This is a genomic window from Micromonospora echinofusca, from assembly GCF_900091445.1.
Classification (GTDB): Bacteria; Actinomycetota; Actinomycetes; order Mycobacteriales; family Micromonosporaceae; genus Micromonospora; species Micromonospora echinofusca.
The window spans coordinates 2,372,501-2,601,973 of record NZ_LT607733.1; the positions used below are offsets into that span (position 1 = coordinate 2,372,501).

Annotated in this window: 202 protein-coding genes, 2 rRNA genes, 5 pseudogenes and 2 riboswitches (2 of these 211 only partly in view); of the genes and pseudogenes, 125 read left to right on the forward strand and 84 right to left on the reverse strand. The window is 74.5% G+C overall.

The window, feature by feature from the left end; genetic code table 11:
- Both GA0070610_RS10490 and rrf read left to right on the forward strand, forming a co-directional pair.
- Window positions 1–1,679 (forward strand): 23S ribosomal RNA (locus GA0070610_RS10490) (it extends 1,432 nt beyond the left edge of the window).
- A gap of 83 nt (window positions 1,680–1,762) precedes the next feature.
- Window positions 1,763–1,879, forward strand: a 5S ribosomal RNA gene (rrf, locus tag GA0070610_RS10495).
- A gap of 108 nt (window positions 1,880–1,987) precedes the next feature.
- On the opposite strand, the gene GA0070610_RS10500 is transcribed toward rrf, so the two are convergent.
- A complete protein-coding gene (locus GA0070610_RS10500; RefSeq protein WP_088999848.1) occupies window positions 1,988–3,064 on the reverse strand; it encodes a spore photoproduct lyase family protein in 1,077 nt (358 codons plus the stop codon).
- Between the two features lie 83 nt (window positions 3,065–3,147).
- On the opposite strand from GA0070610_RS10500, the gene GA0070610_RS10505 reads away from it, so the two are divergent.
- Window positions 3,148–3,897, forward strand: a complete 750-nt coding sequence (locus GA0070610_RS10505; protein ID WP_088999849.1) for a DNA-formamidopyrimidine glycosylase family protein — start codon at window positions 3,148–3,150, stop codon at window positions 3,895–3,897.
- Window positions 3,898–3,952: 55 nt separating this feature from the next.
- Here GA0070610_RS10505 and GA0070610_RS10510 read toward each other — a convergent pair whose 3' ends face one another.
- Genes GA0070610_RS10510 through GA0070610_RS10520 form a run of 3 tightly spaced genes read right to left on the reverse strand, consistent with a single transcriptional unit; the run spans window position 3,953 to window position 5,326 of the window.
- A complete protein-coding gene (locus GA0070610_RS10510) occupies window positions 3,953–4,252 on the reverse strand; it encodes a BON domain-containing protein (protein WP_088999850.1) in 300 nt (99 codons plus the stop codon).
- Window positions 4,253–4,298: 46 nt separating this feature from the next.
- Window positions 4,299–4,955 carry an STAS domain-containing protein gene (locus tag GA0070610_RS10515; RefSeq protein ID WP_088999851.1) on the reverse strand — a complete coding sequence of 219 codons (657 nt, stop codon included), beginning with the start codon at window positions 4,953–4,955 and terminating at the stop codon, window positions 4,299–4,301.
- Complete coding sequence (locus GA0070610_RS10520; RefSeq protein ID WP_088999852.1) at window positions 4,952–5,326, reverse strand: hypothetical protein; 375 nt, start codon at window positions 5,324–5,326, stop codon at window positions 4,952–4,954. Before GA0070610_RS10520 ends, GA0070610_RS10515 begins: the two co-directional genes overlap by 4 nt.
- 174 nt (window positions 5,327–5,500) lie before the next feature.
- Here GA0070610_RS10520 and GA0070610_RS10525 point away from each other — a divergent pair, with 174 nt between their 5' ends.
- The 3 genes from GA0070610_RS10525 (at window position 5,501) to GA0070610_RS10535 (ending at window position 8,198) form a co-directional block, all read left to right on the forward strand.
- Window positions 5,501–6,175 carry a response regulator transcription factor gene (locus GA0070610_RS10525; protein WP_088999853.1) on the forward strand — a complete coding sequence of 225 codons (675 nt, stop codon included), beginning with the start codon at window positions 5,501–5,503 and terminating at the stop codon, window positions 6,173–6,175.
- Window positions 6,172–7,527, forward strand: coding sequence for a sensor histidine kinase (locus GA0070610_RS10530; RefSeq protein ID WP_088999854.1), 1,356 nt, complete (start codon window positions 6,172–6,174; stop codon window positions 7,525–7,527). The genes GA0070610_RS10525 and GA0070610_RS10530 overlap by 4 nt, the downstream gene beginning before the upstream one ends.
- 65 nt (window positions 7,528–7,592) lie before the next feature.
- On the forward strand, window positions 7,593–8,198 hold the full coding sequence (locus GA0070610_RS10535) for a GerMN domain-containing protein (protein ID WP_089003406.1): 606 nt from the start codon (window positions 7,593–7,595) through the stop codon (window positions 8,196–8,198).
- 114 nt (window positions 8,199–8,312) lie between these two features.
- On the opposite strand, the pseudogene GA0070610_RS10540 reads toward GA0070610_RS10535, so the two are convergent.
- Window positions 8,313–10,869 (reverse strand): annotated as a pseudogene (locus GA0070610_RS10540) (CDP-alcohol phosphatidyltransferase family protein).
- Window positions 10,870–10,925: 56 nt separating this feature from the next.
- Between GA0070610_RS10540 and GA0070610_RS10550 the strand changes: the two are divergent.
- The 7 genes from GA0070610_RS10550 (at window position 10,926) to GA0070610_RS10580 (ending at window position 16,514) form a co-directional block, all read left to right on the forward strand.
- The gene (locus tag GA0070610_RS10550) at window positions 10,926–11,906 is read left to right on the forward strand and encodes a zinc-dependent alcohol dehydrogenase (protein WP_088999857.1); all 981 of its coding nucleotides are present in this window, start codon (window positions 10,926–10,928) and stop codon (window positions 11,904–11,906) included.
- A gap of 3 nt (window positions 11,907–11,909) precedes the next feature.
- Window positions 11,910–12,308, forward strand: a complete 399-nt coding sequence (locus GA0070610_RS10555; RefSeq protein WP_088999858.1) for a 6-pyruvoyl trahydropterin synthase family protein — start codon at window positions 11,910–11,912, stop codon at window positions 12,306–12,308.
- Window positions 12,309–13,346 carry a glycosyltransferase family 4 protein gene (locus GA0070610_RS10560; protein ID WP_088999859.1) on the forward strand — a complete coding sequence of 346 codons (1,038 nt, stop codon included), beginning with the start codon at window positions 12,309–12,311 and terminating at the stop codon, window positions 13,344–13,346.
- On the forward strand, window positions 13,343–14,167 hold the full coding sequence (locus GA0070610_RS10565; protein WP_088999860.1) for an SAM-dependent methyltransferase: 825 nt from the start codon (window positions 13,343–13,345) through the stop codon (window positions 14,165–14,167). The genes GA0070610_RS10560 and GA0070610_RS10565 overlap by 4 nt, the downstream gene beginning before the upstream one ends.
- A 100-nt stretch (window positions 14,168–14,267) precedes the next feature.
- A complete protein-coding gene (locus GA0070610_RS10570) occupies window positions 14,268–15,161 on the forward strand; it encodes a lysylphosphatidylglycerol synthase domain-containing protein (RefSeq protein ID WP_231926176.1) in 894 nt (297 codons plus the stop codon).
- Between the two features lie 11 nt (window positions 15,162–15,172).
- The gene (locus GA0070610_RS10575) at window positions 15,173–15,829 is read left to right on the forward strand and encodes a GTP cyclohydrolase II (RefSeq protein WP_088999861.1); all 657 of its coding nucleotides are present in this window, start codon (window positions 15,173–15,175) and stop codon (window positions 15,827–15,829) included.
- Window positions 15,822–16,514: a RibD family protein gene (locus tag GA0070610_RS10580; RefSeq protein ID WP_088999862.1), complete on the forward strand. Its 693-nt coding sequence runs from the start codon at window positions 15,822–15,824 to the stop codon at window positions 16,512–16,514. The genes GA0070610_RS10575 and GA0070610_RS10580 overlap by 8 nt, the downstream gene beginning before the upstream one ends.
- On the opposite strand, the gene GA0070610_RS10585 is transcribed toward GA0070610_RS10580, so the two are convergent.
- Window positions 16,481–17,617: an FUSC family protein gene (locus tag GA0070610_RS10585; RefSeq protein WP_231926049.1), complete on the reverse strand. Its 1,137-nt coding sequence runs from the start codon at window positions 17,615–17,617 to the stop codon at window positions 16,481–16,483. The two genes, GA0070610_RS10580 and GA0070610_RS10585, sit on opposite strands and share 34 nt — an antisense overlap.
- Before the next feature lie 276 nt (window positions 17,618–17,893).
- Between GA0070610_RS10585 and GA0070610_RS10590 the strand changes: the two genes are divergently transcribed.
- Window positions 17,894–22,450, forward strand: coding sequence for a HAMP domain-containing protein (locus tag GA0070610_RS10590; RefSeq protein WP_449288795.1), 4,557 nt, complete (start codon window positions 17,894–17,896; stop codon window positions 22,448–22,450).
- Window positions 22,451–22,523: 73 nt separating this feature from the next.
- On the opposite strand, the gene GA0070610_RS10595 is transcribed toward GA0070610_RS10590, so the two are convergent.
- The 4 genes from GA0070610_RS10595 to GA0070610_RS10610 all read right to left on the reverse strand — a co-directional run bounded on the left by GA0070610_RS10595 (window position 22,524) and on the right by GA0070610_RS10610 (window position 26,155).
- A complete protein-coding gene (locus GA0070610_RS10595) occupies window positions 22,524–23,090 on the reverse strand; it encodes a GNAT family N-acetyltransferase (RefSeq protein ID WP_088999863.1) in 567 nt (188 codons plus the stop codon).
- 88 nt (window positions 23,091–23,178) lie between these two features.
- Window positions 23,179–24,006 carry an ABC transporter ATP-binding protein gene (locus GA0070610_RS10600; protein WP_088999864.1) on the reverse strand — a complete coding sequence of 276 codons (828 nt, stop codon included), beginning with the start codon at window positions 24,004–24,006 and terminating at the stop codon, window positions 23,179–23,181.
- Window positions 24,007–24,053: 47 nt separating this feature from the next.
- Window positions 24,054–25,082 carry a FecCD family ABC transporter permease gene (locus GA0070610_RS10605; RefSeq protein ID WP_088999865.1) on the reverse strand — a complete coding sequence of 343 codons (1,029 nt, stop codon included), beginning with the start codon at window positions 25,080–25,082 and terminating at the stop codon, window positions 24,054–24,056.
- The gene (locus GA0070610_RS10610) at window positions 25,079–26,155 is read right to left on the reverse strand and encodes a FecCD family ABC transporter permease (protein WP_392567317.1); all 1,077 of its coding nucleotides are present in this window, start codon (window positions 26,153–26,155) and stop codon (window positions 25,079–25,081) included. Before GA0070610_RS10610 ends, GA0070610_RS10605 begins: the two co-directional genes overlap by 4 nt.
- Before the next feature lie 90 nt (window positions 26,156–26,245).
- On the opposite strand from GA0070610_RS10610, the gene GA0070610_RS10615 reads away from it, so the two are divergent.
- Entirely contained in the window at window positions 26,246–27,283 is a 1,038-nt protein-coding gene (locus tag GA0070610_RS10615) for an ABC transporter substrate-binding protein (RefSeq protein ID WP_088999867.1), read from the forward strand.
- On the forward strand, window positions 27,280–28,125 hold the full coding sequence (locus GA0070610_RS10620) for a siderophore-interacting protein (RefSeq protein ID WP_088999868.1): 846 nt from the start codon (window positions 27,280–27,282) through the stop codon (window positions 28,123–28,125). The genes GA0070610_RS10615 and GA0070610_RS10620 overlap by 4 nt, the downstream gene beginning before the upstream one ends.
- A gap of 64 nt (window positions 28,126–28,189) precedes the next feature.
- Here GA0070610_RS10620 and GA0070610_RS10625 read toward each other — a convergent pair whose 3' ends face one another.
- From GA0070610_RS10625 to GA0070610_RS10635, 3 genes are all read right to left on the reverse strand, one after another.
- A complete protein-coding gene (locus tag GA0070610_RS10625; protein WP_088999869.1) occupies window positions 28,190–28,675 on the reverse strand; it encodes a GNAT family N-acetyltransferase in 486 nt (161 codons plus the stop codon).
- A gap of 209 nt (window positions 28,676–28,884) precedes the next feature.
- Window positions 28,885–30,099 carry an RNA polymerase sigma factor gene (locus GA0070610_RS10630; protein ID WP_088999870.1) on the reverse strand — a complete coding sequence of 405 codons (1,215 nt, stop codon included), beginning with the start codon at window positions 30,097–30,099 and terminating at the stop codon, window positions 28,885–28,887.
- Window positions 30,099–30,515 carry a YciI family protein gene (locus GA0070610_RS10635; protein WP_088999871.1) on the reverse strand — a complete coding sequence of 139 codons (417 nt, stop codon included), beginning with the start codon at window positions 30,513–30,515 and terminating at the stop codon, window positions 30,099–30,101. The genes GA0070610_RS10630 and GA0070610_RS10635 overlap by 1 nt, the downstream gene beginning before the upstream one ends.
- Window positions 30,516–31,036: 521 nt before the next feature.
- Here GA0070610_RS10635 and GA0070610_RS10640 point away from each other — a divergent pair.
- On the forward strand, window positions 31,037–31,837 hold the full coding sequence (locus tag GA0070610_RS10640; RefSeq protein WP_088999872.1) for a maleylpyruvate isomerase N-terminal domain-containing protein: 801 nt from the start codon (window positions 31,037–31,039) through the stop codon (window positions 31,835–31,837).
- Between the two features lie 12 nt (window positions 31,838–31,849).
- Here GA0070610_RS10640 and GA0070610_RS10645 read toward each other — a convergent pair.
- Window positions 31,850–32,345: pseudogene (locus tag GA0070610_RS10645) on the reverse strand (transposase family protein); the annotation flags it as partial.
- Between the two features lie 59 nt (window positions 32,346–32,404).
- Between GA0070610_RS10645 and GA0070610_RS10650 the strand changes: the two are divergent.
- Complete coding sequence (locus GA0070610_RS10650) at window positions 32,405–32,845, forward strand: hypothetical protein (protein WP_088999873.1); 441 nt, start codon at window positions 32,405–32,407, stop codon at window positions 32,843–32,845.
- Window positions 32,846–32,992: 147 nt separating this feature from the next.
- Here GA0070610_RS10650 and GA0070610_RS10655 read toward each other — a convergent pair whose 3' ends face one another.
- Entirely contained in the window at window positions 32,993–33,280 is a 288-nt protein-coding gene (locus GA0070610_RS10655) for a hypothetical protein (protein ID WP_231926050.1), read from the reverse strand.
- A gap of 243 nt (window positions 33,281–33,523) precedes the next feature.
- Between GA0070610_RS10655 and GA0070610_RS10660 the strand changes: the two genes are divergently transcribed.
- Genes GA0070610_RS10660 through GA0070610_RS10670 form a run of 3 tightly spaced genes read left to right on the forward strand, consistent with a single transcriptional unit; the run spans window position 33,524 to window position 35,538 of the window.
- On the forward strand, window positions 33,524–33,886 hold the full coding sequence (locus GA0070610_RS10660) for a YciI family protein (RefSeq protein ID WP_088999875.1): 363 nt from the start codon (window positions 33,524–33,526) through the stop codon (window positions 33,884–33,886).
- Window positions 33,887–33,901: 15 nt separating this feature from the next.
- A complete protein-coding gene (locus tag GA0070610_RS10665) occupies window positions 33,902–34,297 on the forward strand; it encodes a YciI family protein (protein ID WP_269458871.1) in 396 nt (131 codons plus the stop codon).
- Window positions 34,294–35,538, forward strand: coding sequence for an RNA polymerase sigma factor (locus GA0070610_RS10670; protein ID WP_088999876.1), 1,245 nt, complete (start codon window positions 34,294–34,296; stop codon window positions 35,536–35,538). Before GA0070610_RS10665 ends, GA0070610_RS10670 begins: the two co-directional genes overlap by 4 nt.
- Before the next feature lie 173 nt (window positions 35,539–35,711).
- Here GA0070610_RS10670 and GA0070610_RS10675 read toward each other — a convergent pair whose 3' ends face one another.
- Window positions 35,712–37,265, reverse strand: coding sequence for an NAD(P)/FAD-dependent oxidoreductase (locus GA0070610_RS10675; RefSeq protein WP_088999877.1), 1,554 nt, complete (start codon window positions 37,263–37,265; stop codon window positions 35,712–35,714).
- 281 nt (window positions 37,266–37,546) lie between these two features.
- Here GA0070610_RS10675 and GA0070610_RS10680 point away from each other — a divergent pair, with 281 nt between their 5' ends.
- Window positions 37,547–38,788, forward strand: a complete 1,242-nt coding sequence (locus tag GA0070610_RS10680) for a hypothetical protein (protein ID WP_231926051.1) — start codon at window positions 37,547–37,549, stop codon at window positions 38,786–38,788.
- A gap of 6 nt (window positions 38,789–38,794) precedes the next feature.
- Here GA0070610_RS10680 and GA0070610_RS10685 read toward each other — a convergent pair whose 3' ends face one another.
- Window positions 38,795–40,027: an MAB_1171c family putative transporter gene (locus tag GA0070610_RS10685; RefSeq protein ID WP_088999878.1), complete on the reverse strand. Its 1,233-nt coding sequence runs from the start codon at window positions 40,025–40,027 to the stop codon at window positions 38,795–38,797.
- Between the two features lie 13 nt (window positions 40,028–40,040).
- Entirely contained in the window at window positions 40,041–40,514 is a 474-nt protein-coding gene (locus tag GA0070610_RS10690) for a hypothetical protein (protein WP_157747118.1), read from the reverse strand.
- A 259-nt stretch (window positions 40,515–40,773) separates the two neighbouring features.
- Between GA0070610_RS10690 and GA0070610_RS10695 the strand changes: the two genes are divergently transcribed.
- Complete coding sequence (locus tag GA0070610_RS10695) at window positions 40,774–41,385, forward strand: phosphatase PAP2 family protein (RefSeq protein ID WP_089003412.1); 612 nt, start codon at window positions 40,774–40,776, stop codon at window positions 41,383–41,385.
- A gap of 19 nt (window positions 41,386–41,404) precedes the next feature.
- On the opposite strand, the gene GA0070610_RS10700 is transcribed toward GA0070610_RS10695, so the two are convergent.
- Both GA0070610_RS10700 and GA0070610_RS10705 read right to left on the reverse strand, forming a co-directional pair.
- Window positions 41,405–41,815 (reverse strand): helix-turn-helix domain-containing protein, encoded by a 411-nt coding sequence (locus GA0070610_RS10700; RefSeq protein ID WP_089003413.1) that lies wholly within the window; start codon window positions 41,813–41,815, stop codon window positions 41,405–41,407.
- Window positions 41,816–42,260: 445 nt separating this feature from the next.
- The gene (locus tag GA0070610_RS10705) at window positions 42,261–43,325 is read right to left on the reverse strand and encodes a LacI family DNA-binding transcriptional regulator (protein WP_088999880.1); all 1,065 of its coding nucleotides are present in this window, start codon (window positions 43,323–43,325) and stop codon (window positions 42,261–42,263) included.
- A 277-nt stretch (window positions 43,326–43,602) separates the two neighbouring features.
- On the opposite strand from GA0070610_RS10705, the gene GA0070610_RS10710 reads away from it, so the two are divergent.
- The 6 genes from GA0070610_RS10710 to GA0070610_RS10735 all read left to right on the forward strand — a co-directional run bounded on the left by GA0070610_RS10710 (window position 43,603) and on the right by GA0070610_RS10735 (window position 49,968).
- On the forward strand, window positions 43,603–44,754 hold the full coding sequence (locus GA0070610_RS10710; RefSeq protein WP_088999881.1) for a Gfo/Idh/MocA family protein: 1,152 nt from the start codon (window positions 43,603–43,605) through the stop codon (window positions 44,752–44,754).
- Between the two features lie 56 nt (window positions 44,755–44,810).
- Window positions 44,811–45,965, forward strand: a complete 1,155-nt coding sequence (locus GA0070610_RS10715; protein WP_088999882.1) for a dihydrodipicolinate synthase family protein — start codon at window positions 44,811–44,813, stop codon at window positions 45,963–45,965.
- Window positions 45,962–46,783, forward strand: coding sequence for a sugar phosphate isomerase/epimerase family protein (locus GA0070610_RS10720; protein WP_231926052.1), 822 nt, complete (start codon window positions 45,962–45,964; stop codon window positions 46,781–46,783). The genes GA0070610_RS10715 and GA0070610_RS10720 overlap by 4 nt, the downstream gene beginning before the upstream one ends.
- Window positions 46,784–46,836: 53 nt before the next feature.
- Window positions 46,837–47,280 carry a hypothetical protein gene (locus GA0070610_RS10725; RefSeq protein ID WP_088999883.1) on the forward strand — a complete coding sequence of 148 codons (444 nt, stop codon included), beginning with the start codon at window positions 46,837–46,839 and terminating at the stop codon, window positions 47,278–47,280.
- Window positions 47,281–47,407: 127 nt separating this feature from the next.
- Entirely contained in the window at window positions 47,408–48,793 is a 1,386-nt protein-coding gene (locus tag GA0070610_RS10730; RefSeq protein ID WP_088999884.1) for an FAD-binding oxidoreductase, read from the forward strand.
- A complete protein-coding gene (locus tag GA0070610_RS10735; RefSeq protein ID WP_088999885.1) occupies window positions 48,790–49,968 on the forward strand; it encodes a (Fe-S)-binding protein in 1,179 nt (392 codons plus the stop codon). The genes GA0070610_RS10730 and GA0070610_RS10735 overlap by 4 nt, the downstream gene beginning before the upstream one ends.
- Before the next feature lie 27 nt (window positions 49,969–49,995).
- On the opposite strand, the gene GA0070610_RS10740 is transcribed toward GA0070610_RS10735, so the two are convergent.
- The 3 genes from GA0070610_RS10740 to GA0070610_RS10750 are packed head-to-tail and all read right to left on the reverse strand — an operon-like array spanning window position 49,996 to window position 53,461.
- The gene (locus GA0070610_RS10740; protein ID WP_197697823.1) at window positions 49,996–52,263 is read right to left on the reverse strand and encodes an ABC transporter permease; all 2,268 of its coding nucleotides are present in this window, start codon (window positions 52,261–52,263) and stop codon (window positions 49,996–49,998) included.
- On the reverse strand, window positions 52,260–52,940 hold the full coding sequence (locus GA0070610_RS10745) for an ABC transporter ATP-binding protein (protein WP_088999886.1): 681 nt from the start codon (window positions 52,938–52,940) through the stop codon (window positions 52,260–52,262). The genes GA0070610_RS10740 and GA0070610_RS10745 overlap by 4 nt, the downstream gene beginning before the upstream one ends.
- The gene (locus tag GA0070610_RS10750; RefSeq protein WP_088999887.1) at window positions 52,937–53,461 is read right to left on the reverse strand and encodes a PadR family transcriptional regulator; all 525 of its coding nucleotides are present in this window, start codon (window positions 53,459–53,461) and stop codon (window positions 52,937–52,939) included. Before GA0070610_RS10750 ends, GA0070610_RS10745 begins: the two co-directional genes overlap by 4 nt.
- Window positions 53,462–53,543: 82 nt before the next feature.
- On the opposite strand from GA0070610_RS10750, the gene GA0070610_RS10755 reads away from it, so the two are divergent.
- Window positions 53,544–54,119, forward strand: a complete 576-nt coding sequence (locus GA0070610_RS10755) for a GNAT family N-acetyltransferase (RefSeq protein WP_088999888.1) — start codon at window positions 53,544–53,546, stop codon at window positions 54,117–54,119.
- Window positions 54,120–54,206: 87 nt separating this feature from the next.
- On the opposite strand, the gene GA0070610_RS10760 is transcribed toward GA0070610_RS10755, so the two are convergent.
- Window positions 54,207–55,733 carry a cellulose binding domain-containing protein gene (locus GA0070610_RS10760; protein ID WP_089003416.1) on the reverse strand — a complete coding sequence of 509 codons (1,527 nt, stop codon included), beginning with the start codon at window positions 55,731–55,733 and terminating at the stop codon, window positions 54,207–54,209.
- A gap of 433 nt (window positions 55,734–56,166) precedes the next feature.
- Between GA0070610_RS10760 and GA0070610_RS10765 the strand changes: the two genes are divergently transcribed.
- Window positions 56,167–56,592: a hypothetical protein gene (locus tag GA0070610_RS10765; protein ID WP_088999889.1), complete on the forward strand. Its 426-nt coding sequence runs from the start codon at window positions 56,167–56,169 to the stop codon at window positions 56,590–56,592.
- 131 nt (window positions 56,593–56,723) lie between these two features.
- Here the strand turns inward: GA0070610_RS10765 and GA0070610_RS10770 are convergent, their stop codons facing one another.
- Genes GA0070610_RS10770 through GA0070610_RS10785 form a run of 4 tightly spaced genes read right to left on the reverse strand, consistent with a single transcriptional unit; the run spans window position 56,724 to window position 59,801 of the window.
- Window positions 56,724–57,788: an ABC transporter ATP-binding protein gene (locus GA0070610_RS10770; protein WP_088999890.1), complete on the reverse strand. Its 1,065-nt coding sequence runs from the start codon at window positions 57,786–57,788 to the stop codon at window positions 56,724–56,726.
- Window positions 57,785–58,600 carry an ABC transporter permease gene (locus tag GA0070610_RS10775; RefSeq protein WP_088999891.1) on the reverse strand — a complete coding sequence of 272 codons (816 nt, stop codon included), beginning with the start codon at window positions 58,598–58,600 and terminating at the stop codon, window positions 57,785–57,787. The genes GA0070610_RS10770 and GA0070610_RS10775 overlap by 4 nt, the downstream gene beginning before the upstream one ends.
- Entirely contained in the window at window positions 58,597–59,379 is a 783-nt protein-coding gene (gene modA / locus GA0070610_RS10780) for a molybdate ABC transporter substrate-binding protein (RefSeq protein WP_088999892.1), read from the reverse strand. The genes GA0070610_RS10775 and modA overlap by 4 nt, the downstream gene beginning before the upstream one ends.
- Complete coding sequence (locus GA0070610_RS10785; protein WP_088999893.1) at window positions 59,376–59,801, reverse strand: TOBE domain-containing protein; 426 nt, start codon at window positions 59,799–59,801, stop codon at window positions 59,376–59,378. Before GA0070610_RS10785 ends, modA begins: the two co-directional genes overlap by 4 nt.
- Window positions 59,802–60,001: 200 nt before the next feature.
- Between GA0070610_RS10785 and GA0070610_RS10790 the strand changes: the two genes are divergently transcribed.
- Window positions 60,002–61,123 carry a transporter substrate-binding domain-containing protein gene (locus GA0070610_RS10790; protein ID WP_231926053.1) on the forward strand — a complete coding sequence of 374 codons (1,122 nt, stop codon included), beginning with the start codon at window positions 60,002–60,004 and terminating at the stop codon, window positions 61,121–61,123.
- Window positions 61,015–62,151, forward strand: coding sequence for a hypothetical protein (locus GA0070610_RS10795; protein ID WP_231926054.1), 1,137 nt, complete (start codon window positions 61,015–61,017; stop codon window positions 62,149–62,151). The genes GA0070610_RS10790 and GA0070610_RS10795 overlap by 109 nt, the downstream gene beginning before the upstream one ends.
- A gap of 61 nt (window positions 62,152–62,212) precedes the next feature.
- Here GA0070610_RS10795 and GA0070610_RS10800 read toward each other — a convergent pair whose 3' ends face one another.
- Both GA0070610_RS10800 and smpB read right to left on the reverse strand, forming a co-directional pair.
- On the reverse strand, window positions 62,213–62,605 hold the full coding sequence (locus GA0070610_RS10800) for an SCO5389 family protein (RefSeq protein WP_088999895.1): 393 nt from the start codon (window positions 62,603–62,605) through the stop codon (window positions 62,213–62,215).
- A 172-nt stretch (window positions 62,606–62,777) separates the two neighbouring features.
- A complete protein-coding gene (gene smpB, locus GA0070610_RS10805) occupies window positions 62,778–63,272 on the reverse strand; it encodes an SsrA-binding protein SmpB (RefSeq protein ID WP_088999896.1) in 495 nt (164 codons plus the stop codon).
- A gap of 161 nt (window positions 63,273–63,433) precedes the next feature.
- On the opposite strand from smpB, the gene GA0070610_RS10810 reads away from it, so the two are divergent.
- Entirely contained in the window at window positions 63,434–63,973 is a 540-nt protein-coding gene (locus GA0070610_RS10810) for an RNA 2'-phosphotransferase (RefSeq protein WP_088999897.1), read from the forward strand.
- Window positions 63,974–63,983: 10 nt separating this feature from the next.
- Here the strand turns inward: GA0070610_RS10810 and GA0070610_RS10815 are convergent, their stop codons facing one another.
- From GA0070610_RS10815 to GA0070610_RS10830, 4 genes are all read right to left on the reverse strand, one after another.
- Window positions 63,984–64,496 carry an NUDIX domain-containing protein gene (locus GA0070610_RS10815; RefSeq protein ID WP_088999898.1) on the reverse strand — a complete coding sequence of 171 codons (513 nt, stop codon included), beginning with the start codon at window positions 64,494–64,496 and terminating at the stop codon, window positions 63,984–63,986.
- Window positions 64,497–64,629: 133 nt separating this feature from the next.
- Window positions 64,630–65,190, reverse strand: a complete 561-nt coding sequence (locus tag GA0070610_RS10820; protein WP_088999899.1) for an NADAR family protein — start codon at window positions 65,188–65,190, stop codon at window positions 64,630–64,632.
- 67 nt (window positions 65,191–65,257) lie between these two features.
- Window positions 65,258–65,899 (reverse strand): SRPBCC family protein, encoded by a 642-nt coding sequence (locus GA0070610_RS10825; protein WP_088999900.1) that lies wholly within the window; start codon window positions 65,897–65,899, stop codon window positions 65,258–65,260.
- Window positions 65,896–66,276, reverse strand: a complete 381-nt coding sequence (locus tag GA0070610_RS10830) for an ArsR/SmtB family transcription factor (RefSeq protein WP_088999901.1) — start codon at window positions 66,274–66,276, stop codon at window positions 65,896–65,898. The genes GA0070610_RS10825 and GA0070610_RS10830 overlap by 4 nt, the downstream gene beginning before the upstream one ends.
- Window positions 66,277–66,465: 189 nt before the next feature.
- On the opposite strand from GA0070610_RS10830, the gene GA0070610_RS10835 reads away from it, so the two are divergent.
- Complete coding sequence (locus GA0070610_RS10835; RefSeq protein WP_088999902.1) at window positions 66,466–67,698, forward strand: TIR-like protein FxsC; 1,233 nt, start codon at window positions 66,466–66,468, stop codon at window positions 67,696–67,698.
- A 16-nt stretch (window positions 67,699–67,714) separates the two neighbouring features.
- Entirely contained in the window at window positions 67,715–71,626 is a 3,912-nt protein-coding gene (gene fxsT / locus GA0070610_RS10840; RefSeq protein WP_088999903.1) for an FxSxx-COOH system tetratricopeptide repeat protein, read from the forward strand.
- 124 nt (window positions 71,627–71,750) lie between these two features.
- On the opposite strand, the gene GA0070610_RS10845 is transcribed toward fxsT, so the two are convergent.
- The 3 genes from GA0070610_RS10845 to fxsA are packed head-to-tail and all read right to left on the reverse strand — an operon-like array spanning window position 71,751 to window position 74,974.
- A complete protein-coding gene (locus GA0070610_RS10845) occupies window positions 71,751–73,523 on the reverse strand; it encodes an aKG-HExxH-type peptide beta-hydroxylase (RefSeq protein ID WP_088999904.1) in 1,773 nt (590 codons plus the stop codon).
- A 4-nt stretch (window positions 73,524–73,527) separates the two neighbouring features.
- Window positions 73,528–74,781, reverse strand: a complete 1,254-nt coding sequence (locus GA0070610_RS10850; RefSeq protein ID WP_197697825.1) for an FxsB family cyclophane-forming radical SAM/SPASM peptide maturase — start codon at window positions 74,779–74,781, stop codon at window positions 73,528–73,530.
- A gap of 1 nt (window position 74,782) precedes the next feature.
- The gene (gene fxsA / locus GA0070610_RS10855) at window positions 74,783–74,974 is read right to left on the reverse strand and encodes an FxSxx-COOH cyclophane-containing RiPP peptide (RefSeq protein WP_157747119.1); all 192 of its coding nucleotides are present in this window, start codon (window positions 74,972–74,974) and stop codon (window positions 74,783–74,785) included.
- 450 nt (window positions 74,975–75,424) lie between these two features.
- On the opposite strand from fxsA, the gene GA0070610_RS10860 reads away from it, so the two are divergent.
- The 6 genes from GA0070610_RS10860 (at window position 75,425) to GA0070610_RS10885 (ending at window position 84,101) form a co-directional block, all read left to right on the forward strand.
- Window positions 75,425–75,931 carry a hypothetical protein gene (locus GA0070610_RS10860; protein ID WP_088999906.1) on the forward strand — a complete coding sequence of 169 codons (507 nt, stop codon included), beginning with the start codon at window positions 75,425–75,427 and terminating at the stop codon, window positions 75,929–75,931.
- Window positions 75,931–77,337: a hypothetical protein gene (locus tag GA0070610_RS10865; protein ID WP_088999907.1), complete on the forward strand. Its 1,407-nt coding sequence runs from the start codon at window positions 75,931–75,933 to the stop codon at window positions 77,335–77,337. Before GA0070610_RS10860 ends, GA0070610_RS10865 begins: the two co-directional genes overlap by 1 nt.
- Window positions 77,334–78,731 (forward strand): VWA domain-containing protein, encoded by a 1,398-nt coding sequence (locus tag GA0070610_RS10870; protein WP_088999908.1) that lies wholly within the window; start codon window positions 77,334–77,336, stop codon window positions 78,729–78,731. Before GA0070610_RS10865 ends, GA0070610_RS10870 begins: the two co-directional genes overlap by 4 nt.
- 14 nt (window positions 78,732–78,745) lie before the next feature.
- Window positions 78,746–79,858 carry an ATP-binding protein gene (locus GA0070610_RS10875; protein WP_088999909.1) on the forward strand — a complete coding sequence of 371 codons (1,113 nt, stop codon included), beginning with the start codon at window positions 78,746–78,748 and terminating at the stop codon, window positions 79,856–79,858.
- Window positions 79,855–82,710, forward strand: coding sequence for a DUF5682 family protein (locus GA0070610_RS10880; protein ID WP_088999910.1), 2,856 nt, complete (start codon window positions 79,855–79,857; stop codon window positions 82,708–82,710). The genes GA0070610_RS10875 and GA0070610_RS10880 overlap by 4 nt, the downstream gene beginning before the upstream one ends.
- A gap of 257 nt (window positions 82,711–82,967) precedes the next feature.
- Window positions 82,968–84,101 carry a carboxylate-amine ligase gene (locus tag GA0070610_RS10885; RefSeq protein ID WP_088999911.1) on the forward strand — a complete coding sequence of 378 codons (1,134 nt, stop codon included), beginning with the start codon at window positions 82,968–82,970 and terminating at the stop codon, window positions 84,099–84,101.
- A gap of 40 nt (window positions 84,102–84,141) precedes the next feature.
- On the opposite strand, the gene GA0070610_RS10890 is transcribed toward GA0070610_RS10885, so the two are convergent.
- Window positions 84,142–85,926, reverse strand: coding sequence for an N-acetylglutaminylglutamine amidotransferase (locus GA0070610_RS10890; RefSeq protein ID WP_088999912.1), 1,785 nt, complete (start codon window positions 85,924–85,926; stop codon window positions 84,142–84,144).
- Window positions 85,927–86,113: 187 nt separating this feature from the next.
- On the reverse strand, window positions 86,114–86,551 hold the full coding sequence (locus GA0070610_RS10895; RefSeq protein ID WP_231926056.1) for a MarR family winged helix-turn-helix transcriptional regulator: 438 nt from the start codon (window positions 86,549–86,551) through the stop codon (window positions 86,114–86,116).
- Window positions 86,552–86,630: 79 nt separating this feature from the next.
- On the opposite strand from GA0070610_RS10895, the gene GA0070610_RS10900 reads away from it, so the two are divergent.
- Window positions 86,631–88,424 (forward strand): ABC transporter ATP-binding protein, encoded by a 1,794-nt coding sequence (locus tag GA0070610_RS10900; RefSeq protein ID WP_088999914.1) that lies wholly within the window; start codon window positions 86,631–86,633, stop codon window positions 88,422–88,424.
- Between the two features lie 42 nt (window positions 88,425–88,466).
- On the opposite strand, the gene GA0070610_RS10905 is transcribed toward GA0070610_RS10900, so the two are convergent.
- The gene (locus tag GA0070610_RS10905; RefSeq protein WP_088999915.1) at window positions 88,467–89,294 is read right to left on the reverse strand and encodes a TetR family transcriptional regulator; all 828 of its coding nucleotides are present in this window, start codon (window positions 89,292–89,294) and stop codon (window positions 88,467–88,469) included.
- Window positions 89,295–89,401: 107 nt separating this feature from the next.
- Here GA0070610_RS10905 and GA0070610_RS10910 point away from each other — a divergent pair, with 107 nt between their 5' ends.
- On the forward strand, window positions 89,402–90,364 hold the full coding sequence (locus tag GA0070610_RS10910) for an ABC transporter ATP-binding protein (RefSeq protein ID WP_088999916.1): 963 nt from the start codon (window positions 89,402–89,404) through the stop codon (window positions 90,362–90,364).
- Window positions 90,361–91,986, forward strand: a complete 1,626-nt coding sequence (locus GA0070610_RS10915; protein ID WP_088999917.1) for an ABC transporter permease — start codon at window positions 90,361–90,363, stop codon at window positions 91,984–91,986. The genes GA0070610_RS10910 and GA0070610_RS10915 overlap by 4 nt, the downstream gene beginning before the upstream one ends.
- 12 nt (window positions 91,987–91,998) lie before the next feature.
- On the opposite strand, the gene GA0070610_RS10920 is transcribed toward GA0070610_RS10915, so the two are convergent.
- Window positions 91,999–92,490, reverse strand: coding sequence for a hypothetical protein (locus GA0070610_RS10920; RefSeq protein ID WP_088999918.1), 492 nt, complete (start codon window positions 92,488–92,490; stop codon window positions 91,999–92,001).
- Window positions 92,491–92,627: 137 nt separating this feature from the next.
- On the opposite strand from GA0070610_RS10920, the gene GA0070610_RS10925 reads away from it, so the two are divergent.
- The gene (locus GA0070610_RS10925) at window positions 92,628–93,221 is read left to right on the forward strand and encodes a hypothetical protein (RefSeq protein ID WP_088999919.1); all 594 of its coding nucleotides are present in this window, start codon (window positions 92,628–92,630) and stop codon (window positions 93,219–93,221) included.
- Between the two features lie 165 nt (window positions 93,222–93,386).
- Here GA0070610_RS10925 and GA0070610_RS10930 read toward each other — a convergent pair whose 3' ends face one another.
- Genes GA0070610_RS10930 through GA0070610_RS10940 form a run of 3 tightly spaced genes read right to left on the reverse strand, consistent with a single transcriptional unit; the run spans window position 93,387 to window position 94,910 of the window.
- Window positions 93,387–94,400, reverse strand: a complete 1,014-nt coding sequence (locus GA0070610_RS10930; RefSeq protein ID WP_197697826.1) for an ADP-ribosylglycohydrolase family protein — start codon at window positions 94,398–94,400, stop codon at window positions 93,387–93,389.
- Window positions 94,333–94,674, reverse strand: coding sequence for a hypothetical protein (locus GA0070610_RS30880; RefSeq protein ID WP_231926057.1), 342 nt, complete (start codon window positions 94,672–94,674; stop codon window positions 94,333–94,335). Before GA0070610_RS30880 ends, GA0070610_RS10930 begins: the two co-directional genes overlap by 68 nt.
- Window positions 94,671–94,910, reverse strand: coding sequence for a DivIVA domain-containing protein (locus GA0070610_RS10940; RefSeq protein ID WP_231926058.1), 240 nt, complete (start codon window positions 94,908–94,910; stop codon window positions 94,671–94,673). Before GA0070610_RS10940 ends, GA0070610_RS30880 begins: the two co-directional genes overlap by 4 nt.
- Before the next feature lie 369 nt (window positions 94,911–95,279).
- Here GA0070610_RS10940 and GA0070610_RS10945 point away from each other — a divergent pair, with 369 nt between their 5' ends.
- From GA0070610_RS10945 to GA0070610_RS10955, 3 genes are all read left to right on the forward strand, one after another.
- The gene (locus GA0070610_RS10945) at window positions 95,280–95,519 is read left to right on the forward strand and encodes a winged helix-turn-helix domain-containing protein (protein WP_088999922.1); all 240 of its coding nucleotides are present in this window, start codon (window positions 95,280–95,282) and stop codon (window positions 95,517–95,519) included.
- Window positions 95,520–95,772: 253 nt separating this feature from the next.
- Complete coding sequence (locus GA0070610_RS10950) at window positions 95,773–96,114, forward strand: hypothetical protein (protein WP_088999923.1); 342 nt, start codon at window positions 95,773–95,775, stop codon at window positions 96,112–96,114.
- A gap of 120 nt (window positions 96,115–96,234) precedes the next feature.
- A complete protein-coding gene (locus GA0070610_RS10955; RefSeq protein WP_088999924.1) occupies window positions 96,235–97,248 on the forward strand; it encodes a hypothetical protein in 1,014 nt (337 codons plus the stop codon).
- A gap of 7 nt (window positions 97,249–97,255) precedes the next feature.
- Here GA0070610_RS10955 and GA0070610_RS10960 read toward each other — a convergent pair whose 3' ends face one another.
- The 4 genes from GA0070610_RS10960 to GA0070610_RS10975 all read right to left on the reverse strand — a co-directional run bounded on the left by GA0070610_RS10960 (window position 97,256) and on the right by GA0070610_RS10975 (window position 104,638).
- Window positions 97,256–98,113 (reverse strand): hypothetical protein, encoded by an 858-nt coding sequence (locus tag GA0070610_RS10960; RefSeq protein WP_088999925.1) that lies wholly within the window; start codon window positions 98,111–98,113, stop codon window positions 97,256–97,258.
- Window positions 98,114–98,363: 250 nt separating this feature from the next.
- Window positions 98,364–99,116, reverse strand: a complete 753-nt coding sequence (locus GA0070610_RS10965) for an HD domain-containing protein (protein WP_088999926.1) — start codon at window positions 99,114–99,116, stop codon at window positions 98,364–98,366.
- A 97-nt stretch (window positions 99,117–99,213) separates the two neighbouring features.
- On the reverse strand, window positions 99,214–103,401 hold the full coding sequence (locus GA0070610_RS10970; RefSeq protein WP_088999927.1) for a SpoIIE family protein phosphatase: 4,188 nt from the start codon (window positions 103,399–103,401) through the stop codon (window positions 99,214–99,216).
- A gap of 250 nt (window positions 103,402–103,651) precedes the next feature.
- On the reverse strand, window positions 103,652–104,638 hold the full coding sequence (locus GA0070610_RS10975; protein WP_088999928.1) for a LacI family DNA-binding transcriptional regulator: 987 nt from the start codon (window positions 104,636–104,638) through the stop codon (window positions 103,652–103,654).
- Between the two features lie 156 nt (window positions 104,639–104,794).
- On the opposite strand from GA0070610_RS10975, the gene GA0070610_RS10980 reads away from it, so the two are divergent.
- The 15 genes and pseudogenes from GA0070610_RS10980 (at window position 104,795) to cobA (ending at window position 124,697) form a co-directional block, all read left to right on the forward strand.
- Window positions 104,795–106,015 carry an MFS transporter gene (locus tag GA0070610_RS10980; RefSeq protein ID WP_088999929.1) on the forward strand — a complete coding sequence of 407 codons (1,221 nt, stop codon included), beginning with the start codon at window positions 104,795–104,797 and terminating at the stop codon, window positions 106,013–106,015.
- A 90-nt stretch (window positions 106,016–106,105) separates the two neighbouring features.
- Window positions 106,106–106,441 (forward strand): hypothetical protein, encoded by a 336-nt coding sequence (locus GA0070610_RS10985; protein WP_088999930.1) that lies wholly within the window; start codon window positions 106,106–106,108, stop codon window positions 106,439–106,441.
- Between the two features lie 79 nt (window positions 106,442–106,520).
- Window positions 106,521–106,650, forward strand: a riboswitch (cobalamin riboswitch).
- Window positions 106,651–107,048: 398 nt separating this feature from the next.
- Complete coding sequence (cobN, locus tag GA0070610_RS10990; RefSeq protein ID WP_088999931.1) at window positions 107,049–110,717, forward strand: cobaltochelatase subunit CobN; 3,669 nt, start codon at window positions 107,049–107,051, stop codon at window positions 110,715–110,717.
- Window positions 110,714–112,939, forward strand: a pseudogene (locus GA0070610_RS10995) (VWA domain-containing protein); the annotation flags it as partial. The gene cobN and the pseudogene GA0070610_RS10995, both read left to right, overlap by 4 nt.
- A 167-nt stretch (window positions 112,940–113,106) precedes the next feature.
- Complete coding sequence (gene cobO, locus GA0070610_RS11000) at window positions 113,107–113,718, forward strand: cob(I)yrinic acid a,c-diamide adenosyltransferase (protein ID WP_088999933.1); 612 nt, start codon at window positions 113,107–113,109, stop codon at window positions 113,716–113,718.
- Between the two features lie 185 nt (window positions 113,719–113,903).
- On the forward strand, window positions 113,904–115,229 hold the full coding sequence (locus GA0070610_RS11005; RefSeq protein ID WP_231926180.1) for a cobyrinate a,c-diamide synthase: 1,326 nt from the start codon (window positions 113,904–113,906) through the stop codon (window positions 115,227–115,229).
- A gap of 107 nt (window positions 115,230–115,336) precedes the next feature.
- Window positions 115,337–116,080, forward strand: coding sequence for a precorrin-2 C(20)-methyltransferase (gene cobI, locus GA0070610_RS11010; protein ID WP_089003419.1), 744 nt, complete (start codon window positions 115,337–115,339; stop codon window positions 116,078–116,080).
- A complete protein-coding gene (gene cobM, locus GA0070610_RS11015) occupies window positions 116,077–116,958 on the forward strand; it encodes a precorrin-4 C(11)-methyltransferase (protein WP_231926059.1) in 882 nt (293 codons plus the stop codon). The genes cobI and cobM overlap by 4 nt, the downstream gene beginning before the upstream one ends.
- Entirely contained in the window at window positions 116,955–118,100 is a 1,146-nt protein-coding gene (locus GA0070610_RS11020) for a cobalt-precorrin-5B (C(1))-methyltransferase (protein ID WP_088999935.1), read from the forward strand. Before cobM ends, GA0070610_RS11020 begins: the two co-directional genes overlap by 4 nt.
- Window positions 118,088–119,329 (forward strand): precorrin-6y C5,15-methyltransferase (decarboxylating) subunit CbiE, encoded by a 1,242-nt coding sequence (gene cbiE, locus GA0070610_RS11025; RefSeq protein WP_088999936.1) that lies wholly within the window; start codon window positions 118,088–118,090, stop codon window positions 119,327–119,329. Before GA0070610_RS11020 ends, cbiE begins: the two co-directional genes overlap by 13 nt.
- Window positions 119,326–121,110: a precorrin-3B C(17)-methyltransferase gene (cobJ, locus tag GA0070610_RS11030; RefSeq protein WP_088999937.1), complete on the forward strand. Its 1,785-nt coding sequence runs from the start codon at window positions 119,326–119,328 to the stop codon at window positions 121,108–121,110. The genes cbiE and cobJ overlap by 4 nt, the downstream gene beginning before the upstream one ends.
- Window positions 121,098–121,321, forward strand: a pseudogene (locus tag GA0070610_RS11035) (DUF362 domain-containing protein); the annotation flags it as partial. The gene cobJ and the pseudogene GA0070610_RS11035, both read left to right, overlap by 13 nt.
- A gap of 63 nt (window positions 121,322–121,384) precedes the next feature.
- A complete protein-coding gene (locus GA0070610_RS11040; protein WP_449288797.1) occupies window positions 121,385–122,383 on the forward strand; it encodes a HoxN/HupN/NixA family nickel/cobalt transporter in 999 nt (332 codons plus the stop codon).
- Window positions 122,380–122,970, forward strand: coding sequence for a precorrin-8X methylmutase (locus GA0070610_RS11045; RefSeq protein ID WP_088999940.1), 591 nt, complete (start codon window positions 122,380–122,382; stop codon window positions 122,968–122,970). Before GA0070610_RS11040 ends, GA0070610_RS11045 begins: the two co-directional genes overlap by 4 nt.
- Entirely contained in the window at window positions 122,967–124,697 is a 1,731-nt protein-coding gene (gene cobA, locus GA0070610_RS11050) for a uroporphyrinogen-III C-methyltransferase (protein ID WP_088999941.1), read from the forward strand. The genes GA0070610_RS11045 and cobA overlap by 4 nt, the downstream gene beginning before the upstream one ends.
- 80 nt (window positions 124,698–124,777) lie before the next feature.
- Here cobA and crcB read toward each other — a convergent pair whose 3' ends face one another.
- From crcB to GA0070610_RS31930, 3 genes and pseudogenes are all read right to left on the reverse strand, one after another.
- The gene (crcB, locus tag GA0070610_RS11055; RefSeq protein ID WP_088999942.1) at window positions 124,778–125,140 is read right to left on the reverse strand and encodes a fluoride efflux transporter CrcB; all 363 of its coding nucleotides are present in this window, start codon (window positions 125,138–125,140) and stop codon (window positions 124,778–124,780) included.
- Window positions 125,137–125,631 (reverse strand): fluoride efflux transporter FluC, encoded by a 495-nt coding sequence (locus GA0070610_RS31375; RefSeq protein WP_231926062.1) that lies wholly within the window; start codon window positions 125,629–125,631, stop codon window positions 125,137–125,139. The genes crcB and GA0070610_RS31375 overlap by 4 nt, the downstream gene beginning before the upstream one ends.
- Before the next feature lie 342 nt (window positions 125,632–125,973).
- A pseudogene (locus GA0070610_RS31930) lies at window positions 125,974–127,116 on the reverse strand (RNA-guided endonuclease InsQ/TnpB family protein); the annotation flags it as partial.
- A 222-nt stretch (window positions 127,117–127,338) separates the two neighbouring features.
- Here GA0070610_RS31930 and paaI point away from each other — a divergent pair.
- On the forward strand, window positions 127,339–127,782 hold the full coding sequence (gene paaI / locus GA0070610_RS11065) for a hydroxyphenylacetyl-CoA thioesterase PaaI (RefSeq protein WP_088999944.1): 444 nt from the start codon (window positions 127,339–127,341) through the stop codon (window positions 127,780–127,782).
- Window positions 127,783–127,851: 69 nt separating this feature from the next.
- Window positions 127,852–128,958 (forward strand): nucleotide disphospho-sugar-binding domain-containing protein, encoded by a 1,107-nt coding sequence (locus GA0070610_RS11070; protein ID WP_088999945.1) that lies wholly within the window; start codon window positions 127,852–127,854, stop codon window positions 128,956–128,958.
- 58 nt (window positions 128,959–129,016) lie between these two features.
- On the opposite strand, the gene GA0070610_RS11075 is transcribed toward GA0070610_RS11070, so the two are convergent.
- Both GA0070610_RS11075 and GA0070610_RS11080 read right to left on the reverse strand, forming a co-directional pair.
- Entirely contained in the window at window positions 129,017–129,910 is an 894-nt protein-coding gene (locus GA0070610_RS11075) for an aldo/keto reductase (protein WP_088999946.1), read from the reverse strand.
- Between the two features lie 119 nt (window positions 129,911–130,029).
- A complete protein-coding gene (locus tag GA0070610_RS11080) occupies window positions 130,030–132,099 on the reverse strand; it encodes an adenylate/guanylate cyclase domain-containing protein (RefSeq protein WP_088999947.1) in 2,070 nt (689 codons plus the stop codon).
- Between the two features lie 186 nt (window positions 132,100–132,285).
- On the opposite strand from GA0070610_RS11080, the gene GA0070610_RS11085 reads away from it, so the two are divergent.
- The 5 genes from GA0070610_RS11085 (at window position 132,286) to GA0070610_RS11105 (ending at window position 140,742) form a co-directional block, all read left to right on the forward strand.
- Entirely contained in the window at window positions 132,286–135,183 is a 2,898-nt protein-coding gene (locus GA0070610_RS11085) for a helix-turn-helix transcriptional regulator (protein WP_088999948.1), read from the forward strand.
- A gap of 109 nt (window positions 135,184–135,292) precedes the next feature.
- Complete coding sequence (locus tag GA0070610_RS11090) at window positions 135,293–136,063, forward strand: DUF5995 family protein (protein ID WP_088999949.1); 771 nt, start codon at window positions 135,293–135,295, stop codon at window positions 136,061–136,063.
- A 361-nt stretch (window positions 136,064–136,424) separates the two neighbouring features.
- Entirely contained in the window at window positions 136,425–136,826 is a 402-nt protein-coding gene (locus GA0070610_RS11095) for a hypothetical protein (RefSeq protein ID WP_088999950.1), read from the forward strand.
- An 85-nt stretch (window positions 136,827–136,911) separates the two neighbouring features.
- Window positions 136,912–139,005, forward strand: coding sequence for an APC family permease (locus GA0070610_RS11100; protein ID WP_088999951.1), 2,094 nt, complete (start codon window positions 136,912–136,914; stop codon window positions 139,003–139,005).
- A gap of 195 nt (window positions 139,006–139,200) precedes the next feature.
- A complete protein-coding gene (locus GA0070610_RS11105) occupies window positions 139,201–140,742 on the forward strand; it encodes a right-handed parallel beta-helix repeat-containing protein (protein WP_088999952.1) in 1,542 nt (513 codons plus the stop codon).
- Between the two features lie 138 nt (window positions 140,743–140,880).
- Here GA0070610_RS11105 and GA0070610_RS11110 read toward each other — a convergent pair whose 3' ends face one another.
- From GA0070610_RS11110 to GA0070610_RS11135, 6 genes are all read right to left on the reverse strand, one after another.
- Window positions 140,881–141,840, reverse strand: a complete 960-nt coding sequence (locus GA0070610_RS11110; protein ID WP_088999953.1) for a TIGR03557 family F420-dependent LLM class oxidoreductase — start codon at window positions 141,838–141,840, stop codon at window positions 140,881–140,883.
- A 422-nt stretch (window positions 141,841–142,262) separates the two neighbouring features.
- Entirely contained in the window at window positions 142,263–142,469 is a 207-nt protein-coding gene (locus tag GA0070610_RS11115) for a hypothetical protein (protein ID WP_088999954.1), read from the reverse strand.
- Window positions 142,470–142,720: 251 nt separating this feature from the next.
- Entirely contained in the window at window positions 142,721–143,818 is a 1,098-nt protein-coding gene (locus GA0070610_RS11120) for a helix-hairpin-helix domain-containing protein (protein ID WP_088999955.1), read from the reverse strand.
- A gap of 242 nt (window positions 143,819–144,060) precedes the next feature.
- Window positions 144,061–145,410 (reverse strand): FAD-dependent oxidoreductase, encoded by a 1,350-nt coding sequence (locus GA0070610_RS11125; RefSeq protein ID WP_089003421.1) that lies wholly within the window; start codon window positions 145,408–145,410, stop codon window positions 144,061–144,063.
- 14 nt (window positions 145,411–145,424) lie between these two features.
- Window positions 145,425–145,775 carry a TcmI family type II polyketide cyclase gene (locus tag GA0070610_RS11130; RefSeq protein WP_088999956.1) on the reverse strand — a complete coding sequence of 117 codons (351 nt, stop codon included), beginning with the start codon at window positions 145,773–145,775 and terminating at the stop codon, window positions 145,425–145,427.
- 122 nt (window positions 145,776–145,897) lie between these two features.
- Entirely contained in the window at window positions 145,898–146,707 is an 810-nt protein-coding gene (locus GA0070610_RS11135; RefSeq protein WP_088999957.1) for an AfsR/SARP family transcriptional regulator, read from the reverse strand.
- Between the two features lie 418 nt (window positions 146,708–147,125).
- On the opposite strand from GA0070610_RS11135, the gene GA0070610_RS11140 reads away from it, so the two are divergent.
- From GA0070610_RS11140 to GA0070610_RS11190, 11 genes are all read left to right on the forward strand, one after another.
- On the forward strand, window positions 147,126–147,464 hold the full coding sequence (locus tag GA0070610_RS11140; protein ID WP_088999958.1) for a TcmI family type II polyketide cyclase: 339 nt from the start codon (window positions 147,126–147,128) through the stop codon (window positions 147,462–147,464).
- On the forward strand, window positions 147,461–149,182 hold the full coding sequence (locus GA0070610_RS11145; RefSeq protein ID WP_088999959.1) for an acetyl-CoA carboxylase carboxyltransferase subunit alpha: 1,722 nt from the start codon (window positions 147,461–147,463) through the stop codon (window positions 149,180–149,182). The genes GA0070610_RS11140 and GA0070610_RS11145 overlap by 4 nt, the downstream gene beginning before the upstream one ends.
- 119 nt (window positions 149,183–149,301) lie before the next feature.
- Entirely contained in the window at window positions 149,302–149,730 is a 429-nt protein-coding gene (locus tag GA0070610_RS11150) for an acetyl-CoA carboxylase biotin carboxyl carrier protein (RefSeq protein WP_231926181.1), read from the forward strand.
- 13 nt (window positions 149,731–149,743) lie between these two features.
- Window positions 149,744–151,123 carry an acetyl-CoA carboxylase biotin carboxylase subunit gene (locus tag GA0070610_RS11155; RefSeq protein WP_088999961.1) on the forward strand — a complete coding sequence of 460 codons (1,380 nt, stop codon included), beginning with the start codon at window positions 149,744–149,746 and terminating at the stop codon, window positions 151,121–151,123.
- A complete protein-coding gene (locus tag GA0070610_RS11160) occupies window positions 151,120–151,845 on the forward strand; it encodes an SRPBCC family protein (RefSeq protein ID WP_088999962.1) in 726 nt (241 codons plus the stop codon). The genes GA0070610_RS11155 and GA0070610_RS11160 overlap by 4 nt, the downstream gene beginning before the upstream one ends.
- On the forward strand, window positions 151,838–152,242 hold the full coding sequence (locus GA0070610_RS11165; RefSeq protein ID WP_088999963.1) for a cupin domain-containing protein: 405 nt from the start codon (window positions 151,838–151,840) through the stop codon (window positions 152,240–152,242). Before GA0070610_RS11160 ends, GA0070610_RS11165 begins: the two co-directional genes overlap by 8 nt.
- A gap of 114 nt (window positions 152,243–152,356) precedes the next feature.
- On the forward strand, window positions 152,357–153,631 hold the full coding sequence (locus GA0070610_RS11170; protein WP_088999964.1) for a beta-ketoacyl-[acyl-carrier-protein] synthase family protein: 1,275 nt from the start codon (window positions 152,357–152,359) through the stop codon (window positions 153,629–153,631).
- Window positions 153,628–154,875: a beta-ketoacyl synthase N-terminal-like domain-containing protein gene (locus GA0070610_RS11175; RefSeq protein WP_088999965.1), complete on the forward strand. Its 1,248-nt coding sequence runs from the start codon at window positions 153,628–153,630 to the stop codon at window positions 154,873–154,875. The genes GA0070610_RS11170 and GA0070610_RS11175 overlap by 4 nt, the downstream gene beginning before the upstream one ends.
- The gene (locus GA0070610_RS11180) at window positions 154,872–155,249 is read left to right on the forward strand and encodes an antibiotic biosynthesis monooxygenase family protein (protein WP_392567300.1); all 378 of its coding nucleotides are present in this window, start codon (window positions 154,872–154,874) and stop codon (window positions 155,247–155,249) included. The genes GA0070610_RS11175 and GA0070610_RS11180 overlap by 4 nt, the downstream gene beginning before the upstream one ends.
- A 104-nt stretch (window positions 155,250–155,353) precedes the next feature.
- On the forward strand, window positions 155,354–155,656 hold the full coding sequence (locus GA0070610_RS11185) for a hypothetical protein (protein WP_088999966.1): 303 nt from the start codon (window positions 155,354–155,356) through the stop codon (window positions 155,654–155,656).
- Between the two features lie 277 nt (window positions 155,657–155,933).
- Complete coding sequence (locus GA0070610_RS11190; RefSeq protein WP_088999967.1) at window positions 155,934–157,319, forward strand: class I adenylate-forming enzyme family protein; 1,386 nt, start codon at window positions 155,934–155,936, stop codon at window positions 157,317–157,319.
- On the opposite strand, the gene GA0070610_RS11195 is transcribed toward GA0070610_RS11190, so the two are convergent.
- Entirely contained in the window at window positions 157,250–157,969 is a 720-nt protein-coding gene (locus GA0070610_RS11195) for a 4'-phosphopantetheinyl transferase family protein (protein ID WP_088999968.1), read from the reverse strand. The genes GA0070610_RS11190 and GA0070610_RS11195 overlap by 70 nt on opposite strands.
- 15 nt (window positions 157,970–157,984) lie before the next feature.
- On the opposite strand from GA0070610_RS11195, the gene GA0070610_RS11200 reads away from it, so the two are divergent.
- The 14 genes from GA0070610_RS11200 (at window position 157,985) to GA0070610_RS11265 (ending at window position 170,940) form a co-directional block, all read left to right on the forward strand.
- Window positions 157,985–158,251, forward strand: a complete 267-nt coding sequence (locus tag GA0070610_RS11200) for an acyl carrier protein (RefSeq protein WP_088999969.1) — start codon at window positions 157,985–157,987, stop codon at window positions 158,249–158,251.
- A complete protein-coding gene (locus GA0070610_RS11205; RefSeq protein ID WP_088999970.1) occupies window positions 158,251–158,496 on the forward strand; it encodes a hypothetical protein in 246 nt (81 codons plus the stop codon). Before GA0070610_RS11200 ends, GA0070610_RS11205 begins: the two co-directional genes overlap by 1 nt.
- Window positions 158,489–159,571: a beta-ketoacyl-[acyl-carrier-protein] synthase family protein gene (locus tag GA0070610_RS11210; RefSeq protein ID WP_088999971.1), complete on the forward strand. Its 1,083-nt coding sequence runs from the start codon at window positions 158,489–158,491 to the stop codon at window positions 159,569–159,571. Before GA0070610_RS11205 ends, GA0070610_RS11210 begins: the two co-directional genes overlap by 8 nt.
- On the forward strand, window positions 159,568–160,101 hold the full coding sequence (locus GA0070610_RS11215; RefSeq protein ID WP_088999972.1) for a beta-ketoacyl synthase chain length factor: 534 nt from the start codon (window positions 159,568–159,570) through the stop codon (window positions 160,099–160,101). The genes GA0070610_RS11210 and GA0070610_RS11215 overlap by 4 nt, the downstream gene beginning before the upstream one ends.
- Entirely contained in the window at window positions 160,098–161,714 is a 1,617-nt protein-coding gene (locus GA0070610_RS11220) for a class I adenylate-forming enzyme family protein (protein WP_088999973.1), read from the forward strand. The genes GA0070610_RS11215 and GA0070610_RS11220 overlap by 4 nt, the downstream gene beginning before the upstream one ends.
- Window positions 161,711–162,949: a beta-ketoacyl-[acyl-carrier-protein] synthase family protein gene (locus tag GA0070610_RS11225; RefSeq protein WP_088999974.1), complete on the forward strand. Its 1,239-nt coding sequence runs from the start codon at window positions 161,711–161,713 to the stop codon at window positions 162,947–162,949. The genes GA0070610_RS11220 and GA0070610_RS11225 overlap by 4 nt, the downstream gene beginning before the upstream one ends.
- 67 nt (window positions 162,950–163,016) lie before the next feature.
- The gene (gene hppD, locus GA0070610_RS11230; RefSeq protein WP_088999975.1) at window positions 163,017–164,117 is read left to right on the forward strand and encodes a 4-hydroxyphenylpyruvate dioxygenase; all 1,101 of its coding nucleotides are present in this window, start codon (window positions 163,017–163,019) and stop codon (window positions 164,115–164,117) included.
- Window positions 164,114–165,043: a phytanoyl-CoA dioxygenase family protein gene (locus GA0070610_RS11235; protein WP_088999976.1), complete on the forward strand. Its 930-nt coding sequence runs from the start codon at window positions 164,114–164,116 to the stop codon at window positions 165,041–165,043. The genes hppD and GA0070610_RS11235 overlap by 4 nt, the downstream gene beginning before the upstream one ends.
- Window position 165,044: 1 nt before the next feature.
- Complete coding sequence (locus tag GA0070610_RS11240) at window positions 165,045–165,842, forward strand: DUF3050 domain-containing protein (protein ID WP_088999977.1); 798 nt, start codon at window positions 165,045–165,047, stop codon at window positions 165,840–165,842.
- Window positions 165,839–166,810 (forward strand): thiamine pyrophosphate-dependent dehydrogenase E1 component subunit alpha, encoded by a 972-nt coding sequence (locus GA0070610_RS11245; protein WP_088999978.1) that lies wholly within the window; start codon window positions 165,839–165,841, stop codon window positions 166,808–166,810. The genes GA0070610_RS11240 and GA0070610_RS11245 overlap by 4 nt, the downstream gene beginning before the upstream one ends.
- Window positions 166,811–167,782, forward strand: a complete 972-nt coding sequence (locus GA0070610_RS11250) for an alpha-ketoacid dehydrogenase subunit beta (RefSeq protein ID WP_088999979.1) — start codon at window positions 166,811–166,813, stop codon at window positions 167,780–167,782.
- The gene (locus GA0070610_RS11255; RefSeq protein WP_088999980.1) at window positions 167,783–169,141 is read left to right on the forward strand and encodes an ATP-grasp domain-containing protein; all 1,359 of its coding nucleotides are present in this window, start codon (window positions 167,783–167,785) and stop codon (window positions 169,139–169,141) included.
- A gap of 85 nt (window positions 169,142–169,226) precedes the next feature.
- Entirely contained in the window at window positions 169,227–170,204 is a 978-nt protein-coding gene (locus tag GA0070610_RS11260; protein ID WP_231926064.1) for a phosphotransferase family protein, read from the forward strand.
- A gap of 46 nt (window positions 170,205–170,250) precedes the next feature.
- Window positions 170,251–170,940, forward strand: a complete 690-nt coding sequence (locus GA0070610_RS11265; RefSeq protein WP_088999982.1) for an NAD(P)/FAD-dependent oxidoreductase — start codon at window positions 170,251–170,253, stop codon at window positions 170,938–170,940.
- Window positions 170,941–170,964: 24 nt separating this feature from the next.
- Here the strand turns inward: GA0070610_RS11265 and GA0070610_RS11270 are convergent, their stop codons facing one another.
- Window positions 170,965–171,654, reverse strand: coding sequence for an SGNH/GDSL hydrolase family protein (locus GA0070610_RS11270; RefSeq protein WP_088999983.1), 690 nt, complete (start codon window positions 171,652–171,654; stop codon window positions 170,965–170,967).
- Between the two features lie 159 nt (window positions 171,655–171,813).
- Window positions 171,814–172,452, reverse strand: coding sequence for a hypothetical protein (locus GA0070610_RS11275; protein ID WP_157747120.1), 639 nt, complete (start codon window positions 172,450–172,452; stop codon window positions 171,814–171,816).
- Between the two features lie 231 nt (window positions 172,453–172,683).
- On the opposite strand from GA0070610_RS11275, the gene GA0070610_RS11280 reads away from it, so the two are divergent.
- Both GA0070610_RS11280 and GA0070610_RS11285 read left to right on the forward strand, forming a co-directional pair.
- Window positions 172,684–173,163: a hypothetical protein gene (locus tag GA0070610_RS11280; RefSeq protein ID WP_157747121.1), complete on the forward strand. Its 480-nt coding sequence runs from the start codon at window positions 172,684–172,686 to the stop codon at window positions 173,161–173,163.
- A 125-nt stretch (window positions 173,164–173,288) separates the two neighbouring features.
- Window positions 173,289–176,204, forward strand: coding sequence for a hypothetical protein (locus tag GA0070610_RS11285; protein ID WP_089003423.1), 2,916 nt, complete (start codon window positions 173,289–173,291; stop codon window positions 176,202–176,204).
- Between the two features lie 246 nt (window positions 176,205–176,450).
- Here GA0070610_RS11285 and GA0070610_RS11290 read toward each other — a convergent pair whose 3' ends face one another.
- The 3 genes from GA0070610_RS11290 to GA0070610_RS11300 are packed head-to-tail and all read right to left on the reverse strand — an operon-like array spanning window position 176,451 to window position 179,683.
- Window positions 176,451–176,846, reverse strand: coding sequence for an MmcQ/YjbR family DNA-binding protein (locus GA0070610_RS11290; RefSeq protein ID WP_088999986.1), 396 nt, complete (start codon window positions 176,844–176,846; stop codon window positions 176,451–176,453).
- Between the two features lie 9 nt (window positions 176,847–176,855).
- Window positions 176,856–178,091 (reverse strand): MFS transporter, encoded by a 1,236-nt coding sequence (locus tag GA0070610_RS11295; RefSeq protein WP_088999987.1) that lies wholly within the window; start codon window positions 178,089–178,091, stop codon window positions 176,856–176,858.
- The gene (locus tag GA0070610_RS11300) at window positions 178,088–179,683 is read right to left on the reverse strand and encodes a class I adenylate-forming enzyme family protein (protein ID WP_088999988.1); all 1,596 of its coding nucleotides are present in this window, start codon (window positions 179,681–179,683) and stop codon (window positions 178,088–178,090) included. Before GA0070610_RS11300 ends, GA0070610_RS11295 begins: the two co-directional genes overlap by 4 nt.
- A gap of 297 nt (window positions 179,684–179,980) precedes the next feature.
- On the opposite strand from GA0070610_RS11300, the gene GA0070610_RS11305 reads away from it, so the two are divergent.
- The 9 genes from GA0070610_RS11305 (at window position 179,981) to GA0070610_RS11345 (ending at window position 192,970) form a co-directional block, all read left to right on the forward strand.
- Window positions 179,981–181,255: an SGNH/GDSL hydrolase family protein gene (locus GA0070610_RS11305; protein ID WP_172896665.1), complete on the forward strand. Its 1,275-nt coding sequence runs from the start codon at window positions 179,981–179,983 to the stop codon at window positions 181,253–181,255.
- A gap of 68 nt (window positions 181,256–181,323) precedes the next feature.
- Window positions 181,324–182,544, forward strand: coding sequence for a cytochrome P450 (locus tag GA0070610_RS11310; protein WP_088999990.1), 1,221 nt, complete (start codon window positions 181,324–181,326; stop codon window positions 182,542–182,544).
- Complete coding sequence (locus tag GA0070610_RS11315; protein ID WP_088999991.1) at window positions 182,541–183,500, forward strand: alpha/beta hydrolase; 960 nt, start codon at window positions 182,541–182,543, stop codon at window positions 183,498–183,500. Before GA0070610_RS11310 ends, GA0070610_RS11315 begins: the two co-directional genes overlap by 4 nt.
- Window positions 183,500–184,624 (forward strand): alpha-hydroxy acid oxidase, encoded by a 1,125-nt coding sequence (locus GA0070610_RS11320; RefSeq protein WP_088999992.1) that lies wholly within the window; start codon window positions 183,500–183,502, stop codon window positions 184,622–184,624. Before GA0070610_RS11315 ends, GA0070610_RS11320 begins: the two co-directional genes overlap by 1 nt.
- A gap of 3 nt (window positions 184,625–184,627) precedes the next feature.
- Entirely contained in the window at window positions 184,628–185,956 is a 1,329-nt protein-coding gene (locus GA0070610_RS11325) for an aminotransferase-like domain-containing protein (RefSeq protein ID WP_088999993.1), read from the forward strand.
- Between the two features lie 67 nt (window positions 185,957–186,023).
- Window positions 186,024–186,284, forward strand: a complete 261-nt coding sequence (locus tag GA0070610_RS11330) for a hypothetical protein (RefSeq protein ID WP_088999994.1) — start codon at window positions 186,024–186,026, stop codon at window positions 186,282–186,284.
- A gap of 197 nt (window positions 186,285–186,481) precedes the next feature.
- Window positions 186,482–186,853, forward strand: a complete 372-nt coding sequence (locus GA0070610_RS11335; RefSeq protein ID WP_088999995.1) for a CU044_2847 family protein — start codon at window positions 186,482–186,484, stop codon at window positions 186,851–186,853.
- Between the two features lie 89 nt (window positions 186,854–186,942).
- A complete protein-coding gene (locus GA0070610_RS11340; protein WP_231926183.1) occupies window positions 186,943–191,133 on the forward strand; it encodes an nSTAND1 domain-containing NTPase in 4,191 nt (1,396 codons plus the stop codon).
- A 172-nt stretch (window positions 191,134–191,305) separates the two neighbouring features.
- A complete protein-coding gene (locus GA0070610_RS11345) occupies window positions 191,306–192,970 on the forward strand; it encodes a ribulokinase (protein ID WP_088999997.1) in 1,665 nt (554 codons plus the stop codon).
- A 96-nt stretch (window positions 192,971–193,066) separates the two neighbouring features.
- Here GA0070610_RS11345 and GA0070610_RS11350 read toward each other — a convergent pair whose 3' ends face one another.
- Window positions 193,067–194,506: a glycine hydroxymethyltransferase gene (locus GA0070610_RS11350; protein ID WP_088999998.1), complete on the reverse strand. Its 1,440-nt coding sequence runs from the start codon at window positions 194,504–194,506 to the stop codon at window positions 193,067–193,069.
- 17 nt (window positions 194,507–194,523) lie between these two features.
- Window positions 194,524–194,613, reverse strand: a riboswitch (ZMP/ZTP riboswitch).
- 189 nt (window positions 194,614–194,802) lie between these two features.
- Here GA0070610_RS11350 and GA0070610_RS31105 point away from each other — a divergent pair.
- Together GA0070610_RS31105 and GA0070610_RS11360 are read left to right on the forward strand one after the other, a co-directional pair.
- On the forward strand, window positions 194,803–194,961 hold the full coding sequence (locus GA0070610_RS31105; RefSeq protein ID WP_197697827.1) for a hypothetical protein: 159 nt from the start codon (window positions 194,803–194,805) through the stop codon (window positions 194,959–194,961).
- A gap of 92 nt (window positions 194,962–195,053) precedes the next feature.
- Window positions 195,054–195,980 carry a metallophosphoesterase family protein gene (locus tag GA0070610_RS11360; RefSeq protein ID WP_088999999.1) on the forward strand — a complete coding sequence of 309 codons (927 nt, stop codon included), beginning with the start codon at window positions 195,054–195,056 and terminating at the stop codon, window positions 195,978–195,980.
- Here GA0070610_RS11360 and GA0070610_RS11365 read toward each other — a convergent pair.
- From GA0070610_RS11365 to GA0070610_RS11395, 7 genes are all read right to left on the reverse strand, one after another.
- Window positions 195,949–196,449, reverse strand: a complete 501-nt coding sequence (locus tag GA0070610_RS11365) for a hemerythrin domain-containing protein (protein WP_089000000.1) — start codon at window positions 196,447–196,449, stop codon at window positions 195,949–195,951. The genes GA0070610_RS11360 and GA0070610_RS11365 overlap by 32 nt on opposite strands.
- A gap of 115 nt (window positions 196,450–196,564) precedes the next feature.
- On the reverse strand, window positions 196,565–198,052 hold the full coding sequence (locus tag GA0070610_RS11370) for a S8 family peptidase (RefSeq protein ID WP_089000001.1): 1,488 nt from the start codon (window positions 198,050–198,052) through the stop codon (window positions 196,565–196,567).
- A 148-nt stretch (window positions 198,053–198,200) separates the two neighbouring features.
- Window positions 198,201–199,070, reverse strand: coding sequence for an NAD(P)H-hydrate dehydratase (locus GA0070610_RS11375; RefSeq protein WP_089000002.1), 870 nt, complete (start codon window positions 199,068–199,070; stop codon window positions 198,201–198,203).
- Window positions 199,054–199,785, reverse strand: a complete 732-nt coding sequence (locus GA0070610_RS11380; protein ID WP_089000003.1) for a histidine phosphatase family protein — start codon at window positions 199,783–199,785, stop codon at window positions 199,054–199,056. Before GA0070610_RS11380 ends, GA0070610_RS11375 begins: the two co-directional genes overlap by 17 nt.
- A gap of 134 nt (window positions 199,786–199,919) precedes the next feature.
- Window positions 199,920–200,642, reverse strand: a complete 723-nt coding sequence (locus GA0070610_RS11385) for an alpha/beta hydrolase (RefSeq protein WP_089000004.1) — start codon at window positions 200,640–200,642, stop codon at window positions 199,920–199,922.
- A 2-nt stretch (window positions 200,643–200,644) separates the two neighbouring features.
- Window positions 200,645–201,349, reverse strand: a complete 705-nt coding sequence (locus GA0070610_RS11390) for a DUF899 domain-containing protein (protein WP_089000005.1) — start codon at window positions 201,347–201,349, stop codon at window positions 200,645–200,647.
- A 108-nt stretch (window positions 201,350–201,457) separates the two neighbouring features.
- Window positions 201,458–202,513 carry a sigma-70 family RNA polymerase sigma factor gene (locus GA0070610_RS11395; RefSeq protein WP_089000006.1) on the reverse strand — a complete coding sequence of 352 codons (1,056 nt, stop codon included), beginning with the start codon at window positions 202,511–202,513 and terminating at the stop codon, window positions 201,458–201,460.
- Between the two features lie 217 nt (window positions 202,514–202,730).
- On the opposite strand from GA0070610_RS11395, the gene GA0070610_RS11400 reads away from it, so the two are divergent.
- Window positions 202,731–202,961, forward strand: coding sequence for a hypothetical protein (locus tag GA0070610_RS11400; RefSeq protein ID WP_089003424.1), 231 nt, complete (start codon window positions 202,731–202,733; stop codon window positions 202,959–202,961).
- A 145-nt stretch (window positions 202,962–203,106) separates the two neighbouring features.
- Entirely contained in the window at window positions 203,107–204,078 is a 972-nt protein-coding gene (locus GA0070610_RS11405) for a DNA polymerase domain-containing protein (protein ID WP_089003425.1), read from the forward strand.
- 34 nt (window positions 204,079–204,112) lie between these two features.
- Here the strand turns inward: GA0070610_RS11405 and GA0070610_RS11410 are convergent, their stop codons facing one another.
- Window positions 204,113–204,598, reverse strand: coding sequence for an Lrp/AsnC family transcriptional regulator (locus GA0070610_RS11410; protein ID WP_231926066.1), 486 nt, complete (start codon window positions 204,596–204,598; stop codon window positions 204,113–204,115).
- Window positions 204,599–204,723: 125 nt separating this feature from the next.
- On the opposite strand from GA0070610_RS11410, the gene pdhA reads away from it, so the two are divergent.
- The 5 genes from pdhA (at window position 204,724) to GA0070610_RS11435 (ending at window position 211,607) form a co-directional block, all read left to right on the forward strand.
- Complete coding sequence (gene pdhA, locus GA0070610_RS11415) at window positions 204,724–205,887, forward strand: pyruvate dehydrogenase (acetyl-transferring) E1 component subunit alpha (RefSeq protein WP_089000008.1); 1,164 nt, start codon at window positions 204,724–204,726, stop codon at window positions 205,885–205,887.
- Complete coding sequence (locus tag GA0070610_RS11420) at window positions 205,887–206,903, forward strand: alpha-ketoacid dehydrogenase subunit beta (protein ID WP_089000009.1); 1,017 nt, start codon at window positions 205,887–205,889, stop codon at window positions 206,901–206,903. Before pdhA ends, GA0070610_RS11420 begins: the two co-directional genes overlap by 1 nt.
- Window positions 206,900–208,276, forward strand: coding sequence for a dihydrolipoamide acetyltransferase family protein (locus GA0070610_RS11425; RefSeq protein ID WP_089000010.1), 1,377 nt, complete (start codon window positions 206,900–206,902; stop codon window positions 208,274–208,276). Before GA0070610_RS11420 ends, GA0070610_RS11425 begins: the two co-directional genes overlap by 4 nt.
- A gap of 142 nt (window positions 208,277–208,418) precedes the next feature.
- Complete coding sequence (locus GA0070610_RS11430; RefSeq protein WP_089003426.1) at window positions 208,419–210,083, forward strand: right-handed parallel beta-helix repeat-containing protein; 1,665 nt, start codon at window positions 208,419–208,421, stop codon at window positions 210,081–210,083.
- A gap of 255 nt (window positions 210,084–210,338) precedes the next feature.
- Window positions 210,339–211,607 carry a L,D-transpeptidase gene (locus tag GA0070610_RS11435; protein WP_089000011.1) on the forward strand — a complete coding sequence of 423 codons (1,269 nt, stop codon included), beginning with the start codon at window positions 210,339–210,341 and terminating at the stop codon, window positions 211,605–211,607.
- A 78-nt stretch (window positions 211,608–211,685) separates the two neighbouring features.
- Here GA0070610_RS11435 and GA0070610_RS11440 read toward each other — a convergent pair whose 3' ends face one another.
- Complete coding sequence (locus GA0070610_RS11440; RefSeq protein ID WP_089000012.1) at window positions 211,686–212,705, reverse strand: SMP-30/gluconolactonase/LRE family protein; 1,020 nt, start codon at window positions 212,703–212,705, stop codon at window positions 211,686–211,688.
- A 154-nt stretch (window positions 212,706–212,859) separates the two neighbouring features.
- Between GA0070610_RS11440 and GA0070610_RS11445 the strand changes: the two genes are divergently transcribed.
- Window positions 212,860–213,210, forward strand: coding sequence for an STAS domain-containing protein (locus GA0070610_RS11445; RefSeq protein WP_089000013.1), 351 nt, complete (start codon window positions 212,860–212,862; stop codon window positions 213,208–213,210).
- Window positions 213,211–213,494: 284 nt separating this feature from the next.
- Here GA0070610_RS11445 and GA0070610_RS11450 read toward each other — a convergent pair whose 3' ends face one another.
- Window positions 213,495–213,887 carry an FKBP-type peptidyl-prolyl cis-trans isomerase gene (locus GA0070610_RS11450; RefSeq protein WP_089000014.1) on the reverse strand — a complete coding sequence of 131 codons (393 nt, stop codon included), beginning with the start codon at window positions 213,885–213,887 and terminating at the stop codon, window positions 213,495–213,497.
- Between the two features lie 299 nt (window positions 213,888–214,186).
- Window positions 214,187–214,756, reverse strand: coding sequence for a DoxX family membrane protein (locus tag GA0070610_RS11455; RefSeq protein WP_172896515.1), 570 nt, complete (start codon window positions 214,754–214,756; stop codon window positions 214,187–214,189).
- Window positions 214,757–214,947: 191 nt separating this feature from the next.
- On the opposite strand from GA0070610_RS11455, the gene GA0070610_RS11460 reads away from it, so the two are divergent.
- Complete coding sequence (locus GA0070610_RS11460; protein ID WP_089000016.1) at window positions 214,948–215,646, forward strand: CBS domain-containing protein; 699 nt, start codon at window positions 214,948–214,950, stop codon at window positions 215,644–215,646.
- 317 nt (window positions 215,647–215,963) lie between these two features.
- Window positions 215,964–216,917, forward strand: a complete 954-nt coding sequence (locus tag GA0070610_RS11465) for a TerC family protein (RefSeq protein ID WP_089000017.1) — start codon at window positions 215,964–215,966, stop codon at window positions 216,915–216,917.
- Between the two features lie 25 nt (window positions 216,918–216,942).
- On the opposite strand, the gene GA0070610_RS11470 is transcribed toward GA0070610_RS11465, so the two are convergent.
- Window positions 216,943–217,671 (reverse strand): helical backbone metal receptor, encoded by a 729-nt coding sequence (locus GA0070610_RS11470; RefSeq protein ID WP_089000018.1) that lies wholly within the window; start codon window positions 217,669–217,671, stop codon window positions 216,943–216,945.
- A 142-nt stretch (window positions 217,672–217,813) separates the two neighbouring features.
- On the opposite strand from GA0070610_RS11470, the gene GA0070610_RS11475 reads away from it, so the two are divergent.
- Window positions 217,814–218,671 (forward strand): phytanoyl-CoA dioxygenase family protein, encoded by an 858-nt coding sequence (locus tag GA0070610_RS11475; RefSeq protein ID WP_089000019.1) that lies wholly within the window; start codon window positions 217,814–217,816, stop codon window positions 218,669–218,671.
- 169 nt (window positions 218,672–218,840) lie between these two features.
- Here the strand turns inward: GA0070610_RS11475 and GA0070610_RS11480 are convergent, their stop codons facing one another.
- The 3 genes from GA0070610_RS11480 to GA0070610_RS11490 form a co-directional block, all read right to left on the reverse strand.
- Window positions 218,841–220,109, reverse strand: a complete 1,269-nt coding sequence (locus GA0070610_RS11480; RefSeq protein WP_269458872.1) for an MFS transporter — start codon at window positions 220,107–220,109, stop codon at window positions 218,841–218,843.
- A 64-nt stretch (window positions 220,110–220,173) separates the two neighbouring features.
- Window positions 220,174–221,040 carry an aldo/keto reductase gene (locus tag GA0070610_RS11485; RefSeq protein ID WP_089000021.1) on the reverse strand — a complete coding sequence of 289 codons (867 nt, stop codon included), beginning with the start codon at window positions 221,038–221,040 and terminating at the stop codon, window positions 220,174–220,176.
- Between the two features lie 331 nt (window positions 221,041–221,371).
- Window positions 221,372–221,938 (reverse strand): GNAT family N-acetyltransferase, encoded by a 567-nt coding sequence (locus tag GA0070610_RS11490; protein ID WP_089000022.1) that lies wholly within the window; start codon window positions 221,936–221,938, stop codon window positions 221,372–221,374.
- A gap of 156 nt (window positions 221,939–222,094) precedes the next feature.
- Between GA0070610_RS11490 and GA0070610_RS11495 the strand changes: the two genes are divergently transcribed.
- Window positions 222,095–222,979, forward strand: coding sequence for a hypothetical protein (locus GA0070610_RS11495; protein WP_089000023.1), 885 nt, complete (start codon window positions 222,095–222,097; stop codon window positions 222,977–222,979).
- 376 nt (window positions 222,980–223,355) lie between these two features.
- Window positions 223,356–224,606: a hypothetical protein gene (locus tag GA0070610_RS11500; RefSeq protein ID WP_089000024.1), complete on the forward strand. Its 1,251-nt coding sequence runs from the start codon at window positions 223,356–223,358 to the stop codon at window positions 224,604–224,606.
- A gap of 52 nt (window positions 224,607–224,658) precedes the next feature.
- Here GA0070610_RS11500 and GA0070610_RS11505 read toward each other — a convergent pair whose 3' ends face one another.
- The 3 genes from GA0070610_RS11505 to GA0070610_RS11515 all read right to left on the reverse strand — a co-directional run bounded on the left by GA0070610_RS11505 (window position 224,659) and on the right by GA0070610_RS11515 (window position 227,077).
- Window positions 224,659–225,909 (reverse strand): MFS transporter, encoded by a 1,251-nt coding sequence (locus GA0070610_RS11505; protein WP_089000025.1) that lies wholly within the window; start codon window positions 225,907–225,909, stop codon window positions 224,659–224,661.
- Between the two features lie 314 nt (window positions 225,910–226,223).
- The gene (locus GA0070610_RS11510) at window positions 226,224–226,571 is read right to left on the reverse strand and encodes a histone-like nucleoid-structuring protein Lsr2 (protein WP_089000026.1); all 348 of its coding nucleotides are present in this window, start codon (window positions 226,569–226,571) and stop codon (window positions 226,224–226,226) included.
- A gap of 137 nt (window positions 226,572–226,708) precedes the next feature.
- On the reverse strand, window positions 226,709–227,077 hold the full coding sequence (locus GA0070610_RS11515; protein ID WP_231926069.1) for a helix-turn-helix domain-containing protein: 369 nt from the start codon (window positions 227,075–227,077) through the stop codon (window positions 226,709–226,711).
- Window positions 227,078–227,150: 73 nt separating this feature from the next.
- On the opposite strand from GA0070610_RS11515, the gene GA0070610_RS11520 reads away from it, so the two are divergent.
- From GA0070610_RS11520 to GA0070610_RS11530, 3 genes are all read left to right on the forward strand, one after another.
- Window positions 227,151–228,020: a manganese catalase family protein gene (locus tag GA0070610_RS11520; RefSeq protein WP_089000027.1), complete on the forward strand. Its 870-nt coding sequence runs from the start codon at window positions 227,151–227,153 to the stop codon at window positions 228,018–228,020.
- A 70-nt stretch (window positions 228,021–228,090) separates the two neighbouring features.
- The gene (locus tag GA0070610_RS11525; RefSeq protein ID WP_089000028.1) at window positions 228,091–229,197 is read left to right on the forward strand and encodes a putative manganese transporter; all 1,107 of its coding nucleotides are present in this window, start codon (window positions 228,091–228,093) and stop codon (window positions 229,195–229,197) included.
- A gap of 24 nt (window positions 229,198–229,221) precedes the next feature.
- Window positions 229,222–229,473, forward strand: partial view of a hypothetical protein gene (locus GA0070610_RS11530; protein ID WP_089000029.1) — the 5' portion only. It continues 6 nt past the right edge of the window; 252 of the gene's 258 nt are visible here — the first part of the coding sequence; it begins with the start codon at window positions 229,222–229,224; its stop codon lies off the right edge, out of view.

Sequence of the window (229,473 nt, forward strand, 5' to 3'; positions counted from 1 at the left end):
GGGCCAGGCTAATCCGCCCTGGGTGAGTCGGGACCTAAGGCGAGGCCGAGAGGCGTAGTCGATGGACAACGGGTTGATATTCCCGTACCCGCGAAAGAGCGTCCCTGATGAACCTCGTTGTGCTAACCATCCAAACCAGCCAAGGCCTTCGGGTTGAGGTTGGGGAGCGTGGGAACCTGGCGGGTAGTAGTCAAGCGATGGGGTGACGCAGGAAGGTAGCTGAGCCCGGCCGGTGGTTGTGCCGGGGTAAGCGTGTAGGCCGTGTTGTAGGCAAATCCGCAACACATGAAGGCTGAGACGTGATGCCGAGCCGATTCAGGTGAAGTCAGTGATCCTATGCTGCCGAGAAAAGCCTCTAGCGAGTTCTTAGCGGCCCGTACCCCAAACCGACACAGGTGGTCAGGTAGAGAATACCGAGGCGATCGGGCGAACTGTGGTTAAGGAACTCGGCAAATTGCCCCCGTAACTTAGGGAGAAGGGGGGCCGGAGACGTGAAGCCCCGCGCGGGTGGAGCGTTGTATGGCCGCAGAGAGCAGGGGGAAGCGACTGTTTACTAAAAACACAGGTCCATGCGAAGAAGTAATTCGATGTATATGGACTGACGCCTGCCCGGTGCTGGAACGTTAAGGGGACCTGTTAGCTCTTCGGGGCGAAGCGGAGAACTTAAGCGCCAGTAAACGGCGGTGGTAACTATAACCATCCTAAGGTAGCGAAATTCCTTGTCGGGTAAGTTCCGACCTGCACGAATGGCGTAACGACTTCCCCACTGTCTCAACCACAGGCCCGGCGAAATTGCATTACGAGTAAAGATGCTCGTTACGCGCGGCAGGACGGAAAGACCCCGGGACCTTTACTATAGCTTGACATTGGTATCTGAGTTAGCTTGTGTAGGATAGGTGGGAGCCGGTGAAGTCCATACGCCAGTATGGGTGGAGGCAATCTTGAAATACCACTCTGGTTGATTTGGGTATCTAACTTCGGACCGTTATCCGGTTCAGGGACAGTGTCTGGTGGGTAGTTTAACTGGGGCGGTTGCCTCCTAAAGGGTAACGGAGGCGCCCAAAGGTTCCCTCAGCCTGGTTGGCAATCAGGTGTTGAGTGCAAGTACACAAGGGAGCTTGACTGTGAGACTGACAGGTCGAGCAGGGACGAAAGTCGGGACTAGTGATCCGGCACTTGCGAGTGGAAGCGGTGTCGCTCAACGGATAAAAGGTACCCCGGGGATAACAGGCTGATCTTCCCCAAGAGTCCATATCGACGGGATGGTTTGGCACCTCGATGTCGGCTCGTCGCATCCTGGGGCTGTAGCAGGTCCCAAGGGTTGGGCTGTTCGCCCATTAAAGCGGTACGCGAGCTGGGTTTAGAACGTCGTGAGACAGTTCGGTCCCTATCCGCCGTGCGCGTAGGATACTTGAGAAGGGCTGTCCCTAGTACGAGAGGACCGGGACGGACGAACCTCTGGTGTGCCAGTTGTCCCGCCAGGGGCACGGCTGGTTAGCTACGTTCGGAAGGGATAACCGCTGAAAGCATCTAAGCGGGAAGCTCGCTTCAAGATGAGGTATCCCACCCCACTTTGTGGGGGTAAGGCCCCCAGCTAGACGACTGGGTTGATAGGCCGGAAATGTAAGCCCGGTAACGGGTTCAGTTGACCGGTACTAATAGGCCGAGGACTTGACTACTAAGCTGCTACGCGTCCACTGTGCAACTCTCGATAAACGAACAACAGACCACGGTGTGGTGTTGTTTGATATGTCGATAGAGTTACGGCGGTCATGGCGGAGGGGAAACGCCCGGTTACATTCCGAACCCGGAAGCTAAGCCCTCCAGCGCCGATGGTACTGCACTCGGGAGGGTGTGGGAGAGTAGGACACCGCCGGACAATCTTTCAGTTCAGGGTCACCCTTTCGGGGTGGCCCTGAACTGCGTTACGCACCCTTTCCAGGCGGGGCCGAAAGCCGAAGCTCGACCGGGCACGGCAGAAGGGCCGTCAGAACGCGTAGCGGACGCGGCAGTACGGCGCTCTCGCGGCGACCAGGTCCGTCAGCGCCGCCACGTAGGCGCCCTTGGCGCCGGTGCGGTAGCGGACGTTCCAGCCCCCGGTCTGCGACCGCTTCGGCTGCTGGATCTCGGGCCGCCAGAGCACCTGCTCGGCCTTCGGGTGCCAGCCGAGGTTCACCTCGTGCAGCCGGTCGTTGTGGGTCAGGAAGATGACCTCGGCGGCGAGCTGCGCCTTGGCGGCGGGCCCGAGCGCGTCGTCGAGCTGGTCGAGCAGCTCCGCCCAGTCGTCCAGCCACCCGTCACGGACCACCACCGGGCTGAAGTTGACGTGCACCTCGTAGCCGGCCGCGACGAAGTCGTCGATGGCGGCCAGCCGCTCGGCGACCGGGGAGGTCCGGATGTCGAGCAGCTTCGCGTCCCGGGCCGGCATCAGCGAGAACCGGACGCGGGTGCGACCTTGCGGATCCCAGTCGAGCAGGTCACGGTTGACGTGCTTCGTGGCGAACGTGGCCTTCGCCGTCGGCAGGTCCCGGAACAGCGTCACCAGGTCCCGTACGTTGTCGGAGATCCGGGCGTCCAGCGAGCAGTCGGAGTTCTCGCCGATGTCGTACACCCAGGCGGCCGGGTCGCACTGGTTCGGCTCGCCCTTGACGCCCTGCCGGCCGACGTGCCGGCGCAGGTAGCCGCCGATCCGGTCGATGTTGGCGAAGACCGTCACCGGGTTGCTGTAGCCCTTGCGTCGAGGCACGTAGCAGTAGGCGCACGCCATCGCGCAGCCGTTCGCGGTCGACGGGGCGATGAAGTCGGCCGAGCGGCCGTTCGGTCGGGCGGTGAGGGACTTCTTGACCCCCAGCACCAGCGCCTCCGTCTTGATCCGTACCCAGCGGGCGACGTTGGTCTCGTCCCCGTACAGCTCGGGGATGCGGGAGTGGCTGTCGACCTCCACCCGCTCCGCGTCGGGAAAACGCTCCAGCACGGCCCGCCCACGGGGCAGGGCGGCGGCCTCCGGCTCCACGTAGATCCGCCGGATGTCGAACAGCCGTGGGTGCGGGACAGCGTCGGTCACGAAGGGGACAACTGCGGGCCCGGCACCGGTGTTCCCCCGTCCGAGCTGCAGTTTTCGTGCCCCACCCCCGGGTACCCGCACGCATGCCCGAGGGTCACCTCATCCACCGGTACGCGCGCGAGCAGCACGCCGCGCTCGCCGGGCAGGTCCTCGCCGCGTCCAGCCCGCAGGGCCGGTTGGACGTCCGACCGTACGACGGGCGGCGGCTGCGCGCCGTCGAGGCGCACGGCAAGCACCTGCTCTACCACGTCGACGACGCGCCGGCCCTGCACGTGCACCTCGGCATGCGGGGTCTGTTCCTGCGCCACGACGACCCGACCGTCCCGCCCCGCACGGGCGTCCGGCTGCGCCTGGCCGGCGCCGGCGTCGCGTACGACCTGATCGCGCCCATCCGCTGCGAACCGCTGCCGGACGACGGCGAACGCGCGCTGCGGGCCTCCCTCGGCCCCGACCCGCTGCGCGCCGACGCCGACTTCGAGGAGGCGGTACGCCGGCTCGGCGCCACCCGCGGCGCGGTCGGCGCGGCCCTGCTCGACCAGGCCGTGTGGGCGGGCCTCGGCAACGCCTGGCGGGCGGAACTGCTCTTCCTCGCGGGCCTCGACCCGGACACGCGGGCGGTCGGGGCGGCGCCGGCCCGCCTGCTGTGGGAGCTCGCCGTCGGGTACCTGGCGTTGGGGCGCGACGCCGGGCAGGTGGTCAGCGACCCGGCGGCACCCGACGAGCGGTGGGTGTACAAGCGCCCGGCCTGCCGGCGCTGCGGCGCGCCGGTGCGCACCTGGCAACTGGGCGGTCGCACGGCGTACGCCTGCCCGGTCGACCAGCCCGCCGCGTGACCCGCCTCCGCGCCGCCCGTCGCCGTCGGCGGGACCGGCGGCGACGGGCCGACGGTCAGCGGCGGAACCGACGGGAGTCGGCGAGCCGCAGGGCGTTGCACACGTCGACGACGCCCTCGACGTCCCAGGCGATCTCGCCGGCCACCCGACGGGTGTCCGGGCCGGCCACGATGCCCGCCAGGATGACGACGCGGTTCTGCACGGTCACCACGATCTGCTGGCGGCGGGTGGTCCAGTCGCTGCTCAGCCGCTGGGCGACCAGCGCCGCCAGCCGGCCGTCCTCGTCGTCCGGCGAGGGGCCCGGCGGCTGCGGGTGGGACGCGCCCTCGTCCGGGTACGGCCAGGGGATGAGCATGGGTGTTTCCTCTCGGTGCTCTGCCGGCCCCGGGGGCCGGGATCGGTCAGCGGGACGACGCGTCGGTCATGACCGCCGGGGAGAGCCCGCGCGGCTCCGGCCCGGCGACGACGGCCGCCAGGTCGCCGGCCCCGCCGGGGGACAGCCGGCGCAGGGCCTCCTGCGGGCTCGCGAAGATCGGGAACAGCCCGTCGAGCCGCATCGTGTGCAGCACGGTGCGGATGAAGCGGGACGGGGCCGCCAGGCAGAGCACGGCACCGCGCTCGCGGGCGTCGCGGTGCGCCCGGACGAGCAGCCCGAGCCCGGCGGCGTCGATGAGATGGACGCGGGTCAGGTCCACCACCACGTGCCCGCAGACGTCCACGGCCTGCCGCAGGGCGGACCGGAGTTCGTCGGCGGCGTCGGCGTCGATGTCCCCGGCGGCCGTGACCACCGCGACGTCGTCGAGGTGGTCGACGCCCAGCACCCCGCCGCCCGGCTGCCCGCCCTGCCCGGCCGTGTCGCCCCCGAGGTCGAGACCCGGCAGGCTGCACCGGGGGCAGCGGTGCGGGCCCGTGGCGAACGGCGAGCCGCTCCAGCCGTGTTCGGCCACCAGGGTCCAGACGACCTCGGCGTCGGGCAGGACGCACGCGGTGCCCGTGGTCGTGTCCCCGCAGTTGTCGCAGATCAACGTCATCAGGTGCTCGTCCGGTACGACGGTCATGGTGTCTTCCTCCACGGGAGGTCGGGCCGTGCCATCCGCCGGCCCGCGACCGGCGGCGTCTGGGCGGTGTCGAGGTCCGGCCCCGTGCCCCGCGGCGCGGCGGCGGCGCGTCGCGGGCCGCCGGCCGTGGCGGCCACGAGGACGACGCCGAGGACGGCCGAACCGGCCGGCACAGCGACGCGCCACGCGCCGGACCGGTCGGTGTCGAGGCCGACGATGCGGGCCAGGATGACGCCGAGCAGCGCGGTGACGATCCCCGCTACCAGGGCCAGCCAGAGCGGCACCTCCCGCCGACGCGGGGTGATCCGCCAGCCCACCCCGGCGACGAGGAGACCGACGGCGAGCGCGGTGACGATACCGGCGACGGTCATTCTGATCCCCTCCTCCGGGACCGGTCGGCCGGCAGGGCCGGACCACGGGCGTGCCCCACCACCCTCGGCGTCACCCGTGGCGCAGGCCACGCGGTTGTATGACAGTTGCGTGACAAAACCGCTGAACGCCGGACACGGTTGGGCGGCGCTCGTCGCCTTGGGGATGATGCCGGTATGACGGACGTGCTGGTGATCGAGGACGACGACCGGATCCGTCTGGCGTTGCTGCTCGCGCTCGAGGACGAGGGCTACCGCGTCCGGGGCGTGGCCAGCGCCGAGGAGGGGCTGCTCAGACAGCGCCAGGAACCGGCCGACACCGTCCTGGTCGACCTGATGCTGCCCGGCCTGGACGGCTTCGAGTGCATCCGGCGGCTGCGCCGCGAGGACGACGTGCCGATCGTGGTGGTCAGCGCCCGCGACGACACCCACGACATCGTCGCGGCGCTGGAGGCGGGGGCCGACGACTACGTGGTCAAGCCGGTGGCGATCAAGGAACTGTCGGCGCGGCTGCGCGCCCTGCGGCGCCGGGCCCGGGCGGCGCCCGACCCCGTCCCGGTGCTCACGTTCGGGCAGCTGGAGATCAGCCCGGACGCCGGGGAGGTACGCCTGGCCGGGCAGCCGGTGCCGGTCACGCGTACCGAGTTCCGGCTGCTGTGCGAGCTGGCCGAGCACGCCGGCCGGGTGCTGTCGCGCCACCAGCTGCTGCAACGGGTCTGGGGCTACGACACCGGCGACGAGCGGCTCGTCGACGTGCACGTCGGGCGGCTGCGGCAGAAGATCGAGGACGATCCGGGCAATCCCCGGCACCTGGTCACCCTGCGCGGCCTCGGCTACAAGCTGACCCGGTGAGGCGGCTCGGACTGCGGGCCCGGGTGTCCGCCGGTTTCGCCGTCGGCGCGCTGCTGCTGTCGGCCTCCATGGCGCTGGTCTCGTACGAGCTGACCCGGCGGTCGCTGCTCGACGAGCGGGAGCGCACGGCGGTGCGGGCGGCGTACTTCGACGCGGCGGTGGTGCGTACCGGCCTGGACACGGAGGACCCCGACGTGGTGGAGGTGCTGCGGTCGCTCGACACCGGCGGGATCCGCCGCCCGCTGCTGCACCGGGAGGACGACTGGTACGCCCGTACGGCCGACGCCGGCCTGACCGCCGCCATCCCCGTCGACCTGCAACGGCTCGTCCACGCCGGCGAACCGGCCGTGCAGCGGGTCCGGGTCAACGGCCAGCCCACCCTGCTCGTCGGCCTGCCGCTGGCGCCCTCCACCAGCTACTACGAGCTGACGTCGCTGCGGGAGCTGGACCAGACCCTGCAAGTCCTGGCGCTCGCGCTGACCGCCGTGGCCATCGTGGTCGCCGGTTCCGGCGCCGCCCTCGGCTGGTACGCCACCCGGCACAGCCTGCGGCCGTTGACGGCGGTGGCGGACGCCGCACAGGAGATCGCGGCGGGCAACTTCTCCGCCCGGCTCGCGACGACCACCGACCCCGATCTGACCCGGCTCTCCACGTCCTTCAACCACATGGTCGACCAGCTCTCGCGCCGTATCGAGCGGGACCGCCGCTTCGCCGCCGACGTCAGCCACGAACTGCGCTCGCCGTTGCAGACCCTGTCGGCCGCCGCCAGCGTCCTGGCCCGTCGCCGGGCGCACCTCGACGAGCGCACCGCCACCGCGGCGGGGCTGGTGGCCGACGAGATCACCCGGTTCCAGCAGCTCGTCAACGACCTCATCCAACTCGCCCGCAGCGACCAGCCGGTCGACCGGACGCCGGTCGACGTGGCGGCGCTGGCCCGCCGGGCCTGCCAGGCACGCGGGCTGCCCGACACCCTCGTACGGGTCGAGCGGGACGTCGCCCCCACCTGGCTGGTCGACGAGCGTCGGGTCGAGCAGATCCTGGCCAACCTGGTCGACAACGCGCTGCGCCACGGCGGCGGGCCGGTGGCCGTACGGCTGTCGCAGCGCGACGGCACGGGGATCGTCGAGGTCGACGACGAGGGGCCGGGTGTGCCACCGGAGGATCGGGAGATCATCTTCGACCGCTTCGTCCGGGGCCGGGCCGCGCACTCGCGCGCCGACGGCGACGGTACGGGGCTCGGGCTCGCGCTCGTCGCCGAGCACGTCGCCGCGCACCGGGGGCGGGCCAGCGCGGGCGATCGCCCCGGCGGGGGCGCCTGCTTCCGGGTCGAGCTGCCCGGAGCGCTGCCGTGACCGCCCGTACGCCCGCGCGCCGGCCGCCCGCCGTGACCGGCCGCCCGCCCGCGAGCCCGTCGCCGGTGTCCCGCCGGTGGGCGTGGCGGTCGGGCCGGTGGCGCGGCGTCGGCGGCGCGCTCGTCGTCCTGGGGCTGCTGGCCGGCTGCGGCGTGCCGACCGAGGATGCCCCGCGCACCGTGGCGCCTCCGCCCGGCCCGTTCCCCTCGCCGGGGACGGTCGCCGCGACGCCGAGCCCCACCCTGGCGACGGGTCGGACGACCGCGGTCCTCTGCTTCGTCCGCGACGACCGGCTGGTCCGCGTCGAGCGTCGCGTCGACGGCACGCCCACCGTCGACGCCCAACTCCAGCACCTGCTGGCCGGCCCGACCCCCGCCGAACGCGAGACCGGGCTCACGACGGCCCTGCCCGGGGCCGTGCCGGTGGCCACCGCCCGGCCACGCGGCACCGAGGTCGACGTGGAACTCGGTGGCACCGGCGACGAGACGGGCCGCAGCGACGAGGTCCTCGCCTTCGGCCAGATCGTCTGCACCCTCACCGCCCGCTCCGACGTCGACACCGTGGCCTTCCTCCGGGGCGGGGCCCCGCTGGGGGTGCCGCGCGCCGACGGCTCGCTGTCGCGGCGGCCCCTCGCCGCCGACGACTACGCCGGCCTCGTCGCCCCCCGCTGACGGACCGCCCCGACGGCGGCTGCCCCGTCGGCCTTCCGACGGCGGCCCCGTCGGCTCTTGTCGGCCGCCTGCCGTCGGCGCACCGGTGGCCGACCACCGTGCGGGTCCGGCGGGTCAGCCGCTGAAAGCGGCGAGGAACCGGTCGCGGAAGGCGTCCATCGGCCAGACCGGTGCGCGCGGACCCGGCCGGAGGCCCTCGTCCCAGCCCCAGCCCGAGATCCGGTCGAGCACCGCCGGGTCCCGGGCGACGACGGTGACCGGGACGTCCCGGCCCGCCCCGGCACCGGTGACGACCGGGGCGGGCTGGTGGTCGCCGAGGAAGACCAGCACCAGGTCGTCGTCGCCGTGGGTCTCCAGGTAGGACACGAGGGTGGACAGCGAGTACTCGACGGACCGGCGGTAGCCGGTGCGCGGCTGCGACGACGGGTTGCCGGTGCTCGCGTCGTGGAAGACGGTCCCGTCGCCGAGTTCGGCCCAGTCGACGAGGCGCGGGATCTTCGTCCACGGGGAGTGGCTGGACACCAGCGCGATCTCGGCCATCACCGGGGCGCGGTCCGCCCGTGCGCGTTCCAGGCGCTCGAAGGCCGCCAGCGTGTACTGGTCGGGCATCGGCGCGTAGCCGAACTTCGGTCCCCGGTAGCCGAGGCTGCGGCCGTCGTAGAAGCGCTGGTAGCCGAAGAAGGCCCCCTCCGGCCAGGGGTGGGTGGCGGCCGGCATCACGCCGACGGTGCGCCACCCGGCCCGCCCGAAGGCGCCGCCCAGCGTCAACCGGTCGCTGGCCAGCAGGCTGCGGTGCCGCTGGTCGTTGTCGACCCACATCCCGGACAGCAGCGTCGCGTGGGCCAGCCAGCTGCCGCCGCCGGTGGTCGGCGAGGTGAGGTACCCGCTGCGGGAGGCGAAGCCGGCCGCCCGCAGCCGGCGGTCCCCGTCGGCCAGCACGGCACCCACGCCAGGGGCGTACTCCGGGTCCTGCACCGCGTCGCGCCCGTAGCTCTCCACGAAGGCGACCACCACATCCTTGCCGCGCAGCGCGCCCAGCAGACGCTCGCCGGGGGCATCCCGGAACGCGTCGTCGCCGACCTGGGCCGCGAAGACCTCCCGGTCGCGCAGCCGGGCGCGCACCTGGAGCGCGTGGGCGCCGACCAGGTCGGTCGCGGCGGCGTCGGCAACCGGCACGCCCGGGGACACCCGCACGCCGAACGCGGCGCAGGCCAGCCAGACGACCACCAGCGCCGCGACGGTACGCCGGGTGGCCGTACGGTGCCGGGCGAGCAGCGGGGCCAGCCGCAGCACCGACCGCGTCGTCGCGAGGAGCAGGGCGGCGAGCAGCAGCACGGTTGCGACGACCGCGCCGGCGGCGCCCGCCCGGCCCACCGAGTCGGTGAGGAACCCGAACGCGTCGTCGAGCAGGGCCCAGTCGAGCACGAGGTCGAAGGGGCGGCCGAGCGTCGCGAGGAAGCCGAGGTCGGCGAGCTTCAGTACGGCCAGCAACCCGAGCGACGCGCCGGCGAGCGCCGCCACCGGGCGCCGCGCGCGTGCCGGCAGGGCGAGCAGCAGAGCGACGACGAGCAGCCCTTCGAGGGGTACCCGCACGAACGCGCCGGGCGTGAGTCGGGCGGGCTGGTGGGGCGCCGTCAGGACGGCCAGCACGAGCAGGGCGGCCAGTGCGGTCCCCGCCCACGCCGCGCCCCGTCGCCGCCCGTCCGCTGCTTCGCGACTACGGCCGCGCACTCCGACAGCCGGCCGGCCACGCCCGTCCGGCGGCGGGTTCGGACCGACCTCGTGCGGCGGGCTCGGGTCGGCCATGTGCGGCGGGTTCGGGCTGGTCACCGGCGGCGGCGACGTCGGGTCAGTCACGGGCGGCAACGAGGTCGGGGCGTACCGGCGCGGGCCGGACCCGGCGGTGCGCGACGGCCGGCGGCTCCGCACCGGGGGAGCGGTGCCGCCACAGCCACGCGACGTCGCGGCCGAACGACTCGACGAGCAGGGCCAGCGCGACCGCCAGCACCAGCGCGTCGCCCGGTCCGGGCAGCACCCCGGCCGCCGCGACCAGCAGCAGCACGCCCTGCGCCGCCGCCACGACCTTGCGCCAGTACCGCGCGGGCAGCGGTCGGCGCAGCCAGGGCAGCACCCACCCGGCGGCGACGAACGCGTACCGCATGGCGCCGAGGGCGAGCACCCAGGCGCCCACGGCCGGCGCGACGGCCGCCCCGAGGACGAGGATGAGGAACGCGTCGACCTCCATGTCGAAGCGGGCCCCCAGCGCGCTGGCGGTGCCGGTACGCCTGGCCACGTACCCGTCCACGGCGTCGAGGGCCAGCGCCACGGCGGTCAGGGCGACCAGCACCCCGGCCGGCGCGGGCCGGTCGACGCCGGTCGGGACGAGCGCGTCGCCGGTCAGCGCCGTCACGGCGCCGACGAGGAGCGCCCGGGCCAGGGTCACCCGGTCGGCGGGCCCCAGGGCGTGCGAGCCCGACCCGCGCAGCCCCCGGTCGAGGGTCAGACACAGCACCGCCCCGTACGCGCCCCCGGCGAGCCAGCCCGCCGGGCCGAGGCCGACCGTCGCGGCCAGCCCCGCCAACAGGACAATCTGGACGATCAACCCGATCGCCGGGCCTCTTCGAACCGTTGGCACCGTGCCTCCGTGTCTATGGTCGACGACTTCCGACAGGAACTACGGGAAATACCGCCGTTCGGTTCGCCGCGGACGCGGGTGAGGAGGAGCCGGTGACCGGTGAGGCGCGCGCCTTCTGGCTGCGTACGCCCGGCAGGGGGGAGATCCGGCCGATGCCGCTGGCCGTCCCCGGCCCGGGTGAGGTGCTCGTGCGCAGCCGGTACTCCGGGATCAGCCGCGGCACGGAGACGCTCATCTTCGCCGGTCGCGTCCCCGCCGACCAATACGCGGCGATGCGCGCCCCGTTCCAGGAGGGCGACTTCCCGGCGCCGGTGAAGTACGGCTACCTCAACGTGGGAGTGGTCGAGCAGGGCCCCGCCGAGCTGCGCGGCCGGACCGTGTTCTGCCTGCACCCGCACCAGAGCGCGTACGTCGTACCGGCCGAGGCGGTGGTGCCCGTACCCGACGCGGTGCCGCCCGCCCGCGCGGTGCTCGCCGGGACGGTGGAGACGGCGGTGAACGCCCTGTGGGACGCCGCGCCCCTGGTCGGCGACCGGGTGAGCGTGGTCGGCGCCGGCATGGTGGGCTGCTGCGTGGCGGCGCTGCTGGCCCGCTTCCCGGGCGTACGGGTGGAGCTGGTCGACACCGACCCGACCCGGGCGCAGGTGGCCGCCGCACTCGGCGTCGGGTTCGCCCCGCCGCAGGAGGCGACCGGCGGACGGGACCTCGTGGTGCACGCCAGCGCGACGGCCGCCGGTCTGCAACGCTCGCTGGAACTGCTCCGGCCGGAGGGCACCGTCGTGGAGCTGAGCTGGTACGGCGACCGCACCGTCGCGCTGGCGCTGGGCGGGGCGTTCCACTCCGGCCGGTTGACCGTACGCGCCAGCCAGGTGGGCGCCGTGGCGCCGGCGCGGCGGGACAGCCGCAGCTTCGCCGACCGGCTCGGGCTCGCCCTGGACCTGCTCGCCGATCCCGCCTTCGACGCGCTGCTCACCGGCGAGTCCCGCTTCGCGGAGCTGCCCGACGTGCTGGCCCGGCTGACCGCCGGCAGCCTCCCCGCCCTGTGCCACCTCATCACCTACGACGGAGAGTGAACCGTGTTCAGCGTGACCGTCCGAGACCACATGATGATCGCTCACAGCTTCCGGGGCGAGGTGTTCGGCCCGGCGCAGCGCCTGCACGGGGCCACGTTCGTCGTCGACGCCACGTTCCGCCGCCGGGAGCTCGACGCCGACGGCGTGGTGGTCGACATCGGGCTGGCCACCGCCCAGCTCAGGGCGGTGCTCGGGGAACTGACCTACCGCAACCTCGACGACGACCCGGCCTTCGCCGGGGTGAACACCACCACCGAGGTGCTGGCCCGTGCGGTCGCCGACCGACTCGCCGCGCGGGTACGCGCCGGCGACCTCGGCGCGGGCGCCCGCGCCCTGGCCGGCATCACCGTCACGCTGCACGAGTCGCACGTCGCCTGGGCCAGCTACGAACGGTCGCTGTGAATGGCGACGGTGCACGTCGTGCTGCCCAACGACATCGACGACCCGGCCGAGCCGAGCGGCGGCAACGGCTACGACCGCCGGCTCTGCCGGGGTCTCGCGGCGGCCGGCTGGACGGTCCGCGAGCACGCCGTGCCCGGCGACTGGCCCCACCCCGACCGGGCCGCGCGCGCCGGGCTCGCCGAAGTGCTCGCGGCGCTGCCCGACGCCTCGCCCGTCCTGCTCGACGGGCTGGTCGCCTCGTGCGTGCCGGAGGTGCTGACCCCGCACGCCCGGCGGTTGCGCGTTGTCGTCCTCGTGCACCTGCCGCTGGAGCACGACGCCGAGGCCGCCGCCCTGGCCGCGGCCGTCGCGGTCGTCACCACCAGCGAGTGGACCCGGCGGCGGCTGCTGGACCGGTACGCGCTGCCGCCCGACCGGGTGCATGTCGCCCGGCCCGGCGTGGACCCGGCCCCGCCCGCGCCCGGGTCACCGGCCGGGGGGAACCTGCTCTGCGTCGCCGCCCTCACCCCGCACAAGGGCCACGACGTGCTGGTGGAGGCGCTGTCGACCGTCGCCGACCTGCCCTGGAGCTGCGTCTGCGTGGGGCCGCTGACCCGGGACCCGGAGTTCGTGGCGGCCCTGCGCCGGCGGGTCGGCGGGCACGGGCTCGACGACCGGGTGCGCCTGGTCGGCCCCCGCACCGGGGTGGCCCTGGACGCCGCGTACGCCGCCGCCGACCTGCTGGTGCTGCCCTCGCGCCGGGAGACGTACGGCATGGTGGTGACCGAGGCCCTCGCGCGGGGCGTGCCGGTGCTGGCCACGGCGGCCGGCGGGCTGCCCGAGGCGCTGGGTCGCGCGCCCGGCGGGGCGGCGCCGGGCCTGCTCGTGCCGCCCGACGACCCGATGGCCCTGGCCGGCGCGCTGCGGCGCTGGCTCGGCGAGCCCGCCCTGCGCCGGGCGTTGCGGCGGGCGGCGCGGGCGCGGCGGCACACGCTCGCCGACTGGGCCGTGCCCGCGGCCGTCGCGGGCGCGGTGCTGGCCGGGGTGGTGGCGGCATGACCGGGCAGCTGCCGCCGCACTTCGCGGCCTGGCTGGCGCTGCGGGAGCCCGCCGACGCGGCGGCCCGCGCCGTGGACCTGGTGGATGTCGTGCGTCGCCGGCTGGCCGGCGCCGGGCCGCTCGTCGTGCACGACCTCGGCGCCGGCACCGGCTCCATGGGGCGCTGGCTGGCGCCGCTGCTGCCCGGCCCGCAGCACTGGATCCTGCACGACCGCGACGCCGACCTGCTCGCCCGCGCGGCCGCCGGGATGCCCGCCGCCGCCGGTGACGGCGCCCCGGTCACCGTCGGGACCCGCGCCGGCGACCTCACCCGGTTGACCGCCGCCGACCTGTCCGACGCGTCGCTGCTCACCGCGTCCGCGCTGCTGGACATGCTCACCGCGCAGGAGATCGAGCGGCTCGTGGCGGCGTGTGCCGCCGCCGGCCGCCCGGCCCTGCTGGCCCTGTCGGTGACCGGGCGGGTGCGGCTCACCCCGGCGGACCCGTGGGACGGGCGGATCGCCGCCGCGTTCAACGACCACCAGCGTCGTACGGTCGACGGACGGGCCCTGCTCGGGCCGGACGCCGTACCCGCCTGCGCGGCGGCCTTCGCCCGGCACGGCGTCGACGTGCTCGTGCGGCCCAGCCCGTGGCGGCTCGGCCCGCAGCAGGCGGAACTGGTCGGCGAGTGGTTCACCGGCTGGCTCGACGCCGCCTGCGAGCAGCGGCCCGAGCTGACCGGCCCGACCAGGGCGTACGCCCGCCGGCGCCGCGCCGAGATCGCCGCCGGCCGGCTCGACGTGCGGGTCGACCACCTCGACCTGCTGGCCGGCGGTGGGTGAACCGGACGCCCCGCCCGTGCGTGCCGACGGGCGGGGCGATCGTCGGGGGAGGGCCGGGAAGGCGGCGGGCACGACGCGCCGGTTCTGGCCGTGGGCACGGCTGCTCGGCGGCGGGGGCCTGCTGGCGGTCCTGCTGGGCTGGCTCGGCACCGGCCCGTTCCTCGCCGGGCTGCGCCTGATCGACGTCCCGGCGCTGGCCGCCGCCGTCGGCATCGGAACCCTCACCACGTTCTGCTGTGCCTGGCGGTGGAGCCTCGTGGCGGGCGGGCTGGGCGTACGGCTGCCGCTGCCGACGGCGCTCGCGCACTGCTACCGCGCGGTGTTCCTGAACGCGACGCTTCCCGGCGGTGTGCTCGGCGACGTGCACCGGGCGGTGCGGCACGGCCGCGACGTCGGCGACGTCGGCCGGGGCGTGCGCGCGGTGGTGTGGGAACGCGCCGCCGGGCAGGTCGTGCTGGCCGTCGTGGCGGTGGTCGTGCTCGCCGCCTTCCCGTCGCCGGTGCGGCCCCACCTGCCGGCGGTGGCGGCGCTGCTGGCGGCGGCCGGGCTGGGCGTCGTCCTGCTGGCCCGCGCGCTGCCCAGCACCGGCGCGTCGCGGTGGGCGCGTGCGGCGCGCGCGGCGGCGGCCGACGTCCGGGCCGGGCTGCTCGGCCGCCGCGCCTGGCTGGGCGTGCTGGTGGCCTCCACCGTGGCCGTCGCCGGCCACCTGGCCACCTTCGTACTGGCCGCGCGCACCGCCGGCTCCACCGCGCCGCTGGCCCTGCTGGTGCCGCTGACGCTGCTGGCGCTGCTGGCCATGGGAGTGCCGGCGAACGTGGCCGGCTTCGGCCCCCGCGAGGGCGTGGCGGCGTGGGCGTTCGGCGCCGCCGGCCTGGGCGCCGCCGAGGGCGTCGCCACCGCCACGGTGTACGGGACCCTGGTGCTCGCCGCGAGTCTGCCCGGCGCCGCCGTCCTGCTGGTCCGCCGTGCCCGTGTGCCCGCCGACACCGTCTGACGAGGAGCCCGATGTCCGAAGCCCCGCCCGCCGCCACCGTCCGTACGCAGGTCACGGTGCCGCTGCGGTTCCCCGACGAGTACCGCACCACCGCCCGGGTGTTCTCCTTCGCCGGTCTCGTCGACGGCCGGGAACACCTCGCGTTCGGCCTCGGCGACCGGGCCGGCCCCGTCGACGCCGACGCGGCACCCCCGACGCCGCCGCTGGTGCGCCCGCACAGCGAGTGCCTGACCGGGGACGTGTTCGGCAGCCGGCGCTGCGACTGCGGCCCGCAGCTGCGGGAGGCGGTCGAACGCGTCGCCGCCGCCGGCGGCTACCTGCTCTACCTGCGGCAGGAGGGACGCGGCATCGGCCTGTACGCCAGGCTCGACGCGTACGCGTTGCAGGACGCGGGGCTGGACACCTACGAGGCGAACCTGGCCCCGGGGCGCCGGCCCGACGAGCGGGACTACACGGTGGCCGCGCAGATGCTCGCCGCGCTGGGCGTGGACCGGGTCGCCCTGCTCAGCAACAACCCGGACAAGGCCGCTCAGCTGACCCGGCTCGGGGTCGCGGTCGCCGAGCGCGTACCCACCGGGGTGTACCTGTCCGGCGCGAACGCCGGCTACCTGGCGGCGAAGGCCGGGCGTGGCGGGCACGCCCTCGACCTGCCCTTCGTCCGTGACTGAGCGCCCGTACGTCCTGCTCAGCTGCGCGACGTCGCTCGACGGCTACCTCGACGACGCCAGCGGGCAGCGGCTGCTGCTGTCCAACGAGGCCGACCTGGACCGGGTCGACGAGGTCCGGGCCGGCTGCGACGCGATCCTGGTCGGCGCGGGCACGGTCCGCCGCGACGATCCCCGGCTACTGGTCCGTTCCGCACGGCGGCGCGCCGAACGCGTGGCGCGGGGCCTGCCCGCCTCCCCGACCAAGGTGACGGTGACCGGCTGTGGCGACCTGGATCCGGCGGCCCGCTTCTTCACCACCGGCGACGCCGAGCGGATCGTCTACTGTGCCACCCCCGCGGTGGGCAGGACGGGGGAACGGCTGGCCGGCCGGGCCACCGTGGTGGACGCGGGCGAGCCGGTGGACCCGGCGTGGGCGCTGGCGGACCTCGCGGCCCGGGGCGTCGACCGGCTGATGGTGGAGGGCGGGGCGAACGTGCTCGGGCAGTTCCTCACCGCCGGCCTCGCCGACGAACTTCACCTGGTGCTGGCCCCGTTCTTCGTCGGCGACCGGCGGGCACCGAGGTTCGTCGGCGACGGCAGCTTCCCCTGGCATCCCGGCCGCCGGGCCCGGGTGGCGGAGACCCGCCAGATCGGCGACGTGGTGCTGGTCCGCTACGCGCTGTCGGAGCGCTGCGACGCGGGCTGAGCGGGCACCACCCCGAGCGCCTCGTCCACCCGCTCCAACACGGCGACGTCGTCGTGGCCGACGCCGCGCAGCAGGTCGATGGCGGTCGCCCGGATCTGGCCGACGATCATCGTGACGGGCAGCGCCGGGTCGGCCGCGAGCAGCCGACCGGCGACCCGGACCGCCGTCATGGCCGCCTCGTCGGCGCGCGCCGCGTGGCGGTCGGCGTCCTCGCCGGTGAGGTCGGTCGCCATCGCCTCGCCCGCGGCGCGTACGGCGGCGGCCAGGGCGGGCAGCGCGTCGCCCAGCTCCGGCGGCGTCCCGGCGCACAGCCGGGTCAGCGTCACTCCGGCGCGGGCCAGTACCCGGACGTTGCGGACGGCGTAGTCCAGCTGCCGGGTGGTCGCCTCCACGTCGCGCACCTGCCCGACGTGCCGCCGCCGGCGGACGTGGAACCGCAACGTCTCCCCGGTGGCCCGGACCGTCGTGCGCAGCAGGTCGACGCAGTCGTCCAGTTCCCGGGCCCGCTCCAGCGCCGCCCGGGCGGCGGTCTCGTCGCAGCGGGCGAGCGCGCCGTCGAGCTCGTCGAGCACGTCGGCCAGGTCGGCGAAGCTCTGCCGGGCCTGGCTGACCAGCGGAGCGAGGGGGTCGCGGGCGGCCAGGAGCTGGCTCGCGGCCAGGGCGACCGCGCCGCCGATCAGCGCGTCGACGAACCGGAAGGGCATCAGCGTGCCGCTGGGCGCGGCGACCGCCACCAGGTACATGGCGGAGACCGCCGCCTGCACCACGAGGGTGGTGCGCGCCCCGATCGCCACCATCAGGCCGGTGGTCAGCGTCAGCACCAGGAAGACGGTGCCGGTGCCGGGGCCGAGCGCGTACACGAGCAGTTCGGCGACGAGCACGCCGGCCGCGACCCCGAGCAGGATCTCCACCGTCTGCCGGACCCGCCGTCCCCGCGCCTCGCCCAGCACGACCAGCGCGGCCGTGGGCGCGAAGAACGGGTCCGGGTGGCCGATCACCCGCGTGGCGAGCATCCAGGCGACGGTCGCGGCGAGGGTCAGCTCGACCACCGACATGCCGTCGTGCCGGATCCGGCCACCCACGCCCCGCCACCACTGCCGCACCGTCCGTACCCCTTTCCGGCGGGGCGGGCTCCACACCGGACCCGGTCGCCGGGCCGGCGTGGAGGACCGCCCGGCGAGTCCCCGTCCCGGTCACACCGGTTCGAGCGTCGCCTCTACCCGCGCCGGGCATTCGGTAACCGTGCTGGTCACCGCGCCGCGGTGGACCGGCCGTCACCCGGCGGCGTGCCCGCGCGGGCGGCGGGCGGGCTGTGCATACTTGCGCGGTCGATGTTGTGCCGGCGGGCGGGCCCCCGGCTGCTGCGCGAGGTGGTTGTGGTGGTCGAGAAGACGGCGTCGCGGCGCAACCCGACGGCCGGTGGCGCCGCGGCGATGGCCGACCCGGGGCTGCGGCAGCTGCTGGCCGGCCTGACGGCGGTGCGCGACGGTGACTTCGGCACCCGCCTGCCGGAGGACGCCGACGGCCTGCTCGGGGAGATCGCCACCGTCTTCAACGGCATGGTGGACCAACTGTCGCTGTTCACCTCCGAGGTGACGCGGGTGGCCCGGGAGGTGGGCACCGAGGGCCAGCTCGGCGGCCAGGCCGAGGTGCCCGGGGTGTCGGGCACCTGGAAGGACCTCACCGACTCCGTCAACGCCATGGCGGGCAACCTGACCGACCAGGTACGCGACATCGCCGAGGTGGCCACGGCGGTGGCCCGGGGCGACCTGTCGCAGAAGATCACCGTGGACGTGCGCGGCGAGATCCTGGAGTTGAAGATCACCATCAACACGATGGTGGACCAGTTGTCGTCGTTCGCCGACGAGGTGACGCGGGTGGCCCGGGAGGTCGGCAGCGAGGGCCGCCTCGGTGGCCAGGCCGAGGTGCCCGGGGTGGCCGGCACCTGGCGCGACCTCACCGACTCGGTGAACTTCATGGCCGGCAACCTGACCAGCCAGGTACGCAACATCGCCCAGGTCACGACCGCCGTGGCCCGGGGCGACCTGTCGCAGAAGATCACCGTCGACGCCCGGGGCGAGATCCTGGAGCTCAAGAGCACGATCAACACGATGGTGGACCAGTTGTCGTCGTTCGCCGACGAGGTGACGCGGGTGGCCCGGGAGGTCGGCACCGACGGGCGCCTGGGCGGTCAGGCACAGGTCAGCGGCGTCGCGGGCACCTGGCGCGACCTCACCGACTCGGTGAACTCGATGGCGGTCAACCTCACCGACCAGGTGCGCAGCATCGCCCAGGTGGCCACGGCGGTGGCCCGGGGGGACCTGTCGCAGAAGATCACCGTCACCGCGCACGGCGAGATCCTGGAGCTGAAGAACACCATCAACACGATGGTGGACCAGTTGTCGTCGTTCGCCGACGAGGTGACGCGGGTGGCCCGGGAGGTCGGCACCGAGGGCCGCCTCGGCGGCCAGGCCGACGTCAAGGGCGTCTCCGGCACCTGGAAGGACCTGACCGAGTCGGTCAACGTCATGGCCGACAACCTCACCGCCCAGGTACGCAGCATCGCCGAGGTGACCACCGCCGTGGCGAAGGGCGACCTGACCCAGAAGATCCGCGTCGACGCGCGCGGCGAGATCCTGGCGTTGAAGGAGACCATCAACACGATGGTCGACCAGCTCTCGGCGTTCGCCGACGAGGTGACGCGGGTGGCCCGGGAGGTCGGCACCGAGGGTCGCCTCGGCGGCCAGGCCCGGGTGTCCAACGTGGCCGGCACCTGGAAGGACCTCACCGACAACGTCAACGAGATGGCCAACAACCTCACCAACCAGGTGCGCTCGATCGCGCTGGTCGCCACCGCCGTCGCGCAGGGGGACCTGAGCCGGCAGATCACCGTGGAGGCCAAGGGCGAGGTGGCGGTGCTCGCCCAGACCATCAACACGATGGTCGGCACGCTGGGCGCCTTCGCCGACGAGGTGACGCGGGTGGCCCGGGAGGTCGGCACCGAGGGTCGCCTCGGCGGCCAGGCCCGGGTGCCGAACGTGGCCGGCACCTGGAAGGACCTCACCGACAACGTCAACTCGATGGCGAACAACCTCACCGGCCAGGTACGCAACATCGCCCAGGTCACCACCGCGGTGGCCCAGGGCGACCTGACCAGGAAGATCGACGTCGACGCGCGCGGCGAGATCCTGGAACTCAAGACCACCATCAACACGATGGTGGACCAGCTGTCGTCGTTCGCGGCGGAGGTCACCCGGGTGGCCCGGGAGGTCGGCAGCGAGGGCCGCCTCGGCGGGCAGGCCGAGGTCGAGGGCGTCTCCGGCACCTGGAAGCGGCTCACCGAGAACGTCAACGAGCTGGCCGGGAACCTCACCCGCCAGGTGCGCGCCATCGCCGAGGTGACCAGCGCCGTGGCCACCGGCGACCTGACCCGCTCCATCACCGTCGACGCCCCCGGCGAGGTCGGCGAGCTGAAGGACAACATCAACTCGATGGTGGAGTCGCTGCGCGAGACCACCCGGACCAACCAGGAACAGGACTGGCTCAAGACCAACCTGGCCCGCATCTCCGGCCTCATGCAGGGCCACCGCGACCTGGACGTGGTCGCCGGCCTGGTGATGAACGAGCTGGCCCCGCTGGTCTCCGCGCAGCTCGGCACCTTCCTGCTGGTCGACGACGGCCCGGACCGGGCCGGCCTGCGGGTGGTGGGCGGGTACGGGCACGACACCTCCGGCCGCCGGTACGCCCTCGGCGACTCCCTCGTCGGGCAGGCCGCGGTGAGCAAGCGGGCCATCGTGGTGGACGCCGTACCGGCCGACTACGTCACGGTCTCCTCCAGCCTCGGCGCCGCCGCCCCGCTGCACCTGGTGGTGCTGCCGGTCCTCTTCGAGGACCAGGTGCTCGGGGTCATCGAGCTGGCCAGCATGAGCCGCTTCACCGAGGTGCAACGCGACTTCCTCGACCAGCTGACCGAGACCATCGGCGTCAACGTCAACACCATCGTCGCCAACGCCCGTACCGACGTGCTGCTCACCGAGTCGCAGCGCCTCGCTGCGGAGTTGCAGGCCCGCTCGGAGGAGTTGCAGGCCCGCTCGGAGGAACTCCAGCGCTCCAACGCCGAACTGGAGGACAAGGCGGCCCTGCTGGCCCGGCAGAACCACGACATCGAGACGAAGAACTCCGAGATCGAGCAGGCCCGCCAGGAGCTGGAGACCCGCGCCCAGCAGCTCGCGCTCGCCTCCAAGTACAAGTCGGAGTTCCTCGCCAACATGAGCCACGAGCTGCGTACGCCGCTGAACTCGCTGCTCATCCTCGCCCAGCTGCTCGCGCAGAACCCGAACCGCAACCTGACCGCCAAGCAGGTCGAGTACGCCACGGTCATCCACTCGGCCGGCACCGACCTGCTCCAGCTCATCAACGACATCCTCGACCTGTCCAAGGTGGAGGCCGGGAAGATGGACATCAACCCGGAGACCTTCGAGCTGGCCGCGCTGCGCGACTACGTCGACGCGACGTTCCGGCCGCTGACCACGCCCCGGGGCCTGGAGCTGGAGATCAGCACGGGGCCGGGCGTGCCGACCGAGCTGCACACCGACGAGCAGCGGCTGCGGCAGGTGCTGCGCAACCTGGTCTCCAACGCGGTCAAGTTCACCGAGAAGGGGCGGGTGCGGCTGCGCATCGAGCGGGCCGCGCCGGGGGAACTGCCCGAGGGCCTCGCCGAGACCGACACCGTCATCGCGTTCCGGGTGATCGACACCGGCATCGGCATCGCCGAGCAGCACCTGACCGCCATCTTCGACGCCTTCCAGCAGGCCGACGGCACGACCAGCCGGCGCTACGGGGGCACGGGCCTCGGACTGTCCATCAGCCGGGAGATCGCCCACCTGCTCGGTGGCCGGATCCAGGCGCGCAGCGTGCTCGGCCGGGGAAGCACGTTCACCCTCTACCTGCCCGTCGGGCCGGTGCCCGCCGCGACCGGCGACGCGACGGCCACGGACCGCCCGGCCGGCCCGTTCACGGCACCGGGCCGGGCCGGCGCGCTGCCCTGGGCGCCGCCGGCCACGCTGCCGCCGGCCGTGACGCTCCAGCCGGGCGAGGTGCGTCGGATGCTGGTGCTGGAACGCCACGACAAGGGGCTGCTGACGCTGCTCGCGCAGGGCGTCGCGGCGGACCTGGGCGACGCGCATCCGCCGGTGGAGGTCTGCACCGCCGTGGACGTTCCCTCGGCCGTCGAGGCGCTCGCCGGCGGGCGGCACCACCTCCTGGTGCTCCAGCTCGACCTGCCAGACGACGGCGGTACGACCCTGCTCAAGGCGCTGCACGACGATCCGGCGCTGCGCGCGGTGCCCGTGCTCGCGTACCACGGCCACCCGTTGCCGTCGGGCTCGCAGGCCCTGTTGCAGGCGCTGGCCCACGAGCGGCCGCTGGAGATCCTGCGCAGCCTGGACGACCTGCGCGAGCGGATCGCCCTGCACCTGACGGCGGTGACCCCGGAGCGGGTGCTGCCGTTCGCCCCGGTGCTGCCCGACGTCCGGCCCGCCGTCGACGCCCTGCCCGACGAGCTGGCCGGCCGCAAGGTGCTGGTGGTGGACGACGACGCGCGCAACGTCTTCGCGCTGACCAACATCCTGGAGCTGCACGGGCTCGACGTGGTCTACGCGGAGAACGGCCGGCAGGGCATCGAGACGCTGATGCGCCACGACGACATCGACCTCGTGCTGATGGACGTGATGATGCCGGAGATGGACGGCTACGCCGCGACGGCGGCGATCCGCGCCATGCCCCGCTACGCCGACCTGCCGATCATCGCGGTGACCGCGAAGGCGATGCACGGCGACCGGGAGAAGAGCATCTCCTCGGGCGCCAGCGACTACGTCACGAAGCCGGTCGACGCCGCCGACCTGTTGCAGTGCATCCACCGCTGGCTGCACGGCTGAAGCCTGCCCGGGCGGACGCTTCCCGGTGCTCCCCGGGCGGGCGACCACCGGGGGAGCACCGGTCGGCGCACGCTCAGGACCGGCCGGCCTCGAAGGTCTCCCGGTCGAGGAAGAGCAGCCGGGCCCGCTTGCCGTCCAGGTCGATCAGCGGGCCGGCGACGAAGCCGGTGCGCAGGAGCCGGTCGACCGCCTTCTCGTTGCGCGCGTCCGGCTCCATCACGACGCGCCGGTGTCGCGGGTCGGCGAAGACGAAGTCGAGGAACACGCGCAACAGGGTGCCCGTGAAGCCCCGCTCGACCGCGTCGGGCGGGCCGATCAGCAGGTGGGCCCCGTGGTCGCCGGGCTGGACCGGATAACACTCGCCGACCGGGTCGGCGGCCGGCTCGTAGGTCTGGAACAGCGCGACGGGTGTCCCGTCGCGGTGCGTCAGCCAGGCGTGGTGGGTGGGCAGCGAGTCGAGGTAGCGGTAGATTTCCTCGACGCGCTCCCGACCGGTGTCGCGCATGCCCCAGAACCGGGCGCGTTCCTGGCTGACCCAGGAGTGGACGAGGTCGATGTCGGTGTCGGGGTCGAGGGGGCGGATCGTCACCCGGCCGAAGCCGTCGACGTCCTGGCGGTAGGTGCTGGCGAGATCACGCATCGTGTGCCACCGTACGGTGATTCCGGTCGATGCGCGACTGGGTCCACCCCCGGCGCGGCGCCGGCCGGGCCGACGCCGCGCACGCCCGTCAGCCGCCGGCGACGGTGAGCGGCGGGGCGCTCGCGGCGGCGCGGCGGCGGGCGGCGGGGACCACCAGGGGGGTGCCGGACTCCGGGTCGTCGATCACGCGGCAGGGCAGCCCGAAGACCTCCTGGACCAGCTCGGCGGTGACCACCTCCCGGGGCGCGCCCGCGGCCACCACCCGCCCCTCCCGCATCGCGATGAGGTGCGTCGCGTAGCGGGCGGCGTGGTTGAGGTCGTGCAGCACGGCGATCAGCGTGCGGCCCTGCTCCTCGTGCAGCCGGGCGCAGAGGTCGAGGATCTCGATCTGGTGGGCGATGTCCAGGTAGGTGGTCGGCTCGTCGAGCAGCAGCAGGGGGGTCTGCTGGGCCAGCGCCATCGCGATCCACACCCGCTGCCGCTGACCGCCGGAGAGCTCGTCGACCGGTCGGTCGGCCAGGTCGGCGACGCCCGTGGCGGCCATCGACTCGGTGACCACCCGCTCGTCCTCGCGCGACCACTGCCGCAGCAGCCCCTGGTGCGGATACCGGCCGCGGGCGACGAGTTCGGCGACGCCGATGCCGTCCGGCGCGACGGACGTCTGCGGCAGCAGGCCGAGGGTGCGCGCCACGGCGCGGGCCGGTTGCCGGTGGATGTCCTCGCCGTCGAGCAGCACCGCGCCGGCGGCCGGCTTCAGCAGCCGGGACAGGGCCCGCAGCAGGGTCGACTTGCCGCAGGCGTTGGGGCCGATGATGACCGTGAAGGAGCGGTCGGGCACGGCGACGCTCAGGTCCCGCGTGATGGTCCGCCGCTCGTAGGCGAGGGTCATCGCGGTGCCGCTCAGCCGGGACTGCATGCTCGGTGCTCCGTTCTCGTCATGGGTGGCCCGTCGGCCGTGCCCGGTCACAGCCGGCCGGCCCGGCGCTCGGTGGCCAGCAGCCAGACCAGGTAGGCGCCGCCGAGCACGCCGGTCACCACGCCGACCGGCAACTGGTGCCCGGGGAAGACCCGCAGGGCGAGCTGGTCGGCGCCGACCAGCAGGACCGCCCCGACGGCCGCCGAGGGCAGCAGGTTCGGCCCCGGGGCCCGGGTCAGCCGCCGCGCGAGGTGCGGCGCGGTGAGGGCCACGAAGTTCACCGGCCCCGCGGCGGCCGCCGCGAGGGAGACCAGCAGCACCGCCGCCGCCAGCACGACCAGGCGCAGCCGCTCCACGCGTACGCCGAGGGCGGCGGCGGTGTCGTCGCCCATCTCCACCAGCCGCATCGCCGGCCCGTAGCCGGCCAGCATGAGCGGCACCAGCACCCCGAGCGCGATCAGCAGCGGCAGCGCGTTCGACCAGCCGCGCCCGTCGAGACTGCCGGTGAGCCAGAGCACGGCGCGGGCGGCGTCCATCAGCGGGGCCCGGGTGAGCAGCCAGCCGTTGACGCCGGTGAGGATCGCCATGGTACCGATGCCGACCAGGATCAGCCGGTAGCCGTGCACGCCGCGTCGCCAGGACAGCCCGTAGACCAGCGCGCCGGTGACCAGCCCGCCGACCACCGCCGACGACGCCAGCGCCAGACTGCTGCCGCCGAGCACCACCACGACGAGCGCCCCGGTGGCCGCGCCCTGGGTGAAGCCGAGCATGTCGGGGCTGCCCAGCGGGTTGCGCACCAGCGACTGGAAGACGGCGCCGGCCAACGCCAGCGCGGCGCCGACGCAGAGCGCGGTCACCACCCGGGGCAGCCGCAGCTCGGTGACGATGAACTCCTCGGCCGGGGTGCCCCGACCGGTGAGGGCGCGCAGCACGGCGGCGGGGCTCATCGGGTAGTCGCCGCTGCCGATGGCGAGCACGCTCAGCGCCAGGGCCAGCAGCACGCAGGTGACGCCGACGGCGATGGCGCGGGGGCGCAGCCGCAGCGACAGCCCGTCGCGGACACGGAGTGTGATCACGGGTGGGCCACCCGTCCGCGCAGCACCAGCCAGAGGAAGAGTGGCCCGCCCGCCACGGCGGTCACGAGCCCGACCTGGAGCTCGCCGGGGCGGCTCAGCACCCGGCCCAGCACGTCGGCGCCGAGCAGCAGCACCGGCGCCAGCACCGCGCAGTACGGCAGCAGCCAGCGCAGGTCCGGTCCGGTGAGCGCGCGTACCAGGTGCGGCACCAGCAGCCCGACGAAGACGATCGGCCCGCAGGCGGCGGTGGCGGCGCCGCAGAGCAGCGTGATCGCCGCGATGACCGCGCCCCGGATGAGGGCGGGCCGGGCCCCGAGGGCGCGCGCCGCGTCGTCGCCGAGGGCGAGGGCGTTGAGCGGGCGGGCGACGGCCAGGGCGACCAGCAGGCCCGCCGCCATGAACGGCGCGACCGTGCGGACGGTCGACGGTTCGGCGCTGGCCAGCGAGCCGACCGTCCAGAACCGCAGCCGCTCCAGCGACGCCGTGTCCATCAGCATCACCGCGCTGACGTACGAGTAGAGGGTGGCGTTGAGCGCCGCGCCGGCCAGGGCCAGCCGGGCGGGGGTGGCCCCGCGCCCGCCGCCGACCGCGTACACGGCGGCGGTGACGGCAGCCGCGCCGAGCAGCGCGAACCATACCTGCCCGCCGACGCCGCCGATGCCGAACAGCAGCGCCCCGGTGGCCACCGCCGCCGCGGCACCGGCGTTGATGCCGAGCAGGCCGGGGTCGGCGAGGGGGTTGCGGGTCAGTGCCTGCATGACCGCGCCGGCGACGCCGAGCGCCGCCCCGGCGAGCAGGCCGAGCAGCGTACGTGGCAGTCGCATCCGGTGCACGACGGCGTACTCGGCGGCGTCGCGGTCCAGCAGGCCCTGCCACACGTCGGTGAGGGGGAGCTGTTTGGCGCCCACGGCGATGCTGAGCACCGCGACGGCCGCGAGCAGCAGCACCGACGCCGCGAGCCCGGCGGCGCGCAGCGCGGCCCGGCCGGGCCGGCGTACGGCCGGCGGTGCAGGCGGGACGCCGACGCGGGGGGAGAGGGTGGCGTGCAGTGTGGGCTCCGATTGGTGCGGAATTCCGAACGGGACTTGACAGCCGTTTAGGTTAGGTTAACCTAACCCCGCTGTCCATGGTCATTCGCCCGACCCTGATCGAAAGACACCGCCATGCCGCATCCCGTGTCCGCCCGCCGCCTCTCCCGCCGGGGCCTGCTCGCCGCCGGTGGCGCCGCCACCCTGGCAGCCCTGCTCGCCGGCTGCGGCGGGGACGAGGACTCCGCCACCCCCGCCGCCAAGGGCTCCGAAGGGCCGTGGTCGTTCACGGACGACCGTAACGAGAAGGTGAGCGCCCCCGCCCGGCCGACCCGGGTGGTCGCCTTCACGGGGGTCGCCGCCGCGCTGGTCGACTTCGGGCTCGACAAGCAGATCGTCGGGGTGTTCGGCGAGACGAAGCGCTCCGACGGCAGCAAGGACCCGCAGGCCGGCGACCTCGACGTCGAGTCCGTGGAGATCCTCGGCAACGTCTGGGGCGAGTTCAACCTGGAGAAGTACGCCGCCCTGCGGCCCGAACTGCTCGTCACCCACATGTACGACCCGGGCGCTTTCTGGTACGTGCCGGACGAGAGCAAGGGCAAGATCCTTCCGCTCGCCCCCACCGTCACCGTGACCACCGCGCGGGTGCCGATGACCAAGCCGATCGAGCGGTACGCGCAGCTCGCCGAGTCCCTCGGCGCCGACCTGTCCGCCAAGAAGGTCACCGACGCCAAGGCCCGCTTCGAGGCCGCCGCCGAGTCGGTCCGCCAGGCGGTCAAGGCGAACCCGGGCATCAAGGTGCTCGCCTGCTCCGGCAGCCCCGACCTGTTCTACGCCTCCAACCCCAAGGTCAGCACCGACCTGATGTACTTCGCCGAGCTGGGCGTCGACATCGTCGTCCCCACCAAGCTGGAGGCCGGCGACTACTTCGAGGCGCTGAGCTGGGAGAACGCGGGCAAGTTCCCGGCCGACCTGCTCCTGCTCGACAACCGCAGCACCGCCCTTCAGCCCAAGGACCTGGCCGCGAAGCCGACCTGGCAGCAGCTGCCGGCGGTCAAGGCCAACCAGGTCGCCGCCTGGGACGCGGTGCCCCGCTTCTCGTACGCCGGCGCCGCGCCGCTGCTGGAGAACCTGGCCACCGCCATCAAGGGCGCGAAGAAGGTCACGTCGTGACCACCGCCGTCGCCGTGCAGTACCGCCTCTTCGCCGCGCAGGTCGTCGGCGCCCGCCGCGTCGGCGCCTCCCTGGTCCGGGTCACCTTCGGCGGGCCGGAGCTGGCCGACTTCGCCGGCGGCGGCCGGGACCAGAGCGTCTCGCTGTTCCTGCCGCACCCCGGCCAGCCCGAGCCGGTGCTCCCCGTCGAGGCGGGGGAGGACTGGTTCGGCGCCTACCGGGCCATGGACCCCGACGTACGCGCGGTGATGCGCTCGTACACCATCCGCCAGCAGCGCCCCGAGGTGGCTGAGGTGGACATCGACTTCGTCAGCCACGGCGACACCGGCCCCGCCTCCCGCTGGGCCCGGCACGCCCTGCCGGGCGACCGGGTGGTGCTGCTCGGCCCGGCCGTGCACGACAACCGCAGCGTCTGCTTCCGGCCCCCGGTCGGCACGGACTCGGTCCTGCTGGTGGCCGACGAGACGGGGCTGCCGGCCGCCGCCGGGATCCTGGCCTGGCTGCCGCCCGGCACCCCGGTGCGCGCCTGGATCGAGGTTCCCGACGCGGGAGACATCCAGGAGCTGCCCACCGAGGCGCGGGCCGAGGTGCGCTGGATCGTGCGGGGCGGCACCGCCCCGGGCAGCAGTCTGCTGGCCGACGCGGTGCGCGCCGCCCGGCTGCCGGCCGGCACCCCGTACGCCTGGATCGCCGGCGAGTCCTCGATGGTGCGCTCGGTGCGCCGGCACCTCGTGGGCGAGCGCGGCCTGGACCGCCGCCACGTCACCTTCTCCGGCTACTGGCGCCGGGGCGCCTCCGAGGAGGACCTGCGCGCCGATGCCGCCGTCAAGGCCGCCGCCTGACCTACGCCGCCGTCGCGCGCCGGATCCCGCCCGCCGGGGTGGGATCCGGCGTGGGTCGTTCCGGTCAGAACTCCCGGTACATGACGTGCAGGCCCACCCGGCCGAGGGTGGGATGCCGGAACGCGCCGGGCACCGTGCCGACCACGGCGAACCCCTCCCGCCGGTACAGCTCCACGGCGGTGACGTTGCTCGCCACGACGGCGTTGAACTGCATGCCGGCGTACCCCCGCTCACGCGCCCAGTCGACGGCGTGCCGGCACAGGGCGGTGCCCACGCCGCGCCCCCGCGCCGCGCGGGCCACCATGAAGCTCGCGGTGGCGACGTGCGAGCCCGGCCCGGGGCGGTTGGTGCCCATCTTCGCGGTGCCCAGCACCGCGTCGCCGTCGACCGCGACCACCGTCCGGCCGGGCGAGGCCTCCACCCACATGTCGTACGCCTGATCGGCGGTCAGCTCCGGGTCGTAGGGGAACGTCTCCCGCGCCCGGACCACCTCCTGGACGATCGGCCACACCTGGACCCAGTCCGGCTCGTGGAACTCGCGGATCAACACCCGGCGGATGCTAGGGGCGCTACGGCACGGCGGCAAAGCGTTTTACGCGCGGATCGGAGATGATCGACGCGGTCGTCTGCCGCTTGCGCTGGCCCGCGCCCTTCTCGGAGCCCGAACACGGCCTCCATCGCATCCAACGTCGGCTTGATCAGGTTGTCGAGGTCCCACACCTCCTTGGCGTTGCGCGCTTCAGGCGTACGAAACTCGCATCAACCCAGCGCGGCCGCCTTGCGCAGCAGCACTGAGCGTTCGCGCTGGTTGGCGCACAGCCGGGCCGCCAGCTCCAGCTCGGCGCGCGCCTCCGGCCGCCGGCCGAGGCGGGCCAGCAGCTCCCCGCGTACGGTCGGAACCAGATGCGAACCGGGGAGCCGGTCCACGGCGATCAGCTCGTCCACGATGGCCAGGGCTTGCGTCGGACCCGAGGCCATGGCCACGGCGACGGCCCTATTGAGCTCGACCACCGGCGAGGGCGCGACCCGGCCGAGCGCCTCGTAGAGCACCACGATCCGGTCCCAGTCGGTCGCCTCCACGGAGGGCGCTGCGGCGTGGGCGGCGGCGATCGCGGCCTGCAGGCCGTAGGGGCCGAGGCCGCGAGTCGATGCCTTGACCAGCGCGGCCAGCCCACGGCGAATCGCCGAGAAGTCCCACCGCCGCCGGTCCTGGTCCTCCAGCAGGACCGGCGAACCGTCCGGGCCGGTCCGGGCCGGGAAGCGCGCGGCCGTCAGCTCGCACAACGCCAGCAGGCCGTGCACCTCCGGTTCGTCCGGCTGCAGCGCGGCTAACGTGCGGGCCAGCCGGATCGCCTCGTACGCGACCTCGGGGCGCAGCAGCCTGTCGCCCGACGTGGCCGTCGACCCCTCGGTGAAGATCACGTAGAGGACGCTGAGCACGCCGCCCAGTCGCTCCCGGCGCTCGCCGGCCGCCGGCAGCTCGAACGGCACCCCGGCCGCCGCGATCGTCTTCTTGCCCCGGGTGATGCGGGCCTGCACGGTCGGCACGGGTACGAGGAACGCGCGGGCGATCTCCTCGCTGGACAGGCCGCCGACCACGCGCAGGGTCAGCGCCACCCGGGCCTCGGGGGAGAGCACCGGGTGGCAGCTGACGAACATCAGCGCCAGGACGTCGTCGTCGATCTTGTCGGGGTCGACTTCTTCGTCGACCGCCGGGTCGGCCGCCAGCAGGGCGTATCTGTCCTGCAGGGCAGTCCGGCGGCGGATCGCGTCGATCGCCCGCCGGCGGGCCGTGGCCATCAGCCAGCCGGCCGGATTGGCCGGAGAGGCAAGCGGCCACGACACCAGCGCCTCGGTCACCGCCTCCTGGGCGGCATCCTCGGCCAGCCCGAAATCGCCGGTGAACCGGGTCAGCGCGGCAACGATCCGCGCCGACTCGATCCGCCAGACGGCCTCGACGTCGGCCGTACCCATCAGATCTGGCCGTTGCTCTCGCGCAAGGCCCCTTCCTTGACGAACTTCCCGTTGTCCTGCGGGACCTCGTCCTCCCCGGGCACCCGCCGGATCTCGATCTTGGAACCAGGGACCGACGGGACCCGCTTGGCCCATTCGACCGCCTCCTGTTTCGAGGCGACATCGAGCAGGAAGAAGCCCCCGAACAATTCCTTGGTCTCCCCGTACGGCCCGTCCGTCACCACCGGGGCCTCGTCGCTGAAGTGCACCACGACGCCCTGGCCCGGATCGTCCAGCCCTTCGGCCGCGACGTAGACGCCGGCCTTGGCCGTCTCCTCGATGAACAGGCGGGTCGCGGCCATCATCTCGTCGACGTCGACCATCATGGCCGCGTTCGTCTCATCGGTGCCCCGCATGATCAGCATGTACTGCGGCATCGCGTTCTCCTCGTCCGGCGGGGCCGCCTTTCGGCCCTCGCACCCCCACGTCGAACGAGCGGCCCGAGGATCGACACAGTCCCGACGAAATCTCTCGCCACGACGCAGCCGATCCCTCCGACCCAGGTTGCGCCGTCAGACCGGCCCCTGGGCGATGGCTGATGCGGACGCCTGGCTGATCAGAGAGCTTATCGTCGCAGCTGTGGAAGGCGACGACGCTCACCTGGATCTGGGGAGAGCATCGGGACGCGCTCAGCGATTTCTCTCCGCTACCTAACTGAAGAGGGCCACGGGAATCTTCAGCGGCGTTTCGTACGCGGCGTACTTGCCGCAGACCGAGCGGTTCATCAGATCGTGTCAGGGACTTTGAGCATTGTGAGGTAGGTAAGCGCCGTACACAATGAGCCTTTTCCATCGTGACGGTGCAGGCTACCGCAGGTGGAACCCTGGCGTGTCAGGGCCGCCGCGTCGGCTGTGAAAATCGCTGTCCGGTTGTCGGAGCACAGTGATAGAAAGCCGGGGTGCACAAATTTCTCACGTTCTCTGATCATCTGCGGCTGATTGACGAACGGTCGACCGCCTTCCGCGCCGCGGTCGCCGCGGCGCCCAGTCTCGACATGCAGGTTCCGACCCATCCCGAGCGGACGCTGTTCGATCTCGTGCAACACGTGGGCATGGGCCGCCGCAAATCAGCCGCCATCGTCGCCGCAGGGCCTGCAGACGCTCCCCCGGAGAAGTCCGCTTGGGAGGACGGCACGGGTGCGCCTCGGGAACGCGAGGCACTGCTGGCCTGGTGGACCGAGTCCATCGAGCAACTGACGAGCGCGCTGCGCGAGGCCGGCCCGGATCGCGGTTGTTGGACGTGGTGGGGTGACTCGCAGTCACCGCAAACCTCCGGTGCATGGGCACGGCGCCAGGTTCCCGAGATCGCGGTGCACACCTACGATGTCCAGCTCACCGTGGGTGCCCCGCAGCCGCTGCCGGACGAGGTCGCCCTCGACGGTTTCGACGACTGTCAGTTCACCATCTGCTCGACGGATGTCGCCTGGCCGCACGATCCCGCCGTCGTCGATTACTACGCCACCGAGGGCTGCTCTTGGCGCCTTCGGCTGTCCCGCGACGGCGCACGGGCCGCCCGCCTCGGCGCGCCGGCTGCCAGCGAGGACCCGGACCCGGACACGGCCGACGCCTCCGCCCGGGGCACGGCCAGTGACCTGGTCCTGTTCTTTTACGGCCGCATACCGCCGGATTCGCTGAAGCTGGAGCTGAACGGCGACCGTCGCATCTTCGACCAGCTCATCGCCTGGGACCCGTCCGTGTAACAATGATCCCTTTTATCCTGCGTAGGCCGGGTTCTCGACGTGGTGCAGAACCAGGATCGCCTGCAGGATCGCGGTGGCGCGGTGTGGGCAACAGCGCAGCCTCGTCAGAACTTTCCAGGTCTTGAGGGTGGCGTTGGCGCGTTCACCGAAGGCCCGGATCCGGGCGTGAGCGCGGTTGACCTTCTTCTGCCAGCGCGGCAGTTTCGGCCGGTAGCGGTGGCGTTGAACGGTGTGCGGATGCTGCCGCGGGCGCCGTGGTATGCCTCATCGGCAAAGGTCCATCACGTTGGCGCCGGTCAGGGCGTCGATGATGCCGGAAGCGCGGGCCGCGGTCAGGTCATGGACCGAGCGGGCAGGGCCGCCGAGGCCCGGACCAGCCGGCCTGCCGGGTCGGCGACGACCTGTACGTTCAGGCCGTGACGGCGGTGTTCTCCCGAGTGGTAGGGCTTCTGTTGGCAACTCGGTCGATCGGGATCAGAGTTCCGTCGAGGATCGCGTAGGCCATCCGCCCGTCGTCGCGCCGCCGGGGCTGTCGTCGGCCGGCGGCTGACAGGCTAGTTTGCTCGGATGAGTTCCCTCGATGACGTCGCGAGCCGTGACGGTTGGCGATGCTGGGTGTGCGACGAGCCGGTCGACCCCGACATGTCGGTGAACGACCCGCGTGGTCCCAGCGTCGACAGCCGTACCGCCGACAAGAAGGCCAAGGTCGCCGAGCGACTCGCGCACCGTGCCTGCAACACCCGCAAGGGCGCTGTCAAGGTGGTCATCGCCTGGCCGGACCATCTGCACGTGGTGGAGCCCGCGCCACTGATCACCGTCGCCGAGCGACTCGAACGCAAGGGCGGCCGCGAGCTGGTCGCCCGCTGCCCGAGCAGGAAGGACGCCCAGGAGGCGGCGGACTGGCTGGTCGACCGGTTCTCCCGGCTGGTGCCCGGCCTGCCGGTGACCGCGAGCGTCGACGCGGGCGGCGGACAGTACCTCGTCGCCCTGGCCGCCGGCCGCCGCTGACCGGTGCCCCTGGTCGGCGGGTCGTCGCCGGCCAGGGGCCATCCGTGGGCGTCCGGCAGCCCGGGGCCCGAGCCGCCACCGCCGCTGCTGCGCACCGCGCGTGCCGGCCGTCTCCAGCCGGTGGCGTCGGCGACGATCAGTCTCTGGTCAGAAGGGGGGTGCGTCCTCGCCCATCAACGCCAGCACGACGCCTCCCTTTCCGCTCTTGAGGCCCTGGACCACGACCTTGCCGGTGCTGCCGTCGGGCAGTTCCAACGTGAAGGTCTTCCCGACCGCGTTCTTGGGGCCGTTGCCGGCGCTGTTGGCGGGTCGGAAGTCGCCTGCCCACGGCGGGGTCCCGCCCCTGCGGGCGGGCTCGGCGAAGAGTGCGGCGGTGCCGGGGGTCCGGGTGCCGTCGGAGGAGAGGAGCACTGAGGCGCTGCGATAGGTAGCCATATGCGGCAAGGCTATCCCGGACCGTGCCCGTTCGCGCCACCACAACCGCCGGGTAACGCGAACGGTTTCGACACGACCGTGGCCTCGTCCCACCCCTCGTGCCGCCTCCTGGACCTCGATTTCTCCGAAGATGGTGTCGTATCGAGGCGTGGCCGTTCGTGGAACCAGTGTGCGGCGGTCGGCTGGGCCGTCGGACAGGAGACGTCGGGCAAGGCCCCCGTCCGGGGACTGAGAGGAGACGACATGACGGAATACCTGATCACCTTCAACGACGAGTGGGTGCCACCACACACGGCGGAGGAGATTCGCGAGAAGGGCAGGGCCGGCCGGGCCGTGATCGCGGACATGCAGGCCGAGGGTGTCCTGATCTTCAGCAACGGCGGACTCGACCGGTCCACCGCGGTGTGCGGCGTCGAAGCGGTCGACGGCAGGCCCGTCTTCACCGACGGCCCGTACGTCGAGACCAAGGAGCACCTCGGCGGCTTCGCCGTCGTGGACGTGCCCGACGACGAGGCGGCGCGATACTGGGCCGGCAGGCTCGCGACCGCGCTCGACTGGCCGCAGGAGGTGCACCGGTTCCGAGGCCCCGGTGCGCGCCCGGCGTAACGGCTCCGGGGAGAAGTGAGCGTGGTGCCCAGATACCTGCTGTCCGTCTACGGACCGGCCGAGCGCACCGAGTTCGGCGCCCACCCCTCCCAGGAGGCCATGCCGCAGGCGTTCGCCGACACCGGCGCCTTCGCCGAGCGGCTCCGGCGGGACGGTCACCTCGTCTTCGCCGACGGCCTGGCGCCCCCGACGACCGCCACCACGGTCGACGGGCAGGGCGGGAGGCCGGTTCTCACCGACGGGCCCTACCTGGAGACCAGGGAGCATCTCGACGGCTTCTGGGTCATCGAGGCGGCCGACCTCGACGTGGCCCTGGCTCTCGCCGCCGAGGGGTCGAGAGCGTGCCGGGGTACGGTCGAGGTGCGTCCCTTCCGAACCGGGGGATCCGTCCGAGCGCTGCCGGAGCCATGACCGTTCTCACCGTCGAGCAGGCCATCACCCGTGTCCACCACGAGGAGTGGGCGCGGGTGGTCGCCGGCCTCGCGCGCCGTTTCGGCGACCTCGACGTCGCCGAGGAAGCGACGGCCGAAGCGTTCGTGGCGGCTGCGGAGCGGTGGCCGCGCGAGGGCGTACCGTCCAATCCCGGCGGTTGGCTCGCCACCACCGCGACCCGCAAGGCGATCGACCGGCTCCGTCGCGAATCGCAGCGCGACGCCAGGCACCAGGCGGCCCTGATGGTGTACGACGACACCCCTGCCGAGCCGACCGGCCCGGTCGAGGACGACCGGCTCAGACTGATCTTCACCTGCTGCCATCCCGCGCTCGCGATGGAGGCCCGGGTCGCGCTCACCCTGCGCCTGCTCGGCGGCCTCACCGTGCCCGAGATCGCCCGCGCCTTCCTGGTGCAGGAGACCACCCTGGCGCGACGGATCACCCGCGCCAAGGCGAAGATCAAGGCGGCGCACATTCCCTACCGGGTGCCCTCGGCCGACGACATCCGCGAGCGCCTCGCCGGCGTCCTCGCCGTCGTCTACCTCATCTTCAACGAGGGCTATCTCGCCAGCGAGGGGGACGACCCGGTGCGCGTCGACCTCACCGACGAGGCGATCCGCCTCGGCCGCCTGCTCCGGGCCCTCCTCCCGGACGACGGTGAGGTGGCCGGCCTGCTCGCCCTGATGCTCCTCACCGACGCCCGGCGGCCGGCGCGCGTGTCCCGCACCGGGGAACTGGTGATCCTCGCCGAGCAGGACCGGGGCGCGTGGGACCGCACCCTCATCGCCGAGGGCAACGCCCTTCTCCGCGAGCGGGTCGAGGCGGTGGCGAGCGGCGGTGACCCACCCGGGCGCTACCAGCTGCAGGCCGCGATCAACATGGTCCACACCGATGCCCCGTCCGCCCGGGACACCGAATGGTCCACCATCGTCGCCCTCTACGGCCGCCTGGTACTGCTCGACCCCTCGCCGATCGTGCGGCTCAACCGGGCGGTCGCGGTCGCCGAGGTCGACGGCCCCGGGGTCGGGCTCGCCGAGATCGACCGGCTCGCCGAGGTCCTCGACGGCTATCACGCCTTCCACGCCGCGCGCGCCGACCTGCTGCGGCGACTCGGGCGCGGCGGCGAGTCGCGGGCGGCGTACGACCGGGCCATCGGTCTCGCCGGCAACCCCGCGGAGCGCTCCTACCTCTGCCGCCGCCGTGACCAGTTCGCCGGCTGAGCGACACCCGGCCCTTCGCGGCACCGTCCGCGGCAGATCCGGACGGTTGCCCGACCTTCGACAACGCGTGAGCCGATCCGCCGCGTCACGACTCCCAGATCTCGCGGACCGCGCCTCGCGGAGGATCCTCGACCGAGGCCTGGCCGGTCGCCGCCCGGGTCGTGTCCGGCGGCTCAACCGAGGCGTACCTGGGCCGGTCGTTCGGGCCGGGTGGCGCCGTCCAGCGTCGTGCCGACCGGGACGGCGGGCCGGGCCGGTACGACGGGCGCGTCCCGGCCGGTGCCCCGGTGGCCGTCCCCGTCGTGGCTCGACTCCTCGTGGTAGTCCTGCTCCACGTTGACCGACCACACGTCGTGCCGGGTGCCGCAGGCGATGTTCTCGGCGGTGAGCATCGCCGTCAGCATCGAGTGGTCCTGGTTGTTGTAGCGGTGCATGCCGTTGCGGCCCACCGGGTGCACGTTGGGCACCTCGCGCGCCAGCCAGTCCCGGATCACGTCGACGTTGTGCTGGTAGCGCTCGTCGTAGACCGGGTACGCCTTCGGCATCCGCACCACGTACCCGGCCTCGACCACCCCCGGCCGGACCAGGCCGAGCCGCTCCAGTTCGGCCGTCGCGGCGGCGACCAGCTCGGCGTCCGGCGTACGCCAGGTCTCGTCGTCCTCGAACACGAAGTACTCCAGGCCGAGGCAGGTGCGCCCGTCCTTGACCAGGTGCGGCGACCAGGAGCCGAAGTTCTGGATCCGGCCGACCTTCACCGCCGGGTCGTGCACGTAGATCCAGTTGTCGGGGAACGAGAACTCCGCCGGCACCACCAGCGCGACGGTCAGGAAGTCCCGGTACCGCAGGTCGGCGGCCGCGGCCAGCACCTCGGGCGGGGCCGCCGGGCGCAGCGCGGCGACCAGCTCGGAGATCGGCATCGAGGAGACGACGTGCGTGGCCGGCTCGGTGCGCCGCCCGCCGGCCCCGTCGACGGTCACGGCGACGGCCCGCCGCCGCTCCGGGTCCCGGTGCACGGCGGTGACCCAGGTGCCGGTGTCCACGCGGCCGCCGCGCCGGCTGACCTCCTCGGCGCAGCGCTCCCACATCATGCCGGGGCCGAGCTTCGGGTACTGGAACTCCTCGATCAGGCTCGTCACGTCCTTGCGGTTGCGCCGGGGCAGCACCGCGTTGCGCACGGCCTTCGCCAGCGACAGGTTCTTGATCCGCTGCGCCGCCCAGTCGGCCTGCAACCGGTCGGCCGGCATGCCCCAGACCTTCTCGGTGTACGTCTTGAAGAACATCGAGTACAGCCGCCAGCCGAACCGGGCCGAGACCCAGCCCTCGAAGTGCGACTGGTCCTTCGGCGGGCGCAGCCGGGCCCGCGCGTACGAGCCCATGCACAGCACGGCCTCCCGTACGCCGAGGTTGCGCAGGGCGTTCGTCGCGCTCAGCGGGTAGTCGAACAGGGCCCCCCGGTAGTAGATCCGGCTCATCCGGGGGCGCAGCAGGAAGTCCTCGTCGGGCAGGATCTCGTGCCAGAACTCCTCGACCCGGGCCACCTTCGTGAAGAACCGGTGCCCGCCGATGTCGAAGCGCCACCCGTCGCGCTCGACGGTGCGGCTGATCCCGCCCACCACCTCGTCGGCCTCGAACACCCGCACCGGGCTGTCCCGCCGCAACAGCTCGTACGCCGCCGTCAGGCCCGCCGGCCCCGCGCCGATGACCACCGTGCCGCGCTCCTCGCCCATGCCCGTCGCCCCCTGCTTCCGCCTCCCGGAGGCGGCCCGCTTACCCGGCGGCGGCCGGAATTCACCCCGGATTCCCGTCCGTCCCCGCCAGCCGGACCGTCGGCGGCGGTCCGGCCCCGCTCGCCGCGGCGGCGGGCGCCGGGTCGCCGTGCGTTCCCGCGACGCCTCGTGGCCCCGCCGCCCCGCCGCGCGGTCGACAGGCGCGCGGGCGCGGCGACGTGTCAACGAGGCCGGAACGGGGATGTGGCACCGGGTCGGACGGCCGGATCGGGAGACGCGTGATGGACAGTGGGCGGGCCGTCGCGCAGCGGCGGTGGCGCGCGGCGTCGGCGCGTGGGCTCGAGCTGCGGCGGGCGGCGGCGCGGGCCGCCGGGCGGGTGCCGGCGCCCTGGCCGTACGTCGTCGGCGTCTTCCTCGGCACGAAGATCGTCCTCAGCGTCGTCGGGGTGCTCGCGCTGAGCGCCTTCGACGAGGTGCCCTGGGCGCCTCCGCCGGACGAGACGACGATGCGCGAGCAGCAGCGCGCAATCTCCGGGCACCGCGCGCTCGCGCTCTGGTTCGCCTGGGACTCCTTCCTCTACGACCACCTGGCGCAGCTCCCGCTCGACGAGCCGTGGCGCGAATTCGGCTTTCCCCTGCTCTATCCGTTCCTGGCCCGCCCGCTGGCCCCGCTGCTGGGCGGGGACACCGCGCTGGCACTGCTGCTCGTGGCCAACGTCGCGTTCCTGCTGATGCTCTTCTACGCCCACCGGCTGGGCGAGCGGCTGCTCGGCGACGATGCCGCCGCCCGCCGGTTCGTCCGCTACCTGGTTCTGCTGCCGGCCGGGTTCCTCTTCCAGGCGGCGCTGACCGAGTCGCTGTTCCTCTGCCTCGCGCTCGCGACCTTCCACTACGCCGAGCGGCGGCGCTGGCTGCTCGTGGGCGTGGTTGGCTTCTTCCTGGCCTTGAGCCGTTCGGTGGGGTTCTTCGTCGTGCTCCCGCTGGCCCTGGTGCTGCTGCGCCAGCACGGCTACCGGCTGGGCCCGCGCGCCTGGTGGGGGTACGTGCGCGCGGGCTGGCCGCTGGCGCTGCTGCCCGCCGGCTGGCTGACCTTCATGGCGTTCTGCCGGTGGCAGAGCGGTGACTGGTTCGCCTACAAGCACGCCCAGGAGAAGGGCTGGGGCATCCGCGTGCAGAACCCGCTGGCGGTGCTCTGGCACGGCCTCACCGGCAGTCCGCCCCGCGACGCCCTGCGGGTGTGGGTCGCCGTGCTGGTGCTGGTGGTGCTGGTCGCGGGCGCCCGCCGGCTCGGGCTGCCCTACCTCGTGTACGGGCTGACCATGGTCATGGTGCCGCTGTCGATGGGCCCGCCGGTGTACAAGAGCCTGCTGCGCTACCTGATCGCCGTCTTCCCGGTCGGCCTCGTGCTGGCCCGCTGGGCCCGCCACGCCGGCGCCGACGCCTGGCTGACCGCCGCCCTGGCCCTGCTCCAGGGCGCGCTCTTCGTCACCTGGCTCGCCTACTGGACCCACTTCATCATCTGAGCCCGCCTACGCCTGCTGCCCGCCCGCCGGGGCGTCCAGCGTACGGGCGGCGACCGCGCGCACCAGCTCCTCGGACAGCGCGGTCGAGACCAGCGCCAGCCGACTCGCGTCTGCCTGCACGTCGGCCTGTGCGACCGCCATGCTCTGGGACTCCAGGGCCGGATCGACCTCACGCGTCGCCGTCGCCCCCGAGGCGAAGCGCCGTAGCGCCACCAGGATGGCCGCGGCCTCGCCGGCGGCGTCGGCACGCTCGCGGCTCCAGCCGGCCGCCACCGCCCGCTGTCGGGCCGCGCCCGCCACGGACTCGTCGAGCGGGCCCAACGTACGCAGGCCGTCGCTGATCTCGACGCAGCGGCGGTAGAGCCGTTCGCCCAGGCGCCACGCCCACCGGGAGTCGGCCTCCGGCCGGCGCGGGGGATGCAGGGCGATGCTCGGCATCGCCCGGTACAGCAGGTACCACAGCGCGTGCAGGTCGCGGTGCGTCGCGTACCTGCGCGGCCAGGCGCGGACGCCGTCGGCCGCCTTGCGTACCGTCGCCAGCACGAAGCTGGCCCCGATCAGCGACACCGACAGCATGATCAGCGTCTGCGTCGCGGCCGGCTCGGGCCACGGTGGCGCCACGCCGGCCAGCTTGAGGCAGATGAACAGGGCCTTGTGCGCGACGAACCCCGCACCGAAGGCCGCACCGGCACTGAGCAGCCGCATGCTGGTCCTCAGCCGGGCGCCGGCGTAGCGCGCGTATCCGGCGGACACCCGCAGGATGTCCACGACCGTCACTCCGAGGCAGGTCAGGAACGCGAGCATGTAGACGCCGACCGGGGGCAGGTCGCCGTACCGCTCGGCGAAGTGCAGGGGCTCGGCCTCGGGGAAGTCGGCCCGCGAGAACGCCGCGACCATCACGCCGAACGCGACGGCGAGGAACACGCCTCGCCGCGCCATCAGCCGGCGTGCCCGCCCCGGGTCGCCCAGGTGCAGGAAGAGGAACTGGATCGCCGCCGCGGCGAGCAGCGCCGAGCCGTGCTCCACCAGCTTGGCGAGATTGGGTACGCCCGACACCCGGTCGATCAGGCTGTGCACCGGGGCCCACCCGGCAGTGACGGCCACCCCCATTCCCAGGCAGATCCCCGCGCTCGCCAGGATCCTGGGGTTCGCCGGGTCTCGGCCCAACGCTCTGAGCTTCACCAGGAACGCCACCGCGGCGACGAATGCGGCGACCAGATGACCGACCGTGACGAGCATGTGGATCTCCCGCCTAGTCCGTCAACGTCGCGGCGATGCGGTGCATGACGGCGGCCGTGACGCCGCCTAGCTCGTCGAAGGCCACGGCCTCGCCGCCGCCGTCGAGCCGTGCCCCCAGGTACGTCGCCAGCAACTCGGCGTCGTGCTCCTGCTGCTCGTCGAACGTGGCCGGGGAGCGGGCGAGCATTCCGTGCGCAGCCGCCGTCTCACCCGCCCCGCCGGACGCCACCGCCCGCGCGGTGTGCCGCAGGGCGATGTGCATCAGCTCGTGCAGGATCGTCTGGACGCGCAGCACGGGCGGCGCGTCGCGGCTGAACAGGACGTAGTCGGTCCCGGGCGTCGCCACCCACAGCCCGCAGGGCCCGACCCGCCCGTCGACGCTCATCGCGGCGAGTTGGATGCGCCGGCCGCGCGTGGTCTCGAGCGCGGACACCAGGCCCCGCACCGTCAGCGGCGTCGGCAGGTCCACGTCGAGCTGGCGCAACAACCGCTGTCTCCGACGCCGCCGGTGCCACATCGCCTGCCGTCACCCTCCCCGCCGGGCCGCCAGCCCGAGAGACCCCCGTGTCGTGTCGCCCGCCCCACCGCGTCCACCCCGGACGTTCGACGCTCGTGCCGGCCGCGACGGCGCAGGTGCGGGCAGCATAGCCAAGCGCGACGACACTGTGACGCCCGAGCGGGGCGGAGCGTGACAGGTCGCGCCCGCGGTGTGCCCGCCTCCCGGGGCGGTCGGCAGAATGTGGGCCGTGCAGGACGTCATCGACCGCCCCGACCGCCGTACCAGCAGGTGGCTCGCCCGGGCCGTCACCGAGGCCTTCGCCCCGGCGCTGCTGGCCGCGCTGATGCCCGTCGTCGTGGGCCTGCACAGCGCGTCGCCCGTCGGGGTGGGCCTCGCCTGGGCCCTGGTCGGCTCCCTGTTCTGCTCGATCATCCCCAACAGCCTGATCTGGTGGGGCGTCCGCCGGGGCCGGCTGACCGACCACCACATCCGGCGACGGGAACAGCGCCGGCGGCCGCTGGCGTACGGGCTGCTGTCCGTGCTGGTGGGCCTCGCCGTGATGATCGGTTTCGGCGCCCCCCGCCCGGTCCTGGCGATGGTCGTCGTCATGTTCGCCCTCGGCCTCGCCGTGACCGTGGTCAACCTGGCGTGGAAGCTCAGCATCCACGCGGCCGTGGCGGCGGGCGCGGCGGCCGTGCTGGTGATCGAGTTCGGACCGGCGCTGCTCGCCTCGGCGCCCGTGGTGGCGCTGGTCGGCTGGTCGCGGGTGCGCCTGCGCGACCACACCGTCGGTCAGGTGGCCGCCGGCACCGTCGTGGGGACGCTCATCGCGGCCCCCACGTTCCTCCTGCTGCGGTGACGGGGTGGTGGGAGCCCGCCTACGCCCGGCCCCGCCCCGTGGTCTTGTTGCGTGCCTCCAGCGCCGCGACCTGCTCCACGATGGCGCGCAGGCTCGCCCTGGGCGCCCCCGGTGGCATCCGGCGCGCCAGGACGGTGATCGTCTCCAGGTCGGGGTCACCCTCGCCCTCGCCGTCCGCGGCCACCGTGTCGAAGAAGTAGCCCGGGGAGACCCGGAAGAAGTTGGCGAGCTGCTGGATCGCCGACCGGGTGGGATTGTCCCGCTCCCCGCTCAGCAGGTAGTTGACGTAGCTCGTCGAGAGCCCGGTGGCCCTGGCGACCTCGTCCGGCGTGAAGGGCTTGTCGCTGCCGGGCCGGCGATGCGTCTCGAAGAGGTGCCGCAGCCGGTCGGCGAAGGACGTCGATCCGCTGGCCTTGCCGCCGTCGGCCATGACCACCCCTCCTGCTCCGACCCGGGAACGCCCACCATAGTGGTTGGACGCGGCAGCGCCGCCACAATGGTTGCGGGCCGTGGCGGACCGTGCTTGACTGACCACGCCGACCACTGTTGTGGCAGTGACACCGTAGCGGACAACCATAGTGTGCGACAGATCACCCGCACCGGCATGTGTCGACTCCGCGCCGGCGCGTCGGCCGATGACCGCCAGGCGCGGCACGGGGGGACGGAATCGGGGGATGCGCAAGCCGCTCAGGGCGCGCACCTCACCGCACGCCGAGAAGCAGCCGGCAGGGGGACCGCAGCCGGTACGGCCGCGCGCATCCGGGGGGCCGTCCCTCAGAGCGGCCTGGCGCCAGGTGGCCCCGGGCGCCCACGCCCGGGGCCACCGACCACGGGTGTCCACGATGGCCGGTCGGCCGTCGGTGGCCGCAGGGGCGTCAGCCGGCTGACGCGCCGGATCCGGCCGCCCGTGGGCGGACCGGGGTGATCTCGGGGGCCGGCCCGGTGCTGTCCCGGCGCACCACCTCGGCGGGCAGCACCTCGACGCGGGGCGCCGCCGCCCCCGGGTCGAGCGCCAGCGACATCGCGCGGGCCCCCATCTCGACCAGAGGCAGCCGGACGGTGGTCAGCGCCGGGGTGACGTCCCGGGCGACCGGCATGTCGTCGAAGCCGATCACGGACACCTGCCGGGGCACCGGAACCGACCGGGAGCGCAGCAGCGCCAGCGCGCCGATGGCCATCGAGTCGTTGAGCGCGACGATGGCGGTCAGCCCCGGGTCCGCGTCCAGCAGGGCGGCGGTGGCCGCGACGCCGCCGTCGCGGTCGAACTCGGCGTGGCGTACGCGGTGCTCGGGCAGGCTCAGCCCGTGCGCGGCGAGGGACTCCCGCAGCCCGGTGAGCCGGTCGGTGGTGGTGGTCAGCACCGCCGGCCCCGCCACCACCCCGATCTCCCGGTGCCCCAGTTCGTACAGCTCCGCGCCGATGAGCCGGCCGCCGGCGCGGTTGTCCGGCATCACGGCGTCGCCGGAATGCTCGTGCCGGCCGATGACCGCGACCCGCCCGCCGGTCGCCTCGTACGCGGCGAGCTTCTCGTTGAGCAGGCGGGTGAACTTGGCGTCGTGGTAGCCCGAGCCGGCCAGGATGATGGCGGCGACCTGCTGGCCGCGCAGCAGCTCGACGTACTCCAGCTCGCGGTCGGGGTCGCGGTAGCTGTTGCAGATCGTCAGCAGCCGGCCCTGGTCGGTGGCGACCCGTTGCAGGCCCCGGGTGATCTCGGCGAAGTACGGGTCGGAGACGTCGTGCACGATGACGCCCACCGCCACGCGGTGCGAGCGGGCCAGCAGTTGGGCGTGCGCGTTGGGCACGTACTGCAACTCGGCGACGGCGCGCAGCACACGCTCGCGGAGTTCCTCGGTGACGGGCTTGCTGCTGCCGTTGATCACCCGGGAGGCGGTCGCGGGCGAGACCCCCGCCCGTCGGGCCACGTCGGACAGGGTCGCCACAGCCGCCCCCTCGGTCGCTTTCTCGACGGCCGTGCCCGGGTGCCGGCCATCCGTCACCGTACCGCAGCGAAAGCCCTTGCCCGCCCCGGCGCCCCGGCGGCGGCGCCTGCCGCGCGACGGGGCCGCACGGCCCCTTGCCTGAGGCGGGAGGCGTTCCCTACGCTGCCCAGGAAAGCGCTTGCCTGAGATGCGTCGTCGGGGACCTCCCGGCGGCGGAGCAGGCGTGGCACAGGTCGTCGCCCGCCGCTCGGCGGCGCCCGCGGAGGGAAGGAACACCATGACCCGCAGGTCGATAGGGATCATCGTCAACGGCGTCACCGGCCGGATGGGCTACCGGCAGCACCTGGTGCGCTCCCTGCTCGCCATCCGCGAGCAGGGCGGCGTGCCCCTGACCGACGGCACGTCCATCTGGCCCGAGCCCGTCCTGGTGGGGCGCAACGAGACCAGGCTCCGCGAGATCGCCGAGCGGCACGGCCTGACCGACTGGACCACCGACCTGAGCGCCGCACTGGCCCGCGACGACGTCGAGATCTACTTCGACGCCCAGGTCACCCAGCAGCGGGAGAAGGCGATCCGCCGGGCGCTGGAGGCCGGCAAGCACGTCTACACCGAGAAGCCGCTGGCCGAGGACACCGAGGGCGCCCTCGACCTGGCCCGGGCGGCGCGCGCCGCCGGGGTGCGTACGGGGGTGGTGCAGGACAAGCTCTTCCTGCCCGGGCTGCGCAAGCTCAAGCGGCTCATCGACGGCGGCTTCTTCGGCCGGATCCTGTCGGTGCGCGGCGAGTTCGGCTACTGGGTCTTCGAGGGCGACTGGCAGCCGGCCCAGCGCCCGTCCTGGAACTACCGCGCCGAGGACGGCGGCGGCATCGTCGTGGACATGTTCCCGCACTGGCAGTACGTGCTGGAGGAGCTCTTCGGCCGGGTGCGCACGGTCAGCTGCGTCACCGCCACGCACGTGCCGCAGCGCGTCGACGAGTCGGGCCGCACCTACCCGGCGACCGCCGACGACGCCGCGTACGGCATCTTCGAGCTCGACGGCGGCGTGGTCGCGCAGCTCAACTCCTCGTGGTGCGTACGGGTGCACCGCGACGAGCTGGTCGAGTTCCAGGTCGACGGCACCGAGGGCAGCGCCGTGGCGGGGCTGCGCGGCTGCCGGGTGCAGCACCGGGCGGTCACCCCGAAGCCGGTGTGGAACCCCGACCTGCCGGTCACCGAGGCGTTCCGGTCGCAGTGGACGGAGGTGCCGGACAACGAGGAGTTCGACAACGGCTTCAAGGTGCAGTGGGAGGCGTTCCTGCGGCACGTCGTGGCCGGCGAGCCGTTCCCGTGGGACTTCCTGGCCGGCGCGCGCGGCGTGCAGCTCGCGGAGCTGGGCCTGCGCTCGGCGCGCGAGGGTGCCCGGCTGGACGTCCCGGAGCTGGACCTGTGAGCGCGAGGAGTGAGCCGGGGTTGCGAGCCCCGCAGCCGCGAACGGAAGGCGGACCGGTGCGCGCGGTCGAGGTGGTGTTGCCCGGTGGACGGCGGTACCGGCTGCGCGGCGGCGCCGGCTTTCCGCGCCCCGCCGGGCCGCCGACCAGCCGGATCGCGTACGCCGCCGCGCACGTGGTGGCCGATCCGACGGCCGAGAACGTCCCGGGCGCCCCGGCCGTGCTCGACTGGGAGCGCACCCTGGCCTTCCGGCACCACCTGTGGTCGTACGGCTTCGGGGTGGCCGAGGCGATGGACACGGCGCAGCGCGGCATGGGCCTGGACTACCCGGCCACGCGCGAGCTGATCCGGCGCAGCGCCGCCGAGGCCCGCACGGTGGGCGGGAGGATCGTCGCCGGGGTGGGCACGGACCAGCTCCCGCCCGGTCCGGCCGGGCTGGCCGAGGTCGCCCGCGCCTACCGCGAGCAGCTCGACGACGTGCGGGCCGCCGGCGCCCGCCCGGTGCTGATGTGCAGCCGTCACCTGGCCGCCGCCGCCCGGGGCCCGGAGGACTACCTGCGGGTGTACGACGAGCTGCTGACCGCCGCCGACGAGCCGGTGGTGCTGCACTGGCTCGGTCCGATGTTCGATCCGGCGCTGGCGGGCTACTGGGGCTCGACCGACCTCGACGCGGCCGCCGACGCCGTGGTCGAGCTGATCAAGGCCCACGACACCCGGGTGGACGGGATCAAGGTCTCCCTGCTGGACGCCGACCGCGAGGTGGCGTTGCGCCGCCGGCTGCCGGCCGGGGTGCGCCTCTACACCGGCGACGACTTCCACTACCCGCAGCTGATCCGGGGCGACGCGAGCGGACACTCCGACGCGCTGCTCGGGGTGTTCGCGGCGATCGCGCCGGCCGCCGCCGCGGCGCTCACCGCGCTGGACCGGGGGGACCTGGCGTCGTACGACGCGATCTTCGCGCCGACGGTGCCCCTGGCCCGGCACGTCTTCGCGGCCCCCACCTGGCACTACAAGACGGGCATCGTCTTCCTTGCCTGGCTGGCCGGGCACCAGGACCACTTCACGATGGTCGGCGGGGCCCAGTCCGGGCGCTCGCCGGCGCACCTGGGCACCCTGCTCACCCTCGCCGACGCCGCCGGGCTGCTGCCCGACGCGGAACTGGCGGCGGCCCGCGCCCGGGCGGTGTTCGCCGTGGCGGGGGTGGACCAGTGAGGGGAGACGGCGCGCACGCCCTGCGGCGGTTCTCGTTCAACCAGGCCACGTCGCAGCACTGGCCGCTGCCCGAGGTGGTCGCCGGCTGCGTCGCCGGCGGCGTGCCGGGCATCGGGCTGTGGCGGGAGCCGGTCGCCGCGTACGGGCTGGCGCGCGCCGCGAAGCTGGTCCGCGACGCCGGCCTCGAGGTCACGTCCCTGTGCCGGGGCGGCTTCTTCACCGCCGACGGCTGGCGGGAGGAGAACCTGCGGGCCATCGAGGAGGCCGCCACCCTCGGCACCTCGGTTCTCGTGCTGGTCTCCGGCGGTCTGCCGGCGGGCAGCCGGGACGTCGACGGCGCCCGCCACCGGGTGGCCGACGCGATCGCGGAGCTGGCGCCGCACGCCGCCGCGGCGGGGGTGACGCTGGCGATCGAGCCGCTGCACCCGATGTTCTGCGCCGACCGCTGCGTGGTGTCCACCCTCGGCCAGGCGCTCGACATCGCCGAACGGTTCGACCCGGGCGTGGTCGGGGTCGTCGTCGACGCCTACCACGTGTGGTGGGACGACACCGTGTACGCGCAGATCGCCCGGGCCGGGGCGCGGATCGCCGCGTTCCAGGTGTGCGACTGGGTGACGCCGCTGCCCGAGGGGGTGCTGCTCGGCCGGGCCCTGCCCGGCGACGGCTGCATCGAGCTGCGCCGGCTGCGGGAGGCCGTCGACGCGGCCGGCTACTCCGGGCCGGTCGAGGTGGAGGTCTTCTCGGCCGAGGTGTGGGACCGGCCGGGTCGGGAGGTGCTGGCCGCCTCGGTCGCGGGATACCTGCGCCACGTCGCCTGAGGACGCTCCCGGCCGGCCGGGCGGCCGGCCGGGAGCCGGGCGAGGATGAGGAGGTGACCGACCGACGGGTGCACCTCGACGATCTCGGCGCGTGGCTCGTCAAGGGCAACGCGGACGGCAGCGACCTGGCCGACCGCCTCGCCCGCGAGCCGAGGGTGACGAGCTGGTGCGTACGCCCCGGCTACCGCACCCGGCTGATGCGCGCCGGTCAGCCGGTGGTGCTCTGGGCCAGCGGCAGCCGCGGCCGGCTCGCGTACGGCGTCTGGGGCGTGGGGCTGGTGGCCGCCGCCGCGGTGCCGGGCGAGCCGGGCGCGCCCTGGTCGGTGCCGCTGGACCTGACGGTCCTCGACGCCGCGCACCGCGTGCCCCGGGAGCTGCTGCGGGCCGACGCCCGGCTGGCCGGGGCGGAGGTGCTGCGGCAGCCGCAGGGCGCCAACCCGTCCTTCCTCACGGCGGCCGAGTTCGCCGCGCTGCGCGAACACCTGCCGCCGGGCTGACGACCCGGGGCCGCCGTCTTCACGCCACCCGTCCGGCTCTCTATGATCGGTGAAAACTGTCGCCAGACAGCCGGTGGAGAGCCGGCAAAAACCTACAGGCGCGACCGGCGCGCCGGGAAGGGTGGGCATGGCGCTGTCCGCGACCGTCCTCGCCGAGCTGCGCGGCATCGTCGGCCCCTCGCACGTGCACGACGCGGCCGGTGACCTCGTGGCGTACGCGCGGGACGCGACGCCGCTGTTCTCCCACCGGCCGGACGCGGTGGTCTTCCCGGCCGACACCGCCGAGGTCTCCGCCGTGCTGGCGCTCGCCACCCGGCACCAGGTGCCCGTGGTGCCGCGCGGCGCCGGCTCCAACCTGTGCGCCGCGACCGTGCCGCTGCGCGGCGGCATCGTGCTGGTGCTGACCCGGCTCACGACGATCCTGGAGGTCAGCGCCGACGAGCTGCTGGCCCGGGTGCAACCGGGCGTGACCAGCGCCGCCCTGGCCGACGCCGCCGCCGCGCGGGGGCTGCTCTGGGCGCCCGATCCGGGCAGCCGCACCGTCGCCACCGTCGGCGGCACCATCGCCACCTGCGCCGGCGGGTTGCGCGGCCTGAAGTACGGCGTGACCCGCAACTACGTGCTGGGACTGGAGGCGGTGCTGCCCACCGGCGAGGTGATCCGCACCGGCGGGCGGCTGTGGAAGGACGTCGCCGGCTACGACCTGACCCGGCTGCTCACCGGCTCCGAGGGCACCCTCGCCGTGATCACCGAGGCCACCGTGGCGCTGCTGCCCGCCCCGGCGTCGGCGAACACCGGGGTCGCGTACTTCCCGACGCTGGCCGACGCGGGGGAGGCCGTCGCCCGGGTGATCCGCGCCGGTGTGGTGCCGGCGACGCTGGAGTTCCTCGACCGGGCCTGCATCGCGGCCGTGGAGGACTTCGCCCACCTGGGGCTGCGCGCCGACGCCGGCGCGCTGCTGCTCTTCGGCGACGACGGCCCGCCCGACCTGGTCGCCGCCCACCTCGACCGGATCGGCGCGGCCTGCGTCGAGGCCGGCGCGGTGGAGGTCACCACGGCCCGCGAGGTCGCCCAGGCCGAGGCCCTGCTGGCCGCCCGCCGCTGCGCGCTGCCGGCGCTGTCGCGCCGGGGCGGGGTGACGATCCTGGAGGACGCGACCGTGCCCCGGCCGCGGATCGCCGAGATGGTCGACCGCATCGACGCCATCGCCGCCCGGCACGGCGTCGCCATCGCCACCTTCGGCCACGCCGGCGACGGCAACCTGCATCCCACCTGCGTGCTCGACTCGGCCGAGGACCATGAGGCGGTACGCCGGGCCGAGGCGGCCTTCGCCGACGTCTTCGCCGCCGCCATCGACCTCGGCGGCACCATCACCGGCGAGCACGGGGTGGGGGCGGCGAAGCTGCCGTTCCTCGCCGCCCGCCTCGGCGACGACCAGCTCGCCCTGCTGCGGCGGATCAAGACGGCCTTCGACCCGGCGGGCATCCTCAACCCCGGAAAGCTGGGATCATGACGGGCGACGTGTTCGACCCGGAGCAGCTGTCGCGCTGCATCTCCTGCGGGTTCTGCCTGCCGGCCTGCCCCACGTACGCGATGACCGGCGACGAGGCGTCCTCGCCGCGCGGCCGGATCACCCTGATGCGCGCGTTGCAGGACGGCTCCCTGCCCCCGGACGACGCCACCCTGGCCGAGCAGTCTTCGTTCTGCCTGGGCTGTCGGGCCTGCGAGCCGGTCTGCCCGGCGGGCGTCGAGTACGGCAGCCTGCTGGAGCAGTGGCGGGTGCACCAGTGGCGGGGCTGGCGGCGGCCGCTGGTGGCCCGGGCGCTCATGCTGCTCGTCGAGCAGCGCTGGCTGCTGCGGCTCTCGGGCCTCCTCCGCCGCGCCGCCCGCGGCCGGCGCGCCACCCCGGCCCCGACCGCCCTGACCCCGACCGCCCCGGCCTTGGCCCCGGCCCGGCCGACCTCGGGCGCGGCACCCGCTCCGGGGGCGGCCCCCGGGTCCGCCGCCCCCGCCGGGCCGGGCGCGCAGCTCATGCTGGGGTGTGTGGAGCGGGGGCTCTACCCGGCGGTCAGCCGGGCGGCGCACGCGCTCGCCCCCGAGCTGGCCGTCCCCACCGCGCAGGGCTGCTGCGGCGCGCTGCACGCGCACAACGGCGACCTGGCCGGCGGCGAGCGGCTGGCCGAGCGCCTCGGCGAGGACCTGCCCGGCACGATCGTCACCACCTCCGGCGGCTGCGCCGCGCACCTCGCCTCCGTGCTCGGCGCCGACCGGGTACGCGAGCTGTCCACCTGGCTCGCCGGCCGGCCCACCGGCACCGAACTGCGCGTCGACGGCCGGCGCGCCCGGGTGGCCCTCCAGGACTCCTGCCACCTGCGCAACGGCCTCGGCGTCTTCGCCGAACCCCGGGCGCTGCTGCGCCAGGTCGCCGACTACGTGGAGCTGCCCTCGGCGGCCACCTGCTGCGGGGCGGCCGGCACGTACTCGCTGCTGCGGCCGAAGGAGTCGCGGCGGATCCTGGACGCGAAGCTCGACGAGATCGAGGCCGCCGGGGTGGACCTCGTGGTGACGGTCAACCCCGGCTGCCTGCGTCAGTTGCGCACCGGGCTGCGCCGACGTCGGTCCGCCGTACGGGCCGTGCACCTCGCCGAGCTGCTCGCCCGCGTCCAGTCGCCGACGTCACCCGCCTGAGCGGTCACGCCGGCCGGGGGCACCGCCTCACTCGGTGCGCATGCCGTCCGGGCGGGTCAGCCGCCACAGCGCCGGCAGGCTGAGCCCGGTGACCAGCAGCACCACCGCGGCCCCGAGGCCGGTGGAGATGCCCAGCGCCGGCCAGGCGACGGTGACCGGCATCTGCACCATCCGCAGCAGCACCGCGCCGAGGCCGAGACCGAACACGACCGCCAGGGCGAGCCCGATCACCACCGGCACGGCGCTCTGCCACAGCACCGACCAGCTCAGCGTGGAGCGGCGGGTGCCCACCGCCACCAGCATCGCCAGCAGCCGGCGGCGCTCGCGCAGCTGCTCCAGCACGCCGACGAGCATGCTGGCCGCGATCAGCAGCAGGGTGACCACCGCGCCGATGTACAGGCCGCGCTGGACGTTGACGAACTGGTTGGCCTGCCGGTTCTCGGTCAGCGTGAGCACCGAGGCGTACGGGTCGGCCCCGAGGGCGGCGTTGCGGACGTGCTCCACCGCGTCCGGCTGGTCGGCGGCGAGGCGCAGGTACGCCTCCGCGCGCAGCGGCCCGAGCCGGGCGGCGTCGACCGCGCCGGGAGTGACCAGCACCCCGCCCTGCCGGTAGCCGGACGGGTCGACGCGCACCGGCGTCTCCCGGGCGGTGGACGGCACCCGCCAGGCCACCTCGTCGGCGACCGTGACCGCGCTGCCCGCACCGAAACCGGCCGGCTCGCCCTCCGCGTCCGGGACCAGGAACACGTCGCCGTCGGCGCACCGGTCGAGCCGGGCGAACTCCGCCAGCGCCGCGCAGTCGCCGATCCGCAGCGTGCCGTACGCTTCGCCGGCCCTGACCGAGGTGGCCAGGGTGGCGTTGCTCGCGGTGACCCCGGACGCTCCGGCCAACCGGTCCAGCCCCGCCGCCGCGTCCGCCCGCGGGGAGAACTGCACCTGCACCTGGGCCCGGGACGTGTCCTGCCCGGTGTCGAAGGTGAACTGCCCGGCGACGCCGGCGAAGAGCATCTGCAACCCGATGGTGCCCGCCACGGCGACGGCGATGCCGTTGACCAGCCGCGCCGAGGCGGCGCTGTCGAGCTGGAGGCGGCGCACCGCGAGCTGCCACGCGACGGGGCCGCCGCGCAGCCGGCGTACGAGCAGATCGGTGAGCCAGGGCAGCAGGGTGACCACGCCGACCAGCAGCAGCACGGCGCCGGCCGCCGTCTGCCGCTCGCTGCCCAGCGGCGCGATGCCGGCGGCGCCGGCCAGCAGCAGCCCGATCCCGGCGGCCGGCAGCAGCAGCCGCCACACCAGCCGGCGGCGCACCGGCGTGGCGCGCCGGGTCACCCCGAGCGGCTCGATCAGCACGGCGCGCATCGACACCAGCGTCACGACGACGGCGAGCGCCGGCACCGCCACCACGACGGCGGCGACCAGCGGCAGCGGCGGGCGCACGTCGGCGGCGTACACGCTCAGGTCCATGAGGGTGACCAGCGGCACCACCTGCCGGCCGAGCGCGAAGAGCAGGCCGCCGGCCGCGACCCCGAGCAGCGCGCCGGTGGCGGCCTCCCCGGCGGCGATCCGGCGGACCATCGCGGCGTCGGCGCCGACGAGCCGCAGCGCGGCCAGTCGCCGGTCGCGCCGCTCGCCGCCGAAGCGCACGGCGGCGGCGAGGAAGACCGCGATGGGCAGCAGCAGGACCACGAAGATGACGACCACCAGCACCATCAGCACCGGGTCGAAGGCCTCGCCGGGCAGTCCGCCGCCGAAGGCGTCCAGCCGGACCGCGTCGTCGGCCGTGAGGGTGCCGCTACCCAGGTAGTAGGCCAGCTCGCGCGGACCCGCCAGCCCCTCGTCGGCGATGACGCCGGTGACCGTGGCCCCGCCGAGGCGGGGGGCGAACAGCGCGCCGTCGGCGGAGTCGAGCAGATCGCGCAGGGCGGGGGAGACCAGCACCTCGCCGGCGCGGGGCAGCGCCGCCACCCCCGGCGGGACCGGTGCGGCCGGTCCCTCGGGCCGCAACATCCGGCCGCGCACCGGCTGTCCCCGGAACTCGGTGTCGGTCTGGCGGATCAGCAGGGTGTTCGCGGCGGCCGGGATCCGCTCGCCCATCCGCAGGTCGTCGCGGGCGTCGCCGCGTGCCTGCCGGGCGTCCAGCGCGCCGGGCACCGCGGCGGCGAGCAGCAGCATCGCCACCCCCACGCCGACGCCGACGGCGGTGAGCACCGCCCGCAGCCAGCCGTCCCGGCCGCCGGTGAAGGCCATCCGGGCGCCCATGACCAGGTCGGCCGCGCGGTCGCGCAGCCGGGTCACGCCGCGACCTCCAGGTCCCGGGTGCGCCCGTCGCGGACCACGACCTCCCGATCGGAGTACGCGGCCACCCGCGCCTCGTGGGTCACCAGCACCACGGCCGCCCCGGTGTCCCGGGCGGCGGCGGTGAGCAGCCGCATGACCCGCTCGCCGTTGAGCGAGTCGAGCGCCCCGGTCGGCTCGTCGGCGAAGACGACCCGTGGCCGGGTGACCAGCGCCCGGGCGACCGCCACCCGCTGCCCCTGCCCGCCGGAGACCTCGCCGGGTCGCTTGCCGGCCACCTCGGCGACCTCCAGGCGCTCCAGCCACTCGGCGGCCCGCCGCTCCGCCTCGCGGCGGCCGACCCGGGCCAGCCGCAGCGGCAACGCGACGTTCTCCAGGCAGGTCAGCTCCGGCACGAGCTGACCGAACTGGAAGACGAAGCCGAACTCCTCCCGGCGCAGCGCGCTGCGTTCGGCGTCGCTGAGGGCGCCGAGGTCGCGGCCGGCGTAGCACACGCGGCCGGAGTCGGGCCGGGTGATGCCGGCGAGGCAGTGCAGCAGGGTGGACTTGCCGGAGCCCGACGAGCCCATGAGGGCCAGCACCTCGCCGGGGTGCACGCGCAGGCTGGCGCCGGCGAGCGCCCGGGTCGGCCCGAACGAGCGGTGCAGGTCCTCGGCGAGCAGCAGCGGGGCGCTCACGACCGCACCGTCGCGGCCAGCTCGTCGAGGCGGGCGGCGGTCAGCTCCAGCCAGCGCAGGTCCGCCTCGAGGTGGAACAGGGCGTGGTCGCAGACCAGTTGCTCGGCGAGGTCGCCGTCGCGCTTGCGGCGGGTCAGCTCGCGCATCATCCGCAGGTGCTCGGAGCGCTGCACGTCGAGCACGTCGGCGGCCGGGCGGCCGGTCAGCAGGGCCAGCACCACCTTGGTGTAGAGGGTGCTCTGCAGGTACGGCTCGGGTTTCTCGGCCCGGGCCAGCCACTGCGCCACGTCGGTGACGCCGGCCTCGGTGATCGCGTACCGCTTGCGCTCCGGGCCCTCGCCCGGTTCGACCGCGTCCACCTCGACCAGGCCGCCGCGCAGCAGCCGGGAGAGGGTGGCGTAGACCTGCCCGTACGCGAGCGGGCGGGCGTGACCGAAGCGCTCGTCGTAGAGGCGTTTGATGTCGTAGCCGTGGCGGGGGGTGGCCTCCAGGAGGCCGAGGAAGGTCTGTCCGATCGACATGGGCGGGACTATACACACCGCGTATACCTCGCGCGTATACCGGTACAGTGCCCGCTCACCATCTCTGCACCGGGAGGTCACCGTGTTCGCCCTGCCCCTGACCGAGGACGCCGAGCTGCGTCCCCTGGAGCCCTGGCGGGCCGGGGAGTTCCTCGCCCACCTCGACCGGGCCCGCACGCACATCGCGCCCTGGGTGTCGCCCTCGTTCGTCGTCGGCGACCTCGACTCCGCCCGGGCCGTGCTCCAGAGCTACGCGGACCGGTGGGCACGCGACGCCGGCGGCATCTGGGGCATCTGGCGGCGGGGTGAGCTGGTCGGCGGGGTCATGTTCGTCGCGTTCGACACCGCCTCGGGCGTCTGCGAGGCCGGCTGCTGGCTGGAGCCCGCGGGGGAGGGGCACGGTCTGGTCACCCGGGCGGTCGGCCGGATCGTCGACTGGGCGGTACGCGAGCGCGGCATCCACCGGGTCGAGTGGCGCACCAAGGCGGACAACGCCCGCAGCATCGCCACCGCCCGGCGGCTGGGCATGCGCCTCGACGGGACGCTGCGCGAGGTCTACCCGGGGCCGGCCGGGCGCATCGACATCGAGGTGTGGTCGGTGCTGGCCCCCGAGTGGCGCGGCGTCCGGTCGGACGCCGGCGAGCACCGCGCCGCGTGAGCGGGGCACCCGGTCCGGCGCCGCCACGAGCAGCAGCGCGTACGCGCTCGTGCGACCGGACCGGGTGCCCAGGGAGGCGACGTCCGATCAGGACAGCGACCGCAGGAACGGGCCGTGGCTGAGGCGGAACTCCCAGGCGTAGAACCGGTCCCAGTTGATCGACCAGGTCATCAGGCCCCGGAAGGCCGGGTTGGTGCCGCTGCGCGGAACGTACGGGCCGCAGCCCTGCCCCTTCACCAGGCAGGTCACCGCGGCCTGCACCCCGGCGGGGGCGAGGTAGCCGTTGCCGGCGCTGGGGGAGGAGGGCGCGCCGAAGGCCACCTGGTCCTCGCGCAGCGCCGGGAAGAACCGGTCCGGGTTGCCGGCGACGGGGAAGCCGGCGAGCAGCATGTCGGTCATCGCGACGTGGAAGTCGGCGCTGCCCATGGTGTGGTACTGGTTGTCGAGCCCCATGATCGGGCCGGAGTTGTAGTCCTGCACGTGCAGGACGGTGAGGTCGTTACGCAGCGCGTGGATCACGGGCAGGTACGACCCCGCGCGCGGGTCCTGCCCGCCCCACGGGCCCGAGCCGTAGAACTGGTAGCCGAGCTGGACGAAGAACGTCTCCGGCGCCATGGTGAGCACGAAGCCCGCCCCGTACCGCTGCTTGAGGGTGCGGATCGCGGAGATCAGGTTGACGATCACCGGCGTGGTCGGGTTGCGGAAGTCGGTGTCCCCGGCGTCGAGGTAGAGCGAGTGCCCCTCGAAGTCGATGTCGAGCCCGTTGAGGCCGTACCGGTCGATGATGGCCGACACCGACCGGACGAAGGTGTCCCGGGCGGCGGTCGTGGTGAGCTGGACCTGGCCGTTCTGCCCGCCGATGGAGAGCAGCACCTTCTTGCCCTGCGCCTGCTTGGCGCGGATCGCCGCGACGAACTCGGCCTCGGTCTCGACGCCCGGGCACTCGCTGGGCGGGCAGAGCTGGAAGCGGATGTCGCCGGAGGTGACGGTGGTGGGCTCGCCGAAGGCGAGGTTGACGATGTCCCAGTCGGCGGGCACGTCGGCCATCCGCAGGTAGCCCGAGCCGTTGGCGAAGCTGGCGTGCAGGTAGCCGATCAGCGCGTGCCGGGGCAGCCCGCCGGGCGGGGGAGTGGTGGGCGGTGGGGTGGTCGGTGGCGGCGTCGTGGGCGGTGCGGTCGTCGGCGGTGCCGTGGTGGGTGGGGCGCTGGTCGGCGGCGGGCTGGTGGGCGTACCGCCGGAGCACGGCGCGCCGTTGAGCGTGCAGTCGGTCGGGGTGCCGGCTCCCGTGGCGAGGAAGCCGAACGACACCGAGGCGCCGGGGGCCACGGTGCCGTTCCACGAGCGGTTGGTGAAGGTGTGCCGCTGGCCGGAGCTGCTCACGGTGGCGTCCCAGTAGGAGCCGAGCGTGGTGCCCGTGGGCAGGGTGAAGGCGACCTGCCAGCCGGTGATGGTGCTCGGGCCGCCGTTGGTGACGGTGTAGCGGCCCTCCCATCCGGTGCCCCAGTCGGCGGTCTTGACGAAGGTGGCGGTCGGGCCGGCGGCGCGGGCCGGCGCGGCCAGGGTCAGCGTGGTGGCCGTGACGGTGGCGAGGGCCGCGACGGCGGCCAGCAGCAGGTTTCGGGCAGGGCGACGCATCCGGACCTCCCGGTTACGAGGGCCGTCGGATCGACGGATGCACAATTATTAGGATTGTTAACTGTAGTTGTCCAGATCGGAGTGCGAGACGGCGCTCGCCTTTGCGACTCCGGTCTGGCGGCGACGCGGCGGTCCACGCGCTCGTCGGCCCGCTCCGCGGACGCACCCGGGGCGCGTCCGCCGGGCCGGGTCAGCGCCGACCCTCGCGGCGCTGCAGGGGGCGCTCGTAGCCCTGGAACCGCGCCTTGGCGATGACCGGACGGTCCGGGCTTCGCCGGCCGGGTTCCGGCGCGGCGCCGGCCGGCAGCGTATCCGCCGCGACAGCTCCGCCCCGCGCGATTTTCTCCGGTCCGCCATCCACCCTGGACCGTCGGCGTGCGGAAATGTCGTACCCGGGGGCGACCATCCATCCATGGCTGTCCCCGCTCTCACCCCGCACACCGACCAGCCGCGCTCGGTGCCGCTGCGCGAGGCGCGCACCCGGCTCACCCAACTCGTCGCGCTGGCCGAGCTGACCGACACCGTCACCGTCGTCACCCGTGACGGCGACCCCCGACCCGTCGCCGCGATCGTCCCCGCGGCGGCCGCCCGCAGCGCCGCCCAGGCCCGCGCCGACACCGACCGCCTCGCCGCCGTCACGGCCGGCTGGGCCCGGCGCCTCGACGAGGCGCACCGGCGCAGCAGCCACCGGCACGCCGCCGAGCTGCGCGCGGTCACCGCCGCCCTCGCCGAGGTGTGGGCGGAGCTCGACCGCCGGGTCACGCCGGGCAGCGATCCCGGCCTCGCCCGGCTCCGCGCCGCGCACGCCGACCTCCTGGCCGCCGACCCCGCCGCCTGACCGGACCGGTGCCGTCCGAGCGGCCCGCGCCGTCCGACCGGCCGCGTCGTCGGAGGTGTCTGTGGTGGGGTTCGGCGTTCCGCGTTCCACCCAGGGTCGTGCGGCGGTGCCGACCGCACGGGGTGGCGGTGTCAGCCGGCGGGATAGGCGCGGGTCTCCGCCGCCTTCACGGCGGCCCAGACCGGCTGCCCGGGCGCGAGGCGGAGCTGGGCGGCGGCGGCCGGCGTGACGTCCGCGGCCACCCCGATCGGCCCGTCGAGGCGCACCCGCAGGTTGTCGCCGTGCCGCTGCACGCCCGCCACCGTCGCCGCCCAGGCGTTGCGCGGGCTGCCCTCGGGGCGGGTGGGGTGCAGGGCCACCGCCGAGGGCCGGAAGGCGACGAAGGCCTCCCCGTCGAGCCGGTCGGCGACGGTGAGGACCAACCCGTCGGCGACCCGGACCCGGTGCCCGTCGGCGTGGCCCCGGTGCAGGTTCAGCCCGACGAGCCGGGCCACGTAGTCGGTGCGCGGCCGCGCCGTGACGCTCGCGGCATCCCCCTCCTGCACCACCCGCCCCTCCTCGACGACGACGAGCCGGTCGGCCAGCACCAGCGCGTCCAGCGGATCGTGGGTGACCAGCAGCGTGGCCCCCGGGTGCGCGGCGAGGTGCCGGTGCAGCTCCGCGCGGGTGTCCAGCCGGGTACGCGCGTCGAGCGCGGCGAGGGGCTCGTCCAGCAGCAGCAACGCCGGCTCGACGGCGAGGGCGCGGGCCAGCGCTACCCGCTGCGCCTGCCCGCCGGAGAGCTGCCGGGGCCGGCGGTCGGCGTGCTCGGCCAGGCCGACCCGCGTCAGCCAGTCGTGGGCCGTCCGGCGGGCGGCGCGCCGGTCCGCACCGTGGCGCCGGGGCCCGAAGGCCACGTTCTCCAGCGCGCTGAGGTGCGGGAAGAGCAGGTAGTCCTGGAAGACCACGCCGATCGGGCGGCGCTCGGTCGGCGTCCAGACGCGCCCCCGCGGCCGGTCCAGGTCGACGCCGCCGAGGGTGAGGTGCCCGGCGGTCAGCGGCAGCAGGCCGGCGAGCGCCCGCAGCGCGGTCGTCTTGCCCGCCCCGTTGGGGCCGAGCAGCGCGACCACCTCGCCGGCGGCGACGCGCAGCGGCACGTCGAGGCGGAAGGCGTCCCGCTGCACCACGAGGTGCGCGTCCAGCAGGGGCGTGCTCACGGGCTGGTGATCCAGCGGTCGCGCAGCCCGGCGAGGATGACCACCGAGACGGTGAGCAGGACGAGGCTGAGCACCACGGCGGCCTGCACGTCCGTCTCCAACGCCAGGTAGACGGCCAGCGGCATGGTCTGCGTACGCCCCGGATAGTTGCCGGCGAAGGTGATGGTGGCGCCGAACTCGCCCAGCGCCCGGGCCCAGCACAGCACCGCGCCGGCCGCCAGGCCGGGGGCCACCAGGGGCAGGGTGACGTGCGTGAACGTCGTCCAGCGGCCGGCGCCGAGGGTGGCGGCCGCCTCCTCGTACCGGCCGTCGGTGCCGCGCAGCGCGCCCTCCACGGCGATCACGAGGAACGGCATCGCCACGAACGCCTCCGCCAGCACCACGCCGGCGGTGGTGAACGGCAGGCTGATCCCGAAGGTCGCGTCCAGCCAGCCGCCGAGCAGGCCCCGCCGCCCGAAGACGAGCAGCAGCGCCACCCCGCCGACGACGGGCGGCAGCACGAGCGGCACGGTCACGAGGGCGCGTACCATGCGTCGGCCGGGGAACTCCACGCGGGCCAGCAGCCAGGCCAGCGGCACTCCGAGCAGCAGGCAGAGCAGCGTGGCCAGGGTGGCGGTCAACAGGGACAGCCGCAGCGCGGTGAGCACGCCCGGCGCGGCGAGCCGCTGCGGCAGGTCGGCCCACGGCGTACGGGCCAGCAGCCCGACCAGCGGCAGGACGAGGAAGACCAGGCCCAGCGCGGCCGGCAGCAGCAGCGCCACGGGCACCCCGGCACCCCGCCGCCGGACCCGCCCGCCGTGGGTGCGTGTCACGGCGCCTGGAACCCCACCTCGGCGAGCACCGCGCGACCCCGCTCCGAGCGGACGTACGCGACGAAGGCCCGCGCGCCGTCGGGATTCGGCGCGTCACGCAGCACGACGATCGGGTAGGCGTTGCCGGCACGGGCGGACTCGGGAAACTCGACGGCCGTCACCTCGGCCGCGGCGGCCAGCGCGTCCGTACGGTAGACGAGCGCCGCGTCGACCTCGCCGAGCCGCAGTTTGGCCAACGCGCCCCGTACGTCCTGCTCCAGGGTGACCGGGGTGACGGCGACGGAGGCGGCGTTGAGCGCCGCGCGCGCCGCCGCCCCGCAGGGCACCTGCTCCGCGCAGAGCGCGACCTTCACGCCCGGCCGAGCCAGGTCGGCCAGCCCGGCGACGCCCCGGGGATTGCCCCTCGGCACGGCGACGACGAGCTGGTTGCGGGCGAAGACCGCCGGGTCGCCGTCGGCGTCGCCCGCCCCGGTGACCGTGGCCATGTTGCGCGGCGCCGCCGAGGCGAACACGTCGGCCGGCGCGCCCTGGTCGATCTGCGCGGCCAGCGCCGCGCTGCCGGCGAAGTTGAACACGACGGTGGCGCCGCCGGACGCCTCGAAGTCCCGGCCGAGCCGGATGAACGACTCCGTCAGCGAGGCCGCGGCGAACACGGTCACCGTGCCGGCGGCGCGCGGGCCACCCGCCGATCCGCCGCCGGAGGCGTTCCCGCCGCCGCACCCGGCCGCGCCGGCGAGGACCAGCGCCGCCGCCACCGCCGCCGCCCGCTTCGCCCTCACGATGCCTGCCTCCCCCGGGAGCCGCCGGGCGGCGAGAGTCGTTCCACCACCACGGTGGTCGACTTGATCACGGCGACGGCCAGCGAACCGACGCGCAGGTCCAGCTCGTCGACCGCCTCCCGGCTCATCAGCGACACGACCCGGAACGGACCGGCCTGGATGTCGACCTGCGCCATCACGGTGTCCTTGACGACGTTGACCACGATGCCGCGCAGCCGGTTGCGGGCCGAGGAGGCGTCCGACCGGTCGTCCAGGTCGGCGGCCTGGCCGCGCGCGAACGCGGCGAGGTCGACCCCGTCGATCACCCGGTGGCCCTGCGCGTCGCGCCCGGCGGCGAGCCGCCCGGCGTCGACCCACCGGCGTACGGTGTCGGCGCTGACGCCGAGCAGCTCGGCGGCCTCCCCGATGCGGAACGTCGTCACCGGGCCACCCTACCGAACGGCAGATGCGGGGCGAGATGGCGGTTGAGCCTCGTGGCTGCTGCCGTCATCGGCCATCCGGCCTGGCAGGCGCGTATCTATCGGTCCGGCGACACGACCGCCCCGAGCGCATGCTGTCCCCACGGGACGGGATAGACCACAATGAAGGGCTCGCACCGGGGACGGCGACGGGGAGGGCCGAGTTGGATCGGGACGACGAGACCAGCAGCACCCCACCGGCGCCGGCGGCGCCCGCCCGCGCCTCCCGGTCCCGGCAGCTGCGCCTGGCGGCCCTGCTGCTCCTGCTCGTGGTGGTCGTGGCGGCGACGGTACGGGTCGTCGTGGCCACCGGGCCGCCGACCTGGGACGAGCTGCGCGAGCGGGCGGGGCTGACCAACCGGGACCGGCTGATCATCGGGGTCAAGGACGACCAGCCGGGCGTGGCGCAGAAGCTGGAGAACGGTGCGTTCGAGGGCTTCGACATCGACATCGCGTACATGATCGCCGAGGACCTGGGCTTCGACGCCCCGGAGGTGACGCTGCTGTCGATCGAAAGCGAGGACCGGGCCCGCCGGCAGGCGCGCGACGCCGACGGCAGCTTCGTCACGGTCGACCTGGTGGTCGCCTCCTACAGCATCACCGAGCAGCGTCGGGACCAGGGCGTGACCTTCTCCTTCCCCTACCTGGAGACCGAGCAGTCGGTGCTGACGCTCGCGTCGGATCCCCGACAGGTCGCCAGCCTGCGCGACCTCGAACGGGCGAAGGTCTGCACGCTGGGCACCTCCACCTCCGAACAGCGCCTGCGTGAGGCGGGCGCGAACCCGATCGGCCGCAACCGGATCAGCCAGTGCATCCAGGCGCTCTACGACGGCGAGGTCGACGCGGTCACCACCGACGCCGCCATCCTGGCCGGCTTCGTGGGCCCGCGCCCGCCGGGCGAGCTGCCGCCGGCGACGAAGCTGCTGCGGCCGAAGGAGCTGCGGCACTGGGACATCGGCGCGGAGTCGGCGGAGAAGTGGGGCGTGAACACCGGCCCCGTCCCCGAGATGCGCGACCTGGTCAATCTGTCCCTCCAACAGTCGGCGAAGGGCCCCGACGGCGACCGGTGGAAGGCGGCGTTCGACCGGTACCTGGCCTCGGAGCAGCAGTACAGCAACCCGCAGCAGGTGGCGGTCGGCCGGCAGCCGGAGCCCGAGGAGACGGTGGAGGTGCGGCAGTGGCCGTGGGAGAGATGGGCCCTGCCGTCTCCGGGTCGGCCGAGATCGGGCGTGCCGAGCGCCGCCCGGGCACCAAGCAGGCGCAACAGGCGCAGCAGTGGCTGCTGACGCTGCTGCCCGCGTTTCCGGTGCTGCTGCTGGTGCTGCGGCTCTGGCGGCTCAGCCGGCAGGACATGCCGACGATGCTGCTGCTGGTGCAGTACGTCAGCCCGCTCGGGCTGCTCAGCGCCCTGCTGATCGCGCTGGTGTGGGCGTTCCCGCTCGTCGTGCTGGTGCTGGCCGTCCTCGGCCGGCTGCTCCAGGTCAGCGCGCCTGACCGGTTCGACCCGGAGCGCTCGCTGCTGGCCTACGGCACCGTGCGTACGCCCGGTTGGGTGCTGGTGGCGGCGATCGCGCTGGCGGCGCTGACCTGGCAGCTGCGGTTCCTGCCGTTGCTGCTGATGCTCGCCCTCTGGCTGCTGGCGCTGCGGACCCGGCTGCGCCACCCGGACCGACCCCGCCTGCTCCTCGGCACCACCCTGGTGCTGCCGGTCGTGGCGGCGGCCGCCAGCTACGCCTGGCTGGCGCCCGCGGTGTCGAGGGCGCTCGGCGAGGGCGAGTTGGCCACGGTCCTGCTGCTGGTCGTGCCGCCGCTGGGGGCCGTGGTGCTCACCGGTCCGCTGCCGCGCCCGGTCGCCCCGGCGCTGACCCGTGTCCTCGCCTACGCGGTGGCGGCAGTGGTGCCACTGGTGACGGGCGTGGTCTTCCTGCGGGTGCCGCTGCTGCCCGCCGTCGCCGTCGAGGTCGGCGCGGAGGCAGGGCCGGTGCGGGAGGTGGTACGCGGCGAGGCGGTCACCGTGACCGACCGGATGACGATCGTGCTCGACGGGCGGGGCGAGGTGCGCTTCCTGCCCAACGACCAGGTACGCGGGCAACTGCTCTGCCCCGACCCGGGGCGGATTCCGGTCAGCCGGGTGGACGTCTACGGCTGGCACGTGGAGGAGACGGCGCTGGACTGGATGATCCCCCGGCAGGCGGTGGGCCGGCCGGACCCGCGCTGCCTGGGCCGGCTGCCGGCTGCGGATCCCGCCGGGGCGTCCGCGCCGCCGTCGCCCGGGCCCGCCTCGCCGTCCTCGCCGCCACCGCGCGCCCGCTGACGGCCGGCGGGCGGCACGGGTCGCATGCCCCCGTCCCGCCCGCCGGCCGCGACCGGCGGGGTCAGCAGTTGCGCAACTCGGGGGACTGGTTGAGCAACTGCCCCCGGGCGGAGACGAACCGCCGGTACACGTCCGAGTCGACGGCCGCCGGGCGGAACGCGGCGACCCGGTGGCAGTTCTGGAAGGCGAGCTTGACCTGGAAGTGCCGCTCCAGGCCGGCCCGGATGGCGTCGCTGGCGAGCGCCCGCAGCAACTGGCCGCGCTCGGCCTCGGTGGGCGGCGGGATCACGTTGTCGGCGTGGTCCGCGCCGGTGGCGGCCAGTTCGGCGGCCACCCGGCTGACCGTCTGCCAGGCGTACGGCAGCGACTCGCGGACGCAGGCGACGAACTCGGCGTCGTCGACGGGGCCGCGCTCGGCGGCGTCGAGCAGGGCGGGCGGGACGGTGAGAGACATGATCCTCCTCCGGTTCACCGGTAATGACTACGGTTTTCATTACCGTGGGCGGACTGAGCACACCACGAGGGAGGCGTCGCGTCAATGACCGTCCGGCGTGCCGTGCGGACCCACCGTGACGACGGCGTCGGTGCGAGTGGTGAGTGGCGAGGCGACGGCGAGGCGGCGGCGGTCAGCCCCGGCGCGCGGTGCGGCCCTTCAGGTGGCGGCCCAACTCCCGGGCGATCTCCCGCTCGGCGTCCCGCTCGGCGAGCGCCTGCCGCTTGTCGTACGACTTGCGGCCCTTGGCCAGGGCCAGCTCGACCTTCGCCCAGCCGCCCGAGAAGTACATCGACAGGGGCACCAGGGTCAGGCCACCCTCGCGGGTCCGCTCCAGGATGCGGGCTATCTCCACCCGGCGCAGCAGCAGCTTGCGGGTGCGCCGGGGCGCGTGGTTCGTCCAGCTGCCGAAGCCGTACTCGGCGATGTGCAGACCGTAGAGCATCAGCTCGCCGTCGCGTTCCTGGGCGAACGCGTCGACCAGCGACGCCCGGCCCTCGCGCAGCGACTTGACCTCCGTGCCGGCCAGCACGATGCCCGCCTCGTAGGTCTTGAGGACGGTGTAGTCGTGCCGCGCCTTCTTGTTGGAGGCGATCAGCCTGCGCTCGGTCTGCCGGGCCGCGTTCACCCGGTCGAGGATATCGCCTCACGGCCGGTTCCTCCCCGCGCCGCCGCCGCTCCCGGCGGGCGTGCGGTGCGCGGTCCGTCCCTCCCGCGTCGCCGCCGCAGGAGGGACGCCGTGGCCGAATCCGATGGCGCCGGCCGGGCCCGGCGGGGGAGACTCCGCCAATGGATCATCGGGCGATGGTGCGGCTGAGCAAGCGGATGTCCCTGGCGTTGCGGCACGAGCCCGCCCGCTTCGGCCTCGCGCCCGACCGGGCGGGCTGGGTGCCTGTCGACGACCTGCTCGCCGCGCTGCGGATCGACCGCGTGGACCTGGACGCCGTGGTGGCCGGCAACGACAAGCAGCGCTTCGCCGTGGAACGCGGTGCCGACGGCGCCGAGCGGATCCGCGCCAACCAGGGGCACTCGATCCCGGTCGACCTGGGCCTGACGCCCAGCGCACCGCCGGCGCGGCTCTACCACGGCACCAGCCGCGTCGCGCTCGACTCGATCCGCGCCACCGGCCTGCACCGGGCCGGCCGGCACCACGTCCACCTGTCGCCGGACGTGGCGACGGCCCGGCGGGTGGGTGCCCGCCGGGCGGGCGAGCTGGTGGTGCTGACCGTGGACGCGGCGGCGATGGCCCGCGACGGGCACGCCTTCTACCGCAGCGCCAACGGCGTCTGGCTCACCGACGCGGTGCCCGCCCGCTACCTGGCGGACTGAGCGGCCCGGCTCAGCCCGCGCGTCGGGCGAGGAACTCGGCGAGCACCCGCGTGTGGGTGGAGAAGGCCAGCTCCGTCGGCTCGGTGAGCACCAGCCACTCGGTGGCCTCCTCGGTCGGCGCCGACGGGGGCAGCGCCTCGGCGGGCCGCTCGGGCAGTTCGCCGAAGACCATCATCGTGCCGCCGGACGGAGCGCCGTACACCGAGAGCAGCCGGGCGTCGGCGGCGTCGGCGCGCAGGCCCGTCTCCTCCCACAACTCCCGCACCAGCGCCTCCTGCCACTCCTCGCCGTACTCGACGAAGCCGCCCGGCAGCGCGAGCTGGCCGCGCGCCGGCTCGATGTCGCGGCGTACGACGACCACGCCGAGGCCCCGGGCCGTGCGGACCGGCAGCACCGCCACCGCGACGGGCAGCGGGTTGCGCCAGACCGTCTCGCCGCAGACCGCGCAGACCCGCGGCCACCCGGTCGCCGCCGGGTAGGCGGCGCCGCAGAAGGAGCAGTGGGAGTACGCCGCGGCGGTCATGCCGCAGCACGTTACCCCGCGCGCCCGGAGCCCCCGCGACCTGCCGCCCGTCGCGCCCCCGGCGCATCCCCGCGGTACGGGAACGGGCGCGAGCGATGAGCGGCTCCGCCGTCGTCCGGGCCGGATCCGGCGCTCACGCGCGGCCCGCGCCCAGGGCGTCGCGGGCCGCCATGAGGGCGAACCCGAGCAGGTTGGCGCCCTGCCAGCGCGCCGGATCCTCCGCGCGCGGGTCGTCGGCGGCCAGGCCGATGCCCCAGACGCGGTCGACCGGGCTCGCCTCCACGAGCACCCGCTCGCCGGTGCCGAGCAGGAACTCCCGCAGGTCGTCGTGCTGGCCGAACTTGGCGACGCTGCCCGCCACCACGATGTCGTGGCGCCGGGCCTCCCAGGTCGCCTGGTCGAAGCCGCGCACCTGGCGGCCGAGCGACTTGGCGCGGTGGGGATGCCCGGCCGCCAGGATCCGCCCGGCGACCGCGCTGTCGCCGAACAGCATCGCCTTGTGCCACATCATCCAGTGCTCGGCGGTGGCGTACGTCCGCTCGCCGTCACTGAACGGGGCGGGCCACCACTGGCTCAGGCAGCCGGGCCCGACGCTGCCGTCGCGCTGCGGCCGGTGACCCCAGAAGCACAGGTAGCGGATCTTCCCACCGGCGCGGACGGCGGCGACGAGCTCGTCGACGGATCGAGGTGACATGGCGGCGAGTCTGCCGCAGGGGTCCGACGGAACGCGCGCGATCTCCGGGCCCGTCGGCTCCGCGCGGTCAGGTCGTCGGCGCGCCGGTGTAGAACGCCGTGGTGCGTTCCATGGCGGCCCGTGCCTGCCCGGCGTCGGTGCCGTCGGCGACGCTCGCCTCGCCCCACCGCTCGCTGCTGGCCGTGACGAACTGCCGGCCCTGCTCGGAGACCATCCAGGCCTCGCTCTCCTGCGGGGTGACCCCGCTGCCGTCGGCGGCGAGGTGCGAGGCCAGCCCGAGCAGGCCCAGGTCCCAGCCGACCCCGAGCGCGCCCGGACCGAACTGGTCCCAGCGCTCCTGGTCGACGTGCGCGACGTGCTCCAGCTCGAACCGGGTCCGGCCGCTCTCCACCGGCGTCAGGCGCACCTCGATCCAGCTCACCTCGCCGCCGAACTCCCAGGTGGCGGCGAAGCTCTTCGGCGGGTCGCAGCGCTCGACCGTGCCGCCGGCGTTGCCTTCGAGCTGGTAGCGGCCGTGCAGCCGCAGGTCGCCCGAGACGGGCAGGAACCAGCGGGGGATGCGTTCGGCGTTGGTGCAGGCGTCCCAGACGTCCTCCAGCGGCGCGTCGTACGTCTGGCTGATGGTCATCACCCGGGCCTCGCCGGCCTCCAGCACCCGCCGGCCGAGCTGGCGGCGTACGGCGTTGATCTGCTCGGTCGCGTCGATCATCGGTCTCTCCCGTGGTCGGTCGTGTCGTCGGTCGGGGGCGGCTGCTCGCGCAGCCGCCGTTCGCGCTTGCCTCGGGCCAGCTCGGTGGCGAGGGCGTGCAGGGGCGGCGTCCAGAACCGCCGGAAGTTCTCGAGCCAGCGGTCGACCTCCCGCAGCGGGCGGGTGTCGACGGCGTAGAGGCGTCGGGTCCCCTCCGCCCGGACGGTGGCGAAGCCGTTGTCGCGCAGCACCTTCAGGTGCTGGGAGACGGCCGGCTGGGAGATGCCGAACTCCCGCCGGATCACGTCGCACAGCCCGCCGGCGGTCATCTCGCCGTCGGTGAGCAGCTCGAGGATGCGACGGCGCACCGGGTCACCGAGTACGTCGAAGGCGTGCACGGAACCCTTTATATCAGCGGGGCCTTATTTAAGCGACTCATGACACGACGGTGTGTCGCCGACGCCGGCCCGGAAGCGTCGGGGATACGACTCTCCACGGGGTCGGTGCGAAGATCCGCACGACGCTACCCTGGCATCGACGGACATATACTTTCCGTACGATCGTGGAACCCGTGAGCGGAGGCGGGCGTGCCACTCTTCTTCCTGAGCTACGCCCATGAGGACAACCGCAACGGCCAGGTGCAGGAGTTCTTCGGCGATCTCAGCGAGGCGGTGGCCCGGCTGGCCGGCGTGGGCTGGGACCAGGCGGGATTCGTCGACGGGCAGATGCCGCTCGGCGCGACCTGGTCGCAGGAACTGGCCGACGCCCTCGCCACCAGTTCCTGCCTGGTGGCGCTGACCTCCCCCCGCTACGTGGTCAGTGACTACTGCGGACGCGAGTTCCGGGTCTTCGCCGACCGGGTCGACGCGCACGAGCGCGAGTTCCGCCGCCGTCCCCCCGCCGTACTGCCGATCCGCTGGATCCCCTGCGACCGCGTGCCCGGGGCGTTGACCGGCTTTCAGCACAAGAACTTCCCGGCCGGCGCCGTGTACGCCCAGGACGGGCTGCTCACCCTCAAGCAGCGCCGCCGGCACCACGACGAATACCAGGACTTCGTCGACGCGCTGGCCAAGCACATCGTGCAGACCGACCGCGACCACCGCCTGCTCCGGCCCGCCCGACGGCCGGTACTCGCCGAGGTCACCAGCGCCTTCGAGACCACGCGCCGGCGACCGGCTCCCGGGTCGTCCGCCGCCCGGTCGCCCCGATCGACCAGCGCCCGGCACGTCTGGTTCGTCCTGGCCGCCGGCAGCGCGGCGGAACTGGCCGGCACCCGGAGCGGGGCGGAGGACCGATACGGCGCGCTGGCCCGGGACTGGCGGCCGTACCGCCCCGAGCTGGAGGCGCCGATCGGCAGCTACGCCGGGGCGGTCGCCACCACCAAGAGCTACGGCTGGACGGTCGAGGACGCCGTCGACCTCGCCGAGGTGCGGGAGTGGGCCCGGGCGCACAACCAGATCGTCGTGCTCGTGGTGGACGTCTGGTCGGCCGGCCTGCCGCGCTACGAGCTGACCCTCGTCGGCTACGACCGCGACCCCGACACCACCACCCCGGTACTGGTGCCCTGGACGGCCGCCGACGACGCGGCGGCCGACGGCAACCAGCGGTTGTGGGAGACCCTGGCGCGCGTCCTGTCGCACCACGTGGTGCGCAACGATCCCGCGATGTGGCGACCGGAGATCGCCACCGCCGGCCGCTTCCACGCCGAGCTGGAGGACGCGCTGGTCGTGGCCCAGAGCCGCATCTACCGTACGGGCACGGTCTACCAGGAGCCGCCGTCGGACGGCCCGGTACACCGCCCGATCCTCGAAGGTCCCTGATGGAGGCGGGCAGCCGATGGCGGTGAACGACGCGGCACGCGGGCAGATCGTCACGTTCTACTCGTACAAGGGCGGCACGGGACGCACGATGGCGCTGGCCAACGTGGCCTGGATCCTGGCCAGCCAGGGCCTTCAGGTGCTCGTGGTGGACTGGGACCTGGAGTCGCCCGGCCTGCACCGCTACTTCCACCCGTTCCTGCGCGACTCCGAGCTGCGCGCCACCCCCGGGGTCATCGAGATGATCTGGGATTACTCGATGGCCACGATGCAGCGCAATCCCGGCGACGACCCGCAGGAACTGCTCGCCGGGCATGCCAAGATCCAGCGGCGGGCAGTCTCGCTGAACTGGGAGTTCCCGCACGGCGGCGTGATCGACTTCGTGGCGGCCGGCCAGCAGGACTCGGCGTACTCGCGGCTGGTGAGCACCTTCGACTGGTCGAACTTCTACGAACGCCAGGGCGGGGCGGCCTTCTTCGACGCGGTCCGCGCGCAGATGCGCGCCGAGTACGACATCGTGCTGATCGACAGCCGTACGGGCCTGAGCGACGTCGCCGGCATCTGCACCGTGCAACTGCCCGACACCGTCGTCAACTGCTTCACCATGTCGACGCAGAGCATCCGGGGCGCGTCGGCCGTGGCCCGCTCGATCCGCGCCCAGCGCCCGGACGACCCGCCGCTGCTGGTGCCGGTGCCGACCCGGGTGGAGGACGCCGAGCTGCGCAAGCTGGAGACCGGCCGGGACCTGGTCCGGGCCGAGTTCGCGTCGTTCCTCGACCACCTCTCCGACGCCGCGCGGGCCCGCTACTGGAACACCATCGAGGTGCCCTACCGCGCGTTCTACGCCTACGAGGAGATCCTCGCCGCGTTCGGCGACCGTCCCGAGCAGGCGGGCACCCTGCTGGCGGCGTACGAGCAGCTCGCGTCGGTGGTGACCGGCGGCCGGGTCACCCGGCTGGAGCCGATGCCGGAGGAGGAACGGCGCCGCTCGCTGACCGCGTTCGAGCGGTCCCGGCTCACCGCCGAGCAGACCGTGCTGGTCGGCTACGCCTCGATGGACCGGCTCTGGGCGGAGTGGATCAGCGACCAGCTCGAGGAGGCCGGGCTGCGGGTGGACCGGCGCGCGGTCGACGTGCCGGTCCGCGCGGGTGGCCGCACCGAGTTCGACCGGGCGCTCGCCGCCGCCAGCCGGGTGCTGGTCGTGCTGACCCGGCACTTCGCGGCCACGCCGCTGGCGGGGGAGGCGTGGAAGGCCGCCGCCAGCCGGGACCAGGTCGCCGGCACCGGCGTGCTGGTGCCGCTGCGGGTCGACGAGTCCCGGCTCGCCCTGCCCTACACCGACCGCACCCCGGTCGACCTCAGCGACGTCGACGCCGGCACCGCCCGGACCCTGCTGCTCGAGGAGGCGGGCGCACCCGCGCACGCGGTGACCGGCCGGGCGGTCGGTCGGTTCCCCGGAGCCTTCCCGGCAGTGTGGAACGTGCGTCAGCACGGCACCACCTTCGTCGGCCGGGCGGCGCAGCTGGAGGCGCTGCGCGACCGGCTGATCGCCTCGCCCGCCTCCGGCGTGCAGGTGATCCACGGCCTCGGCGGGGTCGGCAAGACCCAGCTCGCCGCCGAGTACGCGCTCCGCTTCGCCCGCGACTACGACATCGTCTGGTGGATCCCCGCCGACAGCGAGGAGCGGATCCGGGGCGGGCTGGCCGACCTCGCCGAGGCGATGGGGCTCGGCGCCGGCGGCGGTGGCGAGGCGGTCCGGCGGGTGCTCGACGCGCTACGCCGGGGCGGCCCCGGCCGGCGCTGGCTGATCGTCATGGACAACGCCGACGAGCCGTCGCGGGCCACCCGGGCGCTGCTGCCGCAGGGCCCCGGGCACGTCCTGCTCACCACGCGCGACCAGACCTGGAGCGAGTACGCGGGCGCCACCGAGCTGACCGTCTTCGACCGGATGGAGAGTGTCCAGCTGCTGCGCGACCGCGTCCGCGGCCTCACCGAGGAGGAGGCGACCCAGGTCGCGGAGAAGCTCGGCGACCTGCCGCTGGCGGTGGAACAGGGCGCGGCCTACCTGCGGGCCACGGCGCTGCCCGTGCAGCAGTACCTCGCCTCGCTGGACACCCCCGGCCTGCTGCGCATCCTGGAGGGCCGGCAGTCGGCCGGGTACTCCAAGACGCTCGCCGCGACCTGGCTGGTGACCCTGCGCCAGCTGCGGCAGGAGAAGCCCGCCGCCGCGCGCCTGCTGGAACTGTGCTCGTACTACGCGCCGGAGCCGATCCCGGTCGCGATGCTCACCGGCGAGCGGTTCGCCGTCTTCATGGCCCCGTTCGACCCCACCCTCACCGACCCGATCCTGCAGGGGCTGGTCACCGCCGAGCTGGGCCGCTACGGCCTCGCCCAGGTCGACGCGGAGAACAACACCGTCCGCATCCACCGGCTGGTGCAGCTGGTCATCAAGGACCAGCTCGACGACCCCGTCGAGACCCGTCGTCAGGCCCAGTCGCTGCTCGCCGCGGCCAGCCCCCGCGACCCGGACAAGCCGGCCAACTGGCCGCGCTACGCCGAGCTGTGGCCGCACGTACGCCCCTCGGCGCTGCACGAGTCGACGGCCGAGGAGGCCCGCCAGCTCGTGGCCGACACGGTGCGCTACCTCTACCGGCGCGGGGACTACGAGTCCGCGCGCTCGCTGGCCGAGGACGCGTTGGAACGCTGGCGCGACACCGACGACGACGACCCCACCAAGCTGCGGATGCGGTTCCACCTGGCCAACGTCCTGCGCGCGCAGAGCCTGTTCGACCTGGCCTTCGACATCGACCAGGACGTCTACGACCGGCAGCGGCGGATCTTCGGCGAGCACCACCTCTACACCCTGATGACGGCCCGCAGCCTCGGGGCCGACCTGCGCGCCCAGGGCCGCTACCACGACGCCGAGCAGCGCGACCGGCGCACCCTGGAGCTGAGCGTCCGCAGCTTCGGCGAGGACAGCGGCCGTACGCTGACCGCCGAGAACAACCTCGCCGTCTCGCTGCGGCTCGTCGGCCACTTCCGTGAGGCGGCCCAGCTCGACCAGCACATCTACGAGCGGCGCCGGGAACGCTTCGGCGACGAGGACCCGTCCACCCTCGCCTCGGCCAGCAACTACGGCCGGGGGCTGCGTGACATCGGGGAGCTGTGGCGCTCGCACAGCGTCCTGCAACGCACCTCCGCCAACCAGCAGAAGATCATCGGTCCCGACCACCCGGAGACCCTGCGTACCGCCAAGGAGCTGGCGCTGACCCTGCGCCAGCTCGGCCGCTTCGCCGACGCGCACCGGGTGCTGGAACGCACGGTGGTGCGTTACCAGCGCACCCTCGGCGGCGAGCACGCCGACACCCTCTCCTGTGAGATGGCGCTCGCGACCACCTGGTCGGCGGTGGGCGACAACCCGACCGCGCTGCGGATGGCGCGGCGGCTGCGCGACGCGTACACCGAGGTGCTCGGCGCCGACCACGCCATCACCCTGGCCTGCCTCAACAACCTCGGCGTGTTCCTGCGCAAGGCCGGCGAACACCCGCAGGCGCTCGACCTCGCCCAGCGGGTCCGCGACCAGCTGCTCGCCAGCCTCGGCGAGCGGCACCCGCACACCCTGCTCGCCACCCTCAACCTCGCCAACGACCTGTTCGCGCTCGGCGAGCGCGACGCCGCCCTGCTACTGGACACCACCGCGTACGTCGAGCTGATCCGGGCCCTCGGCGCCGAGCACCCGGACAGCGTCTCGGCGGCGCTCAACCTCGCGGTCAGCAGGATCGCCACCGAGAGCGAGGCCGACGCCGGCCGCGCCCTCTACGACGACGCGTTCGGCCAGCTGGTGCAGCTCTTCGGTGGCGACAACCCGCGGGTGGTCCAGGCCCGCCAGCGCGACCGGTTCAACGGCTACATCGAGCCCGCCCTGCTCTGAGCGCCCGGTCTGGTCCGAGCTCCCGCCCGGCTCTGAGCGCCGTGACCGGCCGCGCCGGATATCGACGACGGCGGTGTAGTCCGTTCGCCCGATACCACACAGGTATTTTCATGCCGCACAGGTATCAGCGTTCCGGTGGCAGTGGTTCGTCGGGGCCGCCGGCCAGCCAGGTCGCGACCACCAGCGGGTCGGCGCCGGGCCGCCGGTGGCACAGCGCCCGGACCAGGTCGGGTCGGGTGGTCAGCACCCGCGCGGCGGCGGTACGCCCCAGCCACCCGGCGGCCAGCGCGACGCCGACCAGCGCGTCGACGTCCCCGGGATCCTCGGCGAGCCGGCGGCGGTACCCGGCCAGGGCGCCGCCCACGTCCCCCGCCGCGTACGCCCGGTCGGCGTGGTCCACCCGTTCCGCCCCACTGGGACCGGTGTCCGTACCGCCGTGGTCGGTCGTGGCCAGCAGCCGCCGCCGCACCGCCGCCTCCGGGCCGGTGCCGCCGGTCGACGCGGGTCGGGCCGGAGCGGGTACGACGGCGGGTGCGGCGATCGGCGGCGGGCGCCGACCCCGCCGCCACGCGTACGCCACCTCCGCCACGGCGTCGTCGTCGGGGACCAGGTTGGCCAGCGCCCAGCGCACCGCCCCGCCGTCCGCGACGTCGCGCGCCGCCGCCTCGACCCGCGCGTCGCCGGCGGGCTCCCAGCCGCGCAGGGTGCCGGCCATGCCCGCCACGAAGGCCCGCCCGTCGTCGGTCAGCTCCGCGCTGCCGGCGAGCTGCGCGACGGCCCGCGCGGTCTGCACCCGCCAGAACGCGTACTCGAACGCGCAGCGGACGTCCTCGTGCTGCCGGCAGCGCCACACCTCGGCCACCCCGAGGTGGGCGTACGCGCCCTGCAACAGCGCGCCGACGGGGCGGGGGTCCCACCGCCACGGCGCCCGGTAGCGGGCCGCACCGCCCGGCGCGTGCAGCGGCAGCAGGTCCAGCAGCGCGCCCAGCTTGGTGTGCTGCAACTCGTGCACCAGCAGCAGCGCGAGCGTCTGCGGGTCGGCCGGCACGGAGAGCGCGATGGCACCCAGTGCGGCACGGCTGGTGGCGCTCACCGGGTCCCCGGACGGCGCCGGCGTGAGCGGCACCAGCGTACGCAGCAGCGTGACCAGCCCCCGGGCGTGCGCCGGCAGCCGGTCGGTCAGCCAGCGCCACGCCTGCCCGGTCAGCCGGTCGAGCCGGTCCGCCGTGGCGTCGTCCAGTCGGCTCGTCGGCGGGCGGTGGTATCGGCTCCGGTGCGGATCCTGGTCGTCGACGAGCACCCCGGTCGGGGGCGCGTCGCGGCCCGCGGTGAGCCGGCGGCTCGGCAGCCACCCGCGTGCCGGGGCGTGACCCTCGCCCGACCCGTCGGTGGCGCGCACGACGCCGGCCGGCCCGTGCACCGACAACCCCGGCGGCGGTCGACCGTCGCCGGCCGACCCGGCGTCGTAGCGCCGTCCCGTGCCGCGGACGACTGCGGTGCCGGCGCCGAGCCCGACCGCGCCGCCCACCGTGGGCAGCAGCAGCGCGCCCTGCGGGCAGGGCACGGCGAGCGTGAAGGGAAGGCCCGCGCGCAGGGCGGCGGCTGCCGCCAGCCCGGCCAGGTAGGCCGCGTCGGGGCGGCCGTGCAGGGCATCCGTGGCCCAGCCGGTGACCGGCGGGTGGGCGAGGACGTGGGCGACGGCCGCCGGATCCGCCCGCTCGGCGCGGGTGAGCAGGGCCAGGCACTGCGCGGCCGGCGAACCGGTCCCACCCGCGCGGGCGGCGGCGACGGTCAGCAGCCGCCGCCGGCCGAGCTGACCGGCGCGCAGCACCTCGAGCGTGGCGTCGTCACCGTGCCCCGCGGCGAGGCCGGCGAGCTGGGCGGGGGAGAGCACCACCGGCTCACCGCCGCCGCGGGGCGGGCCGCCCGGCGGCGGCGGCGTCGGGCGAAGCGGCCAGGGCGCGGCGGCGCAGGGCGTCGACGTCCGCGGCCACCACCCGTCGTACGTGTCGGATCAGCCGGTAGAGGTCGGGGCAGTAGACCGACGGGTGCGCGAACCCGGCGCCGGCGCGGAAGCGGTGCGCGTACAGGCCGCCACCGCAGGCGCTGAGCACGGGGCAGGCCCGGCACGCGGCGGCCAGGGCGGCCGGACCGGTCGGCCGGCCGGCCAGCGACGGGTGTCGCAGCGCCTCGTCGAAGGAGTGGCGGAAGACGTCGAGGCCGGTACGCATCGACGCGTCGTCGGTCGTCTTCAGGGTGTCGGTGCCCTCGATGGTGCCGTCGGCCTCGATCGTCATGACGTCCGGCTCGGCGAAGCCCACCGCCCGGGTGCCGCTGTGGCCGCCGAGCAGCAGCGCGATCAGCGACTCGAACAACCGGATCCCGGTGCGGCGGGGCGTCGTGGCGTACCAGCGGTCGAAGACGGCCACCAGCCAGTCGCCGTACGGGGTGTCGGTGCCGCCCGGCCGGCGCCCGGGCGGGGGAGCGCTCCAGTTGCCGTGCGGCAGCAGCAGGTCCAGGCGGGGCGGGTCGAACGCGAGCAGCGACTCGTAGACGTCCACCGGGTCGTTGGCCAGGTCGACCGTGCAGAGCAGCCCCGCCCAGCGCGACCGGTGCCGGGGGCGGCCGAGCAGCCGCAGCGCGGCGGCCACGTCGGCGAAACTGCCCCGCCCGTCGGGGTAGCGGCGATGCCGGTCGTTGGCGGCCCGGTCGCCGTCGAGGCTCACCCCGACGTCGATGTCGTGGCGGTGGCACAGCGCCAGGAACTCCTCGTCGAGCAGCACGCCGTTGGTCTGCACGCCGACGTCGAGCGCCGCGCCCGGGGGCAGTGCCGCCCGCAGGGTGCGTACGGTCCGGTCGAGGGTCGCCGGGCCGGCCAGCAGCGGCTCGCCGCCGTGCAGCACGACGCGGACCCGGTCGGGGCCGTGCCGCGCCAGGTGCTCGCCGAGGCGCCGCGCGACCTGGGCCACGGTGCCCGGCGCGATCACCCGGGGCCGCTCCCGCCACCGCTGGTCGGCGTTGCGGTAGACGTAGCAGTGGTCGCACGCCAGGTTGCAGCGGCTGTGCACCTTGAGCACGAGCTGCCGGACCCGAGCCGGCGCCGCGGCGTGGTCAGGGTGGGGTGGGGCGGCCGACGTCGGGGCGTCGGCGGACACGTCAGAAGCTCGACTCGAACGCCGACACGTCGAGCTGCCGGCCCGGCTCGTCGCCGGCCACGAGCGTGCCGAGGACGTGGGCCAGCACGCCGTCGCCGGCGCCGGCGAGCAGGTCGGCCAGTGGTATGTCCCCCAGCCGCACCAGGGCGGCTCCCGTGTCGACCGACGGTGGCGGCAGCTCGGTCTCAGCCACGGTGGACCGTCCGGCGACCATGTGTCCTGCCGCGCGTCATCGCTGCGCTCACCCCGCCTTTTCTACACCATCGGGTGCCTGCCCCGACGGCCCGACACCGCACCCCGGGGTGGGCGTCGGCGGCACCCCGGCGGCCCCGGCCGACCGACCCGCCGCCGGTGTGTCCGGCCACAGGGACGCGTCCGGCGGCGCGCGGTGACAGGCGGTGGACCCGGGTGGCACCGGCACTGCCCACGACCGCGATGACCGGTGACATCCCGCCTCCCGTCGGCGTCGGTGTCCGAAGCATAGGGGCGCGGCGGCCTCCGCAGCGACCACCGTCCGTAAACCCGACTCAGGGTCGTGTCGTACCCGTGGTCCATGATCCTTGTCGTCACAGCGACGCCGGCGACCCTTCCGGCGTCCGGGTCGTCATGGGCTGCGCGGGAGCGGCGGACGGGAGGTCGGACAGTGGCTGACGCGGAACGGACCGCGTGGCGACGGCGCAGCACGGTGCGGGTGGTGCCGCCCGCGCGGCCCCGCAAGCTGGCCAAGGTGCCCTTCGTCGAGTTGGCCGACGGGCGGTTGCAGGGAGTGGTCTCCAGCGGGTCCGACGTCGACCGGGTCTACGTGTCGTCGATCGCCTCCGGCACCCACGCCTACCACTGCAGCACCAACAACAACCGGCCCTGCGGCGGGCTGCGCGGCGCGCCCTGCAAGCACCTGCACGCCCTGGCCGACGAGGCACTGCTCCAGTACGGCGCCGAGCGGGTGGCCCGCTACCTGCGCATCGACGTCGGCGCGGGGGCGGACAGCGCCCGTGAGCTGCTCGCCGCTCTGGACGGGCGGCACGAGCCGACCCCGGCCGCCGTCGTGTTCAGCCGCTTCCTGCGCCACCTCTCCTACCTGGAACTGCCCGGCAGCAACGTCCCTCTGCCCGAGCTGCACTGGTTCCCGGCCACCGGGGTGGTTCGCTGATGCTCGGCACGCAGCTCACCGTCCTGCGCGACGACACGCCGACCGGCCTGACCGACGCCCTCGACCTGGTCACCGGCCTCGACGACGCCCTGGTCCGTGGCCTCGCCCGGGTGGGTGCGGACGACGCCGCCGCGCTGGCCGCCCTGGCGGGCGCGCTGGCCGCCACCCCGCTCGGCGACCGGCTCGCCGAGGCGGCCGCCAAGGTCACCGCCGGCTCGGTGGCCGAGGAACACCTGCTCGCCCTCGCCGGCGCCCGGTGCGCGCTGCTGGGCGCCGCCCACGACGCGCTGCTCGGGCAGCTCGACGCCGCGCTGGGCAGGACCCGCGCCCCCTGGGCCCCCGGCCCGGTCGAGGCCGTGGGCGACGGGTCCCCGGCCCGCGCCGGCGTGCGCGCCTGGCTGCACGAGGTGGCGGTGACCGGGTGGGCCGGCCTCGACCACGAACTCGTGGCCGCGGCCGGGGCGCCGGTAGAGGCGGCCCTCGCCGAGCCCCACCTCCGCAGGCTGGCCGTGCTGCTCGACGGCCTCGCCGCGGAGCTGCGGGCCTGCGTGCCGGTGGCCACGATGGCGCAGCCGCCGGTCCGGCGCTGGGCCGATCTCTGGGCCCGGGGTGTGCTGCTCGCCCAGGACGCGGCGGCCGCCGCCGTCCCGACGGCCGTCGAGGAGGTCTCCGGGCGGCTGCTCGTGCTCGGCGTCGACGTGCACGAGCACGACACCGCCGTGCAGGCGCAGCTGCACGCGATCCTCGAACCGGCCGACGGCGGGCCGCCCCGGCTCGTCCGCAGCGCGGTCGGCGCGGTCAAGGTCGAGACGATCGTCGGCCCGGCGTTGTGGCGTCTGCTGGACGCCCATCCCGTGCTGCTGGCCGCGCTGGCCGAGCGGCGCAGCGTGACGGTCACCGGCCTGCCGCTGCGCGGCGCGGACCTGATCTGGCACGACGAGCGGGTGCGACCCGGCGAGCCCGCCGACCCGTTCGCCTCCGCCCGCGTGCTGTTGCCGGCGGCGGTCGCCACGGCGTCGGCGCCGCTGGAGCGGCACCCCGTGGGGATCGCCGAGCCCGTGCTGGTGGAGGGCTACACCGTGCGCGACGACGACGGCACGACGACCTTCGCGCTCGACGGGCAGGCGATCGACGTCGCGGTCGACCGGCTGCCCTCCTGCGGGCCGCTCACCCCCGAACTGGTGGTTGCCTCCTCCGCCTGCCTCGGCCTGCTCCGGTGGGACGACGGTCGGTGGCTGCTGCAACCCCTGGCCGTGCGGGCCACCGTCAAGCGTCGGCCGGTCGACGTGCACACCGGCGACTGGGCGGGCGGCATCACCGACCCGAAGATCGCCAAGGCCGAGGCCAAGGCGGGCGACGCCGTGGCGGTGCTGCGCGAGCGAGCGGGACGGTTGCTGCGCCGATGACCGACACCCCGAACCCCGCGGACCTCGCCGACGCCAACCGGCGTCAGGTGCTCTACTGGCGGCTGCTGGCCCGGCTCTTCGACCCCGAGGAGCAGCCCACCCTGGAATCGGCCAGCATGGCGGTCGTCGACGACCTCGGCCTGCCGGCCGCCCTGCTGGACCCGGCGGTCTCGGTGGACACCGTCGTCCAGCGCTTCCCGGCCGTCGCCGACGAGCTGCGCGGCCTGCTCAGCCCGACGCCCGACGCCCCTGCGGCCGGCGACCTGACCGACGCGCCGACTGCCGAGGCGGAAGGCGACGGGCCGCCGGGCGCGTCGGGTGCGCCCGGCGCCGCCGAGGTACGCCGCGCGGCCCTGGTGTCGAAGCTGCTGCTCAACGTCTTCGCCACCGGCCACGGGCCGGTCGACGCCGGCCAACTGGCCCGGTGGCAGTCCGACGCCGGCTGGTTCGAGCAGGCGCTCGGGCTGGAACCGGGCGGGCTGCGCCGGCAGGGCGGCGGCGACGGCCTGGGCGGGGTGCTGGCCGGCCTCGAGGGTGACCTGGTCCGCCGCATGCACCTGCGGGAGGTGCTCGCCGATCCGGTGCTGGCGAGCCGGCTGACGCCGAGCATGTCGCTGATCGAGCAGCTGCTGCGGGACAAGGCCAACCTCTCCGGGGTGGCCCTGGCCAACGCCAAGGCACTCATCCGGCGCTTCGTCGACGAGGTCGCCGAGGTGCTGCGTACGCAGGTCGCCCAGACCAGCGTCGGCGTCGTCGACCGGTCCGTGCCGCCCAAGCGGGTCTACCGCAACCTCGACCTGGACCGCACGATCTGGCAGAACCTGACCAACTGGAGCCCGGAGGACGAGCGCCTCTACGTCGACCGCCTCTACTACCGGCAGACCGCCCGCCGGGTCACCCCGGCCCGGCTCATCGTGGTGGTCGACCAGTCGGGCTCCATGGTCGACTCGATGGTCAACTGCACCATCCTCGCGTCGATCTTCGCCGGCCTGCCCAAGGTGGACGTGCACCTGATCGCGTACGACACGCGGGCGCTGGACCTCACGCCGTGGGTGCACGACCCGTTCGAGGTGCTGCTGCGTACGAAGCTGGGCGGCGGCAACGACGGGCCGGTCGCCATGGCGCTGGCCCGCCCGAAGATCGTCGAGCCGCGGAACACGGTCATGGTGTGGATCTCGGACTTCTACGAGTTCGACCGCTCCCAGCCGCTGTTCGACGGCATCGAGGCGGTGCACCGCTCCGGGGTGCGCTTCATCCCGGTCGGCTCGGTCAACAGCTCGGGCCAGCAGAGCGTCAATCCCTGGTTCCGGCAGCGCTTCAAGGACCTGGGCACGCCGGTGATCTCCGGCCACATCCGCAAACTCGTCTTCGAGCTCAAGAGCTTCCTCACCTAGGAGAACAACCCCTCATGTCCGAGATGTTGCGTGCCCCCGCCGAGGTCAAGTACGCCGAGGAACTCGACTTCCTGGAGTCGGTCGACACCGACCCGAAGCCGTTCTCGTGGCGGCTGAGCCCACGGATGGTCCGACTGTTCGTCCTCGGCTCGGAACGGGCCGACGGGCTCGACCGGGAGATCCCGCAGAAGTGGTTCGGCGACCGCACGTTCGTCGAACGCAGCATCGTGACCCTGGCGTCGGACCGGGGCCTGCTGCTGATCGGCGACCCGGGCACCGGCAAGAGCTGGCTGGCCGAGCTGCTGGCCGCGGCCGTCTGCCGCAACTCGACCCTGGTGGTCCAGGGCACCGCCGGCACCACCGAGGACCACATCAAGTACTCGTGGAACGTCTCCATGGTCATCGCCCGGGGCCAGTCCCGGGAGTCGATGATCCCCTCGCCGATCATGACGGCGATGGAGCAGGGCACCGTCGGCCGGTTCGAGGAGCTGACCCGTTCCACGAGCGACGTGCAGGACGCGTTGATCTCGATCCTGTCGGAGAAGTACGTCTCCATCCCGGAGCTGGACCACGACAACATCGTCTTCGCCAAGCCCGGTTTCTCGATCATCGCCACCGCGAACAGTCGGGACCGGGGCGTGAACGACCTGTCCTCGGCGCTCAAGCGGCGGTTCAACTTCGTCCGGATCCCGGTGGTGACCAACAAGCGCAGCGAGGCCGAGATCGTCCGCTTCCGCACCGAGGAGCTGCTGCGCCGCCACCAGATCACCCTGGACGTGCCGCCGACCCTGCTGGACATCCTGCTCCAGAGCTTCGCCGACCTGCGCGCCGCCGCCTCCTCGGCGACCAGCGACGACGAGAAGCTGGAGTCGGCGCTGTCCACCGCCGAGCAGATCGGTGTCCTGGAGGACGCCATCCTGCACAGTCAGTTCTTCGGCGACCGCACCCTGCGCGCCGCGACGCTGGCCGGCTCGCTGGTGGGTTCGCTGGCCCGCCGCAGCCCGGAGGACCTGGCGATCCTCAACAAGTACCTGCACGGGGTGGTCGAGCCGCGCGCCAAGCAGGACGGCGGCGGCTGGGAGGGCTTCCTCGACGGTGGCCGCCAGGCGATCGCCGCCCTGTCGTGACCGCCCCCACCACCCCCGGGCCGTTCGGCGCGCTGCGCGAGCAGCTCACCGCCGCCGCCAGCACCTTCGCCGGCAGCTCGGACGCCGTCGCGGAGATCCTCGCCGGCATCGTCGACGACGTCGACCGCGCCCTCGGCGAGGAACTGGAGATCTTCCCGGTCTGCCACCACTCCCCGTCGTCGGCGCTGGCCATGGTGCGCAGGCTGCGGGCGAAGCAGCCGAAGGTGATCTACCTGGAGCTCTGCGAGGACCTCCAACCGCTGCTGGGCGAGCTGCGCAACTGCCGCCTCCCGGTCGCCGTGCAGGCGTTCGCCTCGAAGCTGGACGGCTTCCCGGCCGACTGGGGGCCGCTCAGTGTGGTCGCGCCGATCACCGAGGCCAGCGCCGAATACCAGGCCATCGCGTACGCGCTGGAGACGCCGGGCGTCGAGCTGGTGCTGGTGGACCGCTCCACGGACCACGTCTTCCAGTGGCTGCCCCGCCCACCCGGCACCGCCGACAAGCCCCCGCCCGGCACCGCCGAGGAGGCCCCGTCCGGCGGGGACGTCGAGACCACCACGCCGGCGGGGGAGGAGGCGGCCCTGCACGGCGACGCGATCGGCGTCGAGATCGGCGACCTGCGGCCCCGCTTCGCGGAGCTGGAGGCGTACCTGCTGCACCACGGCAAGGTCCGGCACTGGTCGGAGTGGTGGGACCAGTACGTCGAGCAGCCGCTGGCCGACGCCGACCACGACACCTACCGGCAGGTGATGGTGCTGATAGGCAGCCTGTTCCGGCGGCTGCGCCCGGCCGGGTCGGACGCCCGGGACCGGGACGAGGACCGCGAGCGTTACATGTGGACCCGGATGCGGCAGCACCTCGCTGCCTCCGGCGCCGACCCCGCCGACTGCCTCTACGTCTGCGGCGCGTTCCACGCCGCCAGCCGGGTGGAGCAGTTCGGGCTGCGGGCCGACGCCCCGTTCGACATCGGTCCCCGCACCGGCACCCGGTGGCACTACGGCCTGATTCCGTCCAGCCACTCCGCCATCGAGGCGCAGTTCGGCCTTGCCCCCGGCTCGGTGTCGATCGCCGCCACCACCTGGACCAAGGCGGTCGCCCGCACCGGGCTGGCCCCGTTCCGCCTGCAAGGGCAGCGCGGCGGCCGCACCCGCACCGCCGGCCGTCGCCGGGCCACCACGGCCCCCGCGCCCGCCGCCGGGGTCGCCGACCGGCTCTCGGGCTACCTCGCCCGGCCGCCGGCAGCGCAGGGCCTGGACGAGGCGGAGCTGCGGGGCTGGTGCGTCGACATCGTCCGGCTGGCCCGGCGCAACGGCTACCTGGCCAGCACCGCCGACGCGATCGCCGTCTTCGAGACCTCGATCCTCCTCGCCGGCCTGCGCAACCGCGCCCGCCCCACGCCGTACGACTTCGCCGACGCGGCGGTCACCTGCATCGAGAAGGACGTCGTCCCGGGCCGCCGCGACGTCCGCCGGCTCTGCGAGATCCTGTTCGGCGGCGACCGGGTCGGCCAGGTGGGCTACGAGGCCCTTCCGCCGCTCGCCCGCGACGTCCACGACCGGCTCGCCCCGCTCGGGCTCGACCTGGAGAAGCGCACCATCCAGCGGGCCCTGGTGGACCTGCGGGCCAGCCCCGAGCTGGTGCCGTGCTCGGATCTGCTGTGGCGGCTGCGGCACCTGCTGCCGTCCGACGCGGTCCGGCCCATCATGGGCGAGCGCCGGCTGGGGCAGCGCTCGATCCAGGAGAGCTGGGACCTGGCGCTCGGCCGCAACCAGCGCTCGCTCATCGAGCTGGGCTACGAGGGGGTGACCGTCGAGCAGGTGCTGGAGCAGCGCCTGCGCCGCGCCGTACGGGGCCCGGACGCGACGGCCTCGGTGGCGTTGGGGGCCGTCGAGGACGCCATCCGGCTGCTCGACAGCCCGCGCCTGGTCGACGAGCTCGGCACCCGCGCGGTGGAGCTGCTGGCCGCCGAACGCACCGTCGACGACGCCCCCGAGGTGCTGCGCCGGATCCGGCGGCTGCTGGCCCACCACCGCGCCACCGGGCCGCTGCCGGCCTGGTGCGAGGCGTTCGTGACCACGGGGTACGCGCACTACTGCACCCTGCTGCCCACCGCGTTCCTCGACGAGGACAGCGGCGTACGTCAGGTCGGCGCCATGCTCGGCTTCCTGTTCGGCATGGAGAGCCTGGCCCTCTCCCTGGGCTGCGACCGCTCCCAGCTCGAACTCGCCGTCGCGCAGTCGCACCCGGCGGCGCCGGCCAAGGTGGCGCTGCTCTGGGCCGCCCGCCACCAACTGGGCCTGCTGCCGCTGGCCGAGTTGCGCGAACGGTGTGCCGAGCTGCTCGGCAATCCGCTGGTGGTGCCCGCCTTCCCGCAGTACCTCAGCGGCTTCGTGCAGGCCCTGGAGCCGGTGCCGGGGCTCGCCCCGTTCGTCGTGGAGGTGATGTCGTCCGCGTTCGCCCGGCTGCCCGACCCGGTCCTGCTGCCGTGGCTGCCCACGCTGATCACCACCCTGCGCGAGCACGGTGCGGAGCTGGTGCCGCTGCTGGTGCGGGAGGCGGGGCGTACGTTCCCCGGCTCGCTGGCCGCGCTGGACGCCTGGGTGCCGCCGTGGTCGGCCTCGGCCCCGCCGACGCCGCCGCTTGCCGCCGTGGTGTCCGGACCGGTGTCCGCCCTGCTGGCGGCGAATCCGCAGAGCGTCGACGCCGTCGCCGCGTTGCTCGGCTGCGACGGCGGCTGGCGGGAGCCGGACGGCGGCGGCACCGCCGCTTCCGCCGGCCTGACCGCCCTGCTGGCCGCGCATCCGGAGACCACCGACGCGGTGGCCGGCCTGTTGGCGGCGACCCCGCGCTGACCGCCGGCCGCGAGGGCGGCTGCCGGCGCGCCGGGGTGGCCTGCGGCCTGCGGCCCGGCGCGCCGGGGTGGCCTGCGGGCCTGCGGTCGGGCGCGTCGGGGTGGCCTGCGGGCCTGCGGTCGGTGCGTCGGGACGGACTGCGGCCCGGCCGGCGGACCGCGTCCTGGCCTGCGTGTTTCCCGGTCGGTGGGCCGGGAATCCGGGTCGTCCGGCAGCGCGGCGCCCGGCGCGCCGCCCGACGAACGGACGCCGCGCCCATGACGTACCGTCCGACACTTGCCACCGCCTCCGACACGGCGACGCTGACGCTGGGGGTCGAGGAGGAGTACCTCCTGCTCGACCCGGACACGGGGGAGAGCCTGCCGGTCGCCGACCGGGTGCTCGCCGCGCTGTCCGGCAGCGCCCGGGACCAGAGCCGGCAGGAGTTCCGGCACAGCATGGTGGAGATGGTCACGCCCGTCACCGCCGACCTGGCCGAGCTGCGCGCCCACCTGGTGGCGTTGCGTCGCTCGGTCGGCGACGCGGCCGAGGCCGCCGGGGCCCGGCTCGTCGCGGTCGGGGCCACGCCCGTGCACGAGCCGCACAGGACGGTGCCGGACAAACCGCGCTACCACGCGATGTCCCGGCGGTTCGGGCCGGTGGCGCACGATCCGGCCGTGTGCGGCTGCCACGTGCACGTGGGGATGGCCGACCGCGAACTGGCCATCCAGGTCTGCAACCACCTGCGACCGTGGCTGCCGGTGGTGCAGGCGATCACCGCCAACTCGCCGCTGCACGACGGCCGCGACACCGGGCACGCGAGTTGGCGTTCCATGCAGCTGGAGCGCTGGCCCAGCATCGGGCCGACCCCGCACTTCGAGTCCGTCGCCGACTACGACGCGACGGTGGCGGAGCTGATCAACGCCGGAATCATGCTCGACGCGGCGATGGTCTACTGGTACGCCCGCCCGTCGGCCGCGTACCCCACGGTGGAGGTGCGGGTGGGCGACGTCTGCCCCGCCGTGGACGACGCCGTGCTGGTCGCCGGGCTGGTCCGGGCGCTCGTCGCGACGCTGGCCGACGACGCCCGTGCCGGCGTCCCCGCCCGGCGGATCCGCGACTGCCTCGTCTCCGCCGCACACTGGCGGGCCGCCCACGACGGGTTGGAGGGCGACCTCATCGACCTGCGCGCCGGCATCGCCCGTCCCGCCTGGGACCTGGTCGGGGAGCTCGTCGACACGGTCGCGCCGGCCCTGGCCCGCCACGGCGACCTCGACTACGTACGCGACCAACTGCTCCGGCTGCGCCGCGACGGCAACGGCGCCACCAGGCAACGCCGCGTCATGGCCCGCACGGGCGACGACGTGCGCGCCGTCCTGGACCACCTTGCCACCGAGACCCGCGCCGGCTGAGCCGTCCCGTTGCGCGCCACACGACGTCGGGGCGGCCCGGTCAGCGGACGTCGTGGGACTGTAGCCAGAGTTCCAGCAGGCCGAGCTGCCAGAGCTTGTTGCTGCCGGCGGCGGCCTGCGCCCGGTCCGGCTCGGCCAGCAGTTCGGCGACGTACTCGCGGCGGAACAGGCCGCGCTCGCGGGCGGCGGGCGCGGCGAGGGCCTCGGCGACGAGCTGCCGTACGGGGCCGTCGACGTTGCGCAGCGCCGGCACCGGGAAGTAGCCCTTCGGCCGGTCGATCACCTCGGCGGGCAGCACCTGACGGGCCACCGCCTTGAGTACGCCCTTGCCGCCGTCGGCCACCTTGTGCTCGGGCGGGCAGGCCGCCGCCAGGGCGACCAGGTCCTGGTCCAGGAACGGGGTGCGCACCTCCAGCCCCCACGCCATGCTCATGCTGTCCACCCGCTTGACCGGGTCGTCGGGCAGCATCAGGTGGGTGTCCAGGCGCAGCACCGCGTCCAGCGCCGTCTGGGCGCCGGGCGCGGTCAGGTCCGCGGCGAGCAGCTCGCGGCTGGCGTCGCGGTCGCAGGCGTATGCGGGGTCGACCACCCGGTTCAGCTCGGCGTGGTCGCGGTCGAAGAACGCCTCGGCGAAGGCCGCCGCCGCGCCGTCGAGGGGCACCCGCGTCAGGGGCTGGTGGTAGCCGTAGCCGGCGAAGACCTCGTCGGCGCCCTGGCCGGACTGGGCCACCTTCACGTGCCGGGCCACCTGCTCGGAGAGCAGATGGAAGGCGACCACGTCGTGGCTGCCCATCGGCTCGGTCATGGCGTGGACGGTCCGTCGTACGGCCGGGACCAGGTCGTCGTCGGCGAGCCGGATGCGGTGGTGGTCGGTGTCGAAGGCGCGGGCCACCAGGTCGGAGTAGTGGAACTCGTCGCCGGCCTCGCCGCCGCGGCTGTCGAAGCCGATGCTGAAGGTCCGCAGGTGCTGTTGCCCGGCCTCGGCGAGCAGGGCCACGATCATGCTGGAGTCCAGGCCGCCCGAGAGCAGCACACCGACGGGGACGTCGGCCACGAGCCGCCGCCGTACCGCCTCGCGCAGCACGTCCCCGACGGCGGCCCGCCAGTCCCCGGCGTCCATGCCGGCGTGGGCGGGGTCCCGGGCGTAGTCGGGCCGCCAGTAGACGTGCTGGCGGCTGCGCCCGTCGGCCTCGACGACGCGCACGGTGGCCGGGGGCAGCTTCCGGATGCCGCGCAGGACGGTGCGGGGCGCCGGCACGATGGAGTGCCAGGAGAGGTAGTGGTGCAGCGCCACGGGGTCGATCGAGGTGTCCACGTCGCCGGCGCGCAGCAGCGCCGGCAGGGTGGAGGCGAAGCGCAGCCGGCCCGGTGACTCGGCGAGGTAGAGCGGCTTGATGCCGAGCCGGTCGCGGGCCAGCACGAGCCGGCGCCGCCGCTGGTCCACCAGCACGACGGCGAACATGCCGACCAGGTGGTCGACGAAACGCTCGCCCCACTGCGCGTACGCCACCAGGACGACCTCGGTGTCGCTGGTGGAGTGGAAGGTGTGCCCGGCGCCGCGCAGCTCCTCGCGCAGCTGCGGGTAGTTGTAGACGCAGCCGTTGAAGACCAGCGCCAGCCCCAGGTCGTCGCGGACCATCGGCTGGGAGCCGGCCTCGGTGAGGTCGATGACGGTGAGGCGGCGGTGCCCGAGGATCACCCAGCCGTCGTCGAACAGGCCCTCACCGTCGGGGCCCCGGGAGCGCATCGCCTCGACCATCCGGGTCACCGCGTCGGCGTCCGGCGTCGATCCGTCGAACCTCGCCTCGCCGCTGATGCCGCACATCGTCAGTGGTCACCGGGCTTGCGGGGCGTCGGACCCACCGTGATCACTCCCGTCGGCGTCGTGGTTGCGCCGGACCGCCGCTCGCGGGGGCCCGGTCCCGTCCGCAGGACGGGCGGCTGGGCTACCCGCCGCCGGGGGCGACAAACCCGGTTGCGGTCCCCGGTGGGCGCGGGCCCGGTGGGCTGCGTCAGTCGCGCAGCGTACGCAGGATGCGGGCGAGCTGTTCCCGGTCGGCGGGTGGGAGGCCCCCGAACAGCTCCTCGGCGGCGGCCCGGCGGGCGGCGCGGATGGCGGTGCCGGTGCGCGTACCCTCCTCGGTCGGCGCGACCAGGGTGGCGCGCCGGTCCGCCGGGTCGGGTCGGCGCCGCACGAGCCCGCGCGTCTCGAGGTCGTCCACGACCTCGGTGGTCGAGCGCGGGGCGATGCGCAGGTGCTCGGCGAGCGCGCTGAGCCGCAGCGCGCCGTGCCGGTTGAGTACGCCGAGCGCCCGGGACTGGGCGGGCGTGACGTCCCAGGGCGCGAGTGCCTCGCGGGTGCGGTGGCGCAGTCGGCGGCTCACCGCCCAGAACGCCTCGGCGAGGCCGTCCTCGCCGCCGTCGTCGCTGCGGTGGTTGTCTGCCGTCACGGGGAATACGGTAGCAGCGGAAGCTGTTGCTCCCTCATGTTGAGGAAACCTCAGCATTTCCGACGTGAGGAAGTACGCCTTGGAACCCGTTCCCACCGGCCGCGACCGCGGCCCCCACAAGGTCAGCGCCGCCGAGAAGGCCCAGGCACGTCAGGTGTCCCTGCGGCGCATCGGCGCACTGTTCGCCCGGCACCGGGCGGCGCTCGCCGCCGTCACCGCGATCATCGTGGTCTCCTCGGTGCTCGCCATGGCCTCGCCCTTCCTGCTGCGCGCCGTGATCGACCGGGCCCTGCCGGAGCGCGACCTGGCGCTGCTGGTCGCGCTGGTGGCCGGCATGGTCGCCGTCGCCGCCGTGACCTCGGTGCTCGGCGTGGCGCAGACCTGGATCTCCACCCGGGTCGGCCAGCAGGTCATGCACCGGCTGCGCACCGACGTCTTCACCCACCTGCAACGGCAGTCGCTGGCGTTCTTCACCCGCACCCGCACCGGCGAGGTGCAGTCGCGCATCACCAACGACATCGGCGGCATGCAGAGCGTGGTCACCTCGACGGCCACCTCGATCGCGGCCAACCTGACCACCGTGGTCGCCACCGCGGCGGCCATGGTCGCGCTCTCCTGGCGGCTCTCCCTGGTCTCCCTCGTCGTGCTGCCGCCGGCCATCTGGCTGACCCGCCGCGTCGCCCACCTGCGTCGTGAGATCACCGCGCAGCGCCAGCGCGAACTCGCCGACCTCAACGTCACCGTCGAGGAGGGCCTGTCGGTCAGCGGCGTGCACCTGGCCAAGACGCTGGGCACCGGCCCCGCCCTGGCCGCCCGCTTCGCCGCCTCGTCGGAGCGACTGGTCGACCTGGAACTGCGCTCCGAACTCGCCGGCCGCTGGCGGATGGCCACCATGAGCGTCGTCTTCGCCGCCATCCCGGCGGTCATCTACCTCAGCGCCGGCCTGCCCGGCGCCGCCGGCACGCTCAGCATCGGCACCCTGGTCGCCTTCACCGCGTTGCAGGGCGGGCTGTTCCGCCCCCTGATGGGCCTGCTCAACGTGGGCGTCTCCGTCACCGCCTCGCTGGCGCTGTTCGCCCGGATCTTCGAATACCTGGACCTGCCCGTCGAGGTGGCCGACCCCGCCGAGCCGGTCGACGTCGACCCCCGCCGGGTCTGGGGCGACCTGCGCCTGACGGACGTCACCTTCAGCTACCCGGGCAGCGACACCGCCGCCGTCGCGGGGATCACCCTCGACGTGCCGGCCGGCACCGGCCTGGCCCTGGTCGGCGAGACGGGCTCCGGCAAGAGCACCCTGGCCGCGCTCGTCAGCCGCCTGCACGACCCGACGAGCGGCCGGATCAGCATCGACGGCGTCGACCTGCGCGACCTGCGCCTGGCCGACCTGGCCGCGATCGTCGGCGTGGTCAGCCAGGAGACATACCTGCTGCACACCACCGTGCGGGAGAACCTGCGCTACGCCCGCCCGGACGCCACCGACGCCCAGATCGAGGACGCCGCCCGCGCCGCCCAGATCCACGACCTGATCGCCGGGCTGCCCGACGGCTACGACACCGTCGTGGGCTCCCGGGGGCACCGCTTCTCCGGCGGCGAGAAGCAGCGCCTCGCGATCGCCCGTACGCTGCTGCGCGACCCGCGCGTCCTGATCCTCGACGAGGCCACGAGCGCGCTGGACACCGAGACCGAGCGCGCCGTGCAGCGGGCGTTCGACGAGGTGGCCCGGGGCCGTACCACCATCACGATCGCCCACCGGCTCTCCACCGTGCGCGACGCGGACCAGATCGCCGTGCTCGACCACGGCCGGATCGTCGAGTCCGGCAGCCACGACAGCCTGCTGGAGCGGGCCGGCCGCTACGCCACCCTCGCCGCCTGACTGCGGCACCCCGGTCTCAAAACCGTCGCAATATCTGTCTCATTATTCTGCGCCGGCCGGGTCGAGGTGGCGGTAGAGGGTGGCCCGCGAGACCCCGAGCGCGACGGCGATCTCGTCCGCCGAGTGGCTGCCCTCGGCGTGCATCCGCCGGGCCGTCTCGACCTGCTCCGGACCCATCGCCCGGGGCCGTCCGGGGCGTCGCCGGCCCCTCGCCGCACCGCCGGAAGCCGGCGCATCGGCCCCGCCGCCGGAAGCCGGCGCACCCGCGCCACCCGGTGTGCCCGTGCCGCCCGCCCTGCCCGCGTCGCCCGCCGGGCCGGGGCCGACCGGGTCGCCGAGCAGGCGGTGCACGCCGTCGAGCATGTCGGCCCGCAGCACCGCGTCGGGCACGTCGGCGAAGAAGACGATCGGGTCGCTGCACATGGCGACCGCCTGCACCGCCCGCACCCGCTCCCGGCGGCCCGCGTCCACGCCGGCGATCAGGTCGTTGGCCCGCAGCGCGATCCGCATCAGACGGTGGTACGTGTCGCCGCGCGTGACGAGGGCGATGTCGTGGAAGAGCATGCCGAGCGGGCGGCGGTGCGCCAGCATGGTGTCCACCCAGCCCTCCAGCACCGTCGTGCGGGCCCGTTCGGACGGCCCCGCCTCGGCCGCGTCCAGCAGCGCCTCCAGGTCGGACACCAGCGGCTCGATCAGGGCGGTGAGCAGGTGCTCCTTGCTGGGGAAATGGTAGAGGATCGCGGCCTTGGTCAGCCGCAGCCGCTCGGCGATCTGACGCAGCGGGGTGCGCTGGTAGCCGTGCTCGGCGAACAGGTCGAGCGCGGCGCGCAGGATCCGGCTGCGCGTGTCGTCGGGCGCCTCGACGGTCATGGCGGCAAGCGTAGCCGCCGCTGACCGGTGGGAGGCCGCGCTGTTGATTCCGCTTACCATCGGTCAGTACAGTGTGCTCGTCGGCACCACGAGCGGCTGGAGGGGTCATGTCCGTCATCTCCATCGACGACCTGGTCAAGACGTTCGGCAGCGTCCGCGCGCTCGACGGGCTCGACCTGAAGGTCGGGGCGGGGGAGGTGCACGGCTTCCTCGGCCCCAACGGCTCCGGCAAGTCCACCACCATCCGCGTCCTGCTCGGCCTGCTGCGCCGCGACGCGGGCGACGTACGGGTCTTCGACGCCGACCCGTGGCGCGACGCGGTGGCCCTGCACCGCCGGCTGGCGTACGTGCCCGGCGACGTGAACCTGTGGCCCAACCTCTCCGGCGGCGAGGCGATCGACCTATTCGGCCAGCTGCGCGGGGGCCTCGACCGGCGCCGCCGCGACGACCTGCTGGAGCGCTTCGCCCTCGACCCGACGCGCAAGTGCCGCACCTACTCGAAGGGCAACCGGCAGAAGGTCGCCATCGTCGCCGCCTTCGCCTCCGACGTCGAGCTCTACCTGCTCGACGAGCCGACCTCCGGGCTCGACCCGCTCATGGAGGCCGTCTTCCAGGACGAGGTCCGCCAACTCAAGCGCGACGGCGCCACCGTGCTGCTCTCCAGCCACGTGCTGGCCGAGGTCGAGGCGCTCTGCGACCGGGTCAGCATCATCCGCGAGGGCCGCACCGTCGAGTCCGGCACCCTCACCGAGCTGCGCCACCTCACCCGTACGGCCGTCACCGTCGAGACCGCGCGACCGGCGACGGGCCTGGACGCCCTGCCCGGCGTGCACGACGTGCGCGAGGTCGACGGGCGCACCCACCTGGAGGTCGAGCCCGCCCACCTCGACGAGCTGCTCGGGCACCTCGTCCGCTTCGGCGTACGCGCGCTGACCAGCGCCCCGCCCACCCTGGAGGAGCTGTTCCTGCGCCACTACGGCGACGAGCGCGCCGCCCGCACCTCGGCGCCCGTGGCGGGCCGGGCCGACGGTGACCGCCCGACCGACGACCGGCCGGCGGGTGCCCGGTGAGCGCGTTCACCGGCACCGGGCGGCTCGCCCGCCTCGTGCTGCGCCGCGACCGGGTCCGGCTGGCCATCTGGGTGCTCGGCACGCCCCTGCTCGGCTACGCCCTCGCCGGCAGCGTCAAGGAGTTCTACCCGGACGAGGCGGCCCGGGTCGGCTACGCCGGCACGTCGGCGTCCAGCCTGGTCGCCCGCGCGTTCAACGGGCCGATCGCCGGCACCGACCTCGGCGCGGTGGTGGTCGCCGAGACGTACGTGACGCTGGCCCTGCTCGCCGCGCTGCTGAGCACCTTCGCGGTCGTCCGGCACACCCGGCAGAACGAGGAGACCGGCCGGGCGGAGCTGCTCGGCGCCTCCGTCGTCGGCCGGTACGCGCTGCTCACCGCCGCCCTGCTGGTGATCGTCGCGGCGAACGTTGCCGCCACCGTCCTGCTCGCCGCCGCCCTGGCCGGCGCCGGGCTGCCGCTCGCCGGGTCCGTCGCCGCGGCCGCCGCCATCTGTGGCGTCGGAGTGGCGTTCACCGGCATCGCCGCCGTCACCGCCCAACTGTCGGTCACCTCCCGGGGCGCCAACGCGCTCGCCGCCGCCGCCGTCGGGATCTCCTTCCTGCTCCGCGCCGCCGGTGACGTGTTGGGCGAGCAGACCGACGGCGGCCTGCGCGTGGTCAGCGCCTGGCCGTCCTGGCTCTCGCCGCTCGGCTGGGGCAACCAGGTCCGCGCCTTCGGCGGCGAACGCTGGTGGACGCTGGCGCTGCCCGCCGCACTGCTGCTCGCCGGGGTGGCGCTCGCGTACGCCCTCGCCGAGCGGCGCGACATCGGCGCCGGACTCGTCGCACCCCGGCGCGGACCGGCCACGGCCACGCCCGGCCTGCTCAGCCCCGCCGGGCTGGCCTGGCGGTTGCAGCGCGGCGCGCTGCTCGGCTGGGCGATCGGGGTGGCGGTGCTCGGGTTCTCGATGGGCATCGCCGGCGACGAGTTCAACGCCATGATCGAGGAGAACCCGGCCGCCGCCGAGGCCATCAGCGCCATGGGCGGCGGCGCGCGGCTGATCGACGCGTACTTGGCGGCGATGCTGGGGCTGTTCGCGCTGACCATCGGGGCGTACGTGGTGCAGGCGCTGCTGCGCACGCGCACCGACGAGGCCGACGGGCTGCTGGAGGCGGTGCTCGCCACGGCGGTCGGGCGTACCCGCTGGCTCGTCATCCAGGTGGCCGCGGCGACACTCGGCGCACTCGCCCTGGTGCTGCTGGGAGGGCTCACCACCGGGCTCGGCTACGGCCTGGTCGCCGGCGACCCCCTCGGCCGGGCCGTCGAGCTGGGCGGGGCGGCGCTCGTGCGGGTGCCGGCCCTGCTCGTGGTCGTCGGCGTGGTGACGGCGCTGTTCGGGCTGCTGCCCCGCTGGTCAGCGGCGCTGTCCTGGGCGGCGCTGATCGTGTTCCTGCTGCTCGGGCAGCTCGGCGCGGTGCTCGACCTGCCGCAGGCGGCGCTGAACCTGTCGCCGTACACCCATGTGCCGTCGGCCCCGGCGGTCGACCCGGCGGTGCTGCCGCTGGCCGTGCTGACGGCGGTGGCGGCGGCGCTGCTGGCGGCCGGCATGGCCGGCTTCCGCCGCCGCGACGTCCCGAGCTGACGGGGGCGCGTGTCAGGAGGCGGCGAGGGGTTCCTGGGAGCCGGCGTCGAGACGTGCGGTCACCCGGGTGACCGCGTCGCGGATCATCGTGCCGTACCCGTCGTCCGGCAACTCGGCGGCCAGGGGCGCCGCGAGCGCCAGGTGCTCCCGGGCGCGGGCGACGTCGCCGGCGCGACGGTACGCGTCGGCGAGGTTGAGGTGCAGCGACGGCAGGAAGGCGCGGACCCGCAACGACGAGTGGTGCCGCCGGAGGCGCTCGTCGCTGAGGTCGGCTACGACGGCCAGCGCGCGGCGGTCCCACGCCACCTCGTCCGCGACCGCATCCTGAAGGTCGGCCAGGTGGTGCGCGACGGTGCACCGGTGCAGGGCGTCCCCGTCCTCGCCGATCCGGTCCCAGAGCGCCATGAGGGTCGCCCGTGCGGCGGTACGGTCGCCCGCCGCACCCAGCTCCAGGGCACGGCCGATGTGCGCCATGACATCGTCGGCGTCGTTCGTGTCCACCATGCTCCTCGCGATCGGGGCCCGCCGGCGGCGGGTCATCGCGGCACATGCTCCGGCCTCGACCGGCTTGAGGGTCAAGGCCGCACGACCTCCGGCGTGGTGGTGCGGGTCCGGTTGCCGCCGGCTGGCACGCTCCAGCTATGGCAAGCATCGTCGCGCAGTTGCCCGCTCTCATCGGCGTGCTGATCGGCACTGTCGGCACGATCGTTGCGACCTCCGTGGCCGATCGCGCCCGATGGAAGCGGAACCAGGGCGTCCGGTGGGACGATCGACGGCTGGACGCGTACGTCGAGTTCGCGCGGGTGATCAAGGAGATCCACGCCGTCGCGGTGCGGATGCTCGCTGACGAGCGGCCCCACTCGCGCGGGCACCGGATGAACCGGGAGGAGGGCCTCGCTCAACTGGCCGACGCGGACGTGCGGCGCACGCTCGCCTGGGAGAGCCTCCTGCTGCTCGGGGACGCGGCGACGGTGTCGGCGGCACGCGACTGGCGGGACGCCGTGTGGGGGATCGAGCTGGTCGCCCGCGGGCTCCGCCAGGACGACGACCCGGCCGACCTGCTGCAACGGGCCAATGAGGCGCGCGATCTTTTCTACCTCGCGGCCCGTGGCGGTCTCGGCGTCCGTGGCGGCTCCGTCGCCCAGGCCAGGGCGCTCGAACCGAGGCTGGACGAGATCCGGGCGAGCCGGGCGTCAGTGCGTACGCCGGAGGCATCCACACAGGCCTCCGGCTGACCGTTGAACGCGACCGGAGGTTCTTCGTCGTCCGTTCGGTTTGGCGCGCCGGTGGGCCAGGCTCCTGGTGACGGGGTTGCCCGTCGCCGTGCCGTGCGCCGGTGACGGCGGCGCCCAGACCGCCGTTGCAGCTCGCGTACGACCGGTGATGGTGCTCGCCCGACCTCAGCCGGGGTAGCGGGTCCTCCAGTGAGGATCGGTCGGGCGGAAGTACTCGCCTCCCGACGGGCTGTCGTGCAGCTCGGTGACGACGTCGCGGGCCAGCGTGTCGGCCGTCCAGGCCAACTCCAGCCGGGACAGCCAATCGACCGGCAGCGCGTCCGGCCCGTGCGCCGTGCCCAGCAGGGCGCCAGCCACCGTCACGGCGTGGCCGCCGTCGCCGGCCGAGGCGGCGAAGAGGAGCGCCTCGCGTACCGTCTCCCGGCCCGGGAAGCAGGCCACGGCGTAGACGCCGCCGGCGAGCGCGGAGACCGCCCGCGCGTCAGGGGCGAGGCGAGCCAGCTCGCCCCGCGAGGCGGGACCCGACCGGGCTGCCGTCAGGGACGGAACCAGGGACCGCTCAGCGGCCTCGGACCACTCCCCAGATTCCGACGCCACGCTCCCGACGGCCTCGACGAGTGGACGTCCCACGGCGAGCAGACGGACCACCGCACCACCCAGCCCGGCGGCGCCGACGGCGTCGCCCGCGTGCGTGAGGGCGGCCATCTCCGCCGCCTCGCACGGATAGAGGCCGACCGGCAGGGTCCGGGTGAGCGCGTGCGCCCCGGTGCTCGTACCGCTGGGCTCGTCGATCGTGCCCATCTCGCGCCGCTGGAGTGCCGCCACTGTCGCCGGTGCCGACCCGCGCCGCTCGGCCAAGGCCGGTACCCGTACCAGCCAGCCCCGCGGCCCGTTGCCTTCGCCGCGGACCTCGAAGCCGGGTACGCCCTGGATCGCGGCCCAGTTCCGGTACGACTCCCACACCATGCTCGGCGGGTGGCAGATGCCCCGGTGCCGGTGCCGGACGTGGGCGCGGATCAGGCCGTCGACGGTGAAGCAGGCGAGCTGCCCGGCGCTCGTCGCCGGCAGCGGCCCGGACGCCGGCACCGTGCCGCCTGTCGCGCCGATGGCGTCACCGAGCATCAGCCCGAGCACACAGCCCCGAGCGGTCGCGAGCTGCTGCGCCGTCACCCTGGTCACGCCGTGAAGCATAGGAGCGGGTGGTGCGGGGCCGCCTCGGGGCGGGAGAGCCCATGGCCGAACGGAGGCCGGCGAGTTGGACGTAGATCTCGCGCTTGTCGGTCGCCTCGCCGCGCCGGTTCAGGACGTAGCCGGTCAGCCAGATCCAGCCGGCGTACGTCGGTTGGTCGCAGACCGAGACGACGCGGAAGGTCAGGGCGCGGTCCCCGGCGAACTGCACCGAGGCCCGGCCGTCGACGAGGAGCAGGTCGCCGGGGGAGGGGGGCGCGGTCACCAGTGGCCGGCGTTGCGGTGGTGCTCCTCCGGCGGCCGGCACTCCCGCGCGTGCATGGTCTGCCAGTCGCGCAGCGCCCGCTTGATGCGGTCGTTCTCCTGGCTTAGCAGCCGTACCGTTTCGTTGAGCATGGCCAGCTCGTCGGAGACCCGGGCCTGGAACTCGCGTACCTCCACGGGGTCGATGCCGCGCCGGCGCGCGGCGAACTCGCGGGTCCGCACCTCGTGCGGCGTCAACCGGCCCGGGTAACCGGCTGGGTAGGGCTGGCCGCCTCGATACACCTGAGCCACGACGATCCTCTCTCCGGGGCAGGCGGGAGCGCGCAGGCTCCGCGCGGTGGGGTCTGGAAGGGCGGGTCGTCCGCGCGGGGGTCGCGGACGACCCGCCCGCTCGGCCGCCGCAGCCCGAATCGGCGGTACGACAGCAGAGCAACCGAACGGGGTCGGGACGGGCACGGGCACCCGTCCCGACCAGGGGATGAGCCGAACTCGTTGCCACGCGAGGACGGGCTCTGAATCAACATAGCTAGACATGTCAGATGAGTCAACGCTGCTTGTTAGGCGCGTCCCGGTGTGATCGAATCGGATTGCCACGCGAGGAGTGCCATGCGAGAAGTGCCGGACTATTGGCGCATCGCCGACGATGTGATCGCCGACGTCAGATCCAAGAAGTTGAAGCCGGAGGACAGGCTGCCCTCGATCGCCGAACTGCGTCAGACCTATGGCGTCAGTCACGGGACCGTGCAGATGGCCTACGCCCGGCTGGAAGCGTTGCGGGTGATCCGCCGGCAGCAGGGCAAGGGTGTATTCGTCACGGACCCGAAGACCTGGATGCGGGAGCCGTAGGTAGCGGGCTGGCCGGCTCGACGCTCGACCGGACCAGTTGTCTTCGTGGCGACGGGTAGCTGACAGTGCTGATGGCACTGCGACTGTCAGGCTCACCCTGGGGCGGGAAACTCGATGCCCGCCCTCGGAATCTGGGAGCGGACGTCACGGCGACCGCCCCGGTCGGTCGGCGCGACTGACTTCGTGCTTGCGGAAAGTCGGTGCCGCCCGGCAAATGGTGAATTCCACAGGCTTCCCGGGTAAGGATCCACTTGTGACGAGCGGCGACAACCGGTGGGTGGCGAGCGTGCCCGTCTCCTCGGGCACCTCGTTCGCGGGACGGCTCGCCCTGCTCGGCGGGACACTCGCGTTGGCTGACGAAGAAGTGACGTTCACGCCATTAGCGGGCTTGGGCCGTGTCCGTCGGGTCGCGATGGTGGACATCGAGGGTGTCACCGCCCATGCCGATAGGCCGCCACGGCTGTGCATCACCACCAGGACAGGCCGTCGGATGGTCTTCATGGTTCTTCCGAGGCGGACCACGATGGTGTGGTCGTCGGACCCCTCGGCACGGGACGAGGCAGTAGACAGGATCAACGCTCGCCTCGCGCGATGACTGGAGTTCGTAGCGGCGCGCGGGGATGCCGGATCGCACAGGTGGATGGAGTGTTGGGCCGCACGACTGTCGCGGTCAGTGGGGTGCGACGGGGCACACGACTGGCTGACGCGTAGGGGGATGACCATGGCACGTCGGCCGCGTTCGCTGGTGCTGCTCCTGGCTGTCGTTCTCGTGGGCGTTGCCGGTGGTGTCGGTGCTCGGCTGCTGCGCGAGGGGCAGCATCCCGAACGACTGCCCGTACGGGTGGTCGTCACGTCCTCCGCCGCCGAGATCTCGGTGGCGGGGGAGCGGGAAGGGGGGTGTGTCGAGGCGGCGGTGCTCGGCGAGTGCCTGCCGGTCGTACGGGTGATGCATGAGCCAGACGAACCCCTGCGGGCTCTCACGCTGAGCGGGGTGGTCTCGCCGGGAATCTCCCTGCTCTACTGGGGCTGCCGCGAGGGGGCCGGTGTTCCGGTCTGCACGCCGGCTCCCCAGCCCGCGGATGCCGTGGTCTGTGTCACCACGTCCAGCGAGCATGACCTGCAGGCGAGCGCGGCGTGCATGGAGCTGAGTGGCGCCACCCGCACCCCCGCTCCGGCCGCCCGCACCGAAGTGGTCCAGTTCGTGCCGGTCACCCGGGACGGCCGACCGGCGCCGGGCTACCAGGTCACCGAAGTCGGAAGGCAGCAGCCGGACGAGTGCTTCCCGGCCTATTCGGCGACCGCACCGGACATCGTCTCGTGCCTGCCGTTCGTGCTCGGCGCGCACGCCTGCTGGATCGAGCCGGACCGCACCAAGGTGCTCTGCGGAAGACCGGGCAACAACCAGTTGATCCGGTACGACATGCGGCAACCCGTCGCCAGCGCTGACCCGCCGGCAGAAGAGCGGCGTGGTCCGCTGCTGATCGAGTTGCGAGACGGTACCAAGTGCACCAGGCGGTGGGGCGGCCCGACCCCGTCGTGGCCAGGCCCGCTCACGGCCTGGTACTACTGCAGCGGCCGCGGCATTATCGTGCAGGTGGCCGACGAACCCCTGATCTCCCGCAGGGACCCATACTGGACGGTGCGTCTCGTCGATCCCCGCGAGGTCGGCGGCGATCCCGTACTTCAACCCTACGAGGTCGCGTTCGTGCACTACGCGGGACGGCCGTAGCGCCGGCTCACTGCGCAGATTCGACGATCGAATACGTGATCGGGTTACGTCCGTACTTGATGCCGTACCTCGGTACCTCGATCCAGCCAACCGTGTGGAGCGGTTTTCCCGATCCCAGGTCTACGACCACGGTCTCCCTGCGGCCATCCTGGGTGACCTCCAGCACGAGCTCCCATTCGTAGCGGACCGGTCGGCGGGTCGCGCCGACGAGCTCGAAAACCAGCGGTTCGCCCTCCTCGGCGAACCGGTTCTCCACATCGGTGAATACCCGACCGGTCGGCTTGCCGTCCTCGCCGACCGTGAGGGCATCCTTTTTCGGGGAATCCAGGTCGAGGTAGACCACATCGACCGGCCCGCCACCCTCCGGCCCGATGAACAGCAGCGTTCCGGACGGTGCCGGCTGTTCAGCCCGAATTCGGGCCCGCATGGAATCGATGTGCACCGGCTGCTTCCGATTGCCGGTGAGGGTCACCCGGTAGCGCGACACGGAGACGCACTCCGAAGTGCAGCTCCGGCCGACCCGCCTGCCGCCGAGGTCGGTGAGGCGCCGGTCTGCCGCCTCCTGGTGCTCGACAATGCCCTGACTGGAGCGTGTAGTTGGTTGGATGTTGAGGAAGGACAACGCCTCCAGCGGCAGCACCGTCGGGAACACCCACGTGGTGCCGTCGTCGGCCTCGTGGAAAGCCTCGCGGACGCTGACGTGGAACGCCGGTTCCCCCAGATGCAACGGGTCGCTCGCCTTGTCCTCCTGCTGCTTGTTGATCGGCGCGCACGCGTACGTCAAGGCGCCGGCGAGGAGCACGCCGAGCAACGTGATCGCGAGCGTGTTGATGTTCTGCCGCTGAGGAGACACCTGACCGGTCATGCTGCTCCGACCTCCCTGCGGGGAACTGCGGCTCCTCCCGCCATGTCAGCGGCTGGCGCCCGATTGTCGGTGGTGGACGATGGCCGAACTGTCGCCAGTTCGACACTTTGACGTCGGGATGCCGGCAGGAAGAGCGGCGGCGGCTGGGCAATCGAGCACTGTCACCGATGACAGCGGATCAGGCTTGACCCGTATCCCACAGCCCCGGTGCGGACTGATTCGGACCGGGACCGACGAGCAGCAGGCGCGGTCAGTTCGGGTGGGGTGGTTCGTCGAGGATGGCGCTGAAGCGTTCCTCGGCGAGGTCGAGCTGGCCGAGGATGTGCTCCTTCACCGGCGCCGACAGGGGAGTGTCCGCCCTGGTGACGAGGTCCCGGTAGACCGGTACGAGCGGGCGGTACTTGCGCGCCGACGAGGTCACCTTCGGCCCGACGGTGTGGATGACGCCCACCCCGTTGTCCGTGAAGTCGGAGATCTTGATGACCCGCGCCCACGGCTCCCGGTCGAGGCTGGCCGCCACGTGCTCGCGGTACTGCACGTGCTTGTCCCGGCCCGGGTCGTACGCCGGATTGGTGACCGCGCCGACCAGGCGGGCCACCCGCGGGCCGAACCGCTGCGCGAGCACGGCCAGGGCGGCGGCGGTGGCGTCCTCGCCGTCGTACGCCCCGCCAGGCTCGCCGGAGGTCGCGGCGGCCAGCTCGTCGGGGTGGTCCTCCACCGCGTCGTGCAGCAGGCCGGCGACGATCACGTCGACGTCGCGGACCTGGTAGTGGTGCACCATCCGGATCGCCACCCGCAGCAGGTGGTTCAGGTAGGGCTCGCGTACCCGCCGGTCGTCGCGGTGCAGCTCGGCGGCGAGGTCGAGGGCCTCGGTGAGCTGTTGCCGCGCGGCCTCGTCGAACGCGCGCAGCTCCAGCCGGAACCGGGCCAGCAGGCCGGGCTCGCCGTGGATCTCGGTGATCGCGTGCATCGGCATGGTGGCCAGGTAGGCGGGAAACTCCATCCGCCACTTATAGCCGATCTTCACCGTGCCGGGCGCCCCTGGCGTCGGCCACCCGACGCCAGTACCTCCGGGCGGCGGTCACCGCGACGTCAGCTGGTCACGCGCCGGAGACGCGCTTGACCAGGCGTACGGTGGTGCCGTCGGCGCTGCCGTCCACGGTGGCCTCGTCCATCAGCCGGGTCATGATCAGCTGACCCCGGCCGCGCTCTCCGTCGTCGGGGGTCGCCTCCCGCCAGCCGCCGGTGTCGGTGACCACCATCTCCAGCCGGTCGGCGCGCAGCCGCCCCCGTACGGTGACCGACACGTCCGGGGCGAACCGGTAGCCGTGCTCGATCGCGTTGGCGCACGCCTCGCCGGCCGCGATCAGCGCCGCGTCGACGTCGGCCTCGCCGATACCGAGGCCGGTGAGCCACTCCCGCAGCGCCTCGCGGGTCGGCGCGAGCTGACCCGGGTCGGCCGTCAGCGTCGCGGCGAAGGCCGCCGGCTCGCGGTGCCGGTAGACCAGCACCGCCACGTCGTCGTTGCGGGTGTCGGGCAGCAGGTCCCGGACCACCCGGTCGGCCAGCGCCCCCTCGGGCAGCTCGCGGCCCTGGGTGAGCGCGGCGACCGCCCGGGAGATGCCGGCGTCGATCAGTTCCCGGCGGCGCTCGACGAGCCCGTCGGTGTAGAGCAGCAGTGTCGAACCGGGCCGCAGCCGCGCCCCTGCCTCCGGCCGGCCGGGCACCGCGACGCTGGCCAGCGGCACCGAACCGGCACGGGTCAGCAACTCGGCGGAGCCGTCCGGGTGCACCAGGATGCCCGGCGGGTGACCCGCCGACGAGTAGCGGAGCAGGCCCAGCGAGCGGTCGATGATGGCGCAGAAGACGGTGGTGCAGGCGCCGCCGGGCACCATGCGGGCGAAGTCGTCCAGCGCGCTGAGCACCTCGGCGGGGCTCTTGGCCTGCAGGAGCAGGGCGCGCGAGGCGCTGCGCAGCTGACCCATCACCGTGGCGGCGGGCAGGCCCCGCCCCACCACGTCGCCCACCACCACGCCGACGAGGTCGCCGGGAAGCTGCACCACGTCGTACCAGTCTCCGCCGACCTCGAGCGGCGCCACCGCCGGCTGGTAGCGGGTCGCGAATCCGGCCGGCAAATCGACCGGGCCGAGCATCGCCCGCTGCATGGCCAGGGCGACCGTCCGCTGGGTCTCGAAGGCCCGCGCGCGCACCAGCGCCTGGGCCAGCGCGGCGCAGAGCTGCCGCACCAGCGGCCGGTCCACCGTCGGTACCGACCGGGGCGGATCCAGTTCCAGCCATACCCCGCCGGGTGCCCCGCCCGGCTCGATGCGGGCCCCGATCGCGGTGACCCGACCCGCGTCGTCGACGGCGAGCTGCGGGTCGCCGTCCGCAGGCAGTCCGTCGAGGGCCCGCTGCACCTGCCGGGTCAGCGTCAGTCCCTGGGTCACCACCAGCGGCGTGCCGGCGGCGTCGGCGCAGACCGCCAGGCCGCGGGTGCCGTCCAGCAGGGTGCACAGCTCGGAGAGGCCGGCGTCGAGCACCTCGGCCACGTCGGTGGCGCGGGCGAGCCGGCCGGAGAGCGCGGCCAGGGCGGACTGTCGGGCGGCGGCCCGGACCTCGGCGGTCACCTCGCGCAGCGTGGCGACGTAGAGGCGGCGGCCGGTACGCGGCTCGCGCAGCGAGTTGTAGACCGCCTCGGCCCAGATCCGTTGCCCGTCGGCGTGCCGCAGCGGCACGGTGACCCGCCCCCGGTCGGAGCCGCGCGCGGCGCGCAGCACGTCGAGCAGCAGCAGTCGGTCGGCGGGCGCGGCGTCGGCCTCCGGCCACCAGGCGTGCGGCGGCGCGACCGGTGTCGCCAGCCGGTCGGCGCCGACCAGGCGGCAGAACGCCTCGTTCGCCTCGATCAGCGCCCCGTCGGCGTCGACCACGGCGAACGCGTCCTGCAACGACTCGATGAGCGCCGCCCGCCAGGTCGCCTCCTCGTTGCGCAACCGGGCCAGCTCCAGGTGCGCGCCCACCCGGGCCAGCAGTTCCTCGGAGGAGAACGGCTTGGCCAGGTAGTCGTCGGCTCCGGTCCGCAGCCCCTCCACCGCCGCCTCCTCGCCGGCGCGGGCGGAGAGCACGATGATCGGCAGCCCGGCCGTACGCCGGTCGGCGCGCAGCGCCCGGACCAGCCAGAAACCGTCGAGGCGGGGCATCATCACGTCGGTCAGCACCAGGTCCGGCACCCGCTCGGCGATGCGGTCGAGCGCCTCCCGGCCGTCGGCCGCGACGACGACCCGGTGGTGGGGCGCGAGCAGGCTCGCCAGGAAGGCGCGCAGGTCGGCGTTGTCGTCGACCACCAGCACCGTGGCGGCGTTGCGGGCGTCGTCGTCGGTCCGGTCCGTGGGGGCGGGCGCGGCCTCCGGCAGCCAGCGCAGGGCCTCGGCGACGTACGCCTCGTGTGCCGGCTCGTGGGCCCGCTCGCGGCGCGTGGCGGTGGCGGTGGCCCGGCCGTACGGCAGGCGGACGGTGAACGTCGAGCCCTCGCCCTCGACCGAGCGCACGCTGACCTCGCCACCGTGCAACCGGGCCATCTCCTGCACCAGCGCCAACCCGATGCCGGTGCCCTCGTGCGACCGGCCGCTGGCGCCGCGTACGCGGTGGAAGCGGCGGAACAGCAGCGGCTGCTGGTCGGCGGGCACACCGACGCCGGTGTCGTCGACGGACAGCGTGACGCGTTCGCCGTCGCCGCGCAGCCGCAGGCGCACCGTGCCGGCCAGGGTGTACTTCAGGGCGTTGGAGAGCAGGTTGACGACCACCTTCTCCCACATGTCGCGGTCCACGTACGCGGTGCGTGGCAGCGCCTCGACGTCGACCCGGTAGGTCAGCCCGGCCTCGCGCATGGCGTACGCGAAGGACTCGGCGACGCCGGCGGTGAGCGCCGGAAGGTCGGTCTCCACGCGTTCCGGGTCCAGCCGGCCGCCCTCCATGCGGGCGAAGTCGAGCATGTCGTTGACGAGCTTGCGTAGCCGGCCGGTGTTGCGGTGCACCAGCTCCAGGCGTTCGCGCTGGCCCGGCGGGAGCGGCTCGCGGCGGTCGGCGAGGCTCTCCCGCACCGGCCCTGCGATCAGCGTCAGCGGGGTGCGCAGCTCGTGGCTGACGTCGGTGAAGAACTCCGTCTTCGCCGCGTCCAGTTCGGCCAGCGCCGCGGCCCGGCGTCGCTGCGCCTCGTACGCCAGCACGTCGCCCAGCGCCGTCGAGACCCGGCTGGCCACCAGGTCGAGGAAGCCGGCGTACGCCTCGTCCAGTCTGCGGAAGGGGCTGACGCCGGCGACCAGCACGCCGGTCGGGCGGGCCTGGCCGGTGGCCAGCAGGGGCAGCACCACCACCTCGTCCACGGGCACCCCGACGACCGCCCCGGCGTGTGCGCGGGGGTCGCCGGGCAGGGCCACGCCCCGGACCCGCGCGGGGCGGCCGGTCCGCGCGACCTCGCCGATCTGCGCCAGCCACCCGGCGCTCGTGGCGGCCTCCTCGGCCACGCCGACGGAGGCGGCCAGGACCAGTTCGTCCGCGTCCTCCGACGCGCCGCCGTCCGGTCCGGGGCCGGTTTCTCCACCGTCGCCGTCTGCGGCCGGGCCCTCGTCCGGCGTCGCCCCCTCGGGGCGCAGGTAGATCATCACGGCAGGCAGGTCGGCCGGGCTGCCGGTGAGGACCCGGGCCGACGCCCGCACGGCGTCGCGGGTGGTGTCCGCCGCCGCGATCGAGACCGAGCCCAGCTCGCGCAGCGTCTCCAGCCGCCGGTCACCCAGCACCCGCGCGGTGACGTCCGTGGTGGCCACGAAGATGCCGGGGACGCGGCCGGCGTCGGCGCGTACCGGGCTGTAGGAGAAGGTCCAGTACGTCTCCTCCAGGTAGCCGTGCCGGTCGAGCATCAGCAGTTGGTTCTCCGCGAAGGTGGCGCCGTGGCCGGCGAACACCTGGTCGGTGAGCGGACCCAGCTCGGTCCAGACCTCCGGCCAGCACTGTGCGCCCGGCTGACCGATAGCGGCCGGGTACTTGTCGCCGAGGACCGGCGTGTACGCGTCGTTGAAGATCTGCACCAGCTCGGGGCCCCACCACAGCAGCATCGGGATCTTCGACGGCAGCACGGTGCGCACCGCCGCGCACAGCTCCGGCGGCCAGGTCTGTACCGGACCCAGGGCAGTGGCCGCCCAGTCGGTGGCCCGGTGCGCGGCGCTGGTGGGATCGTCGCCGGCGAAGAGGTCGACGGCCGCCCCCGCCGGTTCGGCGTGCTGCTTCGAATCCACGTCCCGGCCCCCTGTCGCCGCCCTGGTGTCCGGGTCGCAGGCAGCCGTCGAGCCCTGCCCCTCATCGTCCCGCCGGGGTGACTTTCCCCAACCGGCCACGGCTTGAACCGTCCATCGACGTGACCCGACCCGCACCCCCCCGAGTCGGCGTCGATCATGCAGGTGTGGTGCCCGCGAAAGTCGGGAAGGCCCGATGACGCCCACCAGAACCCATGATCGATGCGGGAGAGGGGCGGGGCTGCCCGGCGACTCAGCCGCTGACCCGGCGGACCAGCCGGGACGGGAACATCGTCGCCGGCGGCACCGGCCGCCCGTCCAGTACGGCCGTCGCCGCCGCCGAGGCGATCTGCGTGACCGGGTGGGTGGCCGTGGTCAGCGCGGGGGTGGTCATCGCGGCGAGCGGGATGTCGTCGAAGCCGGTCACCGCGACGTCCCCGGGCACCTGGACGCCGTCGCCGCGCAGCCCGTCGATCACCCCGAGGGCGGTGGCGTCGCTGCTGCCGACGATCGCGTCCGTGTCCGGCCAGCGCGCCAGCACCTCCCGGGCCGCCGCCCGGCCCCGGTCGGCGCTGAAGTCTCCCGGGACCAGGCGCACCGGCAGTGCGGCGTCGCGCACCACCCGCCGGTACGCGCCGACGGAGCGGCCGGCGCACGACAGCCAGCGGGGGCCGGTCACCATGGCGATGCGGCGGCGCCCGCTGGCGTACAGGTGCCGGACCACGGCCTCGGTGCCGCCACCGTTGTCCACGTCGAAGGCGGGTACGAGGGCGGAGCCGATGCCGATCGAGGCCACCCGGCCGCGCAGTCCCACCGGGACGGCGTCCAGCACCGTCTCGGTGGTGTTGATCAGGATGATCCCGCCGACGCTGCGGTCCTCGGCCAGCCGGCGCACCTCGCCCGGGGCACGGGTGGGCAGCCAGTGCAGCGCCACCCCGAGCCCGTACGGCGCGCAGACCCGGGCGCACGCGCCGAGGACCCGGTGGACGTACGGGTCGTCGAGGACCGTGGGGGCGGTGCCGGTCACCGCCACCACCAGCCGGACGCCGGTGCCCCGGACCAGCGCGCGGGCGGCCGGGTTCGGCGCGTAGCCGAGCAGGTCGGCGGCGACGGTCACCCGCTCGCGGGCGGCGGCGGAGGCGTACCCGGTGCCGGCGATCACCCGCGAGGCGGTGGCCCGGGAGACCCCCGCCGCCCGGGCGACGTCCTCCAGGGTCGGTGGTCGGTGCGTCGTCGTCATCCCGGTCCTCCCCGTGGTCGGCCGTCGCGGCGTGGACGGTCGACCGCATCATGCCCCTGCGACGTGTCCACGGTAAGGGGCGCGGCCGGGTTGTCCTGAAAGCGCTCTCAGGTGTGGGATCGGGCGGGAGAGCACCCGAGGCGAGAGGACGCCCCCGTGAGCCGTACCGTCGCCCCGCCCGCCGCGCCGCCGCCGGTCGTACCGCGGTCGGTGCTCGCCGCCCGTACCGGGGTGGCCGTGGTGTTCGCGCTCAACGGCCTGGCCGTGGCCACCTGGTTCTCCCGGGTGCCCGCCGCCCGGGACGCGCTCGGGCTCAGCGCCGGCCGGCTCGGGCTGCTGCTGCTCGCCATGTCCGTCGGCGCGCTCCTCGCGATGCCCACCGCCGGCCTGGTGGCCCAGCGGCTGGGCGCGGCCCGCACCGTCGCCCTCTCCACCCTGGTCGTCGCGACCGGGCTGACCGTGACGGGAATCGGGGCCCTGGCCGGCTCCCCGGCCGGGGTCGCGGTGGGGCTGTGCGCCCTCGGCTACGGCTCCGGCATCTGCGACGTGGCGATGAACGTCGAGGGCGCGGCGGTCGAGCGGCGGCTGGGTCGTACGGTCATGCCCCGCTTCCACGCGGCGTGGAGCCTCGGTTCCGTGGCCGGCGCCGGCCTGGGCGCCGGGGCGGCCCGCCTCGGCGTGCCGGTCGCCGCGCACCTGGCCGCGCTGGCCGCGGTGGTGCTGCTCGGCACGCTGCTGGCCGTACGGTCGTTCCTGCCGGCGGCCGAGAGCGGCACCGCCTCCGCGTCGGCCGCCCCGGCCGAGCGCCGCCGCGAGCTGCTGGCCGCCTGGCGGGAACCGCGTACCCTGCTCATCGGCCTGCTGGTGCTGGTGGCGGCGTTCGCCGAGGGCAGCGCCAACGACTGGCTGGCGGTCGCCTTCATCGACGGCCACGACCTCGGCGAGGCGGCCGGGGCGGCGGTCTTCGGCGTCTTCGTCGTCGGCATGACCATGGGGCGCATGCTGGGCACCGTCGCGCTGGACCGTTGGGGCCGGGTGCCCGTGCTGTCCGGCACCATCGTGCTCGCCACGGTCGGCGCGGCCGTGGCGGTGCTCGCCGGCTCCGGGCCGGTGGCGATCGCCGGCGTCGCGCTCTGGGGGATCGGCGCGTCGCTGGGCTTCCCGGTCGGGATGAGCGCGGCGGCCGACGACGAGCGGCGGGCGCCGGCCCGCGTCAGCGTGGTCGCCGTGATCGGCTACACCGCCTTCCTGGCCGGCCCGCCGCTGCTGGGCCTGCTCGGCGACCGGGTCGGCACCCTGCGGGCACTGCTCGTCGTGCCGCTGTTGCTGCTGCCCACCCTCGCCCTGGTGCCGGCCACCCGCCCGCCGGCCCGCTGAGGTCACCTGGCGGGGCACTCACACCCCGCTCGCAGCCGCCTCGCAGGTAAGGGTGCTGCACTGGGAGGACCCGGAGGAGAGGAGCGGGACATGGGCTGGTTCAACCGGCGGTCGCGGGCCGCCGACCCGACCCCGACGAAGCTCGACCGGGAGGCGACCCGGGAGGACCTGGCCGCGCTGGAGGCGTTCGTGACCAGCCGCCGGGGCGTGGAGTTCTACCTGGAACCGGAGACCACCGCGACCGACACCACCGTCGTCGCCATCGCCCACGACGGCGAGTGGATCCGCCGTCGCACCGGCTCGCCGCGCGCCGCCGGCTCCATCGCCCGCAAGCACGCGGTGCCGCTGTACGAGGCCGCCCGCACCGGCTACCCGGAGCGGATGCGGGTGTGGAACCGGGCCCACCCGGAGCGCCACGCCCGCTGACGGGTCCGCCGCCGGCCGGTCGGGGCGGCGTTGACCGGCGGCGCCGGGGTGTGGCAGCATTCGCGGCCTGACGGCAGTGAAGGAAGCCGGTGCGATTCCGGCGCGGTCCCGCCACTGTCACCGGGGAGCGATCCCCCCTCGTGAGTCACGGCCGTGCGTGCGCGGTTGGAAGGCCGGGGGTGAGCGTCGATCCGGGAGCCAGGATACTTCGGCCGTCGGAGTGACCCCAGGGCGTGGACACCCGAGGAGGACCCGATGACGCACCGCGTCTCCACCATCGACGATCATCGTCGCACTGTGCCCGGCCGTGGCAGCGGCCCCGTGGGCGGCGGTATTTCCGCGCCGCCGGCCAGCCGCCGGGCCGCCGCGCGCCCGCCGGCCCGCACCGCGCCCACCGTCGGTCGCGCCCACACCGTGCCAGGTCCGGTCGCCGCCGCGCCCGGGTGTGCCCTCGCCACCTGCCGCTGACGCCCGCGTCGCGTCGCCCGACCCCGCCGGCCCGCCGGTGAGCTGGCCGCCGGCGCGCCGTACCCGCTGAATCGCGCCCACCCCTCGCCCCGCCCGGTCGTCCCCGCGCCGACCAGGGTGTCACTCTCCGGAGTCATGCGTGCGCATCCTGCTGCTGTCCACCGCCGACACCGACCTGCTCGCCGCCCGCGCCAGCGGCGCCGACTACCGGCTCGCCAACCCCGCCCGGGTCGCCGCCGACGCCGTGCCCGCGCTGCTCGACGGCGTGGACCTCGCCGTCGTACGCCTGCTCGGCGGCCGGCAGGCGTGGCCGGACGGGCTCGCGGCGGTGCTGGCGTCCGGCGTGCCGACGGTCGTGCTCGGCGGCGAGAACGTGCCGGACGCGGAGCTGATGGCGGCGTCCACGGTGGCCTCCGGGGTGGCCACCCAGGCGCTGGCCTACCTGGTCGAGGGCGGGCCGGAGAACCTCGCCCAGCTCGCCCGCTTCCTCTCCGACACGGTGCTGCTCACCGGCGAGGGCTTCGCCTCACCCGCGCCCACGCCGACGTACGGCATCCACGGCGAGCGGCCCGCGCGGCCGGACCGGCCGACCGTGGGCATCGTCTTCTACCGGGCGCACGCCCTCGCCGGGAACACCGGATTCGTCGACGTCCTCGCCGACGCCGTCGACGCGGCCGGCGGCGACCCGCTGCCCATCTACTGCGGCTCGCTGCGCGGCCTGACCGCCGGCGCGGGACCGCTCGGGCTCTTCGCCCGCTGCGACGCCCTGCTGGTCACCGTGCTCGCGGCCGGCGGCACGGTCGCCGCCGACGCCTCCGGCGGGGGCGACGAGGACGCCTGGGACGTGGGCGCGCTCGCCGCCCTCGACGTGCCGGTGATCCAGGCGCTCTGCCTGACCAGCACCCGTGAGCAGTGGGCCGACAGCGACGCCGGACTGTCCCCGCTGGACGCCGCCATGCAGGTGGCGATCCCCGAGTTCGACGGCCGGATCGTCACCGTGCCGTTCTCGTTCAAGAAGATCGACGCCGACGGGCTCTCCACCTACGCGGCCGACCCGGAGCGGGCCGCCCGGGTGGCCGGCATCGCCGTGCGGCACGCCCGGCTGCGGCACGTGCCCCAGGCCGACAAGCGGCTCGCGGTGGTGCTCAGCTCGTACCCGACGAAGCACTCCCGGGTCGGCAACGCCGTGGGCCTGGACACCCCCGCCTCGGCGGTGCGGCTGCTCGCCGCCCTGGCCGACGCCGGCTACCACCTCGGCGATGCCCCGGTGCCCGACGACGGCGACGCGCTCATCCACGCCCTCATCGCCGCCGGCGGCCACGACGTCGAGTGGCTCACCCCGGAACAGCTCGGCGCCGCCGAGGCGCGGGTGCCGGGGGAGGTCTACCGGCGCTGGTTCGACCAGGTGCCGGCGGAGCTGCGGGAGCGGATGCTCGCCCACTGGGGCGAGCCGCCCGGCGGGCTCTACACCGACGGCGGCGACATCGTGCTCGCCGGGCTGCGCTTCGGCAACGTGGTGCTGCTGATCCAGCCGCCGCGCGGCTTCGGCGAGAACCCCATCGCCATCTACCACGACCCGGACCTGCCGCCCAGCCACCACTACCTGGCCGCGTACCGCTGGCTGGCCGCGCCCGTCGCCGACGGCGGGTTCGGCGCGGACGCCGTGGTGCACCTGGGCAAGCACGGCACCCTGGAGTGGCTGCCCGGCAAGGGCCTCGGGCTGGCCGCCGACTGCGCCCCGGACGCCGTCCTCGGCGACCTGCCGCTGGTCTACCCGTTCATCGTCAACGACCCCGGCGAGGGCACCCAGGCCAAGCGGCGCGCGCACGCCGTCGTCGTCGACCACCTGGTGCCGCCGATGGCCCGCGCCGAGACGTACGGCGACCTGGCGAAGCTGGAGCAGCTGCTCGACGAGTACGCCACCGTGCAGGCCCTCGACCCGGCCAAGGTGCCGACCCTGCGGGCCCAGATCTGGGACCTGGTGCGCGCCGCCGAGCTGCACCACGACCTGCACGCCGAGGCCATGCCCGACGCCGACGACTTCGACGACTTCGTGCTGCACCTCGACGGCTACCTGTGCGAGGTCAAGGACGTGCAGATCCGCGACGGCCTGCACGTGCTCGCCGCCGCGCCCACCGGCGAGGCCCGGGTCAACCTCGTGCTCGCCGTGCTGCGCGCCCCGCAGGTGTGGGGCGGCGCCCGCGCGCTGCCCGGCCTGCGGCAGGCCCTGGCCGCCGCGTACGGGCTGGACGAGCAGGCGCTGCTCGCGGAGCCGGGCCGGCGGCTCACCGTGCCCGAGGCGCTGACCGAGACCGTGGACGGGCCGGGCGTGACCGCCGCCGACGCGGTCGACCTGATCGAGGCCCTGGCCCGCCGGCTGGTCGTCGGGATGGAGACCCTCGGCTGGGACGCCGACGCCGTCGACGCGGTGGTCGAGGAGGTGGCCGGGCGGGCCGTGCCGGACGCCGCCGCGGTGCTCCGCTTCGCCGCCACCGAGCTGGTGCCGCGCCTGGACCGTACGACCGACGAGATCGACCGGGTGGTGGGCGCCCTCGACGGGCGGTTCGTGCCGCCCGGCCCATCGGGCTCGCCCACCCGGGGGCTGGTCAACGTGCTCCCCACCGGCCGCAACTTCTACTCCGTCGACCCCAAGGCCGTCCCGAGCCGCAACGCCTGGGACGTCGGCGTGGCCCTCGCCGACTCGCTGCTCGCCCGGCACCTCGCCGACACCGGCGAGTATCCCCGCTCGGTCGGGCTCACCGTCTGGGGCACCAGCGCCATGCGTACCCAGGGCGACGACATCGCCGAGGTGCTGGCCCTGCTCGGCTGCCGCCCCACCTGGGACGACCGGTCCCGGCGGGTCACCGGCGTCGAGGTGGTGCCGACGGCGGAGCTGGGCCGCCCCCGCATCGACGTGACCGTACGCATCTCCGGCTTCTTCCGCGACGCCTTCCCGCACGTGGTCGCGCTCATCGACGACGCGGTGCGGCTGGTGGCGGCGCTCGACGAGCCCGCCGAGGAGAACTTCGTGCGCGCCCACGTCGCCGCCGACCTCGCCGAGCACGGCGACGAGCGGCGGGCCACCGCCCGCGTCTTCGGCTCCAAGCCGGGCGCGTACGGGGCCGGGCTGCTGCCGCTGATCGACGCCCGCAACTGGCGCAGCGACGCCGACCTCGCCGAGGTGTACGCCGTCTGGGGCGGCTACGCCTACGGCCGAGGGCTGGACGGGCGGGAGGCGCGCGCCGACATGGAACGCTCCTTCGCGCGGATCGCCGTGGCGGTGAAGAACCAGGACACCCGCGAGCACGACATCGTCGACTCCGATGACTACTTCCAGTACCACGGCGGGATGGTGGCGATGGTCCGCCACCTCACCGGGACCGCCCCGGCCGCGTACGTGGGGGACTCGGCGATGCCGCACGACGTGCGCACCCGCACGCTCGGCGAGGAGACCCGACGGGTGTTCCGGGCGCGGGTGGTCAACCCGAAGTGGATCGCCGCGATGCGCCGGCACGGCTACAAGGGCGCCTTCGAGCTGGCCGCCACCGTCGACTACCTGTTCGGCTACGACGCCACCGCCGGCGTCGTCGACGACTGGATGTACGAGCACCTGGCCGCCGCGTACGTCTTCGACGACACCACCCGCGAGTTCCTGGAGCGGTCGAACCCGTGGGCGCTGCGCGGCATCACCGAGCGGCTGCTGGAGGCGGCCGACCGGGGCCTGTGGGCCGAGCCCGAGCCGGCCACCCTGGACCGGCTCCGGGAGACGTACCTGGCCAGCGAGGGCGACCTGGAGGAACGCTCATGACCACCTACCCGTTCAGCGCGGTGCTGGGCATGGACGACATGCGGCTGGCCCTGCTGCTCAACGCCGTCTCCCCGGCGATCGGCGGGGTGCTCGTACGCGGCGAGAAGGGCACCGCCAAGTCCACGGCCGTACGGGCCCTGGCGGCGCTGCTGCCGCCGGTCGACCGGGTGGCCGGCTGCCGCTTCGCCTGCGACCCGGCCGTGCCCGACCCGTCCTGCCCGGACGGCCCGCACCCCGGTGCCCCGGCCGTCGAGCGGCGTCCCGCCCGGCTGGTGGAGCTGCCGGTCGGCGCGGCCGAGGACCGGGTGGTCGGCTCGCTCGACCTGGAGAAGGCCCTCGGCGAGGGCGTACGCGCCTTCGAGCCGGGCCTGCTCGCCGCCGCTCACCGCGGGGTGCTCTACGTCGACGAGGTCAACCTGCTCCACGACCACCTGGTCGACCTGCTTCTCGACGCCGCCGCCATGGGCCGCTGCCACGTGGAGCGCGAGGGCGTCTCGGTCAGCCACGCGTCGCGGTTCCTGCTGGTCGGCACGATGAACCCGGAGGAGGGGGAGCTGCGCCCCCAACTGCTGGACCGGTTCGGGCTGACCGTGGAGGTCGGGGCCAGCCGCGACCCGGCCGTACGCGTCGAGGTGGTCCGCCGGCGGCTGGCCGCCGACGCCGACCCGGCCGGGTTCGCCGCCCGCTGGGCCGAGGCGGACGCGCAGGTGGCCCGCCGGGTGGCGGTCGCCCGGCAGCGGCTGGCGAACGTGCTGCTGCCCGACGCCGCGCTGCGCCAGATCGCCGAGGTGTGTGCCGCGTTCGACGTGGACGGCATGCGCGCCGACATCGTCACCGCCCGTACCGCGTTGGCGCACGCCGCCTGGCACGGCCGGGACGCGGTCACCGTGGAGGACGTGCGGGTCGCCGCCCGGCTGGCGCTGCCGCACCGGCGCCGCCGGGACCCGTTCGACACGCCCGGCCTGGACGAGAAGCGACTCGACGAGGCACTGGACCGGGTCCGCGACGACGACCCCGACGACGACCCGGGCGGTTCCGGCGGCCCCGACGGCGGTCCGGGCTCCGGCCCGGCGGGCGGCGGATCCGGTGGCCCGAACGGCGGCCCGGACGCGGGCGGCGGCGCCCCGGACGACGGCGACGCGGGTGGTTCCGCGCCGGCCGGCGGGCACGGCGAGGCCGCCCACGGGCCGGGCCCCGGCCGCGACGGCGACCCGGGCCGGGACGGCGGCGACGGCACGTGGCCGGACCGGCCGGGCGAGGGCGACCGGCCGGACGGGCCCGGCGGCGAGGGCGATTGGCCGGACGGGCCCGGCGGCGGCGACGCCGGGCCCGGGCGAGGCACCCCGGCCGGCCCATCCGGCGCCGGCGGGGGCGACACGGACGAGGAGGCCCCCGCCCGGGCCCGGCCGGGTGACGCCGGACAGGCCGTGGCCGTACCCCGGCAGGGGCTGAAGGCGCGGCTGCTCACCGCGCCCGGGGTCGGCGACGGGGTGCCCGGCCGCCGCTCCCGGGCCCGCACCGGGCGGGGCCGCACCACCGGCGCGCGGGTGCCGACCGGCCGGTCCGGCGCGCTGCACCTGCCGGCGACGGTCCGGGCCGCCGCCCCGCACCAGGCCGCCAGGGGCCGGGTCTGCGGGCCGCTGCGGCTGCGCCCCGACGACGTCCGCGAGGCGGTGCGCGAGGGACGCGAGGGCAACCTGGTGCTCTTCGTGGTCGACGCCAGCGGCTCGATGGGCGCCCGCACGCGGATGGCCGCCGTCAAGGGCGCCGTGCTGGCCCTGCTCACCGACGCCTACCAGCGCCGGGACAAGGTCGCCGTGGTCGCCTTCCGGGGCGCCGCCGCGCAGACCCTGCTGCCGGCCACCTCATCGGTGCTCGCCGCCTCCGCACGGCTGGCCGAGTTGCCCACCGGCGGGCGCACCCCGCTGGCCGAAGGCCTGCTGGCCGCCGCCGAGCTGTTGCGGGTCGAGCGGCTGCGCGACCCGCGCCGCCGTCCCCTGGTGCTGGTCGTCACCGACGGCCGGGCCACCGCCGGCGACCGCCCGCTCGACCGGGCGGCCCGCGCGGCGGCGGTGCTCGCCGCCACCGGCGCCCCCTGCGTCGTCGTGGACTGCGAGAGCGGCCCCGTGCGCCTCGGCCTGGCCCGTCGCCTCGCCGCCCAACTGGACGCCGCCCACCACCGCCTCGACGAGGTGACCACCGCCCCCCTCGCCACCCTCGCCGCCGGCCGCCCCACCCCCGCGCCGGCGTCCCGCCGAGCCCCGCACGCTCGGTCCGCCGCAGATCTTGGCGACGAACGGCCCCCAGAGGGGCCCTTTCCCACCAAGATCGCCGCCGCCGCTACCGCTACCGCCGTCGGCGGCGGCGGGGAGAACAGGAGCGTTGCCTGATGCCGCAGGGGAAGCCGTCCCACGTGCCCGCCGACGGGCTGACCACCCGGCAGCGGCGCCACCGGCCGCTGCTGATGGTGCACACCGGACAGATGAAGGGGAAGTCGACCGCCGCGTTCGGGCTGGCGCTGCGGGCCTGGACGGCCGGGCTGCCGATCGGGGTGTTCCAGTTCGTCAAGAGCGCCAAGTGGCGGGTGGGGGAGGAGAACGCCTTCCGCGCCCTCGGCGAGGTGCACGAGCGCACCGGACAGGGCGCCCCGGTCGCCTGGCACAAGATGGGCGAGGGCTGGTCCTGGATCCAGCGCGGCGGCGAGGCCGACCACGCCGCCGACGCGCTGGAGGGCTGGCGGCAGATCCAGCGCGACCTGGCCGCCGAGCGCTACGGCCTGTACGTGCTCGACGAGTTCACCTACCCGATGAAGTGGGGCTGGGTGGACGTGGACGAGGTGGTCGACACCCTGGCGAACCGCCCCGGCTTCCAGCACGTCGTCATCACGGGCCGGGACGCCGACGCGCGCCTGGTCGACGCCGCCGACCTGGTCGCGGAGCTGACCAAGGTCAAGCACCCGATGGACGCCGGCCAGAAGGGTCAGAAGGGAATCGAATGGTGACCGCCCCCGGCCGGCGTGCCGACCAGCGGCGCCCCGCGGGGCCCGCCGCGCCCGCCGGGCACCCGCCCACCGGTCCGGCCGCCGCCGCGCCGCCCCTCGACCCGGCCGCCGCCGCGCCGCCCCTCGACCCGGCTGCCGCCGCGCCTCCCGTCGACCCGGCCGCGCCGTGGGCGCTGCCGCGCGTGGTGGTCGCCGCACCCGCCAGCGGGCACGGCAAGACCACCGTCGCCACCGGGCTGCTCGCCGCACTGCGCCGCCGCGGCCTGGTGGTCAGCCCGCACAAGGTCGGTCCCGACTACATCGACCCCGGCTACCACGCGCTCGCCGCCGGCCGCCCCGGGCGCAACCTCGACCCGTGGCTGGTCGGCGAGGAGCGGGTCGCGCCGCTGCTGCGCCACGGCGCCGCCACCCCGACGCCCGCCGACGTCGCCGTGATCGAGGGCGTGATGGGGCTGCACGACGGCGCGGTCGGCCGTCGGGGGTACGCCTCCACCGCGCACGTCGCCCGCCTGGTCGACGCCCCGGTCCTGCTGGTGCTCGACACCACCGCGCAGGGCCGCTCCGCCGCCGCGCTCGCCCTGGGCATGGCCGCGTTCGACCCCGACGTGCGCATCGGCGGCGCGATCCTCAACCGGGTCGGCTCGCCCCGGCACGAGTCGCTGCTGCGCGACGCGCTCGCCGAGGTCGGCGTACCGGTGCTCGGGGCGGTCGCCCGCGCCGCCGAGGTCGCCGCCCCGGCGCGCCACCTCGGGCTGGTGCCGGTCGCCGAACGGGCACCGGAGTCCGTGGCGATCGTGGCCGCCCTCGCCGACCTCGTGGCGGCCACCGTGGACCTGGACGCCGTGCTCGACCTGGCGCGTACCGCCGGCCCCCTGCACGCGCCCGCCTGGGACCCGGTCGGCGCCGTCGGCGGCCCCGCCGGCACCGGACGCCCCGTGGTCGCGGTCGCTGGCGGGCCGGCCTTCACCTTCTCGTACGCCGAGACCGCCGAGCTGCTCGCCGCGGCCGGCGCCACGGTGGTCTCCTTCGACCCGCTGCGCGACCCCGGCCTACCCGCCGGCACCCGCGCGGTGGTCGTCGGCGGCGGCTTCCCCGAGGCGTACGCGCCGCAGCTCGCCGACAACGCCACGCTCCGCGCCGAGCTGGCCGACTTCGACGGCCCGGTCGTCGCCGAGTGCGCCGGCCTGCTCTACCTCGGCCGGCAGCTCGACGGGGTGCCCATGTGCGGTCGGCTCGACCTGACCGCCCGGATGACCGACCGGCTCACCCTCGGCTACCGCGACGCCGTCGCCGTCACCGGCTCCCCGCTGCACCGCCCCGGCGACCCCGTACGCGGCCACGAGTTCCACCGCACCGTCACCGACCCCGGGCACGGCGACCGGCCGGCCTGGCGCTGGGACGGCGCCGAGCACGGCTTCGTGACCGACCGGGTGCACGCCTCCTACCTGCACACCCACTGGGCCGGCCACCCGCACGCCGCCCGCCGCCTGGTCGAGGCGGCCAGCCGGTGACCGCGCACGACAACCGCGCGCCGGTGGCCGTGCCCGAGGACGGCGTGCCGGGGAGGACGCCCGACGGCGGCGTACCGGTGGCGGGGCAGGGCGGCGGCGACGGTGGCGTGACGCTGACCGGGGTCGGCGTCGGTCCCGGCGACCCCGAACTGCTCACCCTGCGGGCGGCCCGGTTGCTGGCCGAGGCCGACGTGGTGTTCGTACCGGTGATGGACCGGCTCGCCGCGGACGGCGACGCGCCCCCGGGCCGGGCCGAGGCCACCGTGGCCGCGCACGTCGCGCCGGGGCGGCTGCGCCGGCTGCCGTTCGCCCTCGACGACCGGGGCGGGGTGACCGCCCGCCGGGAACGCGCCTGGGACGACGCCGCCCGGGCGGTGGCCGACGCGGTCGACGGGGGCGCCCGCGCGATCGTCTTCGCCACCATCGGCGACCCGAACGTCTACTCCACCTTCGGCTACCTCGCGCAGGGCGTGCGCGCCCTGCGCCCCGGGGTCGGGGTGCGCACGGTCCCCGGCATCACCGCCATGCAGGACCTCGCGGCGCGCAGCGGCGTGCCGCTGTGCGAGGGCCGGGAGCCGCTGACCCTGCTGCCGGCCACCGCCGGGCTTGCGCTCTTTGCCGACGCGCTCGCCGGCCCGGGCACCGTCGTGGCCTACAAGGGCTGGCGGCGGCACGCCGAGCTGGTCGCCGAGCTGCGCCGGCAGGGCCGCCTCGGCGACGCCGTGCTGGGCCGGGGCCTCGGGCTGCCCGGCGAGCGGATCGGCCCGGTCACCGACCCGGCCGACGACCTGCCGTACCTGTCGACGCTGCTCGTCCCGGCCCGCCGGGACCGTAGGGGAGGAAAGCTGTGAGCACCACGCCGATCGCGGGGCACGCCGACGAGGGCACGCCGACCGGCACGGGCAAGGTGTGGTTCGTCGGGGCCGGCCCCGGCGCGGCGGACCTGCTGACCCTGCGCGCCGCCCGGGTGATCGGCGCGGCCGACGTGGTGGTCTGGGCAGCCAGCCTGGTGCACGCCGACGTGCTCGCCCACGCCCGCGCCGACGCGGAGATCGTCGACTCGTCGCGGCTGCCGATCGAGGGCGTGCTGCCGCTCTACCAGCGCGCCGCCGCCGACGGGCTGACCGTGGCGCGGATCCACTCCGGCGACCCGGCCCTGTGGGGCGCGGTGCAGGAGCAGCTCGACCTGTGCCGGGCGCTCGGGCTGGCCGTGGAGATCGTCCCCGGCGTCTCGTCGTTCACCGCCGTCGCGGCGATCGTCGGCCGGGAGCTGACCATCCCCGAGGTCGCCCAGTCGGTGATCCTCACCCGGCTGGAGGGCGGCAAGACGCCGATGCCGCCTGGCGAGCGGGTCCGCGAGTTCGCCCGGCACGGCACCACCATGGCCCTGTTCCTCTCCGCCGCCCGCTCCGGGCAGGCGCAGGCCGAGCTGCTGGCCGGCGGCTACCCGGCCGACACCCCGGTCGTGGTGGCGTACCAGGCGACCTGGCCGGACGAGCTGGTGGTGCGGTGCGCCCTCGGCGAGCTGGAGGCCACCGTCAAGGAGCACAAGCTCTGGAAGCACACCCTCTTCCTGGTGGGCCCGGCGCTCGCCGCCACCGGCACCCGCTCGCACCTCTACCACCCCGGGCACTTCCACACCTTCCGTCGGGCCGAGCCGGCCGCCCGCGCCGACCTGCGCCGCGCCCGCGCGGGCGGCACGACACCGGGGGACGGGCGCGCCCGATGACGTACGCCGAGCCGCCGCTGCGCGAGCCGGACCTGCCGCGTACCGCGAAGGTCCGCCCGACCGCGCTGCGCACCGGGTGGACCACCGGCGCCTGCGCGACGGCGGCGACCAAGGCGGCGCTGACCGCCCTGGTCACCGGCGTGCCGCAGCGGCAGGTGGAGATCGGGCTGCCCGCCGGGCGGCGGGTCAGCTTCCCGGTGGCCCGCTGCGAGCTCGACGGCCGCACCCGGGCGGAGGCCGTGGTGGTCAAGGACGCCGGCGACGACCCGGACGTCACGCACGGCGCCGAGCTGACCGCCACCGTGAGCTGGCACGACGCGCCCGGCCTGCGCCTCGACGGCGGGCCGGGCGTCGGCACGGTCACCAAACCGGGCCTCGGGCTGCCCGTCGGCGGGCCCGCCATCAACGACACCCCGCGCCGCATGATCGGCCAGGCCGTCGCCGAGGTCGTCGACCTGAGCGAGGTGGGCGTGCGGGTGGTGGTCAGCGTGCCGCGCGGCGAGATCATGGCCCGCAAGACCACCAACCGCCGGCTCGGCATCCTCGGCGGCATCTCCATCCTCGGCACCACCGGCGTCGTGCGCCCGTTCTCCACCGCCTCCTGGCGGGCCAGCGTGGTGCAGGCGGTGCACGTGATGGCCGCCCAGGGGGAGCGGACCGTGGTGCTGTGCACCGGCGGGCGCACCGAGCGGGCCGCCCGCGCGCTGCTGCCGGAGCTGCCCGAGGTCTGCTTCGTGGAGGTCGGTGACTTCACCGGCGCGGCCGTCACCGCCGCCGTGGGCGACGGGATGACCGGCGTGGTCTTCGTCGGGATGGCCGGCAAGCTGGCCAAGCTCGCCGCCGGCATCCTGATGACCCACTACACCCGATCCAAGGTGGACCTGTCGCTGCTCGGGGCGGTCACCGCCGAGGCGGGCGGCGATCCCGAGCTGGTGGCGGCGGTCGTCGCGGCGAACACCGGGCGGCACGCGTACGAGCTGTGGGAGGCCGCCGGGCTGCTCGGCGCCGCCGGCGACCTGCTCTGCCACCGGGTGCGGCAGGTGCTGCTGCGCTTCGCCGGCGACGCCGTCTCCGTCGACGTCGCCATGGTCGACTTCGCCGGGGACCGGGTGGTCGCCTCGTCCGGGCGGTGGGCGGCGTGACCGGCGACCGGCCGGGCGGTGCCACGGGGCCGGCGGTGACCGTGGTGGGGATCGACGCCGCGGGCGGGCCCGCGCACCCGGCCGCCGCGCCCGCGCTCGCCGCGGCCCGGCTGGTGGTCGGCGCGGCCCGGCACCTGGCCGCCGTACGCCTGCCGGCCGACGCCGACACCGTCGCCCTCGGGCCGCTGGCGCCCGCGCTGGGGCGGCTGGCCGACACCGTCGCCGCCGGGAGCCCCGCCGTCGTCCTGGCCAGCGGCGATCCCGGGCTGTTCGGGGTGGTGCGGGCGTTGCGGGCGGCCGGGCTGCCGCTGCGGGTGCTGCCGGCCGTGTCCAGCGTGGCCGCCGCGTTCGCCCGCGCGGGCCTGCCCTGGGACGGGGCGGCCGTGGTCACCGCGCACGGCCGCGACCCGCGACCCGCGCTGAACGCCTGCCGGGCCCTGCCCGCCGTCGCGGTGCTCACCGCCCCGGGCGCCGGGGCCGCCGAGCTGGGCGCCGGGCTGGCCGGCTGGTCCCGCCGCCTGGTCGTCGCCGAACACCTCGGCACCGACGCCGAACGGCTCACCGAGACCACCCCCGAGCAGGCCGCCGGCCGCGACTGGGCCGACCCGCACGTGCTGCTCAGCCTCGCCGGCGAGCCCGGCGCGGCCGGGATGCGGGTGGACAACCAGCCGGCCGCCGCGCCGTCCGGCGGGTGGGCGCTGCCCGAGTCCGCCTACGCCCACCGCGACTCCATGATCACCAAGTCGGAGGTACGCGCCCTCGCCGTGGCCCGGCTGCGTCCCCGCCTCGGCCGGCTGGTCTGGGACGTCGGCGCGGGCAGCGGCTCGGTCGGCATCGAGTGCGCCCTGCTCGGCGCGGCGGTGATCGCGGTGGAGCGTGACCCGGCGGCACCGGTGCGCGCCAACGCCGTTCGGCACGGCGTCGACGTGCGGGTGGTCGTCGGCGCCGCCCCCGGGGCGCTGCACGGGCTGCCCGATCCCGACGCCGTCTTCGTCGGGGGCGGCGGCACCGACGTGCTCGCCGCCGTGACGCACCGCCGGCCCGAGCGGGTGGTGGCCGCCCTCGCCGCCGTCGACCGGGTCGCCCCCGCCCTCGGGCTGCTGCGCGCCGCCGGATACGCGGTGCAGGGCGTCCAGCTCTCCGCCGCCCGCCTCGCCGACCTGCCGGGCGGATCCGTCCGACTCGCGGCCACCAACCCGGTGGTCGTCCTCACCGGGGAGCGCCTGTGAACCACCCGCCCGTCGCCACGGACCAGCCGACCCGCATCGGGCTCGTCGCCGCCACCGCCGCCGGCCGCCGGCACGCCCGCACCCTCGCCGACGCCTGGCCGCACGCCCGCGTCGTCACGGCGGACACCGTCGCGGACGCGCTGCGCGCCGCCTGGGCCGGGTACGACGCCGTGGTGGCGTTCCTGGCCACCGGGGCGGTCGTGCGCATCCTGGCGCCGCTGCTCGGCGACAAGCGCACGGACCCGGCCGTGGTGGTGGTCGACGAGGCGGCCCGGCACGCGATCGCGCTGCTCGGCGGCCACGCCGGGGGCGGCAACGACCTCGCGGGGCGGGTCGGCGCGCTGCTCGACGCCGCCCCGGTGGTCAGCACCGCCACCGACGCCGCCGGCCTGCCCGGCCTGGACACCCTCGGCTGGCCCGTCGAGGGTGCCGTCGCGGCCGTCAGCCGCGCCATCCTCGACGGCGAGCCGGTGACCCTCGTCGCCGACGCCACCTGGCCGCTGCCCGCCCTGCCCGACAACGTGCGTCCCGCCGGGCCGCCCGCTGCCCACGGGGCACCCGGGGCGGCGGAGGTGCCCACCCCCGCCGGGCCGCCCGGGCCGGCGGTCGACGGCGGGTACCGGCTGCTGGTCACCGACCGGGTGGTGCCGCTCGACGGCCGGACCGCCGTGCTGCGGCCCCCGTCGCTGGTCGTCGGCGTCGGCGCCAGCCGGGGCGTACCCGCCGACGAGGTGCGCGACCTGCTGGCGCGGATGCTCGCCGAGGCCGGCCTCAGCCCGGCGAGCGTGCGGCACCTGGCCAGCGCCGACATCAAGGCCGACGAGGCGGGCATCCGGGCGGGCGCCGACGCGCTCGGCGTACCGCTGGTGACGTATCCGGCGGCGGAGCTGGCGGCGGTCGACGTGCCGCACCCCAGCGAGGTGGTCCGCGCCGCCGTCGGCACCCCCAGCGTCGCCGAGGCGGCGGCGCTGCTCGGCGGCGGCGCCGAGCTGCTGGTGCCGAAGACCGCGACGGCGATGGCCACCGTCGCCGTCGCCCGGCACGCCCCGCGCGGCCGGCTGGCGATCGTCGGCCTCGGCCCCGGCGCCGCGGACCTGCGCACCGCCCGCGCGGTGACCGAGCTGCGCCGCGCCGCCGTGGTCGTCGGCCTCGACCAGTACGTCGACCAGGTCCGCGACCTGCTGCGCCCCGGCACCCGGGTGCTCGCCAGCGGGCTCGGCGCCGAGGAGGAACGGGCCCGCGCCGCCGTCGCCGAGGCCACCGCCGGTCACGCCGTGGCGCTGGTCGGCTCCGGCGACGCCGGTGTGTACGCGATGGCCAGTCCGGCCCTCGAGTACGCCGACGAGCGCGTCGACGTGGTCGGCGTGCCCGGGGTGACCGCCGCGCTGGCCGCCGGGGCCCTGCTCGGCGCGCCACTCGGCCACGACCACGCCTACGTGAGCCTGTCCGACCTGCACACGCCGTGGGAGGTCATCGCCCGCCGGGTGGCCGCCGCCGCCGAGGGCGACTTCGTGGCGCTGCTCTACAACCCGCGCAGCCGGGCCCGGGACTGGCAGCTCGGCGCGGCGCTGGAGGTCTTCGCCGCGCACCGGCCGCCGCAGACCCCGGTCGGGGTGGTGCGCAACGCCAGCCGGCCCGGTGAACGGGTGCACCTGGCCACCCTGGCGACCCTCGACGCGGCGCTGGTCGACATGTACAGCGTCGTGGTGGTGGGCAGCAGCCAGACCCGGATCGTCGCCGGCCGGATGGTCACCCCGAGGGGGTACCGGTGGCGGCCGTGACCATCGGCGCCTGCCAGGGCTGCGGCGCCTGCCTGCTCACCTGCCCCACGCACGCGATCCGGCCGGTGCCCGGCGGCCTCGCCGTACGCGCCGACCGCTGCACGGGCTGCCTGGAATGCCTGGAGATCTGCCCGGTGGACGCGATCCGCGCCACGGACACCGACGAACGTGGAGGGACCCGATGAGTTCGACCGCGCTCAGCACCGCACCACCTGCCGGCCCGTGGAGCCGCGCCGAACGGGTGCGCCTCGGCGGCATCGTGCTCGCCGTCGCCGTGCTGCACGTCGCCGGCTGGAGCCTCTACCTGTACTGGAACGACCAGCCCGCCGCGGCCGGGGGCCTGGCCGGGGCCGGCACGCTGGCGTACCTGCTCGGGGTGCGGCACGCCTTCGACGCCGACCACATCGCGGCGATCGACGACACCACCCGGCTGATGCTGCTGCGTGGTCGGCGCCCGGTCGGCGTCGGCTTCTTCTTCGCGCTCGGGCACAGCGCGGTGGTGCTGCTGCTGGCCCTGGTCGTCGGCCTCGCCTCGGCGAATCTCGCCGGGCCGGGGCTGGCCGAGGCGCGCGAGGTGGGCGCCACGGTGGCGATCCTCACCGCCACCGTCTTCCTCGCCCTGGTCGCGGCCCTGAACGCGGCGGTGCTGGCCGGCCTGGCCCGGCTCTGGCGGCGGCTGCGCCACGGCGACCTGGACGAGCGGGAGCTGGACCTGCACCTGCTCAACCGGGGGCTGGTGCAGCGGGTCCTCGGCTCCCGGGCCCGGGCGCTGGTGCGCTCCTCGTGGCACATGGCGCCCGTCGGGTTCCTCTTCGGGCTGGGCCTGGAGACCGCCAGCGAGGTGACCCTGCTCGCCCTGTCGGCGAGCACGGCCGCCGCCGGCGGCCTGCCGGTGCTGGCCCTGCTCACCCTGCCGCTGCTCTTCGCCGCCGGGATGTCGGCCATGGACACCGCCGACAGCCTGCTGATGAGCCGCGCCTACTCGTGGGCGTACCGGCAGCCGGCCCGCCGGCTGTACTACAACCTGGCCACCACCGCCGTCACGGTGCTCGTCGGCGCCCTCGTCGCCAGCGTCTACGCCGCCGGCCTGCTGGTCGACCATCTCGGCGTGTCGGTGCTGTCCGGGTACGCGGGCATCGCCGGGCACTTCGAGCAGCTCGGGTACGCCGTCGTGGCCCTGTTCGTGCTCGCCTGGGCCGGGGCCGTGGCGCTGTGGAAGCTGCGCCGCTACGACGAGCGCTACGGCGTGGCCGCGACGGAGGTGCGGCCGTGAGCCGGGTCGTGCACCCCATCGAGCGGGAGTCGTACCGCATCCTGCGCTCCCGGGTCGACCTGGCGCACCTGCCGCCGCTGACCCGGGCCGTCACCGAGCGGGTGGTGCACGCCAGCGCCGACCTCGACTACGTCGCCGACCTGGTCTGCGACGAGGCGGACCTGGCCGGCGGGCTGGCCGCCCTGCGCGCCGGCGCGCCGGTGGTCACCGACGTGGCGATGGTCGCCGCGGGCATCACCGGCCGGGAGACGGTCTGCCCGGTCGCCGAGCCGGCCGCCGCCGAGCTGGCCCGCGCGGCCGGCATCACCCGGTCGGCGGCCGCGGTGCGGATCGCCCTGGAGCGGGTCGGCCCCGGCGCGGTGTGGGTGGTCGGCTGCGCGCCGACCGCACTGGAGGAACTGATCACCCTGGACGCCCGTCCGGCGCTGGTCGTCGGGCTGCCGGTCGGCTTCGTCGGCGCCGCCGAGTCGAAGGCGGCCCTGCGGGCCAGCGGCCTGCCCGGGGTGTCCAACCGGGGCGAGAAGGGTGGCTCGGCGGTCGCCGCCGCCGCCCTCAACGCCCTGCTGTACGTGGAGGAGGAGCAGTGAGCGCTCTGGTCATCGTCGGGCACGGCACGCGCAGCGCGGCCGGGGTCGAGCAGTTCATCGCGTTCGTCGAGCGGGTACGCCGCCGCGCCGCCGGCACCCTCGGCGACGTCGAGGGCGGCTTCATCGAGCTGTCCCGGCCGCCGCTCACCGACGCGGTCGGCGCGCTCGTCGAGCGGGGGCACCGCTCGCTGGTGGCGCTGCCGCTGGTGCTGACCGCCGCCGGGCACGGCAAGGGCGACATCCCCGCCGCGCTGGCCCGCGAGCGGGAGCGCCATCCCGGCCTCAGTTACGTCTACGGCCGGCCGCTGGGCCCGCACCCGCTGCTGCACACCGCGCTGGAGCAGCGCGTCGACGCCGCGCTGGCCGGCGCCGACCGGGCCGGCACCTGGGTGGCGCTGATCGGGCGCGGCTCCACCGACCCGGACGCCAACGCCGAGGTCGCCAAGGTGGCCCGGCTGCTCTGGGAGGGGCGCGGCTACGCCGGCGTCGAGCCGGGCTTCGTCTCGCTGGCCGAGCCGTCGGTGCCGGCGGTGCTGGAGCGGCTGCGCCGGCTCGGCGCGCGGCGGATCGTCGTCGCGCCGTACTTCCTCTTCGCCGGGGTGCTGCCGGACCGGATCGTCGCCCAGTCGGCCGCGTTCGCCGCCGCCCACCCCGACCTGGACGTGCGGGTGGCCGACCTGATCGGCGACTGCGACGCCCTCGCCGACCTGGTCCTCGAACGGCACGCCGAGGCGCGTCGCGGGGACATCCGGATGAACTGCGACACCTGCGCGTACCGGGTGCTGATGCCGGGCTTCGCCGACAAGGTCGGCCGGCCGCAGACCCCGCACGACCACCCCGACGACCCGGTCGGCGGCCACCACCACGACCACCACGCGCACGGACATGGCGGCCACGCGCACGGACATGGCGGTCACGGGCACGGCGGCCACGAGCATCGGCACGGGCCGGGGGAGCACCACGAGCACGGTCCGCGCCCCGGCCAGGTCGCCGTCGTCGGGGGCGGTCCCGGGCCGGACGACCTGATCACCGTACGGGGCCGGGCGCTGCTGGAGGCGGCGGACGTGGTGGTGGTCGACCGGCTCGCCCCGCGCGGGCTGCTCGCCGGGCTGCGCCCGGGTGTCGAGGTGGTCGACGCGGCGAAGGTGCCCCGGGGACCGTCCATGGGGCAGGACGCGATCAACGCCACCCTCGTCGCGCACGCCCGCGCCGGTCGACGGGTGGTCCGGCTCAAGGGCGGCGACCCGTACGTCTTCGGGCGCGGCCACGAGGAGGTGCAGGCCTGCGTGGCGGCCGGGGTGGACGTGACGGTGGTTCCCGGGGTGAGCAGCGCGGTCGCCGCGGCGGCCCTGGCCGGGGTGCCGGTCACCCACCGGGGCGTCGCGCACGACGTCACCGTCGTCTCCGGGCACCTGCCGCCCGGGCACCCCGACTCGCTGGTCGACTGGGCGGCGCTCGGGCGGGCCCGGGGCACCCTGGTCCTGCTGATGGCCGTGGACACCGTCGGCAAGATCGCCGCGGTGCTGGTCGAGCACGGCCGGGCCCCGGACACCCCGGTCCTCGCGGTGCAGGACGCGGGGCATCCCGACCAGCGCGCCGTGACCGCCCGGCTGGACGAGATCGGCGCGGTTGCCGTCCGGGAGCGGATCGCCCCGCCGGCCGTCTTCGTCCTCGGCCCGGTGGTCGACGTACGCCTGCCGGCCGCGCCGCCGGAACCGGACCGCTGACCCCGCCCGGGTCGGCCCGTCACCGGACCGGCGGTGCGGGCGCCGCCGGTCCGGTGGCGGGTGCCGCCGTGGCTGGCGGCTCAGCCGGTGGCGGCCCGGGCCAGGGCGAAGCCGACGGTGGCGGCGGTGAGGCCGGCGGCCACGCTGGCGAGCACGTTGACCAGCGCGAGGAACCGCCGGCCCCGGCGTGCCAGCCGCAGCGTCTCGTACCCGAAGGTGGAGTAGGTGCTCAGCGCGCCGCAGAAGCCGGTGCCCAGCAGCGCGCCGGCGGTCGGACCGACGGGCAGCCCGGCCAGGAGGCCGAGCAGGAGCGATCCGGCCACGTTGACCGTCAGCGTGCCCCACGGGAAGGCGCCGCCGAGTCGGGCCTGCACCGCCCGGTCGGTGAGGTAGCGCAGGGGCGCGCCGACGGCCGCGCCGAGGGCGATCAGCAGGACGGTCACCGCCCGACCCCCGGCCCCGGCCGGCGGCGGGCGGCGTCGAGCAGCCGGCCGGTCACGGCGTCGCCGAGCCAGACGGCGACCAGCGCGCCGAGCAGGGTCGCCGCCAGGTAGCCGAGGGCCACCTGCGGTGCGCCGGCGTCGATGTCGAGCCGGATGTCCACCGCGTACGTGGCGAAGGTGGTGTAGCCGCCGAGCACCCCCACCCCGAGGAACGGGCGCAGCAGCGGTCGGCCGCCACCGGAGCGCTCCAGCGCCGCCATCAGGACGCCGATCAGCAGGCACCCGGTCAGGTTCACGGCGAAGGTCGCCCACGCGAAGCCCGCCGGGCCGTGCGGGACGGCGTGCTGGAGGCCGGCCCTGGCGAGGGCGCCGAGCGCGCCGCCGGCCGCGACGGAGCCGAGCACCGCGCCGGGGCGGGCGGCCAGCTCGCCCCGGTCGGCGGGTACGCGCAGGTCGACGTCGGGGTCGACCCGCGGATCCGGTCCGGTCACCTCGTCCTCCCCACCGGTGCCTCGGGCGGGGACCCGGTGCGCGCCCGTCAGCCTAGTGCGGTGTCCACTAACGTTCACCGGGTTTCCGGTGGGGTGTTGTGGATCCTCGCCGTGCGGGCGAGCGACTCCCCACGGGGTGGTGGGGCGGGCCACCGCGGGCCATCTTGACCTCCGCGCCGCCGGGTGGGCGGCGGGGGTCACGTCGGGACTGGCCGGCTCCGGGGAGGTGCCGGCCGGCTCGACGGTGCGTGACCACCCCGGGCAGCGTAACCGCTGTGGGGGCGGTGGGTCCGCCGCCCGGGGTGCGGGTGGCGATGCTGGCCGCCGCGCGACATCGCGGTGGCCTGAAAACTGGCAGTGCGGGCAGGTCAGGCTCCGCCCGCGTGGCTTCGGTACGCGTTTGCGGCAGATGGGGCAGGTCGACGACGTGCCGCGTTCGTCGACGAGATGAACGGTGATGCCGGCGAGAGCGGCCTTGTCGGTGAGGATCTGCAGGAGTCGGCCGATCTGCCACTGGCGTAGCCGCAGGTGGTGCCGCTGGCCAGCCGGCAGGTTGAGGACGCCGCGGGGGTCGCCGACGTGCAACACCCCGACCCGCTGATCTACGGCCCAGTCGACGACGGTGCGGGCCGCCTCGTGTTGGGCCTGCCGAACCCGCCGCCGATGCCGACCCTCTACCCTACGGGCCCGGGCACGATACTGGCGCCACCGCCGCGACCCCCGCTGACCCGGCTTCGGTGCCCGGCGGGCCACGGCACGATGGCGGGCTTTGGTGTCGGCCAGGTGCATGCGGTGCTCGGCGCGCATCGCCCGCCCCGACACCAACAACGCCTCCCCGCCACAGCCGGCGACGGCGTACGGGTGGATGATCCCCACGTCCACGCCCGCCACCCGGCCGGGATCCGGACCCTCACCCGACGGGTACACCGCGATCGTAACCTCGGCGGTGACGTCGAGGAACAGACGGCCGCCCTCGCACAGCAGCGTGATCGAGCGGACCTGCTCGACCGGATACGGCACCTGACGGGCCAGGCGCACCCACAACGCCGGGGTGCACCTCGCCGTCGGGATACGCACGCGGTGGCCGTCGAGGGTAAACGTGCCGTGATACCAGCGCACCGGCACCAATCCCCGCCTGCGCCTGGGAGAACGCGCTGACAGGTCACCGGCCTTGCGGCGTTTCGCCGCCGCGAACCACGCATCGGAAAACCGCCGCAACACCGACCGCGCGCCGGTCGAGTCCAGCTCGGCGAAGGTGCCCGACCCGGAAGACGCCAACTCGCGACACAACTCCTGGTAGCCCGTCAGCGGCGCGTCCTGGCGGCAGCGCCGCCACGCGTTGACCTCCAGCACGCACGCCCATACATCACCGGCCGAACGCAGCAGCCCGAAACACCGCCGCCGCTGCGCGGGCGTTACCCGCAGCGCGACACGAGCGGTGCGATACACCACCGCAGGCGCAGCAGGATCCCGACGACGAGGCACAAACCGAAGCCAACACCACCGGTACGACAATTTCCCCGCCGCCGAACCCGGCAAAGGTTCGTGGACACCGCACTAGCGCCCGGCGCGGCCCCCGCCGGGCGCGTCCCGTGGCACCGCGAGGGCTACCAGGGTCACCTGGTTGTGGGGAGGCGGCGCAGGCTGGCGTACGGTACGGGGTCGGCGGTCGCGGGGACCGCCTGTGGACGGGGGTGCGGCGGGCCGATGGGCGGATCGTCGAGCGGCGGCGGGACGGCTGAGGTGGCCGGGCGCAACGCCGCGTACGACATGTTCGCCGCCGACGTCGCCTCCCGCGGTCTCGGCATCGAGTTGGTGGACGCCGCCGACGGCGCGGCAATGGCCCGGATGCGGGTGACCGGCGCGATGGTCAACGGCCACGCCATCGCCCACGGCGGCTTCGTGTTCCTGCTCGCCGACACCGCCTTCGCGCTCGCCTGCAACAGCCACGGCCCGGCCACCGTCGCCGCCGGTGGCGAGATCACCTTCGTGCGTCCCGCCCGCGAGGGTGACCTGCTCACGGCCCACGCCACCGAGCGCACCCGGTACGGCCGCAGCGGCATCTACGACGTCACCGTCACCCGCGACGACGGCGAGGTGGTGGCCGAGTTCCGGGGCCGCAGCCGCACCCTGCCCCCGACCGCGCGCTGAACCCTCGCCGCCGACCGGGCCGCAGCGCGTGCCCCCACGACGGGCCGCGCCGCCGCTAGCATCGGCGCCGTGCGAGTACTGGTGGTGTCCGCGCCGTTGATCGGGCACGTCGCCCCGCTGCTGCCGCTGGCCGCCGCGCTGCGCGACGCCGGGCACGAGGTGCTCGTCGCCACCGCCGCCGACGGCCTGCGGGCGGTGCGGCCCGGGCTGGCGTCGCGCGACGTCGCGCCGGGGTTCGACTTCGGCCGGATCGCCCGCCGCGTGCTGCTGCGCCACCCGCTGATCGCCCGGGCCGAGCTGGCCGGCACCGCCGGCACCCGGGGCGCCGGGCTGCTCTTCGGCGCGGTCAACGACCAGCTCGCCGACGCGGTGGTCGCCCTCGCCGGGCAGTGGCGGCCCGATCTGGTGATCCACGAACCGTTCGCGGTGGCGGGGGCCCTCGCCGCCGCGACGCTCGACGTGCCCGCCGTACGCCAGGAGAACGCCCTCTTCGACGGCCGCGAGCTGGCCCGTGCCACCCTTGCGCGGCTGGGCCCGGCCCTGCGCCGGCACGGCCTCGCCGAACTGCCGCCCCCGGCCGCCGCGATCGCCGTCGCCCCGCCCAGCGTGCTGCGTCAGCACGGCTGGCCGATGCGCTACGCCACCGAAGCGGGCGGCGAGCTGCCCGACTGGCTGCGCGAGCCGGGCGAGCGGCCACGCGTGCTGGTCAGCCGCAGCACCCTCGCCGGCCCCGGCAGCGCCGGGCCGCTGCCCGCCGTCGTCGCCGTCGCCGACCGGGTCGACGCCGAGTTCGTGCTGGTCCGCCCGGACGCGCGGCTGGCCCGCCGCAGACTGCCCGGCAACGTGCGTACGGTCGACTGGATCCCGATCCCCGCGGCCCTGCCGGCCAGCGCGGCGCTGGTGCACCACGGCGGCGCGGGCAGCGTCCTCAGCGCGCTGATCGCCGGGGTGCCGCAGCTGGCCACCGTCGGGGCGGGCGACCGGCGGCACAACGCCGAGCTGGTGGCCGCGCGCGGGGCCGGCATCGCGGCCCGGGCCCGCGACATCACGGCCGACACCCTGGCCCGGCTCGTCACCGACAGCGGACTGCGCGACGCGGCGCGGCAGGTCGGCGCCGAGATCGCCGCCATGCCGGGGTCCGACGAGCTGGTGCGGCGCCTGGAGTCGCTGCGCTGACCCGGCGCCACCGTCACGCCGCCACCCCCGTCACCCCGCCACCCCGGCGGGCCGGGCGTCAGCGGAGGCGGGCCAGGTCCTCGGGGGTGAGCCGGATCGCCCCGGCCGCCACGTTCTGCGCCAGGTGCGCGGGGTCGCCGGTGCCGGGGATGGCCAGCACGTGCGGCCCCTGGTGCAGCGTCCAGGCCAGGCGGATCTGCTGCGGGGTCGCGCCGTGTGCGCGCGCCACCGCCCGGACGGCCTCGTCGTGGTCGTCGCCGGTGCCCGCCTCCCGCCTGGCGCCCGCGATCGCGAAGAACGGCACGAAGGCGACGCCCCGCTCGCCGCAGACCCGCAGCAGCTCGTCGGCCCACCGGTTCACGTCGAGGGCGTACGCGTTCTGCACGCACACCACCGGCGCGATGTCGCGTGCCTCGTCCAGGTGGTCAACCCGCACGTTGGACAGTCCGAGATGGCGGATCAGGCCGGCGTCGCGCAGCTCGGCGAGGGCGGCGAAGCGCGCCGCCACCGAGTCCCGCCCGGGCTTGCGGACGATCCGCAGGTTCACCACGTCCAGGTGGTCCCGGCCGAGCCGGCGCAGGTTCTCCTCCACCTCCCGGCGCAGCTCCGACGGGGTCAGTTCGCGGTGCCGGCTCGCCTCGTCGAAGGACGGCCCGACCTTGGTGGTGATGACCAGGTCGTCCGGGTACGGCGCGAGGGCCTCGCGGATCAGTTCGGTGGCGTAGCGGGGCGAGCCGGTCCCGACGCCGAGCGGTCCGCCCGGCGAGACGTAGAAGGCGGCGGTGTCGATGTGGTTGACGCCCAGCTCGACGGCCCGGCGTAGGACGCGTACGGCGCGCGCCCGGTCCGGGTGGACGGTGAGCCGCATGGAACCGAACCCCATCCGGCGCACGGGCCGGTCCCCGAGCGTCCAGGTGCCGGCGGCGGAGGCAGTTACTTCTTCGACAGGCATCGGGCGAACCTAGCCAGCCGGCGCACCCCGCGCACTCGGTCGCGCGCCCGATACCGCCCGGTTCCGGCACCTGTTAGCTTGGATCGTCAGGGAGCTGCGCCCGTCCGGCGCGTGCCCGCTCACGCCGCGATCGGCGTACCGCGCGGCAGGATCCAGCTACGCCGTCGCCAGCGACCCTGTCGCCGCGCCGAGCCGCCCGGCCGCACGGCGGCCGCGACACCCCGACCAACCGCCGCACCGCCCGGCGGGGCCGCCCGACCCGGGACGACGACCCGGTCGGGGTCGGACGACAGGCTGCGACCCCGGATCGGGGTCCATCCGCGCAGCCGCACCACCCGCTCCGCCCCGCCGCGCTGCCCGGGGGCGGCGGCCACCACCGGCGCGGGCGCGGGACACCCCGCCGGACCGGGCGGCCGGCCGGTGGGGTCGGCGACGACTGCGGGCACCGGCGGTGCGCCCACCTCCGCCGACCGTCCGGCCCGGCGGGCGAACGCGGCCCGCGCCGCCCTCGGCAGCCGGGCGTACGCGACCTCGCGGACCACCGCGTCGGCGACGGCGTACCGGCCGTCCGGGCGGGTGACCAGCAGACCCGCCGAGACCAGGGCGCGCAGCACCGGGGCGGCCCGCCCGGGCGCCCAGTCGAGCAGGCGCGCCACCGTCGCGGCGGTGAGCCCCGCGCCGACCGTCGCGGCGGCCATCAGCACGGCCCGGCGCGCCCCGTCGAGGCGGTCCAGCCGGGCGTCGACCTCCCGGCGTACCGCCTCCGGCACGGACTGCGCCGCGCCCAGCGACGCGACGTACGCGGCGGCCCGCCCCGGATTGCCGCCGACCAGCGGCAGCAGCCGGGCCACCGCCGTCGTCGGCCGCCCGGCCCGCTGGAGCAGGTGGCGCAGCAGCCGTCCGGTCTCCACCGGGCGCAACGGCGGCACCGGCAAACGATGCCACCGGTCCCGGGGCCCGGGCAGGACGTCCACCCACTCCGGACGGTGCAGCGTCACCACCGCCAGCGGCAGCGACCGCGCGCTGGCCGCCGCGAAGAGCCGGCGCAGGAAGTGGCTCAGCGCCACCGCGGCCCGGTCGAGGTCGTCCACCGCCACCAGCACCGGCTGCCGGGCGGCGAGCTCCAGGAGCACCTCCCGGGCCACCTCGGCGCCCCGGACCGCCGCGCGGGACTCGTCCGGCGCGGCCAGCAGCGCCTCCAGCGCGGACACCGCCCCGGCCAGGCCGGCGGGCGGCACCAGGTCGGTGAGGGCGGCGGTGAGCCGGCGCCGTACCGCCGCCGGCGCGTCGTCGTCGCGCAGGCCGGCGAGACCGCGCACCAGGTCCGCGACGGGCGCCAGGGGCTGCGGGTACGGGGGGCAGTGCGCGACGCACCAGCGCACCGGCGCCCCGTCCACGGTCGGTACCGCCCGGGTCAGCTCGTGCAGCAGCCGGCTGCGTCCGCTGCCCGCCGGACCGGCCAGCGACAGCCAGCGCGGGCTGCGGTCCCGCACGGCCCGCACGATCAGGTCCCGGGCGGCGGCCAGCTCGCGCCGCCGCCCGACCAGGGGGCCCTCGTGCCGGGCCGGGGCCGGCCGGATCGCGCCGGTGGCGTGCCACACGTCGACCGGCAGCGCCTTGCCGGCCAGGGCCACCGGCGGCACCCGGCGCTGCGCGACGAGGCCCACGGTGGCGCGGTGGGTGGCCGCGCAGAGCGCCACCCCGCCCGGCGGGGCGTACTCCTGCAACCGGGCGGCGGTGGTGATCACCGCGCCGCTGGCCACGCCGTGCCAGCCGTCGCGCGCGGCGGCGAGGTCCACCAGCGCCTCGCCGGTGGCCACCCCGGCCCGGACCCGCAGGCGCGGCGCCCCGGGCGGCGGCCGCCGGTCGAGGGCGCCCTGGATCTCCAGCGCCGCCCGCACCGCCCGGTACGCGTCGAAGCCGTCGGAGCGGCGGGCCCCGAACAGGGCCAGCACCGCGTCGCCGACGTACTTCTCGACCACCCCCTGCCAGCGGCGCAGCACCCCGCCGACCGTGTGGAAGTACGCCCGTTGCAGGGCCCGCACGTCCTCCGGGTCGAGCCGGTCGACGAGCGTGGTCGACCCGACGATGTCGACGAACAGCACGGTGACCAGGCGTCTCTCCTCCGGCACCGGCCAGCCTGCCGAGGTGACCCGCTGCGGACCAGCGACGATGGTGGGAATGGGCATCGCACCCGCCTTTCCCCGCGGTGGCTGACGACGCCTCGGACACTGTCACCGATCGGCCGGCGGGGGATCTGCCGAACGACGTATGTCGACCGTGCGCAACCTTCGGTCGTAAAGTCGACGCGAGGAGTACCACAGGCGCGAAAGACCCGTAGAACAGTGCGGGGACCTGTGACTAGGCTGCGTGCCATGGCCAGCGACGTGGACACGGCACCACTCGTCGGCCGGGCCGACCTCGTGACGACGGTACGGTCCGTGCTGCTCGACGACGTCACGCAGGGGCACACCGCCGCCGTGTTCCTCACCGGTGAGAGCGGCGTCGGCAAGACCCGCCTGCTGCGCGAGGTGGCCGGCCGGTTGCGCGACGCCGGGGCCCTCGTGCTCACCGGCTCCTGTCTGGACATCGGCGACGCGTCGCCCCTGCACCCGCTGCTCCAGGCGTTGCGCCGCCTCGACGCCGAGCTGACCGGCGCCCACGCCAAGACCTCCTCGGCGGTCCGTGGGCTCCTGCGGATGTTCACCGAGGAGACCGCCGGCCCGGACGGTGCCGGGGCGCTGCTGGAGCGGGTCTCCCAGGGGCTGCACCTGATCGCCGAGGGCCGCCCGCTGGTGCTGGTCCTGGACGACCTCCAGTGGGTCGACCGCAGCACCCGGCAACTGCTGCTCTACCTGCTGGCCGGGCTGGGCGACCTCCAGCTGTCCGTGCTCGCGGCGGTGCGGGCCGAGTCGTTGCAGGGCGCGCACCCGCTGCGCCGGGTGCTCACCGAGCTGCGCCGGCTGCGTACGGTGCGGGTGCTCGACCTGGCCCCGCTGGACCGGGCCGGCACCGACCAGCTCGCCGCCGCCGTGGTCGGCCGGCCGCTCGCCGGTGAGGCGGCGGAGCTGGTGTGGCAGCGCAGCGGCGGCAACCCGTTCGTGGTGGAGGAGCTGGCCCGCGACCTGCGCGACGGCCGGCACGGGCTCTCCGACACGCTGCGCGAGGTCTTCCTGGCCCGGGTGGACGCGCTGCCGAAGCACGCGCACGCCGTGGTGCACGCGGTGGCGGCCGGCGGCGTCGAGCCGGTGCAGCACTGGCTGCTCGCCCGGGTGGTGCGGCTGCCCGAGGACGAGGTGATCGAGGCGGTCCGCGCGGCCGTCGCGCACCGGCTGCTGGTGAGCGCGGACGACGGCTACCGGCTGCGGCACCGGCTGGTCGCCGAGGTGCTGGAGCACGAGCTGCTGCCGGCCGAGCGCGCCGCCCTGCACCGCCGCTACGCCGAGGCGCTCACCGCTGCCCCGGCCGAGCTGCACCAGGCGCGCCTGGCGCACCACTGGCGGCTGGCCGGCGAGCCGGCGCGGGCGCTGCCGGCGGCGATGGCCGCCGCCCGGGAGGCCGAGCGGCTGCACGGCTGGGCCGAGGCGCACCGGCACTGGTCGGTCGCTTTGCAGCTGGCCGCCGCGCCGGGCGTCGCGGCGCCGGACGTGGACCGGGTCACCCTGCTGCGGCACGCCGCCGAGGCCGCCCACCACTGCGGCGAGCACGCCCGGGCGTTGACCCTGCTGGAGGAGCTGGCCGCCGCGGAGGCCGACCAGTCGGCGTGCGCGCTGCACATCCGCCGGGCCCGCTACCTGGCCGCCGCCGGTCGGTCGGCCCCGGCGGAGGCCGAGTACCAGCGGGCCCTGGAGGCCGCCGACTGCACCTCCCGGGAACGGGCCACCGCCGCGGCACACCTGGCCGAGCTGCTGCTGCACCTCGGCCGCTACGCCGACGCGGGCCGGCGGGCGCGCGAGGCGCTGGAGCTGGCCGCCGAGGTGCCGGGCTCCACGTCGGAGGTGGTGCTGGCCAGCGCCGCGCTCGGCTTCTCGGAGGCCTACCTGGAGGACCCGCACGCCGGGCTGGCGGTGATGCGTCGCGCGTTGGAGACCGCCGAGCGCGCCGGCCGCCCGGAGGACGTGGCCTGCGCGTACCTGCACCTGGCGGAGCTGCTGACCGGCCCGCTGAACGTGCTGGAGGAGGGCGTCGTCGTCGCCCGCCGGGGCGCCGAGCGGGTGGCCGAGCTCGGCCTGGGCCGCACGTACGAGACCCGGCTGCTGGCCATCGCCACCAACGGGCTGTTCCGGGTCGGGCAGTGGGCCGAGGCGGAGAAGGTCGTCGCGGCGGCGTTGCGGCACCGTCCCTCCGGCGCCGACGCGGTGGAGCTGCTGCTGGCGCGCTGCCGGCTGTCGGTGGGCTACGGCGACATCGAGGCGGCCGACCGCGACCTGGACGCGGTCGCCACGGTGCTCGCCGGCGGCGGGGCGCGGCACGTGATCCCGCTGCTCACCCTGCGGGCGGGGCTGGCCATGTGGCAGGGCCGGCACGACCTGGCCCGGCAGGCGGTGCAGCGCGGCCTGACCGAGAGCCGCTCCGACGACGTGGGCATCCTCGCCGCGCTGGTGTGGCACGGGCTGCGCGCCGAGGCCGAGGCGCACGCCAGTCGCGCCGTGCCCGTCGACCCGACGGCGCTGCGTCGGCTGCGGGAGGTGGCCGACCGGGTGGCCCGCAAGAGCGAGCACGCCGCCCGGCCGGTGCGTGACGTGGTGGACGGCTTCCTGGCGCTGTGCGCCGCCGAGGTGAGCCGCCTGGACAGCAGCGACCCGGAGCTGTGGGCCCGGTCGGTGGCGCAGTGGGACCGCCGGCACCACCCCTACCCGGCGGCGTACTCGCGGCTGCGGCAGGCCGAGGCGCTGCTGGCCCGGCGCAAGCGCAGCGCCACGGCGGCGAAGCTGCTGCGGCAGGCGTACGAGGTGGCGCAGGGGCTCGGCGCGGTGCCGCTGACCTCGGAGATCCGTACGCTCGCCGGGCGGGCGCGGGTGTCGCTGGAGGACCGCCCGGCCACGGGCGGCCCGGCCGCCGGCGCGGACGGCGACGAGCTGGCGGCGCTGACCGCCCGGGAGCGGGAGGTCCTCGCCGCCGTCGCCGAGGGGCTGACCAACCGGGAGATCGGCCAGCGGCTGTTCATCAGCGAACGCACCATCGGCGTGCACGTCTCGCACATCTTCGACAAGCTGCACGTCCGCACCCGGGTGCAGGCCAGCGCGATCTTCCTACGCAACCGGCGCGGCTGACGCGCGGCGGGGATACGTCGTTCTACTGATCCGGCCGGCTGCCGCCGGCTGGCAGGCTGTGCTGCGTCGCCGACGGCACGGGGCTGTCGGGGACCACTGTGGAGGAGAGATGACGGAACCGGTGTGGGGGCCCGTGCATCGGGACATCGTCGACCTGCTCGCCGATCATCCCGCCGACGTGCCGGCGGTCGTCGACCATCTCACCAAGCTCCAGGACCTGCTGGTCCGGCTGCCTCCGCTGGAGGCGAGCTGCCCGCTGGCCGACTTCAACCGGCTGTACCTGACGATCACCGAGAGCGTGCTGAACGGCCTCTACGACGACCGCTTCGCCGACCCGGTGTTCCTGTCCCGGCTGGACGTGGAGTTCGCCGCCCGCTACTTCGACGCCATGCGGCTGTGGACCGACTCGAGCCCGGGCACGCCGAAGGCGTGGGCCTGCCTGTTCCAGCGGATGCGTGGGCCGGACGCCCGCCCGCTGCCGTCGGCGGCCGCCGGCGTGAACGCGCACATCAACTTCGATCTGCCGTTCGCGCTGGTGACCACGTTCGACAGCCTGGAGTCGGAGCCGGTGGACGGCACCGACCAGCACCGCGACTACCTGAGGATCAACGACATCTTCGCGGACAAGATCCCCGGTCTGCGGCGCGGCTACCTGGAGCGGTGGCAGCTGCTCATCGACATGCTCAACGGCGACATCGACGACTGGTACCAGGGGGAACTGGTCGAGTACACCCGCGACGTCGCCTGGCGTAACGCGCAGAAGATCTGGCGGTGCCGGCACGATCCGGCCGCCCACGAGTGCGAGCGCGCGCGGTTGGACGAGACCGCCGCGGCGCTCGGCCGGCTGCTGCTCTCGCCCCTCGGGGCGTTCCTGCAGTAGCCGGGACGGGGGGTCCCCGCGCTTCGCATCCGGCAAACGGCGGAGCGCGGGGACGCGTCCCCCGCCTGACCAGGGCTCGCCCGTCGGGGGGCGCCGGGCCCGTGGTCAGGCGGTCCGACCGGCCGGGGGTACGCCGGGTCGGGGCGCGGGGTTCGCGGGTCGGCCGGCCCGGGGGGTGTCGGCCGGCCCGCACGGGGTACGCCCGCGCCATGAGTGATCCGGCCCGGCGGCCCGCCGCCCGACCCCGCCCCCGGCCCGCCGCCCCGTCCCGCCCCGCCCGCCCGGGCGAGGCCCGCCCTGCCGGCCGGGGCGGGACGCGGTGACCGGCGGGGGACCGGGCGCCGGCGGGGGCGGTCCCGCGATGACCGGCGGCGCCCGCCGGTTCGGGTTCCGCTTCGACCCGGTGTTCCGGCCGGCGCTCGCCCTGCTCGGCGTGCGGCCGGCGACGGCCTGGGTCGACGTCGACGCGGCCGAGCTGGTGATCCGGTTCGGCCCGTGGCGGCTGCGTACCGCCCGGCGCAACGTCGTCGGGGTCGCGCCCACCGGGCCGTACCGCTGGTGGCGGGGGATCGGCACGCGCCTGTCGCTGGCCGACGCCGGCGTCACCTTCGCCAGCAGCACCGCCGCCGGGCTCTGCCTCCGCTTCGCCGAGCCGGTGCCGGCCCTGCTGCCCGGCGGGTGGCTGCGGCACCCCGGGGCGACGGTGACCGTCGCCGACCCCGACGCCCTGGCCCGTGCCCTGGCCGCGCCCGACGGCGACTGAGTCCTCCCGGCTTCACCGTTCCGGCGGGCGGCCGGCCGGCGACCGCCTACGGTCGGGTCAGGACCGCCGAGGGTGGGGACGGGACATGCGTGACGAGCACGGGCCGAGGTCGCGGCGCACGCGTGGTCGCCGTCCGCCGCCCGCCGGCCCGCCCCGCGACCTGCGCGCGGCCCGGGACCCGACCCGTCCCGACGGCCGCGCCCGGCGCCCGGTCGCCGTCCCGGAGGCGCAGGCCAGCCCCACCCGGCCCGCCGCACCGCTGAGCCCGCTGCGCCGTTGGCTGTTCGCCCACCGGGTGCAGCCGGTCGGCCCCGAGGCGGCGGAGGGGCAGGCCCGCTCGCACCCGTGGTGGCAGGTCATGTGCCTGACCGGGGTGGACTACTTCTCCACCCTGTCGTACCTGCCCGGGATCGCGGCGGTGGCCGCCGGGGCGCTCTCCCCGCTGGCGACCCTGCTCATCGTCGCGCTGACGCTGTTCGGCATGCTGCCCATGTACCGCAGGGTGGCCCGGGAGAGCCCGCACGGGCAGGGCTCGGTGGCGATGCTGGAGCGGCTGCTGCCGTTCTGGCGCGGCAAGATCTTCGTGCTGGTCCTGCTCGGGTTCGTGGCGACCTCCTGGATCATCACGATCACCCTCTCCTCGGCCGACGCCACCGTGCACCTGCTGGAGAACCCGTACGTGCCCGAGGGCGTCGGCGGCACCGGCGTGGCCGTCGGGGTCACCGTCGTGCTGCTGCTCGTCCTCGGCGGGGTCTTCCTGCTCGGCTTCCGGGAGGCGGTCGCGGTGGCCGTCCCGCTGGTCGTGGTCTTCCTGGCCCTGAACGCGCTGATCGTGGCCGACGGGCTGGCCGGGATCGCGGCGAACCCGGTGACGCTGTCGGACTGGACCGCCGCGCTGACCGCCGGTGCCGGCCCCGGCGAGGTGGCGCTGACCGCCGTGCTGGCGTTCCCGCTGCTGGTGCTGGGGCTCTCCGGCTTCGAGACGGGGGTGAGCATGATGCCGCTGGTCGCCGGTGCGGGGGCCGACCGGGAGGCACGGCTGGCGGCGCGGATCCGCAACACCCGCCGGCTGCTCACCGCCGCCGCGCTGATCATGTCGGTGTACCTGGTCTCGACCACCCTCGTCACCACGGTGCTCATCCCCGCCCGGGAGTTCGAGCCGGGCGGGGCCGCGAACGGCCGGGCGCTGGCGTACCTCGCCCACGAGCGCCTGGGGGAGGGCTTCGGCACCGTCTACGACGTCAGCAGCGCGCTGATCCTCTGGTTCGCCGGCGCCTCCGCGATGGCCGGTCTGATCAACATCGTGCCCCGCTACCTGCCCACCTACGGCATGGCGCCGGAGTGGGCCCGGGCCGTGCGGCCGGTCGTGATCGTCTACACGCTGGTCAGCGTCGCGATCACGGTGGTGTTCCGGGCCGACGTCAACGACCAGGCGGGCGCGTACGCCACCGGCATCCTCGCCATGATGGTCTCCGCCGCGGTGGCGGTCACGATCTCGGCGGCCCGCCGCCGGGAGCGCGTCGCGGCCGGCGGCTTCGCCGTGCTCACCGTGGTCCTGCTGTACGCCCTCGTCGAGAACGTCGTCGCGAAGCCCGACGGCATCGCCATCTCCGCGCTGTTCATCCTCGGCATCGTGGTCGTCTCGCTGGTCTCGCGGGTGACCCGCACCACCGAGCTGCGTACGGACCGGATCGAGTTCGACGGGCCGGCCCGCCGGTTCATCGCCGAGTCGCTGGCGCACGACGGCCGGCTGCACCTCATCGCCCACAAGCGGGCCGGTGGCGCGGTCAAGGAGTACACGGTCAAGGAGCGGGCGCAGCGGGGGATGAACCCGGTGCCCGGCGAGGGCGACATCCTCTTCCTGGAGATCGACGTGGTCGACCCGTCGGAGTTCAGCCAGGTGCTGCGGGTGCGCGGCGTCCAGGTGGGCGGCTTCCGGGTGCTGCGGGCCGCCAGCCCGGCCGTTCCCAACGCCATCGCGGCGATCCTGCTGGCGCTGCGTGACGCCACCGGCGTACGCCCGCACGCCCACTTCGAGTGGTCGGAGGGCAACCCGCTGGCGCACCTGTTGCGCTACCTCATCCTCGGCCGGGGCGACACCCCGCCCGTGGTGCGGGAGATCATCCGCAAGTCCGAGCCGGACCCGACCCGCCGGCCCGGCATCCACGTCGGCGGCTGACGGGCGCCCGCTGCGGCGCCTGGCAGGCCCGCGCCCATTCGTACCCGTGAAGGTGAATGGTACGTTTATTCATGTTCGGGGGACTTGCCCGTTTCTCGTCCGTATCGTGGCCTTCGGCGGCTGTCGCGACGTCAGCCGTCCCGCGTCCGGTTCGACGCGGCCGTGTCACGCACGCACGAGAGGCAGGGAAGCCTGATGACGACAAATCAAGGGGGCCGACGGGCGGCACCACCCAGACGACGGTCGCGGTGGTTCTTAGCCGGCGGCCTCGTGGCGGGCAGCCTGGTGGCGGGGGCGGCCGGGCTGACGGGCGTCTCCGCCGTGGCCGCCGACCGGGACCTGCCCGCCGCCTCGGACGTGCCCGCGCTGGCGCTGCGGGCCGACGACCGCTCCGGCGAGGGCCACCGCGGCGACGCCGTCGAGGACCGCGACCACGCCCGCGAGGAGCGGCGCGGCGGCAAGCCGGACGGCCGGCCCGCCCGCCCGGGCCAGGGGCAGCGCCCGGAGGTCCCCGTGCCGTGCGACTCGGCGAAGCTGATCTCGGCGCTGGTCCGGGCCAACGCCGAGGGCGGCGCCCACCTGCGGTTGGCGTCGAAGTGCACGTACGAGCTGACCCACGCGTTCCAGCAGCCCGACGAGTACGACGGCGGGATCCGCGACGCCCGGGAGGCCGCCGACAGCGCGGAGAACCCCGGCGACGCCGAGGCGCCCCCGCGCAACCCGCAGCACGACCGGGCCGGGCTGCCCGTCATCTACCACCCGATCTCCATCCGGGGCGAGGGCGCGACCATCGTGCGTGACGTGCACGCCGAGGCGTTCCGGTTCTTCACCGTCCGCGACGGCGGGGAACTGACCCTGTCCGACGTGGTGCTGCGCAACGGCCTCTCCGCCGCCGAGGGCGGCAGCATCCACGTCGTGCACGGCGCCTCCGCCGTGGTCGAACGCACCACGATCGTCGACAGCACCTCCCTCTCGGCGGAGGGGGGCGGCGGCGGGATCTTCAACGACGGGCACCTGGTGGTCGCCGGCAGCACGTTCGTCGACAACCACGCCGCCGGCACCGCGGGCAAGGGCGGGGGCCTGCTCAACGGTGGCGTGCTGAGCCTGGAGACCTCGCAGTTCCGGGGCAACAGCGCCGTGGCGTACGGCGGCGGCCTCGCCAACTACCGGGGCGCGGCCGAGGTGCACTCGAGCACCTTCGCGCACAACAACGCGGCGCAGGGCGGCGGCGTCGCCAGCTTCTCGGCGCGTACCCGGGTCGCGGACACGAAGGTGGTGGGCAACACCGCCCAGACCGGCGGCGGCATCGCCAACTCGGACGCGTTGATCTTCCTGCGCGGCCTGGAGGTACGCGACAACACCGCCACGGGCAACGGCGGCGGCATCTCCACCTTCCAGGGCCTGCTCCCGCTCGACGACAGCGTCGTCTCGGGGAACACCGCGCGGGGCTCCGGCGGCGGGATCCACGCCCAGAAGTCGAACCTCCTGGTGCGCCGCAGCGAGGTCGAGCGCAACCACGCCGTCGGCGCGAAGTCCACGGGCGGCGGCATCTTCGCGACGCTCGGCCAGGTCTCCCTCTACTCCAGCCGGGTGGCCGGCAACGTCGCCACCGTGAAGCCGGGCGGCCTCTTCGCCGACAAGGCCCGGGTCAAGGTCGACGACGAGACCGACATCATCGACAACGAGCCCACCAACTGCGAGGGCAGCAGGGTGCCGGTCGCCAACTGCTTCCGCTGACCAGTCGGCGGGCCGTCCCGGCAGGGGTGGCCCGCCGACTGGGGCGCATCCGGCCCCGTCGGTCGATCATCGCGATCGCGGCGGCCGGGTGCGCCCTCTCGTGTCGTGGGGGCACCGGCCGACGGGCGCGTGGGCGGCTCAGCCGAGGGCGCGCAGCCGGGCGGCGAGGTCGCCGGCGAAGAAGTCGAGGAAGCCGTCCGGGTCGGGGCCGGCGTTCTGGAGCACGACGTGGTCGTAGCCCGCCTCGACGTAGGCACGCACGTGCGCCACGTGCGCCTCCGGGTCCGGCCCGACGGAGAACAGCTCCCGCACGTGCCGCTCCTCGACGTACGCGCTGGCGGCGTCGAAGTTGACCGGGTTCGGCAGCTCGCTCATCACCTTCCATCCGGTCACCATCCACCGGCTGGTCTCCAGCACCGCCTGCACGGCCTGCTGGTCGTCGGCCGCCCAGGCCATCGGCACCTCGGCGTAGCGGGGGCCGTCGCCACCGGCCTGCCGGTAGTGCTCGACGATGGACGCCTCCGGCTCGGTGACGAACAGGCCGTCGCCGAGTTCGGCGGCCATCGTCGCCGAGGAACGGCCGCTGGCGGCCACCGCGATCACGGGCGGGGTCTCCGGCAGGTCGAAGACCCGGGCGTCCTCCAGTTGCAGGTGCTTACCCTCGTACGAGCGGTAGCCGCCCTGCCAGAGCAGCCGGATGATCTCCAGCGCCTCGCGGAGCCGCTCGTGCCGGCCCCGTACGCTGGGGAAACCCTGCCCCACCACGTGCTCGTTGAGGCGTTCCCCGGCCCCGACGCCGAGGGTGAACCGGCCCTCGGAGACCAGCGCCATGGTCGCCGCCGCCTGCGCGATGATCGCCGGGTGGTAGCGGACGGTCGGGCAGGTGACCCCGGTGGCCAGGCCGATCCGCTCGGTCTTCGCCGCGACCGCGCCGAGCACGCTCCAGGTGAACGACGAGTGCCCCTGGGTGTCGAGCCACGGATGGAAGTGGTCGCTCATCTCGACGAAGTCGAAGCCCACCTGCTCGGCCCGGACGGCCTGCCGGATGATCTCCTGCGGCCCGTACCCCTCGGCGGCGAGCTTGTAGCCGATCCTCATCCCGGTGCTCCCGTCCCGTGCGGCGGTGGTGGCGCAACGCCGGTTCCCGCGGCCGGGGCCGGCAAACGTCGCGGCGCCGCGCCAGCGGCCGCACCGGGCGGGCTCCCGCGCGGGTACGGTCGGCGGCGCGGCCAGGGCCGCATGTGGCCGGCGCCTCGTACACCTCGCTGCCGCCGTCGATGGGGGACCGCCACACCGCGCCGTGCGCCGACGAGGACAACCCCAGCCTCCTAGGACGCTCTGCGGGGTGTGCGGGCGGCCGGAGGGGATCGAGGCGCGGCGCGACGCGGGGGAGAGCGCGACGACGGGGAGAGCGCGACGACGGCGACCGGCCCGGCTGTTCGGGAAGGGGAAGTGCCCGGACTGCTCCGGACATGGCGCGGCCCGCGCCCCGAGCGGGCGCGGGCCGGAGAGTGTGGGTCCTACTCGGACGGCTGGGGCAGCTCGCAGTCGACCTTGGGGTTGGCGCCGATGTAGTTGAGCGGCCCGGCCACGATCGTCACCAGGATCGTGCCGGCCTCGGCACAGTTCGTGTCGTCGTTGTTGTAGTAGCCGCGTTGCCCGGCGGCGACCGCGCCGATGATCAGCCAGATCACGACCAGGACTCCGAATATCGACGTGCCGCGCATCGCTGCCTCCGCAAGGGTGTGGTGGATCGAGGTGCTGGGCGTTGTACCCAATCGCGATGAACGGCTAACGGCCCGCCGGCAGCCCCACCGGGGACCACGCGTGTGGACCGACGCGGCAGGCCTTCCGCTCGCGTCGCGGGCCGGAAGGACGACATCGCGGCGCCCGGTGGACGGGCGCCGCGATGTCGGCTCGATCGTGCGGGGTACGCGCCCGGCGCCGACGACGAGCACGGCGGCCGGGATCACGCCGGTCAGGCGTCGGTGCCGCCCACCGGGGTCGGCAGGGCGGTGGCCGCCTCCTGCGGGGCGCCGGCGAGCACCTTCGCCTGCTGCGGCCAGGTCGCCAGGCTCGGCGCGGCCCGCAGCCCGGCCGCCCGGATCGTCTCCCGCAGGGCGGCCTCGTCCAGCTCCGCGAGCTGCCGGTACGTGCGGATGCCGGCAGCCTGCAACGCCGCGGCCATCTTCGGGCCCACGCCCTGGATCCGACGGAAGTCGTCGGCGGCGGCGGAGTCGGAGTCGGAGTCGGCGGCGGGCGGGGCGGTCACCTCGCCGCGCGGCGCCGGCACGACGACCGCCCCGACCGGCGTCGGCTCCGACTCGACGGGTGCGGTGGCGGCCGTGGCCGTGGCCGTGGCCGGAACGTCCACCTCGGCGGCGGCCGTGGCCGGCTCGGCGGCGGCGGGCGCGGTGTCGGGCTCGACCGGGACGACGGGGGTCGACTCCGGCTCGGCGGCGGCGGGCGCAATCTCCGGCCCGGTCACGTCCGCCGGCTTCGGGGTGACGGCGACGGGGGCGGGCTCCTGCGTCGCGGCGGGGACGTCCCGCGGCTCGACGGCCGGGGCGGGCTCCTGCGCCGGCCGGTGGTCGACGGGGCCGGTCACTTCGGCCGCCGCCGGCAGGACGATCTCATGGTCCGGCCGGGCGTCGGCGGCGGTGGCCGGTGGCGCGGGGTCGGTGACGGGCGCCGGCACCGGGTCACCGGTCAGGGCCATGTCGGCCGGGTCGACGTCGTCGGCCCGCGACGCGTCGGCCGTGACCACGGTGGCCGACGGTGCGGTCGCCGGGTCGGCGTCGGTCGGGGCGTCGGCCCCGGGCGCGGCGGGGACGCGGTCGGCGACGGCGTCCGGCCTGGGATCCACGGTCACCTCCGGCCGCGCCTCGTCGAGGGTCGCCACGGGCGGCGGGTCGACCACCACGGCGGTCATGCCGGCGACCGGGTCACCGTCCACCATGGGCGAGCCGTGCGTGGCGGTCGCGGCGTCCTGCCGGCCGCGCCAGAACCAACCGCCCGCCGCACCCACCACCAGGGCCACGATCAGTATCAGCCAGTGCCCGAAAGACCACGCCACGGCAAACCTCCCTATCGTTCACGTCCGGAAACCCGCGAGAAAAACTCGCCGCAGCTTCGCACACGCGCGTAGGCGCCGACGGGCAGGACCGGATGTCCGCCGTCGCGCGGGACGGATCGCACCGGCGGTGTCCGGCGGGCGACGCAGGGTCGCCACCGGGGCGTACGTGTGAGGTCGTCGTCCGGGACCGGGTACGCGGGGACCCCGGCACCCGTGGCGGCGCCGGGGTCCCCGTCGGACGCTCAGTCCTCCTCGCCCCGGTAGCTGTAGAAGTCGTCGACGAAGCGGCGCGCCAGCCGGGGCACCCGACTGGTGACGCCGAAGTAGCCCCGCGCGCCGAGCAGCGCGAGCCGACCGACGACCGGCTTGTACATCCGGTCGTCGCCGTTGGTGCCGCTGCGGTTGAGCGAGTCGGCGACGCGGGCGAACCCGTACGGCACCATGGCGGCCTCGTAGTCCGCCACCGCCTGGAGCAGCGTCTTGTCGCCCGTCGCGGCCTGCCGCAGTTGCCGGCAGAGCAGGGCGGCGTCGCGCAGGGCCGTGTTGGCGCCCACCCCGCGTCCCGGCGTCATGGTGTGGATGGCGTCGCCGAGCAGGGTGACGGTGCTGCTCTTCCACGGCGGCACCGGCTCGCTGGTGGCCACCTTGATGGGCAGGGCGCTGTCCGGGTCGCCGCGGGCGAGCAGTTCGCGCAAATTGGGGTGCCAGTTGCGGGTGAGTCGCAGGGCGAGCAGGATCAGCTCCTCGCCGCGCCGCTCCATCACGTCGGCGGGGAAGCGGCGGGCCGTGCTCCACACGACCAGGTTGATGTTGTCGCGGGTGTTGTCGTGGCGCAGCCCCGGCCAGCCGCGCAGCAGCTCGGCGTCGGCGGGGTCCACACCGGGTTTGAGCGACCCGTCGCGGTCCCACTTGAACTCCATGACGTGCAGCACGCCCATCATCCCGCCGGTGCCGAAGATCAGCGAGATGCCCTGCTCGATGCGCTCCGGCAGCAGCCCCCGGGTGTGCGGGGTCAGCGGGATCCGGGTGGCGATGTTGATGGTGCCGGCGTCGCGGGTGACCGCGTGCGGCAGGTACTGGCGGCGTACCGCCGAGTGCGTGCCGTCCGCGGCGACGAGCAGGTCGCCGGTGGCGGTGCTGCCGTCGGCGAAGTGCGCGGTCACGGTGCCGTCGTCGCGTTGGTCGTACCGCGTGAAGGTCTTGTCGAAGTGGACGACGTCCTCCATGCCGGTGAGCAGGACCTGGCGCAGGGTCATCCGGGCCACGGACCGTTCGGTGTTCACCGGGTCGGTGTCCGGCCGGAGCGTGAACGAGGCGGTGCGGCGCATCCCCTGGGTGATGACGTTGAAGTAGCGGGGGGAGCGGGCACAGGTGGCGAGGTAGACGTCGAAGAGGGCGGGCGGCAGGCACTCGCGTAGCGCGCGGCTTCCCGTCGGTCCGATGCCGACCCGGTAGCCGAGCAGCCCCTCGCCGCGCGTGCGGTAGCGCTCGTAGACGGCGACGCTGATCCCCGCCCGGCGCAGGCCGTGGGCCAGGCACAGTCCGCCGGTGCCGGCCCCGATGATGAGTACGTGGGGTGGTCTGGACGACATGGCGACCGCCCCGTTCAGCCGGCCGGGCGCGACGACGAGGTCGCGTCGGCGGCGTCCCACCGGTAGAAGCAGCCCGCGATCGCGTCGCGCGGCGAGCGCCAGGTCGGCAGGTACGGCGTGGTGTGCGCGGAGAGCCGCTCGTTGACCTGCCGGTAGAGCGGGTGGTTGCGGGCGTCGGCCAGGGCGTCCGGTGCCACGTCGGCGGTCTCCATCAGGTGTACGCACAGGTCGTGCAGGCAGTACAGGGACCGGTGGCGGACCCCGGTCAGGGCGGGTAGTTCGGTCGCGTCGGACTCGGCGAAGATCTGCGCCACCCGACCCTCCGCGCCCGGGATGATCCTGCTGACGATCAGAAGACGGCTCATGGGACCCCTCTCGCCGGTGGTGCTCCGCGACGATGGCGGAGCCCACGGACTGTTGTGCGCCCACCGTGCCCGGGGGACTGTCACCTGCCCGTCACACCGACCGTCGCGCCGGTGACGCCGCGTCAGCGGGCGCGGGGCGCGAGCCGGGTGGACGGCCCCCGGGGCGGCCCGGGCGGGGCCTCGCGGGTGGCCTCCCGGATGGGCGCGAGGGTGTCGTCGAGCAGGGCGGTCATCGCCGCCGAGGGCTCCAGCCGCAGTTCCCGCAGCAGCAGGTCGCGGTAGACGTAGAAGGCGTGCACGGCCTCGAAGGCGTTGCCCTCGGCGAGGTGGATGCGTACCACCAGCCGGTGCGGCGTCTCGCGCAGCGGCTCGGCGGCCATCGCCTCCAGCGCGGCCTCCAGGGCGGCGCCGTGGCGGCCCGCCGACAGGTGCTGGCCGGCCAGCTCCTCCAGCATGTGCAGGCGCAGTTGGCGCAGCCGCTCCCGGTCGGCCAGCACCCAGTCGTCGTACCAGCCGGGGAGCAGGTCGTGCCGGCCGGCGGCGAGGGCCGCGGCGGCGCACGGGTCGTCGCCGTCGCGTACCCGTGCCGCCGTGCCGACGAGCGCGTCGACGTCGACGTGGACGACCGGGGCGAGGCAGACCGTGTCGCCGGAGGTCACGATCGGGCAGCAGGGGTCCTGCCGCAGCCGCCACAGGGCGGTACGCAGGGACGACAGCGCCCGTTCCTCCGGCGCGTCGGGCCAGAGCAGGCCGGCCAGGTGACTGCGGGTGGCGCCGGGGCGCAGCCCGATCAACGCGATGACCCGTTGCAGGCCGCGCGGCACCACGACCGGCGCGTCGGCGTGCAGCAGCCGGAACCCGCCGAGCAGGTGCAGTGAGATCTCGGCGTCGGACCGGCACACGGTGATCGGCGTCGACGGATCAGCGGCCACGGCGGCACCCCCTGCGGAACGCTCGTCCCGACTCGTCTGCTGTCCCCGGCGCGGCTGCCCATGACCCCACTGTCGGATCGCTCCGCCGCGGCACGGCGTCGCGCGCCGCGGCCGCCGGGCTGACCGTGACGAAGATTATCAATTGCGGTAACTCTGGGTCAATGTCCGAACAGAGGATCGCGCTTACCTGTCGGCGTCCACGAGAACCGTTCCGAACTGCCCAGAGTCCACTATGTGTAGCCCGTGTCGCACAGCTCATGCACAGCTTGCGTCAACGCAGCGTCACGAAGGCTGCGTCGCCGTGCGGCGGTCGCCGGTGACGCCGCCGTGACGCCCCTGGCCGCATCGTGGCGCCAGTCGTCCGGCTCGGCCGGTGCCGTCGTCACCGACGCCGGATGCCGTGGAGGGAGGCCGGTCCATGGACCGTTCGCTGATCGTCGCGAAGGTGGTGCCGAGCGCCGAGGCGCGCGTCGCCGAGATCTTCGCGGAGTCCGACGCGACCGAGCTGCCGCGCCTGGTCGGCGTCACGCACCGCTCGCTCTACCGGCTGGGTGACCTGTACGTGCACCTGCTGGAGACGGAGGCGCCGGGCGGGGCGGCCGTCGAGGCGGCCCGTGGCCACCCCGAGTTCGCCCGGGTGAGCGCCCGGCTGCGGCCGTACGTGTCGCCGTACCTGTCGACGTGGCGGGAGCCGCGCGACGCGATGGCCCGCTGCTTCTACCGCTTCGACGCCGCGCCGGCCGGACGGCCGTCGTGACCGCCACCGCGCCCCGCGACGGGCAGCTCTGGTCCCGGTGCGGCGGCTGCGCCACCCTGCTGTACCGCAAGCGGCTGCGGCGCAACCTCGACGTCTGCCCCGAGTGCGGCGCGCACGCCCGCGTCGACGCACCCGAGCGGCTGGTGCAGCTCGTCGACCCGGGGTCGTTCACCGCCCTGCCGGAGCGGCCGGCCGAGGTCGACCCGATCGGCTTCGTCGACCTGCTGCCGTACCCGCACCGGCTCACGGCCGCCCGCGCGGGCACCGGACTGGCCGAGGCGGTGGTCTGCGGCACCGCCACCGTCGGGCGGTATCCGTGCGTGCTGGCGGTGATGGACTTCCGCTTCCTAGGCGGCAGCCTGGGCTGCGTGGTGGGGGAGCTGATCACCCTGGCCGCCGAGCGGGCCCTCGCCGACGGGGTGCCGCTGGTCCTCGTCACCGCCTCGGGCGGGGCGCGGATGCAGGAGGGTGTCCTGTCGCTGATGCAGATGGCCACGGTCAGCCAGGCGGTCGCCGCGCTGCGGGAGGCCGGCCTGCTCACCGTCAGCGTGCTGACCGACCCGACGTACGGGGGCGTGGCTGCCTCGTTCGCCACCAACACCGACGTGGTGCTCGCCGAGAGCGGCGCGCGGATGGGCTTCGCGGGCCCCCGGGTGATCCGGCAGGTCACCGGCCGGGACCTGCCGGAGGGTTTCCAGACCGCCGACTTCCTGCTGCGGCACGGCCAGGTCGACATGGTGGTGCCCCGGCACGCGCTGCGGGGCCGGCTGGTGGCGCTGCTCGCCGCCGCCCGCGCGGGCCGCCGCCCCGCGTCCCGTGCCGGCGTACCCCGGCAGGAGCCGTCGCCGCTGGTTGCGCGGCCGGCCGGCGGGGCCGCCGCGACGACGGTGCCGGGCCCGGCCGGCGACGCCTGGGAGACGGTACGGCTGGCCCGGCACCCCGGTCGGCCGACCACTCTGGACTACCTGGAGACGGCGTTCGACGGTTTCGTCGAGCTGCACGGCGACCGGCTCGGCGGGGACTGCCCGGCCGTGGTGGGCGGCCTGGCGCGCCTCGACGGCAGGCCGGTGATGGTCGTGGGGCACCAGAAGGGGCACACCACCGCCGAGCTGGTCGGGCGCAACTTCGGCATGGCCAGCCCGGCGGGGCACCGCAAGGCGCTGCGGCTGATGCGCCTCGCCGCCCGGCTCGGCCTGCCGGTGGTAACCCTGGTCGACACCCCGGGGGCCGATCCCGGCGTGCGGGCCGAGGAACAGGGGCAGGCGGCGGCCATCGCCGAGAACATCCTCGCCCTGACCGTGCTGCCCACCCCCGTCGTCGCCGTGATCACCGGCGAAGGCGGCAGCGGTGGGGCGCTGGCCCTCGCGGTGGCCGACCGGGTGCTCATGCTCCAGCACGCCGTCTACTCGGTGATCAGCCCGGAGGGCTGCGCGGCCATCCTCTGGCCCGACCGGGGCGCCACGCCGCAGGCGGCCCGCGCGTTGCGGCTGACCGCACCCGACCTGTGCCGGCTGGGGATCGTCGACGACCTCGTCCCCGAGCCGGCCCCGGCGGCGCACCACGACCCGGGGGCCGCCGCCCGGGCGCTGCGCGAGGCGGTGCTGGCGCAGCTGCTGCCGCTGCTCGACGTGCCGCCCGCCACGCTGGTCCGCCGCCGGCGGCAGCGCTTCCGGCGCTTCGGCGCGGCTCGCCTCGGCGCCCGGGCGGGTGCCCGGTGAGCGCCGGCGCGAGCCCCGTCGGGTCCCCGCCGTCGCCACCAGCCCCCGCCCCGGAGCAGGCGCCCGCCCCCGCCCCGGAGCAGGCGCCCGACGCGGAGGCGGGGCGCGGCACGGACGCCGTGCTGGCCGGGCTGCGGCGGCACGCCCGACACCTCGTCGCCGAGCTGCCCGGCCCGCTGCGGCGGGTGCGGCTGCGCGGCGGGGACACGGTGCTGGAGGTGGAGTGGCACGGCACGCCCGCCGAGCCCGTATCCGCCGCCGACGCGGTGCGCCCGGCGCCCCCGCCGGCCGCCGCGCCCCCGCCGGACCGGTACGCCGTGCGCTCGCCCATCGTCGGCACGTTCCACCGCGCCCCGGAGCCGGGCGCCGCGCCCTTCGTCGCCGTCGGCGACCTGGTCCGTCCCGGGCAGGTGGTCGGCATCGTCGAGGCGATGAAGCTGATGAACGAGGTGAGCGCCGAGCGGGGCGGCCGGGTCGTCGAGGTCCTCGCCACCGACGGCCAGCCGGTCGAGTACGACCAGCCGCTGGTCGCGCTGGATCCGGACTGAGGGGCGGGCCGCGATGTTCGAGAAGGTCCTGATCGCCAACCGGGGGGAGATCGCCCTGCGGGTGCTGCGCGCGTGCCGAGAGCTGGGGGTGCGTACGGCGGTGGTCTACTCCACCGCGGACGCCGACTCCGCCGCCGTGCGCCTGGCCGACGAGGCCGTACGGATCGGGCCGGCGGCCAGCCGGCGCAGCTACCTCAACGCCGCCGCGATCGTGGAGGCGGCCCGGCAGGTGGGCGCGCAGGCGGTGCACCCCGGCTACGGGTTCCTCTCGGAGGACGCCGACTTCGCCGAGATCTGCGCCGACAACGGCCTGACGTTCATCGGCCCGCCACCGGAGGTGATGGCCGTGCTGGCCGACAAGTCCTCCGCGCGGGCGCTGATGCGCCGGGCCGGGCTGCCCCTGCCGCCGGGCAGCGTCGCGCCGGTGCCCAGCGCCGCCGCGGCGGCGGAGGTGGCCGCCGAGGTGGGCTACCCGGTGATCGTCAAGGCGGCGGCCGGCGGCGGGGGACGGGGCATGACGGTGGTCGCCACCCCGGCGGAGCTGCCCCGGGCGTACGCGCGCACCCGCGCCGCCGCCCAGGCCGCCTTCGGCGACGACCGGGTGTACGTGGAGCGGTACCTGACCGACGCCCGGCACGTCGAGGTGCAGTTGCTGTGCGACTCCCACGGCAACGGGGTGCACCTGGGCACCCGGGACTGTTCGGTGCAGCGCCGCCACCAGAAGCTGGTGGAGGAGGCCCCCGCCCCGGCGCTGTCGGCCGGCACCGGGGAGGCCATCGCGGAGTGCGCCCTGCGCGGCGCCCTGCACGCGGGGTTCACCGGCGCCGGCACCGTGGAGTTCCTCGTGGACGGCGAGGAGCGGTTCCACTTCCTGGAGATCAACTGTCGGATCCAGGTGGAGCATCCCGTCACCGAGATGATCACCGGGATCGACCTGGTGCACGAGCAGCTGCACATCGCCGCCGGGGTGCCGCTGCGCTGGCGGCAGGAGGACGTCCGGCCGCACGGGGTGGCCATCGAGTGCCGGGTCAACGTGGAGGACCCGGACCGCGGCTTCGCCCCGACGCCCGGGCGGCTGGACCGTTTCACCCCGCCCGGCGGCCCCTTCACCCGGGTCGACACGCACGGGCACGCCGGCTACCTGTTCGGCCCGCACTACGACTCCCTGCTGGCCAAGGTGGCGGTCTGGGCCCCGGACCGGGAGCTCGCGCTCAACCGGCTGGAGCGCGCCCTCGACGAGTTCGACGTCGCCGGCCCCGGGGTCCGTACCACCATCCCGTTCGTCCGGCGGGTGCTCGACGACGCCGGGTTCCGCAAGGGCCGCTACACCACCGGCCTGGTCGAGCAGTTGCTCGCCGGCCCGCCCGACGCACACCACAGGAGGCACCGATGACCGTCACCCATGGCCGTCCGCTGACCGCCGAGATCACCGACATCCTGGTGGCGAACTGCGGGCTGGACGCCGACGCCGCCGCCCGCGCCCCGGCCGCGTCCCTGGAGGAGCTCGGCATGGACTCCCTGGCGCTGCTGGAACTCTCCGCCGTGGTCGCCGACCGGTGGCAGGTGCAGATCCCCGAGCAGGCCGGGCAGCTCAGCATCGCGGGCGTGGCCGAGCTGGTCGCCCGCCGCGCCGACACACCCGGGCACACCGAGAACAGCGTCCTCATCGCCGCGCCGCTGCCGCTGGTGTGGGACGTCACCAACGACGTCGCGAACTGGCCGGAGCTGTTCACCGAGTACGCCCGCGCGGAGATCCTGCACCGCGACGGCGACACCGTGCGGTTCCGGCTCACCATGCACCCCGACGAGAACGGCACGGTGTGGAGCTGGGTCAGCGAACGCACCGCCGACCCGGCCACCCGCCAGGTCCACGCCCGGCGGGTGGAGACCGGGCCGTTCGAGTACATGCGCATCCACTGGCGCTACACGCAGGAGCCCGGTGGCACCCGGATGACCTGGGTGCAGGACTTCGCGATGAAGCCGACCGCGCCGGTCGACGACGCGGGCATGACCGACCGGATCAACGCCAACAGCGCGGTGCAGCTCGCCGTCATCAAGGAGAAGGTCGAGCGGCTGGCCGGCGCCGGCGCGACGACGGGAGCCGGCGATGAGTGAGCGCGACCTGCGGCTGGTGGCCGCCGCCGACGTCGCCCCCGACAGCCGCCGTGGCGGTGAACTGCGGGTGCTGCTCGGCCCGAAGACCGTCGGCAGCACCTCGGGTTTCATGGGCGTGGCGGCGCTGCGCCCGGGGGAGCGGATCGCCGAGCACTACCACCCCTACAGCGAGGAGTTCCTCTACGTGGCGCGCGGGGCGATCACCGTCGACCTGGACGACGAGCCGGTGCCGCTGCCCGCCGGGCAGGCGCTGTTCGTGCCGCGCAACGTGCGCCACCGGCTGCGCAACACCGGCGAGGAGCCGGCCGAGGTCGTCTTCCACCTCGGCCCGCTGGCGCCCCGGCCCGAGCTCGGGCACGTCGACACCGAGCTGGTCGAACAGCGAGGCGGATCGTGAGCGCGAGGAGTGAGCCGGGGTTGCGAGCCCCGCAGTCGCGAACAGAGGTGACGTCGTGAGCGCGAGGAGTGAGCCGGGGTTGCGAGCCCCGCAGTCGCGAACAGAGGTGACGTCGTGAGCGGGCGCCGCACGGTGGTGACGGGCGTCGGGGTGGTCGCCCCCGGCGGCGCCAGCCGGGACCGGTTCTGGAAGACGATCACCGAGGGGCGTACGGCGACGCGGCGGATCACCTTCTTCGACCCGTCGCCGTTCCGGTCCCAGATCGCCGCCGAGTGCGACTTCGACCCGGTGGCCGCCGGCCTGGGCGCGACCGAGCTGCGGCGCGCCGACCGGTACGTGCAGTTCGCCCTCGCCTGCGCCGCCGAGGCCGTCGCCGACGCCGGACTGGACCTCACCGACGCCGAGCGGGACCGCGCCGGCGTGGTGCTCGGCACGGCCGTCGGCGGCACCACCGCCCTGGAGCAGGAGTACGTGACGGTCAGCGACACCGGCCGGCGCTGGCTGGTCGACGCGGCGCGCGGTGGCCCGTACCTCTATCAGGCGCTCGTGCCCAGCAGCCTCGCCGCCGACGTGGCGTGCCGGCACGGGCTGCACGGCCCCGCGCAGGTGGTCTCCACCGGCTGCACCTCCGGCATCGACGCGATCGGGTACGCCCACCAGCTCATCGCCGACGGCGAGGCCGACATCGTGCTGGCCGGCGCCGCCGACTCGCCGATCTCCCCGGTCACCGTCGCCTCCTTCGACGCGATCAAGGCGACCAGTCCCGACAACGACGACCCGGCGCACGCCTCGCGCCCGTTCGACGCCGACCGGCACGGCTTCGTCCTCGCCGAGGGCGCGGCGGTGCTGGTGCTGGAGGAGGCCGGGCACGCCCGCCGTCGCGGGGCGCACGTCTACTGCGAGGTGGCCGGCTACGCCAGCCGCAGCAACGGCTACCACATGACGGGGCTGCGGCCCGACGGGCTGGAGATGGGGCTGGCCATCTCGGCCGCGCTGAGGCAGGGCCGCATCGCTCCCGAGCAGGTCTCCTACATCAGCGCCCACGGCTCGGGCACCCGGCAGAACGACCGGCACGAGACGGCCGCCTTCAAGCGTGCGCTGGGTCAGGCCGCGTACGGGGTGCCGATCAGCTCGATCAAGTCGATGGTCGGGCACTCCCTCGGTGCGATCGGCTCGATCGAGATGGCCGCGTGCGCGCTGGCCGTCGAGTTCGGCGTGGTGCCGCCGACGGCCAACTGGAGCACCCGCGACCCGGAGTGCGACCTGGACTACGTGCCGAACGAGGCGCGGGAGCTGCCGGTGGACGTGGCGCTCTCGGTGGGCAGCGGCTTCGGCGGTTTCCAGTCGGCGATGGTGTTCCGCCGGGAGCCCGCCGGGGTGGTGTCGTGACCGCGCGGGCCGTGGTGACCGGCATCGGCGTCGTGGCACCCAGCGGGGTCGGCGTGGACGCGCACTGGCGTACGGTGCTCGCCGGCACCCGCCGCACCGGGCCGATCACCCTGTTCGACCCCGCCGGCTACCCGACCCGCCACGGCGGGGAGGTGCCCGGCTTCGACGCCGCCGCGTACGCCGACAACCGGCGGCTGGTGCAGACCGACCGGTGGACGCACCTCGGTTTCGCCGCGACCCGGCTGGCGCTGGCCGACGCCGGCCTGCCCGAGCGGGCGCCCGACCCGTACGGCTACGCCGTAACGCTGGCCAGTTCCTCCGGCGGGAACCTGTTCGGTCAGCGGGAGCTGCAACGGCTCTGGGGCGGGCCGTCGCGCACGGTCGGGGCGTACCAGTCGATCGCCTGGTTCTACGCGGCCAGCGTCGGGCAGCTCTCCATCCACCACCAGTTCAAGGGGCCGTGCGGGGTGCTGGTCGCCGAGGCCGCCGGCGGGCTGGACAGCCTGGCGCACGCCGCGCGGGCGGTGCGCCGGGGCACGCCGGTGGTGATCGCCGGGGCGACCGAGTGCCCGCTGAGCCCGTACGCCCTGGCCTGTCAGCTGCGCTCGGGGCTGCTCAGCGACGTGTCCGACCCGGAGCGGGCGTACCGGCCGTTCGACGCCGCCGCCAGCGGTTACCTGCCGGCCGAGGGCGGCGCGGTGTTCGTGGTGGAGGAGCTGGGCCACGCACTGTCGCGGGGCGCCCGCGTCTACGGCGAGGTGACCGGCTGGGGGTCGACCCACGACGCCGCGCACACCACGGCGGACACGGCCGGCGACCCGGTCCAGTACGCCCGCGCGATGCGGCTGGCCCTGGAGCGGGCCGGCGTCGGGCCGGAGGCGGTGGACGTGGTGCTGCCCGACGCGCTCGGCGTGCCCCGCTACGACCGCAGCGAGGCCACGGCGTTGCGCGCCGTCTTCGGCGACCGCCCGCCCCCGGTGACCACCCAGAAGCCGCTGACGGGCCGCGCCCATCAGGGCGGCTCGGCGCTGGACGTGGCCACCGCGCTGCTCGCGTTCGGCCACGACACGCTGCCGGCCTCCGCCGGGCCGCACGAGGTGGCCGAGGGCTGCGAGCTGGACTTCCTGCGGGAGCACCGGCGGCCGCGCAGCCGGCTGGCGCTGGTCTGCGCGCGCGGCTTCGACGGGTTCAACAGCGCGCTGGTCCTGCGCGGGGCCGCGCCGCAGAGGGGAGCGACACCGTGAGCGAGCAGGTCACCGGTACGACGCCCGTCGGGGCGCAGCGGCGTGCCGACGCGGGCGGGCAGCGGGCGCGGGTGGTGTTCCTGGTGCGGGTGCCGACCGAGCGCACGGAGGCGTTCCTGGCCGCGTACGAGCAGGTCCGGCACCTCGTGGCCGGCAGCGTGCCCGGGCACCTCGTCGACCAGGTCTGCCGCTCGTCGGCTGACCCGGAGCAGTGGCTGATCACCAGCGAGTGGGCGAGTTTGGCCGACTTCGAGGCGTGGGAACGCAGCCCGGAGCACCGGGACCTGGTCCGGCCGATGCGGGAGTGCTTCACCGACGCGCGGTCGCTGCGCTTCCTCATCCACGCCCAGACCCCGGCCGTGGCGCGGGCCTGATCCGCGCACCGCGCAGGACCGGGCCCGGCGGTCAGCCGCGGCCCGGCGTCCGGGCGGCCGTGGGTGGGGCGGTCGGGCGCCGGGCGTGGTGGCAGGCTGCGGGGATGAGTGAACGCGACCTGCCCGCGCTGACCCGGGCCGAGCAGGAACTCGTCGAGCGCTACCTGCGCGTCGTCGACCTGGTCGCCCGGCTGAACCCGGCCCGCGACAGCGGGCACTTCGACCCGCTGGGCTGCGTGCTCGCCGCTCAGGCCCTGGCGGCCGAGGCGCGGGCGATCGCGGCCGTGGCGGAGCTGATGCGTGAGCGCGGCGAGACGGAGCTGCACGCCGGCACCCTGGCCCGCGCGATGCGCGCGATGGACGGTGAGCGGCGTACCGCCCGCGTGGCGCTCCCACCTGCCTCCTGACCTCCCTCCACCACCCGTTCGAAGACCGCCATCGGCCGTCCGGTGGGCGTCTCGCGCCGTACGCACGATGGGTCATCCGGCGGTCACCCTGCGCCGCCGTACGCGCCCGATACTGCCCGCCGAACCGGTCGTGGGCAATCCGGCCGGCCGCTCTTTCTGATCTAGCCATTCGCATCTAGCTATGCGTCCGGACGGCGTCGTAAGGTTCCCCGCAGCACCCCGACAGGCACACCTTATGGGCGGTTCCGCCCTATCTGAGGCTGGGCGGTGAACGGTAGTGACGACGGGAAATCCTGCGGCGACAGACCCGCTCTGGGTTGACGAAATTCTGCTCCAAGGCCGTTCCACCGACATTTGTCTCCGACTACCCGAACCGGTCGACCGGGGCACCCTGCGCCGGCTGGTGACCGGGGCGCAGGCCCGTCTCGCCGCGGCCGGACTGCGTCCCGGCGGCGCCGCCGCGCTGCGGCTGCCGCCCTCGCTGGCGTACGTGGTGAACCTGCTGGCCACCTGGCGCAGCGGGGCGCAGGCGATCCTGCTCGACCACCGGCTCACCGACCACGAGGTCGGCCGGGCGCTGGAGCGGCTCACCCCGCAGGTGGTGGTGGCCCCGGTCCGCACCGGCGGCGGCGGACTACGGATCTTCGTGGACGTCACCGAGGGCGTCACCGCGTACGCCGACCGCCCGGCGGTCAGCGGGCACGCCGTGATCCAGCTCAGCTCCGGCTCCACCGGACCGTCCAAGGTGATCGGCCGTACCGCCGAGGACCTGGTCGCCGAGGTGCACCGCTACACCCGCATCGACGGCGTGGCGCTGCCCGGCGAGCGGATCATCCTGCTGCCCTCGATGGTGCACGTGCTGGGCCTGGTCGGCGGCCTGCTCTACGGCCTGCACGCCGGCGTCGAGCTGGTGCCGCCGGAGCGCCTGGCCGGCGACGCCGTGCTGGCCGCGATCGCCGCCGACGACTCGCCGGCCACCGTGCTCGGCGTGCCGTTCCACATCGGACTGCTCGCCTCCACCCGGCCCACCGGGCCGCTGCCGCAGTTCAAGCGGATGACCACCGGCGGCGAGCTGGTCCCGGCCGCCGTCGCCGCCGCCTTCGCCGACCGCCACGGCGTGCCGCTGGGCAACATGTACGGGATGACCGAGGTCGGCGTCATCGGCACCGACCTGCACGGCCGGCACCGCCCGTCCATCGCCCCCGCGCCCGGCATCGAGGTCCGGGAGGTCGACGGCGAGCTGCGGGTGAGCTGCCCCGCGTCGCCGTACGTCGGGCTGAGCGACCCCACCCGCTGGGCCGACGGCTGGCTGCACACCCGCGACGCCGGCACCGTCGATGCCGGCACGGGCCTGGTCACCGTCCGCGGGCGGCTCGACTCGCAGGTCTCCGTCGGCGGCCTGAAGGTCGACCTGACCGAGGTGGAGGCGACCGTCGCGGCGCTGCCCGGCGTCGCCGCCGCCGTCGTCGTCTTCGACGGCGCGATCACCGCCTACGTGCAGCCCGACGGGCCGCTGTCGCAGGAGGTCCTCGACGAGCTGCTCGCCGAGCGGCTGGCCGGCTACAAGCGACCCCGCACCCTGCGCCTGGTGGCTCAGTTGCCGCGCACCACCACCGGCAAGCTGGTCCGCTCGACCGACGCGCTGCGTACGGCGGCGACGTGACCACCGTGCCGCGCCGCCCCGACGTGCCCGTCCGCCTCGACCACGACCACCTCGACCGGCGCCGCGTCGACGGCGTCGACGGCGACCGCCAGGACCAGGCCCGCGCCCACGCCCGGATGCCCCACGCGCAGCCGCGCGAGACCGGGCACCGGCCGCAGCGACGCCTCCGCGTCGACGGGCACCGGCATCCGCCGGCGCAGGCCACCGTCGCGCAGCCCCACCCCGAGCGCCTTGCCCACGGCCTCCTTCGCCGTCCACAGCCGCAGGAAGTCCGTCACCTGCCCGTCGGCGGGCCGCCCGACCAGCCAGGCCGCCTCGGCGGGGGCGTACCACCGGCGGGCCAGCGCCGCCGCCGGCAGCGGCCGGCACCGCTCCACGTCCACGCCCACCGGGCCACCCGCCCGGGCGGCGACCACCACCACGGGCCCGGACCGGCTGACGCTGACCGGCAGCCGCGCCCCCGCGCCGCACACCGCGACCAGCGGACGCCCGTCGCGGCCGCGCTCCACCACGATCTCCGCCTCCGCGCGGCCGAGCAGCGCGGCACCCGCCCGCCGCAACAGCCGACCGGCCGGGGCCGGCCGACCGCCGACGCCCCGACCGATCCACACGTACGCGGTGTCCCGACCGGGCACCGGTAACTGGCTCACGGAAAGAGGTTAACCATGCGACCCGAGATCCGCGCCTTCGTCGTCGAACAGCTCGAGGACATGAACTACGACGTCGAGGGCATCGACGACGACACCACGCTCGGCCCGTCCGGGGTGGACCTGGAGTCGCTGGCCCTCGCCGACCTCGCCGTACGCGTCGAGGACCGCTACGGCCTCAAGTTCGCCGACGACGAGTCCGAGAAGCTGGCCCTGATGACGGTCGGCGAGTTCACCACGATGGTCGCCGACCGGGTCGCCGGGGCGCCGAGCGACAACTCCTGATGGCCGGTCAGCCCGACCTGGGACGGGCCGACCTGGTGACCATGCTCGCCGACCTGTCCGGGAAACCGTCCGCCGAGGTCGGCGACCGGATCGGCTCCATGGAGCTGGCCTGGCTGGTGCACCTCGTCGAGCAGCGCCACGACCGGCGGCTCGACCTCACCGACGACCAGCTCGCCGCGATCCGCACCGTCGACGACGCCCTGGCGGTCTTCCGGACCGCCCTGACCGCCGCCGCCGATGGCTGAGCCGGCGGCCGTCCCGCTCACCGGCGTCCACGCGAGCAGCGCGTTCGGCAGGGGAACCGACGCGCAGCTCGCCAGCGTGCTCGCCGGCGACCCGGCGTTCCGGCCCGTGGACCGCTTCGACACCACGGCCCGCCGGGTCGACGCCGCCGCCACCCTGCCCGACGCCGGTGACCTCGCCGACGAACTCGCCGAGGCCGTGGACGCCGCCTGCCGGGCCGCCGGCCTCGACGCCGGCCGGCGGGGCGGCACCGCCCTGCTGCTGGCCGTACACGGCGGCGCGCACGTGCCGGCGCTCACCACCGCGCTGGCCGCCCGCAGCGGGCTCACCGGCCCGGCCCGGGCGTACACCACCGCCTGCGTCTCGGCCAGCAGCGCGGTCGCCGACGCCGCCGCCCTGATCCGGCGGGGCGACGTCGACCGCGCGGTGGTGGCCGCCGGCTACCTGGTCGAGCCCGACCAGTACGCGCTCTTCGACGCTGGTCGCGCCCTCGCCACCGACGGCGCGGTGCGCCCGTTCAGCGCCGGGCGCACCGGACTGCTGCTCGGCGACGGCGTCGCCGCGGTGGTGCTGGAGTCGCGGGCCGTCGCCCGGGACGCGGTCGCCGACCTGCTCGGCTGGGGCCGGGCCGGCGACGCGTTCCACCCCTGCCAGCCCGAGCCGGGCGGGCGCGGCCTGGCCCGCGCGGTCACCGCGGCGCTGCGCCGCGCCGGGCTGACGGCGGAGGCGATCGGGTACGTCAACGCCAACGCCACCGGCACCGGCCACAGCGACGCCGCCGAGGCCGCGGCCCTGCGCACCGCGCTCGGCGCGGCGGCCACACACGTCCCGGTCAGCTCCACCAAGGCGCTGCACGGGCACGCCCTGGAGGCCTCCGGCCTGCTGGAACTGGTGGTGACCGTGCTCGCCCTGCGGCACGGGAAACTGCCCGTCAACGCCGGCTGGCTGGGCCCCGACCCGGCCTGCCCGCTGGACGTGGTGCGCGACGCGCCCCGGCCCGCCACCACCGGGTACGCGCTGAGCCTCAACGCCGCCTTCGGCGGCGCCAACACGGCGCTGCTGGTCGGTACGGCATGAGCGCGACCGGCAACCTCACCGTGCTGGCCGAGGCGGCCTGGCCCGAGCCGGGCGACGGGGCGCCGCCGCCGGTGCCCGGGTACGTGCACTCCCGCTTCCCGCCCCTCGTCGCGGCCGTCGCCGAGCGCTGCCTGACCCGGGCGTACGGCCAGCGGCCGGCCCCCGACGGCGAGCGGACCGCCATCGTGCTGGTCAGCGCGGCCGGCGACCGGGCCAGCGCCGCCCACGTGCGCGCCACGGTCGCCGCCGGCGGCCGACCCGGGCCGCTGTTCTTCTTCCAGTCGGTGCCCAACAGCGTGGCCGGGCACGTGGCCGCCCGCTGGGGCCTCGGCGGGCCGGTGCTCTGCCTCGCCCCGGCCGGCGACCCGCGCGCCGAGGGCACCGCCGAGGTCGAACTGCTGCTGCACGACGGCGACGCCGACCGGGCGTTGCTGGTCCTGATCGAACAGGCGCCCGACGACGGCGTCCCGGGCGGGGCACCCGCAACCGGCGCCGTCGCGGTGCTGCTGGGGGGAGGAGACGCACCATGAGGAACAGGGGACTGCGCGGGGTGCTGGCCGCCGACGAGCGGATCGGCGCCGGCAACGTGCTGGCCCGGGTGCTGGCGCACGGCGCCGACCCGGCCGGGCCGGGCCTCACCTTCGACACCGACGTGGACGGCCACCCGGCCGGGCGGGCGCTCACGCTGGGCCAGCTAGACGAGCGCGTCGCCGCCCGCGCCGCCTGGCTGCACCAGCGGGGGATCAAGCCCCGCGACCCGGTGGCCGTGTGGGCCACCGCCGCCGCCGACATGGTGCTCAGCTTCCTCGCGCTGACCCGCCTCGGGGCCGTACCGGCGCTGATGAACGGCCGGCTGCGTCCCGAGATCGCCGCCGAGTACGTGCGCCGGCTGCGCGGCGTCGGGGTGCTCGCCGACGACGCGCACGGCGCCCTGCTGGCCGGCCACGACCTCGGCGTCCCGCTGCTCGGCACGCCCGCCGAGGCCGGCGACGGCGACCCCGCCGCCGCGCCCGGGCACTACCGGCACCACGCCGACGACCCGGTCGTCATCACCCACACCTCCGGCACCACGGGGGTGCCCAAGGCGGTGCTGCACTCGCACGCCAGCCTCTTCGCCGCCACCCGGCACCTGCTCGCCATGCCGCAGGCGCAGGGCACCCGCCGCATCCTCAACGCGCTGCCCGCCCCGCACACCGCCACGGTGCTCATGGTCAACCAGGCCCTCGGCAACTGCGCCGAGATGCTCCTGCTCTCCGACCAGGGCGGCGAGCGGGTGCTGCAGGCGATCCAGCGCTGGCGTCCCGACGGGGTGTTCGGGTTCTCCGTGACCTGGGCGGAGCTGGCCCGCTTCGACCTGTCCGCGTACGACCTGGACTCGGTGTCGCTGTGGTTCAACACCGGCGACTGCTCACACGAGCCGCACGTACGCCGGCTGGTGGCGGTCGGCTCCCGCGACGTGGTGACCCGCGACGGGGTCACCCGGGTGCCCGGCTCGGTCTTCATCGACGGGCTCGGCTCCAGCGAGATGGGGCACTCGATGTTCCACATCACCCACCGCGTCGACACCGACCGCTACGGTCGCTGCGTCGGCCGCCCCTACCGGTTCGCCCGGGTCGCCGTGCTCGACGCGGCAGGCGAGCCGGTGCCGGCCGGCGAGGTGGGCTGGCTCGGCATCGACTCACCGTCGCTGTTCCGGGGCTACTGGAACGACTCGGTCACCACGTACCGGTCCCGGCAACGCGGCTGGTACCTCACCGGCGACCTGGTGTACGCCGACGACGAGGGCCGCTACTACCACCTGGACCGGGCCGTCGACTCCGTCGACGCCGGGGACGGGCGGCGGTTCTACACCGCCCTGTCCGAGGAGCGCGTCCTCGCCGCCTGCCCGGACGTCACCGACTGCACGGTGGTGATCACCTCGGGGGCCGGCGGGGTGGTCACGGACGTGCTGTTGGAACTCGCCGCCGGCGCCGAGGCCGCCGAGGACCGCACCGAACGGGTCCGGGCGGCGCTCGGCCCGGACGTCGGGGCGAGCCTGCGCCGGGTGGTGCCGGTCCGCTCCGCGGACATCCCGGTCACCGTCACCGGCAAGGTGCGCAAGGTGGCGCTGCGGGAGCGCTACCTCACCGAGTCGCCGTCATGACCGCCGTCATCACCGGGATGGGGCTGTTCACCCCCGTCGGGCGGGGCGTCGAGGCCACCTTCGACGCGCTCTGCTCCGGGCGGTCCGGGCTGACCCGGCCGCCGGCCGGGCACCCGGCGGCCGGGTCGCTGGAGGTGGCCGGCCTGCTCCCCGACGTCGACCCGCGCACCGTCGCCTCCGGGCCGGAGACCAGGGTGCTGGACCGGGTCGTGGTGCTCGCCCTGCTCACCGCCGCCGACGCGTTCGCCGACGCCGGCATCGAGGTGGGTCAGAACGTGGACCCGGGCCGCGTCGGGGTGATCGTCGGCGGCGTCGGCGGGATGGCCACGCTGGAGTCGCAGGTGCTGGCCAGGGCCGAGCGCGGCCGGGCGGCGGTCAGCCCGTACCTGCTCACCGGCATCCTGCCGAACATGCCGTCGGCCCGCATCGCCATCCGCCACGGCATCCGCGGCTACACCTCGTCGGTCGGCACGGCCTGCGCCTCGGGCGCGCAGTCGATCGCCGACGCGCTGCGGCTGATCCGCGCCGGGGAGGCCGACGTGGTGCTCTGCGGGGCCAGCGAGGCGCCACTGTTCCCCACCTTCGCCGACACCTTCGGCAACGCCCGGGCGCTCGCCCGGGGCTGGGCCGACCCCACCGCGGCGAGCCGGCCGTTCGACGCCCGCCGCAACGGGTTCGTCCTCGCCGAGGGCGCCGCCCTGCTGGTGCTGGAGAGCGCCGAGCACGCCGCCGCCCGGGGCGCCACCGGCTACGCCGAGGTCGCCGGGTACGGGGCGACCACCGACGCGTACCACCCGACCGCCCCACGGCCCGACGGCGCCGGCGCGGCGGAGTGCATGCGGCGCGCGCTGGCCGGCGGCGGCGTGCCCGCCGCCCGGGTCGGCTACGTCAACGCGCACGGCACCGGCACGAAGCTCGGCGACATCGCCGAGACCACCGCGCTCGCCGACGTGTTCGGCGTCGGCGGCGTGCCGGTCAGCTCCACCAAGGCGCTCACCGGCCACCTGCTCGGCGCCTCCGGGGCACTGGAGGCGGCGGCCACCGCGCTGGCGCTCGGCCGCGGCCTGCTGCCGCCGACGCACAACCTCGACGAGCCGGACCCGGCCTGCCCGGCCGACCACATCCGCGCCGAGCCGCGCAAGACGGACACCGGATACGCGCTGACCAACTCCTTCGGCTTCGGCGGACAGAACGTGAGCCTGCTGCTCGCCCGGGCCGCGCAGCCGAGGGACTGACCACGCTCCATCCCGGGCGCACCGCGCCCGGGCGGCAACCACGGGGAACCGTGAAAGGGCTGAGGACATGGACATCCGTGGGATAGACCACATCGAACTCTTCGTGGGCGACGCCCGCCAGGCGGCCTTCTACTTCGACCGGGCGGTCGGCTTCCAGCTGTGCGGCCAGGGCGGCCCCGAGACCGGGCTGGCCGAGCAGCGCTCGCTGCTGCTGCGCCAGGGCGACGTCCGGATGCTGCTCACCACCGGGCTCACCGCCGAGCATCCGGCGTCGCGCTACGTGCGGCGCCACGGCGACGGCGTGGCCGTCGTCGCGCTGGAGGTCGACGACGCCGCCGGCGCGTACGCCGAGCTGGTGCGCCGGGGCGCGGCGGGGGTGACGGCGCCGACCACCCGCACCGGCGCGGACGCCGAGGTGGTGACCGCCGAGGTGGGCGGCTTCGGCGACGTGCTGCACCGCCTCGTGTCCCGGCGCGGCGACCCGGGCGAGTTCCTGCCCGGGGCGATCGAGATGACGCCCGTCGACGGCGGCGGAAAGCTGCTCGCCGAGGTCGACCACCTGGCGGTCTGCGTGCCGCCCGGCCAGCTCGACGAGACCGTCGGGTACTACCGGGACGTCTTCGGGTTCGCGGAGATCTTCGTCGAGCACGTGGAGGTCGCCGGGCAGGCGATGAACTCCACGGTGGTGCAGAGCCCGTCGGGTCGGGTGACCCTGGTGCTGCTGGAGCCCGACCGCAGCCGCGGGCCCGGGCAGCTCGACGCCTTCCTCGACCAGCACGTCGGCGCCGGGGTGCAGCACCTGGGGCTGCGCACCGACGACATCGTCACCGCCGTCGCCGCCCTCGCCGAGCGGGGCGTGCGCTTCGCCGGCACCCCGGCCAGCTACTACGACGCCTTGGAGGCGCGCGTCGGCCCGGTGGACGCGCCGCTGGACCGGCTGCGTGACCTCGGCGTCCTCGTCGACCGCGACCACGGCGGGCAGCTGCTGCAGATCTTCACCGAGTCCCTGCACGTGCGCCGCACGCTCTTCCTGGAGCTGATCGAACGGCGCGGGGCGCGGACCTTCGGCAGCGGCAACATCAAGGCGCTCTACGAGGCCAAGGAACGGGAACTGGCCGCGGCGGGAACCACCGTCGCGGCCCCGACACCGCAGGAGGTGCGGGCGTGACCGCGACCGAGTTCGAGCCGGTACTGACCGCCGAGGAGGAGGCGCTGCTGCCCTCCGACGAGGACGTGGCGTTCTACGCCGCGCACGGCTGGTACCTGTCGAAGAAGCTGCTCACCGACGACGAGGTGGACGCCCTCGCCGCGGCCGCCGACCGCTACTACGCCGGCGAGCGGCACCGGCGCCTGCCGGTACGCCCACCGAAGCTCGCCTACTGGGACCCGTCGAAGGGCCCGGTGCAGCGGCACAACGACTACGTCCACCACGAGCACGACGGGCTCGGGGCGATCCTGCGCAAGCCGCTGATCGGGGCGGTCGCCGCCCGGCTCGCCCGGGCCACCGAGATCCGCGTCTTCCAGTCCACGCTGATCTACAAGCCGCCGGTCTCGGGTGAGCCGTCCAACATCGTGCCCTGGCACTTCGACAAGCACTACTGGGCGTCCTCGTCGTCGGAGGACATGCTCACCGCGTTCATCCCGTTGCACGACTGCGGCGAGGAGATGGGCACCATCACGATGGTCGACGGCTCGCACCGCTGGGAGGAGACCGGCGCCGACGACACGGTGGTGCGCCACTTCGCCGACCGCGACCGTGACCAGCTGGAGGAGATGCTCGCCGAGAACGCGGCCCACAACGGCGCGGCCATCCGCAAGGTGCCGATGGTGATCCCCAAGGGGCACATGAGCTTCCACCACTGCCGCACCTACCACGGCAGCGGCGCCAACGTCAGCGGTCGCCCGCGCCGGGCGATCTCGCTGCACCTTCAGGACGGCGACAACGCCTGGCGGGAGTACTCCCTCTCCGACGGCACCCTCGCCGCGTACAACCACGACGTGCTGGTCCGCCGCACCCACGACGGGCGGCCGGACTACGCGGACCCCGAGTACTGCCCGGTCATCTGGCGCCACCGCGCCCCGCAGGGAGGCTGACATGTCACGGTACGACTGGGGAAGGACCCACCCGGGGATCGAGCGGCTGGAGAAGGCGGTGGGTGAACGCCGCGAGGCGGTCGTGCGGCACCCCCTCTACGCCGCCCTCGACACCCACGAGGCGCTGGTCACCTTCATGGAGCACCACGTCTTCGCCGTCTGGGACTTCATGTCCCTGCTGAAGTCGTTGCAGCGGCAGCTCACCTGCGTCACGGTGCCGTGGATCCCGACCGGCCCGACGGGCAGCCGCCGGCTGATCAACGACATCGTGATGGTGGAGGAGAGCGACGAGCTGGGCGACGGGTACATCAGCCACTTCGAGCTGTACGTGCGGGGCATGCGGGAGGCCGGCGCCGACACCACCGCCGTCGACCGGCTGGTCGAGCTGCTGCGATCGGGCGGGCCGGTGGCCGGGTCGCTGGTCGCGGCGGGCGTACCCGCGCCGTCGGCGGCTTTCGCCGGCACCACCTGGCGGATCATCGAGACCACCCCGGTGCACTGCCAGGCCGCCGCGTTCGCCTTCGGCCGCGAGGACCTGATCCCCGACATGTTCACCCAGGTCGTGGCCGTCAACGAGCGCAGCCGGCGGCTGCACACGTTCGTCGACTACCTGGAGCGGCACATCGAGGTCGACGGCGAGCAGCACACCCCGATGGCGATGCAGATGCTCGCCGACCTGTGCGGCGACGACGACGCCAGGTGGCAGGAGTGCGCGGACACCGTCAACACCGCGCTCGCCGCCCGCGCCCGGCTCTGGGACGACATCCTCGCCGCCGTCAAGGAGGGGCGCGACCGGTGACGGGCGCCGACCCGGTCCGGCTCTACCGGACGGTCCGCCTGATCCGCCGGTTCGAGGAGCGGGCCATCGAGCTGGTCCGCTCCGGGCACGTCGTCGGCGGCATCCACCCGTACCTCGGGCAGGAGGGGATCGCCGCCGGGGTGTGCGCCGCCCTGGGCGTCGAGGACGTGGTCGCCGGCACCCACCGCGGGCACGGGCACGTGCTCGCCAAGGGCGCCGACCCGGCCCGGATGCTCGCCGAGCTGTGCGGCCGGGTCACCGGCCTCAACGCCGGCCGGGGCGGCTCCATGCACGCCGCCGACTTCGGCGTCGGCGTGCTCGGCGCGAACGCCATCGTCGGCGCGTCCGGGGCGATCGTCACGGGCGCGGTGTGGGCGCGGCGCCGGCGCGGCGACGACACCGTCGGGGTGAGCTTCTTCGGCGACGGCGCGGTCAACGAGGGGATGCTGCTGGAGGCGTTCAACCTGGCGTCGCTGTGGCGGGTGCCGGTGCTGTTCGTCTGCGAGAACAACGGCTACGCCACCACCATGCCCGTCGCGGGCGCGGTCGCCGGCAGCATCCCCGGCCGCGCCGCCGCCTTCGGCATCCCGGCCGCCGTCGTCGACGGCCAGGACCCCGAGGCGGTACGCGCCGCCGCCACCGCCGCCGTCGACCGGATGCGCGCCGGCGGTGGCCCCGAGCTGATCGAGGCGCTGACCTACCGCTTCGACGCCCACCACACCTTCGAGCACGCGGTACGCCTCGACTACCGCCCGCCCGACGAGGTGGCCCGGGGCCGCTCCCGCGACCCGGTGGACATCCAGGGCGCCCGGCTGCCCGCCGCCGTACGCGCCGACGTCGACGCCGACGTGGAGGCGGTGTTGGCGCGGGCCGTGGAGTTCGCGCTCGCCGGCGCCGAGCCGGACCCGGCCGACGCCCTCGCGTACCTGTACGCCAGCGGCCTGACCGCGCGCACCGGAGGTGGGTAGATGCCCCGACTGTCCTACCGCAGGGCGCTCACCCGGGCCCTGGCCGACGAGCTGGCCCGCGACGAGTCGGTGTTTCTGCTCGGCGAGGACATCCGGGTGGCCGCCTCGGCCGTCACGGCCGGGCTGTTCTCCCGGTTCGGTCCGCAGCGGGTACGCGACACCCCGCTGTCGGAGCAGGCGTTCACGAGTTTCGCCACGGGCGCGGCCCTGGCCGGGATGCGGCCCGTGGTCGAGTTCCAGATCCCGTCGCTGCTGTTCCTGGTGTTCGAGCAGATCGTCAACCACGCGCACAAGTTCCCGCTGATGAGCGGGGGCCAGTGCGCGGTTCCCGTCACCTACCTGGTGCCCGGCTCCGGCTCCCGTACGGGCTGGGCGGGGCAGCACTCCGACCACCCGTACAGCCTCTTCGCCCACGTCGGGGTGACCACGGTCGTGCCGGCCACGCCGGCCGACGCGTACGGCCTGCTGGTGTCGGCGGTGCGGTGCGACGACCCGGTGGTGGTCTTCGCCCCCGCCGGGGCGATGGACGTGCGCGCCGACGTGGACCTCGCCGCGCTGGCCCCGGTGCCGCTGGGCCGGGCCCGGGTGCACCGGCGCGGCGACGACGTGACCGTGGTCGCGGTCGGGCACCTGGTGCACGACGCCCTCGCCGTCGCCGAGGAGTTGGCCGACCAGGTGTCGGTGGAGGTGTTCGACCCGCGCACGCTGTACCCGTTCGACTGGGACGCGCTCGCCGATTCGGTGGCGCGCACCGGGCGGCTGGTGGTGGTGGACGACGCCAACCGCTCCTGCGGCATGGCCGCCGAGATCATCGCGACCGTGGTCGAACGGGTGCGGCTGGTCGCCCCGCCGCGCCGCGTCACCCGCCCCGACGGCGCGGTGCTGCCGTTCGCCCCGGCGCTGGACCGGGCCGTGCAGCCCGGCCGCGAGCAGCTGCGGGCCGCCATCGGGCACGTCATGAAGGAGGGATGAATGGAGCACGCCGACTACCGCTGGCCCTCCGCCGCGCGCGCGTGGCTCGACCTGCCCGCGCCGGTGCGCGCCGACATGGTGGCCGCCGGGGCGGGGGCGTGGCGCGAGGTCTTCGACGGCCGGGCCACGTACAACGAGCAGTGGCGCCTGGCCCGGCCGCCGGTGATGGACGAGACGTCGCTGGGGGTGCTCAACGCCGTCTCCGACCGGCTCGCCCAGCTCATCTTCGAGGCGTGCCGGCGGCGGGCCGCCACGGCGGGGGAGCTGCGCCGGCTGCTGAGCGTGCCCGACGGCGAGACCCGGCTGCTCGACGACGACGAGCCGCTGACCGAGGCGCTGCTGGCCGCGTTCCGCCCCGACGTGCTGCTCTGCGACGGGGTGCCGCGCTTCGTCGAGTACAACATCGACAGCAGCCTCGGCGGGGCGTTCGACGCGGACACCACGGTGCGCCGCTTCGTCGACGTCTACCGGCGGCGCGGCCTCACCGACCGGGTCCGGTTGTCGGCGGCGCCCTCGGCGGTGGACCGGCGGTTCGCCGCGATCCGCGCCGGCCTCGGCCTGCCCGAGGGCGCCCGGGTCGCCATGCTGATCGACTTCGACGCCGAGTACCCGGGGCTCGACGACCCGCAGCGCTTCATCCGGCTGCTGTCGCCGGTGGTCGAGCGGGCCGCCGGGTGCGGCATGGACCTGGTCGTCGCGCCGGTCTCCCAGGTGAGCCTCGACGACCGGAAGCGGCTGATCGCCGGCGGCGCCCCGGTCGACGGGGTGTTCCGGCTGTTCGTGCCCAACCGGGTCACCCCGAGCGCCGGAATGGACGCCCTGGCGGCGGCGCTGGCGGCGGGCACGGTGCCGATGTGGGTGTCGGCGGCGGCCTGGCTGGTCGCCAACAAGCGCGCCTTCGCCTGGCTGTGGGAGGACGCCGACACTCTGCCGGCGGCGGACCGCGACCTGGTGCGGCGGTACGTGCCGCGTACCTGGTCGCTGACGGCGCAACTGCTCGACCGGGCGGTGGCCGGCCAGGCCGACCTGGTGGCGAAGCCCGCCGACGGCTCCGCCGGGGTGGACGTGCTGATCGGCCGGGAGACCGACGCCGACGCGTGGCGCGACGGCCTCACCCGCGCCGTCGGGCGGGGCGGCTTCATCCTCCAGGAGTACGTGAAGGCCGACGACGTCCCGCTGGACTTCGTGCACATCGGCACCGGCGAGACGGTGGCCGCGGAGGTGCCGTACAGCATCGCCCCGTACCTGTTCGGCCGCCGGGCGGCGGGCGCCTGCATCCGTACGGGCTTCCCTGGCTGCGACGGGGTGCTCAACCTGGCCCGCGGCGTCCTCCTCTCCGGCCTCCTGGTGGTCGACTGAGCTGATGGGTGGCGGGACGGCCGGCGCCAGCCGTCCCGCCGGAAAAGCGTTTCCCCGCAAGGCACGGCCGGGGCAGGATCGCCGGGTGGACGGAGCGCGGGCGGGGCTGACGGTCGACGAGTTGCGGCCGGTGGCGTGGGCGGCGTTCGGGCGCGGGCGGACGCTGCTCTCGGTCGAGCGGCTGACCGGCGGCACGAAGAAGGGCGTCTACCGGCTGACGCTCGACGACGGGTCCACCGGCATCGCCTACGTGTGGCATCCCACGGAGGACTACTGGCCGGCGCAGGCGGCCCTGGAACCCGACGACCCGTTCGGGCATGCCACCGGGGAGGGGCTGTTCGAGGCGGCGCACCGCGAGTTCACCGCCGCCGGGGTGCGGATGCCCCGGCTGCTGCTCACCCCCACCGCGGGCCTGCTGCCCGGCGAGGTGGCGGTGGTGCAGGACGTCCGGGGCGGCACTCTGCAAGACCTGCGCCGGCGCGACCCGCGACGGGCCGAGGTGGTGCTGGCCCGGCTCGGCGACGCCGTCCGGAGCATGCACGCCCGCCGTCGCGACCGGTACGGCCGCCCGGGCCTCGACGGGCCGACGCCCGGGCGGCCGGTGGAGCGGATCATCCTCGACCGGGCGCTGCGGGACCTGACCGAGGCCGCCGCCCGGGTGGAGCGGATCGCCGCCGTGCGGGACCGGCTCGCCGACGCCCTGGCCGAGCGGTGCGCCGCCGTGGCGCCCCGCTCCCGGTACGGCCTGATCCATGGCGAACTCGGCCCGGACCACGTGCTCGTCGACGAGCGGGACCGCCCGGTGCTCGTGGACATCGAGGGCGCGGTGTTCCTCGACGTGGAGTGGGAGCACGCCTTCCTCGAACTGCGCTTCGGCGACGCCTATCCGGCGCTGGCCGTGGACGGTCTCGACGGGAACCGGTTGCGCCTCTACCGGCTCGCGACGTACCTGTCCCTGGTGGCGGGTCCGCTGCGCCTGCTCGACGGTGACTTCCCGGACCGGGCCGGCATGCTCGCCATCGTCGAGCACAACATCACCCGGACGTTGGACCAGCTCGCCTGAGCCGTCGGTAGCGACCCGGCAGCTCAAGCTGCGCGAGCTGGGTCTCGTGCCGGACGGGACCTTCGAGGACATTGCGCGGAGCACGGTCAGCCTCGCGACGGACGGCTTCTTCGAGCGGGTCGCCAGCGGTCGGATCAGCGTCCACCGCGATCGTCAGATCAGCGAACTCCTGGTCGATGAGGGGCGGCCGGTCGCCCGGCTCGACGACGGTACGGTGCTCCCCGTCGACCTGGTCATCTGCGGTACCGGCTTCCGGCAGCACGTGCCCTTCTTCGACGCCGCCCTGCACGCCCGGCTCGAGGACGCCGCCGGCAACTTCATGCTCCACCGCCAGATCCTGCCGGTCGACGTCCCGCGCCTGACCTTCTCCGGCTACAACTCCTCGTTCTTCAGCCCGCTCGGTGCCGAGATGGCAGCGGTCTGGACGGCTGCGTACCTGCGTGGAGGGATCCCGCTGCCGTCCAGGGAGCGGATGCGGGAGCAACTGCGGACGCGACTGGCCTGGATGGCGGCGCGGACCAACGGGCAGCATGCCCGTGGTACGAGCATCATCCCGTTCTCGATGCACAACATCGACGACGTGCTCGACGATCTCGGGCTCAACCTCGGCCCGTTGGCCCGCGCTCGCCAGTGGCTGCTGCCCGTCGACCCGCGCGCCTACCGCAGGGTCACCCCCCGCATGATCCGGCGCACCGCTGCGACGGCGGTCAGGGAGTCAGCCAGCGAGCCCGTCTGACACGCCGGGCTGTGGTGGGCGGGGTCAGCTCGGGCGGAGGCTCGCCAGGTGGGCGCCGAGGCGGCGGACCGTCTCGGCGGCGGCGACCGCGTCGCTGCGGGCGCTGCCGTGTCGGCCGTCGCCGCTGTACATCGACGCCTCGGCGACGAGCGGGTGGTCGGTGAGTCGCACGTGTAGGGTGCCGAGCCGCTCCGCGAGGTCCCCGGTGTGCGCGGAGAGCCGCCGCATCCGCTCGCCGAGGCCGGCCCGGTGCCGCTGCGGCACGGCCGGGCTGTGCGAGACGTCGAACAGGCCGACGGTGATCACGTCCGCGCCGGCGGCCCGCAGCGCCTCGACCATCGCGGCCAGTTCCGCGTCGACGGCGTCGGCGTCGTAGGCGCGGCTGAAGGCGTCGTTGCCGCCGCAGACCACCAGCGCCAGGTCGGGGCGGAACGCCAGCGCCGGGGCGAGCTGGATGGCGCGCACCTCGTGCGCCCGCAGCCCCCGCAGGCCCAGGTTGAGGTACGCCAGCTCCGGCCGGCCGGCCCGCAGTTCGGCGGCGATCCGGTCGGCCCACTGCACGTCGGGATAGCCGTCGACGGGCTCGCAGAGCCCTTCGGCCACGCTGTCGCCCAGCACCGCGAAACGTCGCCACGGGTGGCCGCGCAGCAGCGCCGCGCTCTCCCCGTCGCGTAGGCACCACGGATCCGTCGCTTCGGTCAACGTCGATGGCATGCCGGCACGCTAGCCGACGTCAGGGAACCGCAAAAGGGCCTGCCGTCCGGGCTCCTCGCGGCGGCGTCCCCGATGACGACCGCGATCGGAACGAGGCCGGCCCGGCGGAGGAATGCGTCTCCGACCAGACCGCCCCACTGCTCGGTAGTGGCGGAGGGATCATCCGGTAGCGCTCGTGCCGGCTGCGGGAACGGCACCCGGACCGGCAGTTCGCCCTTTGGACGCGAGCTTTACCTGGAAGGCGTCATCCCTGGACACCAGCTCGACGACGAACCGGGGAAGCTCCCGGGTCGCGTAGACGTCGCGGGAGTAGTCCTGCTCCGTCAGCCAGGTCGACAACGTCGACTTCTCCCCGTCACGAAGGGCGGGCGCGAGGCAGGAGTCCACCACCGCGCGGACAAGCCGCTGGTCCCGGACGAGGCGCTGGTCTCGGGTGAGGCAGAAGAGCGTGGCGAGTTCGGTGCCGTCGCCGGCCGGACTCCTCAGGGCCACGAACCGGGTGCGGTAGCCGGTCCCCGGCAGTGCCGCCGTCGTGTCGTACCCCCTGGTGGAGGGTTGCGGCGGTGTCTTCCACAGCTTCGCCCAGTCGGCGGCGACGGCGTCGACAGTCGTGCCGGGGATGGGCGGCAGCGGCGTGCCGGACTGTTGCGTGGCTTCCTGGGGCGTGCTCGGACGCTCCACGTTCGGCGTGTCCGCAGTCCGCACGGTGCCGGCCTCCGGTCCGCGCACGGTCGGCTCCTCTCCCACGGCGCTGAACCACCAGGCGCCGCCGAGGGCGAGCACAGCGACCGCCGCCACGATCCGCACGGCGAGCCGTCCGCGTCCGGCCCACCGCGAACGCGGCGGGCGTGGTTCGGCCTCAACGCCGACCTGGCCCTTCATATGTGTCCCCCGTCGTCGTACGCCACGGCGCACGACGCCGCGGCGGGGCGAGGCTAACAGTGCGCAGTCGCAGAATCAACGTTGCGTCATCAATACGGACATGTAAACATACCGATGCCTTATCACTGATCATCATACGGGGGAAACGTGAGGGCCAGCCGTGCCGTCCTGTCCATTTTGTCTTCTATTCTCATCGGACTGTCAATCGTCGTCCCGGCCGCACCCGCAGCCGCCGCCAGCTGTGCCGGCGCAGGTTGCAACGGCAAGATGGCCGCCGCGCAGGGTTGCACAGCCGACGCCTTCGTCATCGTGGGGTTCACCCTCAACGATCCCGATGTGTCCGCGCAGCCGCACGGCGACCTCTGGTACAGCCCGACCTGCCGGGCGATGTGGGCAGATTTCAACGTCCCTGAGGCGTCCACGCTGATCTCCGCTCAGCTCTGGACGCAGCCGGAGTACGGCGGAATGAACCAGTTGGCCGCCAGTTCCAATCTGTCTGAGGGGAACTGGACCAGCTCGATGGTCGACTGGCAGCAGTCAGTCAAGTTCTGCGGCAGCCACAAGGGAACCGATCCCGACATGGATCTGCCTTCCGGAGGCTACAACGCGTGCACCGCATGGCGCTGACCCAGCGGTCGCCGTCGCCGATCAAGTTGCAGACCGAGATCAACGGGGGAAGTGTGAGTCCGAGCAAGAAGAAGTGGCGAAGCTGGATCGCGAGCGTCGCCGTCCTGTCGGCCGTCGGCGCACAGATGTCGGTGCCGGCTGCCAGAGCGGAGCCGGCAGTACCGGCCCGGCCGGGCACCCAGGCCGGCTTCACCACGCCGGACAAGGCGTTGGGCAAGGGTTGGCGGACGTCCACCGACGTCCTGGTGACCGGGGCCGGTGACACCGACGGCTACCACCTCTACCTGGCCAAGGAGTCCAACGCCTTCGGTTGGTCCACCCTCGCCACCCTGACGTCCAGTTCTGTCGCCGTCGGGCCGTGGACGGGTGCGGTCTGCGTGACCGGCTCCGGCCGCTACGCGGTCGCCGTCTTCGCACCGAAGAAGGCCGCCAACAAGCCGGCGCTCGCCCGCGCGGGAGCGTTGGCAGCGGTGGTGGAGATCGCCACCGGCAAGGCCACCCACGTGGCGACCGGGGTCGAACTCGCCTACTTCAATCCCGCCTGCGGCCCGGGAGACCGAGCGCTGCTGACCCGGTCTCTGGGTGACGACTTCACCCAGTCGACGGAACTGCTCACGATCGATGCCGCCCAGGGCAGGGTGACCGCGACCCGCCAGGTCAAGGGTCAACTGACCACGCCTGCGCCCGCACCGGACGGCGACTACGGGATCCTCGGTGGTCACCTCGTCCGTATCGACGACCGTGGCCGGGCGACCCGACTGGCCCAGCCTACGGGGCAGCCCTTCGGTCTCCAGGCCACCGCGCGCAACGGCATCGACATGGTCTCCGTGCACGGCAAGCAGGCGCTCGCCCAGCGTTTCCGTGCGGGCAAGCTGACCACCGTCGCGACCGGTCCGTGGGACAAGCTCCAGTTGTTCGGCCAGCGCGGTGGACGCAACGTGCTGGTCGGGCAGGCGCAGATGCGCGGCTCCGTGCCGGAACTGAGCGTCCTGCCAGCTGGCCGGCAGGTGCGGGCCGTCTCGGAGGCGGGACACCTCGTCGCCGAGGAGGTCGTCAACCAGCAGAGCATGAGGTCGGTCGGCCAGCCGCTGCGACCGGCCGACCCGGCCGACGCGGGTGAGGTGCGCGTCGTCGTCAGGGCAATGGCCACCGGCACGGAGTCCACTCGTACGCTCGACACGACCACCGCGCCCAAGCTGGACGTCGCGCTGGGCTCCCGTCCGTCCACGCCGGCCGGCGCGCGGGCGGCGAACGGGACCACCGGAGGCTTCGCCCCCAACTCGCTGACCCCCACCTGCGCCGTACCGCGCAACGACCCCAGGGTGCAGCCACTCCAGGTCAGCCCGGACATGGTGGAGTGGGCGGTCGACCAGGCGGTGCACGGCAGGCTCAACGTCAGCCGTCCGGCGAACTACCTGAAGGCCGGCCTGCCGGCCTACCAACCGCAGGTGCTCTTCCCGCGCCGCCAGATGATCGGCGGCGGAAAGGTCCCGGCCCAGGTCATGCTCGCCATCCTGGCTCAGGAGACGAACCTGTCCCAGGCGTCCTGGCACGTCGTACCCGGTGACACGGGCAACCCGCTGATCGCCAGCTACTACGGCAACGAGGGCAACCTCGACGTCATCGACTACAGCAAGACCGACTGCGGGTACGGGATTGGTCAGGTCACCGACGGCATGCGGGTGGGCAGCACGGTGTTCACCGAGACGCAGCGCCGGGCGATCGCCGTGGACTACGCGGCCAACATTGCCGCCGGCCTGAACATCCTGATCGAAAAGTGGAACCAGATGGCCGGCGAGCTCTCGCAGTACCAGAGCTACATGAACAACAACGACCCGACCTGGGTGGAGAACTGGTTCCTCGCGGCCTGGGCCTACAACAGCGGCTACTATCCGTACGCGAACCGCGACAGAAACAACGGACGGTGGGGCGTCGGCTGGTTCAACAACCCGGCCAACCCGCGGTACCCCGCCAACCGGGCACCGTTCCTGCGGCTGACGATGGCCGACGCGGAGCGGCCCAACGAGTGGGCGTACGCGGAGCGCATCATGGGTTGGGTGGAGACGCCCCAGCTCAAGGGTTTCCCGGTCATGTCCGGCGCGTACGCGGAGCCGGAGTACGGGGCGAACTCGCCGCGCACCGGCCCGCAGGGAATCAGGCAGGTGCTCTCCATCCCCGACCGGTACGAGTTCTGCTCGGCGGTCAACAACTGCTCGGAAGCCACCAACGGCTGCCCGGCCGACTCGGAGCTGTGCTGGTGGCACGGGGCGGCGAACTCGGGCAACTGCCTGTTGGAGGAGTGCGCGAAGGAGAAGCTGACCTTCGGTTCCGGTACGGCGGAGCCCGGGGTCAAGCGTATCTACGAGCGCAGCTGCGGGACTTTCACCGGCGACAAGAACGGCAATCGCAATCCGAACAAGCGGGTCTCCGTCGTCTACTCGTTGAACGACACCGCGCAGTACAACCTCGGATGTGCCGACGTTGGTCCCTCGGACGGCAAGTTCACGATGCGGTGGGGGTCGCCCGCCGGTGGCGGCACGGCTCCGTACGCCGCTGTCGACACGCACCAGATCGGCGCCGGCTACAAGGGCCACATCTGGTACACGTACGTGAACGCGAGCAACCCGAAACGCCGTGTCGTGGGGTCGTGGACTCCGAATCTCGACCTGGCCCCGGGTGAGCGGGCCCGGTACGACATCGTCGCCCACGTGCCCAGCCACGGCGCGGACTTTGACGGTGCCGAGTACCTGATCACCAGGGGTGCGGTCCTCCCGCAGGCGACGTGTGCGATCAACCTCGCCCTGGAGGCGGGCTGGGCGATTGGCGGAGACGGCTTCCCAATCCCCAACCCGAACCCCTATGACCTCGGCGATGACAAGTGGGTCTACCTGGGCTCGTACGAGCTGGGCCGAGGCGCCCAGGTGCAGCTGAACAACGTCGGGACCGCGACCACGAGCGGCTTCGACGCGGTCGCGTTCGACGCCGTGGCGTTCGTCCCGATCGGCAGCAACCCGGGCCACTCGTGCGGTGACGACTACTAGGCCGTTCAGAAGTGGATGTCGTCTGACCCCGACGTCGGCGGGTCGGTGACGGATAGGCGGCGAGGTCTCCGGTAGGCGGTCCAAGATTGGAAGGGACCCGACCGGAGACCTCGTGGCCACCTACAACCTCGTGCATGGTTGGACGTGGCGGACAGTCGCTTCTCAGCGGTGGGGTGGGGCTGGTAGGGCCTTGAGTGGCCTGGCGTCGGCTGTGCCCCGGGCCCGGCCCGTCGCCTGTCCGCCGGGCTACGCCTGCCGGCCCGCCCGGTAGGCCTCCGCGAGCCGCTTCGGCGCCCGGTCCTGCCACGCCTCGACGACCAGCTCGGTCAGATCGTCGAGGTCGATGCGGTCGAGCCGGACGAGGACCGCCGGGTAGCCGTCCAGGTGCGGGACGGTGAAGTAGACGGCGGGGCCGTCGGCGAGCAGCGCCTCCTTCGCGCCCAGTTCCGGCACCCGGGCCCCGAGGACGGGGCCATCCGGCGCGGCGTCGCCGAGGGCGTCGAGGTCGGCGCGGCGCAGCGGTCGCTCCCAGACGAACGACCGGTCGCGGACCTTCCACGCCGGCGCCCCCTGGTAGGACGGGTGCTCGCTCGTCTCCGGCAGCCCTGACGCGATGCGGCGGACGTCCTCCCAGGTGGCCATGGCCCGACCCTACGCCCGCCCTACGACATCCGGTGCCCGCGCGGCCGGCGCGGGAGCGGCCCGTGGACGTAGGCCGGGCAGCATCGGCAGCACTGTGACGACGAGGCAGAACGCCGCCATCACCAGCAGGGCGGGGACGAGGCCGAACGCGGTGACCGACCAGCCGCCCAGCAGCGCGCCCAGCGGTAGGCCGGCGAACGCCAGCGACCCGGCCAACCCGATCACCCGCGTCTGCAACGCGGCCGGCACCCGCTCGTAGATCGCCACGCCCAGCAGCGGGTTCACCGCCGCGATGCCGATGCCGGAGGCGAACGTCACCGCCAGCACGACGGCCAGTTCCTCGCTCAGCGCCAGGACCAGCAGCCGCGGGGCGCCGCCCAGCGCCGCGCCGACCGCGAAGGTCAGGTACGCAGGCAGCCGGGGACCGTACGCCGTGAACAGCAGGTTGCCCAGCAACGCGCCCGCCGAGAACGCGGCGAGCACCAGGCCCAGCCCGGCGGGGCCGCGCAGCACGTCGGCCACCCAGAGCGGGATGTAGACCGCGACGCTCGCGTTGACCACCATGTTCAGCGCCGCGATCACCAGCAGCATGGTCAGCAGCGTCCGGTCGCGGCCCAGGTGGCGGAACCCGCCCGCGAGAGCGCGCAGGTAGCCCTCCGGTGCGGCCGGTCCCGCCGGTGCGGCCGGCGGCCGGACCAGCAGCCCGACGAGCAGGGCGCACACGGCGAAGCTGGCGGCGTCGATGAGGAGTGCCCCCGTCACCCCGAACCACCAGACGAGCAGCCCGCCCAGCCCCGCGCCGAGCAGGGTGACCAGCCGGCCCAGCCCGTCGTAGACGGAGGTCAGCCGGAGCAGTCGTACGCCGGCGGCCTCGGCGGCCGGGCGGAACATCACGTGCTTGACCCGGTCGCCGACACCCCGCAGGGCACCCACCACCGCGACCAGGACGAGCAGCGCGTCGAAGCCGAGCCACGGGGTGAGGGCCACCGCCACCATCAGAGCGGCGCTGCCGGCGTCGGCCAGGATGGACGTGCGGCGCAGCCCGACCCGGTCCGCCCACGGCGTGCCCAGCGCGCTGGAGAGCAGGTAGGGCAGCGTCTCGGCGGCGGCCACCGCGCCCATCTTCGCGGGGCTGCCGGTGGTCTCCAGCACCAGCCAGGGGATGGCCACCACCGAGATCCGGCTGCCCAGGTTGGAGATCAGGTCGGCGGCGACCAGGACGGTCAGTTCCCGCCGGGGGGTCACGCCAGGCTGCCGATCGACGCCTCAGGGTGCTCGATCGAGGACGGGTGCTCCTCGGCGTGGCGGGCCCGCAGCGCGCGCTTGTCCACCTTCGCGGAGCGGTTGAGCGGCAGCCGGTCGACGAACTGGACCCCGCCCGGCGCCCAGGTGTCGCTGAGCTCGGCGGTCACCAGGTCGATCAGCTCCCGGGCGGTCACCGTCGCGCCGGGCGCCGGCACCACGAAGGCGTACGGCAGCTCGCCGGCCGCCTCGTCCGGCACGCCGATCACCGCCGCCGCCCGCACCTGCGGGTGCCCGGCCAGGACGTCCTCGATCGGGCGGGAGTGGATCGGCCAGCTGCGCCGCCGGGTGAGGATCCGGTCCTGCAACCGGTCGACCAGGTAGAGGTAGCCGTCGGCGTCGAGGTGCCCGACGTCGCGGGTGCGGACCCAGCCGTCGACCAGCGTCTCGGCGGTCAGCTCGGGCTGGCCGTGGTAGCCGGCGAAGCGCAGGTCGGTGTGCACCCACACCTCGCCGTCGGCGCCGGGCGGCAGCACCGTGCCGTCGTCGGCGCGGATCTCGACGCGTACGTCACCGTAGGGCCGCCCGCAGGAGCGCAGCCGCTGCGGGTGCGCCGGGTCGTCGGTCAGCCCCGGCAGGGCGGTGACCACGACGGCCTCGCTGAGGCCGTACACGATGCGCAGCACCGGCCCGAAGCGGGCGATCGCCTGACGCAGCCGGGCGGGCGCGGCGGGCCCGGCGCCCACGTTGAACATGAACATGGCGGAGAAGTCCGCGCCGTCCAGGGCCGGGTGGTCGAGCACCTCGTAGAGCATCGGCGGGGTGACGAAGGTGGAGTTGATCCGCTCCCGGTCGACGGTCGCGATGAACCCCGCCGCGTCCCAGCCGTCGCGCGGGAACAGCACCCCGCCGGTGAAGAGGTTGAACAGCGTGGTGATCTGGCCGCTGGCCAGCCACATCGGCGAGTGCGACAGGTGCCGCAGCGGCGGATGGCCGGCGGCGCGGAAGTCGACGGCCAGGGCGAGGATCTGGGTGTAGAAGCTCTCCCGGTGGTGCACCAGCTTCGGGGTGCCGGTGGTGCCGCTGGTCTGGAGGAAGGACTCCGGCGCCGGCGCCTCGGCCGGCAGGTCGACCGCCGGGGCGCCGGCGGCCGCGGCGACGAGGTCCGGACCCGCGCCGCCCGGCCCGAGACAGAGCACGGGTACGCCGGGCAGCCCGGCCGCCAGCTCCGGCCCGAGGCCGGCGGCGTCCCGGGCGTCGTAGACGAACGCGTCGGGACGGGCCAGCCGGACGAACTCGTCGACCTCCCGGCGGGACGTGACCGGGGCGATCCACATCGTCCGGCAGCCCAGCAGGTGCAGGGCGAGCTGCACCAGCGGCCCCTCCACGGGGTTGCCGAGCGCGAGCAGCACCGCCTGCCCCGGCCGTACGCCGTGCCCGAGCAACGCCGCGGCCAGCCCGCGCACCTGCGCGGCGACCTCGGCGTAGCTGAGCCGGTGTCCGTTTCCGACCAGCGCCTCCCGGTCGCCGAAGCCCGCGAACAGCTCCAGCGCCCGGTGCACGTAGCCGGCCCGTCGCTCCGGTCGGTCGGTCATCCGACAGCCCCCTCGCCGCAGAAGTGTGGCCGTGCCGGGCAGCCCGGGACGGCGCGGCGGCCGGGCGACCGCACCGCCGCCGTCCGTGAGCGTAGGTACCACCGGCTGTCACCGGACAGGGCCTGAACGGCGCTCCGGCCGGACCGGAGGACATTTGATCGCGTCGATCAGGTTGATTGACGGTCGTGAAACGGGGCGGCTAGGTTTCTGGACCATCGTCCAGGCGGTGCCGTCAGCGGACGGCCCTGGGCTGCCAACGATGGAGGTTCAATGTCGACCCCGAAGAGATGGCATGTCATCGCGTCCGCCGCCACCCTGCTCGTCGCCGGCACCCCGGCGATGGTGGCCAGCGCCGGCCCGGCCGACACCGAGGCGTCCCGCCAGCGCACGGTCTGGGCGGGCAGTTGGGCCGCCGCGGTCACCAGGGGAAACGCGACCGGCCTGACCAACAACGGCCTCAACGACCAGAGCGTACGGATGGTCGTGCACACCACCGTCGGCGGAGAGCGGTTCCGGGTCCGGCTGAGCAACTCCTACGGCGAGCAGGCCGTCCGGGTCGGCCGCGCCACCGTCGCGAAGCCGAACACCGCGACCCCCGACGACCTGTCCGACATCGACCCCTCGACCCTGCGGACGCTGACCTTCGGCGGCGCCACCTCGGCCACCATGAACCGGGGCGCCGAACTGGTCAGCGACCCCGTCGCGCTGCCCGTCGGCGACCAGCAGGACCTGGTCCTGACGGTGCACTTCCCGACCCCCACCGGCCCGGTGACCTTCCACGGCCAGTCCCGGCAGACCAACTTCATCGGTGCCACCGACCTGACCTCCGCCGCTGGCGGGGCCGGGTTCACGATCCGACCGAACTGCTGCTGGTTCTTCCTGTCCGGCATCGACGTGCAGCGGCGGCACAGCCCCGGCTCGGTGGTGGTCTTCGGCGACTCCATCGCCGACGGCAACGGCAGCACAGTCAACGCCAACAAGCGCTGGCCCGACCTGCTCGCCGACCGGCTCATCGACGCCCGCCCGGACGTCCGTACCCCGGGCGTGCTCAACCTCAGCCTCGCCGGCAACCGGCTCAACCACGAGGGCACCGAGCCCGGGGCGGGCGGCTTCCCCGGCTACCACGAGCTCGGACCGAACGCCCTGGCCCGGCTCGACGAGGACGTCTTCGCGCAGACCGACGCGCGGACCGTGATCACCCACCTAGGCATCAACGACGTCTGGATGTCGGGCGACTCCGCCGAGCAGATCATCGCCTCGCTGCGGCAGGTCAACCAGCAGGTGAAGGCGCGCGGCCTGCGCAGCCTCGTGTCGACGCTGACCCCGTACGAGGGGCACGGCAACCCGGGGGTGTGGACGCCCGAGAAGGAGGCCACCCGGCAGGCGGTGAACGCGTACCTGCGCGGCAGCGGCGAGTTCGACGGGCTGCTCGACTTCGACCGGGTGCTGCGCGATCCGGCGCAGCCGAGCCGGCTGCTGCCCGCGTACGACTCGGGGGACCACATCCACCCGAACGACGCCGGCAACCAGGCGCTGGCGGACGCCGTACCGCTGCGACTGCTCGGCCTGTGACACCGGCGCGGGCGGCGGGGCCACCCCGCCGCCCGCGCCACCGTTCCCTGGGGGGAGACCGGAGGACCGTGGACGTCACCCAGCTGTTGACCCGCCTCTACAGCGACGAGGGCCGGCAGGACCCGTACCCCTGCTACGCCGCCCTGCACGCGCTGGGGCCGGTGAACCCGGTGCCGGCGCGCGCGGAGCACCGCACGGTCGCCGCCGTCGCCGTCGGCTACGACCTGGTCAGCCAGGTGCTGCGCGACCCGCGGTGGTACAAGCAGGCCCCGCCGGACTGGCAGGAGCAGGAGGTGCTGCGCACCCTCCAGACCTCGATGATGTTCGTCAACCCGCCGCAGCACACGCGGATGCGGGCGGCCTTCGCGAGGAGCTTCACCCCGCGCCGGCTCGCCGCGCTGGAGCCGGTCGTGCACCGGGTCGTCGACGGGCTGCTCGACCGGATGGCCGACGCCGGCGACGCCGACCTCGACTTCGTGGCGGAGTTCGCGTACCCGCTGCCGGCCCTGGTGATGGCGGAGTTCATCGGCATCCCCGCCGGGGAGCTGGACTTCTACCGGCAGCGGGTGGAACGGATCGACGAGTTCCTGGACGTGGCCGGCGCGACCCCGCAGCGGCTCACCGCCGCCAACACCGCCGCCGCCGAGCTGCGCGACTTCTACGCCGAGCTGATCGCCCACCGGCGCCACCGGCCCGGCGACGACCTGATCAGCGCCCTGGTCGAGGCGGTCGACGCAGGCGACGTGGAGCTGACCGTCGACGAGCTGGTGAGCAACCTGATCGTGCTGTTCAACGCCGCCTTCGTCACCACCGTCTACATGTTCTCCAACGGGCTGCCGCTGCTGCTGGCCCACCCCGACGTGGCCGCCGCGCTGCCCGGCGACGACGCGTTGACCCGGGGTGCGGTCGAGGAGATCCTGCGGCTGGAGGCGCCCGTGCACTTCCTGGCCCGGGCCGCGCCCCGCGACAGCGAGGTCGGCGGGGTGCCGGTCGGGCGGGACCGCAACGTCCTGCTGATCCTCGCCGCCGCCAACCGCGACCCGGCCCGCTTTCCCGACCCGGACCGTTTCGACCCGCGCCGGAGCGGACCGCCGTCGCTGGCCTTCGGCGCCGGCCCGCACTTCTGCCTCGGCGCGGCGGTGTCCCGGCTGGAGGGTCGCCTCGCGCTGCCCAGGCTGCTGGCCCGCTTCCCCGGGCTCACCGTCGCCGAGGCGCCGACGTACAGCGGCAGCCTCTTCCTGCGCGGCGTCGACAGGCTGGCCGTACACACCCGAGGAGGACCCGCGTGAGCATCCATCCGCAGGTGGCGGCGTACCGGGCCGCCCGCGAGGCGGCCGGCACCCCGCCGCTGTACTCCCAGAGCCTGGCCGAGGCCCGCGCCGCCGACCTCGCCGCGATCCGCGCCAGCGGCGGCGCGGTCGAGCCGGTGCACGAGGTACGCGACACGCACGTGCCCGGCCCGGCCGGCGACCTGCCGGTGCGCGTCCACCGGCCGGCGGGGGAGGGGCCGCTGCCCACCCTGGTCTACTTCTTCGGCGGCGGGTGGACCCTCGGTAGCGTGGACACCGCCGACGGCATCTGCCGACGGCTGGCCAACGCCGTGCCCTGCCAGGTGGTCACCGTCGGCTACCGACTGGCCCCGGAGCATCCCTTTCCCTCCGCCGTGCACGACTGCCACGCGGCCACCCGGTGGATCGCCGACAACCCTGCGGAGTTCGGCGTCGACCCGCTGCGCGTGGCGGTCGGCGGGGACAGCGCCGGCGGCAACCTCGCCGCCGCCGTCACCCTGCTGGCCCGCGAGCGCGGCGGGCCACGGTTCGCCGCCCAGCTGCTGGTGTACCCGAACACCGACCAGAGCGCCGACCCCAGGGGCGACGCCGAGGACCCGCTGCTGTTCAACCGCCGCTCGGTGGCCTGGTACCGGGGTCACTACCTCGCCGACCCCGCCGACGCGCGGCACCCGCTGGCGTCACCGCTGCTCGCCGCCGACCTGGCCGGCCTGCCGCCGGCGCTGGTGATCACCGCCGAGCACGACCCGCTGCGCGACGAGGGGGAGCGGTACGCGCACCGGCTGCGCGGGGCCGGCGTGCCGACCACCCTCACCCGGTACGCCGGCATGATCCACGGCTTCTTCGCCATGCCGGGGGCGTTCGACGACGGCCGGCACGCCCAGGACCAGGCCGCGGCGTTCCTGCGCGACCGGTTCGCCGCGGCGGGCGGTGCCGGTGGGGAGGGAGACCGGTGATGGTCGAGGGCGTGTCGTCGGGGTCGGACCTGCCGGCGGCGGAGCCGTCGCCGGCCAGCCTGGCCGACTTCGCGGGAGCGGCCCGGGCGGTGCTGCCGCCCGACGTGTGGGACTACGTCGACGGCGGCAGTGGTGCCGAGACCACGCTCGCCGCCAACCGCCGCGCGCTGGACCGGGTGGCCGTGCTGCCCCGGGTGCTGCGCGGCGTGCACACACCCCGCACCGAGGCGCGGCTGCTCGGCACGTCGTACGCCCTGCCGGTGGCGGTGGCGCCGATGGCGTACCAGCGCCTGGTGCACCCAGACGGGGAGCTGGGGCTGGCCGCGGCCGCGGGCGCGGCCGGCGTGCCGTACGTGGCCAGCACCCTGAGCAGCGTGCCGATCGAGCAGATCGCCGGGACTGGCGCGAGCGTCTGGTTCCAGCTGTACTGGCTGCGCGACCGGGCTCTGGTCGCCGACCTGCTGGACCGGGCGCACGCGGCGGGCTGCACGGCGCTGACGGTCACCGTGGACGTGCCGATCCTCGGCCCACGGCGGCGCGACGTGCGCAACGCGTTCGCCATCCCGCCGCACGTCGTGGCGGCCAACCTGCCCGCCGGCCGCGACGACCTCGCGCACACCGCCGCCCCGGGCGTCTCCGCCATCGCCGCGCACACCGGCGAGGTCTTCGCACCCGCGCTGACGTGGGCCGACCTGGACTGGCTGCGCGGCCGTACCGCCCTGCCACTGGTCGTCAAGGGCGTGCTGGACCCGCGCGACGCGGAGCTGGCGGTGGCCGCCGGCGCGGACGCCGTGGTGGTCTCCAACCACGGTGGCCGCCAGCTCGACGGCGCACCGGCCACCGCGACCGTGCTGCCGGAGGTGGTGGCGGCGGTGGCCGACCGGTGCGAGGTGCTGCTGGACAGCGGCGTACGCGACGGCTTCGACGTGCTGCGCGCGCTGGCCCTCGGCGCGCGGGGGGTGCTGGTCGGCCGGCCCATGCTGTGGGCGCTCGCCGCCGGCGGCGAGGCCGGGGCGCGCACGGCGCTTGAGCTGCTGGCCGGCGAGTTCCGCGACGCCCTGGCGCTGGCCGGCTGCGCCGACCCCGAGGCGGCCCGCGAGCTGCGCGTGATCAGGGAGGGCTGACCGGTGACGGAGACGGTGGACCTGCGCGTGGCCGACCTGCACCCGGCGGTCGACGACCCGGCGCTGAACTCCATGAACTTCCTCAACGAGGTGGCCCAGCACTACCCCGACGCGGTGTCGCTGGCGGCCGGCCGGCCGTACGAGGAGTTCCTCGACGTCGCGGCGCTGCACCGGCACCTGGACAGGTTCCGCCGGCACCTGGCCGACGACCTCGGGCAGAGCCCCGCGCAGGTGCACCGCACGCTGTTGCAGTACGGCCGCACCAAGGGCATCGTGCACCACCTCGTCGCCCGCAACCTCGCCGTCGACGAGGACGTCACGGTCGACCCGGAGGCGATCGTGGTGACCGTCGGCTGCCAGGAGGCGATGTTCCTGGTACTGCGGGCGCTGCGGGCCGACCCGCGCGACGTGCTGCTCGCCGTCGCACCGACGTACGTGGGGCTGACCGGCGCCGCCCGGCTGCTGGACCTGCCGGTGCGGCCGGTACGGGGCGGTCCCGCCGGCATCGACCTGGCCGACCTGCGCGAGCAGGTACGCGTGGCCCGGGCGGCGGGGCTGCGCCCGCGCGCCTGCTACGTGATGCCGGACTTCGCCAACCCGTCCGGCACCAGCATCGGCCTGACCGACCGGCGGCGGCTGCTCGACCTGGCCGCCGAGGAGGACCTGCTGCTGCTGGAGGACAACCCGTACGGCCTCTTCCCCGCCCCGCACGCCGGGCGGCTGCCCACCCTCAAGGCGCTGGACTCCGCGCGACGGGTCGTCTACCTGGGCTCCTTCGCCAAGACGGTGCTGCCGGGCGCCCGCGTGGGCTACGTGGTCGCCGACCAGCGCGTCGCCGGCGCGGACGGCACGGTGAGTCTCCTCGCCGACCAGCTTGCCAAGATCAAGAGTATGGTCACGGTGAACACGTCGGCGATCGCCCAGGCGGTGGTCGGCGGGGCGCTGCTGGAGCACGGGTGCAGCCTGGTGGCGGCCACCGTCCGGGAGCGGGCGGCGTACGGTCGAAACCTGCGCCACCTGCTCGACGGCCTGGCCCGGCGCTTCCCGGCGGGGACCTCGCCGGTGCGGTGGAACGTCCCGGCCGGCGGCTTCTTCGTCGTGCTCACCGTGCCGTTCGGCGTCGACGACGCCCTGCTGCACCGGTCCGCCCGCGAGTACGGGGTGCTCTGGACGCCGATGGCGCACTTCTACGCCGCCGGTGCCCCCGTCGACGCGCTGCGGCTGTCGGTCAGCGCCGTCACCCCGGACGAGATCGACCTCGGGCTGGACCGGCTGGCCGCGCTGGTCGCCGACGAGACGGCCCGCCGGGCGGCGACCGCCGAGGTGGGATGACACACCGCGTTCACCGCATGGCAAAGCGCGACCACCCGTGTTTCGTCGTCCTGGGTGGACACTCATAATGGACGCCATGGTCGCCTGGGAGTACGCGTTGCTGGTCCGCCGTTATCAGGGGCAGGGCCGCGCCTTTCACGTCAGCTTCACCTGGTACGGCCCGGACGGGTCGCGCCGGGACATCACGGCGTACGGCGACACGGCGATCGCGCACCTCAACCGGGCCGGCCGGGAGGGCTGGGAGCTGGTCTCCGCCGCCGAGGACGTCAACAACGTCCAGGGCAGCACCGAGGTGCACCGCTACCACCTGAAGCGGCCGGTGGGCTGACCGGGCGCTGCGAAGCCTCGGCGTGGCCTTGCCGGTAGGCGGGTGAGGTTCCTCGTTTCCGGGACCGCCGGACCTGTCGGGTAGTCGACTCGCTACCGCAATGGATTGGCAAGTGTCGCTATCTTGGGTGGTTCGCCGACCTTGACGGGGGAGACTCATGGAAGCGGTTACCTGCGTGCTGCCGAAGATGTGCTGCGGTGGGTGAGGGCCAGCCCGGCCATACGGTCGAGGTGCCTCTGGGGGATGGCGAAGGCGTCGTCAGGGTCCAGGTGGACGAGGTGGACGAGAGCCTGGTGCGGGTCGGCCGTGGTGGTCGTGCGATGGCACGGGCTGAGCAGTCGCTTGGGCAGATGCTTGAGGTCGTCCGCCCGGTGGCGGACGCCTTCGTCGGCCAGTGCCGTGCGATGGCTCAGCTCCCGGACGAGGCAACGCTGGAGTTCGGCCTGTCCCTGTCGTCCGATGCGAAGATCGTCATCGCGGGTGTCTCGACGGCTGCCAACTTCTCAGTGAGTCTCACCTGGAACAGGAGAGACGAGGGCGATCCGGCTGGCGGTCCGCAAGGAATCTGACCACACGAGCTTCATCGCGCGGGGAGGTCGACGTGCCCGGAGAGAGGCGTCGTGGAGCGCCGGAGCCGGAGCTGGCACTGGCGTCGGCGGTGGTTCGGGTCATCGGTCCGGACGGCACCGTCGGCGGTGCCGGCTTCGTTGTCGCCCCGGACCTCGTCCTCACCTGCGCTCATGTGGTGTCCGACGCGCTCGGCCTGCCTCGCGAGGCAGCGCCGGACGTCGAGGCCCAGGTGATCGTCGAGCTGCCGCTGGCCGATAGCGACCGGAACGCGTGCCGGGGGACGGCGGAGGTGTGGCGGTGGGTGCCGATCCGCGCTGACCAGAGCGGGGACGTGGCCGTGCTGCGGTTGCGCGCCGCGCTTCCCGGTGCACGCCCGCTGCCGATGGTCGACGCCGAGAGTGTGTGGGACCACGAGACGCGGGTGGTGGGATTCACCGACGACCATCCGGACGGGATCTGGCATCGAGGAAGGTTCCGTGGGCGCACCGGGCGTGGCTGGGTACAGCTGTCGCGGGCGGACGGGCAGGCCAGCCACATCAAGCGAGGCTTCAGCGGCAGCCCCGTCTGGGACGACGACCTGGGCGCGGCGGTCGGCATGGTGGTCGCGGCCCAGCCGGTGCGCGAGGCACAGCAGGCGTTCGTCATGCGTACGAAGACACTGGCGCGGGAGATACCCGAACTGGGTGACGTGCTTGTCCCGGCGACGCCCTTTCGTGGACTTGCCACCTTCCAGGAAGCCGACGCGGAAGTCTTCTTCGGCCGCGACGACGAGGCGACGCAGGTGGTCACCGCGCTGCGGGGGACGGAGCCGAGCGTCATCCTCTACGGTCCTTCAGGCTGCGGCAAGTCGTCGCTTGCGCTCGCCGGTGTGGTACCGAGGATGCGTCGGGCCGGCTACGACGTCCTGGTGGTCGACGCCGGCCGCATCACGTCCCCGAGAGCGGCGATCGCGACGGAACTCTTCGAGACGGTGCGTGCGGGATGGCCCGACTCCGGCTGGGTGGACAGCGCCGATCAGGTGGAACGCTGGTTGTGCGAGTTGGGGATCACGGACACCTTCCACCGGGCCACAGGGCGATCGGCGGCCCGCCTGCTGGTCGTCCTCGACCAGGCCGAAGCCCTGCTGAACCGTTCAGAGTCGGAGATCGCCGAGACCGTCGCGCTGCTGTTCCCGCACCGGCAACCGACCAACCTGCGGGTCCTGGCCACCCTGCGCGCCGACTTCATGGACTCCGCATTGAGTCACGAGCACCTGGGGTCCGTACTACGTCGCGGGGTGACGCTACCACTGACCCCGATGACCCGCGACCAGCTGCACCAGGTGGTGACCGAGCCACTCGGGCGGATACCTGTGGTCGAGTACGACCCCGGGCTGGAACGGCGCATTCTGGACGACGCGGGCGGCGAGCCGGGGGTTCTGCCGCTGCTCGGCTTCGTCCTGGCGCGGCTGTGGGACAGACGGGCCGCCGGGCGCCTTCGAGCCGAGACCTACAACGATCTTGGTGGTGTGACCGGTGCGCTGCGGCTACACGCCGAACAGGCGTGGCGGGAGTGCGTCAGCGCCGAGACCGAGGTGGAGGCTCGGCGGCTGCTCACCGGACTGGTACGGCTGCTGCCGGGTGGTGAGGCTCCACTGCGGCGGGTGCTGACGCGCGAGGAGGCCGGCGAGGAACGCTGGCGCCTCGCGCTCGCGTTCGCCGAGCGGCGCCTGCTGGTCCTGTCCGGTGCCGACGGCCGCCCGGAGAGCGCGGAGTTGGCGCACGAAGCGCTGGTCACGGCGTGGCCGGCGTTGGCGGAGCAGGTCCGGGCCGATGCCGAGTTCCTCGCGGGGCGTGCGGAGGTGCAGCACGACCTGGAGCGATGGCGCAGGGCCGATAGCTCGGCCGATCTGCTACCCGGCGCCCTTCAGCTCGCGGCCCTGGAGACGCGGTTGCGGGGGCGCGAGGCGGATCTCACCGGCGAGCAGCGGCATTTCCTGGCCCAGGCCCACCGTCGGCGACGCGCGCAGCGGGTCCGGGTGCGTGCGGGATGGACTGCCGCAGGTCTGGTCCTCGCCCTGGTCGTCGGACTGGGCACGTTCCTGGTGCAGGAGTCGAAGGTGAGGGCTCAGCGGGAGGCGGAGGGTCGGTCGCGGGCGCTGGCGGTCCAGTCGGACGAGTTGACCGGCACCAACCCGGGGGCGGCCGTCCTGGCCGCGCTCGCGGGGTACGGGATCGCGCCGACGCAGGAGGCTCGTAGCGCGTTGATGCGCGGGTACCTGGAACTCAAGGACGCGGCGTGGACCCTGACCGACGCCGAAGGGAACATCGCGGCGGCGGCGACGAGCGCCGACGCGGCAGTGACGTTGGTGACGACCGAGAGCGGCCGGGCCACCCTCTTCGTCCGGACGGCCGAGGGCCGGGTGCGGCAGGAGCAGCTTCGGTTGGCTGACAATGCTCTGTCTCCGGCGGTGAGCCGGGACGGCCGGCGGATCGCCTACCTGCGCGACGCGGACGGTGTGATCGCCTGGCACGACGTGACGCCCACGGGTGAGCAGCTGGCAGGGCCCGCGCACCCGCTACAGGGCGCACTCGAGGAACGCTCCCTGGGCGCCACCCACATCATGGACTTCTCGCCGGAGGCCCGCAGACTGGTCGCGGTGCCGGCGGCGGATTCGAAACGGCCGGGGCAGGTTTGGGACCTGGAAACGGGACAGCCACGGACCCTACCGGCCCAGGTCTCCGGGCTCACGAACGTGTGGTTCGGGCCGAACGAGGAGACGCTGGTGGCGCACCGCGCCGGAGCGGGACAGGCCTCGATGGCGACGGTCGACATCTACTCCGGCACCGTACGTGACCTGGCCGGCGCCGTCGACTACTCGGGCAACGCGGTGTCGGCTGACGGCAGCGTGGCGGTCGTGTGCCGGCAGGAGGGCACCGCTCCCGACTCGATCGGAGCGGCCCACTACCAGGCTGTCCGTGTGGCGGACGGACAGGTGCTCAGTCGCTACCGCCGTGGAGACGACACCTCCTGTCGGGAAGTGGCGGTGGACGCCAGGGGTGAGCGCTTCGCCGTGTTGGTGCGGACCGGCGAGTGGGACCTCGTCGACGCCACGACGGCGCCGGACGGCGCAGTGCGGTTCTTCGGGCCCGACTCGCTGGAGAGGATCGCCCACCTGCCCCTGCTGGGGACCGCCCACGAGCCTGTCGTGGTCACCCGGAACGACAGCATGGTGACCGGCTGGGCGCTCGTGAAGGACACCGGTGACGTCGCGTACAGCCCGCCGAAGCTGCTGGGCGACGGGAGCACGATGGTGGTCCGCGTGGGGAAGGACGGCGACAGACTGCGGATCATGGAGACGGAAGGGGCGCAGCGGACCATCGCCGAAGTGGTCAGCGATGCCCGGACGCCGCCGGACGCGAAGCAGCCCCTCCAGGTCAACAACGCCGAGACTCTGGTGGCAGACGTGTCCGACCACCACCGGATCTCTGTGCGGGCACTGCCGTCGCTGCGCCAGGTGGCCGAGTTCACCACTGCGGCACCACCCGTCGACGCCGACGGGAAACCGGAGCTGCTGCAGTTCCTCTTTCACAGCGACGAGCGGCTGGTGACCCAATCCGGCACCCGGGTCGAGTACTGGGACGCCCGCGCGGGGCGCCGCCTGGCGCCGTCGATCGACCTGCGCGAGCTTGGGCTCACCAGCGGCGCGGACCAACCGACCTACTTCGTGGGCCGCCACTCCCTTCCCGGGCACGCGGCAGTCACCGTTACCGGCGAACCGGAGGTGTACGCCATCAATCTGCTCACTGGCGAGGAGGCCAAGGAGCATCGAGTACGCCTCGGCAACGATCTCCTCGTGGCTGTCCCGCTGGGGGATCCGCGCTACCTGGTGGTGATGACCACAGGCCGGATGGTGGAGTTGTGGTCGGTGCACCGCGGGCGACCGTCGCAGCGGGTGGCCGGCCCGCTCGGGCCGCTGAGGGAGAACCGGTGGGTGGCGGGCGGTACCGGAGGGGCCGGGTTCTTCCTGGCCAACAGGAACTCCATACGCCTGTTGCAGGCTGACGATCCCGGCTATCGGGAGACGTACGTCTTCGCGGAGGACGAGGGCTTCCTCGCCGCCACGAAAGGCGGCACGTCGGTGCTGTACTCGCCTCCGGTGGGAGGCCGTCTGAAACTGCTCCGCCTCGATCCCGCGCTCTGGCAGGGGCACCTGTGCGCCGTTGTCGGTCGTGAGCTGACCGACGACGAACGCGAAGGGCTCTCCCGGGGCCTGCCAACCCGGATCTGCCCTTCCTGACCTGCCGGGCCTCGCGGTGCGGCTGCTGGTCGCGCTTCACCGTGCCGGCACCCCCGTACCCGGCCCTCGTCCCCAGCGCCACCCGGTCCTTCGGCACCGGTAGCGTTTCCTCCCGCCGCCGCTGACCGGCCGTCCGCCCGGGCACCGGCGCGTCGCGGCGAAAGGAGCAGCGGTGACACAGCCGGCGGCCGGCCCACCCCGGTACGTCGTCGGGGTCGACTTCGGCACCCTCTCCGGTCGGGCCGTCGTGGTCGACGTGGCCGACGGCACCGTACGGGGCGAGGCCGTCCACGCGTACCGGCACGGGGTGATCATCGAGCGGCTGCCCGACGGGACGCCGCTGCCGCCGGACTGGGCGTTGCAGCACCCCGACGACCACCGCGAGGTGCTCCGCGTCGCGGTGCCCGCCGCGCTGCGCGCCGCCGGGGTCCGGCCCGAGGACGTGTGCGGCATCGGCGTCGACGCCACCTCCTGCACGATGCTGCCCACCCTCGCCGACGGCACCCCGCTGTGCGAGCTGCCCGACCTGGCCGGGCGGCCGCACGCGTACCCGAAGCTGTGGAAGCACCACGCGGCCCAGCGGCAGGCCGACCGGATCAACGACGTCGCCGCCGCGCGCGGCGAGAGCTGGCTGCCCCGCTACGGCGGCCGGGTCTCCGCCGAGTGGCAGCTCGCCAAGGCGCTGGAGGTGCTCCAGGAGGACCCGGCCGTCTTCGAGCGGGCGGAGCGGTTCATCGAGGCCGCGGACTGGCTGGTCTGGCAGCTCTGCGGCCGGGAGACCCGCAACGTCCCGGCCGCAGGCTACAAGGGGCTACGGCAGGACGGGCGGTACCCGTCGGCGGAGTTCCTGCGCGCCCTGCACCCCCGCCTCGACGGGCTGCTGCCCCGCGTCGACGGCCCGCTCGTACCGGCGGGTGCCCAGGCCGGCCGGCTGACCGCCGACGCCGCCCGGTGGACCGGGCTGCCGGCCGGGACCGCCGTCGCGGCGGGCGCCATCGACGCGCACGTCACCGCCGCGGCGGCCCGCGCGGTCGAGCCCGGCCGGATGCTCGCGGTGCTCGGCACCTCCACCTGCCTGATCATGAACGCGGAGACGTACCGCGAGGTGCCCGGCGTCTGCGGCGTGGTCGACGGCGGCGTCACCGCCGGGGCGTGGGGCTACGAGGCGGGGCAGAGCGGGGTCGGCGACATCTTCGCCTGGTACGCCCGCAACGCCCTGCCGGCCCACTACGCCGACGAGGCACGCCGCCGGGGGATCAGCCCGTACGAGCTGCTGGACACCCTCGCCGCCGACCAGCCGGTGGGCGGCCACGGGCTGCTGGCCCTGGACTGGCACAGCGGCAACCGCTCGGTGCTGATGGACCACGAGCTGAGCGGCGTGCTGGTCGGGCTGACCCTCGCCACCCGGCCGGAGGAGATCTGGCGGGCGCTGCTGGAGGCCACCGCCTTCGGCGCCCGGACCGTCGTCGACGCGTTCACCGCCGCCGGGGTGACGGTCGACGAGCTGACCGTGGCCGGCGGGCTGACCGACAACCGGCTGTTGCTGCGGATCTACGCCGACGTGCTCAACCGGCCGCTGCACGTGCTCGACTCCGCCCACCCGGCGGCGCTGGGCGCGGCCATCCACGCGGCGGTCGCCGCCGGGGCGTACCCGGACGTGCCGGCCGCCTCGGCGGCGATGGGCGCCGGCCGGCGCGAGACCTGGCACCCCGATCCGGCCCGATCGGCGGCCTACGACGAGCTGTACGCCGAGTACCGCGCCCTGCACGACCACTTCGGCCGGGGCGGCACCGACGTCCTGCACCGCCTTCGCGCCCTGCGCCACCACCCCCACTAGCCCTCCGGTCCCCCCACCCCGCCCCGCCGCCCTGGGGCGGGTAGGGACGGGGACGCCCCCGCTCGTGGGTCGGGCGGGGGCGTCGGGTGGCGCCGTTCAGCCGAGGTCGACGGCCGGGTAGAGCGGGAAGCCGGTCAGCAGGTCGCTGGCCTGCTTGGCGACCCGGTCGGCGACGGCCGGGTCGAGGACGTACTTGGCCTTGGACGCGGTGCCGTCCGGGTTGGCGCCCGGCTTGGTCTGGCTGAGCACGGTGTGGATCAGCTCGGCGGTCTCGTCCATCTGCGCGGTGCCGAGGCCCCGGCTGGTCAGCGCCGGGGTGCCGACCCGGATGCCGGAGGTGTACCAGGCGCCGTTCGGGTCCTGCGGCACGGAGTTGCGGTTGGTGACGATGCCGGAGTCGAGCAGCGCCTGCTCGGCCTGCCGGCCCGTCAGGCCGTAGCCCGAGACGTCGATCAGCACCAGGTGGTTGTCGGTGCCGCCGGTGACGAGCTTGCCGCCGCGCCGCAGCAGCCCGTCGGCGAGCGCCTGGGCGTTGTCCACGATCCGCTGGGCGTAGTCGGCGAAGTCGGGGCGGCGGGCCTCGGCGAGGGCGACGGCCTTGGCGGCCATCACGTGCGGCAGCGGGCCGCCGAGCACCATCGGGCAGCCCCGGTCGACCTGGTCGGCCAGCTCGGGCTGGCAGAGCACCATGCCGCCGCGCGGGCCACGCAGCGACTTGTGCGTGGTGGTGGTGACGATGTGCGCGTGCGGCACCGGGTCGAAGTCGCCGGTGAAGACCTTCCCGGCGACCAGGCCGGCGAAGTGCGCCATGTCGACCATGAAGGTGGCGCCGACCGAGTCGGCGATCTCCCGCATGATCCGGAAGTTGACCTTCCGCGGGTACGCCGAGTAGCCGGCGACCAGGATCAGCGGCTTGAACTCGCGGGCGGCCTCGGCGACCTTGTCGTAGTCGACGAGCCCGGTGGTCGGGTCGGTGCCGTAGCTGCGCTGGTCGAACATCTTGCCGGAGATGTTCGGCCGGAACCCGTGGGTGAGGTGGCCGCCGGCGTCCAGCGACATGCCGAGCATCCGCTGGTTGCCCAGCTCGCGGCGCAGCGCGAACCAGTCGGCCTCGGTGAGGTCGTTGACCTGCCGCACCTGGGCCTTCTTCAGCGCGGGCGACTCCACCCGGTCGGCCAGGATCGCCCAGAACGCGACGAGGTTGGCGTCGATGCCGGAGTGCGGCTGCACGTACGCGTGCGCGGCGCCGAACAGCTCCCGGGCGTGCTCGGCGGCGAGCGCCTCGACGGTGTCGACGTTCTGGCAGCCCGCGTAGAAGCGGCGCCCGACGGTGCCCTCGGCGTACTTGTCGCTGAACCAGTTGCCCATGGTCAGCAGGGTCGCGGGGGAGGCGTAGTTCTCGCTGGCGATGAGCTTGAGCGACTCGCGCTGGTCGGCGAGCTCGGCGCCGATGGCGTCGGCGACCCGCGGCTCGACGGCGCGGATCACCTCGAGGGCGCTGCGGAAGGCGGTGGATTCGGCGTTCAGCGACGACATGCGACCTCCAGTGACGTGCGGAAGGCCCAGGCGCTCGGCATGCGTCCTCATGACGGGACCGCTTCCCGATGGTTGTCCATCCCCACGCGCCAGTCACGGCCCGTGCCGATCCTACCGGGTCCGTCCCGGCGGTTCCCGGCCCACCTCGCGCGGCGGGGCGGGCGGGCACCGACGCGGGGCGTGACCGGCTCGCGGCGGGGCACAGCACACCCGGGGCCGACCGACACGGAGTTCTTCGACCGTGCCGAGATGGAGGACACCCGGGTCGGCTCCGGGCGCAAGGACGACCGCGGACCGTGGCCGAGCAGGGCCTCGCGGCGATGATGCGCGGCGACCAGACGGTGACCGCGGGTTCCCTGCTCAACAAGGTGCAGACCGCCGCCGGCAAGATCGCCCCGGACCGGCTCAAGGCGGCGCAGCACCGCAGGATGGCCGAGCCGGGCTGCGGAAGCTGAGCCCTTTCCGGGCCCGGCGGCGGTCCGTCGGGCCCGGCCGGTGGCGCGGGTGACCCTCGCGGTGGGGCCCGTCGCTGCCTAGGATCAGCGGCATGGCGGGGGAGGACGGCGAGGGCGGCAGTGTGCTCGCCATCAGCGACCTGCACGTCGGTCACGCGGGCAACCGGGAGGTGGTCGAGGGGCTGCGCCCCGGGTCGCCGCGGGACTGGCTGCTGGTCGCCGGCGACGTGGGCGACACGGTGGCCGACGTCGAGTGGGCCCTCGGCCTGCTCAGTCGCCGCTTCGCGAAGGTGCTCTGGGCGCCGGGCAACCACGAGCTGTGGACCCCGCCCGCCGATCCGGTGGCGCTGCGCGGGGCCGCGCGCTACGCGTACCTGGTCGACGTCTGCCGGCGGCTGGGCGTGCTGACCCCGGAGGACCCGTACCCGGTGTGGCGGGGGCAGGGCGGCCCGGTGCTGGTGGCGCCGCTGTTCCTGCTCTACGACCACAGCTGGCGCCCGGACGGGCTCGACACCCCCGAGGCGGCGCTGGAGGAGGCGTACCGGGTGGGGGTCGTGTGCACCGACGAGTTCCTGCTGCACCCCGACCCGTACCCGAGCCGGTCCGCATGGTGCGCCGCCCGGGTCGCCGAGACGGCGCGTCGGCTCGCCGAGCGGGAGCCGGGGCTGCCGACGGTGCTGGTCAACCACTGGCCGCTGCTGCGCGAGCCGACCCGGGTGCTGCGCTATCCGATCTTCGCCCAGTGGTGCGGCACCGAGTCCACCGCCGACTGGCACCTGCGCTTCGACGCCACCGCCGTGGTCTACGGCCACCTGCACATCCCCCGTACCACCTGGCACGACGGGGTGCGGTTCGAGGAGGTCTCGGTGGGCTACCCCCGGGAGTGGCGGCCCCGCGCCGCGCCACCGACACTGCGGCGGATCCTGCCCGCGCCCCCGGACGTGACGACGGGCCCCGGCGCACCGGGGCCCGTGGAGTCCCGTCCGCTCAGGCCGTCACCGCGTCCAGCGACTTCTTGATCGCCTTCGGGTCGGTCGGCTTGCGCGGCGCGTCCGCGCGCAGCGCGATCATCCGCTCGCCGATCTCCTGGAGCTGCTTACGGCCGAGTGCCTCGCGCACCTTGGGGAACCACTCCTGCTCCTCCTCCTCGACGTGGTGCAGGACGTTCTCGATCAGCACGGTGGTCTTGGCGTTGAAGCGCTCGTCGCCGGCGTCCATGGCGAACAGCTCGGCGCAGAGCACGTCGGCGACGTGGTGCTCCTCGTACGACTCGAGGATGTCGTCCTCCAGGTCGGGCAGGAGCTTGCGGACCTCGGGGTACATCACCTCGTTCTCGAGGTAGGTGTGCACCGTGAGGGCTTCCAGGATCTCGTTCACCAGCTTCTGCCGCCGCGCCGCCGGGCCCTCCTCGGCGTCCTGGAACGCCTTGAACAGGCGGCGCATCTCCTTGTGGTCCTCTTTCAACACCACGATGGCATCGGTGGACACCGTCGACCTCCTCGGCTCGTCTGACGACTCCTCCCGTACCCCCGTGGTGAGCAGCGAAAACGGGTGGGGCCCGGCGGTGATCCGCCGGGCCCCACCACGGGTCGTGCCGTGCCTGCTACTTCACCACGTTGTACGCGTTGACCATGCCGGCGCCGTAGAAGCCGTTGCGCTTGCCGCCGGAGCAGGTCGCGTCGTAGGCGTTCGGGCCGGCCGCGATCAGCGGCACCGGGTTGTAGACGCCGCCGGGGCAGGCGATCGCCTCGGCGGTGTTGCCCAGGAAGGCCGACAGCTGGCCGGACGTCATGCCCGGGTGCGCCGAGACGGCCAGGGCGGCCACGCCGGCGGCGTGCGGCGAGGACATCGAGGTGCCCTGCTTGTAGCCCCAACCGTTGGTCTTCGTGGTGGTGTTGTAGGTGGTGGACAGGATGCCGTCGGAGAGGGTCGAGCTGATCCCCCGGGTACGGAAGCGGGTGTCGCCACCCGGCGCCGTCACCTCGACCACGCCCTGGCCGTACGAGGAGTAGTAGCTCTTCTCCCCGGTCGGGCCGACCGCCGACACCGTCACCACGCCCGGCGCCTCACCCGGCAGGACGAGGCAGGAGCTGGTGAGGTTCTCGCGCTCCTCGGGCGTCCCGTTGTTCGGGCTGCCCGTGTCGGTGATCCTGTGGGCGAGGTCCCAGTTGCTGTTACCCGCGGACGCCACGTGCAGCACGCCCTTGCTCTGCGAGTAACGCAGGGCCCGCTGGACCGCCTTCCACACCGGACGCTGGCGTGCGTCGTTGCGGCAGTTCAGCTGCCACGGGTCGATGTAGTAGCTGTTGTTGGTCACCCGCATGCCCTGCTCGGCGGCCCACATGAACCCGCAGACCGCGGCCTCCGGGAAGATGTAGCCGTCGTCGTTGACCACCTTGACGGCGGCCACCTTGACGCCCGGGGCGACACCGGCCACGCCGACGCCGTTGACGGCGGCGGCGATGGTGCCGGCCACGTGCGTGCCGTGGTCGGAGGTGGTCGGGTTCCAGGCGGACTCGGTGGTGTCGGTGACGCCACCGAGGCAGGACGTGCTCTTGTTCTTCGCGATCTGGCTGGCCAGATCGGGGTGGCTGGACGAGATGCCGCTGTCCAGCACGCCCACCACCACGTCGGCCCGACCGGCGTTGACGGCGTGGGCCTGCGGTACATCGATCATCGGCATGTCCCACTGCTGACCGAAGAGGGGCTCCTTGGTCGGGTCGGCGGTCGTGTTGACCGCCTCGGCCGCGGAGACCTCCAGGGTCTCGCCCTCTTCGAGGGCGGTGCCCAGGCCGGCGGTGGACGCCACCGAGTCGACGCCCGCGCCCGCCACGTCCGTGACGAAGTCGGGGTTGGTCGACCGGACGACGAGCACGCCGATCTGGTCGTAGCTGGCGACCACGGTGCCGTCGGCGGCGGCCACGCGCGCGGCCGCCTTGTCGGTCTTGGCACCCTGCGGGGCGAGCACCAGGAACGTGGTGTCCGGGCCGGCGGCCGACGCCGCCGGGGCCACCCCGCCGGCGACGGCGAGGCCGACGCCGAGCGTCACGGCGGACGCGGCAGCCAGTGTCTTGCGACGGAGGTTCTTCACACAGACTCCCAGGGGCTGTTTCCAGCCGGGGTACGCCCCCTGGCGGGGAGCGACCGGCGGGAGGCGGGCGGAATGCACGCCTCCGCAAGCACCAGCGCCACGGAGCCGGGCAGCGTTACACGCGTCCGTGCGGGGCCGACGAAAGGTGTCAGACGGTCGCCAGGGTGTGCGGGATCTCGTCGAGCAGTTCCCGGGCGAGGAAGCCGATCCGGCCGAACCGGGGGACCAGCCGCTGACCGCTCACCGCGTGGGCGAACGCCGCCCAGCACGCGGCCTGCGCCGGTTCCGCCCCCCGCGACAGCAGCCCGGCCAGCAGCCCGGCGCGCACGTCCCCGCTGCCGGAGGTGCCCAGGCCCGCGTCGCCGCTCTCCTCCCGCCAACTGCGGCCGTCGGGGGTGGCGATGTGGCCGTAGAGGGAGACCACCGCGTCGTAGCGGCGGGCCAGCTCCGTGGCCTCGGCGTCCAGGTCGTCGCCGGGCTTCCGGTCGAGCAGGTGCCGGGCCTCGGTGAGGTTGGGGGTGAGCACCACCGGCCGACCGGACCCGACCAGCAGGTCCGGGGCGTGGCTCAGGGCACCCAGGGCGTACGCGTCGAGCACCAGCGACGTCTCCGGGCCGGCGGCGTCGAGCACCAGGCGCAGCAGGCGGCCGGTCTCGTCGATGTCCTTCAGCCCGGGGCCGAGGGCCACCACGTCGGCCTGCGTCACCAGCTCGTCCAGCAGCTCACCGGGCCGTCCCGCGACCGCCCCGTCGGCGGTCTCCGGCAGGCCCACCACCAGTGCCTCGGGCACCTGGATGCTCAGCGCGGCGGCGGTCGACTCGGCGGCGGCGAGCTGGAGCACACCGGCCCCGGCCCGCAACGCGGCCACGCCGGCGAGCAGCACCGCGCCGGGGGTGAACCGCGAGCCGCCGACCACCAGCACCGTGCCCCGGGCCTCCTTGCCGCCGGTCGGTACGGGCAGCGCCCAGTCCCGCAGCAGCCCGGGCGTGATCACGCGGGTGTCAGACCGGTTCGGCATGGACCTCGTCCTCCCTGGTCGGCCGGGCGCCCTGCGCGTGCAGGTGACCGACGTCGTTGAACACGTCCGGGGCGAGCCGGCCGTCGGTGCCGGCGGACCAGCCGGTGATCGAGCAGTTGGCGACGACCTGCTCGCGGGTCAGCGCCATCAGCTCCGCCTCGGTGAGCCCCTCCACCAGGTAGCGGGTCAGGAAGACCAGGGCGTCGTGACCGAACAGCAGCACGCGCCGGCCCTCGTGGTCGCGGCGCAGGTCGCCGAGCAGGGCGCGCAGGCGCAGTGCCACGTCGGTCCAGGACTCGCCGCCCGGCGGCCGGTAGTAGAACTTGCCGAGCCGGTCGCGGCGCGCCGCCTCCTCCGGGTGCCGTCGGCGCACCCCCTGCCCGGTCAGCCCGTCCAGGATGCCCAGCTCCCGGTCGCGCAGCCGCTCGTCACGGCTGAGGGGGATCCCGGTGCCGGCCAGGGCCAGCTCGGCGGTCTGCACCGCCCGCAGGTACGGCGACACCACCGCCACGTCCGGCCGGCGGGCCTCGGGCAGCCCGGCCAACCAGCGCGCGGTGGCCCGGGCCTGCTCCTCACCGGTCGGGCTCAACGGCACGTCCGCGTCGCGGTGGGTCAGGTCGATCAGCTCGGCGCCGGCGGCCTCGGCCGCCGTGGCCGCCACGTTCGCCGTGCTCTCACCGTGTCGGATGATCCAGAGCGTCGCCAGTTCCGCCATGCGGCAACCCCTACCCGCAAGCCCGCCCCGGATAACCGCGCCCGCCACCGGTGTCGTTCGGCCCGGGCAGCGGACGGAGACGGTGCGCCGGGTCGCGCCGGGGTGCCGATTCCGCACCGGCCCCGGCGCGCCGGTCAGCGCCGGCGATCCGACGTGGGGCGGGCGACCTCGCAGACCTCCCGCCGGATCTCCTCCAACCGGTCGGCCAGCTCCCGCGGCCGGCTCAGGGCCACCGGGTGCCCACCGTCCATCTCGTCCGGGCTGATCCCCAGCCGGTCGGAGACCAGCTTCCGCAGGAAGTCGATGGGGAAGAAGCGGTCACCCCGGCACAGCAGCGCCCGGGTCGGCACGTCCGGCCAGGCGGCGAGCGGCCAGGGCCTCTCGAACGGCGTCCCCGACTGGTCCCGGGCGTTGGCCGTGGCCTCCTCGACCAGCCGGGGCGGCAGCTCGTGGAAGAAGACGACGTTCGGGTCCTCGTCCTGCTCCGGCGTCCAGCCCTGGCGTTCGGCCTGGATCCGCCTGGCCTGCGCGTAGCCGGTGCCGCCCCACCACTCGCCCGGCGACTCGCCGGGGCGGGGCACCATCGGGGTCAGCAGCACGAGCAGGTCGACGCGGACCCGGTCGCACACCAGCGGGCCGGTGAACGCGCCAAACGACTGAGCCACGACGACCAGGTCCGTACGGTCCCCGATGGCCCGGACGGCGGCGTCGGTGTACTCCGCCAGCCCCGCCGAGTCGTCGGCGCACGGCAGGTCGACCGCCACCACGTCGTGCCCCCGGTCCCGCAACTGCTCCGCGAGGAGGTGCCAGTACCAGGGGCCGCTGCCCGCGGGCGGGATCAACACGTAGGTCGCCACTGTCAGTGATCCTCCAGGTCCGGGGAGTGGCCGACGGCGCGCGCGGGCAGCGCGTCGTGGCGCCGGTCGTCGTACCGGTCGTGGTGCCGCCACCACTGCTGCGGATATTCCAGCCCCTCCTCCTGTCGGCCCAACGCCGTCAGGTCGAGGTAGTTGTAGGTGTTGATCAACGCGTCGCCGCCCCGGGAGAAGGCCGAGTAGGTGTGGAAGACGTCCGCCCCGTCGCGGAGGAACACGCTCAGCCCGGAGCATTCCGCGTCGTCCCTGGTGGCCCCGAAGTCGGGATTGAAGTCCCCACCGAAGGACGAGAACCAGGGAACAGTCCACCCCATCCGCCGCCGGAACGGCTCGATCCTGGTCAGCGGCGCCCGGGACACCAGCACCAGGTTGGTGTCCCGGGCGTGCAGGTGAGCCGGGTGGCCGAGGTTGTCGACCTGTAGGGAGCAGCCCACGCAACCCTCGTCCCAGTCGGGGTGGAACATGAAGTGCCGGACGATGAGCTGGCGACGACCGTCGAACAGACCCGGCAGATCCACCGGACCGTCCGGGGAGTCGAAGACGTACTCCTTGTCGATCCGGATTATCGGTAGCCGGCGCCGCTGAGCGCTCAACGCGTCGCGTGCCCGGGTGAGCTCCTTCTCGCTGACGAGCAGTTCGGCACGCGCCGCCTCCCACTCGTCTCGGCTGACAACTCTCGGCTGGGCCATGGTTTCTCTCCTGCCTCCGTCCTTCCGGCGACGTCAGCGTCGCGCCGCACCGCCGGCCACCCCATTGAGACGGCGGGGCGGCTGAGAACTCATCGCCGCCGCCGTCCGTCAACGGGTCATCGGCAGCCCGAAGGCCGGAAAGACGCGGGGAGGGAACGCGGTGACCTCCACGACCTCGCCAGCCTCGATGCGGAGCACGTCGAGGCCCAGCGCGTGGTAGCGGGGCCGGCCGGGCCCACGCACGTAGCAGGCGACGGCGGGCTGGCGGTTGGCCCGGGTGGGCACGTGACACCAGTCCTTCCAGGCGGTCGGCCCGATCAGCGCAGGCGCCCAGCACTCGATGATCGCGTCCCGTCCCTCGTACCAGGTCGGCTCGGGCGGCATGGTGAAGCGGGCGTCCTCGCGCAGCAACGCCGCCAGCGCCGTCAGGTCGGCGCTTTCGGTCGCCGTCACGTACCGCTGGAGCACCGCCCGTTCCTCGGCGCTCGGGTCGGTCGCCGCCGGCCACTCCGTCCGCCGTTGCGGCAGGCGCTGCCGGAGGGTGGCGCGCGCCCGTTGCAGGGCGCTGTTGACCGCGGCGACCGTGCCGTCGAGCAGCGTGGCGGTGTCCGCCGCCGGCCAGCCGAGCACGTCGCGCAGGATGAGCACCGCCCGTTGCCGGGGCGGCAGGTGCTGGATCGCGGCGAGGAACGCCAGCTCGATGGTCTCCTTGGCCACCAGAGCCGCGTCCGGCTCGACGTCCGGCGGGGCGGGCGGATCGAGCAGCCGGTCCGGATAGGGCTGGAGCCAGGGGATTTCCGCCTGCGGCAACGAGGCCCGGCCGGGCCCGGGGACCCGGGACGACCTCGGCGCGACGAGCGGACCGGGCTGCCGCTGACGGCGGTCGAGGAAGTCGAGACAGGCGTTGGTGGCGATCCGGTAGAGCCAGGCCCGCACGGTGGAGCGGCCCTGGAAGCTCTCCCGGCTGCGCCAGGCCCGCAGGAACGTCTCCTGCACGAGATCCTCGGCGTCGTCGAACGACCCGAGCATCCGGTAGCAGTGCACCTGCAACTCCCGCCGGTGCCGGTCGGTCAGCTCCGCGAAGGCATGCTCGTCGCCCGACCGGAGGGCCGCACCGGCCGCGGTCGCCCCGCTCCCGCCCGATCCCGCGTCACCTTCGCCCACGAACCGTCTCCCCCGTCCCGGTCACCGGATCATCGACGCACCGTAACCCACCGGTACGACGACCGACGACGACGGAGTCGTCACCGGCGTCCGATTCCAGCCCGGAAGGCCTCGACCAGTCCGCCGGGGTGCCCCGTGCCCGGGGCGTGATCGCGGCCGGGCCGGGTAAGCGCTGCCTCCATCGATCACCGAGACGGGGAGGTGTGCCGTGGCCACGATGGTCAGGGAGCCGGCGAGCCCGGTGAAGGACCAGAACTACGACCTGATCCACGCGCTGCAGATGTCGTTGCAGCACATCTGGCAGTTGGAGAACTACATCGCCGACGCCGACGCGCGGGGCGACACGGAACTGGCCACCTGGTTCCGGAAGATCCAGGAGAACAACCGCAAGGCGGGCGAGCAGGGCAAGCGGATGCTCATCTCGCGCCTCCAGGAGGAGATGAGCTGAGTCCCGCCGCCGGCGGCCGGGGCTCCGCGCACGGACCACCCGGCCGCCGGCGCGCGTGCCCGGCGTCGACCCCGGCGGGATCCGTGTCGGTCGGCGCGGGCCGTGACGCGGCGTGCCGGCCGACCGGGCGGGTTACGGTGTGCACGTGGCGACGCCGGCCGAGGAGATCCAGGTGGGGGAGCGGCTGGTGCGTGTCTCCAGCCCCGACAAGCCGTACTTCCCGGAACTCGGGCTGACCAAGCTGGACGTGGTGCGCTACTTCCTCGCCGTCGGCGACGGCATCCTGCGCGCCCTGCGGGACCGCCCGACCATGCTGGAGCGGTGGCCGCGCGGCGTCTTCGACGGGGCGAAGATCGGCACCCGGCAGGACAACCGGGGCGACGCCTTCTACCAGAAGCGACTGCCGGCGGGCGCGCCCGACTGGGTGCGCACCGCCCACATCACCTTCCCCAGCGGGCGTACGGCCGACGAGGTCGCGCCCGGTGAGCTGGCGGTGGTGATCTGGGCGGCCAACCTGGGCACGCTGCGGTTCCACCCGTGGCCGGTCTCCGCCGCCGACGTCGAGCGGCCCGACCAGCTGCGCATCGACCTGGACCCGATGCCGGGGGTGGGCTTCGACCAGGTGGTGCCGGTGGCCCACGAGGTGCGCGCGTTCCTCGCCGAGCTGGGGCTGACCGGCTACCCGAAGACCACCGGCGGACGGGGCCTGCACGTCTACCTGTCCATCGAGCCCCGGTGGAGCTTCGGCGACTGCCGGCGGGCGGTGCTGGCGCTGGGGCGGGAGATGCAGCGCCGGCTGCCGGACCTGGTCACCACCACCTGGTGGCGGGAGCAACGGGACCGGCCGGTCTTCGTCGACTACAACCAGATGTCCCGGGACCACACGATGGCCTCGGCGTACTCCATCCGCCCCACCCCGCAGGCGCTGGTCTCCGCGCCGCTGGACTGGTCGGAGCTGGACGACGCCCGGCCGGAGGACTTCGCCGTGACCACGATGCCCGCCCGGTTCGCCGGGCGCGGCGACCCGCACGCGGGCCTCGACGACCGGCGGTTCTCCCTCCAGCCGCTGCTGGAGTTGGCCGACCGGGAGGGCCTGGAGGCCCCGCCGGAGCGCTGAGCGGACCGGCCGGCGGGGAGGCCGCCGCGCCGGCTCACTCCCACGGGCTGCGCTCGCCGTCGAACTCCTCGAAGACCAGCCAGGTGCGGGTGGAGAGTACGCCGGCGATGCTCTGCACGCGGCCCAGCACCACGTCGCGCAGGGTGGCGTTGTCGGGCGCCCGGACCAGGGCGAGCACGTCGTGGTCGCCGCCGAGCAGGGCGGCGTGCTCGATGTAGCGCACCCGGGCCAGCTCCGCCGACACCTCGCGCCAGGTGTTCTGCTCGATCTTCAGCGCGATGTACGCCGAGGTGCCGAGCCCCGCCGCCTCGGGCGCGACCTGGGCCCGGAAGCCGGTGATCACGCCGTCGCGCAGCAGCCGCTCGACGCGGGCGTACGCGTTGGTGCGCGAGATGTGGATGCGCTCGGCGAGGGTACGCACCGACGTGCGGCCGTCGCGGACCAGCTCGTCGAGGATCCGCCGGTCGACGTCGTCCAGCGGTCGCGCCGAACGTCCCGTTCCGGCTGCCGGCTCCGCCACGCCCCCGGACTCCTGGCTCACTTCGCTGCCCGTCCCATGCCATCCGTCCCGCGTTTGTCCTGGATCTTGAGTCAATCATCCGACAGCAGGAGCATAGGCCCACCACACGTCCAGGAGGTCCCGCCGTGACGACCACACCCGAGGCGGTCCGCAGGGCCCCGCGCAGCCGCCGGGCGGCCACCCCGCCCGACCCGGCCAAGCCGCTGCTGCCGGCCACCGAACCCGTCCGTCTGCTCGATCCGACCGGTACGCCGCTGCGCGCCCCCGCCGCCTACCCCGAGCCGCCCGTCGAGGCGCTCGTCGAGATGTACCGGCGGATGGTCGTCGGCCGCCGCTTCGACGTCCAGGCCACCGCGCTGACCAAGCAGGGCCGGCTGGCCGTCTACCCGTCCTCGCGCGGCCAGGAGGCCTGCCAGGTCGGCGCCGTCCTCGCCCTGCGCGAGTCGGACTGGGTCTTCCCGACCTACCGGGAGTCGATGGCTCTCGTCAGTCGGGGCATCGACCCCGTCGAGGTGCTGACCCTGCTGCGCGGGGACTGGCACTGCGGGTACGACCCCGCCGAGCGGCGCACCGCCCCGCAGTGCACCCCGCTGGCCACGCAGTGCGTGCACGCCGCCGGCGTGGCCTACGGCGAGGCGTACCAGGGGCGCGACACCGTGGCGCTGGCGTTCATCGGCGACGGCGCCACCAGCGAGGGCGACTTCCACGAGGGCGTCAACTTCGCCGCCGTGTTCAAGGCCCCCGTCGTCTACTTCGTGCAGAACAACCGGTACGCGATCAGCGTCCCGCTGTCGCGGCAGACCGCCGCCCCGTCGCTGGCGTACAAGGGCGTCGGTTACGGCGTGCCCAGCGAGCAGGTCGACGGCAACGACCCCGTGGCCGTGCTCGCGGTGCTCACCCGCGCGGTGGAGCACGCCCGCTCCGGCAAGGGCCCGTTCCTGGTCGAGGCGCACACCTACCGGATGGAGGCGCACACCAACGCCGACGACGCCACCCGCTACCGCGACGGCGCCGAGGTCGAGGCCTGGCGGGACCGGGACCCGGTGGTCCGGCTGGAGACGTACCTGCGCTCGCGCGGCGCCCTCGACGACGCCGCCGTCGCCGCGGTCGCCGAGGAGGCCGAGGCGTACGCCGCCGACCTGCGCACCCGGATGAACGCGCAGCCGACGGTCGACCCGATGAGCCTCTTCGACCACGTCTACGCCGAGCCCACCCCACAACTGGTCGAGCAGCGCGAGCAGGTCCGCGCCGAGCTGGCCGCCGCCGCGGACGAGGAGGGTGAGCGCTGATGGCGACCCTGACCATGGCGAAGGCGCTCAACGCCGCGCTCGCCGACGCGATGCTCGACGACGACCGGGTGGTCGTCTTCGGCGAGGACGTCGGGGCGCTCGGTGGCGTCTTCCGGATCACCGACGGCCTCCAGGCCCGCTTCGGCGACAAGCGTTGCTTCGACACCCCGCTCGCCGAGGCCGGCATCGTCGGCTTCGCCGTCGGCATGGCCATGTCCGGGCTGCGCCCGGTGGTCGAGATGCAGTTCGACGCGTTCGCGTACCCGGCGTTCGAGCAGATCGCCTCGCACGTGGCGAAGCTGCGCAACCGCACCCGGGGCGCGCTCAGCGTGCCGATCGTCATCCGGGTGCCGTACGCCGGCGGCATCGGCGGCGTCGAGCACCACTGCGACTCCAGCGAGGCCTACTACGCGCACACCCCGGGCCTGAAGGTCGTCACCCCGGCCACGGTCGAGGACGCGTACTCGCTGCTGCGCCAGGCGATCGACGATCCCGACCCGGTCGTGTTCATGGAGCCGAAGAAGCTCTACTTCTCCAGCGCCGAGGCGGAGCTCTCCACGACCACCGCGCCGATCGGCCGCGCGGTCGTGCGTCGCCCCGGCCGCGACGCGACGCTCGTGGCGTACGGGCCGGCGGTGCCGGTCGCGCTGGAGGCCGCCGAGGCCGCCCGCGAGGAGGGCTGGGACCTGGAGGTCGTGGACGTGCGCAGCATCGTGCCGTTCGACGACGAGACCGTCACGGCCTCGGTCCGGCGCACCGGCCGGTGCGTGGTGATCCAGGAGGCGCAGGGCTTCGCGGGGGTCGGCGCCGAGATCGCCGCCCGCGTGCAGGAGCGCTGCTTCCACGCCCTGCACGCCCCCGTGCTGCGGGTGTCCGGGCTGGACATCCCGTACCCGGCGCCGATGCTGGAGCACACCCACCTGCCGTCGGTGGACCGGGTCCTCGACACGGTGGCCCGGCTCCAGTGGGACGACCAGCCCGACGGGCGCTGGCTGAGCCGGGGGAGCGCGGCGTGACCACCGTGGATGGTACGCAGGTCTTCCTCCTGCCCGACCTGGGCGAGGGGCTGAGCGAGGCCGAGATCGTCGAGTGGCGGGTCGCCGTGGGTGACGTGGTCACGGTGGACCAGAGCGTCGTCGAGGTGGAGACCGCCAAGGCGGTCGTCGACGTGCCCTGCCCGTACGCCGGGCGGGTCGTGGCGCTGCACGGCGCGGCGGGCGAGACCCGCCCGGTCGGCCAGCCGCTGATCACCATCGCGCCCCTCGACGGCGACGGCGGGGCCGGCGACGAGCCCGCCGGGCACGCCACCTACCGCGAGGAGGAACGGGCCGGTTCCGGCAACGTCCTCATCGGCTACGGCACCGGCCACGGCGGCGCGGGGCGGCGGCGTCGGCGCCCCCGTCTCGTGGCCGCGCCCGATCCCACCCCCGCCGCGTCGGCGGCGCCCGCCCCGGTCGAGCGCCCGGCCGCCCTTGCCGACCGTCCGGACGCCGCGTCGGCGCCCCTGGTCATCTCGCCGATCGTGCGCCGGCTGGCCCGCGAGCACGGCCTCGACCTGGCCGCCCTGCGCGGCACCGGCCCCGGCGGCGTGGTGCGCCGGGCGGACGTGGAGGCCGCCGTCGCCGAGGCGGCCACGCCCGCCGCCCGGCTCGCCGCGGTGCCGGACGAGCCCGCCCCGTCGGCCGTCCCCGGCGCGGAGGACCTCGTCGTCCCGCTGACCGGCATCCGCAAGGTGATCGCCGACAAGCTCTCCCGCAGCCGGCGGGAGATCCCCGAGGTGACCATCTGGGTGGACGTGGACGCCACCGGGCTGCTGGAGACCCGCGTGGCGATCAACGCGGCGACCCCGGACGCGCCGGTGAGCATCCTGGCCCTGCTGGCCCGGATCTGCCTGTCCGGGCTGCGCCGGTACCCGCAGCTCAACGCCCGGGTCGACACCGAGGGCCAGCGGATCGTCCAGTCCGCCGGGGTGCACCTGGGCATCGCCGCCCAGACCGACCGGGGGCTGGTCGTGCCGGTGCTGCGGGACGCGCAGCGGCTCACCACCGCCGAGCTGGCCGCCGAGCTGACCGCGACCACCACGGCCGCCCGGGCCGGCACGCTGCCCCCGGCCCGGCTGACCGGTGGCACGTTCACGCTCAACAACTACGGCGTCTTCGGCGTCGACGGCTCCACCCCGATCATCAACCACCCGGAGGCGGCGCTGCTCGGGGTGGGCCGGATCGTGGACAAGCCCTGGGTGGTGGACGGGCAGCTCGCGGTGCGCAAGGTGACGCAGCTCAGCCTGACCTTCGACCACCGGGTCTGCGACGGCGGGGTGGCCGGCGGCTTCCTGCGGCACGTCGCCGACTGCGTCGAGCGGCCGGCGGTGCTGATCGCCAACGTCTGACCCGCGTCCGCGACGGCCCCGGCTCTCCGCCTCCCGGCGGGTGCCGGGGCCGTCGCCGTGCCGGGCCGCGTTTTTCCGCGGGCGCGCCGGGAATGCGGGCGGGGCAGTCCCGCCGAGGGGAGGACGAGTGGCGTACCCGGACATGCCCTCCGCCGCAGGCGTGCGGCGTCACGCGGTGGCCGGCGCCCCGCTGCTCTGCGACGCCCGGGAGCACGGCCTGGTCGGCGACGGGGCCGCCAACGACCAGCCGGCGCTCGCCGCGCTGGTGGACCGGCTCGGCGACGCGTACGCCGCCGACGGCCGGGCGAGGATCATCTACTGCCCGCCCGGGGTCTACTCGATGCGGGACTCGGGCACCGTGTGGCGTACCGGGGTGTCGCTGGTCGGCGCCGGCCCGGGGGCGACCCGCTTCGTGCTCAGCAACGCCGGCAACCGGGCCGACCCGTCGCCGCTGGCGTTCTACACCACCCTCCAGCACGGCGCCGACCGGGACCGGCACCTGGCCGACTGCACCTTCGCCGACTTCGAGATCGACGGCTCGGGAGTGGCGTCGGCGGACTACAACCCGCTGGCCAAGGGGCTCGGGTTGCAGTACGTCGTACGGGGCGTCTTCCGTAACCTGTACATCCACCACACCGCCGCCACCGGCCTGGGCTGCGACTTCCTCCAGGACTGCCTGATCGACGGGGTGCTGGTGGTGGGCTGCGGGCGGCTGGACAACGGCACCGAGATGGGTGGCGCGGGCATCGGCGTCGGCATCGGCGGCTGGGGCAGCGTGGAGCGGTTCAACATCGTCAACTGCAGCGCGGTCGCCAACGCCACCAACGGCATCTTCCTGGAGTTGCAGGAGGTGGGCCAGCTGCGCCCACGGGGAGTGCGGATCATCGGCTGCCACACCCAGGGCAACCGCTTCGGCATCTCCGACTGGGGCGCGAACGGCCTGATCGTCTCCGCCTGCACGATGACCGGCAACCTGGAGGCCGGCTTCCACGTCTCGGCGAAGGGCACCACGCACACCGCCGGGCGGGGCGGCATCCTCACCGACTGCGTGATCGACGGCAACCTGCGCGACGGGGTCAGCATCGGCAACACCCCGGGCCCGTACACGATCCGCGGCAACCGGATCAGCGGCAACGGCCGGTACGGCTACCACCAGCGCGACCTCGGCGGCTGCGAGGAGGCCGTAGCCGAGGAGATCGTCATCGAGAGCAACGACTTCTACGGCAACAGCGCCGACGCCATCCGCATCGACCGGCCGATCCGCGACGCCATCGTGGTCGGCAACCGGATCCGGAACAACGGGCGGCAGTGGGCGCCGGCCATGAGCGGGCACGGCGACTCGGTGCGGTACACCGAGAAGTCGGTGGTGGACCGGCGGGCGACGTGGCCGAACGACGGCCACCGGGGCAAGGTGGTGCACGTCGGCGAGCGGATCGCCGTGGTGGCGGCCAACGACGACACCGAGCTCACGCTCGCGCCGATCCGGCCGGACTCGCCGAGCGGGTGGAGCGGGGCCACCCCGGCGCCGGGCACGCCGTACGAGCTGCCCGGGGGACCGCCGGTGCGGGCGGGCATCGCGATCAACGCGGCCGTCGACTCGGCCACCATCCGGGGAAACCGGATCTGGGACAACAAGCAGCCGAGCACCCAGAACCACGGACTGTGGATCACCGCGCAGGGCAGCTGCGTGGACTGCCGCGTCGAGGACAACGACCTCGCCGGCAATGCCGACTCGGCGATCCGGATGGACACCCCGCCAGTGGGCGGCCGGTGGGAACGCAACCACGGCGACGACGACTGGACGTGAACCGCCGACGGCGCCGGAACGTGAGCACCGCCGCCGGCGCGGCGCAGGCGGGACGGACGGGCACCAGGGGGCCGGCGACCGGCGGGGGCGGACGATTGCGGACGGATCCGGAAGCAGGCGCGAGCGGCCCCATTCCGTGCAGGGCGGGAAATGCTTCCCGAAATTGCTTCTCCATTTCCGTCGAAATTGCGCACCGATGCGACGGGGCGTGGAGAGAATGTGGCTGAGGGACACCAATTAACGGGGGGACGCATCATGGAGTTGAGGCGGCGACTGGCGGTGCTGGCCGTGACGATCGCGGCCGCGCCGTTGGCCCTCGGCGGGTGCACCGCCGACCGCGAACCGGGCGCCCGGCCGGCCGAGGGACGGGCCGCGGCGGCACCGGAGTTGACCGTGACGCCCGCCGACCGCGCCCGGGAGGTGCCGATCACCGCCGAGGTGGGAACCGCGGTCAGGAACGGCAAGGTCACCGCCGTCCGGATCACCGACGACAAGGGCGCTCGGGTCGAGGCGGAGCCCCGGGAGGACGGCTCGGGGTGGGTGCCGAAGGCGCCGTTGCAGCCGAAGCGCACCTACACCGCGGAGGTGACCGCCACGGGCGACTCGGGAACGACGACCACCCGGAAGACCACCTTCACCACGATGCCGAAATCGACGAAGCCGCAAATCACCAGCACGCTGTACTTCGCCGGTAATCGGACGTACGGCACCGCCATGCCGGTGACCGTGGCGTTCGACCCGCCCATTCCGAAAGAGGCCAGGGCCGACGTGCAGCGCCGATTGTTCGTGAAGACGGATCCGCCGCAGCCGGGCGCCTGGTCGTGGGTGTCCGACGGCAGCCAGGCCTATTACCGGGCCCCCGATTACTGGCGGCCAGGAACCAGCATCAGCGTCCGCGCCGGGCTGGAGGGCCTGCCGATCGGCAAGGAGCGGGTCGGCGACTCCGACCGCACCGCCACCTCGAAGATCGGACGGCAGGTAGCCCTGGAGATCGACAACGCGACCAAGCAGATGTCGGTGCTGCGGGACGGCAAGGTGGTCCGCAAGATCCCCGTCAGCATGGGCAAGCCGAGCACGCCGACGTCCAGCGGCAAGATGGTGATCATGGAGAAGCACGAGTTCACGACGTTCGACACCCGGGGTTCGGCCGACCCTTACGTGGTCGACGTCGAGGACGCCCAGCGGCTCACCTGGGGCGGCGAGTTCATCCACGCCGCGCCCTGGTCGGTGGGGGACCAGGGCAGCACCAACGTCTCGCACGGCTGCACCAACGTGTCCAACGAGGCCGCGGACTGGCTGATGGGCGTCACGCAGGTCGGCGACCTGGTCACCATCAAGGGCACCGAGGTCGAGTTGAACGAGGGCAACGGCTGGACGGCCTGGAACGTCAGCTGGGACGAGTTCGTCAAGGGCAGCGCCCTGCCCGTCCCGGCCGGGCTGCGGCCGTCCCCGTCGGCCGCGCCGCACCCGGGCGCGGTGGCCGGGGGCTCGCCGGCGCCGGCACCGTCCGTGCGCGGCGGCTGATCCGACCGTACGCACACCCGCCGGACCGGCCCGCCGCCACGCGGGCCGGTCCGGCGGGTGTGCCGGTCGTCGCGCGGCTCAGCCCAGCGGCACCCGGGCCACCCCGGGACCCGTGAGGCTGCCCAGCCACAGGTGCCCGCCGTGCTGACGGACGCCGGTGATCATGTCGTACGTCCCGCGCGGACCGTGCAGGGTGCGCAGCACCCGCCCCTCGCCGTCGACCTGGGCCACCAGGCCGTAGCGCAGCGGCTTCGGCTGCACCGCCGCCGGCAGCACCGCCACCAGCTGCCGCAGCCGGGGGTGGGGCAGCAGCCGCTCGACCACCGGCACCCGGGGGCTGGGCAGCGCGATCCAGTACGTCCCGTCGCCCACCGGGGTGAGGTTGTCCGGGTACGCCGGCAGGTCGGCCAGGACGGTGACCGCGCCGTCGGCCAGGGCGACCCGCACCAGCCGGTGGGTGGCGGTCTCGACCAGCATCAGCGCCGACTCGTCCGGGGTGAGCGCGAGCCCGTTGGGGAAGTGGAACCCGGCGCGGACGACGTCGGTGCGTCCGCTGCGCGGGTCGTACGCCAGCACCCGCCCGTTGGGCCGATGCTCCAGCAGGTCCCGCTTCCAGTGTGAGAGCGGGAAGCGGTCGGAGGAGTCGGTGAAGTAGACCGTGCCGTCGCGGGCGACCGTGGCGTTGTCGGCGAGGTGCGCCCTCGCCCCGAGCCCGCCCAGCTCGCGTACCGCCCCGTCACCGGTCACCCGCAGCAACCCCCGGTACGCGTCGCAGACCACGAGGCTGCCGTCGCGCGGGTCGACCTCCACGCCCAGCGGTCGGCCTCCGGTGTCGGCGAGCGGCCGGGGGAGGGTGCCGGGCGGCGCGTCCACCGGCCACCACCAGAGCCGGCCGTCCTCCGATCCGCTGACGACCCGGCCGGACGGGTCGACGACCACGTCCTCCGGGCCGGACACGCCGGCCGGCAGGGGCAGCAGCTCGACGGCGTCGAGCCGGCGGTCGGCGGGCGCCCACGGACCGTCGAGCGGCGGCGGCACGGTGGCGGGCTCGCGGACGGGTCGGATCAGTCGGGGCGCACGGGGGCGGGGAGGGACCATGAGCCCATTCTCGCCCGCCGATGTCGCAGCCCACAGGCCCTGCGGGTGTCCTCCCTGAGGAGGATCCGGGAGTCTCCGGGTAGACCCTGGGCGTACCCGGATCCGGTCCCTCAGCAGGGCGGAAATGTCGGTGGCGGGGGATAGGTTCGTCGGTATGCGACAGCGCGACGACCGGCTCCACATGGAGATCACCGTGGCCGACCACGAGGTGGAGGTGCGGGCGACCGGCGAGGTCGACATCGCCACGGTCGCCGCCTTCCGCTCCGCGCTCTGGGACGCCCCGCCCCGGCCCGTGCTCCGGCTGGACCTCTCGGGCGTTGGCTTGCTCTCCGCCACCGGGGTGCGGGCGCTGGTCGCCGCGCACCTGCGCGTCCGCGCCCGGGGCGGGGAGCTGGTGCTGCTCCGTCCCGACCCGGTCGTCGAGCGGGTGCTGCGGGCCACCGGCCTGCACCGGGTCATCCCGATCGTGGATCCGTGCGCCGACCGGGAGCTGGTGCCCTGCTGACCGAGGGTGCCGCCGGTGCACCTTCCCGGCCGCGAGACCTGCGGCGCCCGGGGCCCGGGCGCCGCAGCGTGCGGGTCGGTGCCGACGGCGTCTGACGCCGCCCGCACCGACCCGTGGTTCGCCGTCCACACCGACCGGCCGTACGTCGTTTGCACCGGCCGGCCGTTCGCAGGCGGCACCGGCGCCGGTGGTCGGGCGATGGCCCGCTGCGGTGACCGGCCCGCCGCCGTGCGGTCGGCCGCGCGCTTGGCGTCCGGCCGTCCGCTCGGTGGATCGACTCGCGCTCAGCGCACGCCGAGCAGGTCGACGACGAAGACGAGCGTCTCGCCCGGCTTGATGACGCCGCCGGCGCCCCGGTCGCCGTAACCCAGGTGCGGCGGGATGGTCAGGCGGCGCCGGCCGCCGACCCGCATGCCCACGACGCCCCGGTCCCAGCCGGAGATGACCTGCCCGCCGCCCAGCGGGAACTCGAACGCCTCGCCCCGGTTCCACGAGGCGTCGAACTCGCGACCGGTGGAGTGCGCGACCCCCACGTAGTGGACGCTGGCCAGTTGGCCCGGCTGGGCCTCCGGCCCCTCGCCGACGGTGATGTCGTCGATGACGAGATCGGCCGGGGGCGCGCCCTCGATCGGACCCACCTCGGGCTTGCCCGAGTGGGCGCCTGCTGCCTGGTTCATTCGGGAGTCTCCTACCGTTTCGGTCCTGATGTCCGTCACCCGAGATCCTGCCCGATGGCGTTCGGGCGTCGCGTGGCGGTCCCCGCCCGGAACGCCCGACGGGTCCCGGGCGGCGCGCCGTCCGGCAGTCGAGCGGGTAGGCGAGGCGGCCGGGCGGGCACGCGATACGTCCGGGTGAGTACAGGAGGCGGCGGGGCGGGCACGTGAGGCGGCCGGGCGCCCGCGAGTTGGCCGGGCGGGCACGCGGAAGCGGGCGCCACCGGTGGTGACGCCCGCTTCCGGGGAGATGCCGTACCCGGTCACCGCAGCCAGGGGAACCGCCGCACGATCGGGAGCTTCGCCCACGCCCTGCCCAGGCCAAGGGTCGCGCCGGCGTTGACCAGGGCGAGACCGACCAGCAGCGCCGCGTTGAGCAGGTGGTCGTCCATGAAGGGGTTGTTCTCGGGAGGCAGGACGACCGTCCACATCATCACGTAGAGCACCGCGCCGGCGACCGCGGCGACGCGCATCCCGATGCCGAGCAGCAGCGCCACGCCGATCGCGGCCAGGCCGGTCATGAAGAGCACGTCGGCCCAGGCGGCCCCGGCGATGCCGTGGTAGAAGTCCGCGAACGGACCCGCGGCACCGAAGGTCAGGAAGCCCTTGGTGGGGCTGCCGCCGTTGATCCAGGCGTTCTTCGCCTCGGTGGCGAAGCCCAGGCCGAAGACCTTGTCCAGGAACGCCCAGAGGAAGGTCCAGCCGAGGGCGATCCGGATGCCGGCGAAGACGTACCGGGCCGCCCGTTCCCTGGTGGTCTCGTGCCGCGTCTCCGCCACGGGAGCGTCGGTCCTGGCGGTGGTGCGCTCGATCGTCGCGGTCATTGTCTCCACGTCCCTTCGTGTGCCTCGCACCGCGCTTTCCCGGTGGCATCTCCATTGGACGCCGGCCGGCGCCGGCGGGGCAGGGCCGACCGGGCCCCACCGGACCGGGACCTTGGACCCCTTCCGGCCCGGTCCGGCGGCCCTGACCCGGCGGGCCGGCCCGGCCGTAGCGTCGCAGGTGAGACGACAGGGAGGTCGTGATGAGGACGTGGCAGGTGGGCGACGTGATGACGCGGGAGGTCGCGACGGTGGGGGAGGAGACCCCCTACCGGGAGATCGTCGACGCGTTGGTCCGGCGGGGCATCAGCGGTGTGCCCGTGGTGGACGGGTTCCGCCGGGTCCTCGGCGTGGTGTCGGAGTCGGACCTCCTGCACAAGGTCGAGCGGGCCGGCCACCCGGACGAGCGGCGGGTCTTCGAGGGGCGCCGTCGCCGCGCCGCCCGGGAGAAGGCCGACGCGCTGGTGGCGCGTGAGCTGATGACCGCACCGCCGGTGACGACCTGGGCGGAGGCGACGATCTCCGCCGCCGCCCGGCAGATGGACCGGGAGTCGGTGAAGCGGCTGCCCGTGCTCGACGACCTGGGCCGCCTCGTCGGGATCGTCACGCGCGGCGACCTGCTGCGGGTGCACCTGCGCACCGACGCGGAGATCCGCGAGGACGTGGTGCACGAGGTGCTGCGGCGGGTGCTCGCCGTGCGGGACGGCCTGGTCACGGTCCGGGTGCGCGACGGCGAGGTGACGCTCGACGGCCGGCTGGACCGGCGCAGCGCCGTCGAGTTGGCGGGCCGGCTCGCCGAGCAGGTCAGCGGCGTGGTCCGGGTGACCAGCACCCTCGCCTACGACGTCGACGACAGCGCGCTCGTCGACCTCGACGCCGACCGGGTCACCCCGGTGGCCTGACGCGACCGCGGTCCAGGCCCGCCGACACCGTGCGGGTCCGGACCGCCCCGGGGCCGAGGCGGGTCGGGACCCGCCCGGGTGCCGATCGTGGGCCCGGCCCGCCGCGGGAGGCGGTCACCGCCCCGCCGACCCCGGTGGGCCGCCCGGACGCCTGACGTCGGCGCGGGCCGGAACGTCGGCGGCACCGACTTGTCCGGACCCGCCGTCGGCCCGTGGTCGGCTCGCCTAGGCTCGGGATCGGACGCGCTCGGGCCGCCGCCGGCCGCCGGAGGGGCACCTGCGCCACCGGACGCCGTCGGGGATGCGGAGGACGCCGGGTGGACGAGGCGACGTTCGCAGCACCGCTGTGGGCCTGGGCGGCGGTGGGCGTGGTCATCGCCGTCATGCTCGCCGTCGACATGTTCTCCCACCGCGACGACCACGTGATCGAACTGCGTGAGGCGCTGCTGTGGAGCGGCGTCTGGATCACCGCCGGGCTCACGTTCGGGCTGGTGGTCTGGCTGTGGCGCGGCGGCGAGCCGGCCGGAGCGTACTTCTCCGGCTACCTGCTGGAGAAGGCGCTCTCCGTCGACAACGTCTTCGTCTTCGCGCTGCTGTTCGGCTACTTCCGGGTGCCCGCCGCGTACCAGCACAAGGTGCTCTTCTGGGGCGTCGTCGGTGCGCTCGCGTTCCGGCTGGCCTTCATCTTCGCCGGTGCGGCGCTGCTGGAGCGGCTGACCTGGGCCGGCGTCGTGCTCGGCGCCTTCCTGATCTGGACGGGGTGGCGACTGGCGGTACGCGGCGAGCCGGACGTCGACCCCGACCGTAACGTCGCGGTCCGGGCGTTCCGGCGGCTGGTGCCCACCGAGCCCCGCTACCACGGCGGCCGGTTCACCGCCCGGGTCGACGGCCGGCGCAGGGCCACCCTGCTGCTGGTGGCGCTGGTCGCGATCGAGGCCACCGACGTGATCTTCGCGATCGACTCGGTGGCGGCGATCCTCGCCATCACCACCGACACGTTCCTCGTCTGGACGGCGACCGCGTTCGCCGTACTCGGCCTGCGCAGCCTCTACTTCTGCCTGGCCGGCCTGCTGCGGCACTTCGGCCACCTGCGGTACGGGCTGGCCGTGCTGCTGGCCTTCGCCGGGGTGAAGCTGATCCTGGCCGAGACGCCGGTGGGGAAGCTGCCGGTCTGGCTGACCCTCGCGGTGGTGGTGCTGACGCTGTCGGTCGCGATCGGGTGGAGCCTCGTCGGCGCCCGTCGGGAACGGCGCCGGCGGGCGCGCGGGTGACCGGTCGAGGTGGGGGTCGCGGCGGTCAGCCCGGGTGCACGACCGGGGCGGCGAGCTGCGCGGCGAGTACGGCGGGCGCCTCGGCGAGCGACGGGCCGTACCAGGTCAGGTGCCTACCGGAGACCAGGGCGCAGGGGGTGCCGGGAAACGCCTCCGGCCCGTCGTCGGCGGTGAAGAGGTACGGCTCGTCGGGCAGCACGACCAGCTCCGGCGCGCGGGCGCGCAGCTTGTCGAGGGCCGGGCGGGGGTAGCGCTCGACGTGGTCGGCGTACACGTTCATCACGCCGAGCCGGCGCAGCACGTCGCCGGCGAAGGTGTCGGCGCCCAGCACCACCCACGGCCGCCGCCATACCGGCACGACCGCCCGGCGGGCCGGCCGGGCCGCAGGCAGGTCGGCCCACGCCCGGCGGGCCAGGGCGAGCCACTCCGGCTCGGCGGGGGCGCCCAGGTCGCGCAGCAGGTCGGCCAGCTCGGTGAGCGCCTCGTCGACGGTACGCGGGTAGGTCACCCGCACCGGCACGCCGGCGGCGCTCAGCGCGTCGGCGTCCTCGCGGCGGTTCTCCTCGACGTTGAGCAGGACCAGGTCGGGGCGCAGCGCGAGCACCCGGTCGAGATCGGGGTACTTGCTCCCGCCGACCCGCGTCACCTCCAGCCCGGCGGGGTGGGTGCACCAGTCGGTGGCGCCGACCAGCAGACCCGGCAGGGTCAGGGCGACGGCCTCGGTAAGCGACGGCACCAACGACACGACGCGCACCCGCGTACCTCCCCGGTCCGGTACGCCGAGCGCCGGCGTACCGGTCGATCATGCCCCGACCCGCGATCCGGTCGCCGGACAGGCGTCCCTTGCGACGGCTCTACAACGTTGTAATACTCGCCGGGTCCCCTCAGGAGGTTCGATGAGGCCCCACGCCACCCCGCCCGCGCCGCCCGCCGCCCCCGCCGAGGAGGAGGTGCCGCTGGTGGCGCTCGGCGAGCTCTACCGTGACGGCATCACCGCCTGCCGGGGCGCCTTCGCGGTGGACTGGGTGGACCGCGTCGGCGAGGACGTCGAGGCCGCCTTCCGGGAGGCCCGTTCCCGCCCCGACGGCGCGGTCGGTCGCGGCCCGCAGCGGTGGTACGTGGAGATCCACCCCGAGCAGCTGCGCGGCTTCGTCGACCTGGTGACCCACCCGTGGGTGGTCTCGGTGTGCCGGGCCGTGCTCGGTCCCGACTACCAGATCGTCGAGCTCGGTTTCGACATCCCGTTCCCCGGCGCGGTCATGCAGCCGTGGCACCGGGACTTCCCGATGCCGGAGGACACCCGCCGGCAGCGGCGGCTGACGTCGCTGGCCTTCAACCTCACCACGGTGGACACGGTGGAGGAGATGGGGCCGTTCGAGATCGCCCCGGGCACCCAGTGGGACGACGGGCGGGACTTCGACCACCAGATGTTCCCGCCGAGGGAGCGCTACCCCCGCTACGAGCAAGGGGCGGTCCGCAAGTACCCGCAGCGCGGCGACATCTCCGCCCGGTCCGCGCTGACCGTGCACCGCGGCACGCCGAACGTGTCCACCCTGTCGCGACCGGTGCTGGTGCTCGGCGTCGACGCGCCGGGAGCCGGCAACGCCGAGCACCACGACATGGCGGTCACCCGGGAGTACTGGGCGGGCCTGCCCGAGCAGGTGCGCGCGCACCTGCCCTGCCCGGTGGTCGACGTCCTGACACCGATCCGGCAGAAGCACACCATCGAGGGCCTGGTGATGGGCGCGCAGTAGCCCGCGCCGCACCTGGCTCCGGTCAATTCAGGCCGTCACACGGACTTCGACGCAGGGCCCATGCCGTCCGGAACTGGCGGCGCTGCAGCTCCCGCTGTGTTGCCTGGCCGCCGCGCTGGGCTCGGTCAGCCTCCGGCTGGTTCGGTTCCGGCTACCGGGTCGCTGGACTCTAGACGGCCTCTGCTGGGTCTGGACGGGTTCGCGCGCTCCACCGGACGACCGCCGGTGCGGCGAGCCCGACCGCGACGAAGATGCCGCCCATCAGCAGCCAGCCGGGGGCGCCCCAGGCGATGCAGAGCAGACCCAGGATGGAAGGGGCGGCGACGTTGCCAAGGCCCGTGCCGAGCCCGGAGATTCCCGTGTATTGCCCCTGTGCGTGTGCAGGCGCGAGCCGGAATTGCAGCTCGAGCGAGCCCGCCGCGTGCCAGAGCTCGCCGACGGTGTGCGCGGCGACTCCCAGCGTCATCACCGTGACGGCGAGCCATCCGGGCATGTTCGACGTGGCGGCGATCAGGGCCATCCCGATCAGGAACGCCAACCCGGAGCGACGCATGGCCCGGCCCGCCGCTGGACTGGTGTCGATCCCCCGGCTGGCTCTGACCTGGAGCGCCGCGACGAGGGCGGTGTTGACCAGCACGGCCATCCCGACAAACCAGCGCGGGGCGTTGGTCTGCGAGATGATCCACACCGGCAGTGCGAAGACCAGTACCTGGCCCTGAATTCCCATGATGGCGTCGAGCACGGTGACTGCCATGTAGGGCTTGTCCCTCAGTGCGATCCAGCGCCCGGTCATCTGGGGTGCCGGGATCGGCGGTAGCGAGGGCAGTCGGGTGATGATGGCGGCGCATGCCACGAAACTGATCGCGTTGCCGGCGATCAGGGCCAGGTAGGCGGCGCGGGTGTCCAGTTGCACTGCGACGCCGGCGGCGAGGGCACCGCCGCATCCGGCGAGGTTGGCAACCGAACGAAGATAGGCACGGTACGAGGCCGGGTTTGTGCCGCCGAAGCCGCGCACCAGCGGGCCGCGAGACGCCCCGCCGGCTGAGTGAGCGAGCTGGGTCAGGCAGACCAGGACGACGAACAGCCAGAACGTGTGGACGAAGGCCAGGGCGGCCGTGGTGACGGCCCGGATGACCAGAGTCAGCAGATAGATCTCGCGTGGGCCGCGCCGATCGGCGAGATGCCCCGTCGGGATCCCGGCGACCGTCCCGACGAGTGCGGCGGCGCCCAGGCCCAGGGCGACCTGCGTAAGGGGGAGCCCGACGGAGCGGGTGAAGAAGAGCACAGCGCTGGCCATGAAGAGGCCGCTTCCGAGCATGTTGACGAAGGTCGCGATGGCCAGAACGCGCCGAGGGCCGGGAGCGGGGATGAGTCCTCGGGCAACAGGCCACGAACTGTTCGGGGGCGGGAGGGGAATCGACGTTTTCGCTGTCCGCAAAGTGACGGGGCCTCTCGTCGATGATGGTGGACTTGTGACAGGGCTCTGCCCCTCCGGGGCGCCGCTACTCGAGGCTGGCCAGCTCATCGGGAGACAGGACCAGCGCCCCGGCGGCCAGGTTCTCGACCAGGTGCTCGGGGTTGCTGGTGCCGGGAATGGCCAGCAGGTGGGGCCCGCGGCTGAGGGTCCACGCGATCCGCACCTGCGCCGGCGTCACGCCGCGCGCGTGTGCGATGGCCTGCACAGCCGTGTTGGCGGCCACGCCGCCGGCCTCACGCGCGTCGCCGGCGATCGCGAAGAACGGCACGAATGCAACGCCCTGTTCGCCGCAGGTGCGTACGAACTGGTCGTGCATGCGTCGGGTGTCGACGCCGTACGGGTTCTGCACGCAGACCACCGGGGCGATCGCCTGCGCCTGCGCGAGGTGCTGCGGGCGGATGTTGGACAGGCCGAGGTGCCGGATGAGGCCGGCTTCGCGCAGGTCGGCCAGCGCGCCGAAGTGCTCCGCGACCGATTCCAGGCCGTGCTGGCGCAGGTTCACGACATCCAGGTGGTCGCGGCCGAGCTGACGCAGGTTCTCCTCGACCTGCCCGCGCAGCTCATCCGGCCGGGCCAGCGGCAGCCACCCCCCTGAGGGGTCACGGCCCGGCCCGACCTTCGTGGTGATGACCAGGTCGTCGACGTACGGCGAGAGCGCCGTGTTGATTATCTCGTTGGCCGACCGGAGCGGCGAGAAGTAGAACGCCGCCGTGTCGATGTGGTTCACACCGAGCTCGACCGCCCGGCGCAGCACACCGACAACCCGGTCGCGGTCGCTCGCCGCACTGCCGGTGCTCGTCAGGCGCATCGCGCCGAACCCGATTCGGTTGACAGTCAGGTCGCCGAGCGTCCAGGTGCCTGCGGACGCCGCAGTGATCGTGCTAATGGGCATTGGGCGAACTTAGCCACCGCCGCTGACCTGCGCAGTCGATCGTCCGCCCGATACCGCTCGCGCAAGATCACTGCTAACTTATCTATTGTGGGAAGCGCTCTGCCGGGGGAGCGCAGTGGCAGTCCCAATTTCATACCGGCCCTGACCACATCCGCGGTCCGCACGTGACGACAGGCCGTCCGAGGACGAGGCCCGACTGGACCCTGGCCGATAGGGCGCTGGCTCAAACGCAACGCGATGTCACTACCCGATCCGACTCGCCGTCCGCTACGAAGCCACGGTTCACCTCGCCGACATCAACGAGTGACTGGGATTGACTCTGATACAGGCGCTAGTCGGCGTCGCGACGCAGCCAGTGCTCGCGGGTCAGCGCGTACTCCACCTCGCCGTGCTCCGCGCCGTCGATCAGCTCCGGCCAGTCCCCGACGTACGTCCGCACGAGCCGCAGCCCGGACTTCTCCATCACCCGGCGCGACGCGGCGTTGACGGTCATCGTGTTCGCGGTGACCCGCCGCACGTCGAGCTCGGCGAAGCCCTTGTCGATCAGCGCCCGGCAGCCCTCCGTGGCGAGCCCGGCGCCCCAGGCGGCCCGGCGCAGCCGGTAGCCCAGCTCCACCTCCCAGGCGTCGCCGTCGCGGGTCGGACGGAACTCGAACCAGCCCAGGAAGGCTCCCGAGCCCCGGTCCTGCGCCGCCCACCAGCCCAGGCCGGGCGCCCGTCGGTAGTGGGCGAGGATCCGGGGCAGGACGCGCTCCCGGACCGCCTCGGGCGGGGTGGGGCGCCCGCCGGTGAGGTACCGCATCACCTCGGGATCACCGTCCAGCTCGACGAGCAGGTCGGCGTCGTCGGGGGTGAACTCGCGCAGCACCAGCCGTGGGGTGCTCAGGAAGACGCTCACCCGCCCATCCCAGCGGCACGGGGCGCGCAGCCTCAATCGAATTCCGGGTGTACGGCCCGAGAGGCACCACCACCACACCAATCATGATCGACCGCCTAGACTCGCCCCGGCCGACGCGTCGGCCGGGACCGGCGGCGGGACGGACGGATCAGGCGGATGACGAGCACCGGTGGTGGGGACGACTCCTGGCTGCGCGCGGTCGCCGGGGACGGTGGGCGCGGCCCGCTGCTCGTCCGGGGCGACCAGCTCGTGCACGGTCCCCGCCGGCTGGGCGAGCTGGTGCAGGGGCGCCCGCCGGGCGTCACCGGCAACCAGTGGAGCACGGCCAGCCGGGAGGGCTACGACCTCGTCGTCTGCGCCGCCGACACGGCCCGACCCGTCTTCGCCGTCGAGATCGGCCCCGACGCGCCTCCCAACTCCGCCGGGCAGCGGGTCGAGCGGCTCAAGAACGCGGTCGCCGCGGCGGTCGGCCTGGCGGTGCTGCGGATCGGGTCGCCGACGCTGCGGGCCGAGGCCCACGGGCGCCGGATCGTGGCGTACGTGATCGACGCGCGCGCGTACGCGGCCCTCGGCGCGGGGGAGCCCGACGACACCGAGGCACCGCCGGTCGGCTTCCGCGACATCCTCGGCCGGCTGCCCGACGGGCGGACCGGTCCCGTCAACGACCTCGGCGCCCTGGCCCGGGCCGCCGCCGTCGAGGCGTACGTGGCGCGGCGGCTGGTCGACCCGATCGTCCGGGGCCTGCACGTGCGCTGGGCGGAGGGAACCGCCGAGGGGTGGAGCTGGGTGCAGGTACGCCCCGACGCCTGCCTCGTGGAGCGGGTGACGGTGCGCGAGCGGCGGGTCTCCGCCGGGGTGGACCCGGGGCGGCTGGCCGAGGACCTGGCGGCGGTGGCCGTCGGCGAGCGCCTGCGCACGCTGGACGCGGCCGAGCCGGTGCTGACGCCCCGCGACGAGTTGTTCGCCGAGATCCGGCGGCTCCAGTCGCGGCACGACGAGATGACGGGCGGCTTCGCGTTCGCCCACCTCTGCGAAGACTGACCGGCCCCGCCTCTGCGCGGACCGACCGGCCCGCCCGCGCGGACGTCACCATCCAGCACGCGGAGGCGGCAGGTCCGCGCGACGCGACCGCCCGGGGGCGCCACGGGTCGGCCCGCCGACGGCGGTCGGCGGTAAGGACCCCTCCGAATTCCCGGAGACGCGTTGAACCTTCGCGCCGGGCGTCCCGTACTCCTGCGGGAATGGACAGGATCTTCCCGACCGCGTCCCGTGACGCGGTAGACGGTGCGGAAAGGGCATCGTCGGTGATCGACGTGCCGCCGGTTCGCCGCGACGGTCCCGTCGGGGTGCGCCCCTCGATTCCGTCGGTCCGCCGAGGCCTCGAATCAACTGCCGGATGGCGAAGGAGAGCAATTCGATGCGCAGGTCCACACGGGTGCGCCGGTCGTCCGGCACCGCCCGGAGCAAGCGGCTGCTGGCCGTCGTCGGCACCCTCGCCGTCTTCGGCGGGATCGTTGCCGTGACCCAGATCTCGTCGGCCGAGGACCGGCGGTCGACCAGCACCCGGCCGGCCTCCGCCGCCTGCGTGGAGCCCAGCCCCGGCGCGACCGCGCCGAGTGGGCGCGGCACCACCCGGACGTGGCAGAACGGCCGGTGGGTACGCAACCACTGGGGCGACGGGCAGCAGACGGTCGCGGAGTGCGAGCAGACGCGCGACGGCGGCGCCGACGACGGCGGCTCGGCCGTGGCCTGCCCGGACGTGGCCGGCCAGCTCCCGCGGGTGCCCGATCGCGCCCGTGCCGAGGTCGACCGGAACCTGAACCTGTTGCAGACCCAGATCGCCGAGGCGGACCGGCGGCTGGCGGCCGAGGGGCGGCGGGGCGAGGAGTTCGTGCGTACCTCGATCCTCCAGCCGCTGGCGGCCAGGCGGCGGGCGACGCTGGAGCGGATCACCATCGCCATCGACCGGGTGGGGCCCCGGCCGCAGGGCCTGGCCCGGCTCGCGGAGTGCCGGGTCGCCCCGACGGGCAACAACGGCGGCGGCAACAACGGCGGCAACAATGGCGGTGGGAACAACGGTGGTGGGAACAACGGTGGTGGGAACAATAGCGGTCCCGGTTCCGGACTGGGCGTGATCGCGAACGACTGCGACGACAGCCGGTTGCAGCCGCACGACGGTTTCCAGAACGGCAACCGCTGCGTCAGCACCGCGTTCGGTGAGGTCGGTGCCGCCGCGAACAATCCGTCGCTGCTGATCACCGAATTCCCCGAGCGGGTGGACGCCAACCAGCCGTTCACGCTGCGGGTCTCCACCCGCAACCTCGTCCGGGACCGTTTCCTGGCGGCCGGGCAGGGCGGGTACTACGTGGAGAGCTCCCTGCTCGACGACCAGGGACTGGTGCGGGGCCACTTCCACACCGCCTGCCGGATGCTGGGCAGCCTCCGGCAGCCGCCGCAGCCACAGGAGGTGCCGGCGTTCTTCGTCGCGACCGAGGACAACCGTGGCGGTGCCGAACCCGACGACGTCACCATCCAGGTTCCCGGCCTGCCCGGAGCCGGTACCGCCCAGTGCGCGGTCTGGGCCGGCGACGGCTCGCACCGGGTGCCGATGATGGAACGGGCCAACCAGACCCCGGCCTTCGACGTGGTGCGCATCCAGGTCGGCTGACCACCGCAGCGGGGCCGTCCGGGCGTATCCCGGCGGTCCCGCGGCGGCGCGTTCACGCCAGCGCCGCGGCCTCGCGCAGGGCGGCGGGCGCCGCGGCGGCCCGCAGGGCGGCGATCCGACGGGCCCGGGGCCGCACCGCGAGGAGGTTGCCGACGGCCACCAGCAGGGCCAGCCCGAACAGCCCCAGCCAGAGGACGTCGGTGGAGAACCGGGCGGCGACCAGGCCGCCCAGCGTCGGCCCGGCGAAGCTGGCGAAGGCGTGACCGAGCGAGTAGACGCCCTGGTAGCGGCCGCGCTGGGCGGCCGGCGCCAGGTCGGCGGTCAGCGCCGAGTTCGACGGGGTCATCAGCATCTCGCCGAGCGTCCAGACGCCCACCGTGAGCGCGTAGAACCAGACGGCGTCGGCCAGCGCGGTCAGGGCGAAGCCGGCGCCGATCACCACGACGGCCACAGCGACGGTGCGGGACCGGTCGAAGCGGCCGATCAGGCGAGGCACGAAGAGCTGCCCGAGCACGATCATCAGGCCGTTGACCGCGATGACCGGCCCGAACGCCGACGCCGGCAGCCCGTCGGCCTGCAACGCCACCGGCAGCATCGCGCTGCTCTCGATGCAGAGCCAGGCCAACCCGGTGAGGGCGGTGAAGGTCAGGAAGACCCGGTCCCGCAGCACGGTGCCGAGCCCGCCGGAGTCGACGCGGGCGACCTGCGCGACGGTCACCGGGGCGGGGCGCGACTCGGGCACGGTCAGGCCGATCAGCGCGGCGGTGCCGAGCAGCACCGCCGCGTTGATCGCGAACAGCAGCAGCGGCTGGACCCGGACCAGCAGGCCGGCCACGGTCGCGGCGACGGCGAACCCGATGTTGATCGCCCAGTAGTTCAGCGTCAGCGCCCGCAGGCGGTCCCGTTCGCCCACCACGTCGATGACGGTCGCCGTGAAGGCCGGCCGGGCGACGCCCAGGCAGAGCCCGAGCAGCAGGGTGAGGGCCGCGATCGCCACGGGGTGGCCGCTCAGGCCCAGCGCCATCGCCGCCGCCGCGGCGGCCACGTTTCCGGTCAGCATGGCGGGTCGTCGCCCCCACCGGTCCGCGACGATCCCGCCGAGCACGCCCCCGGCCGCGCTGCCGGCCCCGTGCAGCCCGATCACGATCCCGGCGTACGCGGGACTGAGGCCGCGTACGGACACCAGGTAGACGCCGAGGTAGATGGCGACGAAGCTGCCGAGCCGGTTGATCAGCGTGGCCGTCCACAGGTACCAGAAGGTGCGGGGCAACCCGCCCGCCGTCTGGCTCCACCATCGCGTCATCCGCCACCCCCGAGATCCGCGCAGGTAATGCTCGACAAAGCTGTCGCTCATTACACTCGGTTAGGGTGACGATCGCGGGGGCGCCTCGGTGTGATCGTGGCGATGATCACGGCCGGGAGGTCGGCGAGCGCGCCTTGTCGGACGACTCGAAGCGCCCCGGCGTCGCCGATGGCCGATGCTGCAATGGGAGCGGGCCGAGAATGGACCCGCCGGCGGGTGCGGGCCCCGCGAATGGTCCGCCGTGGGAAAAGACCGGCGGGGCCGCGCTGATTCCTCAGCGTGACCCCGCACGAGCCCGAGCGTGAGCCCGGCGGTCAGCGGTTCTTGTACGCCTCGACGACCTCGACCGGGATGCGGCCACGCTCGGAAATCTTGTAGCCGTTCTTGGTGGCCCATTCCCGGATGGCCCGGTTCTGCTCCCGGTCCATTCCCGAGCCGCCCGACGCGCCCGCCCGCCGAGGGGGCCGCCCGGCGTCGACGGCTCCTCGACCGATCCGCCGGCCAGCGTTGATGTACGGGTCGAGGGCCTTGCGCAGCACGCCCGCGTTCTCGTCGGAGACGTCGATGGTGTAGGCCACGCCGTCCAGACTGAACTCGACGGTCCGGTCGGCCTTTCCACCGTCGAGGTCGTCGGTCAGGACCGTGATTACTTTTCTCGCCATCGTCAATTACTCCCTGTGTGGGGCGGGGTGTGGTCAAAGTTTGACCTATCCCACGGTGAATCCGCAACAATGCGCGTCGTCCTCATTTCGGCGAGTCGTGTTATGGCGGGAAAACGGGTCGGCGCAAAGCCCGGCGTTCAGTCGCCGAGCAGACCGGCGTGACCCGCGAGCGCCGCCGCCTCGGCCCGCGTGGATACTCGCAACTTCCGCAGCAGCGCGGCCGTCATCCGCTTCACGGTGCGTTCCGAGACATGCATCCGTTCGGCGATCTCGACGGTGCTGCGTCCCCCCGCGATGGCGCGCAGCATGACCCGTTCCTCGTCGTCGAGGTCGATCGGGGCCGGCCGGCCGGGACGCAGCAGCGCGCGCAGCAGGTGTCCCGGCAGCACCGCCCAGCCGTCCAGGACGGCCAGCAGCGGGGGCAGCAACTCCTCCGGCTCGGCGGTGTGGCCCTCGAGGTGGTGCTGCCCGTGCCCGGCGCCGGTAGGTCGTCCCCGCGGGGCCACCGGTTGGCCCGGTAGGGCCGGCTGTCGGGGGAACCGCCTCGGTGACAGCCCGACCGGCACCGAGGAGGACACGTTGTTCAGCCACATCAAGGACCTTCAGTTCGAAGCCAAGCCGGACGGTCTGGACGCCGCGTTCGCCCGCCGGCTCCAAGAGATCCTGGGCGGCAAGTGGGGCGAGATGACCGTCGCCAACCAGTACCTCTTCCAGGGCTGGAACTGCCGCCTGCCCGGCAAGTACAAGGACCTCTTCCTCGACGTCGGCACCGAGGAGATGGGCCACGTCGAGATGATCGCCACGATGATCACGCGGCTGCTGGAGAACGCCCCGCTGTCGTTGCAGGAGGCCGCCGACGACAACCCGATGGTCGGGGCGATCTACGGCGGTTCGAACCCGGCGCACTTCATCCACGGCGGCGGCGGGGCGCTGCCGGCCGACAGCAACGGCGTGCCCTGGAACGGCGCCTTCATCACCGCCAGCGGCAACCTGATGGCCGACTTCCAGCTCAACGTCACCGCCGAGGCGCAGGGCCGGCTCCAGGTGGCCCGGCTGTTCAACATGACCGACGATCCCGGGGTCAAGAACATGCTGCGCTTCCTGCTGGCCCGCGACACCATGCACCAGAACATGTGGATGGCGGCCATCGAACAGCTCAAGGAGGACGGCCTGGAGGAGATGCCGGTGCCCGACGCGTTCCCGGACTCCAAGGAGTTCACCGAGAAGTTCAGCTACACGTACCTGGACTTCTCGCCGGGCACCGACGCGTCGGAGGGGCGCTGGGCATCCGGGCCGGCGCCCGACGGCAAGGGCGAGTTCCGCTACGACCACAGCCCGCGCGCGCACGCGCCCGAGCCGGTCCTGCCGCCCGGCGACCCGAGGCTCTACGGGACGAACCCGGGCCTCGCCAAGGGCGCCGTCAACAAGGTCAAGAGCAAGCTCACCTGACGCCGTCGTGCCGGGGGTGTCCGCGGGCGGCGGGCGGCCCCGGCGACGCCGTACCCCGAGGAGGTGTGCCGTGACCGAACTCGTGCTCCGTCCGCTCGCGGACGCGTTCATGCAGGTGGGTGTGTACGTCGCCGTGATGGTGGCGCTCTTCGGCTGGCTCCGCTGGCGCTACGGCGACCGGGTCACCGACGGGCTCACCAGCCGGCCCCGGCTCGGCCCGCTGGTCGGTGCGCTGCTGGGCGTCAGCCCCGGCTGCGGCGGGGCGATCATCCTGATGCCGCTCTACGCCCGGGGGAAGGTCTCCTTCGGCACGGTGGTCGCCGCCCTGGCGGCCACGATGGGGGACTCCTCGTGGGTGGTGCTCGCCTGGAATCCCGTGTTCGCCCTGAAGATCCACGCACTGCTCTTCGCGGTCGGCCTGGTGACCGGGTACGTCGTCGACGCGCTCGGCATCGATCCGGCCCGCGCGGTCGACCGCCGGGTCGCCGCCGCGCCCGCGCCGGTCGGGCTCGCGGCCGTGGGCGGACCGGACCTCGCCGGGGCGCGGCGGCTGCTCGGCGGGCTGCTGCCGCGCGTACCGGCGTCCACGGCGTTCTGGGGGCTGACCACGCCGGCGTTCGCCGTCTCGGTGCCGGTGGTCTTCCAACTGGTCGACCCGGGCGCGCTGAGGCGGTCCTTCGGGGGCGTCGACCCGTACCTGGCGCTGGGGGTGCTCGGTTCGCTGACCGCCGCGCTGATCTTCGCCGCCGGCCGGGGACGGCTGGCCGACGACAGCCTGGAGACGGCGCATCCCCGCTCGCTGCGGGAGACGCTGCGGCACAGCGCGCACGAGGCGTCCTTCGTCACCGTCTGGGTGGCCGTGGCGTACCTGGGCTGGCAGGTGGTGACCACCACGACCGGCTTCGACGGCTCCCAGCTCGCCCTCACCGGGCTCGTCGGCGTGCTGGTCGGCGCGGGCATCGGCCTGGTCCCCGGGTGCGCGGTGCAGATCGTCTTCACCGGCCTGTACGTCAGCGGCGGCCTGCCCCTGCCCACCCTGGTCGCCAACGCGATCAGCCAGGACGGGGACGCGCTGATTCCGCTCGCCGCGCTGCGCCGGCACTCGGCGGCGCTCGCCACCGTCGTCACCACGGTCCCGGCGGCGGCCGTCGGCGCCGCGCTGCTCGTCCTGCTCTGATGCCCGTACGGAAGGGAGATTCCGATGTCCGTCGCGATCCCGCCCGCCCGCGCCCGGCGCAAGCTCGTCGTCTTCGCGATCCTGACCGGCGTCGCCACGGTGGCCGGTCTGCCGGGCTGGACCGTCGCCGCGCTGGCGCTGACCTGCCTGGCGATCCCGCTCGCCGTGGCGCTCGGCGGGGGCGCCGGCCAGGTGTGGGAGCTGCTGCGCCCGGCGCGCCGTCCGGCGGCGGCCGGTGGTCTGGGTCACAGTCCGGAACAAGGGGAACGCTTTGTT

Coding starts and splice junctions, on each gene's coding strand:
- GA0070610_RS10670 (WP_088999876.1), top strand. CDS start 34,294: ATGACCGTTCTCACCGTCGAGCAGGCCATCACCCGTGTCCACCACGAG.
- GA0070610_RS10800 (WP_088999895.1), bottom strand. CDS start 62,605: ATGTCTCTCACCGTCCCGCCCGCCCTGCTCGACGCCGCCGAGCGCGGC.
- GA0070610_RS11505 (WP_089000025.1), bottom strand. CDS start 225,909: ATGACGCGATGGTGGAGCCAGACGGCGGGCGGGTTGCCCCGCACCTTC.
- GA0070610_RS10885 (WP_088999911.1), top strand. CDS start 82,968: ATGACGTACCGTCCGACACTTGCCACCGCCTCCGACACGGCGACGCTG.
- GA0070610_RS11460 (WP_089000016.1), top strand. CDS start 214,948: ATGAGGACGTGGCAGGTGGGCGACGTGATGACGCGGGAGGTCGCGACG.
- GA0070610_RS11125 (WP_089003421.1), bottom strand. CDS start 145,410: ATGTCGTCCAGACCACCCCACGTACTCATCATCGGGGCCGGCACCGGC.
- GA0070610_RS10675 (WP_088999877.1), bottom strand. CDS start 37,265: ATGGGCGAGGAGCGCGGCACGGTGGTCATCGGCGCGGGGCCGGCGGGC.
- GA0070610_RS11090 (WP_088999949.1), top strand. CDS start 135,293: ATGACGGAACCGGTGTGGGGGCCCGTGCATCGGGACATCGTCGACCTG.
- GA0070610_RS11485 (WP_089000021.1), bottom strand. CDS start 221,040: ATGCCCATTAGCACGATCACTGCGGCGTCCGCAGGCACCTGGACGCTC.
- GA0070610_RS10750 (WP_088999887.1), bottom strand. CDS start 53,461: ATGTCGATCGGACAGACCTTCCTCGGCCTCCTGGAGGCCACCCCCCGC.
- GA0070610_RS10735 (WP_088999885.1), top strand. CDS start 48,790: ATGACGGGCGACGTGTTCGACCCGGAGCAGCTGTCGCGCTGCATCTCC.
- GA0070610_RS10870 (WP_088999908.1), top strand. CDS start 77,334: ATGACCGACACCCCGAACCCCGCGGACCTCGCCGACGCCAACCGGCGT.
- GA0070610_RS11350 (WP_088999998.1), bottom strand. CDS start 194,506: ATGTCGTCGCTGAACGCCGAATCCACCGCCTTCCGCAGCGCCCTCGAG.
- GA0070610_RS11220 (WP_088999973.1), top strand. CDS start 160,098: ATGAGGAACAGGGGACTGCGCGGGGTGCTGGCCGCCGACGAGCGGATC.
- GA0070610_RS11435 (WP_089000011.1), top strand. CDS start 210,339: ATGGAGTTGAGGCGGCGACTGGCGGTGCTGGCCGTGACGATCGCGGCC.
- GA0070610_RS11420 (WP_089000009.1), top strand. CDS start 205,887: ATGGCGACCCTGACCATGGCGAAGGCGCTCAACGCCGCGCTCGCCGAC.
- GA0070610_RS10975 (WP_088999928.1), bottom strand. CDS start 104,638: ATGACGACGACGCACCGACCACCGACCCTGGAGGACGTCGCCCGGGCG.
- GA0070610_RS11020 (WP_088999935.1), top strand. CDS start 116,955: ATGACGTACGCCGAGCCGCCGCTGCGCGAGCCGGACCTGCCGCGTACC.
- GA0070610_RS10890 (WP_088999912.1), bottom strand. CDS start 85,926: ATGTGCGGCATCAGCGGCGAGGCGAGGTTCGACGGATCGACGCCGGAC.
- GA0070610_RS10955 (WP_088999924.1), top strand. CDS start 96,235: ATGACCATGGCACGTCGGCCGCGTTCGCTGGTGCTGCTCCTGGCTGTC.
- GA0070610_RS11140 (WP_088999958.1), top strand. CDS start 147,126: ATGGACCGTTCGCTGATCGTCGCGAAGGTGGTGCCGAGCGCCGAGGCG.
- GA0070610_RS10710 (WP_088999881.1), top strand. CDS start 43,603: ATGACCCGCAGGTCGATAGGGATCATCGTCAACGGCGTCACCGGCCGG.
- GA0070610_RS10685 (WP_088999878.1), bottom strand. CDS start 40,027: ATGCTCGTCACGGTCGGTCATCTGGTCGCCGCATTCGTCGCCGCGGTG.
- GA0070610_RS10820 (WP_088999899.1), bottom strand. CDS start 65,190: ATGTCACCTCGATCCGTCGACGAGCTCGTCGCCGCCGTCCGCGCCGGT.
- cobO (WP_088999933.1), top strand. CDS start 113,107: ATGCCGCAGGGGAAGCCGTCCCACGTGCCCGCCGACGGGCTGACCACC.
- GA0070610_RS11380 (WP_089000003.1), bottom strand. CDS start 199,785: ATGGCGGAACTGGCGACGCTCTGGATCATCCGACACGGTGAGAGCACG.
- GA0070610_RS10520 (WP_088999852.1), bottom strand. CDS start 5,326: ATGACCGTCGCCGGTATCGTCACCGCGCTCGCCGTCGGTCTCCTCGTC.
- GA0070610_RS10510 (WP_088999850.1), bottom strand. CDS start 4,252: ATGCTCATCCCCTGGCCGTACCCGGACGAGGGCGCGTCCCACCCGCAG.
- GA0070610_RS11240 (WP_088999977.1), top strand. CDS start 165,045: ATGTCACGGTACGACTGGGGAAGGACCCACCCGGGGATCGAGCGGCTG.
- GA0070610_RS11400 (WP_089003424.1), top strand. CDS start 202,731: ATGGTCAGGGAGCCGGCGAGCCCGGTGAAGGACCAGAACTACGACCTG.
- GA0070610_RS11215 (WP_088999972.1), top strand. CDS start 159,568: ATGAGCGCGACCGGCAACCTCACCGTGCTGGCCGAGGCGGCCTGGCCC.
- GA0070610_RS11360 (WP_088999999.1), top strand. CDS start 195,054: ATGGCGGGGGAGGACGGCGAGGGCGGCAGTGTGCTCGCCATCAGCGAC.
- GA0070610_RS11270 (WP_088999983.1), bottom strand. CDS start 171,654: ATGCCATCGACGTTGACCGAAGCGACGGATCCGTGGTGCCTACGCGAC.
- GA0070610_RS11110 (WP_088999953.1), bottom strand. CDS start 141,840: ATGAGGATCGGCTACAAGCTCGCCGCCGAGGGGTACGGGCCGCAGGAG.
- GA0070610_RS11115 (WP_088999954.1), bottom strand. CDS start 142,469: ATGCGCGGCACGTCGATATTCGGAGTCCTGGTCGTGATCTGGCTGATC.
- GA0070610_RS11075 (WP_088999946.1), bottom strand. CDS start 129,910: ATGCCTGTCGAAGAAGTAACTGCCTCCGCCGCCGGCACCTGGACGCTC.
- GA0070610_RS10825 (WP_088999900.1), bottom strand. CDS start 65,899: ATGATCGACGCGACCGAGCAGATCAACGCCGTACGCCGCCAGCTCGGC.
- GA0070610_RS10985 (WP_088999930.1), top strand. CDS start 106,106: ATGGGCTGGTTCAACCGGCGGTCGCGGGCCGCCGACCCGACCCCGACG.
- GA0070610_RS10615 (WP_088999867.1), top strand. CDS start 26,246: ATGCCGCATCCCGTGTCCGCCCGCCGCCTCTCCCGCCGGGGCCTGCTC.
- GA0070610_RS11450 (WP_089000014.1), bottom strand. CDS start 213,887: ATGAACCAGGCAGCAGGCGCCCACTCGGGCAAGCCCGAGGTGGGTCCG.
- GA0070610_RS11165 (WP_088999963.1), top strand. CDS start 151,838: ATGAGTGAGCGCGACCTGCGGCTGGTGGCCGCCGCCGACGTCGCCCCC.
- GA0070610_RS11085 (WP_088999948.1), top strand. CDS start 132,286: ATGGCCAGCGACGTGGACACGGCACCACTCGTCGGCCGGGCCGACCTC.
- GA0070610_RS11250 (WP_088999979.1), top strand. CDS start 166,811: ATGCCCCGACTGTCCTACCGCAGGGCGCTCACCCGGGCCCTGGCCGAC.
- paaI (WP_088999944.1), top strand. CDS start 127,339: ATGGGCGGATCGTCGAGCGGCGGCGGGACGGCTGAGGTGGCCGGGCGC.
- GA0070610_RS10765 (WP_088999889.1), top strand. CDS start 56,167: ATGGCTGTCCCCGCTCTCACCCCGCACACCGACCAGCCGCGCTCGGTG.
- GA0070610_RS10515 (WP_088999851.1), bottom strand. CDS start 4,955: ATGACCGTCGTACCGGACGAGCACCTGATGACGTTGATCTGCGACAAC.
- GA0070610_RS10600 (WP_088999864.1), bottom strand. CDS start 24,006: ATGCAGTCCCGGCTGAGCGGCACCGCGATGACCCTCGCCTACGAGCGG.
- GA0070610_RS10655 (WP_231926050.1), bottom strand. CDS start 33,280: ATGGCTACCTATCGCAGCGCCTCAGTGCTCCTCTCCTCCGACGGCACC.
- GA0070610_RS11105 (WP_088999952.1), top strand. CDS start 139,201: ATGACGACAAATCAAGGGGGCCGACGGGCGGCACCACCCAGACGACGG.
- GA0070610_RS10965 (WP_088999926.1), bottom strand. CDS start 99,116: ATGGAGTTTCCCGCCTACCTGGCCACCATGCCGATGCACGCGATCACC.
- GA0070610_RS11430 (WP_089003426.1), top strand. CDS start 208,419: ATGCCCTCCGCCGCAGGCGTGCGGCGTCACGCGGTGGCCGGCGCCCCG.
- GA0070610_RS11210 (WP_088999971.1), top strand. CDS start 158,489: ATGGCTGAGCCGGCGGCCGTCCCGCTCACCGGCGTCCACGCGAGCAGC.
- GA0070610_RS11080 (WP_088999947.1), bottom strand. CDS start 132,099: ATGCCCATTCCCACCATCGTCGCTGGTCCGCAGCGGGTCACCTCGGCA.
- GA0070610_RS10810 (WP_088999897.1), top strand. CDS start 63,434: ATGGATCATCGGGCGATGGTGCGGCTGAGCAAGCGGATGTCCCTGGCG.
- hppD (WP_088999975.1), top strand. CDS start 163,017: ATGGACATCCGTGGGATAGACCACATCGAACTCTTCGTGGGCGACGCC.
- GA0070610_RS11440 (WP_089000012.1), bottom strand. CDS start 212,705: ATGGTCCCTCCCCGCCCCCGTGCGCCCCGACTGATCCGACCCGTCCGC.
- GA0070610_RS10875 (WP_088999909.1), top strand. CDS start 78,746: ATGTCCGAGATGTTGCGTGCCCCCGCCGAGGTCAAGTACGCCGAGGAA.
- GA0070610_RS11185 (WP_088999966.1), top strand. CDS start 155,354: ATGAGTGAACGCGACCTGCCCGCGCTGACCCGGGCCGAGCAGGAACTC.
- GA0070610_RS10865 (WP_088999907.1), top strand. CDS start 75,931: ATGCTCGGCACGCAGCTCACCGTCCTGCGCGACGACACGCCGACCGGC.
- GA0070610_RS11205 (WP_088999970.1), top strand. CDS start 158,251: ATGGCCGGTCAGCCCGACCTGGGACGGGCCGACCTGGTGACCATGCTC.
- GA0070610_RS11500 (WP_089000024.1), top strand. CDS start 223,356: ATGCGCAGGTCCACACGGGTGCGCCGGTCGTCCGGCACCGCCCGGAGC.
- GA0070610_RS10650 (WP_088999873.1), top strand. CDS start 32,405: ATGAGTTCCCTCGATGACGTCGCGAGCCGTGACGGTTGGCGATGCTGG.
- GA0070610_RS11510 (WP_089000026.1), bottom strand. CDS start 226,571: ATGGCGAGAAAAGTAATCACGGTCCTGACCGACGACCTCGACGGTGGA.
- GA0070610_RS10575 (WP_088999861.1), top strand. CDS start 15,173: ATGTCCGAAGCCCCGCCCGCCGCCACCGTCCGTACGCAGGTCACGGTG.
- GA0070610_RS10505 (WP_088999849.1), top strand. CDS start 3,148: ATGCCCGAGGGTCACCTCATCCACCGGTACGCGCGCGAGCAGCACGCC.
- GA0070610_RS10525 (WP_088999853.1), top strand. CDS start 5,501: ATGACGGACGTGCTGGTGATCGAGGACGACGACCGGATCCGTCTGGCG.
- GA0070610_RS10630 (WP_088999870.1), bottom strand. CDS start 30,099: ATGGGTACGGCCGACGTCGAGGCCGTCTGGCGGATCGAGTCGGCGCGG.
- GA0070610_RS11285 (WP_089003423.1), top strand. CDS start 173,289: ATGTCGGTGCCGGCTGCCAGAGCGGAGCCGGCAGTACCGGCCCGGCCG.
- GA0070610_RS11100 (WP_088999951.1), top strand. CDS start 136,912: ATGCGTGACGAGCACGGGCCGAGGTCGCGGCGCACGCGTGGTCGCCGT.
- GA0070610_RS11095 (WP_088999950.1), top strand. CDS start 136,425: ATGACCGGCGGCGCCCGCCGGTTCGGGTTCCGCTTCGACCCGGTGTTC.
- GA0070610_RS11300 (WP_088999988.1), bottom strand. CDS start 179,683: ATGACCGACCGACCGGAGCGACGGGCCGGCTACGTGCACCGGGCGCTG.
- GA0070610_RS11290 (WP_088999986.1), bottom strand. CDS start 176,846: ATGGCCACCTGGGAGGACGTCCGCCGCATCGCGTCAGGGCTGCCGGAG.
- GA0070610_RS10730 (WP_088999884.1), top strand. CDS start 47,408: ATGGCGCTGTCCGCGACCGTCCTCGCCGAGCTGCGCGGCATCGTCGGC.
- GA0070610_RS11445 (WP_089000013.1), top strand. CDS start 212,860: ATGCGACAGCGCGACGACCGGCTCCACATGGAGATCACCGTGGCCGAC.
- GA0070610_RS11390 (WP_089000005.1), bottom strand. CDS start 201,349: ATGGCCCAGCCGAGAGTTGTCAGCCGAGACGAGTGGGAGGCGGCGCGT.
- GA0070610_RS10635 (WP_088999871.1), bottom strand. CDS start 30,515: ATGCCGCAGTACATGCTGATCATGCGGGGCACCGATGAGACGAACGCG.
- GA0070610_RS10920 (WP_088999918.1), bottom strand. CDS start 92,490: ATGGTGGACACGAACGACGCCGACGATGTCATGGCGCACATCGGCCGT.
- GA0070610_RS10960 (WP_088999925.1), bottom strand. CDS start 98,113: ATGACCGGTCAGGTGTCTCCTCAGCGGCAGAACATCAACACGCTCGCG.
- GA0070610_RS11155 (WP_088999961.1), top strand. CDS start 149,744: ATGTTCGAGAAGGTCCTGATCGCCAACCGGGGGGAGATCGCCCTGCGG.
- GA0070610_RS11130 (WP_088999956.1), bottom strand. CDS start 145,775: ATGAGCCGTCTTCTGATCGTCAGCAGGATCATCCCGGGCGCGGAGGGT.
- fxsT (WP_088999903.1), top strand. CDS start 67,715: ATGGCGGTGAACGACGCGGCACGCGGGCAGATCGTCACGTTCTACTCG.
- GA0070610_RS11375 (WP_089000002.1), bottom strand. CDS start 199,070: ATGCCGAACCGGTCTGACACCCGCGTGATCACGCCCGGGCTGCTGCGG.
- GA0070610_RS11320 (WP_088999992.1), top strand. CDS start 183,500: ATGGTCGAGGGCGTGTCGTCGGGGTCGGACCTGCCGGCGGCGGAGCCG.
- GA0070610_RS11330 (WP_088999994.1), top strand. CDS start 186,024: ATGGACGCCATGGTCGCCTGGGAGTACGCGTTGCTGGTCCGCCGTTAT.
- GA0070610_RS11475 (WP_089000019.1), top strand. CDS start 217,814: ATGAGGCCCCACGCCACCCCGCCCGCGCCGCCCGCCGCCCCCGCCGAG.
- GA0070610_RS10565 (WP_088999860.1), top strand. CDS start 13,343: ATGACCGGGCAGCTGCCGCCGCACTTCGCGGCCTGGCTGGCGCTGCGG.
- GA0070610_RS11160 (WP_088999962.1), top strand. CDS start 151,120: ATGACCGTCACCCATGGCCGTCCGCTGACCGCCGAGATCACCGACATC.
- GA0070610_RS11255 (WP_088999980.1), top strand. CDS start 167,783: ATGGAGCACGCCGACTACCGCTGGCCCTCCGCCGCGCGCGCGTGGCTC.
- GA0070610_RS10925 (WP_088999919.1), top strand. CDS start 92,628: ATGGCAAGCATCGTCGCGCAGTTGCCCGCTCTCATCGGCGTGCTGATC.
- GA0070610_RS10905 (WP_088999915.1), bottom strand. CDS start 89,294: ATGACCGTCGAGGCGCCCGACGACACGCGCAGCCGGATCCTGCGCGCC.
- GA0070610_RS10560 (WP_088999859.1), top strand. CDS start 12,309: ATGGCGACGGTGCACGTCGTGCTGCCCAACGACATCGACGACCCGGCC.
- GA0070610_RS10595 (WP_088999863.1), bottom strand. CDS start 23,090: ATGCGTGATCTCGCCAGCACCTACCGCCAGGACGTCGACGGCTTCGGC.
- GA0070610_RS10815 (WP_088999898.1), bottom strand. CDS start 64,496: ATGACCGCCGCGGCGTACTCCCACTGCTCCTTCTGCGGCGCCGCCTAC.
- GA0070610_RS10910 (WP_088999916.1), top strand. CDS start 89,402: ATGTCCGTCATCTCCATCGACGACCTGGTCAAGACGTTCGGCAGCGTC.
- GA0070610_RS11225 (WP_088999974.1), top strand. CDS start 161,711: ATGACCGCCGTCATCACCGGGATGGGGCTGTTCACCCCCGTCGGGCGG.
- GA0070610_RS10945 (WP_088999922.1), top strand. CDS start 95,280: ATGCGAGAAGTGCCGGACTATTGGCGCATCGCCGACGATGTGATCGCC.
- GA0070610_RS11200 (WP_088999969.1), top strand. CDS start 157,985: ATGCGACCCGAGATCCGCGCCTTCGTCGTCGAACAGCTCGAGGACATG.
- GA0070610_RS10700 (WP_089003413.1), bottom strand. CDS start 41,815: ATGGCCGACGGCGGCAAGGCCAGCGGATCGACGTCCTTCGCCGACCGG.
- GA0070610_RS10680 (WP_231926051.1), top strand. CDS start 37,547: ATGGACAGTGGGCGGGCCGTCGCGCAGCGGCGGTGGCGCGCGGCGTCG.
- GA0070610_RS11495 (WP_089000023.1), top strand. CDS start 222,095: ATGACGAGCACCGGTGGTGGGGACGACTCCTGGCTGCGCGCGGTCGCC.
- GA0070610_RS10660 (WP_088999875.1), top strand. CDS start 33,524: ATGACGGAATACCTGATCACCTTCAACGACGAGTGGGTGCCACCACAC.